The sequence below is a fragment of the Sphingobacterium sp. UME9 genome (genome assembly GCF_014170215.1).
GTDB lineage: Bacteria > Bacteroidota > Bacteroidia > Sphingobacteriales > Sphingobacteriaceae > Sphingobacterium > Sphingobacterium paramultivorum.
Map to the genome: position 1 here is coordinate 1 of NZ_LZZP01000005.1, position 230,686 is coordinate 230,686.

General features: G+C 39.7%; 177 protein-coding genes, 4 tRNA genes and 1 rRNA gene (1 of these 182 cut by a window edge). 74 read left to right on the forward strand and 108 right to left on the reverse strand.

All coding sequences use genetic code 11. The features are described 5' to 3' along the window. The 7 genes from A9970_RS08755 to spt form a co-directional block, all read right to left on the reverse strand. Positions 1 to 81, reverse strand: a 16S ribosomal RNA gene (locus tag A9970_RS08755); the annotation flags it as partial. A 155-nt stretch (positions 82 to 236) separates the two neighbouring features. After that, the gene (locus tag A9970_RS08760; RefSeq protein ID WP_182982047.1) at positions 237 to 398 is read right to left on the reverse strand and encodes a hypothetical protein; all 162 of its coding nucleotides are present in this window, start codon (positions 396 to 398) and stop codon (positions 237 to 239) included. 922 nt (positions 399 to 1,320) lie between these two features. Continuing rightward, a complete protein-coding gene (locus A9970_RS08765; protein WP_159727189.1) occupies positions 1,321 to 1,716 on the reverse strand; it encodes a GtrA family protein in 396 nt (131 codons plus the stop codon). A gap of 2 nt (positions 1,717 to 1,718) precedes the next feature. Next, positions 1,719 to 2,411: a CDP-alcohol phosphatidyltransferase family protein gene (locus tag A9970_RS08770; RefSeq protein WP_153845640.1), complete on the reverse strand. Its 693-nt coding sequence runs from the start codon at positions 2,409 to 2,411 to the stop codon at positions 1,719 to 1,721. A gap of 9 nt (positions 2,412 to 2,420) precedes the next feature. After that, entirely contained in the window at positions 2,421 to 3,413 is a 993-nt protein-coding gene (locus tag A9970_RS08775) for an NAD(P)-dependent oxidoreductase (protein ID WP_182982048.1), read from the reverse strand. Continuing rightward, positions 3,410 to 4,531, reverse strand: a complete 1,122-nt coding sequence (locus tag A9970_RS08780) for a hypothetical protein (protein ID WP_182982049.1) — start codon at positions 4,529 to 4,531, stop codon at positions 3,410 to 3,412. Before A9970_RS08780 ends, A9970_RS08775 begins: the two co-directional genes overlap by 4 nt. Positions 4,532 to 4,542: 11 nt before the next feature. Beyond that, positions 4,543 to 5,742, reverse strand: coding sequence for a serine palmitoyltransferase (gene spt, locus A9970_RS08785; RefSeq protein WP_153845643.1), 1,200 nt, complete (start codon positions 5,740 to 5,742; stop codon positions 4,543 to 4,545). 409 nt (positions 5,743 to 6,151) lie between these two features. Between spt and smpB the strand changes: the two genes are divergently transcribed. Further along, a complete protein-coding gene (gene smpB / locus A9970_RS08790) occupies positions 6,152 to 6,607 on the forward strand; it encodes an SsrA-binding protein SmpB (protein ID WP_182982050.1) in 456 nt (151 codons plus the stop codon). 1 nt (position 6,608) lies between these two features. Here smpB and A9970_RS08795 read toward each other — a convergent pair whose 3' ends face one another. Then, positions 6,609 to 7,511: an AraC family transcriptional regulator gene (locus A9970_RS08795; RefSeq protein WP_182982051.1), complete on the reverse strand. Its 903-nt coding sequence runs from the start codon at positions 7,509 to 7,511 to the stop codon at positions 6,609 to 6,611. Between the two features lie 173 nt (positions 7,512 to 7,684). On the opposite strand from A9970_RS08795, the gene A9970_RS08800 reads away from it, so the two are divergent. Continuing rightward, positions 7,685 to 9,187, forward strand: coding sequence for an aldehyde dehydrogenase family protein (locus tag A9970_RS08800; protein WP_159727191.1), 1,503 nt, complete (start codon positions 7,685 to 7,687; stop codon positions 9,185 to 9,187). Between the two features lie 120 nt (positions 9,188 to 9,307). Next, positions 9,308 to 9,682, forward strand: coding sequence for a DUF779 domain-containing protein (locus A9970_RS08805; protein WP_046672734.1), 375 nt, complete (start codon positions 9,308 to 9,310; stop codon positions 9,680 to 9,682). Between the two features lie 90 nt (positions 9,683 to 9,772). Here A9970_RS08805 and A9970_RS08810 read toward each other — a convergent pair whose 3' ends face one another. The 5 genes from A9970_RS08810 to A9970_RS08830 form a co-directional block, all read right to left on the reverse strand. Then, a complete protein-coding gene (locus A9970_RS08810) occupies positions 9,773 to 10,174 on the reverse strand; it encodes an acyl-CoA thioesterase (RefSeq protein WP_075994203.1) in 402 nt (133 codons plus the stop codon). A 68-nt stretch (positions 10,175 to 10,242) separates the two neighbouring features. Beyond that, a complete protein-coding gene (locus A9970_RS08815; protein ID WP_182982052.1) occupies positions 10,243 to 12,066 on the reverse strand; it encodes a MutS-related protein in 1,824 nt (607 codons plus the stop codon). Between the two features lie 105 nt (positions 12,067 to 12,171). After that, on the reverse strand, positions 12,172 to 12,828 hold the full coding sequence (locus A9970_RS08820; protein WP_182982053.1) for a protein-L-isoaspartate(D-aspartate) O-methyltransferase: 657 nt from the start codon (positions 12,826 to 12,828) through the stop codon (positions 12,172 to 12,174). A gap of 233 nt (positions 12,829 to 13,061) precedes the next feature. Beyond that, a complete protein-coding gene (priA, locus tag A9970_RS08825; protein ID WP_182982054.1) occupies positions 13,062 to 15,545 on the reverse strand; it encodes a primosomal protein N' in 2,484 nt (827 codons plus the stop codon). Between the two features lie 241 nt (positions 15,546 to 15,786). After that, complete coding sequence (locus tag A9970_RS08830; RefSeq protein WP_046672738.1) at positions 15,787 to 16,176, reverse strand: DUF423 domain-containing protein; 390 nt, start codon at positions 16,174 to 16,176, stop codon at positions 15,787 to 15,789. 412 nt (positions 16,177 to 16,588) lie between these two features. On the opposite strand from A9970_RS08830, the gene A9970_RS08835 reads away from it, so the two are divergent. The 3 genes from A9970_RS08835 (at position 16,589) to A9970_RS08845 (ending at position 21,403) form a co-directional block, all read left to right on the forward strand. Beyond that, a complete protein-coding gene (locus A9970_RS08835; RefSeq protein ID WP_182982055.1) occupies positions 16,589 to 19,228 on the forward strand; it encodes a hypothetical protein in 2,640 nt (879 codons plus the stop codon). Positions 19,229 to 19,346: 118 nt separating this feature from the next. Beyond that, the gene (locus A9970_RS08840; protein ID WP_075994208.1) at positions 19,347 to 20,357 is read left to right on the forward strand and encodes a bifunctional oligoribonuclease/PAP phosphatase NrnA; all 1,011 of its coding nucleotides are present in this window, start codon (positions 19,347 to 19,349) and stop codon (positions 20,355 to 20,357) included. 23 nt (positions 20,358 to 20,380) lie between these two features. After that, complete coding sequence (locus tag A9970_RS08845; RefSeq protein ID WP_182330761.1) at positions 20,381 to 21,403, forward strand: FKBP-type peptidyl-prolyl cis-trans isomerase; 1,023 nt, start codon at positions 20,381 to 20,383, stop codon at positions 21,401 to 21,403. Between the two features lie 79 nt (positions 21,404 to 21,482). Here the strand turns inward: A9970_RS08845 and A9970_RS08850 are convergent, their stop codons facing one another. The 3 genes from A9970_RS08850 to A9970_RS08860 are packed head-to-tail and all read right to left on the reverse strand — an operon-like array spanning position 21,483 to position 25,019. Further along, positions 21,483 to 22,655, reverse strand: coding sequence for an ABC transporter permease (locus A9970_RS08850; RefSeq protein ID WP_088162972.1), 1,173 nt, complete (start codon positions 22,653 to 22,655; stop codon positions 21,483 to 21,485). Positions 22,656 to 22,666: 11 nt separating this feature from the next. Then, complete coding sequence (locus tag A9970_RS08855) at positions 22,667 to 23,623, reverse strand: HlyD family secretion protein (RefSeq protein WP_182982056.1); 957 nt, start codon at positions 23,621 to 23,623, stop codon at positions 22,667 to 22,669. Position 23,624: 1 nt separating this feature from the next. Then, positions 23,625 to 25,019 (reverse strand): TolC family protein, encoded by a 1,395-nt coding sequence (locus A9970_RS08860; protein WP_227550146.1) that lies wholly within the window; start codon positions 25,017 to 25,019, stop codon positions 23,625 to 23,627. Positions 25,020 to 25,381: 362 nt separating this feature from the next. Here A9970_RS08860 and A9970_RS08865 point away from each other — a divergent pair, with 362 nt between their 5' ends. Beyond that, positions 25,382 to 26,149 (forward strand): TatD family hydrolase, encoded by a 768-nt coding sequence (locus A9970_RS08865; protein ID WP_159727203.1) that lies wholly within the window; start codon positions 25,382 to 25,384, stop codon positions 26,147 to 26,149. 12 nt (positions 26,150 to 26,161) lie between these two features. Continuing rightward, positions 26,162 to 27,181, forward strand: a complete 1,020-nt coding sequence (locus tag A9970_RS08870; protein WP_088162974.1) for an asparaginase — start codon at positions 26,162 to 26,164, stop codon at positions 27,179 to 27,181. Positions 27,182 to 27,293: 112 nt separating this feature from the next. On the opposite strand, the gene A9970_RS08875 is transcribed toward A9970_RS08870, so the two are convergent. The 11 genes from A9970_RS08875 to A9970_RS08925 form a co-directional block, all read right to left on the reverse strand. Further along, on the reverse strand, positions 27,294 to 28,598 hold the full coding sequence (locus tag A9970_RS08875) for a folylpolyglutamate synthase/dihydrofolate synthase family protein (RefSeq protein ID WP_182982057.1): 1,305 nt from the start codon (positions 28,596 to 28,598) through the stop codon (positions 27,294 to 27,296). Between the two features lie 11 nt (positions 28,599 to 28,609). Beyond that, a complete protein-coding gene (locus tag A9970_RS08880; protein WP_070561236.1) occupies positions 28,610 to 29,437 on the reverse strand; it encodes an energy transducer TonB in 828 nt (275 codons plus the stop codon). Positions 29,438 to 29,495: 58 nt separating this feature from the next. Continuing rightward, positions 29,496 to 29,906, reverse strand: a complete 411-nt coding sequence (locus A9970_RS08885; protein WP_046672748.1) for a biopolymer transporter ExbD — start codon at positions 29,904 to 29,906, stop codon at positions 29,496 to 29,498. Next, complete coding sequence (locus tag A9970_RS08890) at positions 29,906 to 30,613, reverse strand: MotA/TolQ/ExbB proton channel family protein (RefSeq protein ID WP_046672749.1); 708 nt, start codon at positions 30,611 to 30,613, stop codon at positions 29,906 to 29,908. Before A9970_RS08890 ends, A9970_RS08885 begins: the two co-directional genes overlap by 1 nt. Positions 30,614 to 30,644: 31 nt before the next feature. After that, positions 30,645 to 32,090, reverse strand: coding sequence for an SPOR domain-containing protein (locus tag A9970_RS08895; RefSeq protein WP_182982058.1), 1,446 nt, complete (start codon positions 32,088 to 32,090; stop codon positions 30,645 to 30,647). A gap of 40 nt (positions 32,091 to 32,130) precedes the next feature. Next, positions 32,131 to 33,873, reverse strand: coding sequence for a TonB-dependent receptor (locus A9970_RS08900; protein ID WP_182330757.1), 1,743 nt, complete (start codon positions 33,871 to 33,873; stop codon positions 32,131 to 32,133). A 6-nt stretch (positions 33,874 to 33,879) separates the two neighbouring features. Further along, positions 33,880 to 36,918 carry a tetratricopeptide repeat protein gene (locus A9970_RS08905; RefSeq protein ID WP_075994217.1) on the reverse strand — a complete coding sequence of 1,013 codons (3,039 nt, stop codon included), beginning with the start codon at positions 36,916 to 36,918 and terminating at the stop codon, positions 33,880 to 33,882. A gap of 381 nt (positions 36,919 to 37,299) precedes the next feature. Beyond that, positions 37,300 to 38,238, reverse strand: coding sequence for an aspartate carbamoyltransferase catalytic subunit (locus tag A9970_RS08910; RefSeq protein WP_075994218.1), 939 nt, complete (start codon positions 38,236 to 38,238; stop codon positions 37,300 to 37,302). Between the two features lie 96 nt (positions 38,239 to 38,334). Continuing rightward, the gene (pyrR, locus tag A9970_RS08915; RefSeq protein WP_075994219.1) at positions 38,335 to 38,898 is read right to left on the reverse strand and encodes a bifunctional pyr operon transcriptional regulator/uracil phosphoribosyltransferase PyrR; all 564 of its coding nucleotides are present in this window, start codon (positions 38,896 to 38,898) and stop codon (positions 38,335 to 38,337) included. A gap of 246 nt (positions 38,899 to 39,144) precedes the next feature. Continuing rightward, positions 39,145 to 40,545 (reverse strand): APC family permease, encoded by a 1,401-nt coding sequence (locus A9970_RS08920; RefSeq protein ID WP_259655360.1) that lies wholly within the window; start codon positions 40,543 to 40,545, stop codon positions 39,145 to 39,147. Positions 40,546 to 40,695: 150 nt separating this feature from the next. Then, positions 40,696 to 43,710, reverse strand: coding sequence for a DUF2723 domain-containing protein (locus A9970_RS08925; protein WP_182982059.1), 3,015 nt, complete (start codon positions 43,708 to 43,710; stop codon positions 40,696 to 40,698). Between the two features lie 802 nt (positions 43,711 to 44,512). Between A9970_RS08925 and A9970_RS08930 the strand changes: the two genes are divergently transcribed. From A9970_RS08930 to pth, 3 genes are all read left to right on the forward strand, one after another. Beyond that, positions 44,513 to 45,469 (forward strand): ribose-phosphate pyrophosphokinase, encoded by a 957-nt coding sequence (locus A9970_RS08930; RefSeq protein ID WP_153845656.1) that lies wholly within the window; start codon positions 44,513 to 44,515, stop codon positions 45,467 to 45,469. Between the two features lie 510 nt (positions 45,470 to 45,979). After that, positions 45,980 to 46,576: a 50S ribosomal protein L25/general stress protein Ctc gene (locus A9970_RS08935; protein WP_153845657.1), complete on the forward strand. Its 597-nt coding sequence runs from the start codon at positions 45,980 to 45,982 to the stop codon at positions 46,574 to 46,576. 82 nt (positions 46,577 to 46,658) lie between these two features. Then, positions 46,659 to 47,222 carry an aminoacyl-tRNA hydrolase gene (pth, locus tag A9970_RS08940; protein WP_182982060.1) on the forward strand — a complete coding sequence of 188 codons (564 nt, stop codon included), beginning with the start codon at positions 46,659 to 46,661 and terminating at the stop codon, positions 47,220 to 47,222. A 108-nt stretch (positions 47,223 to 47,330) separates the two neighbouring features. Here the strand turns inward: pth and A9970_RS08945 are convergent, their stop codons facing one another. Both A9970_RS08945 and A9970_RS08950 read right to left on the reverse strand, forming a co-directional pair. After that, complete coding sequence (locus tag A9970_RS08945; RefSeq protein ID WP_182982061.1) at positions 47,331 to 49,655, reverse strand: TonB-dependent receptor plug domain-containing protein; 2,325 nt, start codon at positions 49,653 to 49,655, stop codon at positions 47,331 to 47,333. A gap of 4 nt (positions 49,656 to 49,659) precedes the next feature. Beyond that, entirely contained in the window at positions 49,660 to 50,022 is a 363-nt protein-coding gene (locus tag A9970_RS08950) for a BlaI/MecI/CopY family transcriptional regulator (protein WP_075994224.1), read from the reverse strand. A gap of 336 nt (positions 50,023 to 50,358) precedes the next feature. Here A9970_RS08950 and A9970_RS08955 point away from each other — a divergent pair, with 336 nt between their 5' ends. From A9970_RS08955 to A9970_RS09020, 14 genes are all read left to right on the forward strand, one after another. Next, positions 50,359 to 51,729: a transposase gene (locus A9970_RS08955; protein ID WP_182982062.1), complete on the forward strand. Its 1,371-nt coding sequence runs from the start codon at positions 50,359 to 50,361 to the stop codon at positions 51,727 to 51,729. Between the two features lie 5 nt (positions 51,730 to 51,734). Continuing rightward, entirely contained in the window at positions 51,735 to 52,742 is a 1,008-nt protein-coding gene (locus A9970_RS08960) for an SPFH domain-containing protein (RefSeq protein WP_182982063.1), read from the forward strand. An 81-nt stretch (positions 52,743 to 52,823) separates the two neighbouring features. After that, positions 52,824 to 53,069 (forward strand): hypothetical protein, encoded by a 246-nt coding sequence (locus A9970_RS08965; RefSeq protein WP_120333696.1) that lies wholly within the window; start codon positions 52,824 to 52,826, stop codon positions 53,067 to 53,069. A gap of 191 nt (positions 53,070 to 53,260) precedes the next feature. Beyond that, complete coding sequence (locus tag A9970_RS08970) at positions 53,261 to 54,547, forward strand: citrate synthase (RefSeq protein ID WP_153845662.1); 1,287 nt, start codon at positions 53,261 to 53,263, stop codon at positions 54,545 to 54,547. Between the two features lie 249 nt (positions 54,548 to 54,796). Continuing rightward, on the forward strand, positions 54,797 to 55,870 hold the full coding sequence (nuoH, locus tag A9970_RS08975) for an NADH-quinone oxidoreductase subunit NuoH (RefSeq protein ID WP_153845663.1): 1,074 nt from the start codon (positions 54,797 to 54,799) through the stop codon (positions 55,868 to 55,870). Positions 55,871 to 55,873: 3 nt separating this feature from the next. Beyond that, positions 55,874 to 56,437, forward strand: coding sequence for an NADH-quinone oxidoreductase subunit I (locus tag A9970_RS08980; RefSeq protein ID WP_182982064.1), 564 nt, complete (start codon positions 55,874 to 55,876; stop codon positions 56,435 to 56,437). Positions 56,438 to 56,440: 3 nt separating this feature from the next. Further along, positions 56,441 to 56,983 (forward strand): NADH-quinone oxidoreductase subunit J, encoded by a 543-nt coding sequence (locus tag A9970_RS08985; RefSeq protein ID WP_159727217.1) that lies wholly within the window; start codon positions 56,441 to 56,443, stop codon positions 56,981 to 56,983. Beyond that, on the forward strand, positions 56,980 to 57,288 hold the full coding sequence (gene nuoK / locus A9970_RS08990) for an NADH-quinone oxidoreductase subunit NuoK (RefSeq protein WP_075994232.1): 309 nt from the start codon (positions 56,980 to 56,982) through the stop codon (positions 57,286 to 57,288). Before A9970_RS08985 ends, nuoK begins: the two co-directional genes overlap by 4 nt. Before the next feature lie 3 nt (positions 57,289 to 57,291). Continuing rightward, positions 57,292 to 59,346, forward strand: coding sequence for an NADH-quinone oxidoreductase subunit L (locus tag A9970_RS08995; RefSeq protein ID WP_182982065.1), 2,055 nt, complete (start codon positions 57,292 to 57,294; stop codon positions 59,344 to 59,346). 3 nt (positions 59,347 to 59,349) lie between these two features. Further along, positions 59,350 to 60,951, forward strand: coding sequence for a NuoM family protein (locus A9970_RS09000; RefSeq protein ID WP_182982066.1), 1,602 nt, complete (start codon positions 59,350 to 59,352; stop codon positions 60,949 to 60,951). 6 nt (positions 60,952 to 60,957) lie between these two features. Next, positions 60,958 to 62,442 (forward strand): NADH-quinone oxidoreductase subunit N, encoded by a 1,485-nt coding sequence (locus tag A9970_RS09005; RefSeq protein WP_182982067.1) that lies wholly within the window; start codon positions 60,958 to 60,960, stop codon positions 62,440 to 62,442. Positions 62,443 to 62,550: 108 nt separating this feature from the next. Beyond that, positions 62,551 to 63,156: a DUF4254 domain-containing protein gene (locus A9970_RS09010; protein WP_075994236.1), complete on the forward strand. Its 606-nt coding sequence runs from the start codon at positions 62,551 to 62,553 to the stop codon at positions 63,154 to 63,156. A gap of 3 nt (positions 63,157 to 63,159) precedes the next feature. Continuing rightward, positions 63,160 to 64,185, forward strand: coding sequence for a glycosyltransferase family 9 protein (locus A9970_RS09015; RefSeq protein ID WP_182982068.1), 1,026 nt, complete (start codon positions 63,160 to 63,162; stop codon positions 64,183 to 64,185). Then, positions 64,182 to 65,291 (forward strand): glycosyltransferase family 1 protein, encoded by a 1,110-nt coding sequence (locus tag A9970_RS09020; protein WP_182982069.1) that lies wholly within the window; start codon positions 64,182 to 64,184, stop codon positions 65,289 to 65,291. The genes A9970_RS09015 and A9970_RS09020 overlap by 4 nt, the downstream gene beginning before the upstream one ends. Here the strand turns inward: A9970_RS09020 and A9970_RS09025 are convergent. Both A9970_RS09025 and A9970_RS09030 read right to left on the reverse strand, forming a co-directional pair. Further along, on the reverse strand, positions 65,286 to 66,245 hold the full coding sequence (locus A9970_RS09025) for a glycosyl transferase family 90 (protein WP_182982070.1): 960 nt from the start codon (positions 66,243 to 66,245) through the stop codon (positions 65,286 to 65,288). The two genes, A9970_RS09020 and A9970_RS09025, sit on opposite strands and share 6 nt — an antisense overlap. 31 nt (positions 66,246 to 66,276) lie before the next feature. Further along, the gene (locus A9970_RS09030; RefSeq protein WP_182330745.1) at positions 66,277 to 66,942 is read right to left on the reverse strand and encodes a glycosyltransferase family 32 protein; all 666 of its coding nucleotides are present in this window, start codon (positions 66,940 to 66,942) and stop codon (positions 66,277 to 66,279) included. 356 nt (positions 66,943 to 67,298) lie between these two features. On the opposite strand from A9970_RS09030, the gene A9970_RS09035 reads away from it, so the two are divergent. The 9 genes from A9970_RS09035 to A9970_RS09075 all read left to right on the forward strand — a co-directional run bounded on the left by A9970_RS09035 (position 67,299) and on the right by A9970_RS09075 (position 76,974). Continuing rightward, a complete protein-coding gene (locus A9970_RS09035; protein ID WP_220801570.1) occupies positions 67,299 to 68,054 on the forward strand; it encodes a glycosyltransferase family 2 protein in 756 nt (251 codons plus the stop codon). After that, positions 68,051 to 69,067 (forward strand): hypothetical protein, encoded by a 1,017-nt coding sequence (locus A9970_RS09040; RefSeq protein WP_182982071.1) that lies wholly within the window; start codon positions 68,051 to 68,053, stop codon positions 69,065 to 69,067. Before A9970_RS09035 ends, A9970_RS09040 begins: the two co-directional genes overlap by 4 nt. Next, complete coding sequence (locus tag A9970_RS09045) at positions 69,036 to 69,992, forward strand: lipopolysaccharide core biosynthesis protein rfaS (protein ID WP_182982072.1); 957 nt, start codon at positions 69,036 to 69,038, stop codon at positions 69,990 to 69,992. Before A9970_RS09040 ends, A9970_RS09045 begins: the two co-directional genes overlap by 32 nt. Further along, the gene (locus A9970_RS09050) at positions 69,992 to 71,050 is read left to right on the forward strand and encodes a glycosyltransferase (RefSeq protein ID WP_182982073.1); all 1,059 of its coding nucleotides are present in this window, start codon (positions 69,992 to 69,994) and stop codon (positions 71,048 to 71,050) included. Before A9970_RS09045 ends, A9970_RS09050 begins: the two co-directional genes overlap by 1 nt. A 77-nt stretch (positions 71,051 to 71,127) precedes the next feature. After that, the gene (locus A9970_RS09055) at positions 71,128 to 73,164 is read left to right on the forward strand and encodes a glycosyltransferase (protein WP_182982074.1); all 2,037 of its coding nucleotides are present in this window, start codon (positions 71,128 to 71,130) and stop codon (positions 73,162 to 73,164) included. Further along, a complete protein-coding gene (locus A9970_RS09060; protein ID WP_182982075.1) occupies positions 73,161 to 74,036 on the forward strand; it encodes a hypothetical protein in 876 nt (291 codons plus the stop codon). Before A9970_RS09055 ends, A9970_RS09060 begins: the two co-directional genes overlap by 4 nt. Before the next feature lie 83 nt (positions 74,037 to 74,119). Beyond that, positions 74,120 to 75,127, forward strand: coding sequence for a glycosyltransferase (locus A9970_RS09065; RefSeq protein WP_182982076.1), 1,008 nt, complete (start codon positions 74,120 to 74,122; stop codon positions 75,125 to 75,127). Positions 75,128 to 75,130: 3 nt separating this feature from the next. Then, positions 75,131 to 75,988, forward strand: a complete 858-nt coding sequence (locus A9970_RS09070) for an alpha-1,2-fucosyltransferase (RefSeq protein ID WP_182982077.1) — start codon at positions 75,131 to 75,133, stop codon at positions 75,986 to 75,988. Positions 75,989 to 76,008: 20 nt separating this feature from the next. Then, a complete protein-coding gene (locus tag A9970_RS09075; RefSeq protein ID WP_259655380.1) occupies positions 76,009 to 76,974 on the forward strand; it encodes a DUF6492 family protein in 966 nt (321 codons plus the stop codon). Here the strand turns inward: A9970_RS09075 and A9970_RS09080 are convergent. From A9970_RS09080 to A9970_RS09090, 3 genes are read right to left on the reverse strand one after another with little or no spacing between them, the layout of a single operon-like run. Further along, entirely contained in the window at positions 76,940 to 77,986 is a 1,047-nt protein-coding gene (locus tag A9970_RS09080) for a DegT/DnrJ/EryC1/StrS aminotransferase family protein (RefSeq protein ID WP_259655361.1), read from the reverse strand. The genes A9970_RS09075 and A9970_RS09080 overlap by 35 nt on opposite strands. A 7-nt stretch (positions 77,987 to 77,993) precedes the next feature. Beyond that, positions 77,994 to 78,395 carry an FdtA/QdtA family cupin domain-containing protein gene (locus tag A9970_RS09085; protein WP_182982080.1) on the reverse strand — a complete coding sequence of 134 codons (402 nt, stop codon included), beginning with the start codon at positions 78,393 to 78,395 and terminating at the stop codon, positions 77,994 to 77,996. After that, positions 78,395 to 79,384 carry a glycosyl transferase gene (locus tag A9970_RS09090; protein WP_182982081.1) on the reverse strand — a complete coding sequence of 330 codons (990 nt, stop codon included), beginning with the start codon at positions 79,382 to 79,384 and terminating at the stop codon, positions 78,395 to 78,397. The genes A9970_RS09085 and A9970_RS09090 overlap by 1 nt, the downstream gene beginning before the upstream one ends. 132 nt (positions 79,385 to 79,516) lie before the next feature. Here A9970_RS09090 and A9970_RS09095 point away from each other — a divergent pair, with 132 nt between their 5' ends. Further along, positions 79,517 to 80,008 carry a histidine phosphatase family protein gene (locus A9970_RS09095; protein WP_182330737.1) on the forward strand — a complete coding sequence of 164 codons (492 nt, stop codon included), beginning with the start codon at positions 79,517 to 79,519 and terminating at the stop codon, positions 80,006 to 80,008. Positions 80,009 to 80,052: 44 nt separating this feature from the next. Here A9970_RS09095 and A9970_RS09100 read toward each other — a convergent pair whose 3' ends face one another. From A9970_RS09100 to A9970_RS09130, 7 genes are all read right to left on the reverse strand, one after another. Further along, positions 80,053 to 82,623, reverse strand: coding sequence for a flippase-like domain-containing protein (locus A9970_RS09100; RefSeq protein ID WP_182982082.1), 2,571 nt, complete (start codon positions 82,621 to 82,623; stop codon positions 80,053 to 80,055). A gap of 113 nt (positions 82,624 to 82,736) precedes the next feature. Continuing rightward, the gene (locus A9970_RS09105) at positions 82,737 to 85,241 is read right to left on the reverse strand and encodes a DUF5686 and carboxypeptidase-like regulatory domain-containing protein (RefSeq protein ID WP_182982083.1); all 2,505 of its coding nucleotides are present in this window, start codon (positions 85,239 to 85,241) and stop codon (positions 82,737 to 82,739) included. Between the two features lie 67 nt (positions 85,242 to 85,308). Then, complete coding sequence (locus A9970_RS09110; RefSeq protein WP_182330734.1) at positions 85,309 to 86,007, reverse strand: AcvB/VirJ family lysyl-phosphatidylglycerol hydrolase; 699 nt, start codon at positions 86,005 to 86,007, stop codon at positions 85,309 to 85,311. A 103-nt stretch (positions 86,008 to 86,110) separates the two neighbouring features. Beyond that, on the reverse strand, positions 86,111 to 86,929 hold the full coding sequence (locus A9970_RS09115; protein ID WP_182982084.1) for a DUF4249 family protein: 819 nt from the start codon (positions 86,927 to 86,929) through the stop codon (positions 86,111 to 86,113). A gap of 5 nt (positions 86,930 to 86,934) precedes the next feature. Continuing rightward, on the reverse strand, positions 86,935 to 89,505 hold the full coding sequence (locus A9970_RS09120; protein ID WP_182982085.1) for a TonB-dependent receptor: 2,571 nt from the start codon (positions 89,503 to 89,505) through the stop codon (positions 86,935 to 86,937). A gap of 18 nt (positions 89,506 to 89,523) precedes the next feature. Next, complete coding sequence (locus A9970_RS09125) at positions 89,524 to 90,534, reverse strand: FecR family protein (RefSeq protein ID WP_182982086.1); 1,011 nt, start codon at positions 90,532 to 90,534, stop codon at positions 89,524 to 89,526. 2 nt (positions 90,535 to 90,536) lie between these two features. Then, on the reverse strand, positions 90,537 to 91,151 hold the full coding sequence (locus tag A9970_RS09130) for an RNA polymerase sigma-70 factor (protein WP_182982087.1): 615 nt from the start codon (positions 91,149 to 91,151) through the stop codon (positions 90,537 to 90,539). Positions 91,152 to 91,343: 192 nt separating this feature from the next. Here A9970_RS09130 and A9970_RS09135 point away from each other — a divergent pair, with 192 nt between their 5' ends. The 4 genes from A9970_RS09135 (at position 91,344) to A9970_RS09150 (ending at position 95,565) form a co-directional block, all read left to right on the forward strand. Beyond that, the gene (locus tag A9970_RS09135) at positions 91,344 to 92,186 is read left to right on the forward strand and encodes a hypothetical protein (RefSeq protein ID WP_182982088.1); all 843 of its coding nucleotides are present in this window, start codon (positions 91,344 to 91,346) and stop codon (positions 92,184 to 92,186) included. A 50-nt stretch (positions 92,187 to 92,236) separates the two neighbouring features. Further along, a complete protein-coding gene (locus A9970_RS09140; protein WP_182982089.1) occupies positions 92,237 to 94,237 on the forward strand; it encodes a thioredoxin domain-containing protein in 2,001 nt (666 codons plus the stop codon). Between the two features lie 37 nt (positions 94,238 to 94,274). Beyond that, complete coding sequence (locus tag A9970_RS09145; RefSeq protein ID WP_046672788.1) at positions 94,275 to 94,772, forward strand: peptidylprolyl isomerase; 498 nt, start codon at positions 94,275 to 94,277, stop codon at positions 94,770 to 94,772. Positions 94,773 to 94,875: 103 nt separating this feature from the next. Further along, positions 94,876 to 95,565 (forward strand): SMUG2 DNA glycosylase family protein, encoded by a 690-nt coding sequence (locus A9970_RS09150; protein WP_182982090.1) that lies wholly within the window; start codon positions 94,876 to 94,878, stop codon positions 95,563 to 95,565. Here the strand turns inward: A9970_RS09150 and A9970_RS09155 are convergent. The 6 genes from A9970_RS09155 to mnmD all read right to left on the reverse strand — a co-directional run bounded on the left by A9970_RS09155 (position 95,560) and on the right by mnmD (position 104,385). After that, a complete protein-coding gene (locus A9970_RS09155) occupies positions 95,560 to 96,705 on the reverse strand; it encodes a metallophosphoesterase (RefSeq protein WP_182982091.1) in 1,146 nt (381 codons plus the stop codon). The genes A9970_RS09150 and A9970_RS09155 overlap by 6 nt on opposite strands. 6 nt (positions 96,706 to 96,711) lie before the next feature. Further along, a complete protein-coding gene (locus A9970_RS09160) occupies positions 96,712 to 98,163 on the reverse strand; it encodes a RagB/SusD family nutrient uptake outer membrane protein (RefSeq protein WP_182982092.1) in 1,452 nt (483 codons plus the stop codon). Between the two features lie 9 nt (positions 98,164 to 98,172). Next, positions 98,173 to 101,517 carry a TonB-dependent receptor gene (locus A9970_RS09165; RefSeq protein ID WP_182982093.1) on the reverse strand — a complete coding sequence of 1,115 codons (3,345 nt, stop codon included), beginning with the start codon at positions 101,515 to 101,517 and terminating at the stop codon, positions 98,173 to 98,175. Positions 101,518 to 101,645: 128 nt separating this feature from the next. Then, entirely contained in the window at positions 101,646 to 102,830 is a 1,185-nt protein-coding gene (locus A9970_RS09170; RefSeq protein WP_182982094.1) for a FecR family protein, read from the reverse strand. A 184-nt stretch (positions 102,831 to 103,014) separates the two neighbouring features. Continuing rightward, positions 103,015 to 103,596, reverse strand: a complete 582-nt coding sequence (locus tag A9970_RS09175) for an RNA polymerase sigma factor (RefSeq protein WP_182982095.1) — start codon at positions 103,594 to 103,596, stop codon at positions 103,015 to 103,017. A gap of 123 nt (positions 103,597 to 103,719) precedes the next feature. Beyond that, a complete protein-coding gene (gene mnmD / locus A9970_RS09180) occupies positions 103,720 to 104,385 on the reverse strand; it encodes a tRNA (5-methylaminomethyl-2-thiouridine)(34)-methyltransferase MnmD (RefSeq protein WP_182982096.1) in 666 nt (221 codons plus the stop codon). Positions 104,386 to 104,923: 538 nt separating this feature from the next. Here mnmD and A9970_RS09185 point away from each other — a divergent pair. Then, positions 104,924 to 106,174: a dicarboxylate/amino acid:cation symporter gene (locus tag A9970_RS09185; RefSeq protein ID WP_182982097.1), complete on the forward strand. Its 1,251-nt coding sequence runs from the start codon at positions 104,924 to 104,926 to the stop codon at positions 106,172 to 106,174. Positions 106,175 to 106,262: 88 nt separating this feature from the next. Here A9970_RS09185 and A9970_RS09190 read toward each other — a convergent pair whose 3' ends face one another. Continuing rightward, positions 106,263 to 107,222 carry a lipid A deacylase LpxR family protein gene (locus tag A9970_RS09190; protein WP_182982098.1) on the reverse strand — a complete coding sequence of 320 codons (960 nt, stop codon included), beginning with the start codon at positions 107,220 to 107,222 and terminating at the stop codon, positions 106,263 to 106,265. Positions 107,223 to 107,607: 385 nt separating this feature from the next. Between A9970_RS09190 and A9970_RS09195 the strand changes: the two genes are divergently transcribed. From A9970_RS09195 to A9970_RS09210, 4 genes are all read left to right on the forward strand, one after another. Further along, on the forward strand, positions 107,608 to 108,015 hold the full coding sequence (locus tag A9970_RS09195; RefSeq protein ID WP_046672794.1) for a cytochrome c maturation protein CcmE: 408 nt from the start codon (positions 107,608 to 107,610) through the stop codon (positions 108,013 to 108,015). Positions 108,016 to 108,034: 19 nt separating this feature from the next. Beyond that, a complete protein-coding gene (locus A9970_RS09200) occupies positions 108,035 to 110,494 on the forward strand; it encodes a heme lyase CcmF/NrfE family subunit (RefSeq protein WP_182982099.1) in 2,460 nt (819 codons plus the stop codon). Beyond that, positions 110,494 to 111,255: a Rossmann-like and DUF2520 domain-containing protein gene (locus A9970_RS09205; RefSeq protein ID WP_153845693.1), complete on the forward strand. Its 762-nt coding sequence runs from the start codon at positions 110,494 to 110,496 to the stop codon at positions 111,253 to 111,255. Before A9970_RS09200 ends, A9970_RS09205 begins: the two co-directional genes overlap by 1 nt. A 186-nt stretch (positions 111,256 to 111,441) precedes the next feature. Then, the gene (locus A9970_RS09210; protein ID WP_153845694.1) at positions 111,442 to 112,998 is read left to right on the forward strand and encodes an FMN-binding glutamate synthase family protein; all 1,557 of its coding nucleotides are present in this window, start codon (positions 111,442 to 111,444) and stop codon (positions 112,996 to 112,998) included. Between the two features lie 102 nt (positions 112,999 to 113,100). On the opposite strand, the gene A9970_RS09215 is transcribed toward A9970_RS09210, so the two are convergent. The 3 genes from A9970_RS09215 to A9970_RS09225 form a co-directional block, all read right to left on the reverse strand. Continuing rightward, on the reverse strand, positions 113,101 to 113,544 hold the full coding sequence (locus tag A9970_RS09215) for a MarR family winged helix-turn-helix transcriptional regulator (RefSeq protein WP_046672798.1): 444 nt from the start codon (positions 113,542 to 113,544) through the stop codon (positions 113,101 to 113,103). 266 nt (positions 113,545 to 113,810) lie between these two features. Beyond that, entirely contained in the window at positions 113,811 to 114,587 is a 777-nt protein-coding gene (locus tag A9970_RS09220) for an amidohydrolase (RefSeq protein WP_046672799.1), read from the reverse strand. An 84-nt stretch (positions 114,588 to 114,671) separates the two neighbouring features. After that, the gene (locus A9970_RS09225) at positions 114,672 to 115,640 is read right to left on the reverse strand and encodes a polyprenyl synthetase family protein (RefSeq protein ID WP_182982100.1); all 969 of its coding nucleotides are present in this window, start codon (positions 115,638 to 115,640) and stop codon (positions 114,672 to 114,674) included. Between the two features lie 111 nt (positions 115,641 to 115,751). Here A9970_RS09225 and A9970_RS09230 point away from each other — a divergent pair, with 111 nt between their 5' ends. Continuing rightward, a complete protein-coding gene (locus tag A9970_RS09230; protein WP_182982101.1) occupies positions 115,752 to 116,921 on the forward strand; it encodes a glycosyltransferase family 4 protein in 1,170 nt (389 codons plus the stop codon). Continuing rightward, a complete protein-coding gene (locus A9970_RS09235; protein WP_046672802.1) occupies positions 116,918 to 117,247 on the forward strand; it encodes a metal-sulfur cluster assembly factor in 330 nt (109 codons plus the stop codon). Before A9970_RS09230 ends, A9970_RS09235 begins: the two co-directional genes overlap by 4 nt. Before the next feature lie 99 nt (positions 117,248 to 117,346). On the opposite strand, the gene A9970_RS09240 is transcribed toward A9970_RS09235, so the two are convergent. Together A9970_RS09240 and A9970_RS09245 are read right to left on the reverse strand one after the other, a co-directional pair. Continuing rightward, a complete protein-coding gene (locus A9970_RS09240; protein WP_153845697.1) occupies positions 117,347 to 118,588 on the reverse strand; it encodes a cation:proton antiporter in 1,242 nt (413 codons plus the stop codon). 3 nt (positions 118,589 to 118,591) lie between these two features. After that, complete coding sequence (locus tag A9970_RS09245; RefSeq protein ID WP_046672804.1) at positions 118,592 to 119,071, reverse strand: cation:proton antiporter regulatory subunit; 480 nt, start codon at positions 119,069 to 119,071, stop codon at positions 118,592 to 118,594. Between the two features lie 525 nt (positions 119,072 to 119,596). On the opposite strand from A9970_RS09245, the gene A9970_RS09250 reads away from it, so the two are divergent. Continuing rightward, positions 119,597 to 122,626 carry a TonB-dependent receptor gene (locus A9970_RS09250; RefSeq protein WP_182982102.1) on the forward strand — a complete coding sequence of 1,010 codons (3,030 nt, stop codon included), beginning with the start codon at positions 119,597 to 119,599 and terminating at the stop codon, positions 122,624 to 122,626. 13 nt (positions 122,627 to 122,639) lie between these two features. After that, positions 122,640 to 124,262: a RagB/SusD family nutrient uptake outer membrane protein gene (locus A9970_RS09255; protein WP_182982103.1), complete on the forward strand. Its 1,623-nt coding sequence runs from the start codon at positions 122,640 to 122,642 to the stop codon at positions 124,260 to 124,262. A gap of 48 nt (positions 124,263 to 124,310) precedes the next feature. Here A9970_RS09255 and A9970_RS09260 read toward each other — a convergent pair whose 3' ends face one another. After that, positions 124,311 to 125,093: an MBL fold metallo-hydrolase gene (locus tag A9970_RS09260; protein ID WP_159727237.1), complete on the reverse strand. Its 783-nt coding sequence runs from the start codon at positions 125,091 to 125,093 to the stop codon at positions 124,311 to 124,313. A gap of 114 nt (positions 125,094 to 125,207) precedes the next feature. Between A9970_RS09260 and recJ the strand changes: the two genes are divergently transcribed. The 3 genes from recJ to A9970_RS09275 all read left to right on the forward strand — a co-directional run bounded on the left by recJ (position 125,208) and on the right by A9970_RS09275 (position 129,334). Then, positions 125,208 to 126,908, forward strand: coding sequence for a single-stranded-DNA-specific exonuclease RecJ (recJ, locus tag A9970_RS09265; protein WP_153845701.1), 1,701 nt, complete (start codon positions 125,208 to 125,210; stop codon positions 126,906 to 126,908). Positions 126,909 to 127,063: 155 nt separating this feature from the next. After that, on the forward strand, positions 127,064 to 127,798 hold the full coding sequence (gene lptB, locus A9970_RS09270; RefSeq protein WP_028072074.1) for an LPS export ABC transporter ATP-binding protein: 735 nt from the start codon (positions 127,064 to 127,066) through the stop codon (positions 127,796 to 127,798). A 21-nt stretch (positions 127,799 to 127,819) separates the two neighbouring features. Beyond that, positions 127,820 to 129,334, forward strand: coding sequence for a GH3 auxin-responsive promoter family protein (locus A9970_RS09275; RefSeq protein WP_153845702.1), 1,515 nt, complete (start codon positions 127,820 to 127,822; stop codon positions 129,332 to 129,334). Positions 129,335 to 129,526: 192 nt separating this feature from the next. Here A9970_RS09275 and A9970_RS09280 read toward each other — a convergent pair whose 3' ends face one another. After that, positions 129,527 to 129,685 (reverse strand): hypothetical protein, encoded by a 159-nt coding sequence (locus A9970_RS09280; RefSeq protein WP_157698580.1) that lies wholly within the window; start codon positions 129,683 to 129,685, stop codon positions 129,527 to 129,529. Between the two features lie 325 nt (positions 129,686 to 130,010). Here A9970_RS09280 and A9970_RS09285 point away from each other — a divergent pair, with 325 nt between their 5' ends. Further along, positions 130,011 to 131,081, forward strand: a complete 1,071-nt coding sequence (locus A9970_RS09285; RefSeq protein WP_046672808.1) for a branched-chain amino acid aminotransferase — start codon at positions 130,011 to 130,013, stop codon at positions 131,079 to 131,081. 151 nt (positions 131,082 to 131,232) lie between these two features. Here A9970_RS09285 and miaA read toward each other — a convergent pair whose 3' ends face one another. The 4 genes from miaA to pdxA form a co-directional block, all read right to left on the reverse strand. After that, complete coding sequence (gene miaA / locus A9970_RS09290) at positions 131,233 to 132,153, reverse strand: tRNA (adenosine(37)-N6)-dimethylallyltransferase MiaA (RefSeq protein WP_182982104.1); 921 nt, start codon at positions 132,151 to 132,153, stop codon at positions 131,233 to 131,235. 46 nt (positions 132,154 to 132,199) lie between these two features. Beyond that, positions 132,200 to 132,793 (reverse strand): IS1096 element passenger TnpR family protein, encoded by a 594-nt coding sequence (locus A9970_RS09295; protein WP_153845705.1) that lies wholly within the window; start codon positions 132,791 to 132,793, stop codon positions 132,200 to 132,202. A 45-nt stretch (positions 132,794 to 132,838) separates the two neighbouring features. Further along, entirely contained in the window at positions 132,839 to 134,272 is a 1,434-nt protein-coding gene (locus A9970_RS09300; protein WP_153845706.1) for a CCA tRNA nucleotidyltransferase, read from the reverse strand. A 171-nt stretch (positions 134,273 to 134,443) separates the two neighbouring features. Beyond that, positions 134,444 to 135,499, reverse strand: a complete 1,056-nt coding sequence (gene pdxA, locus A9970_RS09305; RefSeq protein WP_070560760.1) for a 4-hydroxythreonine-4-phosphate dehydrogenase PdxA — start codon at positions 135,497 to 135,499, stop codon at positions 134,444 to 134,446. Between the two features lie 81 nt (positions 135,500 to 135,580). On the opposite strand from pdxA, the gene rsmA reads away from it, so the two are divergent. The 3 genes from rsmA to A9970_RS09320 are packed head-to-tail and all read left to right on the forward strand — an operon-like array spanning position 135,581 to position 138,537. Continuing rightward, positions 135,581 to 136,360 carry a 16S rRNA (adenine(1518)-N(6)/adenine(1519)-N(6))-dimethyltransferase RsmA gene (gene rsmA, locus A9970_RS09310; RefSeq protein ID WP_153845707.1) on the forward strand — a complete coding sequence of 260 codons (780 nt, stop codon included), beginning with the start codon at positions 135,581 to 135,583 and terminating at the stop codon, positions 136,358 to 136,360. Between the two features lies 1 nt (position 136,361). Continuing rightward, entirely contained in the window at positions 136,362 to 137,546 is a 1,185-nt protein-coding gene (locus A9970_RS09315) for an FAD-dependent monooxygenase (RefSeq protein ID WP_182982105.1), read from the forward strand. A gap of 58 nt (positions 137,547 to 137,604) precedes the next feature. Then, a complete protein-coding gene (locus tag A9970_RS09320; RefSeq protein ID WP_182982106.1) occupies positions 137,605 to 138,537 on the forward strand; it encodes an NAD(P)-dependent oxidoreductase in 933 nt (310 codons plus the stop codon). Positions 138,538 to 138,663: 126 nt separating this feature from the next. Here the strand turns inward: A9970_RS09320 and A9970_RS09325 are convergent, their stop codons facing one another. After that, complete coding sequence (locus tag A9970_RS09325; RefSeq protein ID WP_182982107.1) at positions 138,664 to 139,542, reverse strand: hypothetical protein; 879 nt, start codon at positions 139,540 to 139,542, stop codon at positions 138,664 to 138,666. Positions 139,543 to 139,726: 184 nt separating this feature from the next. Here A9970_RS09325 and acs point away from each other — a divergent pair, with 184 nt between their 5' ends. Further along, positions 139,727 to 141,643 carry an acetate--CoA ligase gene (gene acs / locus A9970_RS09330; RefSeq protein WP_182982108.1) on the forward strand — a complete coding sequence of 639 codons (1,917 nt, stop codon included), beginning with the start codon at positions 139,727 to 139,729 and terminating at the stop codon, positions 141,641 to 141,643. Positions 141,644 to 141,785: 142 nt separating this feature from the next. Here acs and A9970_RS09335 read toward each other — a convergent pair whose 3' ends face one another. From A9970_RS09335 to A9970_RS09435, 21 genes are all read right to left on the reverse strand, one after another. Continuing rightward, positions 141,786 to 142,778, reverse strand: coding sequence for an energy transducer TonB (locus A9970_RS09335; RefSeq protein WP_182982109.1), 993 nt, complete (start codon positions 142,776 to 142,778; stop codon positions 141,786 to 141,788). A gap of 248 nt (positions 142,779 to 143,026) precedes the next feature. Continuing rightward, positions 143,027 to 144,010 (reverse strand): energy transducer TonB, encoded by a 984-nt coding sequence (locus A9970_RS09340; RefSeq protein ID WP_182982110.1) that lies wholly within the window; start codon positions 144,008 to 144,010, stop codon positions 143,027 to 143,029. Positions 144,011 to 144,277: 267 nt separating this feature from the next. After that, positions 144,278 to 144,709 carry a nuclear transport factor 2 family protein gene (locus tag A9970_RS09345; RefSeq protein ID WP_182982111.1) on the reverse strand — a complete coding sequence of 144 codons (432 nt, stop codon included), beginning with the start codon at positions 144,707 to 144,709 and terminating at the stop codon, positions 144,278 to 144,280. 233 nt (positions 144,710 to 144,942) lie between these two features. Further along, positions 144,943 to 145,725: a hypothetical protein gene (locus tag A9970_RS09350; RefSeq protein ID WP_182982112.1), complete on the reverse strand. Its 783-nt coding sequence runs from the start codon at positions 145,723 to 145,725 to the stop codon at positions 144,943 to 144,945. 684 nt (positions 145,726 to 146,409) lie between these two features. Beyond that, the gene (locus tag A9970_RS09355) at positions 146,410 to 147,420 is read right to left on the reverse strand and encodes a hypothetical protein (protein ID WP_182982113.1); all 1,011 of its coding nucleotides are present in this window, start codon (positions 147,418 to 147,420) and stop codon (positions 146,410 to 146,412) included. A 247-nt stretch (positions 147,421 to 147,667) separates the two neighbouring features. Beyond that, positions 147,668 to 148,330 (reverse strand): hypothetical protein, encoded by a 663-nt coding sequence (locus tag A9970_RS09360; protein ID WP_182982114.1) that lies wholly within the window; start codon positions 148,328 to 148,330, stop codon positions 147,668 to 147,670. 173 nt (positions 148,331 to 148,503) lie between these two features. Continuing rightward, positions 148,504 to 148,944 (reverse strand): PH domain-containing protein, encoded by a 441-nt coding sequence (locus tag A9970_RS09365; protein ID WP_182982115.1) that lies wholly within the window; start codon positions 148,942 to 148,944, stop codon positions 148,504 to 148,506. Positions 148,945 to 149,018: 74 nt separating this feature from the next. Next, entirely contained in the window at positions 149,019 to 149,456 is a 438-nt protein-coding gene (locus A9970_RS09370) for a hypothetical protein (protein ID WP_182982116.1), read from the reverse strand. A 46-nt stretch (positions 149,457 to 149,502) separates the two neighbouring features. Then, entirely contained in the window at positions 149,503 to 150,015 is a 513-nt protein-coding gene (locus A9970_RS09375; protein WP_182982117.1) for a hypothetical protein, read from the reverse strand. Between the two features lie 97 nt (positions 150,016 to 150,112). Then, the gene (locus A9970_RS09380; RefSeq protein ID WP_182982118.1) at positions 150,113 to 151,459 is read right to left on the reverse strand and encodes a DUF4302 domain-containing protein; all 1,347 of its coding nucleotides are present in this window, start codon (positions 151,457 to 151,459) and stop codon (positions 150,113 to 150,115) included. Next, positions 151,459 to 152,829: a substrate import-associated zinc metallohydrolase lipoprotein gene (locus A9970_RS09385; protein WP_182982119.1), complete on the reverse strand. Its 1,371-nt coding sequence runs from the start codon at positions 152,827 to 152,829 to the stop codon at positions 151,459 to 151,461. The genes A9970_RS09380 and A9970_RS09385 overlap by 1 nt, the downstream gene beginning before the upstream one ends. A 7-nt stretch (positions 152,830 to 152,836) precedes the next feature. After that, on the reverse strand, positions 152,837 to 154,294 hold the full coding sequence (locus A9970_RS09390) for a RagB/SusD family nutrient uptake outer membrane protein (protein ID WP_182982120.1): 1,458 nt from the start codon (positions 154,292 to 154,294) through the stop codon (positions 152,837 to 152,839). Between the two features lie 12 nt (positions 154,295 to 154,306). Continuing rightward, positions 154,307 to 157,927 (reverse strand): SusC/RagA family TonB-linked outer membrane protein, encoded by a 3,621-nt coding sequence (locus A9970_RS09395; protein ID WP_182982121.1) that lies wholly within the window; start codon positions 157,925 to 157,927, stop codon positions 154,307 to 154,309. 251 nt (positions 157,928 to 158,178) lie between these two features. Continuing rightward, positions 158,179 to 159,333, reverse strand: a complete 1,155-nt coding sequence (locus tag A9970_RS09400) for a FecR family protein (protein WP_182982122.1) — start codon at positions 159,331 to 159,333, stop codon at positions 158,179 to 158,181. Between the two features lie 46 nt (positions 159,334 to 159,379). Next, positions 159,380 to 159,907: an RNA polymerase sigma factor gene (locus A9970_RS09405; RefSeq protein ID WP_046672051.1), complete on the reverse strand. Its 528-nt coding sequence runs from the start codon at positions 159,905 to 159,907 to the stop codon at positions 159,380 to 159,382. 419 nt (positions 159,908 to 160,326) lie between these two features. Further along, complete coding sequence (locus A9970_RS09410) at positions 160,327 to 161,172, reverse strand: DUF4302 domain-containing protein (RefSeq protein WP_259655362.1); 846 nt, start codon at positions 161,170 to 161,172, stop codon at positions 160,327 to 160,329. A gap of 10 nt (positions 161,173 to 161,182) precedes the next feature. Further along, the gene (locus A9970_RS09415) at positions 161,183 to 162,088 is read right to left on the reverse strand and encodes a putative zinc-binding metallopeptidase (RefSeq protein ID WP_159727261.1); all 906 of its coding nucleotides are present in this window, start codon (positions 162,086 to 162,088) and stop codon (positions 161,183 to 161,185) included. Between the two features lies 1 nt (position 162,089). Next, positions 162,090 to 163,706, reverse strand: coding sequence for a RagB/SusD family nutrient uptake outer membrane protein (locus tag A9970_RS09420; RefSeq protein WP_159727263.1), 1,617 nt, complete (start codon positions 163,704 to 163,706; stop codon positions 162,090 to 162,092). A gap of 11 nt (positions 163,707 to 163,717) precedes the next feature. Next, positions 163,718 to 167,269 (reverse strand): SusC/RagA family TonB-linked outer membrane protein, encoded by a 3,552-nt coding sequence (locus A9970_RS09425; RefSeq protein WP_235032760.1) that lies wholly within the window; start codon positions 167,267 to 167,269, stop codon positions 163,718 to 163,720. Between the two features lie 233 nt (positions 167,270 to 167,502). After that, a complete protein-coding gene (locus A9970_RS09430; RefSeq protein ID WP_182982123.1) occupies positions 167,503 to 168,642 on the reverse strand; it encodes a FecR family protein in 1,140 nt (379 codons plus the stop codon). A 52-nt stretch (positions 168,643 to 168,694) separates the two neighbouring features. Then, complete coding sequence (locus A9970_RS09435; RefSeq protein ID WP_159727269.1) at positions 168,695 to 169,216, reverse strand: RNA polymerase sigma-70 factor; 522 nt, start codon at positions 169,214 to 169,216, stop codon at positions 168,695 to 168,697. A gap of 419 nt (positions 169,217 to 169,635) precedes the next feature. On the opposite strand from A9970_RS09435, the gene A9970_RS09440 reads away from it, so the two are divergent. Genes A9970_RS09440 through mnhG form a run of 7 tightly spaced genes read left to right on the forward strand, consistent with a single transcriptional unit; the run spans position 169,636 to position 175,378 of the window. Continuing rightward, the gene (locus A9970_RS09440; RefSeq protein ID WP_182982124.1) at positions 169,636 to 171,945 is read left to right on the forward strand and encodes a putative monovalent cation/H+ antiporter subunit A; all 2,310 of its coding nucleotides are present in this window, start codon (positions 169,636 to 169,638) and stop codon (positions 171,943 to 171,945) included. Between the two features lie 56 nt (positions 171,946 to 172,001). Next, positions 172,002 to 172,424, forward strand: coding sequence for a Na+/H+ antiporter subunit B (locus A9970_RS09445; protein WP_046671608.1), 423 nt, complete (start codon positions 172,002 to 172,004; stop codon positions 172,422 to 172,424). Continuing rightward, positions 172,424 to 172,780: a Na+/H+ antiporter subunit C gene (locus A9970_RS09450; protein ID WP_046671609.1), complete on the forward strand. Its 357-nt coding sequence runs from the start codon at positions 172,424 to 172,426 to the stop codon at positions 172,778 to 172,780. The genes A9970_RS09445 and A9970_RS09450 overlap by 1 nt, the downstream gene beginning before the upstream one ends. Further along, positions 172,777 to 174,285 carry a proton-conducting transporter membrane subunit gene (locus A9970_RS09455; protein ID WP_182982125.1) on the forward strand — a complete coding sequence of 503 codons (1,509 nt, stop codon included), beginning with the start codon at positions 172,777 to 172,779 and terminating at the stop codon, positions 174,283 to 174,285. Before A9970_RS09450 ends, A9970_RS09455 begins: the two co-directional genes overlap by 4 nt. 19 nt (positions 174,286 to 174,304) lie before the next feature. Further along, a complete protein-coding gene (locus A9970_RS09460) occupies positions 174,305 to 174,763 on the forward strand; it encodes a Na+/H+ antiporter subunit E (protein ID WP_227550155.1) in 459 nt (152 codons plus the stop codon). Then, positions 174,760 to 175,035 carry a monovalent cation/H+ antiporter complex subunit F gene (locus A9970_RS09465; protein WP_046671612.1) on the forward strand — a complete coding sequence of 92 codons (276 nt, stop codon included), beginning with the start codon at positions 174,760 to 174,762 and terminating at the stop codon, positions 175,033 to 175,035. The genes A9970_RS09460 and A9970_RS09465 overlap by 4 nt, the downstream gene beginning before the upstream one ends. Further along, positions 175,028 to 175,378, forward strand: a complete 351-nt coding sequence (gene mnhG, locus A9970_RS09470) for a monovalent cation/H(+) antiporter subunit G (RefSeq protein ID WP_046671613.1) — start codon at positions 175,028 to 175,030, stop codon at positions 175,376 to 175,378. The genes A9970_RS09465 and mnhG overlap by 8 nt, the downstream gene beginning before the upstream one ends. A 59-nt stretch (positions 175,379 to 175,437) precedes the next feature. Here the strand turns inward: mnhG and A9970_RS09475 are convergent, their stop codons facing one another. Continuing rightward, positions 175,438 to 176,529, reverse strand: a complete 1,092-nt coding sequence (locus A9970_RS09475) for a lactonase family protein (protein ID WP_075994296.1) — start codon at positions 176,527 to 176,529, stop codon at positions 175,438 to 175,440. 483 nt (positions 176,530 to 177,012) lie between these two features. Here A9970_RS09475 and A9970_RS09480 point away from each other — a divergent pair, with 483 nt between their 5' ends. Further along, on the forward strand, positions 177,013 to 178,362 hold the full coding sequence (locus A9970_RS09480) for a peptidylprolyl isomerase (protein WP_145329853.1): 1,350 nt from the start codon (positions 177,013 to 177,015) through the stop codon (positions 178,360 to 178,362). Between the two features lie 78 nt (positions 178,363 to 178,440). Here A9970_RS09480 and A9970_RS09485 read toward each other — a convergent pair whose 3' ends face one another. The 9 genes from A9970_RS09485 to A9970_RS09525 all read right to left on the reverse strand — a co-directional run bounded on the left by A9970_RS09485 (position 178,441) and on the right by A9970_RS09525 (position 188,072). Further along, the gene (locus tag A9970_RS09485; protein WP_153845734.1) at positions 178,441 to 179,325 is read right to left on the reverse strand and encodes a DUF4440 domain-containing protein; all 885 of its coding nucleotides are present in this window, start codon (positions 179,323 to 179,325) and stop codon (positions 178,441 to 178,443) included. A 120-nt stretch (positions 179,326 to 179,445) separates the two neighbouring features. Then, positions 179,446 to 180,912, reverse strand: coding sequence for a cysteine--tRNA ligase (gene cysS / locus A9970_RS09490; RefSeq protein ID WP_153845735.1), 1,467 nt, complete (start codon positions 180,910 to 180,912; stop codon positions 179,446 to 179,448). Positions 180,913 to 180,933: 21 nt separating this feature from the next. Beyond that, positions 180,934 to 182,235: a ribosome biogenesis GTPase Der gene (gene der / locus A9970_RS09495; protein ID WP_153845736.1), complete on the reverse strand. Its 1,302-nt coding sequence runs from the start codon at positions 182,233 to 182,235 to the stop codon at positions 180,934 to 180,936. 169 nt (positions 182,236 to 182,404) lie between these two features. Next, on the reverse strand, positions 182,405 to 184,150 hold the full coding sequence (locus A9970_RS09500; RefSeq protein ID WP_153845737.1) for a RagB/SusD family nutrient uptake outer membrane protein: 1,746 nt from the start codon (positions 184,148 to 184,150) through the stop codon (positions 182,405 to 182,407). 23 nt (positions 184,151 to 184,173) lie between these two features. Continuing rightward, positions 184,174 to 187,263 (reverse strand): TonB-dependent receptor, encoded by a 3,090-nt coding sequence (locus A9970_RS09505; RefSeq protein ID WP_182982126.1) that lies wholly within the window; start codon positions 187,261 to 187,263, stop codon positions 184,174 to 184,176. Between the two features lie 350 nt (positions 187,264 to 187,613). Beyond that, positions 187,614 to 187,686: transfer RNA gene (locus tag A9970_RS09510), tRNA-Met, on the reverse strand. 56 nt (positions 187,687 to 187,742) lie between these two features. Continuing rightward, positions 187,743 to 187,815, reverse strand: a tRNA-Met gene (locus tag A9970_RS09515). A gap of 56 nt (positions 187,816 to 187,871) precedes the next feature. Beyond that, positions 187,872 to 187,944 (reverse strand) — tRNA-Met (locus A9970_RS09520). 55 nt (positions 187,945 to 187,999) lie between these two features. Next, positions 188,000 to 188,072: transfer RNA gene (locus A9970_RS09525), tRNA-Met, on the reverse strand. 115 nt (positions 188,073 to 188,187) lie between these two features. On the opposite strand from A9970_RS09525, the gene era reads away from it, so the two are divergent. Beyond that, a complete protein-coding gene (gene era, locus A9970_RS09530) occupies positions 188,188 to 189,066 on the forward strand; it encodes a GTPase Era (RefSeq protein ID WP_070570335.1) in 879 nt (292 codons plus the stop codon). A 76-nt stretch (positions 189,067 to 189,142) separates the two neighbouring features. On the opposite strand, the gene uvrC is transcribed toward era, so the two are convergent. From uvrC to A9970_RS09550, 4 genes are all read right to left on the reverse strand, one after another. Then, positions 189,143 to 190,942: an excinuclease ABC subunit UvrC gene (gene uvrC, locus A9970_RS09535; protein WP_153845739.1), complete on the reverse strand. Its 1,800-nt coding sequence runs from the start codon at positions 190,940 to 190,942 to the stop codon at positions 189,143 to 189,145. A gap of 93 nt (positions 190,943 to 191,035) precedes the next feature. After that, positions 191,036 to 193,306, reverse strand: coding sequence for a transglycosylase domain-containing protein (locus A9970_RS09540; RefSeq protein WP_153845740.1), 2,271 nt, complete (start codon positions 193,304 to 193,306; stop codon positions 191,036 to 191,038). Positions 193,307 to 193,546: 240 nt separating this feature from the next. Next, positions 193,547 to 194,026: a 2-C-methyl-D-erythritol 2,4-cyclodiphosphate synthase gene (gene ispF, locus A9970_RS09545; RefSeq protein WP_070570337.1), complete on the reverse strand. Its 480-nt coding sequence runs from the start codon at positions 194,024 to 194,026 to the stop codon at positions 193,547 to 193,549. Positions 194,027 to 194,348: 322 nt separating this feature from the next. After that, on the reverse strand, positions 194,349 to 195,167 hold the full coding sequence (locus A9970_RS09550) for a glycogen/starch synthase (RefSeq protein WP_070570107.1): 819 nt from the start codon (positions 195,165 to 195,167) through the stop codon (positions 194,349 to 194,351). A gap of 148 nt (positions 195,168 to 195,315) precedes the next feature. Here A9970_RS09550 and panC point away from each other — a divergent pair, with 148 nt between their 5' ends. The 9 genes from panC to A9970_RS09595 all read left to right on the forward strand — a co-directional run bounded on the left by panC (position 195,316) and on the right by A9970_RS09595 (position 205,241). Then, on the forward strand, positions 195,316 to 196,176 hold the full coding sequence (panC, locus tag A9970_RS09555; RefSeq protein WP_182982127.1) for a pantoate--beta-alanine ligase: 861 nt from the start codon (positions 195,316 to 195,318) through the stop codon (positions 196,174 to 196,176). Between the two features lie 44 nt (positions 196,177 to 196,220). Further along, positions 196,221 to 196,571 carry an aspartate 1-decarboxylase gene (gene panD / locus A9970_RS09560; protein WP_070570112.1) on the forward strand — a complete coding sequence of 117 codons (351 nt, stop codon included), beginning with the start codon at positions 196,221 to 196,223 and terminating at the stop codon, positions 196,569 to 196,571. A gap of 120 nt (positions 196,572 to 196,691) precedes the next feature. Then, a complete protein-coding gene (locus tag A9970_RS09565) occupies positions 196,692 to 197,048 on the forward strand; it encodes a hypothetical protein (protein ID WP_182982128.1) in 357 nt (118 codons plus the stop codon). A gap of 379 nt (positions 197,049 to 197,427) precedes the next feature. Beyond that, complete coding sequence (locus A9970_RS09570) at positions 197,428 to 199,764, forward strand: TonB-dependent receptor (protein WP_182982129.1); 2,337 nt, start codon at positions 197,428 to 197,430, stop codon at positions 199,762 to 199,764. A gap of 14 nt (positions 199,765 to 199,778) precedes the next feature. Then, the gene (locus tag A9970_RS09575; RefSeq protein WP_182982130.1) at positions 199,779 to 200,246 is read left to right on the forward strand and encodes a thioredoxin family protein; all 468 of its coding nucleotides are present in this window, start codon (positions 199,779 to 199,781) and stop codon (positions 200,244 to 200,246) included. A gap of 75 nt (positions 200,247 to 200,321) precedes the next feature. Continuing rightward, on the forward strand, positions 200,322 to 201,008 hold the full coding sequence (locus A9970_RS09580; RefSeq protein ID WP_182982131.1) for an FKBP-type peptidyl-prolyl cis-trans isomerase: 687 nt from the start codon (positions 200,322 to 200,324) through the stop codon (positions 201,006 to 201,008). A 202-nt stretch (positions 201,009 to 201,210) separates the two neighbouring features. Beyond that, complete coding sequence (locus A9970_RS09585; protein ID WP_182982132.1) at positions 201,211 to 201,804, forward strand: FKBP-type peptidyl-prolyl cis-trans isomerase; 594 nt, start codon at positions 201,211 to 201,213, stop codon at positions 201,802 to 201,804. A 936-nt stretch (positions 201,805 to 202,740) separates the two neighbouring features. Then, positions 202,741 to 204,384 carry an NAD+ synthase gene (locus A9970_RS09590; protein ID WP_182982133.1) on the forward strand — a complete coding sequence of 548 codons (1,644 nt, stop codon included), beginning with the start codon at positions 202,741 to 202,743 and terminating at the stop codon, positions 204,382 to 204,384. A 284-nt stretch (positions 204,385 to 204,668) separates the two neighbouring features. Next, on the forward strand, positions 204,669 to 205,241 hold the full coding sequence (locus A9970_RS09595) for a DUF4136 domain-containing protein (protein WP_153844222.1): 573 nt from the start codon (positions 204,669 to 204,671) through the stop codon (positions 205,239 to 205,241). A 197-nt stretch (positions 205,242 to 205,438) separates the two neighbouring features. Here A9970_RS09595 and A9970_RS09600 read toward each other — a convergent pair whose 3' ends face one another. The 13 genes from A9970_RS09600 to A9970_RS09660 form a co-directional block, all read right to left on the reverse strand. Further along, positions 205,439 to 206,476, reverse strand: a complete 1,038-nt coding sequence (locus A9970_RS09600; protein ID WP_153844223.1) for a GntR family transcriptional regulator — start codon at positions 206,474 to 206,476, stop codon at positions 205,439 to 205,441. A gap of 429 nt (positions 206,477 to 206,905) precedes the next feature. Further along, positions 206,906 to 207,106, reverse strand: a complete 201-nt coding sequence (locus A9970_RS09605) for a glycoside hydrolase family 88 protein (protein ID WP_310889278.1) — start codon at positions 207,104 to 207,106, stop codon at positions 206,906 to 206,908. A 35-nt stretch (positions 207,107 to 207,141) separates the two neighbouring features. Beyond that, positions 207,142 to 209,298: a hypothetical protein gene (locus A9970_RS09610; RefSeq protein ID WP_182982134.1), complete on the reverse strand. Its 2,157-nt coding sequence runs from the start codon at positions 209,296 to 209,298 to the stop codon at positions 207,142 to 207,144. A gap of 76 nt (positions 209,299 to 209,374) precedes the next feature. Next, positions 209,375 to 212,962, reverse strand: a complete 3,588-nt coding sequence (locus A9970_RS09615) for a DUF4450 domain-containing protein (RefSeq protein WP_182982135.1) — start codon at positions 212,960 to 212,962, stop codon at positions 209,375 to 209,377. A gap of 103 nt (positions 212,963 to 213,065) precedes the next feature. Beyond that, the gene (locus tag A9970_RS09620; RefSeq protein ID WP_182982136.1) at positions 213,066 to 214,466 is read right to left on the reverse strand and encodes a glycoside hydrolase family 28 protein; all 1,401 of its coding nucleotides are present in this window, start codon (positions 214,464 to 214,466) and stop codon (positions 213,066 to 213,068) included. A gap of 132 nt (positions 214,467 to 214,598) precedes the next feature. Continuing rightward, positions 214,599 to 215,660, reverse strand: a complete 1,062-nt coding sequence (locus tag A9970_RS09625; RefSeq protein ID WP_182982137.1) for a glycoside hydrolase family protein — start codon at positions 215,658 to 215,660, stop codon at positions 214,599 to 214,601. Between the two features lie 198 nt (positions 215,661 to 215,858). After that, positions 215,859 to 217,937 (reverse strand): RagB/SusD family nutrient uptake outer membrane protein, encoded by a 2,079-nt coding sequence (locus A9970_RS09630; RefSeq protein ID WP_182982138.1) that lies wholly within the window; start codon positions 217,935 to 217,937, stop codon positions 215,859 to 215,861. Positions 217,938 to 217,964: 27 nt separating this feature from the next. Further along, positions 217,965 to 221,096: a TonB-dependent receptor gene (locus tag A9970_RS09635; RefSeq protein ID WP_220801572.1), complete on the reverse strand. Its 3,132-nt coding sequence runs from the start codon at positions 221,094 to 221,096 to the stop codon at positions 217,965 to 217,967. Positions 221,097 to 221,380: 284 nt separating this feature from the next. Beyond that, a complete protein-coding gene (locus tag A9970_RS09640; RefSeq protein ID WP_182982139.1) occupies positions 221,381 to 222,886 on the reverse strand; it encodes a RagB/SusD family nutrient uptake outer membrane protein in 1,506 nt (501 codons plus the stop codon). 4 nt (positions 222,887 to 222,890) lie between these two features. Further along, entirely contained in the window at positions 222,891 to 226,064 is a 3,174-nt protein-coding gene (locus A9970_RS09645; RefSeq protein WP_182982140.1) for a TonB-dependent receptor, read from the reverse strand. Positions 226,065 to 226,292: 228 nt separating this feature from the next. Continuing rightward, positions 226,293 to 229,034: a glycosyl hydrolase gene (locus A9970_RS09650; RefSeq protein ID WP_182982141.1), complete on the reverse strand. Its 2,742-nt coding sequence runs from the start codon at positions 229,032 to 229,034 to the stop codon at positions 226,293 to 226,295. A gap of 12 nt (positions 229,035 to 229,046) precedes the next feature. Continuing rightward, a complete protein-coding gene (rhaM, locus tag A9970_RS09655) occupies positions 229,047 to 229,358 on the reverse strand; it encodes an L-rhamnose mutarotase (protein WP_182982142.1) in 312 nt (103 codons plus the stop codon). A 41-nt stretch (positions 229,359 to 229,399) separates the two neighbouring features. Beyond that, positions 229,400 to 230,686: the 3' end of a glycoside hydrolase family 2 protein gene (locus A9970_RS09660; RefSeq protein WP_182982143.1), read on the reverse strand. Its footprint extends 1,671 nt past the window's final position; only the last 1,287 of its 2,958 coding nucleotides appear in the window; the start codon falls outside the window, past its right edge; its stop codon occupies positions 229,400 to 229,402.

The following is a 230,686-nucleotide window of genomic DNA, read 5'->3' on the forward strand; positions in this document are numbered from 1 at the left end:
CTCCGACGGATCCCGTCCGACTTGCATGTATTAGGCCTGCCGCTAGCGTTCATCCTGAGCCAGGATCAAACTCTCCATTGTAAAATGAAGTTTTTGATTCCAACTATTTACATAATCAGAATTCTTTTTTTATATCTCTGATCTTGGATCGAATTGAACTAATTCTTGAATTTGTTCATGACTTTCGTTTGTCTACTCGTCACGCTTACATGATTGTGTTTTCTTAAAGAACTTTGTTACTCGTCACGCTTACATGATTGTGTTTTCTTAAAGAACTTTGTCGCTTCAACTTCCGTATCCGCTATATTCCGATAGGCATTGCGCCCCTCTTTATCGTTTTGTTTTTCCCTTCGTTTCCGTTGGGACTGCAAAGGTAGAAATCTTTTTTGAACTTCCAAAAACTTTTTTAAGTTTTTTTTTCTTTTCTCTTTTTTCGATTTCCGCGTTTAAAATAAACTGAACGGGATTTTAAATCCTGTCAGGCTTCTCTTAAACCCTTCTTTTTTCATGATTCCTTCTTTCGAAGCAACCGTTCCTCCTTTGCGGAGTGGTGCAAAGATAGGGAGTTTTAACAATCACTTCCAAGCCTTTTGTTCTTATTATTTTCATTTTATCCTTAACTGCCTGTAAAGGTGCGAGATTCTTTTTGTAAAACAGGTGATCGGAAGGGCGGAATGGCTGATCCGGCCGCCAGATTGGGCCACATAGCGGGATCTGGCAACGAAACATCCCGAATTGCACATGCAGGGTCTACTGCCCCACCGACGCAGCATAGCAAAGGGAGATCGGAAAACGCAAACATAACAGAGAACCGCATAGTTTAATATCATCGATATATATATAATAGTGATAGGATGTGACCGCGAAGCGCAACCGCAGCGGAATAGAAGATGGCGGAACCAGTCTAAAGTAAACCTTGATCAATTCTCATTTTGGTATAGAGTTTACTTAGGGTTTAGTTAGGGTTTGTTTAGGTATAGCTTAGGTTATAGCTAAACTAACCCTAACCAAAAGCTAACTAAATACCAATTAAAATCTAGTTTAAAGAAGAACTAAATAAAAGCGAATAAACAGAGCCAACAAATAAGATAGTAGCACGCTTCACCTCGGATTTGCCCCAGAGAAACAGAAAACAACAGCGATTTGAAGGAATATAACAGAGATAAGACGCTAAGAAGCCCTTTTAGTCTAGAACAAGAGCTAAACTAACATCCTACAAAACCAAAACTAGGTAAGAAAAGAGCAAGAGAGATCAAAGAATCAGAAAACAGAAAAGAAACTGAAACCAGCTAAAGCTGATTCGCAAAAAGAAGGAAATTACTATTTCTCCTCCGCTTTAAAAACCCAAAAACGCTGAAGTGTATAGTTGAAGCCCAAAGAAACGAGCAGCTCAACGACTAGTTTTGAGAACAAAAAGTTTAAATGATATACATCCACCAGAAAATGAATTCCTGTAGACTTCAATGCAATACTACCACAGACGACAATCACAAATTTCCATAGCTGACTCCCAACAGACTTTTGCGTACTACCAAAGGACCAATATCGATTGATCAAAAAATTAACAACAGCACCAAGGCTACCACTAATAGCATTAGAAAAAGGAGCACTGATATGAAGTAGCTTATAACAAGCAGAGTATACTCCAAAATCAAACAATCCGCCTAAAAAGGCGGAAAGTTGAGCTTTTAAAAAAGTAATAACTTTTGAAGACATCGTTAAATAGCCTCCTCCTGCTGTTTTTTTAGTTTATCCTCTTTGTCTTTTTCATCGCCTAATTTAAGAAGTAGGCGTGTATCATTTGCATTAATTATAAAAAGTGCAATACAGATTACCAGTACACACCAATTAATAGATCCTGGCATTAAAACTTCAAAGAGCATAACCAATGAAATAATCACTCGAATTTCAGTAGGCCCCAAAATTCCGGCGTCTATCGTATACTTATCTGTAATTCTATACCTGAGCTGAGAAATAATCATTGCCCAGCCATATAATGCGACCAATGTAAATCCCAGATACTTAAAATCGCCCACGGTATACAACACATATCCCAATCCTATAAAAACCGTACTGATCCAATCCATTACAATATCCAGTGCGAAACCGTACCAGCGACGGGATTTATTGCGGTAGAATGCGATACGCCCATCTAATGAATCACCAAACCATTGCACAAAGAAACCAGGAATTCCTAAAAGTAAATAGCGAATATCAACATATTCAGCCAGTATAAAACTCCCCAATATCATTAAGGAACCTAAAAATCCAATTGCCGTAAGTCCATCCGAAGTAATCCAATTGGGGATTCTAGGAACGAGGTACGAAATAAGTTTTTGTTCGGGTTCACTTAAGATATTTGTTCTCTTTCTATCCTGAAAAAGTTTTTTATTTATTTTTAACTCACTCATTATCTGCGATTATAGCCATTTATTTTCTTTATACCAAGCCAATGCTTCCATTAAGCCTTTCTTCAAATCATATTTAGGTTGGTATTGTAGCTGACGTTGAGCCGCCGAGATATCACAGCCCCAGTTTTCAGCTGTAAGTTCATTCAGCCGTTCAGGATATAGTACAGGTATTGCTTTAGAATTTTTATACAAACGTTCAAAAATAACCGCGATAGTCTTCACGACACCCAAAGGAATATGCATACGAATCATTTTCTTTTGGCTAAACTCTTTGAAAAACCTAGCCAACTCATAACGCCCATATACCTGCCCATCACTGAGGTTATACACCTGCTTTCCACCTTGGTCAAAACGACAGGCATGAATGATCGCCTGTACCAAGTCGGCAACATAAATAAAGCTAAGCTTTTGAGGAGAGCGACCAACATAGGCATCCAGGCCTCCGTTCATTGTTTTAAAAACAATAAAAATATCCTTTTCCCGAGGGCCGTATACTGCAGTAGGGCGCAAAATCGTTAGTGGCTGATCTTTAAAATCATTCAACGCGAACTCCGCTTTCTGCTTACTACGACCATACGCCGTAACAGGACGATAAAGGTTGCTTTCATCGATAGGGTTAGCATCGTAGTTAACAGGACCGATCGCCGCAAGACTACTAACGAAAACAAATCTTTTGATGGGAGTTTTTAAAGAAAAACAAGCTGATGCCAAGTTTTTTGTATAACCAACATTGACCTTTTCAAGATCTTCTTCATGTTTGGCACGAGTCATTGCCGCAGCATGAACAACATAGGTATAGTTTTCCGCTTCCAGTAATTCTCTGATAGACTCTTCATCAGAGAAATCCGGATAAACAAATTTATCTACAACGGAGCGAATTTCTGAAACATCACTTGACTTCCTCACCGCGGCATGAACTTCCATCCCCGCCTCTTTCGCTGCTCTTGTCAAATGATAGCCTACAAAACCACTCGCTCCGGTGATTAATACTTTTTCTATCATAATGATTTTTGATACAAACGATAACGTTTGTACAATTCTCCATTCATTTGTTCAATAGCGTGGTTCATCATGTAATTATGCTCCAACATCCATGAACATTCGGCCCCCTTAATATTAGAATCTTTTGATTCTTTTATAATTCGGCCATACAAACATGCTTCAATACCAAGTTTACGGTAGTCTTCCAATACCCCTAACATGAGTACACGAAGCAAGTTGATTTTTTTCTTTCCAAATAACAATTTAAAAATACCCGTAGGAAGTAGACGTCCTCGCTTCACTTTGATAAGGATCTGATTTATATCAGGTATCCCTAGACCAAAGCCAATAAGCTCACCATCTTTCTCTGCAACGATAGCAAAACGTGGATCGAGAATCATTTTTAAATCTTTGGCCGTATAATTAAATTCGTCCTCTGTCATCGGAACAAAACCTGAATTTTTATCCCATGCTCTATTATAAATGTCACGAACTTTTGCTGCCTCGTTTTCAAAATCCTTCACATTGAATTGACGCAATGTAATACCAGATCTTTTCAAACGCTCTTCCAGTCTATCCAAAAGCAATACAGAACGTTTATCCGCAGACTTTTCCATGACCAAATAAGCTCTCAAATCCACTTTATGTCCATAGCCTGAATTGGTAATCAAGTCGATATAATAAGGTGAATTGTAGGGCATCATGGCTACTGGAGGCTTATCAAAACCGTCAACCAATAAACCAACGGTATCATTGGTCGATAAATTGATCGGCCCAACGATCGTATCCCCACCTTTAGCTTTAACCCATTTTTCTACGGTTTCAAATAACGCGTTTGCGACTTCTTGATCATCTATACAATCGAAAAAACCCCACTGTCCTTCATTCACATGATTAAAGGCATTATGGTTGTTGTTCCAGATGGCACATATACGACCAACAATCTTATCGTTACGATAAGCTAGAAAAGGTTGTGCTTGGGAATGTTTATAAAAGGGATGCTTGTCAGGGGAAAGCAAATCGTTTTGTTCAAGAAATAAGGCAGGTACATAATTAGGATTTCCCTCATAGAGACTATGAGGGAAATCTATAAACAGCCGTCTTTGTTTCTTTGTTTCAACGGGTATAATCTGAATCATACGATTAGATTTTATATTAATGTTTCAACTTCAGCTTGTTTGAATACTTTAACCATCTTCTCAATAGCCTCGTCGATTTGGTCATAAGTATGTGTCGCCATCAATGAAAAACGAATCAAAGACTCTTCCGCAGGAACTGCCGGAGAAACAACTGGATTAACGAATACACCATCATCTTGGAGCATTTTAGTTACCCAGAACGTTTTTTCATTGCTACGAATAAAGATTGGTAGAATAGGACTTTCCGTAGCACCTAAATCAAACCCATGATCCAGTAATTGTGCTTTGGCATAATCTGTATTTTTCCATAATTTTTCAATATGCTCTGGCTCATTTTGAATAATTTCCAAAGCTTTCAATGTTGAAGCCACCGAAGCTGGAGTCATTGAAGCACTGAACATCACAGAGCGCGCATTATGTTTTAAGAAATCAATCACATCTGCATCACCGGCCACAAATCCACCTAAAGAAGCTAACGATTTACTAAATGTACCCATAATCAAGTCTACATCATCATTAAGCCCAAAATGAGAAGCTGTACCAGCTCCTTTGTGCCCAATAACACCTAAACTGTGTGCGTCATCGACCATTACGGCAGCATCAAACTCATTGGCAATCGATGTAAGTTCAGGCAAATTAACAATATCACCCTCCATACTAAAGATACCATCCGTACAAATTAACTTCGCACTATCCTCAGGTAGCCGTGATAACTTAGCACGTAAGTCCTCCATATTGTTATGACCGTATTTGATTACTTTGGAAAAAGACAAACGGCTACCATCAATAATTGACGCGTGGTCACGTTCATCCAACAAAATATAATCATTACGTCCCATTAGACATGACAAAGGCCCTAGATTTGATTGGAATCCTGTACTAAAAAGAATAGCGGATTCTTTACCTACATAAGCAGATAATTTTTCTTCCAGTTCCACGTGAATATCCAACGTACCGTTTAAGAAACGAGATCCAGCACATCCAGTACCATACTTTTCCAAAGCATCTTGCGCTGCTTTTATAATACGTGTATCAGTCGTTAACCCTAAATAAGAGTTAGAACCAAACATCAATACACGTCTACCATCGATTTTTACTTCGGTATCTTGTTTTGATTGAATAGGTCTAAAATAGGCATATAAGCCCTTAGCTTTCAACTCCTCAACAATCTTAAATTGCGATATTTTTTCGCCTAACTTTCCTTTACTCATGCGATAAAAAGGTATTTCTAAAACTATTTCTAACTTTTAGATGTTATTGTAACAAACAAAATTATCGAATTGGACTTTTATATAAAAAACTCGGTCTCCGACTAAAAATCTGCTATATCCACAATGTAAGTTGAAATTCTACGTTGTATAGATTCACAATAATTCCAAAAACGTTGCAAACATACGAAAACATAATCTGACTTTCACTTAAATTTAGTCATATTTTTAACACATCGCCCAAAACTGTTAATTTTATTTTAATACTCCGCTAACATCTGTCCACACAATTCTACTTTAAAATAAGACAATTTTAATAATTATATTTGCGAACTTTAAATTATCCTATAATTAGTTACATTTAGGTTCATTGCAATAGCAATGGTATAGACTTACTAATATACAACAATATATGGCTTTATCTTCAGATATCAATATAAAAAATAAAAAAGCTTCTTTTGAATACCACTTACTGGACAAGTACATTGCAGGAATTCGATTATTGGGTACCGAAATAAAATCAATACGCGAAGGAAAGGCAAATATTAACGATAGTTTCTGTAGTTTTTTTGAGGACGGATTATACATCCGTAACATGCACATTGCCGAATACTCCATGGGATCTTTCTATAACCATGAAGCAAAACGCGACCGTCAACTGCTATTGACAAAAAGAGAATTAAAAAAACTGAAAGAGAAAGGGGAAGAACGTGGTTTTACCATTATACCCCTACGCATCTTTATCAGTTCACGGGGTTTTGCCAAAGTTGAAATTGCCTTGGCACAGGGTAAAAAAGATTTTGACAAACGAGAAAACATCAAAGAAAAAGATATTAAACGTGAGCTTGATCGCGTGATGAAATTCTAGATTAACGCGCCAGGACAAATGCGCCTGGCGTCATTCCTACCCTGCTTTTAAAAAGCCGAACAAAATAGTTGACATCATTAAATCCAGCCCCATAGCAGGACTCCTTTACATTACGAGTGAGTAAAAGCATTTTTTTTGCCTTCTCGATACGCTGTTGGATCACATACTCCATCGGACTAAGTCCAAGTTCACGGTTAAACATCCGCGTAAGGCTTGCTTTGCTCATATGAGCAGTCCGCTCCAATTGACCAATTGAAATTTTCTCGGTAATATGTTTCTGAATAAATTCCTGCACGTGTAACAGCACTTTATTAGGTGACTTCCCAATTTTTAATGCAATCAGCGACTGTGACTGAAGTAGCCGAATCGTAAGCTCTTTAAAAGTCAAATCTGCAAGTACATCTTTCAACGGGTTTTCACTAATAATAATTTGAAACAACTTGTTCACCAGGTCGGCAAGCTCAGTCGAATTGTACAGATGAAAAAAATCCGGATCAAGCCCCCACTGATTGACGTGTTCTTTCGGATAAAACTCATTTAGATAGTCCAAGACTGCTGCTATCTTTTCTTTATGAATCGTTAAAGCGGTACACTGCGTGGGTTGATCGAGGGTCGCTTCTGGAAAATCAATATGCATAGCTACCGATGCAGGCAACACCATCATCTGACCCGGCAGATAGTCAAAAGCCTTTACATTCTCCAAATGCATGATCTTTTTACCCTGGATCATGTTAATCATAACCAAGTCATCAAAACATAAAGGCACATGCTGCGACACCCGATATGTTTCGTAGATATTAAGCTCCAAGCTATCTAACGTAAATGCGCGTCGGTTCTCCACTAATGTGCTAAGCTCCCCCGCGCGCGAAAATGGCAATGTATGAATCAGCGTCCTATCTCCCATAGTGCAACAATTAAATATAATTGGCAGTCAATCAAATATAATAAAAAAATAAATTATGACCGAAAGTCATCTGCCACAATTGTGCTATGTTTTGGATCAATTCTGCTACGCTATTGAATAATTGCTGGCTAACTTTGATAAGAAGGGATTAAAAATAATTAATAATAAACCATATGAGCGCAATCAAAAGACCATCGTTCAAAGAACGATATGACAACTACATTGGAGGTAAATTTGTCGCACCAATTCAAGGAAAATACTTTGATAATATCTCGCCAGTAGACGGAAAAGTGTTTACTCAAGTTGCCCATTCAACAAAAGAAGATCTGGATCTCGCTGTCAACACTGCAGCCAAAGCTTTTGAAACTTGGGGAAAAACCTCCGCTACAGAACGAAGTATTATCCTCAATAAAATTGCTGACCGTATTGAAGCTAATTTAGAATATATCGCAGCCGTTGAAACGATAGATAACGGAAAAGCTGTACGTGAAACACTCAATGCGGATATCCCATTAGCCATCGACCATTTCCGGTATTTTGCTGGTGTAATCCGTGCTGAAGAGGGATCCATAAGCGAACTGGACAGCAATACGGTGTCGCTGATTGTACACGAACCAATCGGGGTTGTTGCACAGATTATTCCATGGAATTTCCCGATTCTGATGGCCGTATGGAAACTAGCTCCGGCCCTTGCTGCAGGGAACACTGTCGTGTTAAAACCCGCTGAAAGTACACCAGCATCTATTCTTGTTCTTATGGAAATCATCGGTGATTTGATTCCTGCCGGAGTGGTCAATATCGTCAACGGTTTCGGCGCAGAGCTTGGTCGTTCCTTGGTCACAAATCCAAAGGTTTCCAAAGCAGCATTCACAGGCTCCACAGCAACAGGACGTTTGGTCATGCAATATGCTACTGAAAATATCATCCCAGTAACCCTAGAATTGGGCGGAAAATCGCCCAATATTTTCTTCAGTTCGGTTATGGATGCAGATGATGCATTTTTGGACAAAGCAGTTGAAGGGGCCGTATTATTCGCGCTCAACCAGGGCGAAATTTGCACCTGCCCATCTCGTCTACTGATCCAGGAGGATATTTATGAAAAATTCATCGCTAAAGTGGTCGATCGGGTTAATCAGATCAAAGTTGGGGATCCATTAGACCCAACAACAATGATGGGTGCACAGGCATCGAAGATTCAAAAAGATAAGATCATGTCCTATATTAAACTTGGCAAAGAAGAAGGAGCCGAAGTATTGACTGGCGGTGATGAAAACAATGTCGGCGCTGGTTTTGAAGAAGGCTACTACATCAAACCTACGCTATTCAAAGGAGATAATAGCATGCGCATTTTCCAGGAAGAAATCTTCGGCCCTGTGCTGGCAGTGACCACGTTCAAAGATGAACAAGAAGCAATTGCCATCGCCAACGATACCATGTATGGTCTCGGAGCAGGTGTATGGACCCGAGATGCACATCAGCTTTATCAGGTTCCACGTGCCATACAAGCTGGGCGTGTATGGGTAAATCAATACCACTCCTACCCAGCTGGCGCTCCATTTGGCGGATACAAACAATCAGGAATTGGACGGGAAAACCATAAAATGATGCTTGCACATTACAGACAGGCTAAGAATATGTTGATTTCCTACAGTAAAGAAAAACTTGGTTTCTTTTAACTGAAGCTTACCGGGTATACTTTTCGAACAGCTTGATACCCGAGTCTAGGGGGAGCAAATGCTGCCCCTTCCGCTGAATTTCATATGAACCAACGCTAAAACACATAAACTGATTTCACCATGATTAATAGATTAGACATCACTGAAAAAGCAAGGGAGCTCATTCATGAACTTGAAGCGAAGCATGGTAAATTAATGTTTTACCAGGCCGGAGGCTGCTGCGAGGGTACGCAACCACAGTGTTTTGAGGAAGGGGGATATTTTCCAAGGACGAATGACGCCATGATAGGCTTAGCTGAGGGATATGAATTTTGGGTAGATCGTGATCTCTTTGAATATTGGAAACATGCACATTTCACCCTCGATGTACTGGATGGGTTTGGTCCCGGAGGATTCTCATTGGAAACGCCACTGGGTAAAACTTTCAAAGTTCATTATCGCCTATTTACAGCCGAAGAGCTTAATGACCTCAGCCCAATCAAGCGAAACGAATGACTAAAAAGCATAAAACACCATAGAATCACAACACTGTAGAGATGACCAATAAAATTCTCCCCTGAGTTTCCGCATTCGGAAGCTAAAATTTTATTCAATATCCAAGCCTTCAAGGACTGGAATTGGCTGTTTGTTTTCATCTAGGGCAACAAATGTAAAAACACCCTCAATGGCCAGTTCTCTTCCTTCCTTGTACATATGTTCCAGAAATATATCGACCTTCACCTTCAAGCTGGTCCGGCCTACATTCTGAACCCTTGCAATAGCTTCAATAATACTTCCGGAAGGAATTGCCTTATTGAAGTCTATACGGTCCGTCGATACAGTCACCAAAGTTTTGCGGCAAAATCGTGTTGCAGCCATAAACGATACTTCGTCCATAATGGACATCGCCTTGCCGCCGAATAGCGTATCGTGATGATTCGTCAAAAACGGAAACACGGTCGTGCAGACGTGTGTTTCTGATAAATCAATACGTTCTTGTAAAGTCATTTATTTTTTTATTAAGTGGATTTAAGAGGAGACAAATGTAAACCAATCTAGCTCCAGTTCCGTCATTTTTATTCCATATTTTCGTCGATATCCACTCCTATACCTTTCAATAAAAGCGAAGCATTGAATATTTTACATTCTCCTATCTTCAGCTTATAATCAAACAGCATCTGACCCTCGTCGACACGAATGTCAAAATGGTAATTTTTGATATCTCCCGGAAATTCCTCTTGTAAACTGGACAGCTGTAAGTCATGTGTAGCCACCATACCTTTACCATCCAATCGAACCAGTTTCTTTATGATTGCACGGGAGCCGAGATATTTGTCGACCGAATTTGTCCCACGAAGCATCTCATCGATTAGGAAAAAACTATCGCTATGTGCTGAAACTGTATCCAATATAAATTTCATCCGATTCAATTCAGCTTTAAAGGTCGACGTACTTTCATTCAGATTATCCTTGATTCGCATATAGGATATCAGTTTATAAATCGGGAGCTGAAAAGAAGCCGCTGCAACTGCAGCTCCGGCATATGCCAAAATTGCATTAATACCTACTGTCCGCAGAAACGTACTCTTTCCAGCCATATTTGAACCTGTCACCAAAGCAACACGATGATCTATACTACTGTAATCATTGGCCACCACCTGATTGCTTGGAATCAATGGGTGATATAACCCTTGCGCTTCAATCTTATTTTCCAATGGGTTATCCAAAATTACTGGATAAATGTACGACGAATGGTTTCTCTTCCAAATAGCAAGGCTAGTTACAGCCTCAACCTTAGCTAAGGTATCGAATGAATTTAGAATCTCGTGTTCGTATTTATTCTTCCAGTCAACAATAGCCAATACTTGTCTAAAATCCCAAAGCAGAAACAGGTTTAGAAATATCCCGACAAAGACATTATTCCGGGCGTCCAAATTGTTAATAAGACCAGCGAGTTTTTTAAAGGCAAGGGAAATGGATTCTGTACCCTGGTTTTGTTTAAGCTCTCCCGCGATCTCCTGCATAGCAATAGAATTCCATGCGTGGTCTTCAATAGATTGAATTGCGTCTGCATATGATCCCAGCACGCCACCTATCTTGTCTATTCGAGAGGAGAACATGCTAACACTTCCCGCTTTGGCCAAGGCCCAAAGAATATGAAATAGCCCAATCAATGTTGCCACCCCAGCCAATTTTGGCACAAAAAAGCTGCCCGCTAAAGCGACCAAAAATAAAACAGGCCCTACTTTGATATAGACTCGCATGAAGGCATTTCCGAACTGAAAATTTCGGTCTTGAAAGTAATTTATCAAAAATGCTTTGATATCCAATTTATGGTTCAGATTGGCCAAAAGCTTTGCCTGAAAATCCCATATCCATTCCGATTCATTTTCAAGTTCCTGGGAAGCTTCTTGATTGCGTTGAATTTGATGGCTTTGGAGAGGTGCATCAAGCCAAGAAGCCAAAAGATCAATTCCCTGTTTGGTAGTTGCCCGATTTATCTGCGCAAATAAGGAGTATGTCCCAAAGACATCCATATCGGAGCTATAAGGATGAGCTCCATTTTCAAAATGCTGGCCATGATCATACATATTTAATTTTCCGTCTGCCAAGGCCTGTTCATTTGCCAAAACTTTCAGATAGGCTTCAAAATAGTTCTTCTGAAGCTCTAGCTGGCTCTGCTTCCGCACGAGATAGGCGAATAGGAACAATAATGCAAAAAAACAGAAAAAGACCAACGGAAGGCTTTCCAGTTGAAAGGTATAAAATAATAACGCTCCGCCACCGAGTATCACAAATAGCCGCGACAAGCTGAGCGTGTTGACTTGTTTATTTAATTTGAGGACAGTTGAAGCGATTTCGCGATGCTTCTGGTCATATAATATTGCAGTTGGGGTCATAAGGTGAATATTTATTCTTTCACGTTCATTTCAATTTAATCATGGATGTTTTGGTGTCGCTTATAGACCTTGGGGGAAGTCGTTTAAGCTGGTTGAATGGATATCCTACCAGGCCTGATCACCCACCAAAGGCACAAAACGAAAAGTATCCAATTCGATACGGTCAAAATCATTTTCACCGACACGAATGATCGTCATCATCTTTTGCGATTTTTCGTCTCCTACAGGGATCACAAAAATTCCGCCCATTTTCAGCTGCTTTAACATAAGCTCTGGCACGAATGGCGCCCCCGCAGTTACAATAATCTTGTCATAAGGAGCATGCTCCTCAATTCCCTTGGAGCCATCGCCCAAAAAGAAATTCGGTTTATAGCCCATGTAAGGCAACACTTGAATGGTTCGTTGATATAGGTTTTCCTGACGTTCGATGGTATACACCTCTGCGCCAAGTTCCAATAAGATACAGGTTTGGTATCCGGATCCGGTGCCAATTTCCAGTACTTTATCTCCTTTTTTGACGTGGAGCAGTTCAGATTGATAGGCGACGGTATACGGCTGTGAAATTGTTTGCCCGTCACCTATTGGAAAAGCAATGTCCCGATAGGCCTGATTCCAGAATGTTTCATCAAAAAAATAGTGTCGTGGTACCTTGCCAATGGCATCTAATACTTTCTGATCCGCAATCCCCCGGCTTTTAAGATGTTCAACCAATTTCTTACGAGCACCTTTCTCTCGATAATTATCAATAAACTTGTACGCCATGATGTTTCAAATTTACCTTTTAAAAGGCACATTAAGCAGAATTAATCACAAATAATTCAATACCAATACAGTACACATTTTCAAGTCAATTTGCTTTATTTTCCAAATCATCTGTCCTTATGCCCAATCTACGCTGACCTCTTGAATTGGGGACCGAACAAAACGATAAGCGCATGTGGTTTAACTTTACCTAAAACGCAAGTCTTTAAAAGCTATATGGGTAATAATTGTCGCTAATATGGATCTACATCGACCTGAACGCGTACACCAGCATTGGTTTTATCTATTTCAAAATCCAGGAGAACCGAACGGATCAATTCCTTGACCTTTGCAATACTAATATTTGTGCGTTCAATCTTCAAGGTAATGGTCTGGATAAAATTATTCCGAACGCGTGAAACTAAAGGCGGTTCCGGACCCAATACCCTTGCACCCAATTGTTGACGCAGCGCCGAGGCAAAACGATTGGCCGAATCATAACATTTCTGAAAATCCGTATGTTTAATATCAATCCGAATAAGCCGGTAGAAAGGAGGATAAAGATAGTTTTTTCGTTCTGTAATTTCCGTCATAAACATGCCTTCATAATCGTTATTGACCACCTGTTCTAACACCCGATGATTCGTGGTGTAGCTCTGAATGATCACTTTTCCGCCTGCTTCACGCCGACCTGCGCGTCCTGCTACCTGGGAAAACAACGAAAAAGATCGTTCATAGGAACGGAAATCCGGAAAGTTAATGATTGTATCTGCATTGACAACACCGATGAGGCTTACTCTTCCGAAATCGAGCCCCTTAGCGACCATTTGCGTTCCAATAAGAACATCAAATTCATGCTCATCAAAAGCCGTGATAATTTTGTCGAAACCGTATTTACCTTTTGTGGAATCCAGATCCAACCGACCGATGCGAATTTCGGGCATCAGGATTTCAAGTTCTTCCTCTACCCGTTCTGTACCGAACCCTTTACTTTCGATATGCGGCATTCCACAGGCGGGACAAACACGAAGTGGAGGCTCTACATGACCACAATAATGGCAATGCATCATATTAGAGCTCTTGTGATAGGTTAAGCTGACATCACAATTGACACATTTTGCAACGAATCCACAGGTATTACACTGGATCATTGTCGTGTGCCCACGTCTATTTTGAAATAATATAACCTGCTCTTTATTTTTTACGGCTTCTTCAATTGCCTTTAACAAGGTGCCAGAAAAATAGGAAAACATATTTTCTTTTCTTCCTTCTTCGGGAATATTCACCAACTCAATACTTGGCAATTGTGCGTTGCCATAACGCTCAAGCAGTTCAACAAAACCATACTTCTTAGCCTTGGCATTGTAATAACTTTCCAAAGAAGGCGTCGCTGATCCCAATAATACTTTGGTCTGATGTAGAAACCCGAGGTAAATAGCCGTATCGCGGGCATGGTAACGTGGGGCTGGATCAAACTGTTTGTAGGAGCTTTCATGCTCTTCATCAACGATGATAATCCCTAAATCCTGAAATGGCAGAAAAACTGAAGAACGGGCCCCAATCACGACCTGAAATTCATTTTTCATTACTTTATGCCATACCTCGGCACGTTCATTATCATTAAACTTGGAGTGGTACACCCCCAATTTATCGCCGAAATGCAGCTTTAAACGCGCCGTAATCTGTGCTGTCAGCGCAATCTCAGGCAGTAGATAGAGGGCTGATTTCCCCGCAGCGATTGCTTGTTCGATAAGTCGTATATAAATCTGTGTTTTTCCCGAAGCAGTAACACCATGTAACAGGGTAACTTCCTTCTCTTCAAACGACTCTTGTATTTCAGTATAGGCCCTTTGCTGGTTTTCATTAAATTGAAAATTGGCATCCAGTTCAATATCTTCCCCCTGGAACCGGGAAACAACCTTTTCCTTTATTTCAAAAACACCTTTGTCAATCAAAGCCGTAATAGCACCGTTACCACAGCCCGAGGCCTCAGCCAACATGGGCCGCGTGATCTCCTCGGTTTTTTTGACCAGCTGCATAAATGCCAATACCGCATCTTGTTGTTTTGGCGCACGGTTTAAGCTATCCAACAATTCTCTTTTTGCATCTTCATTTCTAAAGTCGGGCGCAAAACGTAAAAATGCTTTGGTCTTGGGTTTATATCTTTCTGTAATCTCTTCAGAAATCAAAACAATTCCTTTGTCAAATAATTGCTTCAATATGGGGAAGACTGTTTTTTGTCCCAGCAATTTCACAATATCATTGACTTTAAGTTCTCCCGCCACCTCCAAAGCCTCGATGATAAGATACTCTTTATCTGAAAGTGTAGAACGGTCAAAATCTGCCGCAATCGATGAAACGACTTTGGTCTCACTGGCCAGCTTCAATGCCGAAGGCAGCGCAGCCTGCATGACTTCGCCCAAACTACACATGTAATAATCCGCTAGCCAATCCCAAAGTTTAAATTGAGCCAAATTAACAATGGGTTTGTCATCAATGATGTCCAAAATATACTTTGCTTCATAGTGCTTTGGCGCCTCCTGACTAATTGACTTCACAACCGCAGAATAGATCTTATTCTTCCCAAATTGCACAATGACACGTACACCGACCTGCACACGATCATTCCAGTCAACCGGAATACGATAGGTATATGTTCTTGCCAATGCTAGTGGTAGGACCACATCAACAAACAGCGTATCTCTTTCACTAAAAATCGTAGATTGTGGATTGGACATAAATTCAAATTATGGTATAAAAGTACAAAAAAACCTTCAGGAAAAGAGTTCAAGCGACCCCGGAGATACATAAAACCGACAACAACCATACGGCCTCAAAGCGATATCGGAGTGAAAAAACCAAGAGATCACAGGTCAATCAATTGCAACCTAAAAAAGCCTTCCTGAAATCTATTCAAGAAGGCTCCGTTATAATTAGATACGAATATGATTTCGTATGAACATAGGCAATTAAATAGGATTACGATTTATTTTTTAGCGCAGCAATAAATAAAGCAACCCAGCCAACGATTAACGACAATCCTCCCAAAGGGGTGATAGGTCCTAAAATAGACGGATTTCCAAAGCCGGTTATTTCGCGCACGCTTAAGACATATAACGATCCCGAGAAAAAAAGTATACCAATGAGGAAAGCAATAAATGATACTTTAATGGAGTACGTCTTTGCTCGCGAAAAAGTAGATAAAAATAACAGTGCGAAGGTATGATAGAAATGATACTGATTTGCAGTTTTCCAAGTTTCAATATGATATGTACTTACCTTTCCTTCTAGACCATGAGCACCAAAGGCGCCTAATATTACAGCTAATGCTCCCAACAACGAAGCGGCTAAAATGATTTTCTTATTCATTATGTTAAAGTGAATGCTGAAAATGAGTTTCTAGCGATAAATGTATTAAAAACAGAGCAAAATAAGGAATTTTTTGTTAAATTTATATTACAAAGGCGTATTATAGGAACGATTTTCTATCTCTTCCCATATATTTTTATTAGGTTTGTTTTACGTATGAATCATCATGAGCATCGTGCAGCTCACCGAAATCTTGAACGAGGTGCAAGATTTGTATATCCTTGATAAACATCTGCCGCATGATAGCTTTATCACCATTAAAAAAACAAGTTTAGTGTACTTATTCCGCTGACAAGAAAATGAGTACCTCATAAATAGTTGTTCTGATGAAACTGGACTTTTAATCGCATCGACCAGCGTGGTAGTGACGATTTATTCGAGTTCTTATCAGGCATTGAAAAAAATAAAAAGGATGAAAAAAACAATCATCATCACTGTTATATTATTCATCGCGGTCATCGCGGCCACGATCTATCTTTTTGGAGACTTCAATAAAAACAATAAACAAGATTCTAAAGCTTTACAATATCTTCCTGAAAGTACATTAGCAATTGCCTCCTTTGCCAATGATCAGACTGTTGATACGATCTTCAATGACTATGAGCTCTTTAAAGCCATTATAGGTCAACGCAATTTTGGCAACTTGGAGCGTCTTAAAGACGAATTATTACGTAGTGAACAGTTAGCGCCTCTTGTAGCGGGGCAGCAAATATTACTCTCTTTTCACCAGGAAAAAGACCAAATTACTCCGTTATACAGCGTTCAGGTTGGTCAAAGCATTGATAATAACTCACTGGCAACATTGCTTGAAAACGTCGGTAAAAACTACAAAATACAACCTTTTGACACCTTAGGGCAACGATTTTATGGGCTTAATCAAGGCAGCAAGGATAGTACACTTTATTGCGCTTATTCCCACGAAATCATTTTCGCCAGCTACTCCAAACAGGTACTTTCCCAGATCTTTGATAAACAGGTTAAGAAAATAAGTACCAAACAAATCGAGTTCTTCGTAAACCATAACAATAAAAACACGCCACTTAGTCTCTATTTTTTCAATGAACAATTGTCGCAAATTGCTCGAATATTGATGAAATCCAAATTTGGCACTTATCTCAACTTAATCGATTCGCTGAAGGGCCAAACGTCCTGGAACATGAATTTCAAAAAGGATGCTTTTATTTTTAAGGGTGAAACAGATCTCACGGCGAGCAAAAATAGCTACCTACAGTTATTTGCAACGCAGACGGCTCAAGTGCAAGCTCTGGGGAATTATCTTCCTAAAAATGCTGCATCTTATATAGACTTTAGTATTTCAGATCCCCATAGTTTTCGAAGCGGACTGAAAGCCTTGTTGGTACAGCAAAAAGAAGACGGTCGATTGGCTAAAAGTATAAAGAACTTTGAAGAAGACAGCAAAGTATCATTTGACAGTATCATCGCGCCAATTTTCAACGATGAATTTGCGCTCGCGGAATTGGATAATCAGGATGCAATAGGTTTGATCAGCATTTCGGATTCAACGCAGTTTGCTGATAATCTTAAGAAATTCAGTTCGTCTGTAGGTGATTCAATCTATCAATTTAAATATTCTAATCTCTTACATGCGCTATTTGGTGAGCCATTCAAAAGCTTTACCCGACCATATTTCACCATTGTAGACAACATTATGGTGGTAGCTACACGGACGGGCATCTTGAGAGACTATCGTGAATCTTTCCGGGAAAAGCAATTTCTTTCCGGAACGGCTATTTTCAAAAATCATGCAGCATTGCAGAATAGCCGCAGTAACGTGACTTTCTATTTAGAACCTAAAGCTGGTAAAAGCAATATTATGGATAACTTAAAAGCTGATTTTGCAAAGAACTTTAAAGATGAGGATGAATATGGATTTCAAAATTTCTATTCCTGGTCTTATCAGTTGAGTGGCAATCAGGGCACATTTTCGTCCAGTTTATATGCCCTCTTTAAGAGTGATACGAGACTAGGCGGCAAACCAGAATGGACAGTCCAGCTGGATAACCGAATTATCAATAAACCTTGGATTTTCGATCAAGATGGGAAGAACAAGTTTATCCTGATTCAAGAACAAGATCATACGGTACATGCATTTTCGCCGGATGGGAAAGAACTCTGGCAAAACCTCTTCCAAGGGGAAATTTTGGGCGAGCCAATTCAGTTACAGGATCTCAGTATTGTCGCCGTCACGAAAAACCGCTTATATCGCTTTATGCCCGATGGTAAAAACAGGATTGGCTTCTCCGTTGAACTTCCATACTCGGCAACTTACGGGGCTACAATCACCACCTTCAATAAGGAGCAACGTATTTACATTCCGGCAACAGACCGAATTCTTGCGTATACCCTCGATGGCAAAAAAGTGGATGGCTTTGAAAATAATAGCGTTGATGGCCGAATTTTATTCGATCTAAAAACAACCAGCCTGGGACAGACAAATTATATTATTGCCGGGACAAGCACTGCTTCCGTCTATTTCTTTGATCAAAATGGTAAGGTCATCCATAAAAAAACATTGGATACCGATGGAGAAAGTGTTAAAAATCCAATTGGTTTAGTTGCGGCCTCGGATGAAAAGAACTCCTTCATTTACTTGGCGAACAATAAAGGTAGTGTATTCAAAATTCCTTTCGAAGGCGAAACAAAAAAAATAAAACTGGGTGACTGGGGCAAAGATGCTTTCTTTAATTTTGAAGACATTAGCGGTGGAGCAGACAGAGATTTTGTTATTCTAGCCAACAACAAACTGAATGCCTACAGTTCAAGAGACTCGTCTTCATACTTTGAATATAAATTCATCGAAGAGGCCAGTAACAGACCATTATTTTTCAAACGAATAGGTAAATCTGATATCATAGGCGTAGGAACCGACAACCGCATGATTTATGTTTTCGGATCTGATGGCCTGGTCCAGGAGGGATTCCCTGTAGAAGGTTTTTCAAAGTTCTATTATGGACCGATTAACTATGGCGACAATGCCAATTATTTAATCTGCATGAAGCGGGATTTCAAGATCTATGTATATAAGTTTTAAAAACCTGAAAATCAATTTTTTAAAGTCAAAACCAAACGCTATAAGATGCTAAAAGATCTTTATAAAAAATTTGTCTAATTTAATTTTTTTATAGTAGGTTTGCAGACTTAATATGACTATGCTGAAATCGGAAGAATTAAAAGAATTATTAGCTGAACCAAAACGTATTGTAATTACAACGCACTACAAACCAGATGGGGACGCATTGGGTTCATCTTTAGGATTATATTTTTGGTTGACCGCGAAAGGACACCACGTAAATCTCATTGTACCGTCAGACTTTCCTGCCTTTTTGGATTGGTTACCTGGCTTAGAAAATGTACAAATTTATACGCAGGATATTGACCTGCACAATCAACAGATTGACGCAGCTGAATTAATTTTCTGCTTAGATTTTAATGGCCTTGCCCGGATTCACGAAATGGGTGAACCTATTCGTCAAGCGAAAGGAATCAAATGCATGATTGATCACCATTTAGATCCGGAAGGGTTTGAAGATTACGCATTTTGGGATCCATCTGCTGCAGCGACTGCACAATTGATCTATCGCTTCTTAGTCCATGAGATGCAAGATCCAGACCATATCAGTGCTGACATGGCGACATGCTTATATACCGGTATTATGACCGATACGGGCTCTTTCCGCTTCCGTTCTACCACTGCTGAAATTCACCGCATCATTGCATCACTCATTGATTGCGGTGCACAAAACTGGGCTATTCACGAAGAGATTTACAATAGCTCGTCAGAAAGCCGCCTGAAATTCTTAGGGTTCTGTTTATTGAATCGTCTAGAGGTTATCCATGAATATAACACCGCCATTATCCATGTAACCAAAGCGGATCTCACTCAGTTTGAAGTGATCACCGGTGATACCGAAGGATTAGTCAATTATGCCCTTTCTATCAAAGGAATTCGATTGGCTGCTTTAATTATTGACAGAAATGAACAAATTAAACTATCTTTGCGTTCGATTGGAGAAGTTCCTTGCAATGAGATCTGTAAATTGTATTTCAATGGAGGGGGGCATCTTAACGCTTCAGGAGGTAATTCGAAAGAAAGCCTCGAAGCAGTGATTGCAAAATTCAAATCGGTTTTACCAAATTATAAAGAAATATTAACAAAATAAGATATCGTAACATACATTAGAAAATGAAGAAAGCAATTCTATTTTTCGCGGCTGCCGGTCTTTTGATGACGTCATGCCAAAAATTCAAAAAGGCTGAAGGTGGTCTTGAGTATAAAATCGTAGATGATAATGCAAAAGAAAAAGCAGTATCAGGCGATTTATTAGCACTTGACATGGTTGTGAAAACGGACAGAGATTCTACAATGCAAAGTACGTATGACATGGGAGTCCCTCAAATCGTTCAATTATATCCAGATAGTATCATCGCAAAAAATCCAGGTGACCCTACTGGTTTATTCAAATACGTAGGTGAAGGCGATAGCTTGGTATTCAAAATCAATTTGGATTCTATGGCTGCTAAAACGCATCAACCAAAACCAGAATTCGCAGATAAGTTTATTGTTTATTCGATCAAGGTCAAAAAACACTTCAAAAAAGGAAAGTTAACAGACCAACAATTGGGTGAACAAGTTCAGAAATATTTTGAAGAAGAATTGAACAAACACAAGGCAGCTGAACCAGCTAAACTTGAAAAATACATCAAGGATAAAAACTTGAAAACAACAAAAACAGCTTCAGGTCTTCAATATGTAGTTACTAAACCTGGAACAGGAGCAAATGCAAAAGTAGGTGATTCTATTCACGTGAACTATGTAGGATCATTAACTACAGGAAAAGTATTTGATACAAACCTTCCAGATGTAGCTAAAAAAGAGAAAATTTTCAACCCTCAACGTCCTTATGAAGCATTAAAATTCCAATTAGGTGTTGATGGTGTGATCCCTGGATGGACTGAGGCTTTCCAATTGTTTAACAAAGGTACAAAAGCAACTTTAGTCATTCCTTCATCTTTGGCTTATGGCGATCGCCCTTCAGGTGTTATCCCTCCATATGCTCCTTTAGTATTTGAAGTAGAAGTATTGGATATCAAACCTGGAAAAGTTCCTGCTCCTACAGCAACAACTCCAGGCATGGTAGCGCCTACTGGAACTACTGCTCCAGCGGCAACAGCTCCTGCAACTAAAGCTCCTGCAGCAAAAAAATAATTCGACTGTAAATTTCAGTTAACAAAAAAGCGGTTTCATCGAGATGAAACCGCTTTTTTGTTGTTCGTATTTTTATTCACTATACGCTAATCTTCTTATCTTCTTTTTTGATCTTCCGTATTTTCAGCCATAGTATTATTACCGCCAATATAAAACTGATAATCATGATGATGGTCAATGCGATCAGCGCCTTATCGGTATGGTAATTTTCAGCATGCTGAATAAACATTAACCTAAAAATTCGCAGATAATGGGTCGATGGGATTACATTTGCTATTGCCTGCACCCAGCCTGGCATTAGACTCGAAGGCCAGGTAAAGCCACTCAAGATAAATGCTGGCGTCGCAATTACCATAAGGACTTCCGTCGATTTCAACTGCGAAGGCAGTAGAATACTGACGAGTACACCTATAAAACACACGGCGAGCAAAAAGACGAAAGTGCACAGTACAAAGCGACCAAATTCGGCCTGTAAAGGCATACGGTAATATTGACCAAAACCCCAATATAAAACCAGGATACCGACAGACATCAAAACATATGGTAATATCTTAACAAGAATCAGTCCGATAGGATTACCGATTTTACGTACAAGTTCCGGAAAGGTATTGCCTTCAAATTCTGAGGAAAAAGACAAAGCCAAGCCTAAGAGCAAGACCTGTTGCAGCACAGTAATTAGAACTCCCGGTAGCATAAAATACAGGTAATTTCCACTTCGAATATTCTGCTTAACAAAAGTTGTCTTAAATGGTTCGTACTGCTGTGCAGCGATCTTTGCCGGAACACCACGTTTCATTTGCGCCTGAATCTGTATGCCCGCTTTCAACGTCGAGGCACACACATTGACAGCCATCATGGCGGTATTAGAGGTCAATGTATTGGCACCGTCTACAAAAACAGTCATTTCGGGCAAGCGACCTTGTTGTACTCCGGATGCAAAACCCTTGGGAATATGTACAATCGTTGTTGCCTCATATTGCATGGCAATATCTTTTGAATCAAATAAGGACGGTAATACACGGGCAACTTCAATACTCTCATTATCCGAAAGCATATCAATAAATGAACTGCTTAAGGGGCTATTATCCTCATCAACCACAATGACCGGCATCTGAGTTACCTTGCCTTGTTGATAAACATGCCCCACCAATACACCATACAATACAGGTGCACCTAGAAAAAGCATCAATAGCACTTTATTATTGAAGAAGAGCTTAAACTCCCGTTGGATCAATTCTAAAAATTTTTTCACAGTCAAGCTCTTTAATTCGCATGGAGAACCACAAGCGTTTTTGTTAACAAATCTTTGCTACCGGCAACATCTTCAGGAACAATTTTCAATTCAAACACAGCCTGTTGCGGATCGAAATCAGGATAAGCTGAGGCAATGCTTGCGTACGAATTTAAGGCTTTGATACTAATCACCTTTGCTTTCACCTTTTTGTGATTCAAATAAGGAATTTCAACCTCCACGGCCTCTCCTTTTTGAAGTTTTCCCATTTTATTTTCGGGCAATGTGAATCTAAAATAGGTCGATCGATCGAGAAAACCATTTATAATTGGATAGCCTGCCATCGCCAATTCACCGACTTTCAGATTAATCGTTTCCACACTCATGTCCTGTGGAGCAATGACATATTTCTCCTGTGCAGCAACATTGACTTCAGATACCGCCCCGAGCGCACGCTCTTTCTGTCCCAAAGCCATAATCTGCTGTTCTTGCCTAGCCCCACCCTTTGCTTCAGCTAATTCAGCCTGTGCTGCAAGATATTGATTTTTGGCCCCCTGATATTTGGCGTAGGTCTCGTCGTACTTTTGCTGCGGAATCAGGCTGTCCTGCAAAAGGGCATCCAGCCTACCTATTGATTTTTTCGCAAATTCATATTGTTCCTTAAGTCCATCTACCTTCGCCTGCAACTGCACGAGTTGCCCTTTCGTAGCACCTTTGACTGCCATGTTATATTGTGCATCAGCAGACTGCAGCGCTCCCTTTGCCTGCTCTTCTTTCGCATCTACCTCGGGAATACTCAAAATAGCCAAGGTATCCCCCGCATGCACAAAATCCCCTTCTTCAACCAATAGCTTTGCAATTTTCCCCGGAACCTTTGTCACAACCGTCACTTGCTCTCGCTCCACCTTCCCTTCAATAGGCTTCTCTTTCACTTGATTTGTACAAGAAACAAAAATAGACAGAGATAATATCCCATATAAATTCTTCATGTTACTCATGTATAGTTTGTAATAATTTTCCTGATGTATGTAGTAATTCAACTGCGGCTGTACGTTGCTGCAAAACATTGTTAAAATAACCCAAATTAACTTTGTACCAATCGTTTTCAGCAGCCAATAACTCGGTAACATCTATTAAGCCAGCTTGGTACTGTTTAACAGCCATAGAAAGGTTATTTTCGGCAACTTTCAACTGCTGTTCCCCCACTTTCAATTTTTGGTTCCCAGTTGTATAGGTAACTGTATTCTTGCTCAATAATAGATTTAATTTTTCCTGTGTATCTTCCCTTTTGGTCGTATTGATATTTTGATCGAGTTTAACTTGCTTTATCTTATTGTGATGTTCCCCGCCAGTATAGAGATCCCATTTAACCCCTACGCCAACCATTAGATTGGGACTCCCCTTGATAGAATTAAGCGGTAAGTTGACCGTACCAAATAGCGGTTGGTCTTTCACCGTGAGTTTGGAGTTGAATACATTCAGATAGTTTGCGGATCCAAAGGCAAAGACAGCAGGAAGAGCTCCCCCCTTTTCTTTTTTATACAGGTACTCATACGCTTTTGAGGAAGCATCTAGTGCTTTCAATTCGGATCTTTGTTCGACATCACGTGGAAGATCCGACAAAAATATAGGTTTAAGTCCATAATGAATTCCGCCAACCTCCTGAAAAGATACCCCTGTTTCTTGTTCGATCTTTTGACACAACAAATCCCGATTGCCAGAAACCTCTACCTTTTTCTCTTCCAGCTCCAGCAAGGCCAATTTCAATTTATCTCTATCATAAGGTATTGCAAGGCCATTTTGAATTGCTTTATTCACCTTTTCCTGTTCTTTCTTTAATCGCTTTTCAGAATCTACAATCAATTTATCCACCTCATCCAACAACATCAGCTGATCAAAAGAGGCAATAATATCCTTTGAAAGTGTCTCTCGACCGGCCGATTCTAAATATTGTTGAGCCACAGCTTTTTCTTGCAATGCTTTTATTCCATTCGGAATCTGCAATCCCGAAAAGATAATCTGCTTTACAGACACCCCCGCATAGGCCGCTTGCCCATGCATACTAAATCCTGTTGCTCCTTCAAACAAGCCTAAGTTCAATAAAGGGATATTAACTGTAGGAATATCAATACTCCCATTGCTATGTACATAACCGTATAGCCCAAGTGCCGAGACATGTGGCAGCCGGTTTGCTTTTACTCCATCGGCTTCCAGACGTGCTTTATCGACTTCGTAAGCCTTCAATTTCAATTCTTTATTTGTCTGAAAGGCTTTTTGAATAATATCTTTTACCGAAGGGTCAATCAATGATTGCGCATGTAGTTTGTTTAAAAACATAACCGACGCCAAAGTCAATAAACCCAGGCATAACCTCTTATTCATCATATGATTCATTTATTCTTATAAAAATAGGACAACAACCGCCTCTTTTATCTGTTTAACAGTAAATCGTACGGTATGTTTGACTTGTGACTCTTTTTAATTAAACGTATCTTTTCAACGGCCAATAACAATCGTCACTTATGCATTCATGGCATGAAGAACTGACCTCCACCTGTTAGCTTTTCCAAGATACAAAAAAAGGAATTCGTTTCTGTAGAAGGAATCCTGTATTAATTTTCATTTTTGCTAATTAATAAGTTATCTTTGGAGATCGAATTGAAATTTTGGTAATTAAGTCTACCACTTTATTCGATAATAATAAAAACAAGTTTTTACCCTAACCCGCTGCCTCCACGCAGAAAACTATGTTGCTTACAGATACACATACACACATTTATTACCATGCAGGAACCGAAAAACTGCAAGAACATCTACAACGTTGCTTCGATAATGGCATACAACGCCTTTTTTTGCCGAATGTGAATAGCGCTTCCATAAAACCTGTATTTGATACCGTAGCAGCTTATCCAGAACATTGTTTTCCGATGCTTGGATTACATCCCTGCGATGTAAAGGAAAACTATGTGGAAGAGTTAGAAACCATCCGAAAGAGCTTGGAAACACACAAAGTCCATGCCATAGGTGAGATCGGGCTGGATCTTTATTGGGATAAAAGCACGCTTGAAATTCAAAAAGATGCTTTTCGAACTCAGGTTCAATGGGCTAAGGAATTAAATTTACCGATCGATATCCACTGCCGGGAAGCCTTCACTGAACTGTTCGAATTATTGGAAGAACTTCACGACGACAAATTATTTGGCGTTCTGCACTGCTTTACCGGTTCCCTGGAGCAAGCCCACCAGGCTATCGATTTAGGTTTTGCTCTTGGTATTGGCGGAGTCGTTACCTTTAAAAAAGCGGGCTTAGATCAGGTGGTCAAAGAAATCGATTTAAAACATATTGTTCTGGAGACAGATGCACCTTATCTGGCTCCTGTCCCCTTTCGCGGTAAAGAAAATGAAAGTAGCTATTTGGTTTACGTCGCACAAAAGGTAGCTGACCTTCACCAGATCTCCATCGAAAAGGTAGCCGAAATCACAACAGAAAATTCAAAACGTATATTTGGTATATAATTTCAAAACTCAATGCATAATATCTTTATTATCTACACAGGTGGGACCATTGGAATGGTTAAAGATGAAACAGGAACATTCGTTCCTTTCGACTTTGAATTGATCAAACGTAATCTCCCTGATTTAAGTCGCTTAGACTATAAGCTGACCGTGCACTCTTTCGAACCCATTATCGATTCATCGAACATGAAGCCTGAGATCTGGATTGAAATGGCACAAATTATTAAGGATAACTATGCAGATTACGACGGTTTTGTTATTCTACATGGTTCCGATACAATGGCTTTTACGGCCTCAGTATTGAGCTTTATGTTGGAAGGGCTCCAAAAACCGGTCATATTATCAGGCTCCCAATTGCCTATTGGGGAAATTCGAACGGATGCCCGGGAAAATATGATGACAGCGTTGGAAATAGCCTCTGCGAAGCAGGATGGTATCTCCATTATCCAAGAAGTATGCATTCTTTTCGACAATAAATTATTCCGTGGCAATCGCTCATTTAAATATAATTCGGCCAAATTTGAGGCTTTTAGATCGCCAAACTATCCCGTATTGGTTGAAGCAGGTATTCACCTCAAATATAATACAGATGCTTTATTAAATAATATTGATAAAGAATTTATCCTACATACCAAACTGGACAATAGGGTAGCCGTATTGAAATTATTTCCGGGGATCTCTGCGCAAACAATCAAAGCAGTCCTAGATTCCGATGTCCGCTCCATTGTTATGGAAACATTCGGATCGGGCAATACAACCACCGACACTTGGTTTCTGGATCTATTGAAGGAAGCAATTGAACAGGGTAAAAATATCCTCAACATTTCGCAATGTAAAGTAGGGTCTGTTGAATTAGGTCGCTATGAGACTTCACAAGGACTTAAATCCATCGGCGTGCTCAATGGCTACGACCTTACATTCGAAGCGGCAGTAACCAAATTAATGTATCTTCAAGGTGAGTTAGAAGATCAAAAAGAGGTCGCCTATTGGATTGAAAAGGATATCCGTGGTGAATTGACGATTAATGACTAATGACCAGGCACAAATCACAAAAAAGGGAGCTGCACTTCACGCAGCTCCCTTTTTTGTGATCGGTTTCTATGAATTTCTCCCGCAGATTTATTTGCGAGGAAAGACGATATTCTTATTCCTGCGCCAAGCTAGCAAGCACTTCCGCAACAACAAAATTGCTTCCGCCAACAAAAATAAGGTTCCCTTGTTGATACGCTTCTTTTGCTGCATCAAACGCAGCTCCTACCGATGGATAATCAAGCCCCGTTAGACCAAATTCCATAGCTTCTTTCCGCAACTCCTCGGATGGCATTGCACGTGGCATATCCGGAGCAGAGAAATAGTAGGTTGCATCCTTGGGTAGATAAGGCAACATATGTGATAAATCCTTATCGCGCATGGCCCCTATCACAAAGTGCAATTTATCATAAGCCGTTGTAGCCAGATTTTTGAGCACTTCATGAATTCCGTCCTCATTGTGCCCTGTATCACAGATGATAAATGGATCCTTAGACAATTGTTGCCATCGGCCTTGAATTCCTGTGGTTGCCTGCACATTTTTTAGCGCTTGATGCACATGTTGATCACTGATCTCAAAGCCCAGTTGACGTAACTCATCCACAGCTAACAGGACGCCAGCGAGATTCTTGACCTGATAGGAGCCTTTTAAATCCAGTTGATAGTCTGCTGAATGACCTGCAGTATCCGTCGCTTGTACCTTCAAATAATCATGGTCCACGCCCAGCATTTTCGTCTCATACTTGTCGGAAGCGAATTGGATCGGTGCATGCTCGATCGCTGCTTTATCCAAAAACACGGCTGCTGTATCTTCAGCATATTCCGAAATAACGACAGGTGTATTTCTCTTGATAATTCCCGCTTTTTCGCCAGCAATTTCCGCCAATGTATTACCAAGAAGATTCATGTGATCAAAACCGATATTGGTAATTACCGACAGCAAAGGCTGAATAATATTGGTGCTGTCCAAACGCCCGCCAAGGCCGACTTCAATGACAGCGATATCAACCTTATTCTTCTCGAAATAATCAAAAGCCATGGCTACAGTAATTTCGAAAAACGATGGACTGACTTCTTCTATAAGCTCGCGATGGGTATTGACAAAATCAACAACAAATTCTTTCTCACATAACTGACCATTGACACGAATACGTTCTCTGAAATCCAGTAAATGTGGTGAAGTATAGAGGCCGGTTTTATATCCTGCTTCGGCCAAAATAGCGGCCAACATATGGGAGGTGGATCCTTTTCCGTTTGTACCGGCAATATGTAATGTTTTGAATTTTCGCTGTGGGTTGCCCAAAGCAGCGCAAAGTTTGATGGTATTGTCAAGGTCTTTTTTGAAGGCAGAGGCGCCATCCCTTGTAAACATAGGCAATCGAGTATACAGATACTCGATTGCCTCATTATAAGCATTCATGTGAATGATTTTTATCTTAATCTAAAATTGAATACAATCCGTCCTGTTTGGGAGTCGGGAGCATTTGGCAATTGGTTTAGCCGAGCGCCACGTACAGCACGCTCACATTTCTCCAACAAGGATGGATCGGTAATCGTCGTTCCTTTTACACCAGCACGCGCATAGGTGATAACCCCTTGCTTGTTCACTCTAAACTCCACAGCAACCTTTCCTGCTTGCTGTCCATTATCGTCGATACTTGGCCGTTGCGTAAAACTTCGGTTTTCAATAGACAACATCATGTTACCGTTTCCAGATCCACCTTCGCCGTAGTTACTTGCTAAAGGATCACCCAGTTTGGAACCCTGATTTCCAGGAGTTGTCCCTGTACCATCACCAGCCCCAGTACCGTTATTTTTATTGCCTTTAAAAAGCGCTTTGGCATTGGCCTGTGGTGCCACTTCTTTTACAGCTTTGGTTGTTTCCGGTGCTTTTGAAACGACCTTCTTTTCAGTTTTTGTTACCGCAGGGGCATCTTCTAAATCCTGTGTGACAACCGCTTTCTCCGCAACTTGCTGCGTTGGAGTTGGGGTAGGTGTTTCAACAGGATCAATACGGTCAGGGCGTTCATTATTGGCGTTAGGATCCACCGATGGTTCCTCAACACTCATATAGTCATCTCCCATTCCCTCAGGTGAAGTACCGTAATTGACGATCATTCCCCCCATTCCATATTCATCAGGTGCCTGAGATTTAAAAACAACAAAAAATCCAATCAAGAGCAACGATGCCATGACCAAAGTCGATATCCCCAATGCTTTGGGGAAATTATTTTCTTCATGTTGAAGGTGATATCTCATCGCATTAATCTCCTATATTAATAGCTGACCAATAAACTTAAAAAAAGTTTAATTGTTCCTATTTATCTTTTTTTGGTTCTGTTGCCAATACCACTTTAATCTTCAATCGATTAGCTACATCCATTACAGAAATAACATTTTGAATGGGAACCGTATTATCGACATAGAGCATAATTGTCACTTCCTCGCCCGCAGCCATTTGCGATTGAATTGCAGCTTCCAATCCTTCAATGGGCACTGGAGTTTTGTCAATAAAATAGCCCAAATCTTTTGTAATCGATACCGTGACGGTCTTTTTAGCAACAGATTGTTCTCCCGCACTTGACTTTGGTAACAATAGCTTCACCACTTGCGGATTAGAAACTGCAGAAGCCAACAGGAAGAACAACATCAGGAAAAACATGATGTCATTCAGCGCTGAAGTATGTACCTCCGCAGATGGTTTATTTTTTCTACTTCGTAAGTTCATTATCTTCCGGGTTCATCCAATAAATCAATAAATTCTACTGCATCCGTTTCCATACGTAAAATCAATCGCTCCACCATCATATTCAAGATATGGTAGCCCAAATAAGCTAAGATACCCACCGCAAGACCTGATGCAGAAGACACCATTTTTACATATAGACCCCCAGATACAGAAGCAATATCAATACCACCAGCTAATTCCACGTCGTGGAAAATCTTAATTACTCCAAAGATCGTACCTACGAAACCAAGCATCGGGGCAATACCAGCAATAATACCCAAAATATTGATATTCTTTTCTAACTTGGCAACTTCCAATTTACCTACGTTTTCGATCGCTCCTTCAATATCTTTGATCGGCCTGCCGACACGCAATAAGCCTTTTTGCAACATACGTCCCAAAGCTGAGTTACTTGAACGAACTACAGCTAATGCCGAATCCAGGTTTCCGGACAAAACATTTGCTTTTACTTGCGACATTAAGCTGTTATCATATTTTGCGGCACGACGAATGGTCAAATAACGCTCAAAAAAGATAACCAATCCAATAAAGAACAACAGTAGGATTGGAACCATGATCCATCCCCCTTTGATCATCATATCGATCAAACTCATGTTTTCTGTAGGCGCAGCAGCAGGTAATGGTTGTTGTGCAGCTTGATTAAACGAATCCACAGCAGCCCGTGCTGTATCTTGTACTAATGACATAATTATTAACAGTTTTATATAGTTTTAACTTTTATAGGGGATCTACCCAAGCATCCTTAATTTTATTGATTACCGACTTCTTCGCAAGCTGTGCCTCCTCATTTGTCATGTAGGTATTTAAGATAATTTTCTTTCTATCTTTTTTATTTTTCCCTTCAACAGCGCGTGCTGTTTTATAGCCCATTGCACGAAGACGTTGCGCCTCCTGCTCGGCACTTGCCATAGTTTTTGCGGATCCAATGACCACCTGGTACCGCGGTTGAGCAACAGGAATAGATTCCTTGATCACAGGATTTGCTTCCAAAACCGGAGGTTTTGAAGCCGCATTGGTCGCTGGTACAGTTGTTGTCTTTTTAACAGAATCTGTCACACTGCGCTTAGCCAATGAATCAACTTTCTTCAAACTATCGGCTTGCAACGTATTGGACAATGTATCGGCAGGTATGATCGGCTTTTGTTGAATAAGGGTATCTGCCGCTCTTACAACAGGTTTGGTCGACCCAAATAACGAATCCTTCAACGCAGGATTGGTGTAAACGACCGCAACAGCAACCATTGCCAGCACAATAATTCCAGTCATCCAATACCAGATCGCATTTGAATTACGCGGCTCTTCCTCATAGATATTTGGGGCGTATGTTGAATTGGCGTTAGCCGACGCAATAGCACCGATTTCTCTTTTTGAAGTGTTTTCTTCTTGAGGTGCAGATAGATGGCTATCAGTTATTACAGGTGCATCTACAAGTTCAGACAGCTCAGTTTCCTCTTTCTTTATCGAGGATTCTTCAGCTTCAAGATCGGTACGATCACTTGTCGGTTCTGTCTCCGGAGAAAGTTCCTCTGCTACTAGACCCGTTACCACGACCGGTTCCTGTGCTGTTTCAGCTTCTTCTTTGACCTCTTCAACCTCGATCGTTTCGTCTTGATCTGCCGTATCCGGCATAGACTCCTCGGCAGGCTCCACGTTATGATCGGCTTCCACCATCGGATCTTCTTCTACAACAGGGTCTTCTTCAACAGCTAAGGTCGTAAGTTCTTCTTCTTTGGCTTCTTCCAAAGAAGAAACAACTGTTTCAATCTCTGGTGCAACAAGATTTGTAACCGGCTGGAAATCGAATCCCGACAAGTCCAAGGGTTTGAAGACCAAACTTGCGCCATAACTAATCAATAAGCCAAGATCATCGAGTTTAGCCTGTCCAAACTGACCTAAATCAGCTCTTAGGTTATCAACAGTTTCCGACAAGATCTGTTGCGCCTGATTGAGGCCCAAGTTTTCCTGTTGTTGGATATAATGAACAATATTAAATCCATGTTGAGCAGAATAGTCCAGCTCAACATAAGAAATTGGCGGCAAAAACACATTATTTTGTTTATCGAACTGAGCCGGAGAATGAATTCGTTTGAACACACCTATTCCGGGCACGTATACTTCCGCATAACGTTTTAATAAACTATTGATGTTTTTGCCTAGATTCATCGCGCACTATTTTAAGATGCAAATTTATAATCTTAATTCGTTAAAACGAATAATTAAGACCACCAATTACATTAAAGCCCAATCTTGGGTAATACATATAACGCTCGTATTCTTTTCCGAAGATATTATTTGCTTTGACAAAAATACCAAATTGCTTTTTGATTCGGTACTCTGCGCCTGCATTAAGATCAGCAAACGACGCTATTGTTGCCTTATGTCCACTGTTGTCAACACGACTGCCATCTGCGTTATAATCATAAATATACGCATAGGTATTGCCTTGTGTAGAAAGTTCAGCATCTACGAAAAATTTATCGGAAATATTGAAGCGTGCATTAGCCTGCATACGGAATTTTGGCAATCCCCATGCTTCTTCCTCATCACTCAATTTATAATCGTCTATATACACTTTTCCACCCAGATTAACCAGTTGTGAAAGACGTACATTGATTTCTCCTTCCAATCCCATATGTTTAGCTTTATTGATCACGCCATCATAAACGACATCAAAAGCCCAAGGAACATAACCATTTTGACTATCGCCAAATGCACTATTTTTAAATAAAGGCAATCCCTCAATCTGCTTGTAGAATACCTTTACTTTATAACCAAATGTTGCGCCAGCATTTCCTTTTAAACCCGCATAAACATTCATTTTCTCAATCGAATTTATCATTTTAGCGTTAGGAGCCAAATACGGATTTTCTTTAGCGAAACTACGGAAAGAAGCTTGTTTCACTCCCCCATTAATTCCGGCAAACAAAGAGATATATTCAGGTGCCAAAGCAAAATCAGCCTCTACGGATGGGAAAATATTGAATCTTGAGCTATCGCCAAATTCAGAAGTTAAATTCGCACCCAAGGTTACGTTATAGTTGTCGCCCTTAAAACGAATATATGGATTGATGACCGCCAAATGATTTTTTACCTCAGCGCTATCTTTCACATTATTCATTGTCACGCTCAAATTCGCACCAACATTGAATGCACTTAGGCGTTTGTTCAAATAACCGGATAATGCGATGGAATTTTCTTTGGCTTTATATGCGTCTTTAAACAAATAACCATCAACTTTTGCGGAATAGCTTAATGCTTGCTCATTTTTTGGATCCACATTACTTGACAGCTCTCCATTCAAATAGATATCTGTAAAGGTCTGTTTATCCGGAGTCGTATTCAACAAGGTTGTTCCCGATTGATCAAAAGTCTGGCCATAGAAGTTTGTGCCATAACGATTGTATCCGATGGTACCTTTAACGGTTACCGCATCCAATACACGGCGACCAAAGATACCGATATCCTGTGTACTGAACTTTTGTCCGTCAATATTACCCTTTTGGCTCAAATGTTTCGCAAATAAACCAAACCGTGTGTTTTCAAACTGTTCAGAAGCTAAATAAGCCTCCCCCAATATACTGTTATAGTTACCGATACCAAATTTGACATAGTTGCTACTATGTTCAAAAGGTTGTGCAAAAGGAATCTCCTGTACATTCAATTGTTTCAAACCGGTATTAATATCCAATTTCTTGTCCAAAATATTGTTGTAGGACAATTTGGGCTGGTATTCCCTTTTATTGGTCATATCTGGACTACGGCGGATTTTCACAGCATCCGCAAGAATTGGCTTGTAATCACGAACAACATCAAAAGAATCGATAGTGACCGGTTTCTCAGGATCATTCTTCTTGCCTGTTTCCTGTGCAAAAGAATTCAATCCCACGCCCATCAAAAGCGCTGCTAAAGTATATTTCTTCACGTTTCTATTTTGCAACTTCTTCATTGTATCCTATTTCTTTTTGTTGTTCAATTTATTTAGACGTTCTTTTGCTGCTGGCAAAATATCATCTTTCGCATCATAGTTATCCACAATCGATTCAAGTGTAGCTTTCGCCTGGAAAGAATCTCCTTTACCTGCATAAGCATCAGCCATGGTAATAAAGCTTTTCGCCACCCAATATTCGTACGAAGAGAAATTATCGGATAGATCCATTGCTGTTTTGATACAAGCATCGTATTGTTTATTTTCCAATTGTAGTACCGCAACATTGTATTTTGCTTCGGCACCGTATACTGTACGGCTCTTCAATGCAGCTAAACTGAATTCTTTCATTGCCTCAGTTTTCTTATTCTGCTTCACATAGCATTTACCGGCATACAAGAATGCATTTGCGATCTCCTCTTCCGATGATTTTTCGTAATTCTTAACAGCGTTGGTGTAATTTAATGCTTCTTTATAATCCCCAATTTGGAAATAAGAGACCATTAGGTTATTTATTGCGAAACCATAGTTAGCCTTGTATTCAGAAGTAAGCTCCAGCTTTTTCAACAACTGTGTTGCTTCGTTATATTTCTTTTGTTTCAAATACAAATTTGACACCGAAATCAACGTGCGTTCTGTATAAGGAGATGTCCAGTCATTCAAGATAATATTGTAATCATGTAGTGCATCTTCTGTATTGCCCAAAGCTGCGTTACTTTCAGCACGAACAAAACGCGCATATTTCTCTTGATTTGGTTTCGGAAATTTGTCGAAATACGCATTTACAGCTTCCACTGCTCCCTGGTAATTACCTCTAGAGAATAAAGTCGTTGCAGTGGAGAATGAACGTGAGTCTTGCTCAGATTTCGACGCATCCCCTAAGTTTGTTCCAGTTGCATATTTGATATACCCTGTTGCATCGCCTTTGTCCAAATAGATGTTCTCAATTGACCGCATGGCCTGTCTTGCTTCATCTGTTGATCCATATTGGTCGACTACACGTTGGAAAGTTGCCAATGCAGCATCATTGTTATCTTGATTATACTGAACCAGACCAATCGTCACCAAAGCACGTGGCACATAACTGCTGCGCGGATATTTTTCAACCATTGTTTGAAGGCCAGCAATTGCCTGATCACTTTCTCCCATCAAGAAACGTGTGTAAGGAATCTCAAACGCAATATCATCTGCATAATTAGAACTCGGGAATTGTGCAATAACAGCATTTAATGTTGAAATTTTACCATTGTTATCCCCTTGTAAACCTTGAATAATACCACGCTGGAATAACGCGTAATCCTGACTAGGCGCTTTAGAAGAGATCAACTTATTGTATTCTGTTAATGCTCTGCCGTAGTTTTTTGAAGAGAAATAAGAATCACCTAAGCGTGCAATTGCATCATTACGTGTATTCATTTCTATTCCTTTCGAACCACCAGACGCTAAGAAACGCTCGAAGTAATTTGCCGCCGTGCTGTAGTTACCATTACGGAAAGCCGCATAGGCTAACGCATAATTGGCATATCCATATACATCAGTTTTACTAGCTCCCGGCAAGCGTAGGAATTTATTGAAATTTGTAACCGCTTCACCATATTTACGCACTTCGTACATTGCTTCCGCTTTCCAATAGGTGGCTAAAGCGTAAATTTCCTCGTCATAACGAAACTCTTCAGAGCGCATGAATAGGGAAATTGCATTTTCAAAAGCACGCTCATTATAATACTCCAAACCTCTGTAGTAGGTCACCTTTTGATAAGCTGCATTTGCTTCTTTTCCACGTTTAGGGATAGATTCCAAAATATCAACTGCCTCACGGTAGTTTTTTGTACTCAACAATACTTCAGCAAGCAAAGTTTTTGCTTCCTCTAAACGTTTCGATTTTGGGTACGTTTTCAGGTATTCTTGTGTCGAAGCCAAAGCCACTTGGTGGAATTCCAATTCATACGAAAGCTTAGCATAGTTGAATAAGCCTTCTTCTTGCATTGCTGGATCAAAATCCAACTTCGAAGCACGGAAAAATGCGTTACGTGCAGATTGCTTATTGCCTTTCTTCAAGAAAGCATCCCCTAGGGTAATCATCGCAGATTGATAATATGCGTCAGGATCAGTCATTTTTTCCAATTCAGTGATCGCTTTATCGTAATCCTTCAATTTGTAAGCGATGTAACCGATTTGGTAGCTATCCTGATTATTCTGCGTCTTACCTTGGTCTTGTGCCTGGAATTTATCGTAATACTCTTTTGATGTTTTTAAATCACCTTTGATAAAGTATGTTGCCGCTATAATACGGAACATCTCTGTTTCATTTTCTTGTTTTGTTCGCGACAAAATTGGCAACGCATAATCCAACACATCGTCGTAGCGTTTATCCAAGAAATACAAAGCAGTAATATAATAAGGGTAACTATTTTCGAATTGTTTAGATCCATTTAGGCGCTCAAATTCATTCAACGCCGTTTTATACTCGGCGTCTAAGTAAGAAAGATACGCGTAATAATAGATTGAAGCTTCCTGAAATTCAGTTTTCTGATCTTTCAATCCTTCAAATAATGGTTTCGCAGTTTTATAATCCTTTGTCATAAAGGAAGCATATCCATATTTAAAGCGATATTCTACATTTTCTTTACCTGCTAAATTTTTGCTGTCGATCTTGTTAAACCACTCTAAGGCCTTAACATAATCTTTTTTAGCATAATAGGATTTACCGATTTGAAAATAAGCTGCTTTAGCATTTGCACTGACAGGGAAATCTTTAATGTATTTCAGAAAACGGTTTTCGGCATCGGATTCGCCCAATTCCAGTGCGCAAACCGCTTGATAATACCGTACGTTCTCTTTCAACAAAGACAGTTCCTCTGTTTCGTCCAATTGCAAGTTGGATTTTGTCCGCAAAGCTTCAACACGGTCAAATTGGGCTGAAGCAGAACTAAATTTTCCGCGTTCATACAATTCCATACCTGTTTTGTACGCCTTGTTGATTTGTTGCCATTCTGTCTGTTGCGCTAATGCTGGCGTCGCCATAACGGTTAATGCAACTCCCACCTGGTAAATCTTCTTATACATAATATGTGAAACCTTAATATGTTATTTATCTGCAAATGTAAATGAATCTCCCTCCAAACCGCGATAAATTCGTATTTCAAAGCAAATTTATCGAAAGCCTCTCTGCCATTAAAGGCTTTAAGATAGCCCCAAATTTATTGAAAATCAATTCAAATCTCCACTTCTCAGGGAGATAGTTTTATTCATTTTACTAAATTATACTTTAATTGAGCTATTTTACACAAAAGTTATTAACATCTGTGAATAACCCCGTATTATAACGGAAATTTTGCACAAAAAATATGCCCGACAAAAAATAAAGTCAGGCATACTATTGTTGCATTAGAAAACAGTGCTATTTAGTCTCACACGTACATTAACGCACGTCAAAACCAATTTCGACTATCCGCGTTGCCCTGCTAATAGATACAAGACAGCCATGCGCACAGCAACACCATTTTCAACCTGATCCAAAATAATTGAATGTTCGCTATCCGCGACATCCGATGTGATTTCGACCCCCCGATTGATTGGCCCGGGGTGCATAATTGTGATTGGCTTCTCTAAAGAATCCAAAATCTCTTTATTCAATCCATATAGCATGGAATATTCCCTTAAGGAAGGGAAATAGGCAATATCCTGACGCTCCAATTGAATCCGTAACATATTTGCAACATCACACCAGTTCAACGCTTTTCGCAAATCATGCTCTACTTTTACACCCAATGATGTAATATGTTTAGGAATTAGTGTGGTCGGACCACAAACCATCACTTCTGCACCTTGCTTTTGAAGACATAAGATATTCGACAAGGCAACGCGTGAATGTGTAATATCCCCAACGATAGCTATTTTACGACCAGCTACATCACCATAGCGTTCACGGATCGAAAATGAATCAAGTAAAGCTTGTGTAGGGTGTTCATGTGCTCCGTCACCTGCATTGACAATCTGTGCATCAACATGTTTACTTAGAAATACCCCAGCTCCGGCATATGGATGTCTCATCACAATCATATCAACCTTCATTGCAAGAATATTGTTCACCGTATCGATGAGTGTCTCCCCCTTACTTACTGAAGAGGAGGATGCCGCAAAATTCACGATATCCGCAGAAAGTCTCTTTTCAGCAAGTTCAAAGGATAGACGTGTCCGCGTTGAATTTTCAAAAAACACATTGGCAATCGTAATATCCCGTAACGACGGAACCTTTTTGATTGGTCTATTTAATACCTCTTTGAAATTACTTGCTGTATCCAGGATCAATTGGATATCATTCTCATTTAGATCTTTGATCCCCAATAAATGGCGGGTACTTAATTGTTCTGCTACAGATGACATTTTATAGTATATTCAAATATTTACTAATCATTTTTTATTGAAAGTGCCTGTTTCCAAAGGTCACCAATAACCTCTAGTATCGTCATGACACCGCTATTAATCGCTAGCTGACGTCTTCTTTTCTGTAATCAAGATAATACTATCCTGATCCTCTGATTCTTTCCAGTTAACAATTACTTTTTGTGAATCAATAGAATCTACCTGTATTCCGATATAATCAGGCTGAATAGGGATCTGTCTAGAGAAGCGGCGATCGACCAAAACAAGCAATTCTATTCTTCTTGCACGGCCAAATGCCTGTACAGCATCCATTGCCGCACGAATAGTACGTCCTGTCCATAAGACATCATCTATAAAGATGACCTCTTTACCTTCTACAATAAAATTGATATTTGTGCTATTTGCTAAGATTGGACCAGTATTCCCTTTCGTACGGAAGTCATCGCGATAAAAGGTAATATCCAAATCGCCAACTAAAATCTCTTTTCCGATCATTTGTTCAAGCTCTTTGACGATACGTCTCGCTAAGAAAGTTCCTCGGGGTTGAATACCTATGACGACAGCATTTGAAAAATCACCGTGATTCTCAATCAATTGACGACATAGTCTTTGAATTGTGATTTGAAATTTTGGTCCGTCTAATAAAATCGACTGTTTCATTATGGGAATGTTTGAGCAAAGCTACACTTTTTTTAACAAAAACGAAGCCATGAAGGGCAATTAATTTCAATATTTGCACCCAACTGGCACAATAACAAAAAGTGATTTAAACAAAGAATATCTTCCTTTCAGGGAAATTTACAAACCAATTATTCCAGCACATTAACAGATTTTGAAGTTATATACAATACGCATTGCCAATCATTTATAGCAAATTCCCTGAAATCGAAATGCTATAGGTAGAGACTATTCATCTAGCTTGGCACGTTTATTATTCCGTGCAAAAAAATACACCGGTACACCGATTAATACAAGTATAAAGCCTGGCCAGGTATATTGTGGCTTATAGATAATTAATAATACACAAAATACGGTACCTATCAACAGGTACAAGATTGGTGTAATCGGAAAGAGGAAGGTTTTATAAGAACGTTCCAAATCGGGTCTCCGGACACGCTGAATAATAACACCTAGCACTGTGACCATATAAAATATGACAATAACAAAAGATATCATATCCAGTAAATTGCCATATTGTCCGCTCAGGCAAAGTAAGGAAGCCCAGATTCCCTGAAGCCATAACGATCGCGCGGGTACATCATATTTGTTATTGGGAATCGCCTGCTTCAGAAACAATCCATCTTTTGCCATGGTCTGAAAAACACGCGCTCCGGACAGTGCAAGTCCATTAACACAACCAAAGGTCGAGATCATAACCAAAATCGCCATCGCTACCGTGCCACTATGTCCCAATATTTTTTCAGCCGCCGCTATGGCAACACGATCATTTGCCGCAAAAGCAATTTCCTCTCTATTTAATGCCGCCAGGTAAATGTAATTACAACTTATATAGAGCAACATCACCAAGCTAGTTCCGATAACCAATGCCCGAACAACATTACGCTGCGGATTGACGATCTCACCGGAAACAAACGTTACATTTTCCCAGGCCACACTACTAAATACAGAACCTACCATGGCAGCAGCTAATGCCCCCATCAGTACACCTCCCGAGATCTGCGACCAGCCTCCACCTTTCAAATTTTGAAAAGAGTCCCAGCCATAAGCCATATTTTCTGAAAAATGATTTTCTTTAATCAAGAAAAGGCCACCTAAAATCAGTAAAATCAGCGCAATGATTTTTGCTGAAGTAAAGAAAGATTGAACAGCTTTCCCACTCTTGATCCCTCTTGTATTAATAAAAGTAAGGAGAATAATAACACCCATAGCAACAATCTGTATCCAGGTAATCTTAAACTCTCCACGCTGAAATAGCGGTGTTGCATCATTTAGCTGCGGAATAAGGTAGGCTGTAAACTTACCAAAGGCAACAGCTACAGCTGCTATCGTTCCCGTTTGAATGACTGTAAATAAGCTCCAGCCATATAAAAAGCCGATTGGCTTCCCAAATATTTCTGTCAGATAGGTATATTGCCCGCCAGCCTTTGGATACATAGACGACAACTCGCCATAGCAGATTGCCGCCGCAACAGTTGCTAATGCGGTCAATAACCAAACTATCGCCAACCAATATCCGGATCCCAGCTGCCGCATCATATCACTCGATACAATAAAAATACCGCTTCCGATCATCGATCCCATGACCAGCATAACTGCATCCCACAATTTTAATTGACGTTTCATCATAACTTAAGGTTGGTTTTATATGGCGTTAAGCTAAGAAAAAATAATCAAAAAAAATGCTGCCCTTTCCTACATCGCATCAAAAAGTGTTTTTCCTTTTCGAATACCTGTAGTAAAGGGCAGCTCCTTCGGTTAAAATGATGTCTTTAATTGCTACTCAACACCATACTGTTGTTTATACGATTTCTCTAAATCGGTCACTTGCTGTAGCAATTGTTTTTCCGAGGTAGAGGCTAAAATACTCTTATAGGCACCCAAAGCACGTAATGCTGTACCTATATTTGAATATTCCAGCTCAGGTTTTGTTTGTGCAATATCCTGATACCAACGCATATTTTGGGTCATAAACTTCAGGTTACGGTTTACGATTTCATTTGCACGCTTCGTTTCACCAGTTTCATACAACACATTGACAATTGGAATATAGCCTAAAATATCACGCATCAAATAAACACGTTTTGGCATTTTCTCAAAGGTTTCAACAGCGATTTTACGCGCCTCATCCTTATGACCTTCCATCATCAACTGTGTCGCTGTACCACCCATTACTGTATTTGTAATCATGGTAATCATGCGGTAAGATTCAGGATCCAGGTAAGAAGCATGTGCCATATTACCCCATTGGTATTTCGTAGTAATGTCTTTGTAAGCAGACTGTGTATCAACCAATGTACCTTCTGCTCCGGCAGGAGTTGCAATTGGCATCAAGCGCAGCGCAAAGCCCTCTTGTACTAAATATTTATCTAAACCAAGGTAGTTATCATTTGGAACTGTTGCCGCAAAATAAATTGGACGTTTCCAATCGTTATTCAATAACACATTTAAGATAGATAATTCAGCTCTAGAAATATAATTTCTATTGTAGGTCCAGCTCATGGTATCGACAATAGATTCTTGCCAAGCTTTAGGAACGACATTATTTTTCAGAACAGATTCTTTATTCACTGGAAGGCTAAAGTTTTTGGTTGGCAGGAAGTTTTCAAACTTACCACCTCTCAATTCCAATTTGTTCTTCTGGTCGTCAGACAATAAAATCTGCATGATCAAATCCAGATCCACATGTCCTGGAACTTTCATATCCTGATAATAAAGCACTTCGCGAACACCTTTCTTGAACTTTTCATCATCGATATTGATCGGTAAACCATCTGCCTGATTCACTTTTTGTTTCATCTGGCGCATATACCAGTCCGAACTCAACAAACTTAAGTTTACGACACGTACATCCGGACGATAATTTTCGACTTCCTGAACATACCATAAAGGATAGGTATCATTATCACCGTAAGTAAATAAAATCGCATTGGGCGCACATGACGCCAAATAGTTTTTAGCAAGATCACGGGCAGTTGTTTTCTCCGAACGATCGTGATCATCCCAGTTTTGGAAGCCTAGCAATACTGGGGCTCCCAATAGACAGGCTACTGTAGCGGCACCAGCTGCAATTTTACCATCCACTTTTTTGCTCAGATAATCCGCAATAGCGAAAACACCAAGTCCGATCCAGATGGCGAAGGCATAAAAAGAACCTGCATACGCATAGTCACGTTCACGTGGTTGAAGTGGACTTTGATTTAAATATAATACAATTGCTAATCCTGTAAAGAAAAACAACAGACCCACAATTCCCGCATCGCGTTGTCTCTTTCCAAAATGCCAGAATGCGCCGATTAAACCAATGATCAAAGGCAAGAAGTAGTATTTGTTATTCGAAGGGTCAGTCTTCAAAGAATCTGGAATGGCATTTTGTCCACCAACATGCAACTGATCAACAGGTTTAGCACCTGAAATCCAGTTACCTTCAGTAAATGAGCCCTGACCTTGTTGGTCATTCTGACGACCGGCAAAATTCCATAAGAAATAACGGCCGTACATATGTCCGATCTGATAACTGAAAAAGAACTTCAAGTTATCGCCAAAAGTCGGAGACTGGCCTTCCGGGATTTTTAAGTAATCACGATAATATTCGATATGTCCTTGATCCCGTGAACTGTAAACACGTGGGAAAAACATCGTTTTATCGTATTTATAGTCCATACCGTTCTCCACCTTGGTATACTTGTCCTTATCTTTTCGATATGTATACGTAGGTTCGGCATCAACCACTTGCGCATCAAATGTAGGTCCATTTAAAAGAGGCTCACTTGCATATTGCTCACGTCCAAGATAACTCACAAAAGAAAACGCATTATCCGGATCACTGTTATTTAACGTAGGATTTGCCTTGGCACGCACCGTGATCATGGCAAAGGAGCTATAACCAAAAATGATAAATGCTGCACTGATTAAGATCAGGTTTAGCATCGGCTTGACCTTTTTGATTGAATACCAGATCCCATATACAAAAAGAGCTACCGCTAAAATCATGAATAGGTTAAATCCAGTTCCGAAGCCCATTCCCAAGCTATTCACAAAGAACAGATCCAAATATGCTGCCGCTTTCACGGTGTATTGAATAATACCCCATAAAATCAACGCCAAAACAACGACACCGATCAAGAAAGCTTTGATCGCCCCCGATGATGTTACAGTTTTTGAACGTTTAAAATAAATCACCAAAGCAATTGCCGGAATCACCAAAAGGTTCAGTAAGTGCACCCCGATAGAAAGTCCCATCACATAGGCGATAAAGATCAACCAGCGGTCCGAACCAGCTTCATCGGCATGGTTTTCCCATTTTAGAATACCCCAAAATACGACGGCTGTACATAAAGAAGACATGGCATATACTTCGGACTCTACTGCTGAGAACCAAAATGTATCCGTAAAAGCATAAGCCAGTGCACCAACAGCGCCCGAGCCGAATATTTTGATTAAATCGGTTGATGTATATGATCCATCAACACCTTTTACAACGATTTTCTTTGCTAAAGCTGTAATTGTCCAAAATAAAAACAAAATGGTCAGACCACTACATACCGCAGATCCCACGTTCATCCAGAAAGCAATTCGTGTAACATCTCCACCAGCAAGGTTTGAGAATATATTTTGAATCATTAAGAATAAAGGTGCTCCTGGCTGGTGCACAATTTGAAGTTTAAAGGCTGAAGCGATAAACTCGCCACAGTCCCACCAACTCGTCGATCGTTCGGCAGTCATGACATACGCTACAGTTGCTATTAGCGCACATATCCATCCTAAAAGATTGTTGATTTTAGTATAGTTCATAAAATGATAACTGTAAAAAGTATTATTAATACGGCTCGAAAATAAGGATAAGTTAATAAGAAATGAACTTTATTCTGATTTTTTAACACATATTAATTGAAAAAATTTCATTACGCGATCCAATATTGGCTGAAAGGAAAGCATTCCCAAAAGCACGCATGTACTTTTGTGGGCCAACATCTCGATAAAAAAGCTTAGCGCGCATATCTTTTCAAATCAAAACAAAAATTATTTCTTTGAAAATCAGCCCTAATACACTTTTAAGTTCATTTTTATTTGCAGAAATGAGAATAGTCCGTATATTTGCATCATCAAATGTGAACGAGATCATCACGATAACAATCACCTTTGAATTGTTTGTCCGATAGTATAAGGGTAGTACAACAGTTTTTGGTTCTGTTTGTCTTGGTTCGAATCCAGGTCGGACAACAAACAATAGAAAAGGCTTGCATTTGCAAGCCTTTTCTGCGTTATATGCAAGGCTTATTATTTATAAAAGGGTTTAGATTTTTTTAAATTTACATTTTGATTTTTAAAACAAATCTCTATCTTTGCGTCGTCAAAAAGAGAAAAACGGAAACGTTGACTTTTTAGAGACATTGTCCGATAGTATAAGGGTAGTACAACAGTTTTTGGTTCTGTTTGTCTTGGTTCGAATCCAGGTCGGACAACTTTTAAAGTTAAGCGTATATGGATTGTGAAAACAATCCATTTTTTTTAATGTTTAACTTTAAAAAACAGTAAGGGAATAAAAATATTGAATAAACGACAATACAATAACCCAACATAAATATACAAAACCATGCCTTTGCAATTCAACACGGTTAAACTATTTGCAGGTTCTGGCACTACAGAACTAGCCGAAAAAATCGCACAATCTTACGGGAAACCACTAGGAGACAAAACATTGTCACGTTTTAGCGACGGTGAGATTCAACCTTTCTACAATGAGTCAGTTCGCGGAAGCGATGTATTCATTATCCAATCTACCAACCAACCTACCGACAATCTTTTTGAATTATTATTGATGACAGATGCAGCGAAGAGAGCTTCAGCGCATTATATCACAGCGGTAGTCCCTTACTTTGGTTTCGCAAGACAAGATCGAAAAGACAAACCAAGAGTTGCTATTGGCGCAAAAATGATCGCCAATCTGTTGACTGCAGCTGGTATCCACCGTATCATGACAATGGACCTGCACGCAGCACAAATCCAAGGTTTTTTCGATATCCCTGTTGACCATTTGGATGGCTCTATCATTTTTGTTCCTTATATCAAATCGTTAAAACTTCCAAATCTAACGATTGCTTCACCAGATATGGGTGGTTCATACAGAGCACGTACCTTTGCTAAATTTTTCAATGCAGAAGTTATTATCTGTGACAAACGTCGTAAACGTGCAAACGAAATCGAATCAATGTCAATTATCGGCGATGTAACTGGTCAAGATGTGGTTTTGATCGATGATATCTGTGATACGGCTGGTACACTTTCAAAAGCAGCGGCATTGATCATGGAAAATGGTGCAAAATCTGTAAGAGCCGTTTGTACACATGCTGTGTTGTCCGGAAAGGCATATGAAACAATTGAAAACTCAGTATTGTCAGAAATGATCGTAACCGATACCATTCAATTGGATCCAGAAAAAGCAAAACAATCGACCAAAATCAAAGTATTATCAACGGCTGATTTATTTGCAAAAGCAATCACAAGTGTAAATCAACACTCTTCAATCTCTAATTTATTTGAAGTAGAGTAATCTTTGAGTTTTAGATCCTAGATATTGGACCCTGGTACAGAAAGCATTCAGCTCAACGACCAGGGTCTTTTTTTTGTATTGCGCCCCCCCCCCACCTTCTCCCAAAAAACAACAAACATTTAAAAGTGTACTTCCGCTTGGTTCTTATCTTTTAACCATAGGCGAATAGCCCTTTTTATCGAGTATATAAGTTAGCAATTGATTGATACCAAATTCTACAATAACAGGGTATTTACAGGGGGTTAGCAGGGGTATAACAGGGGTAAAGCCCTGCTAACCCCCTGTTATACCCCTACTAAGAGAGTCCTATTCCAGTTTTAATATAGGAAATGGTATTAATTTGGTCATACATTAGGGTAAACAAGCAGCATTGAATAAGTATAGTCATGAACACAGAAAAATTGAACACATTGAATAAGTGCCTGTTTCCGAGCTAATATCGATCGTATTTTTTTGATAATATCAGAAATTAGATTATCTTTGCACCTCAAATTTATAAAAAATTAAAAGATGAAATCAATTGCTATTAGCGGTTCTGTAAGACAGAACGTAGGGAAAAGAGATGCAAAAGAATTGCGTTACCAAGGTTTAGTACCAGCAGTACTTTACGGTGGTACAGAGCAAACAGCTCTTTCTGTATCCGCAGCTGATTTGAAACCAGTTCTTTACACTGCAGACGTAATCATTGTTGAATTAAACATTGAAGGTCAAACTAAAAGAGCTATCGTTCAAGACGCACAATTCCACCCATTAACTGACTTAGTTACTCACGTTGACTTTTTAGAATTATTTGATGACAAAGAAATATCATTAAATATTCCTATCAAATTAACAGGAACTTCACCAGGTGTAAAAATGGGGGGTAAATTAGTTCAAAAATTACGTAATTTACGCGTAAAAGCATTACCTGCAAACTTGCCGCAAGACATTGAAGTACCAATGGAATCTTTAGAAGTTGGTAAATCAGTTCGTGTAGGTCAAATTCAATTGGAAAACGCAAAAGTATTAAACAATGCTGATGATACAATCGTATCAGTAATCATGTCTCGTGCATTGCGTCAAGCTGAACAAGAAGCAGCTAAAGCAACTAAAGGTGGTAAAAAATAATCTGAACAAGATTTTTAAAATACTGCAGAAAGCACCGAAATTCGGTGCTTTTTTTGTTTATTAAAATTTCTATTTTTGCAGCATGAATTATCTTATCGTTGGATTAGGCAACATTGGCAGTGAATATGCCGATACACGGCATAATATAGGTTTTATGGTTGCCGATGAACTTGTTAAACAGGTTGGCGCCAGTTTCTCCTTGCTCAAGTTGGCCTATTATAGCGAATTTAAACAAAGGGGGCACAATGTCACTGTGATTAAACCTACGACTTATATGAACTTAAGCGGCAAGGCCGTCAATTACTACATGCAACAATGCAAAGTTCCTATTCAGAATGTATTGGTGATTGTGGATGATCTGGCCATTCCATTTGGTTCGCTAAGGATGAAACCCAAAGGAAGTAGCGCCGGTCATAACGGGCTCAAATCCATTGAGCAGCTTTGCGGCGGACAGGTTTATCCGCGCTTACGTTTCGGTATTGGCGATAATTACCCAAAAGGTAGACAAGTAGATTATGTACTTGGCCCTTTTGACAAAGAGGAACAAGCTGAACTACCGGCTTTAATTGACCATTCCGTTAAAATGATCCAGAGTTTTGTCAATATCGGCATCGAGCTGACGATGACAAATTTGAATACGAAATAGTAAACGTTTCTAAAGCTCATTAATGTAGTGCCTTATATTGGTATTGATTTATAACAAAAAAGACCGATTTAAATCGGTCTTTTTTGTTATAAATCAGAGAACTTTACATTAGTTACTGCTTTCTGCCCGGGCCTTTTCTTTTTCAATCTCCATCTTAATCGTGCCGCTTATCTTCTCTTTTAATTTCCCATTAGCCTGCTCATCGTTTTTCTGCTCACTTGCTTTCTTTCGGGTCGTAACGATAATGACACCATCTTTGCCTGCATTTCCATACAACGCAGTCGCACTTGCATTTTTCAAAATCTCTATTGATTCAATATCCTTCGAATCAAGTTTTTCCAAACTGGTCTCCCTCTTAACCGTCCCATCAACCACAACCAATGGCTTGACTTTTCCATCATAGCCACGCATTCTGACCGACGGAAAATCTGTTCCGATCGACTGACTTGCCTGCGTATTCGCTAAGAAACCAATTGTTTTTGCTTCAAGATTAGCCGTTTCTGATTTATCCATAAAAGTAATCTGTTTCGCGTCATCTGATTTCTCACTTTTCTTATAACCAACAACAGTAACAACCTTGTCATTCTGTCCTTCGTTTTTCTTAGAACCAATTGTTGAACTAATCTTATCATCAGCTCTGTTGTCTTTCTTATAGCCAACGACGGTAACAACATTATCCCCTTTTTTATCTGCCTGCCCTATGAAACGAAACTTATTATTCACCTTATCCGGATTTTCAATAGCCCATTTTTTTGTCGTAATAACTAAAACACCATTCTTCGCATCTTCACCATATTTATTAAGCGCTTCAGCACCATTCCAAACCGATAAAGTCGCTATTTCTTCCGGCGTCAGCGCCAGCTCCTTCATCATTTTTTGATCTGCTCTCTTGCCATCAATAACATACACCACATCAGTTGACTTATCATTCGTTAGCTGATCATCACGATACGTCACCCCTATCGTAAGCCCTCTGAGTTTGGTCATATCTTTGCCAATATGAACTCCTTCCTTCAATTTCACTTCAAGGATACCGTCTTTCCCAACATCTTCACCATACTTTTCAATAGCAGCCTTCCCCTGTAATACCGAGACTGACGCTATAGCATTTGGATCGATATCATCCACAGTAAAAGTTCTTTCCTGCACAATACCATTCATGACACAGCGTAATTTTTTTTGCGCTATATCCGAATGTTGTTGCATCTCAACAGTATTGGCCAAGATTGCTCCGCCAGCAATATCAATTGAAGACTTCGTCCGATACTTGATCATATCACTATCATTCGAAAACCAGTACTTCGCCAGTTTTCCTTCAGGAATAGCCAAAAATTCTGCCTTGGAGACCAATTTATTATCCACAAAATACTTTTGATTTTTTGAGAAATCAATAGCAGATCTTTTGATTTCCTTAAAATCTCTCGCCTCCACCTGATTTGCTTTAGCCAAAGTATCCGCTAACGCAATAGAGCTCCTATTTGATTGATCTTCCTGAGATTTTAAATCAGCTGTTGGCAACTGAATAGGTAATACCGTCTCATTTGCCTTCTCAACTACCCCCCCAATACTACCCTCCGCTTTACTTACCGTAAATGCTGCTCCCGTCAATAAAAATACAGGTAAAAGAAAGGCGTATTTACTCAGCTCTATTTTCGATGATCGCTTCTTGTTCATCATCATAATACGACGTTTTAAAAGTTTAAAATTAAATTGATTACTCAACCCTACTGAAGTGCCCTTTTTGGACACATTCAATAGGCTGTATTGGTACGTCTGCTTGTCAATTCCTTTATCGAGAACCTGTTGATCAGTCAGGAACTCCAAATTTTGGCGAATGGCCCTGCGCATGAGCCAGACGAAAGGATTGTACCAACAACACACCAATATCATTTCAAACAGTAAAATATCCAGACTGTGAAGGCCTTTCACATGAATATCTTCATGCTTAAAAATATCTTTTAGTTCAGCATCAACATGCTGTCCTTTATTGACATAGATTTTATTCAAAAACGAAAATGGAACAATAGGAATAAGCACATTCCGGAATAGATAAGTCCGCCATTGATCGGACCTCGAATTCAGATGAATTCGCAATAAGCTCAATAATTGAAATACAAATTTTAATAACAATACAACAGCACCGGCCATAAACACGATTTCCACCAACCTTCCTAACGTCAGCTGCTGTTGAACCTCCGGCTCCGTAATATAAAGTGAAATCCGCTCGCCTACGACCCCCATACTCAATCCACGCTGTACAAACAAAGACTTTAAATCCAAAAACGGATACAGAAAAGCAAATAGCCCCCCTACTAAGAAGTAGGCTCTATTTAAAAAATAAAACGTCAAGCCTTTCAACAGTCCAATATATCCCAGATAGATAATACCCAACAACAGGTTGACTTGTATAATATAGGTTAGTAGACTTTCCATCCCATTAAGATTTATTATGCTTAATCATATCCATGATCTCCTTTAACTCATCGGCCGTCAGTTTTTCTTCCTGTACAAAAAAGGAAACCATCTCCTTATAGGAATTTTTGAAATAATCGCCCACAAAGGAGTTCATAAACTTGGCCTTATAATCTTCCTCACTCACCATCGGCTCGTAGCGTTTGGCATTGGCATAGCGTACTGCTTTCACAAAATCCTTACGCTCCAGATTCTTTACTGTCGAAGCCAAAGTCGTATAAGGCATCTTCTCGCCCTTTACATTATCCAAGATCTCTTTTATAAAACCCCCATTGAGGCTCCAAATGGACTGCATTGCCTGCTCTTCCTGTGCTGTTAATTTTTCCATGTCTTTATCTTCCTTTTTCTAATCTATCACTAATCTACGAATAATTCGTAAATACAAAAAATATTTTTTCTTTCCTTTTCGGATCTTTCCCAAAATAAGGCCTTCCTCACCCCTCCCAAAAAAGAAGTGGCTCATTTCTTGCGTATTTAAACTCAAATCCGACGAATATAAGTTAGCTGGCAGAAAATTTGCGATACGTTTATTTTAATTCTAAATTCATTCATAAATCGCTTCATCAATTGAAAAAAAAGAATTTCCACTGCATAAAATTGATAGCAATCAGTCGCACTGTTCATTCCAAAAGGAGATGGTTTAAAACAAATACAAGAAAGATAAATGGCTAAAAATATCAAAGCGATCAAATGTCCGCATTGTGGCAGTATAAAAATCACCACATTACGCCCCGATTATTACAAATGTAATAGCTGTGGAACAGAATTTTTTCTGGATAGTGATGACATCAATATCAACCACAACTATAACTACCCACGCAACAACCAAGATCAATATAAAGCCATACGGATTGTATTATTTGCTGTTGTAGGCTTTATTGCGCTTATGTTTGTCATTGGAGCCCTAAGCGCTATTTTTTCCAAAAAGCCAGCGCCCAATTATTCAACTTACAGCACTTCCAATACAGCAGAGAAAAAAGAAGAGGCCGAACCACTGGAATGGAACTATGCAAGCAACACGCTATTTTTGGATAAAGATAATACGCCACACGTTGTTGTCGTCGGTAATGTCGGAACCTTCAGAAAACGAATGGACGAAGGCAAGGACAATAAAGTTTATATCGGACTCTTCGATCCCAAAACAGGTAAAAAAGAATGGGTAAAGACTTTGATGGAAACTCCCGTCGAACTGTCAAGCAGCGATGTCAAACTTCAGGTATTTGAAGACCAGAATCTATATATCATCGTCAAATCCAAATATATTTATCAGCTGGACAGAAATACACTCACGTATAAAAGTGTCCTTGAGAACTATGTAAAAGATGCACCATCTTTAAGCACAGGCATCGCTAAAGTTGAATTTAAATACGAAGACTATGGTTCGGCCTATCAAATTGTCAACAATGAAGGACAAAACCTAGCTTATTATCCCTTGATTAACAAATCTATTCCCGATAAACAGCTGTACGACGAAAGAAGGAAAAAGCTTCCCAACCCAACGACAAAAACGGAATTCGCTTTTTCAAGTAAATCCAGTTATTATCCAGAAGAAAAAATCCAGTTAATCCAATACAGTTACCAATATCAATATGGATTCCCAAAAGATAGCCCGCGCTTTTCCTGGGATAAAGACTATGGCGGGTCAGGTATTTTTACCGACCGTGATCCTTATAAAAAGGTATTGATTAATCCATGGCAATTTAAAGGCGCCCGTCTGATCAGCTTCAAAGACTTTACGCCAGGAAGACTTTACTTTCAGCCTGTAATCATTGCGCAGAATGACAAAACGCTACTCATTGCGTATAAACCAACGCCTGCTGAAGACGACCCTTTCCAGATCCAACTATTGGATGTGGCAACAGGCGCAATACAAAAAACAGTGACCACAGACCTTAAATCCATGTATGGAAATGGGAGCCTCCTCAAAGATGGTTTTATTATAAAGGGAGCCAGCGACTATTATTATTTTGATAATAGCGGCAAACAAATCAACAAGTTTGAAGGGTATAACCCCAAATTCGACACACTAAATTAAACACTATGGGACTATTTAATCTTTTTAACAACCAGCTTTCTGAAGTCATCGAGTGGAAAAACCAAGACCCTCAATTATTGTGGTATAAATTCCCATCCGGAAGGAATGAGATCAAAAATTCCAGCAAGCTGATCCTCGCTCCAGGGCAGGGTTGCATCCTTGTCTATGAAGGAAAAGGTGAAAACCTGCTGACTGAACCGGGAACGTACAACCTCAAAACGGACAACCATCCATTCTTTACCACTTTAGCGCGTTTGCGGCAGAACTTTGAATCCGAACATAAGCTTTACATCTACTTTTTTCGCACAGCCGCTATCGTCAATCAATCCTGGGGAACGGGGACACCTATTAAATACATCGACCCCCATTATAATTTACCAATAGAAATTGGCTTGAATGGTACGTTCTCTTACCTCATCAAGGAACCAGTACATTTCTATAAAAACATTGTAGCTAATCAAAATACGGTTAGCACAGCTGTCATTCAGGACATCATCAATAATCGGATCCCACAACAAATTATTGCGCAGATTGCACAAAAAAAACTGGGTTACAATGAGATTGACAGTCAACTGGGACTGTTATCCAACGACATCAAGACTGCGGTTGAACAAGATTTTAATGACCTTGGTCTCGACATTACGGATTTCAAAATCTTGGGAACTCAATTTGATGCCAATACACAACGAAGAATCGGAGAAATCGCCGATTTAAGCACACAAAATCAGGCGGCACAACAGGCGGGTCTGAGCTATGTTGAATTAGAAAAACTACGTGCGCTCCGTGATGCCGCTAAAAATGAAGGGGGAATCGCCGGTGTAGGGGCACAGCTAGGCGTCGGTATGGAACTCGGAAAACAGTTTGACCTTCAAAAAGAGGAGATTAAAGATCATATTCAGCAAGAGGGCGACTTTGTCGAGAAACTTCAAAAGCTGCAGCTGTTGCTCCGTGAGAACATCATTACCCAAGAAGAATTCGATACACTAAAAAAACAGATCCTCAACAAAATATAACGCATGCGGGGATATTCATCTGACGATTCAGCTCAATTATACCGAGGTGAATCAATTCATAACACATAAATTAATTCAGCTATGAAATACATATTCGGTATATTATTCACCTTGGTGATACTTTTCGTTGCCACCTATTTCCTACTGGGACTTTGGGGCATTAAGCTATTGGATGCAGAGAACTTCAGCAAAATATTGTGGACTACAGGAATTCTGACACTAACGTCCATTATTCTGGTGTGTTTTGTCATACTACCCTTTTTTGGATCGGGTAAACAGGGCAACTACGAAGACAAAGGAAAGGTTGCACAAAGAAAAATAGATTGATATTTTTTGCAAAATAAGATAATGTTATTTTTGAATAAATTATTTGCTTATTTAAGTAAATAATTAGTGAATATTATCCAAAATGACGCAATCATGTCATTTTAATTCCAAAAGAACTTTCAATTTTAAATATCAAATAGTTAAATTTGTGAGATTAGCATAACAAATCAGATATAAGATAATATATAAACATGTCAGATAAAGCATCTATAAATTTAGACGGCACTTCGTATGACCTTCCGGTCATTGTCGGTACTGAAAATGAAAAAGCAGTTGATATTTCCAAATTAAGAGATCTAAGCGGATTTATTACGTTAGACCCAGGATACAAAAACACAGGTGCAACGAAAAGTGCGATTACTTTCCTTGATGGCGAAAAAGGCATATTGAGATATAGAGGATATCCAATTGAACAATTGGCAGAGAAATCTACTTTCTTGGAAGTTGCTTATTTGTTGATTTATGGAGAGCTTCCAAAAAAAGAGGTATTGGAAAAATTCAGAGCTGACATCAAAAAGCAAATGATGATTCACGAAGATATGAAAAACTTCTTCGCTGGATTCCCATCCAAATCTCACCCAATGGGCCAACTTTCGTGTTTAGTAGGCGCATTGTCGGCATTTTATCCAGAATCTTTAAATCCAAACTTAACAGAAGAAGAAGAAGATCAAACGATCATCAATCTTTTGGCAAAAATGCCAACAATCGTTTCTTGGATTCAAAAGAAATCATTAGGTCATCCTGTTGTTTATCCAAAAAATAACCTTGGTTACATTGACAACTTCCTAAACATGCTGTTTGGAGAAGTGAATGATGAAAAAACATTTGATCCTGTTGTCATTGACGCCATGCACAAATTGTTGATTTTACATGCTGATCATGAGCAAAACTGTTCAACATCTACTGTTCGCATCGTTGGTTCATCCAATGCAAACCTTTATGCATCCGTTGCATCGGGTATCAATGCATTATGGGGACCATTACATGGTGGTGCAAACCAAGCCGTAATCGAGATGTTGGAGGCTATTAAAAATGATGGTGGTGATGCTGAAAAATATCTTGCTAAAGCAAAAGATAAAAACGACCCTTTCCGTTTAATGGGATTCGGTCACCGCGTTTACAAAAACTTCGACCCTCGTGCTAAGATCATCAAAAAAGCATGTGATGATATCTTGGAGAAATTAGGCGTTCAAGATCCGGTATTGGATATCGCTAAAAAGCTCGAAGAAGCAGCATTGAATGACCAATATTTCATCGACCGAAAACTTTATCCGAATGTTGACTTCTATTCAGGTATCATCTACCGTGCATTAGGTTTCAAAGCAGATATGTTTACCGTATTATTTGCTTTAGGCCGTCTACCGGGATGGATTGCACAATGGAAAGAAATGCGCGAAAACAAAGAGCCTATCGGTCGTCCTAGACAAGTATACGTTGGCCACACAGAACGCGACTACGTTGAATTTTCAAATCGTTAATCCGATTTCGATTTATATCCTAAAAAGCATCCTTCGGGGTGCTTTTTTATTTTCACCCGAGCTAACATGAATGGCTTTACAACTGTCCGAAACCACCCACTCGAACAAGATATGATTACTTGTCGTTACGCTATTGTCACGATAATCTACTTGTTAAGTATATTTTAATTTTTCCTTATCTAAATTCCCCGTTTTTCGTTAAGTTTGCGTATTCATTGGTCTCTTATTAAAAATCATTATAAATAAGACTTGTTAGAAACAATACTACATATCTTGGTTCCCATTGCTATCTTCACCTTTATAGCAGCCTTCACCTTGTTTGCAGTATATGCCGAGCGAAAGATCGCGGGATTTGTACAAGATCGTCTAGGACCGATGGAAACAGGGAAGTATGGCAGTCTCCAAACGATCGCCGACATTCTCAAATTATTACAAAAAGAATTAATTACCCCCTCATCGGCCGATAAAATTCTCTTTAGAGTTGCCCCTATCGTTATTTTCGTGGCTGTATTTACAGGCTTTGCCGTTATTCCCTGGGCTAAAGATTTTATTCCAGCGGATACGCATACGGGTCTGTTCTTCATAATGGCCATCATCTCCATTGATGCTTTGGGCATTTTAATGGCCGGCTGGGGATCTAACAACAAATATTCTTTATTAGGCTCCATGCGTGCCATAGCACAGATGGTGTCCTATGAAATTCCGGTAGGCCTCTCCCTAATTACGGTCGTTATGCTAACCCAAACCCTAAATTTGAATGAAATCGCTATTGGGCAAGGCATCCTAACCAATGGAAGCATTAAATTCTTAGGTCTTTGGGAAGTCAATGAGATTGGGGGCCTCTTCGCCTGGAATATTTTTCAGGCCCCACATTTGATTATCACCTACATCATATTCTTTATCGCAACCCTTGCCGAATGTAATCGTGCTCCCTTTGATATCCCAGAAGCCGAATCTGAATTGGTCGGTGGCTTCCATACTGAATATGGCGGGATACAATTTGCCTTTATCTTTTTGGCGGAGTATGCCATGATGTTTTTGGTATCGATGTTGGGGGTTGTCCTCTTCTTAGGAGCTTGGAATACACCATTACCAAACATAGGTGTGATACGTTTGGCCGATTGGACCACAGGCTTAGTGTGGGGAATATTTTGGACCTTAGCAAAATCATTATTTATTGTCGGTATCCAAATGTGGATTCGATGGACATTACCTCGGTTACGTGCAGACCAACTGATGAGTTTATGTTGGAAAGTATTGACACCGTTGGCTTTTATTTGTATGGCCATTTCTGCAATTTGGCGAATTTTAGTTATAGCATAGGATATGATATTTAAAACGGCTTCGCATGCATTTCGTACGGCAATCAAGGGTTTATCTTTGACTGGTAAACACTTGTTTGGTGCCCGACGTTCGCGAACGGAATTAAATATTAAAAAGGATAACTACTTTGATCAGCAAGAAGGTATTGTAACTGTTCAATACCCGCGTGAAAAAATGCCTATCCCCGAGGTTGCCCGCTATCAACTGCAAGTCGATATCGAGGACTGTATTGTATGTGATTTATGCGCAAAGGCTTGTCCTGTCGACTGCATCGAAATCGAAGCCATCAAATCACCGGAAGCGATTGGAAAAACTTCCGATGGTAGCGTTAAAAGACTATACCCGGCCAAATTCAACATTGATATGGCTAAATGTATGTATTGTGGGCTATGTACTGTCGTATGTCCGACAGAATGTATTACCATGACCAACGAATATGACCGCAGCTCACAAAAACTAACTGATCTTATCTATGGTTTTTCAGATATGACCGATAGCGAGGTCGCACAACGTAAAGCAGAATGGACCAAGTTTCAAGCTGAAAAGGAGGCAGCAAAGCAAAAATAAAAGATGGAAAGTATTTTATTCTACGCCTTTGCTACCCTAGCAATCGGTTCAGCACTTTTGCTCGTCAATCTTAAAAATATTGCACGTGCATTGTTCCTGTTTTTTATTGTCTTATTTGCAATGGCAGGTCTTTACCTATTTGCTTTAGCCGATTTTGTGGCCATTACACAAATTATGGTTTATGTTGGCGGCGTGCTCATATTGATGTTATTTGCCTTTATGCTTTCCAATAAAGAGCTTTTAAAAGATCTCCAAGATAGCAGCGGTTCATTCTTAAGCATACCCAAATGGCAGACTATTCCAGTAGTGCTTGGCTTCCTGTTCCTAATGCTATACGGCATTATTGAATGGCAACAAGCACCATCTACGTGGATTTTACAAGCTAGGGAAAATAACACCGAGATTGTCGCAACAGACAATAATATTCATCAGATCGGATTACGTTTTATGACTTTTTATGTATTGCCATTTGAAATCATATCCGTGTTTTTGATGATGGCCTTGATAGGAGCCTCACATTTATCCAGAAAGGAGCGTACAATATGATTACACTGACGCATTTTTTAGTTGTCAGTGCCTGCATCTTTTGCATTGGTCTCTATACCGTTCTTTCCAAGAAAAATGCAATTATGATTTTGGTCGGTATTGAGTTGATGATCAATGCAGCTATCCTGAACTTTGTTGCTTTTGGAAAATATGATAAATTGAGTTATGGTGGGCAAATTTTTGCATTATTTGCCATCGTTCTTGCTGCGGCCGCAGTCGCTGTTGGATTGGCTATCGTATTAAATGTCTATAGACATTACAAAACCATTAATCCGGATGAGATAAACCAATTAAAAGACAAGTAAGCATTGGATCAATTTGTTCACATATCGCCCCATTTGACCGCGCTACTTACCTTGGCAGCACCATTAGCGGCATTCATATATCAAGCAATAGTAGGCAAACGCGACCAGTCCGGCCTTGTTTCTCTCACGGCCATCATCCTTAGCTTTATCGCTGGCGGCTTCACCTGGTTCTCCATATGGAATAATCCGGCGGTATCAATTCAGGTAAATTGGTTCACCATTGGTGAAACATCATTTAAAGTTGGTATCCTGCTGAACAATTTGAGCACTTTGATGCTTTTTTTGGTACCGACTGTTGCCTTACCCGTACATATATACTCCAGAGCCTATATGCATGGCGATTCAGGTATTCACCGCTATTGGATGTATCTCAGCCTTTTCTGTTTTGCGATGTTGGGATTGGTCATTATGGATAGCCTCCTGTTGATGTATGTTTTTTGGGAATTGGTCGGTTTTGCATCGTATCTCCTCATCGGCTTCTGGTTCACACGTGAAACAGCTGTACAAGCCAATAAAAAGGCATTTTTGGTCAATCGCATCGGCGACCTCGGTTTTCTAATCGGGCTTGCGATCCTATTTACACAGTTCAAAACCCTCAATTTAATCGATCTATTTGGGGACAATGGCTTAATCTATCAATCCACAATCGCCCAAGGATTATGGATATCTCCAGTCAATAGCTTACCTCAGATTTGGCTTACCATTGCAGGATTAGCCTTCTTCTTGGCAGCTATGGCTAAATCTGCACAATTTCCGTTACATGTATGGCTTCCTGATGCAATGGAAGGTCCTACATCAGTATCCTCGTTGATTCACGCCGCGACAATGGTTGCTGCTGGTGTATTCCTGCTGGCTACCGTATTTCCATTATTTAATGAATCTGCCTTATTATTTATTGCCATCATTGGTACAATAACCGCTGCTTTGGCCGCATACTTTGCGCTTGGCCAATACGACATCAAACGTATTCTTGCCTTTTCGACCATATCGCAGCTTGGTTTTATGATGGTTGGAATTGGTATTGGAACATGGGATGCTGCTTTATTTCATCTGACAACTCATGCTTTCTTTAAGTGTCTGTTGTTTCTTTCTGCCGGAGCTGTCATTCATGAAATGGCCCATCTTAAAGAACATAGCCACCTGGACTTTGACCCACAGGATTTACGGAATATGGGCGGGCTACGTCAATATATGCCAAAGACCTTCGTGCTGATGAGCATAGCTTCACTAGCACTTGCAGGATTCCCTTTGACTTCAGGTTATCTATCCAAAGATAGTATCGTTATCTCCTCCTTTGAATGGGCTATTTCAAAAGGTAACTTATACCTTCTCATCCCCATAAGTTTGATTCTGGTGAGTATTTTAACGGCTTTCTACATCGGTCGTTTGCTATTCAAAGCCTTTTTTGGGGAGTTCAGACTGTTGAAACAACTTCAGGGCAAACTACATGATCAACCGCTACATGAAGCACCAAAGACCATGTTGATCCCCATGTTTTTTTTGGGACTGTTCTGCTTATTCCCACTATTTTCTTTCAACCCGTTTTCGTATCACGATTCCTGGTTGATGGACGGCCTTTTATTGGATGAATATACATTTGCACCAAGTCATCGTGCACACCTTATTATCCCTGCAATACTGCTTCTTGGTTCTGCTATTGGCTGGATCATCGGCTGGAAATGGTATGTACAAAATAAATACCCTTTAAACCCTGCTAACCAAGCATTAAAAGCCGCTTTCAACCAGGGGTATATCAATGAGTTTTACGAAGCAGTCTTTGTTAATGGCACATTAAAATTAGCACAGTTCTGTTATTGGTTTGACCGTCATATCGTTGACGCTTTCGTTTCTTTGATTCAGTTTATCGTCTTATCCCTTTCTCAACTAAGTGTTTGGATAGACAAATATATTGTAGATGGTTTTGTTAATACGGTTGCTACTGTAGCCTATTGGACAGGCAATCAGGTTCGCCTGGTCCAAAACGGAAAGATACAGACAACATTGTATTCCGTCTTTTTATTAGTTTTACTTGGTTTAATTTATCTTATATTCTTTTAGGAAATGCCTATTTTATCCTTATTGATATTTTTACCGCTATTGGCTACGGCGCTCATTCTCGCCCTACCAACACGATATAAATCGAGTTACAAATATATTGCTTTAGCATTCACAGCAATACAATTTGTACTGGCCGGAATATGTTATGCACAATTTGATGCAAGCAAAACAGGAGTCCAAGATCTGGCGGGCTATCAATTTGTTGAACAGCTTTCCTGGATCCGATTAGATTTAGGATCAATAGGTAAATTAGAGATCGATTATCTTATTGGTATTGATGGGATCTCCATGCCCTTGTTATTGCTGAGTGCTTTCGTTATGCTGATGGCTATAGGCGCCTCTTGGAATATTCAGAAAAGTCCGAAGGGATACTTTGCCTTGCTCATGGTACTTAATATGGCCGTTATGGGGATTTTCTGTGCATTGGATTTCTTCCTATTCTATTTGTTTTATGAAGTCATGTTACTGCCACTCTACTTCTTGATCGGTATCTGGGGTGGTGCAAGACGCGAATACGCAGCCATAAAATTCTTTCTATATACCCTATTCGGGTCTGTATTTATGTTGTTGATTATCGTAGGATTGTATTTTTCAGTAATCAACCCTTTGACTGGAGCACATACCTTCAACATGATCTATATGATGAATCCACAGAATTATCTTGAGGGTTCTGTTTTCGGCTGGGAGGGTTACCAGGAAATTTTGGGCATTTCGGCTCGACTGATCGGTTTCATTGTACTCTTCTTTGCCTTTGCCATTAAAGTACCCATTGTTCCCCTGCATACTTGGCTACCGGATGCGCACGTTGAAGCGCCGACACCAGTATCTATTATTCTTGCCGGTATCCTCCTGAAAATTGGTGGTTACGGCATCATCCGTATCTGTTATAGCATCTTTCCCGATATGGCAGCCTTATCCAATTGGTGGCTTGGATTAATCGGTGTTGTATCCATTATTTATGGTGCCTTGAACGCTTTATCTCAAAAAGACCTGAAACGAATGATTGCTTATTCATCGGTCTCTCATATGGGTTTTGTGCTGCTTGGTATTGCATCGCTGACTGCCGAAGGTATTTCTGGCGCCATGTTTCAGATGATTTCCCATGGATTCTTATCAGCGGCACTCTTTTTCCTTGTTGGCGTGGTCTATGACCGAGTACATGACAGAAATATCTATAGTTTCCGTGGCCTAGCTCAAATTATGCCAAAATATACAGGCTATGTTGCTGTCGCATTTTTTGCTTCCTTAGGTCTACCAGGCTTTTCAGCCTTTATTGGTGAAGCCTTTGTCATTATCGGTTCCTTCAATGCCGAGAGTGTGGGTACAGGGCTGCCCCGTTGGATGGCTTTAGCAGGTTCGATAGGGATACTATTAAGCGCTGCCTATCTACTTTGGACATTGCAACGCATGTTCTTTGGACAGATCCGTTTAAAAGGGGGCGAATCTTGGAGCAATGCACTAACAGATGTAAATTCACGCGAACAAGTGATCTTGTTTCCAACTTTGGCCCTGGCCTTATTACTTGGTATTATGCCAGCTTTAGTATTTAACAATTTGAACGCAAGTGTTCTGAATCTTGTGAGCTTTATCCAACAATTTATCTAATCCAGCATGCTCGCATTCAGTCCATATATCAGTTCTTTCATCGATCAGATTATCGTCAGTATTCCGTACTTTAAACCTGAACTGACACTGATCATCACTTTTATTGGAACTATTCTAGCTAGTCTTTTTGCTGACAAACACTGGAAGAATACGTCTTTTGTCGTAACCATCATTGGGTTATTGTTCAGCGGCTGTTACCTCGTTGGACAAGGCCTCAGTAAGGTAGAGATGGCTGGCTTTTTTGATATGATCCAGGTTGATGCTTTCGCTACTTCGGCACGACTGATTATCCTGTTGTCAACAATTCTCATTTGTATATTCATTCAACAACGCCATCAAGCGCATGGTCGCCCCTTAGGTGATCTCTATGCGGTACTACTGACAGCAACATTGGGTCTGAATCTATTGACTATGTCAAGCAATTGGCTGATGATATTTATTGCTGTCGAAACGGTTTCGATTAGCTCCTATATCATGGTGGGTTATTTCTCCACCACTAAAATTCAATCGGAAGCTGCTTTAAAATATGTACTCTTTGGATCGATCTGTGCTGCCGTTATGCTCTATGGTTTGTCTTTATTATACGGTTTCACGGGAAACCTGAATTTTGACGCTCCAAGTCACATTGCTGGCTTGATGGAAGCACCCCAGATCATGATCAGCATTGCTTTACTATTTTTGCTGACAGGTATTGGTTTCAAACTGAGTTTTTTCCCTTTTCATGTCTGGAGTCCGGATGTTTACCAAGGTGCCCCAACAGTTATTACAACCTATCTCGCTACAGTACCCAAAATTGCTGTTGTTGTGCTATTATCCAAGATCCTTTCAGCCTGGCTTAACGTATCCTTTTATTTTAGTGATTTCTTGACTTATGTGATTATTGCGATCGCCATTGCAACTATGCTGATTGGTAATTTAGCAGCTTTACGCCAACAGGATGCCAAAAGGATGATGGCCTATTCTTCTATTGGGCATACGGGGATACTTCTTATGGCTGTATTGGTTTATCAAAATAATGAGTCAAATGTGCTCTTATTTTACCTTTCCATATACGCCCTGATGAATATTGCTGTGTTTATCTTTATTGATGCTCTAGAAGCTAGTTTAGGAAATACTTCAATTGAATCGTATCGCGGCTTAGGAAAGCAGTACCCACTGCTGTTCACTTCCTTTTCAATTGTTTTAATCGCTTTGGTAGGTCTCCCCCCTACTGCAGGTTTTGTTGGAAAACTTTTGGTCTTTTCCAAAGTGTTCGAACAATACCAAAACTTCCAATCCTTTGGTTTATTGGCATTGCTCCTAGTTGGTGCATTGACCTCTGTCATTTCCCTATTTTATTATTTTAAAATACCACTGAATGCGTTTCTAAGAGACAATACGGGATCTCCAGCAGTGAAGTTTAATATGGTACTCTTGTGTATTGGAATCTTATGTACTTTAGCCGTGTTGATCTTAGGTATCTTTCCCGATTTATTACTTTCGGTATTCTAGAAAACAGGAAACTTCTTTCATTTTAAATAAGTCTATCTTCCAATTCATTCCCTTAATGTCTGCGTTGAATAGTAAGAATAACTCCATAATATATTTTATATTTGTACCATGATTAGTGCAATAGCAAATCCAATTTTTCAGCGTGCTATCCAGGATTACCACGTATACGATCAGATTGATCATCCAATCCAAAATCCGTATGATAAACAATCCCTGGAACATCTCCTCTATTTAAAATGCTGGATTGACACCGTGCAATGGCATATGGAAGATGTGGTACGTAATCCCTCGATTGAACCCCAAGAAGGCTTATACTGGAAAAGACGTATTGATGAATCCAATCAGTACCGCACAGATACCGTAGAGTATATTGACAGTTATTTTCTACAAAAATTTCAAGATATACAGGCGAGTCCTACAGCAACAATCAATACTGAAAGTCCGGCCTGGGCTATTGATAGGCTTTCCATTCTGGCTTTAAAAATCTACCACATGGAACAGGAAACATTGCGCACAGATGCTTCCGAAGCACATATCATTTCCTGCCAAGAAAAACTGAACGTTTTATTGGAACAAAGGAAAGATTTGTCCCAAAGTATTGATGAATTAATGACTGCAATCGCATCTGGCGATAAATACATGAAGGTTTATAAACAGATGAAAATGTATAACGACCCTTCATTGAACCCTGTCCTATATTCTTCAGGAAAATAAAACATGTCCTTACCGCAACGGATCATAGTAACCCGATTTTCAGCTATGGGCGATGTTGCCATGGTTGCCTCAGTGTTGAAAGAATTCTGCTTTCAGTACCCTGATGTAGAAATTATTATGGTCAGCAGGCAATTCTTTGCCCCATTCTTTGATGGAATCAAAAGTATACGGTTTCACGCTATTGAGCCCAAAACAATTCATAAAGGTTTCTTTGGATTAGTCAAGCTAAAAAAGGAACTGGCTCAATACGGCGCAGATGCTGTGGCAGACTTACATTTCAATTTACGCTCCCGCGTAATTGATCTATTATTTTCCCTATCGGGCGTAAAAGTAAAGCAGCTTGACAAAGGGCGGGAAGAAAAAAAAGCCTTAACCCGGGAAAACAACAAAATTAAGATTCCTTTAAAGCTAACGGTCGAGCGCTATGCAGACGTATTTCGTGCATTAGGCTTCAAATTTGAGCTCAGCAAAAAATTGGTTTCTAATTTGCAAGATGTACCCAAAGCTGCTTTTAGTATGTTCGCGAATTTCGATCGAAAGAAAATTGGCATTTCTCCATTTGCACAACATCGTTATAAGATTTTCCCTCAAACCAAAATGGAAAATGTGATAGACGAACTCACGCACAATGGCTATGATGTTTTGTTGTTCGGCGGTGGCGAACAAGAATTCCAAATTGCCCAAAACTGGACTGAGCGATTTCCCAACACCTATAATACCATAGGCAAATTTTCGCTGCGGGAGGAACTGGATTTGATATCCAATCTGGATCTTATGATCAGTATGGATTCTTCGGGACTTCATATGGCATCATTAATGGGCGTAAGGTGTCTTTCTTTGTGGGGAGCAACACATCCTTATGCTGGATTCACAGGTTATGGCCAGCAGCTAACAGACTGCATCCAAGTTGAACACCCCAATAGACCAAGTTCGGTGTACGGCAATAAGCCTTGTGATTGTGATGGAATAGAAGCAATTGATTTAATTACACCGGAAATGGTGATCGAAAAAATAAACGGAATAAGATGAGGATTGGGTTCGATGCAAAACGCTATTTTTTAAACAAGACCGGTCTAGGGAATTATAGTCGGGACTTAATTCGTATGCTCGAAAAGTATGCTCCCGAAAATGAGTATCTAAAATATACACCAAAAACTGGTGATCAATATATCAATCAACCAGCGTCTCAAAAAAATATCCGGTTGCCACAGGGTTTTATCAACACTGCTTGGCCTAATCTCTGGCGAAATCAACGTATTGTTCAGGATTTGAAAAAAGATAAAGTTGATATTTACCATGGACTGTCTGGTGAAATTCCATTAGGTTTAGCACAGGCACATATTAAATCTATCGTTACCATTCATGATTTAATTTTTTTGAGACATCCTGAACTTTATCATCCAATTGACCGTTGGATTTATAAAAAGAAATTCAAGCATGCCTGCGAGGCATCTGATCTTATCGTTGCCATAAGCGAATGTACTAAAAACGATATTGTCGACCTCTTTCATATACCCAAAGAAAAGATCGATGTCGTTTATCAGGGATGTCATGAAGCATTCAAAACTATCAAAACTGAAGAGCAGAAAACAAATCTTCGAGAGAAGTTAAAATTACCGCAGGATTTCTTATTGAATGTTGGAACCATTGAACCGCGTAAAAATATTTTACCAGTAGTGAAGGCCATAAAAGACCTTGATATCCCCCTTGTTATCGTAGGTAAACCAACACGTTACTATCAGGAGATCATGGCCTATATGCAACAAAACAACATGGAAAACAGGATATTCTTTTTCCAAGGATTAGCAATGGAAGAATTGGCCGTTCTTTATGCATCGGCAACAATTTTCATTTATCCCTCAATTTATGAAGGCTTTGGCATTCCCATTATAGAGGCACTCTACTCTGGTACACCTGTGATCACCAGTAAAATGGGCGTATTCCCAGAAGCGGGGGGGCCGACATCTTGTTATATTGACCCTACAAATATTTCAGAGATAAAGCATGCTATAATATCCTTACTTAGTGATTCCTCCAAGCGAGATGAAATGATCGAAAAAGGATTAGAATTTGTTCAAAAATTTAATGATGAACGTGTTGCCAAACAGATGGCTTCTATTTATGCCAGCTTATAAATCGACCGACTGACCCGTTGAAACAAAATACTTCTTCAATACATGAAGAGAAACGAACTCTTCTTGTGCCTGATCCATAAATAATTTCACATAAGCATTGGCCTGTTTAACAATTGTTTCAGCCTCGTCGGGATGATCTATATAAAACTGTAATTTTTCTTCCAGGTCCGAATAATCGTTTTTAATACAGATAAAATGATAGTCCGGTAATAAGGTTCCTTCCATAAACCAGGTTTCATACGTTGGCATCGGCATGACAGCGATGGAATTTGACGACATGATCCATTTTAAGTTGGTAGCTACGTCATTTCCTTCCAGGGCAAGAATAAATTTATAAGCTAAATGTCCAGTGATAGAAAGGTAATCGTGATCAGAAGACCTAAACGCTCTTTTTAAATCACATAAGGGATGACTATGGTATTGTTGAAAAAATAGTTCCCGATGTGCCTGTGCAAACTCACTCCTCCCAACAAGTCTATTTTTCTTCTTCCGAAAAGCAACATGGTCAGTAATAAAGTTAAAGTGCCGGCTCTTATCCAGGTTCAACAATACCGAGTTGGCATTGTCACCTGCGATTGGCCTACTTTTCACTAAGGCAGGTTTATCCGGAATAGCAACAATATCACCTGGAAGGATCTGAAATTTCAGTTGCTGATTAAAATAATCAAGAAATTGTTTACTATCAAAATAATAAACACGAATCTTCTCGGGCATCTTATAATCTTTGATCGGAATTGCATCGATTGACAAAGACCGCTGCGGAGATAGTTTATTATAATAGTTTATCCGAAACCGAACCCATTCAGACTGCTGAGTCAAATCTCTGTTCAGCAACACCGAGGCCTTTTTCCGTAGCAGAAACTTTAGTCTCAGCTGTCGTCCAAATACACTCAAATAATAAAAGAATTTAACATTCTTATTTTTTAAAAAGATCTTCTTGAAATTCAACTTCATAGCATATATAAGAAATAAGAGCTGTCGTTATCTAATCGTCCTTAGGTTTGACCACAGGTACACGAAGCTGCATTTTTTTCCAATGTAGTGAGCGATCGCCGTAAATCAGAATTTTACTTAGTTTATACTTGAACTTCAAAAGTCCCTGATAATCGTCGGTAATACGACGATAGGCAACCTGAGGATCTTCTTCTAAAACTAGATTTATTGCTTCCGTATAGACCGTTGGTCCTGTCATCTGATGGACATCATGTGGATATCTATTTTCCTCGATATTTCGTACGATCAATTCAATCGTCTTTTTCAGGAATGGGTGTCCTTTATCGTAGATCAATGCCCATTGCGCATAAAGACTTCTATTCTTCTCATGCGTAATCACCGCCGTATCTTCTGGTTTAATCACTTCATCCAAAACGCCAATAATATCACTATCTAAATCCAAATAGATACCTCCATGAACATACAAAACCGCATATCTAAAAAAATCCGCTTTAGCGGCACCGATCTGCAATCGGGCAAAAGCCTTATAAGTACGTTGATCAAAATTTTCACTAATGAGTGTATCAATTTGACCATCATCAAAAAACTGTCTAGTATAGCCTTTATTTCGCTTTAAAAATCGCCAAATATAAAACTTTGTCAACAAGGGTATCTTATTGGTCTTAAAAGTCTGATAGATAACTTTTGGAATCGCCACTTGGAATAAAATTAAATTATGGTAATAAACAGCGTGTATAGTGATGTAAAAATAAATTCAAAACTATAAAACATGCAAAAATAACGATATATCCCTTACAAACACGTATTTTCTAATATTTAGTTAATCGCCTAGTGTGAATTAGAACAATACCTATTCACTTCACAAACATTTCATTTTTTTTATATTTTATTACAAAAAATATGTAATATATTTGTCACAAAGCAATAAAGCCCACCTTGGTGATCTACATTGTGAAAACATTAAATGTCATTTTTTCAACTAAATTGTAACGAATAAGTGAGCTTTCACGTTACAATAGCGTATGGTCCAATTTTTCAATTATATCGTATACCTTGAGTCAAAAAATAAGCGCTTTAATCATTACATACAATGAAGAGGATAATATAGTAGAAGTCCTCAAAAGCATGGAGTTTGCAGATGAGATCATTGTTTTGGATTCATTCAGTACTGATCGAACGGTTGAGTTAGCCGGTTTGCACCCCAAAGTGAAAATTTATCAGAACAAATTTGAGGATTTCACCAAACAGCGCAATTTGGCCTTGACTTATGCGAATAACGATTGGGTACTTTTTTTGGATGCCGACGAGCGTTTGACTGCTGCTTGCCAAACGGAGATATTATCGACAATAAACGATCCGCAAGCAAAAGACGCGTATTACATGTATCGTTTATTTTTCTTTTGTGGCGAACGCATTAATTTTTCGGGAACACAAAATGATAAGAATTTCCGTCTGTTCAAAAAAAGTAAAGCAACATACGACACCAAAAAAAAGGTGCACGAAACATTACTAGTTAATGGCACGATTGGTAGCTTAAAAAACAAGATATGGCATTATTCCTTCGCAGACTACGCGAGTTACAAGGAAAAAATGGTCCATTATGGTCAGCTCAAAGGGAAAGAACTATACGCTAAAAATAAGCGGTATTCGCTCTTAAGTCACCTAGCTAAAGTGTCCTTTAAATTTTTTAAGGCATACTTTTTGAAACTAGGAATATTAGATGGGCGACGAGGATACCAACTTTGCTACTTACAGAGTCTCAGTGTACATGAAACTTTTAAGTCATTGAAAAGAGAAGAAAAAAAATGAAGATTTGCATTATAAGCTTTGATTACTGGAATTACGACCACCACATTGTAAAGAAATTGCAAGAGAAGGGTATTGATGCATCACATATCAATATGGGTGCCTATAAATACAAAAACTTCGGTGAGCGGGCTTCAAATGCAATCAGCAAAATTTTTCTGAATAAAAACATCAAACATGTAAAACGTCAGGAGTACGTAGTAAATACACTGAAAAAACTAGGTCCCCAAGATCAGATACTCGTTCTAAATCCCCATACATTAGATTATCAGACCATCAAAGAGATCAAATCATATACACCTTACTTAATTTCTTATCTCTATGACAATTTAGAACGTTTTCCAATTGAAGAAAAATTGGAATTGTTTAATAAGATCTATTCTTTTGAAGACAAAGATGTAAAAAAATATGGCTTTGAAAAGATAACAAACTACAACTATCTTTCAGAAAACCCCATCCAGGCCGAAGAAATTGAAAATGACTTATTTTACATTACTTCTTATGATAAACGACGTATTAAGCTCCTTCGTAAACTCACGGTTCGTCTCTCGGCATTGGAAGTACGGAGTAAGATTGTTGTGGTCGGAAAACAGGTATGGAAAGAGAAACTAAAACAATTATCTTCCAGCAAACTATTTAGCAAGTATATTCAACTAAGAAAGACCCCGATATATATAGATGAAGTATTAGACGAGTATAAGAAAAACAAAGTAATTTTGGATCTTATGCGAGATGGCCAAGAAGGGTTAAGTTTTCGTGTTTTTGAAGCGATGGCTTTTGAGAAAAAACTCATTACTGACAACCCAAGTATTCTGAACTATGATTTTTACGATCCTCAAAATATCTTATATATAGCTAACGACTTAGAGCTCCTAAACGAATCTTTTTTTGACACGCCCTATAAAAGAATTCCCACCGAATTATTTAGAAAATACACGCTAGATAATTGGCTCAACAAAGTATTTGGTCTTGAACAAACCTTAAATGAAAAAAAAATTACTCTTTATAGCTCCTAATTATTACGGGTTTAATGAAGTTGTCTATAAAGGATTACGATCCTTTAGTGAGTACGAAGTAATTGAAATCGATTCAACAAAGCCCTATAAGTATAAAAATATTGGTGAAAGGATATACAATTTTTTTCTCAAGAAATTTAAAGGCCTTAATCTTAAAAAGGTAAAATCCGAGTTCTACGTTCAAAAATCCATTGAAAAATACGAACAGTATGATTTGCTCCTCGTAAATAGGCCTGATCTGTTGACAAAACATGCATTGGAGACTGCCGTAAGTAAATCAAAAAAAAGCAAGGCGATTCTTTGGGACAGCATCGAGAAAATTCCACAGTCAAATGAATCTCTTTCAAAATTTGATACCGTTCTGAGCTTCGACCCTGCTGACTGTTATAATTATGGATTTACCCCCATCACTAATTTTTACTTTAAGGAAGCTCAAAATTGGGAGATAAAATTTGACGTAGCCCTATTGATAACATACGACAATAGAATTAATGATGCTATTAAATTATTTCGATATTTCAACAACCATGGGATAAAAGCAAAAGCACGAATTTTTGCTTATAAAAAAGATCAAATCAAAGAAAAACTTCCGAACAATATGGAAATAATCGAGCAAATTATTCCTTTTAAAAACTCCTGCGAATATTATTTCGACAGCAAGATCATATTAGACCTATCACATCCACATCAAAAGGGACTTTCTTTTCGTCCCTTTGAAGCTCTAGGACTAAAAAAGAAGCTAATTACAACAGCCGAGAATGTAAAATCTCTGGAATTTTACAATACGACAAATATCCTATATCTTCAAGATATTAATGACATTGAGATCCCTGAGGATTTTCTAAAAGATGAGTATCTTAATCCAGATTTACAAATAACAAAAAGGTACTCTTTAGAAAATTGGGTGGAAAACGTTACATCATAATGGAAAAAGATTTTATCATTTATTTTATCTGTCCGACAAATAAATATGCTACAGGTGGGGTTAAACAGATGTATAGGCAAGTAGAAATATTAAATAGTGCTGGAATTAATGCTAGAATCCTACATAAATGGCATGGGAATAAAGAGAAATGGTTAGATAATGATCCTCCAATTTCCTATAATCCATATATCTTTAAGCAAATAAAATACATTGCTAAGTCAAAAACCATCAATATCCTCAGAAGAATAACGTTATTTCTTCTAAAGTTGGCCAGCAAAAAATTAGAAAGTAATTCCATTTTGGTCTTTCCAGAATTTTATGGCTTAAATGCGCATAAAATAACACCGAATTTACCGCGGGTAATATTTAATCAAAACTGCTATTACACATTTGACAATTCAACTAACTTTGAATTGCAGAAAAACACATATACTGACGATAACACTCTAGCAGTACTCACAGTCTCTGAAGACTCTCAAAGTTACCTGAAATATGTCTTTCCAGAAATTTCAATCCATAAACTAAGATTGGGTATAAATGATAAGCTTTTTTTTTACTCCAAAGAGAAGAAAAAACAAATATGCTTCATGCCCAGAAAACTTTCTCACGACATAGCGCAAGTTATCAATGTACTTCGACTCAAGGGACTAGACAACTCTTGGAATCTAGTCGCTATCGAAGATAAAACAGAAAAAGAAGTCGCGCAGATCATGCGTGAAAGTGCAATTTTTTTAAGTTTCAATCATCGGGAAGGATTTGGTTTACCACCAGCCGAAGCAATGGCCTGTGGCTGTATTGTTGTGGGATATAAAGGCAGAGGAGGCGCAGAATATTTTAAACCAGAGTTTTCATATGCTGTTGAAGAGGGAGACATAGTTGGATATGTAGACAAAATTATTTATATAATAAATCTATTCGCTAACAATGCTGATCTTATCATAGCCCAAGGACAACTTGCTTCCGATTATATTTTAAAAAATTATAGCTTAGATAACGAAATTCACGATGCAAATACATCGTGGAAAGATATCATTAAAAAATACGAGAAAGTGATTTAGCACATCTTAATTTTCGGTTGCTCTTACTATCTTTAAAACCTCAAACAATACTTTTTCATAACTCATTGAAATAATACATGGGACTTCGCACGATAATTAAAAACTGGATTAACAAAACAAAATATATCAATAACTTGCATGCTGAACAAATTGAAGTTACTGATATACCTTTAACCTTTACGCGGAGTAAACTAGTATTCCCGCATTTCTCAAATCCGAAGGTTTCTATTATTATTCCTTTCTATAATCAGGAAATATATACTTGGTCATGCCTAAATTCGATACACCAGCATCTACCGACTGTTAGCTTTGAAATCCTTCTTATCAATGATAGAAGTAGTGATTCAACTGATTTTTCTCTTATTGAAAATATCCAAATTATAAATAATTCAGAAAATTTAGGATTTTTAAAGAGTGTAAACCGAGGGATTTCAATAGCACGTGGTGAATATATTTATTTGCTAAATAATGACACGATAGTTAAAGAAGGATTTTTAGATGCACTCTACGAAGTTTTCACAACCTTTCAAAATGTTGGGGCTGTTGGTTCAAAACTATTAAATTCGGATGGCAGTCTTCAAGAAGCCGGTTGTGTCTTCATGAAAGACTGCAATATAAGTCAAGTAGTTAGAAAAGAACATTATTATCCTGAAGTAAATTATATTTATAAAGTGGATTACTGTTCTGGATGCAGTCTCTTATTCAAAAAATATAGTGATAATAATGAATTAAATCTTTTTGACGAACAATTTGCTCCAGCGTATTTCGAGGAAACGGATCTATGTTTCTCGTTTAAATATCTTCAGGGTAAAGATATTTATTATACTCCTTTTTCCCGGGTGGTTCATTTTAATGGAGTATCTTATAACGCTAAAAACGGATATCAGAACAAATCTAAAAAGGAGCTCTTCGAAAATAACTTGGAGAAATTTAAGCGTAAATGGTCAAAAGAAATCGCAGGTATTTCCGCCTTAAATACCGAGCAGCGGATATTGGAATTATATAATAACAAAAGTATTGTCTTCTTTTATTACCGCCTACCAGAATACGATAATAATTCAGGTGATTTAAGATTTACTGAGATAATCAAAGCATTTAAAATCTTAGGTTATCATATCACATTGATTGTTGAATCCAATAGGATCAATAATCCCTATTTATCCTTTTTTCAAAAAATGGGTGTATCCACCTATTATGAATATAGAAAGAGAAAAGGGCTCAGAAAATTCTTTAGCAACATTCAGCATATCAGTCCTATTTGTTGGTTCTACACCGCCGATGTTTTCGTCTGTTATTATAAAACTGCTCAACAATTGCTGCAAATGCCGAAATTAGTATTTGATATGGTTGATATTCACCATCTTAGATTGTTACGTATGTTAGAGCATGACCCCTTAAATAAAAATTTAAAGAAATGGTATATCAAAGCACTGAGAAATGAAAAAATAGCAGCGTCGAAAGCGGACATTGTTATACCAATATCAGATGAAGAAGGAGTTTATATGGAGAAGTTCTGTTCTGCTAATAAAATGATCGTAATTTCCAATGTACATTATCCAAAAGTAAAAATTGAGCAGATACCTAGTTTTCACCAACGTAATAACTTGCTTTTCATCGGGTCAAAGCACCTCCCAAATCTCGATTCAGTACAATTTCTTTATGAAGATATTATGCCACGTATCTGGGCTACAAATCCGGAAGTTGAGCTTCATGTTGTGGGAGATGTCAACACATTATTAAATATTTCCGATCCTAAAATTAAATTACTTGGACATGTACCAGATATAACACATTACTTTCTTAACAGTAAATTAATGGTTGCGCCATTAAGATATGGCGCTGGTGTTAAAGGTAAAATCGGACAAGCTTTTGAATACTATCTTCCGGTTGTCACGAGCCAAATAGGCGCCGAAGGAATGAAACTAGTCGATGGCGAAACAGTATTATTAGCAGAAACAGCAGAAGAGTTCGCAGAAAAAATATTGCTTCTATATACTGATGAAGTTTTATGGAAAAAAATTCAATCGCATTCCGAAAAAGGACTTCGGCCATTTTCTAGAGAAACCTTATTTAATAAAATCAAAGCAGTAGAATTACAATCAAAAAAATCATGATGTTAATTAAAATAGGTTATTTATTATCTTATGACTATCAATATATTATAACCTCAATTAAACAGGTATATACAGAGGCTGACCGCATAACTATAAGCTACGACATCAATAAAAGAACCTGGACAGGCAACTATTTCGAAATACCGGAAAGTACCTTTGAAGAGATAAGAAAGCTTGACACCGATCATAAAATTCATTTTTATGCTGATGATTTCTATGTTGCAGGACAAGCTCCCTTGATATCCGAAACTAGACAACGGAATATGCTCTCTCAATCTATGGGCAAGGGCGGATGGCATATACAATTGGATAGCGACGAGTACCCGTACGATTTTAAGAAGCTAACAACATTTCTCAGAAGAAATAGATTTCTTTTGAAACAACCGGATAAAACGCCTGTTACCTTTCGAGTTAAATTAATAGTATTATTCAAGAAAACAACCGATGGTTTTTTCATTATATCCCCTTATAATGAATTGTGCAGTTTGGTGACCAACCGCCCCTTTTATAGCAAGGCAAGGGCTACGCAGAATACAAAAGAATATATATTAAACTATTATGTTATTCATCAATCCTGGGCTAGAGAAAATTCCGAAATACAGCAAAAAATCAATAATTGGGGCCATGTAAATGACTTCGATACTATAGAATTTTATAGAAGTTGGGATAAACTATCAGCTGAGAATTATGAAAATTATTTGGATTTTCATCCTTTACCGGCCTGTAGTTGGGAAAAATTAGATTTTTTTCCAGCTAGCAATCTTGATAACTTTATAAAATCTATAAATGTTAAGCTACCCCAAAAGAATATAAATTGGCCAATATCCGCTCTCAAAAAATCTATTCTTTATTTAAAAAGTATTTTTAGATGAGGCTCAATTTCCTTCTAGAATTAGCGAAGCTAAAGCTGTGAAGAGGATATCTATATCAAATAAATAAGATCAATCATTTAATTATGTCGAATGAAATAGAAGTTACCATATTAATGGCCGCCTTTAATGCTTCAAAATTTATTGCCGATTCTATAAAGAGTGCTTTAAATCAAACATTTCAAAACTTTGAATTGCTTATCATTAATGACGGTTCTACTGATAATACAGAAACAATCATTCAAAGCTTTCATGATCCTAGAATAAGAGTTATAAAAAATGAAACAAATCGTGGATTAATTGAAAGCAGAAATATCGCTTTACTTGAAGCTCAGGGGAAATTTATCGCTATTTTGGACAGTGATGACATAGCTATACCAGATCGTTTAGAAAAGCAGCTAAATGCCTTCCAAAATAATCCCGATCTTGCTGTTGTTGGCAGCCGAGCGCTCATTATTGATCAGAACGGCAACGAGACTGGAGAAAGACTTGATGTTTTCACGGATATAGACAAAATAAAAATTACCCTGTTTTTTGAAAACACAATTGTTCATTCTTCGACAATGATCAAAACTAAAATATTCAGAGAAGTAAATGGATATCAAGGAGATATTTTGATAGAGGACTACGATCTCTTCTATAGAATTTCCCAAAAATATGCAATTGAAAATTTAGAAGATTACCTAGTGAAATATAGGATACATGGAACAAATATTTCCATACGGAAAAGAGATCAGCTTGATCAAGCGCTCTACAACTTAAAAATTAGACAGGTTAATCAATTTGCTTTAAATGTTGAATGCAAATATATCGCCATTCTTTTAGCTAATTTTAGAAACGATAATTACACACTAGAAGAAAATTTTTATATCCTTGCATTACTTAAAGAAAAGAATAAGCAGTATAATATCTATAAACAGGAAGCTTTTTCAAACGAGCTTTATAATAAGTGGTTCGAACTTGTTATAAGAGCAGGAAAGTTCCAAACAATTAAATTATTATTAAAAAAACCTTTGTTTGAATGGCACATATGCAAATTCAGGCATCTAAGAAAAGGACTTAAACAAACGTTAAGGTCCTTTCTCAAAAGATAACTTATGAAGATTGTAAAATTCTTAGGCGGCCTAGGAAATCAGCTCTTTCAGTATGCATTTTTTTTGTCATTACAACAAAAATTTAAGCACGTAAAAGTCGATTTAGAAGATTTTAATGGCTACCATGTACATAATGGTTTCGAATTAGAAGCAGTGTTCAACATTAAACTTCCACAACTCAGCACTTTTGAAACAAATATCTATACCAGGAACAACAATAAATGGCTATGGAGAAAATTGAGACGACTGTATAATACAAAGCATATCTATTTTGAGGAAACTTCGCCTTTTTCTTACACAAAAGATATTTTTGAAGACAATAGAAGTCGCTACTACTGGGGTTATTGGCAGCATATAGATTATCTTAGTCAAGTTGCGCCTCTACTCCGACAAAAGCTCCAATTCCCTAAGATGGATGATCGCGAGAATATTCGTTTAAAACATATTATCGACAAAGAAAACGCAATATCGTTACATGTTAGACGTGGTGATTATTTACAAGAACCTTTATTTAAAGATATATGTACAGAAGAATACTATCAAAAAAGCATACAGTATATGCTTGAGAAACAGGATTCACCGCTTTTTGTAGTATTTTCTAATGATATCAAATGGTGTAGATCAAAGTTTATAGGTCTAAATGCGATTTTTGTTGAACATAACTCTGGGTCTAATAGTTTTCGTGATCTACAGCTCATGTCATTGTGTAAACACCATATTATTGCGAATAGCAGTTTTAGCTGGTGGGGCGCTTGGTTAAACGATAATCCGGGTAAAGTTGTCGTATCGCCAAAAAAATGGATTAATGATGATACGATAGAGACTACGGGATTAATTCTACCAACTTTTGTCACATTTTAACTAATCTAGATTCTATGATGATGCAATTATTTGCAAATAACCCAAACTACGATATTGTCATCTGCTTAGGTCCGCAGCACATTGAAACTGCAAAGGTTGTGATCAAACAAGTTAAGCGATTTTTTCAAGCAAAACAAGTCTATCTCATAACAAACGTTTCTCATTTTGAAAAATTTCAGTCATTCAATTTAACGAACTTAATTTTTGTTAACGAAAATGAATTATTCGACCGATTTAATTTTCAATCTGTCGCCGACTTCTTAAGACAAAGAATAAATGATGAAGATCGAGCCGGCTGGTACTTTCAGCAATTCTTAAAAATGGAAATCGCCAAAATCATTCAAAGTGACTATTATCTAATATGGGATGCAGATACCATTCCATTAAAACCAATCAATTTCTTTGACGAAGAAGAAAAGGTATTGATCCATAAGAGTGAGGAAAATCACACCCCATATTTTGAAACAATGGAACATATACTTGGTTTAAAAAAAACAGTCAACTACTCGTATATATCAGAACATTTTATGGTCCAAACAAAGCTGATGCAAAAAATGCTACTTGAGCTCAGCAAAAACGCAGGTGATCTGGCTTGGCCATATCATATCCTTGAAAATATAGCCGCAAAAGATATATCACTTTCGGGATTCTCAGAATATGAAACCTATGGTAATTTCCTTAACTCAACCAACCCCGACAGTTTTCGGCTACGAACCTCTTCTTCAGAACTATTAAATACGACTAGAAACGGTAGCATGATTTTCGGCACTTTACCAAACACAAAAGATCTTAAATTTTTAGAGGTCTTGGGTTTACATTATGTTACGTTCGAAATCTGGCAAGATGTTAATCCTAAAGAAATTAAAGCCAACAAAAGACGCGTTGCCTTATTTTTTTTGTTTGAAAAAATTCCAATGCTAAAATCTCTGAATAAATTAATCATAAAAAACTTTAGGAAAACTTATTCATTAGCTCAACCACTCTAAAAATATCATCCTCCGTATGTCCGTAAGAAATTGGAAGGCTCAATATAGTTTGATGAATTTTCTCAGAAATAGGATATCTATCACCTGATAAAATTCCCTTCATCGCTTTTTGTTGATGTGGAGCTATTGGATAGTGAATTTCCGTGCCTATTTCATTAGCCAATAAATACTGCTTCAACCGATCACGTTCAGGGTGACGAATTGCAAAAATATGATAAACATCTTCCTGTACAGGTTGTACAACTGGAAGAATAAAATCAGACTTTAACTCACTTAGGTAGATTGCTGCCAAGCTCCTTTTGTGAGCTGTGATCTTGTCAAGAAATTTTAATTTCACAGACAAAAAGGCTGCTTGCATCTCATCAAGCCTCGAATTATAGCCCACTTCATCAAACACATATTTAGCAGACGATCCATAATTCCTTAGCGTCCGAATCGAATCATTCATTTTTTCATCCCTACATGTTATGGCTCCAGCATCCCCTAATGCGCCTAAATTTTTAGTTGGATAGAAGCTGAACGCCCCAAAATCGCAAAATGAGCCTGCCTTTTGGCCATTGTAGCTCGCACCATGCGCTTGGGCACAATCCTCAATTACCCGCAGATCATATCTGTTCGCTAAAGAAATAATTGGGTCCATATCACACATCTTGCCATAAAGATGAACGATTAAAATAGCTTTAGTCCTTTCTGTAATAGCTGATTCAATTTTTTTAGGATCAATATTGTAGGTAGTCACATCGGGTTCAACAAGTACCGGTTTTAGACCAACCTGCATAATGGCCAGGATTGAAGCGATATAGGTATTAGCAGGAACAATCACTTCATCGCCGGAATTAAAGCCAAAATAGCGCAATGACAAAACTAACGCATCTAATCCGGAGGCTACTCCGATGCAATGTTGCACACCACAATAATCCGCAAATGTCTGCTCAAATTGTTTCACTTCTTTCCCCAAAATATACCAGCCACCATGCAATACTTCATGAAAAACCTGTGTATATTCCTCCATAAATTCCTTATTGACCTGACGTAAACTCTCGTAAGCTATCATGTATAAAATAGGGTTCGTAAATATAATCTGTTGAATCAAAATATTCAGAAGCAAGTACCATAAGAATAGCATCTTCCGAAAAGTCAAACATCTGATGCCAATCCGTTGGTTGCAATATTAAACATTGATCAGGTGAATCTAATTCAAAAACCCGTTCATTATCTCCATCCTGATTGTAAATCGCACAACTGCCTTTTAAGCAAATTGCTGCCTGTACCGTTTTATGATGTCGATGACCGCCCCGTATCGATCCATCCACACCATAGATATAAAATATCCTTTTCACCTCAAAAGGAGTTACTTTTTCGATCACCGTCAAATGTCCACGATCATCTGTAAATGTTTTTAAATCAATTTGGTAAGCCATTATCTTAAGAAATAGGATTGATGATAGTATTCTCTAAATTTGCCAAGTACATATAAATTGAACATTCGGCGTAGTGATTTACGAATACGCGGAATTTCATTCATTTCATGAAATTTTTGTACACGCGATATAGACTGTATTTCGCACCCTGAACTTTTTAATGCTTTTACATAGGGTTTATACAAGAAATGGATGTCATTTTCACTTATTAAATTGCCTCCTGCGAGAGTAAAAGAATTCTTCTCTGCATATTTTAGCGCATGAAAGTGATAAAACACCACCGGAAATAAACGCTGGCTAGTAAGCTCTTTGCCCCAGACTTGCCCTAATTTATGTTCAAAATCATATTGCTGAACATTCCAGGGCGCTACACCACCGCCTAAATGTTCTAGAACATGCACCCCTGTAAACTTAGTAGTCCATACATCCAAGTATTTTTGATCGCCAAATCTTCCGGGTTCCCTGCGATTATAACACCATTCTATACACGCTTCACGCCACCATTCCAAAACCGCTATGCCTTCTTCTGAATTCTTAAAGTAAACAAACTGTACACAATAGGTTCCTCCCGATTCACTATCTTCATACATGGGACTGTACCGATGCGGAGTTATAATCACCGATCCCCCATTCGCCTCCTCAATTAACTCCATAGGATCGGCATAGAAAAATAAATCTGCATCCAAATAGGTGCAATTGGATAAACCAAATTTTCGAATACTATATAGAATAATTGAAGGCGTACAAGTCCAACAATACTCTCCTGTACTGCGAGTGGATTTTATAGCCAATAATTGCTCATCTTCAAAATCAGACAATCGAATGATCGTAGCTTTAGCCAGCTGTAATTCAGACAGAATGCGATAACACGCATCATCAAATGCAAAAATATAGAGGTGAAAGTCCCTTGCACACTTTTCAAGTGACCGATACATTGCCAGTCCTCTTGAGAGATACAAAGAATTAAATAAGGTGCAATAACTATTCATAGAATATATACTTTTCAAAACTTCCTGTATTATTATTTGTATTCATACGCAAGCCTGCTCATTGCCCAAACACAATGAACCGGAACAACAAGCGTTATTATTTATATTGTATAAGAATCAAAAATTTTAATCATGGACAACAGTAAAAAACTTTATATCATCCGACATGCCAAAGCCGAAACTATTCCGGGCATAAACGATTTTGACCGCGCCCTTACCTCCGACGGAATACAACATGCAAAACAGGTTGCGGCTAAGCTGGCAGCAAAATTGACCCTGGATGAGAACAGTATTGCGATCAGTTCACCAGCCAATCGTGCACTCCAAACAACACGTATTTTTCTGGAGGTGATGGGTTCTTCTTCTTTTGACATCCAAATTGAAGAAACAATTTATGAATGTACTTATAAGCACTTGCTATCTATTATCAATGCAATTCCTGATCATATCAATCACGTTCTACTCTTTGGTCATAATCCTACACTAACTGATTTTGTTGAATACTTAACCCGTAAATCAGCCTACTTACGTACATCATCATGCGCTGAAATAAAACTCGATACCGGTTTCACATTTCAGATGCTCAGCGGCAATTGCGCAGATCTTGTGCAAATAATTGATTAAAATTTTATTCAAAGAACAAACAGACTTTCAGCAAAAGTCCCCCATCACTTACCCGCATTTGATTTCATTGCCTTATCAATCACCAAAGGCACTGAAATCAAATCCAAATCATGTGAATACACCACAAACTTCTCGACCCAACAAGGATCAAATTTCTCCTTAAATTCTTTCAGGCCCTTTGGTTGACGGAAGTAAGGATTATTTTCATATAGAAAACTGATCAAACGTTCAACAAGCCCTTTCTTCTTGTCAAATCCCGAAAAAGGAGCCAGTCCCATATTCAAAAAAGAATAACCTTCCTCTTTGCAATACGCTAAAAAGCGGATAATCAATACATCCATATTTCCGCCTGGCGCATCTTGCAATTTCCGGATAAGATCATACGTCGCCTCGTCCGGAGCATAATTGGGAATGATATTCAAAAAGGCCAAAATGCGCCCTTCGTTATCCTCCAAAGTAATTACATGGCTATTTTTAATCTTACCAACGTCGAACATGCCTTGAGAAAAAACACGTTCTGAACGCTTCATGTCTCTCAACCAATGATCCGACACAACCTGCAGTTTCTGAAGCAAACCATTGGATAACGGTGCGCGATATAAATTCGAAACAAAACCTTTTTTTTCAATGCTATTCACCGCATTTCGAAGTGATTTACGTTTCTTTCCTTCCAGCGAAAAATTATCGACATTGACAATGGCCTCTTCTCCGATCAGAAAAGATTTTTTGCCCAACTGCTTGAAAACCCCTAGATGTCTACCATCAACGCGGTAATAGGCTGTTTTTAAACTCGATTTGCGACAATAACGTTCAAATGCATTAATCAGTTCTTTCATCGCATCTTCAGTATCCTCACAAACGGGTCCTTCGAGCACCATAGCAAAACCATAACATTTTTTATACGCAATAAAGCCCGTCCGCTCCGTGTTAAAGAAAAGATCTTTATCCCCATACGTCTTAAAATAATCAACAGGTGATTTACCATAACGCTCCAAAAGGCGCTGTGCAATTTCAATCTGCCCATCAACCTCTTCTTCCGCTAACTGGCACGGATTGACCATCCAGTAGAACAATGCAGACAGACTGATCACACTAAAAAAATTAATGGAATACAAAAAATACTGTCCTATCGTTGTCTGAGGTTCCGCAACATCACCATTAAGTAGCACAAAACCGTGCAGCGTACTACTTACCGCATTTAAAATGGTAAAATCCATGTTAAAATGCTTCGCATTCAGAAAATAAAACCCAGTAATTCCATACAGCAGCACAACCCCAATAAGCCACAAAACCAAGCTGAGGTTTAAGGAGCTGAATCTCCTATTACTTTGTACAAAATAGTGTTTTGATGAATAAAGGAGCATCAACAGCACCAAAAAAGCGAACCAAGCTTCTTCAAAATCCAGCCCTTTGGAAAGATTAGCAACAATGGAAAGCGAACATAGCGCAACCGCAACATACCAAGCCATACGTAGCCCCTTCAACAGAAAACCCGAACACATCACCAATAATATACCGAAGAAAAGTACCGCTGCATTTGAAAAGTTTAAAGCATCATAAGATATAAATTGCTTTAATGCCGTGACACGGCTATGAATCGCCGGCGTCAAGACGGAGATGATATTAATAAGCCCCATCACAAAAATAAAAACAGATGGAAGTATCCGAACAAAGATGTTGTTTTTATTCACGAAGAAACTAATTCCCCCCAATGCCAATGGTCCCCAAAACTCAAATAAACGATATAGAAGGGATATAGAAATAGCCTGTTCTTCGCTGTAGCCAAACTTACACAGAATGACAACCATAGATACTTCGATCAGTCCCACCCCCTTCATCAATGGTGAAAAACAATAGACCAACGTTCCGACAGCATAGGTTACTGTACAGGCCAATAACGATGTTTCAAAGCCTAAAGCAAGCATTGCAATATAGATATGCAAAATCCCTACCAGCTCAATGACTGTCGCCCAAATGAGACTTTGCAATACAGCCCAAAAATCCACACCCTTTTTATGGAGTTCATCCCAGGTACCTGCAACTGAAGGGAAATGACGTACTGTAAAATTATAAGCTCCTCCTCCACGGTAAAATGATCTGCAGTACCAGCCAAACCCCAGCAATAGAACACTAAAAACAAGCATAATTCCAATGATTTGTACATCAAGACCTGCGATTCCTACAAACAGAAAAACAAAAAGACAGAGTATAAATAAGGACACTAGGCTAATGACTGCGTAGATAACAGAAGAAAGATTGGCATTTGCATCATCAATTCCCTCCTGATTAACTTCTTTCTTAAAGAAAGCCAGTGAGGTAAATCCACCTACCGGAAGAAAGACACTGATAAAGTTTCTCTTTAGAAATAAACGGGTAGCTCCACCCAGTGATAACTTTTGTTGCAAAGACTTAAAACTATAGACATAGACCAAACCTTGCATTGCGATGTATGCCAAAGAAACCACGATCCCGATTGCCACCCAAAACAACGAACTTGACTGAATAAGCCCTACCGACGATGCCAGCTCCTGTCTCTGATTTGCAAAAAAATATACGGCACCCAAAATGACCAATAGGCCCAATAAGGATTTCCAGATCAACATTTTGTTTTTCATCAGCATAATTACCTCTCAAATTGACAAACCCAATTATTTCGTTTTTCTAAATCACTTTTACTAATGACATCATTACTTTAAAATAGTCCCAATCCGATTTGTTTTTTTAGGCATCAAAAATCAATACCGATCTTTGCCCTGACCCCCCATGGAGATACACCTGGATTATTCAGGTAAGTAAAACGGCGAACCAGATCGACACGTAGAATTTTAAAGATATTACTCAAGCCAAAACTTCCTTCTATATAGGCTCCATTATTGAGGGAGAACAGCTGCGGTTCGCGAGGATCCTTGGGTAATTCATCAAAACTTTTCGTGTATCTATTGGAGGCATCGACAGCTCCATACAACATTTTTACAGAGGCGATCTCCCGGAGATCCAGTCTTTTCAGAAGCGGAACTTTATTCAGAAAAAAACCATTAAATGAATGTTGAAGCAATAGTGACGTGTACTTATCGCTCATAAATTCCATTGAATTCATCAAATTGTATGAGTTGAGCTGATACGAATAGGTTTGATTTGCCCGGTGAATAATCATCAGCGGATAGGGAACCTTTCCAAATTGGATGCCCGATTCAAATACGATATCGGCAAAACCAAATTGGGACGCAAAAAATCGCTTATTGGCATTTAATATAAAACGTTGGTAGTTATAATCTCCACCCAACAAACCTTTCACGCCAACCTGTGCGGCTAAGGTAAAAACAGGCTGACCTGTATTAATAATACGTCGATAACGTTTCCCCTGGTATAATTTCTCATGTGGAGCCCAGCGAATTTCTCCGGTGAAAGCAGAGGTCCACAGCTCATTGCCGTTACTTCTTCTAAAAGCTCGACGGTCAAACTCCAATATGCCACCTGGGCTAAGGATTTGATTAAAGAACCCTACTTTAAAGGATAGATGGTTTTCAAATTCCTGCCAGTATTCGATCTGCCTCCGCTGTAGATAAAACATTTTGTCATTTTCCCCTCTTCTGAATGAAAGCAAAAAATTGTCATTATCAATAAAATTTAGATCCTGTCCCGGCACCTGTACCTCTTTACTAACCTTAGCAGAGAGTAACTTTACAGGAAATTTGTAGACCGATTCTCCGTTAAAGGAGTAGGTGGCACCCATATTATATTTCCATTGCCTGTCTTTCGTACCATAGGCACCATAACCATCCAGGACCAATGTCTTGCTAAAGATATCCGTCGTGTTGCCACCAAATTTAAATCGGCTTCCTTCTACAGGGTTAAAACTATAAAATGAAGGTACTGGCCCTATTTCGATAACACCGCGCCCATAATAACCCGACATAATGAAGGAGCCCAAAGCCATCAAATTTTTAAAGGATTTTGACTGTTTTAAACTATCGATGTTCGTAAAGGCCTGCTCCTCCAGCCTACTCAGTTTCTCAGGTCTCGCAAGATTCCAGTCAATCCCATTCGGATTCTGTGGCCCTGTCCGTGTCAATGCTTTACCATTGACAGCGAGCTGTGTTTCATTGGAAGCTGATCTGCTGGTCACTTTCTCCCCAAACAAGCCCATACCATCCTTAAAAATCCCCATGTCTATTGTCAGTACTCCCCTGCTCAGAAAAAAACGATGCGCTTGATTTTCCGAATAATTCAAAACAATATTTAAACCCTTTACCCAGTTGATATTGGTCGCTTCGTTGATGGTCAGCTCCGCTTGATCCAATGCATAACTCCCGTCTAAGCGGATATAGATGAAGCCTGAAAAAAGTGCATCCTCTCTATTCCTTGGCTCTACGCGTATTTTGGCATGCCAAGGTTTACTATCTTTCAAGGTATCAACCAAGTAATATTTATAAAACGAAGGCCCCAACGTTGCTATAGGGCTCAAAAAACGTCTATTCCCAATAGAGACATCCGTATCATAGATATTTGTTTCACCATAGATTTTATCCAAATACTCATCAATACCGTCTTCATCCAGGTACTGATCTACGCGCGACTGATTCTCACCCAGTAAAACAAAGCTGTTACCTTTAAGAGCATCCAATTTTCGCTGACCAATTTTCTCATCCATAAATATCGGGACCAGCGACCTACCGGGATATTTTAGCGTATCCATCCCCTGTTTTAAAAATCCGAAACGTTTGAGCAGGCGGGATTTATCCACCTTTTGATTTTGGATAGACAAGGACATCGAAAGCTTCTCATATTCTTGATAGCTACCGGCTGTTCCATTTAACGCATTATTTTCATCTCTTTTTTCAATTACTTTACGGATTAAATCTACTGTTGGATTATGTTTATTCGTGTATTTTCTTTTTTTAGGCGCATTCACTACAACTTCATCGAGACTTTGTTGTTCATCTTCCAAACGGATAATAAGAACTTTCTTGCCCTGTGCGACACTCATCGGGAATACCTGTTTTTTATAGCCAACGGCACTAAATAGTAACTCCCAATTGTCAGGCACGGATGGTAACTGGAACTGCCCCTCCTTATTTGTTGCTACAGATTTTGCCGTATTGGAAAGCTTTACAGTAACACCTTGTATAGGTTTTGCCGTTGAGGCATCGAGGACAATCCCTGTTAATGAAGCTCCTTGTCCAAATAGTCGAGAAGTAAAGAACAATAAAACCAATAAAAAACGATATTGCATAAAAAAAACCTTGCATCTAAATTCAGTAGGATGACAAGGTTTTTATAAAAAAGTCCTAATATGATTGCTATCTTAATCGAACAGTATTATAAATAGTCTTAAAATCACGATTATAATTATGTGGCCCTGCCAGTACATCGACCTTTAATCCCGCATTACGAAACATTTTCACGAGATCTTCTTCGCCCTCTTTACAAAAGACATAAGTCGAAGGGAATTGCTTTAGCTTCAAGACTTCAGCTAGTACTTCGTAGCCATTGGGCTTCTGTTTCCAGTTAAGCATAGTCGATACGGTCACCTCGAAACTCGCATACTGATCGGGCGACAAATAAGTAACATGCCGGATTGACTTTTTCAAGGGATCCGAGAAATTATTCAGGACAAAAGGTAATACTCCGGCAGAAAATGAATGTCCTATCAAATAAATTTGATCGCAGTCCCATTCTTTCCTGAAATGGTCAATATATCGTTCGAATTCCCTTCCCGCTTCTTGCGGAGTTTTCTTTTTCCAGAAATATTTTTTTGCATCGATGACCAAACGAGGATATCCATCGAGTGAGAAGTAAGATAACAGGCTTTTACTAAAATCATTATAACCACCATCGCCCGTAATAAATACAAGCATTGTCTTTTGTTTGTTATTGGTATCTTTAAGTGGAATAACGTAATTTGGCAGTACTTCCGCCTGTATTGGTCTTAGGGCCAAACATAACCAGAAAAATAGAAATAGCAATAATCTATCTGCTTTATAATGTGCAGTGTTCATGTGTATATATTATGTGTAAATATTTGCTTTGAATAATAATAATGTCTTTGACCACCTGGAGCGATTCATCAATAAATACGCTTTTAAATCCTCCCCTAAGGCACTATTTACTGTTTCTAATGTCCTTTATTGGAATAGATTTGCGCACACCGTCCATTACATAAAAAAAGCCAAGGGCATTATTCGAAATATTACCTTCAACATTGGCAGGTACTGCAGACAATAATCCTTTCCATTCTGTCTCCTGAAATAGATTATAAATAAAACGGGAGTAACGTGGAGATTCAGAAAACTTAGATACGATTAAACTGTCCTTCAACGAAACTTCATAGTTGTATGTCTTCCCAAGTAAGTTATTCAGTACATTGGGTGCCCCCAAACGATAACTGTAGCTAAAAGGAGAGCGAAAAGAAGAAATATCATCTTCAGAAAAATCCTTTTGCGGCATAATAAGCCATTTATTGGAGGTTCGCATCCCGAAGAGATGTTTATTAACCTTTACCGTCCACTTGTTGTTCAAATTACTTTTTTCTACCGGTAGAAAGGCATTTTCAATAGGTACCACAGGTATCAATTGATCTTGTGCTTCATACAATTTCCCATTCAAAGTAATCGTAAGCTGAAATACATTTCCTACCGTGTCCCTCAGATTGAACAGCTCACCATAATAAAGCCCCTCACCCAAATCATTGAATTCAATTATATTGGAACCATTGGTTACACGTACCGTGGCTCCACTAATCCCGATAGTCCCTGAATTAGACTTTAGCCCATCCAATTTCTTTAATTGGATATACTGCTCTTTGTACATCGTATTAATCCCGCCTTCAACAATCATATCGTACGATTGTCCTTCGTCTACAGCTGATTTCTGACAAGAAACCGCTAGAAAACAAGTAACTATAATCAATAAGAATCTCATATCAATCAAAATCTCATTGTGTAACTAATTGAGGGAACTCGCCCAGAAAATGACGTTTTCTGAATAGCTAAATTCCCATTACTATCTTCGGAGAAACTATAATAAAGTGGATTGCGCTGATCAAATACATTATATAATCCAAAATTCAAGGTATGTCTTCTTCCTCGCTCTCGTTGCTTTATAGTTTCCAAATCTACCGAGCAATTTAAATCAAACCGACTAAATGTAGGCATACGATGGGAATTACGGCTTGAATACACCGGAACATATATACCCTCATATTCCATAAATCCTATTGGATAGGTTAAAGGCCTTCCCGTATGAATTGTATAAAAAGCATTGAGATGCACCGACCTCCCCAAATCATAGGACAAGTTGCTCTTAAGCACATGTGGAATATCGAAATTAGCCGCATACTCTTTTCCTTTATTGATGCCATTGATCTTACGAAAAGATCTCGACCAGCTATAGAAGATACTGCCCGTAAACTCACCGAAACGCTGATTGACAGATAATTCTAATCCATAAGCATGCCCCTTTCCTTGGCGCAGCTGTGTTTCGATAAACGGGTTGAGTATCAGTTGCGCATGATCGATCAATTCGACCTGATTGCCCATCTTCTTCCAATACCCTTCCAATCCAATATTTCCATGATACAATAATCTGTTGATACGAAAAGAAATAGCATCAACATATTGTGGTTTAATATTTAATCCCGCCGGCACCCAAGCTTCCAATGAGGAAAAAGCAAGTTCATCATTCTGTAATAACTGCAAATATTGATAACTCCGATTATAAGCCAGTCTGAAAGCATAGTCATTGCCCATTTTATATTGCAAAGACAGGCGTGGCTCTAAACCATAATACGACTTTTTCTTGTCGGCATCGTTCGACAACGGCTTATACGAGCTGCCATCCAATAAATAATAGCGTCCAAAGGAGGCATTAAAAAAGGCATTGGCACGTATTCCCGCAACAATCCGGAAGGCTGAATCGACCTTCCAATTAAAAGAAACATACCCCGTATAATCATAAGCTTGCGCCCTAAAAATATTATCTTCCGTGTTTGAATTTATCGGCGATATCTCCCCGGGATTAAAACGATGTTGGGTTCCCTGAAGACCAAAATCCAAGGTGCGGTCTAATCCCATAAAATACGTAAAATCGGATTTCAAACTAAAGTCACGTATCCGTGTCAACCAGATTTGATTGTCACTCGATTCGGGTTTACTGACATCCAATTTATTATGATAATCACTGAATATAGCCGAGAGGTTCATAAACAACCGGTCACTATGCACATGGTTCCATCGCAAAGTAGAAGTCCAGTTGCCCCAACGATTGGTATTCCTATTCGGAGAAATAACTTTATCCTGCCCATAGTACCCCGAAAGGTAAACCCGATTTTTCTCGTCAAATGTATAGTTGAACTTCACGTTATAGTCACTGTACTTACCTTTGACATTAAATAAGCGATAATCCGTATTAAAAGCATTTAATATACTTCCCCGTGCAGTGGCAATGAAAGCACCTTTTCCCTTTTTTATAAATGGCCCCTCAGCACCAACTCGAGCAATCAATAGACTTGATCCACCAAAAACATGAAAAGCATTGGCATCACCGTCTCTGGTACTCATATCCATGATGGAAGAAAGACGCCCCCCTAGATTTGCAGGGATAGCATCCTTATAAAGCTGCGTATTCTTCAAGATGTCCGAATTAAACACAGAGGTTAAACCGAATAGATGCGATGGATTATAAACAACAGCTTCATCAAGCAAGATAAGATTCTGGTCTTTACCGCTCCCCCTTACGAAAAGATTACTGCCGCCTTCTGTTAATCCGTTAATCCCATTTTGCATCTGTAATACCTTCATGATATCAGCCTCACCTTTATAAAAGGCATTTCTTCGTGCTTGGGTCCAATTGACCTTATCTGTGAAACTTCCCATGTGCTGCGCTGTGAAGGAAGAATCAACATTAACCACCACCTCACTCAAATTAAAATCCACTGGAGCGAGCTTAATGACCAGGTAATTATTTTCTAACTCAGCATTTAATGAGACCAACCTTGTCTTATAGCCCAGATAACTTACATAACAACTGTATTCGCCCCGTGGTAATGTCAGTGAGTAAAACCCATATTTATTACTTAAACTACTTTTACCTTTCTCCGCGATCAACAAGGTGGCACCAATCAGGTTTTCACCACTTAAAATGTCCACAACACGCCCCTTAACAGTAAAAGTTTTATCTTCTTCATAGAAGATCAGCGCCCTATTGATCATTGTAAATCCAACATTGGAATCTTTCAGTAAATAATTTAGGACCTCTTCTAGACTGGATTTGTCAAACGATCGACTATAAATAATCTTTTTATTAAAGACCTGCTCGTCATAAGACATGGATATATCGTATGTTTTATGAATTTCAGCAAGTATCTGAAGAATCTGTTTGTTATGTGTATCAATTGAGATCCGTAATTCGGCAGGGGAGTTCTGTCCCATGGCTTTCGGACACATCGCTATAACCAACCAGCAGAAAAAGAGCAAACGATACAGAATCCTATCTTTCATATCAGCAAAGCGAAGAGCCTATTCGTAGATACTATATCCCTTTTTACCGGCTTTCCACTTCACATTTAAAGTTTTGGAAAGAATCTGAACAATCTCGTTGAGCGTTTGCCCATCAAAGTACATGCTTAGCTTGCGTGCTTTTAAACTATCTCCAACGACAGTTATATTCGCCCGAAAATGCTTTTCTAGATCTGTACAGATACTATCCAACCGAACATTTGAGTAGCTCAACTTTTGTGCGACATCAGTATCATTATCTACCAACAGATCAATTTTAGATAAAGACGCAGTTTGTCTTTTATACAGTCCCTTTTGATTTTTCTGTAAGACAAGTTCTTTTGCATGATCTCCTTTTCCACTGCTCAAGGCTACACTTCCCTCTTTAACAAGGACTTCGACATCATCTTCCAGTAAATTGACTTCAAAGGTAGTGCCGATATCACGCACATAATTATGTTCAAGATCAACCACAAAGGAGTTTCCTGTTTGATGTTTGACATCGAATAGCGCTTTTCCCTTTTTGAGTTCAACAGTTCTTTGCTGTAGAAATGTCCTTTTGTTAAACATCGCCTCGGCTCCGGCCTGTAGTGTCATGATCGAACCATCGGGAAGTACAGTAGGCTGCTGTGTTACCGATCCGTATAATCGGACTTCATACCCCATCCAACGGTCAAAGTTCAGGTAACCGGCAAAACCGACCACGAACAATACGGCGGCAGCCACAAATTTCATCCAGGGTTTCCAGATTGCTCGTACAGGCGTCTCGATCCCCACTTCTTGTTGATCCCCTGTTTTATCCAACTGATTTTTAAATTTTTCCCATTGGCTACTGGCATCTACCTTTTTATAGCATTCCAGTGCTATAAGGTCATCAGCTATACTTCTAACTTCATCGTATAGCTCGTGGTTCGCCACATCCTCCGAAATCCAACGCCCAAGCAACACTCCTTCCCTTTCGGAAATAGTCCCATCCAGCTCTTTCTGAATCAAGTCATAAGGAATAAATCTTGAAGTATTGTTTTCTTCCATAACTATAAGATAATAAACTGGACAAAAAGTCCCAATGAAAAAAATAAAAAGCCGATTAGAAGCAACAGAAAAGTTTTTTGCTTGGCCAAAGCGACCCGAATTTTATCGTAGGCAATGGTCAAATGATTTTTAACCGTTTTTATTGAAATTCCCAATTGATCCGCGATTTCTTGTTGTTTCATCTTATCGTACTTACTCATAAGAACGATTTTTCGACACTGCGGCGGTAGCCCTTCCAGTATACTTTCGATCATCAACAACTTGGATTCGTAAAGTGCGGCGCGATCAATTTCATCTTCATCATCCGTCAGATCCAGTTCTTTGCTATAATCGTTATTCCGTTCCAATAAACGTTGATTCTTTTTAAGGTAGGTGAGCGAAAGGTTGATAACACTGCGTGATAGGTAAGCTCCCAGTGATTGACTAATGGCCAACTTGCCCGCATTTCCCCATAACATCATAAATACGTCGTTGGTGAGCTCTTCAGCGATTGCCTCCTCTCGCACATACCGAAAAGACAAGATATACAATTTACGGAAATAGCTCTTATAAATAGCTTCAAAAGCATTTCTATCTTTTTGGACTATCTTCTTAAGCAGGTCAACGTCATTTGACATAGGACTTCGGTAAAGCTAATAATAAATGCATGTAAAAATAATCAAATTCATCGGACATTTTATAACATCTAATTAATTTTCAAGCTATAAACGCTTGCCGACAACCAATTAGTTAACGCAACTAAAAAGTGAAACGCCACACCACAAAAAAATTTCTCGTATTTTTTCTATTTTTGCAAAAACATAAAAATAATGTTAAAAAAATATCTTTTAATAAGCTGTATTTCTTTTATTTTCTTTTCTTGTACAAAAGAAAATTATCCTGAAATACCGGAAGTAATAAAACCTGAAGAAAAAGAAGCGGAATCCCTTACAACAAGATTAACCAAAAACATTGATTTATGGTCAGACAATCGGGTTATCAACGTATTTGAACAAGGGGAAATCCATTTATACGAAAAAGATAATCATAAAGATCATATCACTTTATTTATGTGGGAAAAAGAGGTTGTTGATTCAATTGTTTGGCATATCGATGATATTATGCATTACAGTTCAGGGGTTAATCCTTTTCTTTTGGGCACGGGTGTTACATTTCACAAACCGGGCGAATACCGACTAGATGTGTTATTTTATAAAGACAATAAAGTGGTTAAACAAGCTAGCCTCACCATGAGAGCTGTTCCGGGGAATGATTTTTTCAATGTCAATTGGGAAACTCCACCCACAAGAAGCATTGTAGGACAATCCTTTTCTTACAAAAAAGGTTATCGCATCGATCAAACTTATATAAAAGGGCAATACCCCTATAGCTATGTCAATCTCTATTATGGCGATCAATTTCGAAAACAAACACCTGAAAAAGAGAAAGAATATTTGATGGAAGTAGCACGCGAATCTTTTGGTAGCCCCACACTTACCACGACAAACAATCAACAGGCTGAACTTAACGATAAGTACAATAAGCTCTTCAAAAATAAGCTTAATCACCTGCCGATAGCAATTTGGGAAAGAGGTACATCGTCAATCGCTTTAGTTGGAACTCCGAAAGATGCCATTGAGACTTATCAGATCATTGCAGAACCCAAATATTAAAAAACACATTTAAGCCTCCATCATGGAGGCTTTTTCACTACCTTCGTCTTATGGCGAATCAATTGCAATTTGAAAATTCACCCTACCTTAAACAGCACGCACACAATCCAGTAGATTGGATGCCCTGGGGGCCGGAAGCTTTAAAAAAAGCAAAAGACGAAAATAAACTGATCATCGTAAGCATTGGCTACTCGGCTTGCCATTGGTGCCATGTGATGGAGCGTGAAAGTTTTGAAAACTCAGCCATCGCCCAAACCATGAATAGGTTTTTCGTATCAGTCAAAATCGACCGTGAAGAACGCCCTGATATTGATCAAGTTTATATGCTTGCAGTGCAACTGATGACCAATGCCGGGGGCTGGCCCTTGAATTGTATCTGCCTGCCCGATGGGAGACCTATTTACGGTGGTACTTATTTCAAACCGCACGACTGGCAGAATATCTTATTACAAATTGCACAAATGTGGGCGGAGAAACCCGAAGTTGCATTTGACTATGCCGAAAAGCTAAACAATGGTATTCAACGGGCCGAGAAACTCCCCATTCACCCTATTCCAGAGCAATACACAATCGACAACTTAAATGAAATTGTTGCCCCTTGGACCGAGATGTTCGATAAAGAAGAAGGTGGTTATCAAAAAGCACCGAAATTTCCGCTTCCAAACAATTGGTTATTTTTGCTAAAATATGGCGTGCTGGCCAACGATCAGGAACTATTGGATCATGTTCATTTTACGTTGAAAAAGATCGGATCAGGAGGTATATACGACCAAATCGGTGGTGGCTTTGCGCGCTATTCTGTCGATCACTATTGGCATATTCCTCATTTCGAAAAAATGCTCTACGACAACGGACAGCTACTGTCCCTTTATGCCGAAGCCTATCAACAAAGTCAAGATCCGTTCTATAAGCGTATTATCGAAGAAACGATAGACTGGGCCGAACGGGAAATGCTAGCACCAAACCATGGTTTCTATAGCGCATTGGATGCAGATAGTGAAGGTGTTGAAGGGAAATACTATTCCTTCTCCAAAGCTGAATTTAACGAGGTACTGGGGAACGATGCCGCCCTGCTCGGGCAATATTTTAACATCACCGAAGCTGGCAACTGGGAAGAAGAAAAAACCAATATCCCTATTTGCGCCATAAATGCAGACCAGTTAGCAACAAAGGTCAATATGTCAGCTGACGAATGGGCAGATTTTTTAAAAATTTCAAAGAAAAAATTATACGACTATCGTGAAAAACGAGAACGTCCAGGGCTCGACCATAAGCAGCTGACCACTTGGAACGCTTTATTTCTAAAAGGACTAATAGATGCTTATCACAGTCTTGGAAACAGCCATTTCCTTGAACTCGCTTTAAACAATGCCCAGTTTATCTGTACGCATCTTATTCAAGACGATCTCCAGTTATTGCACCAACCAAAAGATAGCAATAGAGCGATCGCAGGCTTCCTAGATGACTATGCATTCACTATTGAAGCCTTTATTGCATTATATGAGGCGACATTTGAGCTCAATTGGTTAACCAAAGCACGACAGCTAGCCGATAAGGCCATTGCATTGTTTTACGATGGAACACAAAAAACATTCTACTATACATCGTCGGAAGCTGAGGAACTCATCGCACGGAAAAGCGAGATTATGGATAATGTAATACCTTCCTCTTCGTCGACAATGGTTCGTCAATTGAAACGATTAGGTTTGCTTTTTGATGATGAAAATTACATCGCCATTACAGACCAATTGCTGGCGAATGTATTCCCGCAAATCAAGACTTATGGCTCTGCCTATTCAAATTGGGCAATATTATTGCTAGAAGAAATATATGGAATCAATGAAATTGCATTGACGGGGGATAAAGCGATGGCTTTCAAAAATGAACTCGGCAACTATTATATTCCGAATAAAATTGTTCTTGGCGGTACAGAAGAAAATCTTCCATTGCTAGAACATAGAGTCGGAAAGGAGACAAAAGCATATCTTTGTAAAAACAGGACCTGCAGTCTACCACAGGATTCAATACAAGCGTTAATAAATTATATTTAATAAACGGTAGCCTCGGGCTTCCAAAAATCAAAATCAGATGGCTATAAAAGCAAACGACGTCGTAGCATTGACGTACAGACTTCACACAGTAGAAAACGGTGAAAAAGTTTTCGTTGAAGAAACAACTGCAGAACAACCTTTAGATTTCTTATATGGTGTAGGTATGATGTTACCTAAATTTGAAGAAAACATCGCAGACTTAAACGTTGGTGATAAAATTTCATTTGAATTGGCACCGGATGATGCTTACGGTCAAAAAGACGACAGAGCATTCGCGCAATTGCCAGTAGATATGTTCAAAGAAACAGGTTTACCTCCAGTAGGAGAAGTATTGCCTTTACAAGACAACCAAGGAAACCAATTCCGCGCTGTAGTAGCTGAGGTTACTCCAGAAGTAGTTGTTGCTGACTTAAACCACCCAATGGCTGGCAAAACATTAAATTTCGATATCGAAATCTTAACTGTACGTCCTGCTACTGAAGAAGAGTTGTCTCATGGACACTCACATGGTGTAGACGGTACGCAAGGTCACTAATCTTAACTCAAGATACAAAAAAACAAAGCCGGGTGTCAAATGACACCCGGCTTTGTTTTTTAACTCTTTAAAAAATCGTATTTTGTTTTTAAACACACAAACGATGCTAACATTTGCGGAAAAAGTAGTTTTATTCAATAAACATCTTCATTATCAAGGAAGTCTTCCCCCAGAGTTCAACGTAATTAACCCTTACCTTGATAACCCCGAGACATTAGTTGTGATGGAACAGTTCTACCACAAATATTACAATGATAATCTAACCAGAAAATTCATTATCGGCATTAATCCGAGCAGACACGGGGCGGGTGTAACGGGAGTTCCTTTTACGGATACCAAAAGATTAGCTAGTGCATGTGGCATACAAATGCAATCCGCACATACCCATGAAATATCTTCGGTTTTTATGTACGATATGATTGAAGCTTATGGCGGCCCAGACATCTTCTACAAACAGTTTTACATCAATTCCCCATTTCCCCTCGCGATTGTCCGAGAAACAAAACCCAACAACTGGATCAATGCAAACTATTACGACGACAAGCAACTTTTTGACATGGTCCGCCCCTTTATGTTGGATTCCTTAAAACAGCACATTTCCATGGGCTTAGCAACAGAGGAGGTCTTTGTCCTCGGAAAGAAAAATGCAATCTTTCTCGCCAAGATCAACAAGGAAGAAAAGTTGTTTGGAAAAATGACCGTCCTCGACCATCCGCGCTATATTCAACAATATAAATCCAAAGACAAACTGCACTTTATCGATAATTATATCAACTTGCTAAGCGGCTTATAAATTAGAGGCGAAGTATTTATTTTTGCTGGCATCGTCATAAAGAATGATAACCTTAGACCCCTGGAGGAGCACTCCACGGCTGCGGCCTTTCAGGCGATTGGCTTCATTGGCTACGTTCACGGCGTAGACCTTCCCCGCATAAAATTTGCTTACCTCCGGAAAAATGGTATGCCCTACAAAGATTCTTTCAGCTCCATATACATGCATCAGCTTTTCTAACTCTGTTTGAGGCAATGGAAGATACTTTTCTTCTTCACGAACCATTCCACGGTACCATAGTGGCCCCTCACTGCCAAATAGGAAAGTAGCAGCTTTCGATTTTTGCCGTTCTTCCTTCTGTTGAAACAGATGTTGACGTACCGAGTCATTGACCGCCGAGATCGACCATTGAGGATCCAACATCGCTGTACTTAGTCCGGCATGAACAAACAGATTATCCCCGATCTTTTCCATGGTATTCTTTGTCTGTAACCATTTCCCCAGTTCGGTATTTACCGACCAAAAGTCACGATAATCCCTGCCTACCTTCTCTGCTAAAGCTTTGTATTTTTCTTGCGTATATTTATAATTTCCACGTAAAACCATCTCTTCATGATTACCAAATAAAAAGTGGACCTGCCCCCCAACTTTTGCAGCCTCGTATTCAAGTTTATAGATCAACCAAAAGATAGGCAAAACATCTTTCCCACGGTCAAACACATCGCCTATGATGACAAGCTGATTGCTCCCAAACGTCCATTCGTAGTTTAACCCAATGACCTTTTGCGCGTTGAGAATCGAATAGAAAGATTCAAAATCACCGTGCGGATCCGACAAGACCACAATCTTTTTGCTTGGACGATAGGACCAGGCAGGAGCCACTATGGGATGACGCCAAACTTCAAAATGGTGCTTACCGTCTTCCGTTGAAACCTTAAAAGCTTTAATATGCTTCGATTTTTCGGACAACACCTGACCATGTTCCACACGGATACAACTACTGTCACCATTTTCATAAAAAAAATAAGGACCGTCAAACTTTCCCAATTCCAAAGTGCTTTGAGCAACAACTCCCTGCACAGCGCCCAATAGAACAAACAAATACCAGATCACGGCGATTCCATAGGAACCGCCGTGCTTTGCTTCTAAATGAATTTTCATATGAAATTAATATCCTTCATTCTGAACAATATTATTATTTGCATCAATTTCAACCCTTGGAATGGCCATTAAAGTTTTAAAAAATGTCCGATCAAAGGATTTTGTTTCCGGTCTCAATGAAGGTGAGACATGGGCAGCGCCCTTTCGTTCGATACGCATATTATTGCGCATAGCATCAAACAAGCGATGTCCCTCCCCTACAAGTTCACGACGGCGTTCTTCCATAACGCGTTCTAAAGTAACTACACCACTAATAGATTTTACCGGATTTGCACGTGTAACAATCGCATTCAAATACTTTAAAGCATTCGCATTGTCACCTAGCTTCACCGCCGATTCAGCAGCAATCAGGTAAGCTTCCGAAAGACGAAGCACCGGGATATCCGCAAACTCTGGATTCTCGCCATCAGCTGTATTTCCTGGATACTTATTTAAGTAGTAATAGTCAACTTGCTTGCTTGTATATTTGGTAATGATTTTATGACGTACATCGTTTGCATCATTCTTGATCAGATTCATATAATCATCCGACAGAATAATATCATTATACCCATTACGCCACAATAAATTGCCAATACCCTCTTTTCCTGGTCCACTTTCTGTCTTTAGAACGGATAGTCCAAATAAAATTTCACTGGTAAAATCCTTTGACCAAACAGTGGCATACTCACTATTCGTCCATAGGATATATTGCCCTTTTGTCGAACTCTGTGCCGCTTCGGCGTCTTTAATGAATTGATTTGTCAGCGCAAAAGCCTTTGCATGATCTCCCGTGTAGAGATAAGCTCTGGCGAGTAGTAGCTGAGCACCAAATTTATTCAGCTTACCATTCTTTTTCGCTGCACTTAACAAGTTCACTGCGTTTTCCAGATCTTCAATCACCTGTTTGTAAACATCCCTAACCGAATTTCGCACCGGTTTATTGGTAGAAGCATGTTTCTCAGTTTCGATCGGTACGCCCAAAGAAGCGCCATTGTCTTTTGTATAGGGAGCTCCAAAAACTTTCACCAAATCAAAATGGGCCATTGCTCTAAGTGTGAGGGCCTGACCTTTGATATCTCCCAGCTCTTCCGTCATTTGGCCTTCTGGAACACCATTTACATAGGTCAAAATACCGTTGGCATTTCTTAATACGCGATAGGGTTGATACCACAATGAACTAGGTGTATTATCTTTATTGAAGTCAAAAAGATAATACTTTGCAGCTCTTTTTGTATCACCATTAGCCAACATATCTTCTCCTGTCACATCCCCATAATAGGTCATTCTTGCGCCATAATACTCATATCCGCGCATAATATCATAAATACCGTTTAAGGCATATCCCGCATCACGAACAGACTTTATGGCCTGCGAACTTTCTGTTGATGTACTCGGCTGCGCTTTCTCCAACCATTGGTCACCGCATCCCACCAAAAAGGTGCAGGATAACAATACCATTGATAATATATTTTTCATAGTCTTTTTTTAGAATTTAACATCCAAACCAAAGGTTACTGTCTTCAATTTAGGGGACTCAAAATACACGGTACCATTTACAGGTACTTCCGGATCATAGTTTTTGTAGGCTGCAAACGTCAATAGGTTTACGCCCGAACAATATGCCCTAATATTACTTACTTTGAGGCGACGCGAGATGTGCTGTGGCAAAGAAATACCAAAAGTCATATTCTTCAATCGAATATGATCTGTAGAATGGACACGACGTGTATTGGCCACACTACTCATATCGTAAGTATTCCCGACCATAAACATCTCAATATCGGTTACGTCACCAGGCTCCTGCCATCTCCGCTCATAATACTGTGGTATATTATCATAGCCAGTTTTCCCCCCTAGTTCAGTCTTGCTTGCACCACTGTCATAAGAGTTGCCCCCAAGAGAATAAGTCCAGGTGAAATTCAGATCAAACATCTTATACCGGAACGTATTGGTAAACCCACCGATCAGTTTTGGATCGACACTTTTGTAAAGAATACGATTGGCTTTGGTATAATCCTCTGTAATATCCCTTGATCCTAAATTTGAAGGGTCATTGACATAATATTGAGGCACCCCAGTCTCCCGGTTTATTCCAGCAAACTCAATTAGATAATAACTATACCAAGGCTGGCCTATACGATGTATTGACGTACCATCGCGTAATTCCTCACTACCATCGGCCAAAGCTATTGTCTTATTTTTGTTCATACCGAAATTCAAACTTGCATTCCACTTGAACGCTTTATCACGTAGAATATCCGCATTCAGATCCACTTCGATACCCGAGTTTCGAATTGCTCCAATGTTTGTCAGGTAAGATCCGAAACCCGTTGTTAAGGAGGTCGGCATATCATTCAATAAATCCGATGACTGTCTTCTATACCATTCGAATGTAAGTCCCAATCGATCAAATAAACGAACATCCAAACCAATATTAAGGTTATTCTGTTTTTCCCATCTTAGGTTTGGATTTCCGATCTGTGTTTCCCTGATACCCGGATTATTCCCATACGGATAGCCAAATCCTGTTAAATCCATATAAGTGAAATAACTTGAAGGCAAAGTACCGTTTGTACCGTAAGACACCCGAATCTTACCATCTGTCAGCACATCATTCAAAGAGTCCATAAAATTCTCTTTCGTAAACTTCCATGCGCCTGACAGGGACCAAAATGTGCCCCAACGGCTGCTCCGGTGAATCCTTGAACTACCATCCATGCGCACACTTCCTCCTAAGAAATACTTATCATCATAATTGTAATTGGCGCGCGAAAGATAGGACAGCAATCGCCATTCCGTATTCGACCCGGAAAGATCAGTGAGCACCGAACCATTGGAAAGTACAATCTTTTCTACCGAAGGGAAGTTATCTTTGGCCCCATCCATGCCGTCCCGACGGTAACGGTTGACTTCATAACCGCCCAAAACATCCAAATGGTGTTTCGTCGCAAATGTCTTGGTATAGGTCAAGCTATTACGCCACACCATTTGATTATAGTCCGTAAAACTTGTAGACAATGAACCATTTGTCTTCTCACCATCTGAAGTCCGCGGATCAGACCAGGAGTTGTACCGAGTCGTTGTATGATCTAAACTGAAGGTTGTATTGAAAACGAGACCATCCATAAACTTATAGTTTGCAAAGGCGGTATTGAACGATCGGTCTGCTTTCTCCCGACGGTAATTATACAATGATGATGCTTTCGGATTACGTGGACCATTGGAGAAAAAATCCAAAAAGAAGGTACCGTCTTCATTGTATACAGGTTCGGAAGCAGTCAGTTTATGACGTGATGAATAGATCGGTGATGTGTAAGTCCCGCCTTCCGAATTAACATCCTGGTTCACATTTGAATATAAAATATTAGCCCCAAGTTCTAGCTTGTCGCTCATTTTGTATTTCACATTCAAACGACCTGTTAACCTTTCAAAACCAGACTGATAAGACAAGCCTGTTTGATTGGTATAGCCCAATGATGTATAGTATGAGACTTTGGAATCCCCACCGGAAGCTGATAAGTCTGCGTTTCTAAATGGTGAATTGCGACGAAATAGTTCCTTTTTCCAATCTGTCCAGCCGCTCCAGGGTTGCGGTGCATATTTATCAATATTGTTTTGTGCAAAATTTTCAATCAGCGTTTCATCAGTCAACTTGTCGATATAACGCGCCTTGTTGCGAAGTCCTTCCAGCAGCATTTCGCGGCGTTGCGGACCATTCATTACTTCACGAAAATCTGTCGCTTGACTGGAAAGCCCGTAGTCACCTTTGAACGAAAATACAGGTTTCCCGGCCTTGCCCGATTTTGTTGTGATCAAGATAACACCGCCTGCGGCACGGGAACCATAAAGCGAAGCTGCTGCCGCATCTTTTATCACCGTAATCTGCTCAATATCTGCATTACTCAAGGTAGACATTACATCGAGGCCAGCATTGTTTGAACTGCTAGAAGAGATATCGCCCGACATCACTGGTATTCCATCAATAACAAAAAGTGGTCTATTAACTGCATTGATAGACCCCATACCCCGTATTCGAATATCCGTTGAACCTCCTGGCTGACCCGATAGGGAATTAACCTGGACTCCAGGTGCATTACCTTGGAGCATCGTCGAAAAATCTACTGCTGGTACATCTGACATACGCTCCGTACGTATTGTTGAAGCAGAGCCAGTATAGTCCGATTTCTTAAATGTACCATATCCAGTGACAACGACTTCTTCCAGATTCGATAGACTTGGATGCATGTTAACATTCAAGATATCTCCGTTCACTTCTACTTCTTTACGCTCATAGCCAACAAAACTAAATACCAGAATTGATCCTCTGCTTACAGCGATTGTATAATTTCCATTGGCGTCTGATGCAGTTGCTATTTTTCCGCCCTTTACGGCGACACTTACTCCAGCAAGCACTTTGCCATCCTGATCGGTAACCTTGCCCTGAACAGGGCTTTGCTCTGCTAGCCAGCCTACATTTGTGAGAGGCGCATATTGCTCGATACGACTGTTATCACTAGTCTTCACAATAATAGAATTACCTTCTTTGATGTAGCTAAGTCCTCTAGAAGACAACAGTTCATTTAATGCTCGGTCTAAGGAGACATTATTAAAATCCACACTGACCTTAGGACTGTTGCTGATAATTTCTGATTTACATAATACGGTATATCCAGTTTGTTTTTTGATTTCCCGAAATACATCAACAATAGGACTATTCTTCTTTTTTATACGCACCGTCTGAGCGAAACTTCCAGCTTGAAGCTGCACGATACTAAACAAAAGAAGCATAATAATCATTTTCATAATAATGAGGTATTTATACTTTTTCATTACATTTGGTTGGTTTTGTTAGTTTAATAAACAGTTGAGTAAGTTTTATTATATCTCGAACCAATTTGCTGGGGAAGTGCCACCTTCCTCAGCTCCTTAAAAGGACGAAATAATGATTTAATGTATTCTTATTTCATCAATTTCACCCTCCTTCCTTCGATCTGAACTTTTATTTTATCGTCTGTCATTTTGATAATCTTAAGTACCTTATCAAAATTGTCCAAACGCGATACTGATCCCCATAACCTAATTTTCGACACACTTGGAGCTATTTCGATATCAATATCATACCATCTCGCTATTTGTGTCAATGCCGTTCCCAAAGGTTCATCATTAAATGTAAACTCATTATTTTTCCAGGCAATACTTTCCTCTACAGCGGCTTGCTGAACAGAGAGTTCCTCGCCATTCACCAAAGCCTGTTCTCCGGGAACAAGCAGTCTTTCCTTTCCTATAGGCACAGATACCTTTACTTTACCTTCCAACAAAGACACTTTTGATTCCTGCTCTCCCGGGAAAGAATAGACATTGAAATGAGTTCCCAATACTTCGACTTTCTCTTTATTGGTCACGACCACAAAAGGTTTATCCCGCATCTTCTCGACCTCAAAGTAGGCTTCTCCATCTAATTCTACGACACGTGTTTGGCCTATAAACTTGTTGGGATAACGCAAGCGCGTATCGGCGTTCAACCACACCTTAGTACCGTCGGACAGAGCAATCTGATATTGCCCCCCTCTAGGCGTTGATAAGACCATCATCTGCCCTTTATCTTCTTGCGTATTCAATGCGACCGAACCATCGTTATACCGTATCTCACTTCCCATTAAGATTCCGCTATAACGACCATCCAGGTCTACATGTGTTCCGTCGGCAAGCTGAAGCCTTGCCTTATTGGCTCCGGGTACAAGATCTTTAGCCAGGAGTATCGGATCAACAACAGTTTGAGCTTGTTCATCTTGTTTCATTTTCCAAGTCCCCAGCCCAATTAAACCGATGATACATGCCGCAGCAGCAGCATACAACCGATATTTTTTGAACCAGCTCACCTGCTGCTCAGTCGACTTTACGTCAATTCGATCTAAAATGGTCGACAATACCCTTTCTTCTGCCTTTATCGCATCAGCCTCAAAAAGACTTTCATAAATTTTAAGCTCTTGCTGAAGGTTTTCTGGATTTTCTAATTCCATTAACATGCTCTGCAATTCTGGGTATTGTTCAAATAACAACCGGAGTTCCACATGCATATCAGGATGAATTTCACCCTTTAAATAGGAGTTCAGAAGTGTTATAATGTGGTCTGTACCATGCATACTTTTCGTTATCGTTTCTTTCGTCAATAAAAACACGGCGACTCACAGAATCTTACATAAAAAAGTAAAAAAATACTAAACAGGTAAAAAAAACAGCGCAGAAGTTTAGAAAACCAATCAGAAAATAAAAGGATAAGGGTCAAAAAAGAATAAATAGCGGGGTATAAAATCGGGTACGCTCCGGCTAATTCTCGCCGACTAAAGATAAAAACGCGAGGAGCGTCAATGCATTTTTGGCCCCCAACAAGGTTCGTATGGTATGTATCGCACGGGAACGGTTTGTGTATACAGCAGTTGGGCTCATTTGAAGCTCTTCTGCAATCTCTTCGACAGTCTTGTCTTCAAGATAGGTCATATTAAAAACTTCCCGTTGTTTTTCAGGAAGCTTTCCGACCTCAATAAATATAGAGTGGATCAACTCAGCATGAATCATTTTTGAGAAAACGTCGCGATCATCTGCCAACAGATCTTCATAATTTGTCAAGGACTCATGGATGCCTTTAGAACGCTCCGCCCGAATAACATTCAGACTCGCATTCTTTGCCGAAATATAGATAAAGGCCTTTAGATTTTCCATTGTATAAAAATCAGACCTACGCTCCCATACCTTAACGAAAACATCGGCCACGATTTCCTCGGCCAAACGGTTTTCCTTCAGATAACCAAGTATAAAGAATAACAGTTGTTTATAGAATTTACGATAAATCGCAACAAATCCTTCCTGGCCATCTGTCTTCAAACTGTCTATCAACTGCGAATCTGTCATTAGGTAGTAAAATATAAACCACAAGTGGTGAATAGGTTAGCGTCTCTATTTTGGGCTAAATTAGAAAACACTTTTTAGAATACCAAGCAGTTAACAATAATTTAAAGTCGGCAATCGCCCTTCTTATAGCTTTGTCGCACGAAGCATTTCACGCTTGCCAGGCGCACCAGGCGCCTTTTCAATAGAAAAGCCCAATGCTTTCATACTGCGCTTGAGATTTCCGGTAATAGCATAAGTCACAAAAACACCACCAGGTTTAACAAACTGCGCGATATGTCCCAAGGCAGCATCATTCCACATCTCAGGCTGATGCACTGCCGCGAAGGCATCAAAATAAACAACCTCAAACAAGCGATCCGATTTGAAATTCATCAATAAGGTATGGTCAATATGAAGCTTTAAGTACTCGTTAATCCGTACGTTTTCCGTCAAAGCCTGCTCGTATACATTCAAATAGCTTGCCCACACGGTCGGATCTACCGTCGCCTCATAGCCCGTTTCGGCAATAGTGGACAAAGGCAAGGGAAATCCTTCTATCCCGACATACTCCACCTGAACGGATTTATCGCTAAGAAAGTCAGCTGTTTGCAAAAAATTCAAACCTGTCCCGAACCCAACCTCTAGGATACCGACGTCGGTTGCCCCTGTTGTTTGTACATAGTGGTCAAGCCCTGTTTTTATAAAAACATGCCTACTTTCCTGTACTGCACCGTGTTTAGAATGATAACATTCTCCTATTTCAGCATTAAACAACGTTTTCGAACCATCTCCTGTCGTTACAAATTCCATTTTTATACAAATACTTTAAGTTCCAATTTTCACACATTAAGTCTAAACAACTAAACAGTAATCCAAACAAATGGCGCGCTCCTTACCCATGACACTTATCACTGCTACTGTCCAAAGATAAAAAAGCCAATTCGAGTATCAAAACCTTCCTGATTTCAACAGCATCAACAGCTGGGAAAGCGGATAGAAACTCTTTTGTAGATCATAAAACGAGTGTAGCAAGCTCTTTAATACCTTAATGAAAAGATACAAAGCAATCACCTAGACATTTGCAGAAAAAAGCGGCTTTTTTCTGCAAGGTAAAACAAAAATGAACAAACACGCATAAATTCAGCTCGTTTTAATAGACCTATTCGAGAAAAACACTATTTTAGCAATCTAAATACGAAATATTCACAAAACCTAATGAAATATCCAAACCTAACAAGTGCAAGCAATACAACAGCATTGGATATTCTCAATGTGACCAAATACAAAGACAATATAAGCAGTTCTTCCATGCGAATGAACTCCTTTTGAAATAACTAATCATACACCTATGAAATACGCTACAAAAACTTTCGTGCAGAACTACGGCAGTATCTTACTTCTACTCCTTGGGATCAGTATTGGAAGTTTGATCGGCATCTTTTTTCCGCATATCGTCAACAATTTTAAACCGATCGGCGACATTTTCCTAAACCTCCTCTTTGTCAGCGTTATACCCCTGGTGTTTTTTGCCATATCCTCATCTGTTGCCAATATCGATGGCGACAGTGTACTGGGAAGGATCATCGGCATGATGTCGTTCGTATTTGTACTGGGTATTGTCGTCGCCGGACTGTCAAGCATCTGCTTCCTTTACCTCTTTCCAGTGGATGCTCCACTGCCTATTGAACAAACAAACAAGATCATAGAAACAGTTGTTCATGATTCTTGGGGTGAAAAAATGGTCCGCTTTTTAACCGTTAGCGAATTTTCAAGTTTATTATCACGACAAAATATGCTGGCCTTTGTCATCTTTTCGTTCCTCGTTGGCATTGCTACGCGCAAATCAGGAGCATCTGCAGGGACCTTCCGTAAATTTATAAACTCGGGCAATGTTGTGATGGGAAATCTGCTCGTGATGGTCATGAACCTGGCTCCTATTGGTTTGGGTGCATATTTTGCCTATCAGGTTGGAACATTAGGCCCTCAGCTCTTTGGTTTTTATGCTAAACCTATCGGTCTATATTACTTTTTTGGAATCTTCTATTTTTTTACGGTATTCAGTTTATTCGCTTTTTTAGCATTCGGGCTAAAGGGTGTCAAACGATATTGGCAAAATAACATATTGCCTTCCTTAACCGCATTGAGCAGTTGCAGCAGCCTCGCCACCATGCCGGCCAACTTACTTTCAGCCAAGCAAATTGGAATCCCGGACAGCGTCGCTAGTGTCGTCATTCCCCTAGGCACGACATTGCACAAGCATGGATCGGCGATCGCCTGTATCTTTAAAATCTATATTGCGCTTTTATTAAGTGGCAAGGAATTTTTTGATCCAGCCAATCTGATTATGGCGGTTGGCATTACTTTACTGGTGAGCATCGTAGCCGGCGGAATTCCTAATGGTGGCTACATCGGAGAAATGCTGATCATATCGGTTTATCAGATGCCAACGGAGGTGATCCCTTCCATTATGATTATCGCCACGCTGGTCGACCCATTGGCAACGATGCTCAATGCCACTGGAGACACCGTAGCCGCTATGCTCACAACCAGATTGATCGGGCAAAAACTGGCCGACCCTATTCCCCAAAATCCAGGTTAAACAAGCTGCAAACGACAAACATTTGAACGGTGGACCAACGAAGATCCTATCAAGCGGATCCATGTAGGCCCTACCTATGGCCGGCTGATCAAAAACGGTAGGCAAAAAACAGCTCGCCATATTGATGCCGGTGAAACGCCGATTTGAGCTCTTTCGAATTGAATATATAATTGATACCGTAATTGATCTTGTGGTTAGACCAATTGAAACCAATGCGATGGCTAAGCATCCAAGGCCGAATAGTGTATAACTTGCCTATGGGATCATTTTTACCTCTTCCTCCTTCTACCGTTGCGCTGTAAAAAATACGAGACACGCTTGGTTGATAGACAAAATACCATTCTTTATCATTGTCTGCTCTTCCCTGTGTCAAATGCCCATGTGTAAAGGTGGACGCCTGATAGGATTTCAGCTTCCCCAACCGAAGCGGGGCCGCAATCCCCATATTGGTATTATTTAGTCCAATGGTCCCCTCACCTATAATTCCCACATCGAATTGCTGGTTTTGACTGCGATATAGTCCTTTTTTATAGGTTGCACTTAAATCAATACCAAAGGAATTTCCAAGCTGCGTATCCCAACCTGTCGCCTCGTACATCCCAAAGAGATGATGGATAAACTTCTGTGCTTCTTCACCGTAGGATTTAGGGCCGATCTGCGCCAATTCAGTCTTGAACTCAACAACCTGATCGTGCGGTAAAAACCGCGTTACCCCAGCACTAAAATAGAGGTAACCTGCAAATGGTCTATCGTATTTTTTTTCCTGCCGTCTATAGTCAATGATACTGATACCATTGTAAATCCGCTGGCCTATTTCAAAATCCAATACCGTATTTGAAGCCTGCCTATCCGGTTTCCCTGGCAACGCAATCCTATAGTTGATATTGATACCATTGGTATAATAGCGGTCCTGACCGGTCAGTAGATAGACGTCATTGTCATTTTGGATAGCAATTTCCTGATTACGGAATTTAACCTGTCCAAAAACAAAAAAGCAGGGGAATATAACAGCCCAAAAGAGGCCTAAAAATCGCAAAGCAACACTCATATTAACAGGCAATTGTAAAATTCATGCGATATCATTAGAACCAAAATAGCAAATTTCACTTCAAATTATTCAAAAGCATTCGAATCTAGCTTATTTTTCCAATTAATTCAAACTATTTAGAATAGATATAAATAATATGGAAAAGTTGCATTATTCCTTTCTTAGCGAATCTATTTGTAATTTTGCATTCGATTAGGTCTCAAATGTAATCAATTTGGGATTTTAGCGAGCACAACGTTGTCAGGTTTGGGTAATAATCTTTCTAAAAAAACAGGAAGATATCTGGCAGATTGGAACAGCTATTCATCGTTAAGAAAAAACAAACCGGGTGAAATGAGCTCATTTATACGATGAGATCAATCACTTATAAAATAAGTAAATACAAATGAAAAAAAGTTCAATTATTCTAATCGCTATCATTGCTGTCGCAATTGCCATGATACTTGTTATCTATACCGATTCAAGTACCTATTCGACATTTACCGAAGCTAAAGAAAAGAAAACCGAACTATATGTGGTAGGTCAATTGAATAAAGACAAAGCGCTTCATTATGATCCCAAAACTGACGCCAACAAATTTTCGTTTTTCATGCGTGACAACGATGGTACAGAATGTGAAGTGATTTTTAGAGGCGCCAAACCTCAAGATATTGAACGTTCAGAGCAAATTGTATTGACAGGAAAAATGGACGGAAATGTGTTTAGGGCAAGTAAGATATTGATGAAATGTCCGTCAAAATATAACGATAAATCGGTCGTCACCGAGATCAATGCTACTGCTTTCAATAATTAATTCGTAAAATCAATTTTCAATGGACGTTAATTACGTTGGTGAGCACCTGCTACCAGGGCAGATCGGACAATTCTTTATTGTACTTTCTTTTGGTGCTGCACTTCTATCTTGTATCAGTTACTTTTTTGCAACAAAATACCCTGAAGAGAATTCATGGAAAAAAATTGCACGTATTGCCTTTTGGGCTAATGCGGTCTCCGTAGTGGCTATTGGTGCAACTTTATTTTATATTATATACAATCATCTTTTTGAATATAATTATGCTTGGGCGCACTCGTCCAAGACACTACCTACATACTATATCATTTCCAGTTTTTGGGAAGGTCAGGAGGGTAGTTTTTGGCTCTGGATGTTCTGGCAAACAGTATTAGGCTCTGTTTTGCTGTTTAAAGCAAAAAGCTGGGAATCGTCTGTCATGACTTTCGTCATGTTATGCCAAGCATTTTTAGCTTCCATGATTATTGGTGTGGAAATCTTCGGTCTGCGTATCGGTAGCTCTCCGTTTATCCTATTGCGTGAAGCAATGGATATTCCAATTTTTAGAGAAGCTAACTATCTTTCACTCATCACCGACGGTAATGGTTTGAACCCTTTGCTTCAAAATTACTGGATGGTGATTCACCCACCAACACTATTCCTTGGATTTGCGTCGATGATTGTTCCTTTTGCTTATGCAACAGGTGCCCTTTGGACCAAACGTTACAAAGAATGGATCAATGCAGCACTTCCTTGGGCTTTATTTGCCGTAATGATTTTAGGCGCAGGTATTATCATGGGCTCATTCTGGGCTTACGAAGCACTTAACTTCGGTGGCTTCTGGGCCTGGGATCCGGTAGAAAATGCATCAATTATTCCTTGGTTTACCTTGATTGCTGCTGTTCACGTCATGATTGCGTACAAGAATTCAGGCCACTCCTACTTCACCGCTACATTTTTGGCGATGATCAGCTTTGTACTTGTTATCTATGCATCTTACCTGACACGTAGTGGTGTCCTTGGAGAGACTTCTGTGCACTCCTTTACCGACCTGGGAATGAGCGGACAATTGATCTTATTCAATGTTGTCTTTTTGGCTATCATGGTGGTATTTCTTACCGTCAAAAAGAAAGAGATGCCCATCACAGAAAAGGATGAGGATATCTATTCAAGAGAATTCTGGATGTTTATTGGCGCCTTGGTATTGACTGTCGCATGTGCACAGATCATCGCTTCAACATCAATTCCAGTGTTCAACAAGATCTTTGGCACCAAGGTAGCTCCACCTTTGGATCCGATCCAACATTATAACAAGTGGCAATCGGGTTTTGCAGTGATCGTTATGATCTTAACCGGATTTACACAATTCTTAAAATACAAACGTACCGATAGCCGCAAGTTTTTGGCTTCTACGGTAGCATCGTTGGTTGTATCTCTCATTCTAACGGCTGCTGTCGTCTATTTTACGAAGACTTATACCAACCTGATCTATATTTTGATCACCTTTGCAAGTATTTTCTGTATTTTGGCGAATATCCGTGTATTGGGTGATGCTGTCAAAGGTAAATGGAAGCTGGCCGGCTCTTCGGTAGCCCATATCGGCTTTGGATTACTACTTATCGGTGCCATGGTGGCTGCAGCAACCAACGAGGTCATCTCGGTCAACAACACTGGTTACATTGCTGTATCGGGATTTGACAAAGTAGAGAAACCTGGCGACAACTTATTCTTGACCGAAGGTGAACCTGTACAAATGGGGGAATACAAAATTACCTATATCGGCGATAGCATTGTGGCTCCAAATACGTTTTATAAAATAAAATACGAGCGGATCGACGAAGAAACAGGTAAAGTGAAGGAGCATTTTGTGCTACAACCTTTTGCACAAAACAACGCGAAAATGGGCGGTTTGATTGGTACTCCAGCGACCAAACATTATGTCACGCATGACGTGTATACACTGATTACTGCAGCTGCAGCTGAAAGTCAAGCAACACATGCTAAAGTTCCGACAGAAGACAAAACTGGTTTCGAGGACTATGAGGAACCGGCGACTTATCAGGTAAATATCGGTGACACCCTACGCTACCGCAATGGATATTATGTCATTGAAGGCTTAAACAAAGAGGCTCACCTGGAGAAAATTCCAAAAGGTCCTAGTGATGTCATGGTTGGATTGAAAATAAAAGTATTTTCGGCCGACAACAAACAGTATGAAGTACAACCAATCTACTTAATTAAAGAGGGTGGTGTTTATGACTTCAATAAAGATGTCAACGAGCAAGGACTTAAATTCAGATTTACGGGAATTAAACCTGACAAGGATAAACTAGAAATCATGGTTTATCAAAAGCCACTTCCAGAAAAGAAATGGGTCGTATTTAAAGCCATTAAATTCCCATACATCAACTTTTTCTGGTGTGGAACGATTGTCATGACCATCGGTTTTATCATGTCCATTGTGAGAAGAAATAAAGAGGAGAAACGAAAAGCACTTAAATAATGAACATTGTGATCTTAGGAAGCGGTAATGCCGCTACGCATTTTGGACAACAGTTTCAAAAAACAGGACACCATATCGTTCAGATCTACAGTAAAACAAAGGCCAATGCAGATGCATTGGCCTTTGCTCTTCATTGCGTGGCAATTGACCAACTGTCTGAACTAGACTTGCATGCCGATCTTTACCTCATTGCCGTTACCGATCAGGCCATTGTATCGCTGGTAGAAGCGCTACCAAAAGATATAAAAGGTGTTGTTATTCATTGTTCGGGAGCGACCGATCTTTCTGTCCTGGCTGGATTTAAAAATGCGGGAGTCATCTATCCCCCACAATCGTTATCCAAAAATAAAGCAGTCGATTTCTCGACCGTACCGCTTTGTGTTGAAGGTAACACGGATGAAAATAGTGCCGCGCTACTTCAGTTAGCACAGACATTTGCACCGCGGAGCATCTATTGTAATTCCCAGCAGCGCTTAGCCATCCACCTTGCCTCGGTCATGGTCAACAATTTTACTAACATCCTTTATCAGATGGCCTACGAGCTCTTAGCAGAAAACGACTTGTCCTTTGATCTAATCAAACCAATCATCCTGGAGACGGCAGAAAAAGTGCAAAATCATATTCCAATAACAGTTCAGACAGGACCAGCGATCCGACAGGACAGCACAACAATGCAAAAACATTTGCAATTTATTAGCAATAAACCAGATTTACAGCAAATCTATCAACTTTTGTCGCAGGAGATTACTAAAAGAAAATAGTTTGTTAGAAACAGTTATAAACTTATCAAAACTTACCTCCAAAGGGTAAATATATCCATTTACTTCAGGAACTTTAGTACATTTGCTTCGTCCAAAAGCGCATTTTGGAATGCTAATTGAGTAATAAAATTATCAGTTGGGCTAAACATTAAAATAGCGAATTAAAACTAAACAATCGTATTTTCTATGGAAGTTAGAAAACTCATTCTTTCAATAATGATTGTGATTAATTTAATCATTGTATCATTTGGATTTATATTTACATCAAGCTGGTTTTGGCTGCTTATCATCCCATTTCCATTGCTATTGATTGCGTTATATCATAGTTTCCAGACAAAACATGCCATCCTACGCAATTATCCCTTAGTTGGATATTTCCGTTATATTTTTGAATCTATTCGTCCTGAGTTGAGACAATATTTTTGGGAATCAGACATGGATGGACGTCCATTTAACAGAAGACAACGTTCGATCGTATACCAACGTGCAAAAAATCAACGTGAAACTGTCGCATTTGGTATGCAGACGGATCCACAGGCTGTCGGAAATGAATGGGCTGCGCACTCTGTTTTCCCTTGCCATATCGAAAACCACGATATGCGTACCACGGTTGGAAATGCAGCCTGTAAAAAGCCGTATAGCTTAAGTGTGTTCAACATCTCGGCAATGAGTTATGGTGCGTTGAGTAAAACAGCGATAACGGCATTAAATAAAGGTGCCGCACTTCAAAACTTTGCACACAATACCGGTGAAGGGGGAATCAGTGACTACCACAACAACGGTGGTGATTTAATTTGGCAGGTGGGTACAGGTTATTTTGGCTGTCGGAATCAGGAAGGAAAATTTGACGCGGAGCTTTTCCGAGAAAAATCCAATCGTGAAAACGTGAAGATGGTCGAGTTGAAACTCTCGCAAGGCGCTAAACCTGGTCATGGAGGTATTCTTCCAGCGGCAAAAAATACCCCTGAGGTTGCGGCTATTCGTCACGTCATTCCAGGAACAGATGTGATGTCGCCTCCAGCACATAGCGCTTTCTCCTCGCCGACTGAAATGATGCACTTCATACAACAGCTGCGCGAGCTATCGGGTGGGAAGCCCATCGGCTTCAAAATTTGTATCGGCGATAAACATGAGTTTATCGATATCTGTCATGCCATGCAAAACACGCAGATCTTCCCGGATTTTATCTCCGTAGATGGATCAGAAGGTGGTACGGGAGCTGCTCCACTGGAGTTTACGGATAACTTGGGGATGCCACTATACGATGCATTGGCATTTGTAACGAAAACTTTGATTGCTTTTGGTTTAAAAAAACATGTTAAAGTTATTGTATCAAGCCGTATTGTAACAGGTTTCGATATATTGAAAGTCATTGCCTTAGGCGCAGATGCATGTTATAGTGCTCGCGGAATGATGTTCGCTTTAGGTTGTATTCAGGCACTTAAATGTAATGAAGACGTCTGTCCGGTTGGGGTTGCCACGCAACAGCCGCATTTATACAAAGGACTCGACGTAAACGATAAATATGTGCGGGTCGCTCAGTTCCACCGCAACACATTACGTGCTACAGTCGAAATTATGGAGGCTTGTGGTTTCAAAACACTTTCGGATGTATCGGCAGATAAATTCTATCGTAAGGTCGATGCTATCCGGACACTAAGTTTTCAGGAAATCTATTTCGGAACGGAAGGCAAATTGGTCAATAGCCACACAGATTTCGAAAGCAAACTTTTCGAAGATTAACTGCTAGAAATTCATATAAAAAAGGTCCCCTATGTTGAATACATAGGGGACCTTTTTTATACCCTGATAGTTCCCTTATAAAATAACCCCCACTAAGTATCTTTATTTCAAATTAAACAATACGCGATGCAAAATGGTATTTGATAAGGTAATTTGATCGTCGGCCAAGCCTCCTAAGGCCTGTTCAATAGTATTTTTTGCCTGCTTCATTCCTTCATCCTTCATCTTTCGTCCTATTTTTGTTAAATAGATCAGATTGGACCGTCTGTCGTTTTTATCATTAACGCGGATAACCAAATTTACCCGTTCCAGATTATTAATTAATCGAGTAACACTTGGTTTATCTCGAAATGTGCGAACAGCAAGCTCCTGCTGGGTAAGCCCCTCTTCTACCCACAGGTTATACATGATACTCCATTGTTCAGAAGTAATGTTTAACCCGGCCTCCTTGAGATTACGTTGTAATCTCCGCATAACTGCAATTGAGTATTTCCCCGTTAGGAAATTATAAAAATACTCTTGTGATACTAAATCTTGGTCTAACATATGAATAATGGTTATGGTTGTTTACGCAACTTATTTTAATAATAAAACGTCGTCTTTCATTCAATATGAGAAAAAGCTAAACGTATTTTGGCTAATAGTTAGCCTAAATTACGCTTTAATATAGCTGTCTCAAACAAAATTTTATCAACATGTCATAAGTAGATGTTGATAAATCATAACAATTTGATTTATACTAGACTGAATTTAATAAATAAAAAGGATACAAACAAAATAAATGCTTGCAATTATACCTAATTTAGAGGATGTTATCCGATAGTAAAAGAGTCGGAATCTTTTAAGAAAGGAAATTTCTCACGTGCTTCCAACAGGTCGTTCGGATTTAAGGTAAAGGTATATAAATCCTCATCTTCCGGTTTATAATACACCACATCACCAAGTGGCGATATACACATAGAGCCACCCGAATAGTAAATATCATTACCATCATGCCCTACCCGGTTTACCCCTACAACATAAGCTTGGTTTTCTATTGCACGTGCTGGAATAAGGGCTCTCCAATGTGCGGAGCGCTTGTCTGGCCAACTGGCTGTATACACTAAAATATCATAGGCGCCGTTTTGATTTTTAGACCAGACTGGGAATCTAAGGTCATAACAGATCATCGGGCAAATTTTCCATCCTTTGATATCCACCAGGATACGTTCATTTCCTGGCTCGAAGTACTCGCTTTCTTTAGATAATCCGAAAAGATGACGTTTATCATATTTTACATATTTACCATCTGGAAACATCCATACAAAGCGATTATAGTATTTTCCGCCTTCTTCGATAATCAAAGAACCGGCAACAACACAGTTAAGTGAGCTTGCCATTTCAAATAGCCATCTTGTCGTAGGTCCATTTGCAGGTTCTGCACATTTCTCGACATTATTCGTGAAGCCCGTATTAAACATTTCGGGGAGAATAATAACATCCGTTTTCTCACGCAATGAGGAAAGTCTCAATGCAAGATTATTTAGATTCTTCTCGATATTTTCCCAGAATAAATATGCTTGAAATACGGTGATTTTTAAAGGCTCCATGAACGTAATCTAAAAATTTATTTAATTATTTTCTTACAAAAAAAACATTTACAGGCAAGATACGAATTTAAATAGAATTTATACTTATTGCTGTCTTACCAAAAGGTTATTTGCTAACACTAATAACGCTTCTTTGCGATCATTTGGTACATTCAATGCTTCCATTTTTTCAAATGCCCGCTGTGTATAGATATCTTTCAATTCGTCGGCCGCAATTTTAATCTCATACTTCTCGTATAAGGCAAGCATATCTGCTACTTTTGATGGAGTAGTCTCGATAGATGTGTCCAATAAGCCTTGTAAGACTGTCTTATCGTCGTCCGAAATTACCGCCATCAACTTCACCAATAAAAAGGTTTTTTTATTGATCATGATATCACCACCAACGATCTTTCCAAAGGTATCGGGATCTCCATAGGCATCCAAGATATCGTCCTGTAATTGAAATGCTAAGCCGACATTCTCTCCAAAATCGTAGATCAGCTGCTGTTGCTGTTCATCTGCTCCAGACAAAATAGCACCCAACTGTAACGCTCCGCCCAATAACACCGAAGTTTTAAGACGGATCATCTCAAGATATTCAGGCATTGTCAGCGAATCCCGACTCTCATAATCCATATCCAATTGCTGGCCCTCACATACTTCCATAGCCACCTTACTCAAAATTTTCAAGGTTGCGGGCAGGTAAATAGGATTACACTTTGAAATTTCCTCATAAGCTTTGACCAACAAGCCGTCTCCAGACAATATAGCAATATTAGCATCCCACTTTTCGTGAACTGTCGTTTTACCCCTTCTTAAAGGAGCCTTATCCATCAGATCATCGTGGATCAGTGAAAAGTTATGAAAAAACTCCACTGCCTTGGCAGCAGGGATAATTTCATCCATCTCTTGCATGCCGAATAATTCGGCAGCCATCAATGTCAGCACTGGTCGAACCCTCTTTCCGCCCAAAGTCAATATATACCGTATCGGATCATATAAATTTGATGGTGTTTCAGGAAATTGACTTGTCTCTATCGCCTCTATCACGAGTTGTTGTAAATGTTGCATATATCTTTACGATCGAATCTTGCGAATATAGCAATAATCATATAGAAATGGCAATTTTGTGCCCTTAAAGGAAGTCACACCAAAATTGTACATTTGCATAAGTCTTTTATTATGCGCATACTGATTATCCATACATTTTATCAAGATCCTGGTGGTGAAGACACTGTATTTCAGCAGGAATCTTCCCTCCTCGCGCAAGGACATGAGGTCCAAACGCTAACCTTTCAAAATAAAAAGGGTTGGCAGGGTGCATTACAGACAATAGGATCTTTTTGGAATATTTGTGCTGCTCAACGTGTCAAAAAAATAATTCGGACGTTTAAACCAGACATCGTTCATGTTCACAACACCCATTATGCAGCGGGTCCGATTATCGTGCGTACGATTGCAAAACTCGGCATCCCCCAGGTCATGACCTTGCATAACTTCCGTTTACTATGCCCTTCGGCGACGCTGTACCACCACAACCATCTCTTTCTAGACTCACTCCAAGAGGAGTTTCCGTGGACGGCCATTCGGCAAAAGGCATTCAATAATTCCACAGTCAAAACATTTCTTCTGGCTTTGAATTATTGGTTTCACCGTAAAATTGGAACTTGGGCAAAGGTAAATCGCTACATCAATTTAAGCTCCTTTGCAAAGAACATATTCGTTGAATCGACCTTGCACCTTCCGTCTACTAAATTCGAGATTAAACCCAACTTTGTTTTTCCTGCCACAATAGCGCCCGAGGGTACACAGGCCTACTTCGTATACGTCGGTCGTCTTTCAGATGAAAAGGGGATATTGAATCTGATCGATACTTTTATCGGCACAGATTTTCAACTACAGCTAATTGGTGGCGGTCCGCTCGAAAATGAGGTCTTGAGAAGCATTAAAAACCAGCCGAATATTTCCTACCTCGGTTTCAAAAAAAGGTCAGAAATACTGCCCCTGATAGCCAAAGCACAGGCACTACTCGTACCATCGATTTGTTTTGAAGGTATGCCGATCACGATTCTTGAGGCTTATTCAGTCGGAACAGCTGTGCTCTGCTCAAATCTAGGCCCACTCCCCGAACTGATTATCCCCGGCAAAACAGGACAAACTTTCGATCCCCACAACAAAAACGATATCATCCAATGTTTAAGGGAGTGGAGTACAAAAACAACAAATGAAAAAGATGAGATAAGAAAGACCTGTATTGCTTACTATTTTAGTAATTTTACTCCTGAAATAAATGAAGCGAAATTATTAGCGATCTATCAAAACGCTATTCACGATAAAAAACTGAATAAATGAGTATCATTGTATTAGATAAACTGGGTCTAGCGCCACAAATCCAAGCTGTACTGGAAACAATTTATGATCCTGAACTGAAACCAGCAAATATTGTGGATTTGGGGCTTGTATATGAAATCATTACGAAGGAAGAGGGTATTGCAAAGATTGTAATGACGCTGACTGCTCCTGGCTGCCCCGTGGCAGGCGAAATCATGAATGAAGTTCAAGAAAAAGTTGCTGCTGTAGCAGGTGTCAAAGAAGCATTGGTCGAATTGACATTTGATCCACCCTGGACAAAAGACATGATGTCGGAAGAAGCAAAACTAGAATTAGGGTTTTTATAAAATTCAATAGCTCATAATAACAAAGAGGATCCTACAGTATTGTAGGATCCTCTTTGTTTGTGACCACTCATATAAGAGCACCTCTATCATCCAGAAGCGCTAAGTGGTCTGATTATTTTCTAAATCACTCAACTTTTTCAAAGGCTTGGAGCTATTGGCGTCCGTACCGAAAAGTAATTTCCACAGATTACGGGACTCTTTGGTCAATAGTGGGGATACAATGGAAAGAATGAGAACATATACAACCACAAAGGATTGAATAACGGGCAATAAAGCCCCTGCTTTACCAATATTTGCCATGATAATGGAAAACTCTCCCCGCGCAGACAACGTAAAGCCAATATCAAAAGAAGTTTTAGGTTTCATGCCCGAAAATTTAGCTGCAAAATACCCCGATGCAAGATTACCCATCACCGTCACCAGCGCTGCAATCGAAGCCCAAAATACAGCCCCCCCAAGTGACATAATATCAATAGACAATCCGAAACTAAAGAAAAACATTGCCCCAAAAAAATCTTTATAGGGCAGTACCATCGATTCAATCTTTTTAATGTATTGCGAATCTGCTAACACCAAGCCAGCCATCAATGCCCCAATTGCCTCCGCAACATGGATGGTTTCAGAGAAACCTGCCACAATAAACAGTAAGGCAAAGATGATCAATATAAATAATTCAGAAGTTTTCTCCTTCAATAAACGATCAATCGCAGGCACTAGTTTTCTGCCCAAAATCAAAAAGGTCAATATAAATCCCAAGGCCAGTAAGGACGTTCCTGCTACCGTCCAAAAAGAACTGCTTCCTGTCAGTATCAAGCCCGAAAGGAAAGAGATATGCATCGCTATAAACAGATCATCGAACATAATCATCCCCATGATGACCTCAGTCTCCGGGTTGGCCGTGCGTTTGAGATCTGTAAGAACCTTTGCAACAATAGCCGTGGAAGAACTTGTCATGATGCCGCATAAGACCATCATCTCCTTAAATGGCATATCCATTAGCCATCCGATCAACAAGCCTGAGGTAAAGTTCAATAAGACGTAAATTGTCCCGCCTGTCACAATTGCTTTACCGGATTTAATAAGGCGATTGACCGAAAACTCAAGGCCCAGGTAGAACAGCAGGAATAATACGCCCAACCGTCCCATGAAATCTATAAAGGGTTTACTTTCTGTAAATGTTAAATCCACCAGACCAACCTGCGGAGCGTGCTGTCCCAAAACCATTCCTATAATAATGAAAAATGGAATAACAGAAAACTTAAGCTTATTGGCTATTAGGCCAACAATGGCAACAAGTCCTACAGCGATTCCAATTTCCAGTATTAAGGTATGTGATAGCATAAATTACAGTAAAATTTCCTTCAAAAGTTTAATATTATTCTTCTTTCCAGCAATGACAAGTGTGGTACCTGGGCTAATCAAATAAGACGGTCCTGGATTGATAACCGTATCATCATCCCGTATGCCAGCAATAATTGATGCACCTGTACGTTGACGAACTTCCAGCTCTCCAATTGTCTTTCCGGCCCCCTCATTTTTGCCTTCCACTTTGTACCATTCAATGCGTAAATCGTCCAAAGCAACTTCAATTGTCTCCAAAGCTTTAGGCTTGTAGGACAAACCACCGATAATACCCGCAATCTGCCGAGATTCATCGTCATTGAGTGTCATGACGCAACGTGACTCATGTTCCTCGTCATCATAGCGATAAAGTTCCCGTCTGCCATCGTCATGGATAACAACAACCATATTGTCTCCCGCATCGGTTTCAATTTGAAATTTTTTTCCAATTCCAATCAGATCGGACTCTCTTACAATAGACATAATCTTCTATTTAAATAAATACTAATAATATAAGCTTCATAACGTTGCTTACAACAATTACGAAAACAAGCTAAAGGTTCTTTCTAACAAAAAACAAAGACTTTTAGAAAAAACAGCATCAGCCCTTAGCTACTAAAACACAAATTTACCCAAAAAATCAATCTTAAACGAATCCGCTGGTATCTGACGGGATGGGCTACAAAGACCAAATTACCCCAAAATACTAAAAAAAGAGCAGAAAAACGACCCTTTTAACCGATTTCATCCCTTTTTTCGACGTATGGCATCTTGATGACACAACTGAACAACAATAAAATCGCTTAACGTACACCTGCTATTAACGATCGGAATTCCTAGCCGAACAAATCAGCTTCCATTAGCTCCAATTTTTCATTACAAAACCCCATTTCTATAACGTTTTCGTAGTTCGTGCAATCGTTTGTTCCAAGAAGCAATAGAATTGCCAACGCTTTATTTCTTTATAATTGCCGCATTAAACACTTACTGAATCTAAATTACACACCTATGGTCAAAAAGAGTCATCTCATCCTTCTGACACCATTATCAATTTTGTCATTAGCGGCACCTATTTACGGGGTAGCAAATCCACGTAATTTGGTTGCAATAACCAGTCGTTCACCCTTCCAGCAAGCCGTCTCCGGAAAGGTCGTTGATGAAACGGGGAAACCAATAAGCGGTGTTACCGTTTCTGAAAAAGGTAAAGCAGCAGCAACTACAACCAATCAAGACGGTATCTTCTCACTGAACGTCAGTTCAAAAAGTGCCATCCTAACATTTAACTCGATCGGATTTACGGCGAAAGAAGTCTCTGCAGCACAAGCATCACAAATAACCTTGACAAAATCCGAGGATGTTTTGGATGAAGTTGTGGTCGTAGGTTATGGTAAACAGAAAAAGAGCGATTTGACAGGAAGTATCGCTACAGTGGAAGCAAAATCCCTGGAACGAATAAATTCACCGAATGTTGTCGATAAACTTCAAGGTAAGATTTCTGGTTTAGCGATCAATTCCGGCTCGGCCAAACCTGGCGAAACAGCTTCTATCAATATCCGCGGTGAGAACTCGATCTCTGCCTCCAATGCACCCCTAATTATCCTGGATGGAATTCCTTTTAGTGGTTCCCTGGGTGATATCTCTTCCAATACAATTGCCAGTATCTCGGTACTGAAAGATGCTTCATCCACCGCAATCTATGGTTCAAGAGCTGCAAATGGCGTTATCCTCATCACCTCAAAAAAGGGTGCAGCAGGAAAAGCACGCATCAATTATAACGGCTATTTTGGGGTTCAAAGTGTAGAACGCCGCCTTAAATTGATGAACGGCCCACAGTACATCCAATTTATGCGTGATTACCAGGCTTCGAAAGGAAAAACCGGCGATCAGCTCAACCCAGAAAATTATCTTTTTGCCAACGTATTGGAACAATACAAAAAAGGGGAAGAAGTCAATTGGCAGGACGAAGTATTCAATAGTGGCGCTCCCATTCAGGAACATCAACTCAGCTTTTCGGGTGGAACGGATAAATCCGATTACTATGCATCTGTAAGCTACCTAAATCAAGATGGTGTGGTAAAAAACACGCCCTACGAAAGATATAATGTCAATCTAAACCTCAACCAAAGTTTAAGCTCTTGGTTAAAGCTAGGAATGACCATGCAGGCTTCTCAAGGGAACCGTGACGGCGTACAGCCTAATCTCGAAAGTGTCGTAAAACTTTCCCCTTACAGTAAAAACCGTGATGCAGATGGCACTGCTGTAACGTACCCGATGTACGCACAAACATTGTGGGCACACCCTTTCGCAGACGAAAAAGGCCAATGGGATCAGACCAGAAGAACGGTCTATGCGAATACTTGGCTTGATGTGAAACTCCCTATTGAAGGATTAAGTTTCAAAACTACCTTCGGAACAAACTACCGAAATATTAACGAAAACTCCTACTATGGTTCGAATACGGTTACAGGACGCGGCGTGAACGGTACCGGATCAATTTACAATGAGCATTTCTGGGACTGGACCTGGGAAAATCTCTTGACCTATGACCGTACCTTTGGTGACCACAAGATCAATGTCGTGGGCCTCTATTCTTCCCAGAAAACAAATTTGAAAACTTCAAGAATGAATGGAGACGATTTTGTATCAGATGCCGGATATAACAACATGGCTTCTGCCTCTAAAAATCTTAAGATCGAATCCAACCTTCAAAATACAGCGATGATTTCCTACATGGGAAGAATCAACTATGCCTTTAAGGATCGCTACCTATTAACCTTAACAGGTCGTTCGGACGGTTATAGTGCATTTTCTGTAAACAACCGATATGCATTTTTCCCATCCGTTGCAGGAGCCTGGGTGGTTTCTAAAGAAGGAAATGTGCAGGACTATTTCGACTTGTTAAAACTTCGTGTTTCTTATGGTAAAAATGGAAATCAGGCCGTATCACCTTATCAAACTTACGACCGTCTGACCAACGTCGATTATATTTATGGTCTTGACCCAGTCAAAGGACTTGTGATGAATTTCAATGGACGTGGAAGCAATCTAACTTGGGAAACAACAGCTTCATTAAACCTTGGTTTGGATTTTGGTGTTCTCAAAAATAGACTTTCAGGAACGATCGACTACTACTCCTCAAAAACATCGGATCTTTTATTAAGTGAACAGGTCCCTGTCATGAACGGCTACAACACCATTTTGACCAATATCGGTGAAACTTCCAACAAAGGGATAGAAGTTACCTTGAATGCCATACCTGTCAAAAACGACAATTTCCAATGGAATGTAAATACGACCTTTGCCTATAACAACAATAAAATCACCAAACTGCGCGCTGATGGAAAAGATGATTTGACCAATGCCTGGTTAATCGGAAAGCCTATCCGTATTTTCTACGATTATAAAGTCATTGGTGTATGGCAAGAGGGCGAAGACATCGCAAACTCCTATCAACCTAAAGCGAAACCTGGCGATGCCAAGTTAGCTGACCTCAACAACGACGGTAAAATCGATGCCAATGACCGCACCATGATGGGGAACAAAATATCACCTTATACACTCGGTATAGGCAATGATTTCACGTACAAAAATTTCTCCCTGTCGTTCTTTATGAATGGGGCATTTGGTGGAACGAAAATAGATGATTTCAAAAACATCGAACGTTTCTTACCTAACAACGGCGCCAATTATCTCGCTGACATGCCTTATTGGACACCGGAGCGTACAAACACAGACATCCCATCCCCTGGATACACGCCTGTAAATAACCATACGTATTATATCAATTCATCCTATTGGCGAATTAGGGACTTTAGCTTGGGTTATACCTTTGATGGCGATTTTCTAAAAAGATTGAATCTCTCTTCCATTAAAGCATTTATTAACGCCCGTAACCTCTATACATTCTCCAAAATCAAAGGTTACAACGTAGAGGCATTGAGCGTAAGTTCGACCACAGGTAATCCAACAACGACAAATATTGCCAGTCCTTATCCTGTTGCGAGAACATTCTCATTGGGAGTAAATGTCCAATTCTAAACACATCAAGATCATGAAGAAAAGAAATACAACTTTATATACAATTCTAGCTGGCCTAAGCTTACTTTTTACAGGCTGCAGCAAGAACTTCTTAAATGAAGACACCAGCAGCTTTCAGTCACCTGATAATACCTATATTAATACCAAAGGCTTCGAAACTGGACTAAATGGTTTATACTCTTATGCCCGCATGGAATTCCTGACCTGGAACGGTAGTATCTTTTCCCAAGGAGCAACTCCACAGGAGGCGCTACAGGTCGGAACAGATATCGTTGCTATCAAAACCACAGGTACAGACGCTACATTGGCTCCATTCAGCAATTATACGCTAAATCCTGCTTCGTCTTATGTCCGCAATTATTGGAAATATGCCTATGGATTTATTGGTAATACCAATACTATCCTCGAGGCTTTAAAAAAGGATGGCATTAGCTGGACAGACAAGGACAACGATCCAAAACGTGTGGAAGCAACGGCCCGTTTCTTCCGCGCCTATAGTTATCGCTACTTAGTCAACCTGTACGGCGATGTGCCTTGGGTGGACAAGGTATCCGAAACACCCCGTCGCGATTTCACGCGTACACCGAAAGCTGAAATCTTGACGCACATGATTGAAGACCTGAAGTATGCAAGTGAAAACCTGCCCGACAATCCAGGAACAATTCAGGAAGGTAAATTGACGAAATGGGCTGCTTTACACTACCTGGCAGAAGCATATATCGAAGCTGGACAGCCTGATTTAGCTGCAGAAGCTGCCAACAAAGTTATTCAAAGTGGCTACTTTAAATTGAACGATCAACGTTTTGGTGCCGAAAAAGATAAACCCGGGGATTATTTCCACGATATGTTTATCGAAAACAATCAAAATCGCGGTTCCGGCAATCAAGAAACGATCTGGGCCATCCAATTGGAATACAATACACAAGGGGGCGGCGACCGCTACACGGATTGGAGTAAACGTGCCTGGGTGCCTTTCTATTCACAACAAAAAGGATTTGCTTTGGCCGACTCGCTTGGTGGAAGAGGTCTTGGGCACGTACGCCCTTATCAATGGTGGCTGGATAGTTATGAAAAACAAGATGTCAGAAATTCAGCTTTCAATATCAAACGCGATTGGTATTATAACGATCCTTCCGTCCCTGAACTTTATGGCAAGAAGATCGTACTTACCGACGCCATCAAAGAATCAGGCAATGTATTCCCGACAACAACCAAATTTTTCTACGGAAAGACAGCTGTTGATCCTGCATTTGAAGGAAATATGAAGGACCGTGTGAAAGTACGTCTGGCAGAAACTTACCTACTATTGGCTGAAGCATACTGGCGCGCCAATAAACCGGCACAAGCTAAAGATGCCATCAATGCTGTCCGTGCCCGTGCAAAAGCGTCATTAATCGATGCCACAGCAATCAATGCTGATTTGATTCTCGACGAACGCGCGCGGGAGCTTATTGGTGAGGAAATGCGCCGTATGACCCTTGCCCGCTTTGGTGAGGATATCTTTTTACGCCGCGTACAAACATTAAACACACAATCAAAAAATGTGGTGAAAAAAGAATTTATTCTTTGGCCTATTCCACAAGAAGTTATTGACAGTAACACTGGTGCAGCCTTCCCACAAAATCCGGGATACTAAACCTTCCAAAAACCTCCATGTTCCCAAAAGGTCATGGAGGTTTTTACTTTATAACTTTGCGTTAACCAGCTTATAGGTTCCATCTTCCCGGATCTGACTACGGCCAATGGTTATATTTTTAGAATGATAAAACAAAAAAATCCAGCCTGCTGGCGCGCCTTCTGCCCAATACTCTTGACGCAAGGCTTTGGAGCGCCGACCATCAAAATCATATTTGGCGACATAATTATGGAAAATTTCTTCAGGCTCAGGTAATACATCTCCGCCAAAGAAATAGTGCTGATCATCCGTTTGAATATGAAATGCCTGATGATGCGCTGTATGTCCACCATTGAGCGCATAGCTGATTTCATCATTTATTTTTCCTTCACCTTCCACCAGTACCAAATTTCCACTGCGTTGAATCACATCAAAAATCTCGGTCCTGTATGAACTGGAGATCCCTGAATAGGCGTCTTCCCATTCCCCACGTTGAACAATATATTCGGCTTCAGGAAATGCGATACGTCCAGTTCCATTTTCAAATGTGACCATCCCACCGGCATGATCCTTATGAAGGTGGGACATCAGTACATATTTTACATCTTCGGGTCTAAAGCCAGCCTTACGGATATTATGATGCAGCTGTAGCACAGCACTGTCATCGGTATAGCCAAGGCCGGTATCACAGAGAACAAGTCCGGCATTAGTTTGGATCAAGAAGGGATGGACATGGATAAACATCGCCCCCGGTCGGTCCTTAGGGTCGTCTAGAAGTGGGTCAAAGGGAATAAATTTTCTACTCTTGTCTACGGAAAAAGAACCTTCATATAAAGAATAAGCCTGCACCATATTTAAAACATTGGGAATATGCACGTTAAGCAACAGCGGATCAATACCGGGTTTAGGAATTAGGTAAGTCCAGCCTTAAAACGTATATTTACACTTAAAATATTGTGCAAAGATATGCAAAAAAGGTGGGTACTAAAATCTAAAACTGATGTCAAAATAACCAACAAACTGCGCGAGGAATTAAACATCAACACTGTATTGGCAGAGTTGCTCGTGAGCAGAGAAATTGAGACTTTTGACGAATCAAAGCAGTTTTTTAGACCTCAATTATCGGATTTGCACGATCCATTTTTGATGCGGGACATGGAGAAAGCCATCACCCGTATTATCCAAGCCATCGGCAACAAAGAAAAAATTCTGATCTATGGAGATTATGACGTAGACGGTACCACAGCGGTAGCCGTTGTTTATAGTTTTTTCAGGGAATTTCATAGCCAGCTGGAGTTTTATATCCCAGACCGCTATGCCGAAGGTTATGGCATCTCCACACAAGGCATCGACTATGCCGCAGCAAATGGTTTCAGCTTAATTATTGCCTTGGACTGCGGTATCAAGGCAGTCGATAAAATAGATTACGCAAATAGCAAAGGAATTGATTTTATCATTGGCGATCACCACCTTCCCGGTGAAGAACTTCCCAAAGCCTATGCCGTATTAGATCCCAAGCGTGCAGACTGTGAATATCCCTATAAAGAACTTTCAGGTTGTGGAATCGGCTTTAAGATTATTCAGGCTTTTATATTGACCAACGGCATGGATATCAATGCCTGCTATCAATTTTTGGATCTTGTGGCCGTGAGTATCGCTTCGGACATTGTTCCGATTACCGGTGAAAATAGAATACTCAGCCACTTTGGCCTTATTAAACTTAATACGAATCCCTGCGTCGGACTAAAGGCACTGATTGACTTATCAAATAATCGAACGAAGATCTTTACAGTTAATGACATTGTGTTCCAGATCGGCCCACGCATTAATGCTGCTGGAAGAATAGACCATGCCAAAGATGCCGTCAAGCTTTTGATTTCCAAATCGCTACAAGAAGCCAAAGACTTTAGCTCGAGCATTGACGATCAAAACAATGTCCGTAAAGACTTTGATCTCAAAATAACAGAAGAAGCGCTGGCACTCATTGAGGACAATGCCCTACTTAAAAGCCGCAAATCCACTGTATTGTATAAAGCCGACTGGCACAAAGGTGTCATTGGTATTGTAGCTTCCCGCCTGACCGAAAAATATTACCGTCCGACGATTATATTGACCGAAACAAATGGTCATATTGCAGGTTCCTGCCGTTCGGTACTGGGTTTTGACTTGTATGAAGCCTTAAGCGAATGCGCCGACCTATTGGAGCAATTTGGTGGTCATAAATATGCTGCCGGACTAACGATGTCCTTAGATAATGTCACCCTATTCCAAGATCGTTTTGAGGAAGTGGTATCGCGACGTATCAGTCCTGAAATGCTGACCCAAGAAATTTTGATCGATGCTAAGCTAGCGTTGAAGGATATCGACGCTAAGTTCTTCCGTATTCTCCAGCAGTTTGAACCTTTCGGCCCCCAAAATGAATCTCCTATTTTCCTCAGTAAAAAGATAAATGCAGTAGGACAAGCCTTTATTGTAGGCACGAATCACCTCAAGATGACCGTTGTTCAAGAAGACTCTCCTTCATTTGACTGTATCGGTTTTGGACTGGCAGAACATATCACACATATCAATTCCGGACAAAGTTTCGACATCTGTTACAGCATTGAAGAGAATGTGTGGCGCAACAAAAGAAACTTACAGCTAAACATCAAAGGGATTAAGTATTAGTATTGCAATAGTAAGAAGATATTAAATATATTTACACAAGATTTGGTCAGGCATAAAACCCTCATACTGGATTAGATACCAGGCATGAAAGAATGGTGAGGGTTCTTAAGTAGTCCTATTGAACAGATACATATAACACAAGACACTCCACGAAGATGATTTTAAAGGCAGAACATCTCATAAAAAAATATAAGCAGCGCACCGTTGTCAACAATGTTTCCTTCCATGTGGAACAAGGAGAGATTGTCGGGTTATTAGGTCCTAATGGGGCAGGAAAAACGACCTCATTCTATATGATTGTTGGTCTTATCAAGCCCAATGAAGGTAAAGTATTCCTCGACGATCAGGAGATTACGCAGGATGCGATGTACCAACGTGCCCAACGCGGGATAGGTTACCTCGCCCAGGAAGCATCGGTCTTTCGGAAGCTCTCCGTAGAAAACAACATCCTGGCTGTATTAGAAATCCACTATCCGAATAAAGAAGAACGTTTGGCAAAACTGGAAGAACTACTCACAGAATTTAGCCTACACCGTGTCCGCAAAAACAGGGGTGATTTGTTATCCGGTGGTGAGCGTCGACGTACCGAAATTGCGCGAGCATTAGCTGCAAATCCATCTTTTATACTTTTGGATGAACCTTTTGCAGGGGTTGACCCAATCGCCGTAGAAGAAATTCAGACGATTGTAGCCAAGCTCAAAACCCGTAATATCGGCATCTTAATTACCGACCACAACGTACAGGAAACCCTATCTATTACGGACAGGGCCTACCTCCTGACCGAAGGAAAGATTATGTTGACGGGTACCCCTGAGGAAATTGCAGATAATGAGCTTGCCCGTAAATTTTATCTCGGTCGACATTTTGAATTAAGAAGGAAAAAATTTTAAAGATTAAAGAATCTCCCCCCTATGGCCTTATTAAACTCCATTTTTACTTGGTTCATGAAAAAAAGAATTCACCAGATTGAACTTTTCATGAAATACCCACACGATGTACAAGAAGAATGGTTCCAAAGTTTAATTGCCACTGCTGAAGCTACGGAATGGGGGAAAAAATACGATTATACAAGTATATTAACGCCAGAAATCTTCAAAGAACGCGTCCCTATACAGGACTATGATGATATCAAGGGCTACGTTGATCGCATGATAAAAGGCGAACAGAATATCCTGTGGCCTTCTGATATCAAATGGTTTGCCAAGTCCTCAGGTACCACATCTGACCGTAGCAAATTTATTCCCGTTAGTGAGGAAGCGCTCGAAGAATGTCACTTTCAGGGTGGTAAAGATATGCTTACAATCTATTGCCATAATAGACCCGAAAATCGCGTATTTACAGGAAAATCTGTTGTGATTGGTGGTTCCTCACAAATAAACAATTTCAGTCCGGATTCCTACTACGGCGATCTTTCATCAATCCTCATCCGTAACCTTCCTTTCTGGGCAGAATTTAAGCGAACGCCCAATATGGAGGTTACTTTAAACCCAAACTTTGAAGAGAAAATTGAGCAGATTGCCCAAATTACACTCAAAGAAAACGTAACGAGCCTAGCTGGCGTACCGACATGGAATATTGTTATGGCCAAACGTATTCTTGAGATTACAGGCAAAGACAACCTACTGGAGGTATGGCCAAATCTAGAGTTTTATGGGCATGGCGGAGTGAGCTTCAAACCTTATCGCGAGCAATTCCAAAAATTGATCCCTTCTGACAATATGTATTATCTAGAGAATTATAATGCCTCAGAAGGATATTTTGGTTTACAAGATCAGTCGGATTCGGAAGATCTTCTGCTTATGCTAGATTATGGCATTTATTACGAATTCTTACCTACTGAGCGAATGCACGAAGAAAATCCGTCAACCTTACGTTTGGATCAGGTGGAGCTTGGCAAAAACTATGCATTGATCATTTCAACTAATGCTGGTTTGTGGCGTTATAAAATCGGAGATACCATCAAGTTTACGTCATTATCTCCTTATCGCTTTCAGATCTCCGGACGTACCAAACAATTCATTAACACCTTTGGCGAAGAGGTTATTGTTGACAACGCCGAACAGGCTCTGGCCGAAGCGAGCAAGTTGACACAGGCTCGTATAAAAGATTATACTGCTGGGCCTGTCTATTTTAAAGATGCCGAAGCCGGAGCCCATGAATGGGTGATAGAATTTGAACAACAACCCAATGATTTTAGGCGTTTTTGTGAAATATTGGATGCTAAACTCCGTGAAATCAATTCGGATTATGACGCCAAACGTTTTAAGAATATGGCGCTCCGACCGCCTATTGTACACAATGCACCCGAAGATACGTTCTATAAATGGATGAAATCAAGAGGTAAGCTAGGTGGACAAAATAAGGTTCCAAGATTGAGCAATAGTCGCGAATATCTCGACCCGCTATTGAAAATACTAGCCGAATAATACGGCGTACCGAATGAAAAATTCCACATACTGACCGAATAATAGGGTGGTCTCCGGCTGGAGATTAGCCAAAATTTTTGGATTCCCTTATTTTGGCTAATCTCGTATTGCTGAATTTTGTTGTTTTAAAGAACTGCTGTGAGTTCGTCTAATTGATAAGCTCAAGAAAGCTTAGACTATAATGGAGGTTTGTTAAGGTTTAATTGCCGTTTTATATAAAAAAACAAAAAAACCAAGGATAAAATTCATAGAAATACCTTTCTTCTGAACTTCAACTTCACCCTGTAACACTGAGCGATTATCGCCTGATGTTACTTCACTACTTTTGTTAAGACTGTGAGTCAATTCCATACTAAGTTTATTTTTATGATAAGTGATTTTATAGCGTTACTGCGGACCAGAAAGCCCATCTATAGGACCGCATTCTGTATAGCCAAACTTTATGCCACAATATCAAATCACCGTGTTAATTAATAAAAAATTAACACATTTAATTATTAATACGGGCTAGCCGAGAAATATGAAGTGAAATTCTTCCATTTCAAAAAAAAGTGTAGTAAAATAGGGAACAACTGTCCGAAATAAAAGGCATATCAAAGCGGGTAAATTATCCGGGTATACGTGCAACTTATATTTCATTTTTTTCCTAACTTAGCCTAAGTAATTAAAAAATAAGATGAACGCGACAGAGAACTATTCAATTCGCGTAGAGCCAACTCAAAATTCAAGACTCTCGCAAGTAGATTTCGACAATCTAAAATTCGGAAAGATTTTATCCGACCACATGCTGGTCGCAAACTATGATGACGGTGAATGGAAAGATGTCAGCATCGTCCCTTATGGAGATATCAGTATTAGTCCTTCGATGTCCGCTTTACATTATGGTCAAGCGATCTTTGAAGGAATCAAAGCTTATAAATTTGCAGATGGAACAGTGAGTATCTTCCGTCCGGACAGAAACTGGGAAAGATTCAACAAATCTGCCGCACGTCTTCAAATGCCGGAGGTACCTGAGGAGATTTTTATGGATGGCCTAAGCAAACTATTGGACATCGACCGTAACTGGATCCCGGCAAAAGAAGGTTCATCATTGTACATCCGTCCTTTTATGTTCGCAACAGAAGCGGCATTAGGTGTACACCCTTCAAAGTCATACAAATTTATCATTATCACTGGTCCTGTAGGCGCATATTACAGCAAAGCAATCAGCTTAAAAGTTGAGACCTACTATACGCGTGCAGCAGAAGGTGGTGTTGGTTTTTCTAAAAATGCAGGTAACTATGCCTTATCGCTTTACCCTACACAATTGGCCAATGACGAAGGTTATGACCAAATTATGTGGACAGATGCTTCTGAACATAAATATATTGAAGAAGCAGGTACGGCAAACCTTATTTTCCGCATTGGAGATACGATTATTACACCACATGGTGATACAATCTTACACGGTGTAACACGCCGTACAATTATGGAATTGGCGGAGAAATGGGGTTATAAAGCCGAGCAGAGAAAGGTATCTATTCAAGAACTAATTGACGGTATTAAAGCCGGTACAGTAACTGAAGCTTTCGCAGCTGGTACGGCAGCCACAATTACCGATATCAGCCGTATCGGTTTTGAAGGACAAGATTATCACTTGCCACCAGTAGAGGGCCGAGAGTTTTCAAATCGTGTTTTGAATTACCTCAACGACTTGCGCTATGGCAAAGTAGAAGATCCATTCGGATGGAACTATTTAGTAAAGTAATTTCCAAAATGAAATAGAAAAGCCTTTGTTATTAACAATAACAAAGGCTTTTTTTATTGCCTATATACGTTATACATGCCTTGAAACGCGGTCTATAAGCTTCGTTTGAATCTTCGCGGATAACGTCAAGTTCTCTACTCCTGCTAAATGCTTAGGAATGCTCTCCCGTCAGCTCCTTTTGAATAAAATCAATTATAGCGGCTGTTTCCTGGGATTGAAACCAGTGCGTATTACCATATTTTTTAAACCATGTAATCTGTCGCTTGGCATAACGTCTCGAATTTTGTTTGATTTTTTCGGTCGCTTCCGCCAAAGACTGCTTGCCATCGAGATAATCAAACAACTCAGCATAACCGACAGTGAGCAGTGCAGGTTTCGTCTTAAAGGGCAGTAGGTTTTTAACTTCGTCCAATAAGCCATTTGCCATCATCAAATCTACACGTAAATTGATCCTTTCATATAATCTTGCCCGATCCATATTCAAGCCAATGGTAAGTATATCAAAAGGTCTTTTCTCGACATCTTTCTTATGGTAAAAGGACATCGGTTTACCTGTCGCCTCAAAAACTTCAAGAGCCCGTACGACACGTTGCGGATTATCGATGTCTGCCGTTTCAAAATATGCAGGGTCAATACTTTTCAATCGATCTTTTAAGACCTCCAATCCCAATACTGCAAGTTCATGATTAAGTCGCTCGCGCACTTCATCCCCGGCCTTGGGCAGATCATCCAATCCTTCGCACAGGGCCCGTACAAACAGGCCCGATCCACCTACCATAATTACGACATCATGCAATTGAAATAGTTCATCTAGTTTCAGTAAAGCCTCACGTTCAAAATCTCCTGCAGAATAATCCTGCGTGATAGCGTGTGAATCAATGAAATAATGGGGAGCAGCAGCAAGTTCCGCTGGATCTGGTTTAGCTGTACCAATAGACATTTCCCGATAGAACTGACGAGAATCAGCAGAAATTATCGCTGTTTTAAAATATTGTGCCAATGAAATAGCCATTGTAGTCTTACCAACGGCAGTTGGCCCCACAATGGCTATCAATGTTTTTCTATTTGCCATAATATAGCACTTCACAGGCCTAAAAGGACCTGTAAAGTCTTCTTAATTAATATTCGTCTTCGTAGCCGTTGGATTCTTCACGCTCTTCACCTTCTTCGCTCTCTTCCTCATCGTCACCATCACTGTCGAAGCCATCCAATTCGTCTTCATCATCTACGCCATATTGCGTATCGTCTTCCTCCACATAATCGTCCTCTTCAACAGCATCCGCTACTGGGAAATTAGCCGCAGTCATGGTTTTAGGAACCTGCCCCATAGACTTAAACAGCGCCGGATAGTCCTTCCCATCCTCTTCCTTCAAGATCTTGATCAATTCAACCTGGAAATCATAAGGACGATCAAAATTGTAAACGTAGTAAAATTTCTGATGTGGATCATCGATAAACTTACTCAAACGGATATTCTCCATCAACAATACCTCAGCATCTTTTTTACGTTGTGTAGGCTTAAATGCGATCTCAATTCCCTTTTTCCATTGATCATTACTCACATAGAAAGAGGAAGATGCATCTGGAGCATATCCTGTTGATTTATGGATCTCCTCATGTAGGTCTATAAATGTACTTTTAGAAGGCATGTCGATCTCACGATATACATCTTCATAATCCTCAAAAGTAACTCTAAATCTATAAATTGCCATCTCTGCTATTTTCTTCTTTTAACCCTCTAAAATTAATACTATATTTTAAGAATTGGAAATTTCCAATGGGATTTCTTGTTTGACCGTCAGGTTCATTTCCCCTGCCTTTTTCACCAAGAATTGATAAGCCTCTAATCGGGAATTTGGAATCTCGCCCTCCAGAATAGCCTCACGAATCAAATTTTTCAGCTGGCCTACAGTACGCCCTGGCGCTAAGCCAAATAGGATCATGATATCCTCTCCACTGATCGGCGGCTGCCAGTTTCGAACCTTGTCTCGCTCTTCGACATCCTTCAATTTTTGTTTGACAAGTTCAAAATTCTGACGATATTTTTTCTTTTTAAACTCATTTTTTGTGGTCACATCCGCATGACATAGCATCATAAGGGCTTCAATATCATCACCCGCCTCAAACAACAGACGACGTACAGCAGAATCCGTTACGATATCCTGTGCCAACACAATAGGCCGAAGATGCAATTGTACCAGCTTTTGAACAAATTTCATTTTCTCATGGAGCGGCAGCTTCAATTCAGCAAAAAGCTTTGGTACCATACGGGCACCACGATCTTCGTGGCCATGAAACGTCCAGCCGAGCTTTTTATCAAAACGTTTTGTTGCCGGTTTGGCAATATCATGCATAATCGCTGCCCAACGTAACCAGAGATCTTCAGACAATTCACATACATTATCCAGCACTTCCAACGTATGGTAGAAATTATCTTTATGGCCTTTGCCATCAATGACATCAACCCCATGTAAATTATACATGGCTGGAAATATCAATTCCAGGAGACCAGTATCAAAAAGATATTTAAAACCGACTGACGGCTTAGGTGAGAGAATAATCTTATTGATTTCATCGATAATACGTTCTTTCGAGATAATCTTTATTCGCTCTTTGGTATCGCTAATCGCTTTGATCGCATCAATCGTGATTTTAAAATTTAGCTGTGTCGCAAAACGGATAGCCCGCATCATACGCAACGGATCATCGGAAAACGTTTCTATCGGATCCAGAGGCGTTCGAATAACACGCTGTTCAAGATCCTGCACGCCGTCAAATGGATCCACTAATGTACCATAATCCGCTTTATTCAATGAAAACGCCATCGCGTTGATCGTAAAATCACGTCGATTTTGATCATCGGATAAGGTACCGTCTTCCACAATAGGCTTACGTGAGTTGGCACGATAAGATTCCTTTCGGGCACCGACAAACTCCACATTGAGTCCTTCATAAACCAACATTGCTGTACCAAAATTCTTATAGACAGCAACTTTGGTATGTAGCCTATCACCCAATAAAGTCGCAAATTCAATGCCGCTGCCGACGACAACAATATCCACATCATTCTTAAAAGGCCGCTTCATAATATAGTCGCGAACATACCCCCCAATGACATAACATTCTGTATTTGTTGTCTCGGCGAGTTCCTTAATGATTGAAAATATTGGATGTTGTAAATTATCGTACATAGTTAGAACAGCAGGTAAAAAACCAAACAGTTTGCAAAAGTAACATTTTTTTTTGTATTGGAATTAGAGACAATTGAACAAGGATCAAAGACGCTGACACTGTAAGCGGCGAGCTTACAGACTAACATCAACAATCTTTATCCTTGTCCCTAAAAAAGTAAGACGGAATATTTAGTCTCTATCTTTGGATAACTTACGGAAAGCAAGTGGATTTTTAAGTAATTCGGCTTGTTCACGGCGGCGTTTTACAATATGTAAAGCCGAGAAAATTGCCTCTACAAAAGAGCTTTCAGAAGCTAAGTTTTTTCCAGCAATATCATAGCCTGTACCGTGATCTGGCGAAGTACGTACGATAGGTAAACCAGCTGTAAAGTTTACACCGGCACCTTTGGCAATATGCTTAAAAGGAATTAAACCCTGGTCATGGTACATCGCGAGTACAGCATCGAATTTCTCATAAGCACCTTTTGCGAAGAATCCATCGGCAGGGTATGGACCAAAGCAGAAGATCCCCTGTTCATTTGCTTTTTCTACGGTAGGTCTAATGATCTGATCATCTTCCGTACCAATAATCCCATGATCGCCAGCATGTGGGTTTAGGCCCAAAACCGCGATCTTAGGCTTTTCAATCCAAAAATCTTTCTTCAACGAGTCATTCATCAGGGCTAGCTTTTTAAGAATAGCTTCTTCGGTAATATTAGCCGCAACCTCATGCAGTGGAATATGACCTGTTACCACACCAATACGCAATTCATCACAAACCATAAACATCAATACATCATCAGCCTCTACTTTGGCCTGCAGATATTCGGTATGACCCGGAAATTGAAATCCCTCCTGTTGAATATTATGCTTATTAATTGGGGCAGTCACTAAAGCATCAATCTTGCCGGCTTTCAGGTCTTCAACAGCTTTCTCCAACGAAAGGAAAGCATATTTACCGCCAATTTCGTTTTCTTCACCCAACGAAATCTTGACGTCTTCCTGCCAGCAATTGATCATATTTGCTCTTTTGGAATGCGCCTGCTCAGCATCATTGATCACGTTAAAACTAAAATCATTTACACCGATCGCTTTACGGTGAAAAGAAGCAACCTTTGTATTTCCGTAAACCACTGGCGTAAAGAAATCGCACATACGCTGATCTACCAAAGATTTAATGATGACTTCAAGTCCAATGCCGTTAATATCGCCTACGGTAATTCCGATTTTTAATTTATCGCTCATTCTGTTTAAATGCTTTGATTCAAAAATAGGGATTTTTTTCTTAGAATAACTTTTCACTTATTTATTTTTTACTTTTGCAACATGAGCACAGTAAGAGCAAAAAAACATTTAGGACAGCATTTCTTGAACGATAAAAATGCTGCACAAAAGATTGTGGAAGCATTGGATCCTAAATTGGGTTTTAGCCAAGTGCTTGAAGTAGGTCCGGGAATGGGTGTACTTTCTGATTTTCTCTTGCAAAAAGAGGAATATGAAACCTATTTGATCGATGTGGATGACGAATCCATTGCTTATTTGGACGATAAATATCCCCAATTGGGTAAGCGATTGATCCACGGTGATTTCCTGAACCTTGACTTTTCACAGTATTTTGGTGAGAAAATGGCTGTCATTGGCAATTTCCCTTACAACATCTCCTCCCAGATTCTCTTTAAAATTTTGGATGAACGCCAACGTGTCGTTCAAATGACGGGTATGTTCCAGAAAGAAGTAGCCGAACGTTGTACAGCTAAGGCGGGCAGCAAGGAATATGGTATCTTGAGTGTCTTTTTACAGGCCTATTATAAAGTAGAATACCTTTTTACTGTAAAAGCAGGAGCTTTTAATCCACCGCCAAAAGTATTGTCGGGCGTTATCCGCATGACGCGCAATGACCGTGAGCAATTGAATTGTGATGAAAAACTATTTTGGCGTGTTGTTAAAGCGGGCTTCAATCAACGTCGTAAAACCCTCCGTAACTCACTTTCGGGCGTTGTTCCCAAAGATAAAATGTCCGATAATCCACTATACGAGCTACGCGCAGAACGATTGACTGTAGATGATTTTGTCGGTTTAACAAGCGAAATAGCAAACAGTCTTTAGTATGCATTCATCGGACAGCACATTTATTATCGTTGGCGGAGGTATCGCTGGATTATGTGCTGCAATAGGGCTTGCAAAATTAGGTATTGAAGCACATGTCTATGAAAGCGCCATTGAACTCAAAGGCATAGGTGCTGGATTCGGGCTCGCGGCCAACGCCATGCAAGCTTTGGAACATCTCGAATTGAAAGATGAAATCGTTCCGATAGGGCATTACCTTGCATCTTATAATGTCTTGGATCAAAAGGGAAATATTCTTGTTGAACCAGACACCAGGTCAATCAGTCAAAAATATCAACAGGACAATTTCGCCATCCATCGGGCAGATCTGCATCAGTTTCTCTTATCCAAAATCCCCAATGGACAAGTTCATCTCGGCAAACGCGCCGTTTCCTTTGAACGAGAGGGAAAAGATATTCAAGTTTATTTCGCAGACGGAAGTCATGTACGCGGCCAAGCCCTTTTGATTGCCGATGGCGTACACTCAGCATTACGACAACAACTTATACCAGGCTCGGCACCCCGCTATTCAGGCTATACCTGTTGGCGGGCAACTATCGATAATAGCAGTATACAGCTCAGTAAAGGGACGGAAACCTGGGGCAGCAAAGGACGCTTTGGGATGACACCGCTTGTCAATAACCGCATTTATTGGTACGCATGCATCAATGCTGAGGCACAAAATCCGGTCTTAAAAAATTGGAAAACAAAGGAGCTCCTCGACAACTTCAAAGATTATCATGCCCCTATTCCAACAATTCTTTCGGAAACAAAGGATAGCGAACTAATTGCAAATGACATTATTGACATCGAACCACTTCAACAACTCGCTTTTGAAAATATCTTATTATTGGGTGACGCCGGACATGCGACGACTCCCAACCTGGGCCAGGGAGCCTGTCAGGCTATTGAAGATATTGCTGTTCTCGTAGATGAACTCCAAACTTCAGCTTCCGTTAATTTGGCTTTCCAAGGATTCGAAAAAAGAAGATTGGATCGGGTAAACTATATCTGTAATACTTCCTGGAGGATAGGCAAAATCGCACAATGGGAAAATCCATTCTTAATAGGAATGCGAAATTTTGGCATGAAAATAATGCCTAACCGCATGAAACAACAACAGCTGAACAAATTACTATCTGTAGATTTTATGCAGATCAACCGTAATGAAGACACTAGGATCTAAATCAACGTACTCCACAGGAATGCCATGCACGAACAGACCCTACATAAAAAATAATTGAATGAAAGCTACAATTTTGATCGTCGACGATATTCATGAGGTCATGCTTAAAAAATTTGAGCAGGCAGGTATACATTACAATTATCAACCTGATATCAGCCGAGAAGAAGCTGAAAAAATCATCTCCAATTACTCGGGTATGGTTATCCGTTCCAAATTTCAGGTAGATAAGGCTTTTTTTGACCTGGCGCCAAACCTCCGCTTTATCGCCCGTGCTGGTGCAGGTATGGACAATATCGACGATACAGTTGCTGCGCAAAGAGACGTGCTGTTAATTCCGGCCAATGAAGGCAATCGGGATGCTGTAGGTGAACATATGATCGGTATGTTGCTCAGTCTAATGAACAATCTGAATCGGGGTGACCAACAAATACGATCCGGCCAGTGGTTGCGTGAAGCCAATCGTGGATACGAACTTAAGGGACGTACTGTAGGCTTGATCGGCTATGGCCACAATGGTATGGCTATGGCAAAAAAACTATCCGGTTTTGATGTACAGGTGCTTGCCTATGATAAATATCGAATCGACTACGCGGATCAATATGCTGTCGCAGCAGACATGGAAAAGATCTGCAAAGAAGCCGATGTGATCAGTTTCCATATCCCCTTAACGGATGAAACAAAGGGGATGATTGATGTAGATTATCTGGCTAAATTTGAAAAACCTATTTTCTTTTTACTGGGGGCACGAGGCGGTATTGTACAAGTACCCGCAGTGCTTAGCGGCCTTGATTCCGGTTCCATTATCGGAGCAGCATTCGATGTGTTGCCCGTAGAAAAGTTCCCAAAACTCGCTGAACAGAACTGGTATGCAGATCTTATCCGCAGAGACAATGTGATCTTATCTCCGCATGTTGCTGGATGGACATTTGAAAGTTATTATAAATTATCGGAAGTGGCTGCAGATAAGATCATCGCCTTTCTGGCATCTTAGTTTTTACAAAGAGCTATTTGTCAAAATCTCCAATCAATCAATCAATCAATCAATCTAGCAATCTCCTCCTATCCATACACGCTTAGGAGGTTAAAGTAACCTATTGCTCTTGAAACGTATAAAAAATCAGGTTCCGGCACTAAAGATACCGATAACAACAACAATCAGAAACTGAAGCACCAAGCTACCGTCAAGTAGATAAGCATAGTGGTAATGATCTTTTGTTTTGAAAACAGCCAATTTTAGCAATGCAAATATGAGCACGTTGGTCAGAATCAATCCAAATTTAATAGGTACCGTGTAAGGTACCGTCAAGATCAAAACACAATGAAGGCCCAAAAGCCCATAAGTTAGATTTTTAGCTTTTTGTTCGCCCAGCATATTGGGCAAAGTCCGCAGGTGATAATAGGAATCCTGTTGGATATCCCGAATATCAAAAGGCAGTGTACAGATAACCAAAAATATGAACTTCAATCCGCAGAGCGCAATAAAAACCCACTGATCTATTTTGACACCGACGTTGGCCAGTTCCACATAGGGAAGCACCACACTGCTGCAGACCCAGACCAGGGCAATATGAAAAATCTTGGCACCAGGTATCTGTCGAAGGCCCACTTTGCGGTCACGGAAGGCAAACAGGGGCATTCCATATAATAGACTCAGGATTCCAATAAAACCCAAAAACAAAAAAGAGTACACATGAATATACCACAAGCAATAACCAAGCACAAGCAAAGCGATACCATTATTTAACCACATGACCCATTCATGATTAAAGATCCAGCGTGTCCGCGGGAATTTTGATTCTTTTGGGTTCTTCGGTTTGGACCACCACAGGCTAAAATTATAGAGCAGCAAAGTCGCTGTACCTTCCACTAAAACGATATACCAATTGATAGACCGTTCAAATATGATATAAGTCAGCGCGCATTGTGCCATGGCCGCCATGGCGATCAGAAGATTTGTATAGATTGTAATATAGAATAGCTTTCTTAGAAAAGACATCTTGGTAAATCTTGATGCAAGATAACAATCTTATAGATAAAAGTAGTTTAACATTATATTAAACATCAATTTTTTGATAAAATGGGCAAAAACCGCTAAATTGTACACCGAAATCGAAATATCAAAAACAATTTCGCAACGATAACAATATAAATTAAAATAATTCATAATAATCCTAATAACGATGAGCCTACAAATAAAATCATTTGAAGAATATCAAAGTGAATATAAGCGAAGTGTAGAACAACCTGAGGAGTTTTGGGCGAGCATTGCAGATCATTTTTTCTGGAAGAGAAAATGGAATAAAGTGCTGAGCTGGAACTTTGAGGAACCCAATGTCAAATGGTTTGAGGGTGCTAAATTAAATATTACAGAAAACTGTCTTGATCGCCATATTTATGCTAATGGTGATAAACCAGCCATCATCTGGGAACCTAACGATCCAAATGAAGCGCACCGCATTCTTTCCTATAAGCAATTACTACAAAAGGTAGAGCAATTTGCCAACGTACTTAAAAATAATAACATCAAAAAAGGAGACCGGGTATGTATTTACTTACCAATGGTTCCTGAATTGGTTATCGCTGTATTAGCCTGTGCTCGTATCGGCGCTATCCACTCGGTGGTGTTTGGAGGCTTTTCAGCACGTTCTATAGCGGATCGTATCGTCGATGCGGAATGCAAACTGATCGTTACTTCAGATGGTAGTTACCGTGGCAATAAAACCATTGGTTTAAAAAACATTGTGGATGATGCTTTAATGCAATGTGACACTGTTGAGAAAGTAATTGTCTTAACACGTACACGTACACCGGTATCGATGATCAAAGGACGTGACGTATGGTGGGAAGATGAGATCAAAAAGGTAGAAACACAAGGAAATCCAGCATGCCCAGCAGAAGAGATGGATGCTGAAGACAATTTATTCATCCTTTATACATCGGGATCCACGGGTAAGCCTAAAGGTGTAGTACATACCTGTGGCGGTTACATGGTGTATACAGGCTATACCTTTATGAATACGTTCCAATATAAGCCAAACGATGTATTTTTCTGTACAGCAGATATTGGCTGGATTACAGGACACAGTTACATCGTCTACGGGCCGTTATCACAAGGAGCTACTTCTTTAATGTTTGAGGGTATTCCAACCTTCCCAGATGCGAGCCGTTATTGGGACATTGTTGATAAGTTCAACGTCAATATTATCTATACATCCCCTACGGCATTGCGCTCATTGATGGCTTTTGGTGACGAATTTGTCGACAAGAACGATCTTTCCTCTTTGCGTGTTTTGGGATCTGTAGGTGAGCCAATCAACGAAGAAGCCTGGAACTGGTTTAATGAAAAAGTTGGTAAAAAGAATTGTCCTGTTGTTGATACCTATTGGCAGACAGAGAATGGAGGCCACTTGATCACTTCATTGGCGGGAGTAACACCGGAAAAAGCAAGTTATGCGATGTTCCCGATGCCGGGCATTCAACCCGCTTTGATGGATGAGAATGGAAAAGAAATCGAAGGCAATGATGTCACAGGAAACCTATGTATCAAGTTCCCTTGGCCAGGTATGCTACGCACGACATGGGGGGATCATGACAGATGTCGTCAAACCTATTTCTCGACGTATAAGGATATGTATTTTACAGGCGACGGGTGTTTCCGTAGTCCAGAAGGCTATTATAAAATCACAGGCCGCGTAGATGATGTATTGAACGTTTCAGGTCACCGCATTGGTACAGCTGAAGTGGAAAATGCCATCAATATGCACGCTGACGTTGTTGAATCCGCTATTGTCGGATATCCGCACCCAGTAAAAGGACAGGGTATCTATGCTTATGTCATTGCGAATCACCATACCGATGCAGAAGCCACCAGAAAGGATATCATGGAAACCGTTTCACGTATTATCGGTCCAATTGCTAAACCAGACATTATCCAATTTGTTGATGATCTACCAAAAACACGTTCAGGAAAGATCATGCGTCGTATCTTACGCAAGATTGCCGAAGACGATATCGCCAATGTAGGTGATACTTCGACACTTCAAGATCCTGCCGTTGTAGAAGGAATCATCAAAGGCGCTGCGGCTTTGAGAAAATAGTCAATCTTAAAACCTTTATACCTAAAAAGGGCGTTCCAAAAAATTGGAAAGCCCTTTTTAGGTATTTTACCGCTATCCCCACACAATTCAATTTCGAATATTCGAAACATTACCTTCATGTTTTAATGCTATCTAAACAGTTCTATCGCGATGTGTTCAAGCGGATTGGGAGCGAATACTTCACATTTAGTTTCTCTCCACGCTGTATCCCGGGCTTCCATTTGCCTGCTTTTTTTATAACACGGATTCCTTCCTCCCCTGTTCCAAAACCTAAATCTTTCCTTACTACCGGATCTTTTATGTTACCATCTTTGTCTATCACAAACGCTATCATGACCACACCAGACACCTGATTGCTAATCGCCTCCTTTGGGTAGACATAATTGCTCGCTATAAAGCCCATCAGTCTAGAAATTCCACCGGGGTAATCAGGCGGACTCATAAAGTTAGACGAATCATATTTAAAAACTTCGCCGGAAACCTTTGTCTTCATTCCTGACACTAATTTATTATTCACATAAGTTTCAACAAAGCCATCCTTGCCCATCTTTCCTTTCCATTCACCTTCACGCAGGCTATTTTTCATTTGTCCTTCTTCATAACTCCACCCATAATTTAGCCGAATAAAACCGGTCCCATTTTCCAACGTTTTGTTGTTAAGAGAATCATAGTACACAACATAGATGGGATCTTCTATTTTCAGTTTTCCTTTTTTATCGAGACTACTGGGATAAAAAACAATCTTCTCCAATTTATTCCCTGGATACAGATAAAAAGCAGAATCTATCAGGGCACTTTCGTCGCTGTAGTTTTCTGAGCTTTTTAACGTTCCCTGTTCATAAAATTCGTACTTTCGCCCGCGAAATTTAAATGGATAAAGCGCATTTGTACTGATGCCACTGAGTTTGATCGAATCATTGCGCGTGTAAAACTCCTCTACACGATAAACTTTATCCTTTCCCGATGCGTCGACATGAATTGTCCGCATATAATAGGCCGAATCAGTTTGTTTCGTTTCATCGCCATCTTTCTTATGATAACTTGTAAAAGCAACCTGAGCATAAAGGTTTGATAAGAAAAAATTGAATAACAAAAAACAGACGGTTGAGACCCAAAAATGTAAATAATACTTCATAATAATAACAAATATCCTGGTTAAATAAAAAATTAATCGATTAAATAATACTTATTTCTATTTATGGTCAACATCATGGTGTAAAATCAAGTTTTCCACATGATGTTAATAAGATTGTTAATAACCCAACTTGTCACCAAAATTGAGGACTTCATTTATTCACAGAACTTCATTTTAGTCTTCACCATAGGAACAGAAGAACAACTACGCTCCAAAAACACAATCAGTCTTTTTGAACAGACCATCAATCAAGGATTGGCATCTAACCGAATTGGCATCGTGAACATTACACCGATAGGCTCTCCACGCAGTATTCCCGGTTTCCATCTTTCGGCCATTTTTAACACACGGATACCCTCCTCGCCCGTACCAAAGCCCAAGTCTTTTTTCACAACAAAATCTTCTAAATATCCTTCCTTATTCACAACAAAACTAATTTCCAATACTCCCTTAACATTATTTCGCTTAGCTTCTTTAGGCCATTTATAATGTCTAGAAACAAAGTTCATCAATTTTGGCATTCCTCTTGGGTAAACGGGATCAACCCAATAGGTCGTTGAATCATAGCTAATGGTCGTTCCATTTTCTTTGGTTTTGACACCAAAGAGCAGCTTGCCTCGCGCAAAGACCTCGGTAATTGGCAGCTTAGACATTATACCCTCCCATTTACCTTCACGGCGGTAATTTTCCATTTCTCCCTGTAGGTAATCGTCATGATCATACTCAATGCGAATAAAACCGTTTCCATTTTCAAAAGTCTTATTGCCTAACGAATCGTAATGTGCGATATAATATGCGACACCGCCCTTTATTTTATCGTTAAATGGGTAATGTGAAATTGTTCTTAACTTCCCATTCGGATACCAGTAAAATGCTGAATCAACACGTACATTTTCTGAATTAAAATTTTCTAGACTTCGCTTTTCACCATTAAAATAAAACTCCTCCAGCCTCCCAAAGAATTTTAAAATAACACCTTTATCTTGCGCTGTTCCTTTTAACTTAATGGTATTATTCGGTAAATAATGCTCTACGATCTTAAAGTATGACATAGGCTGATCTGTCATGGGAACTATAGTTCTGGAAAAATAGGCTGAATCCTTTAGTTTGGTTTCTCGCCCTGCCTTTGTATAGTATACTGTTGTCTCAATCTGAGCACTCGCATTAAATATAAATAGATTGAATAGCAAATAACAAATCAGCTTTACAGCTAAATACAAGTTGGATTTCATAAAATTTGTTAATAGTATTGCAATAATAACAAATGGAGCAGCCAAACAAGAAGTAAACAGGTTAATTAATTATTACTTATTACAACTATCGCTGCAATTGAGGAAACCAGGTTATCAACACAATGTTAATAACCCTGTTGATAACTTAAAAACGTTACTCATGTAAGTAATAAAGCCATTTCAGATTCGCTAAGAGATTGTGAAACAAAAAAAGCCACATCATCCCGACGTGGCTAAAATAAACATATGAATTTAATTAAACAGTTTCTATTTATACGAGTTTACGGAGCTTGCAACCTTCCAGGTTCCCGATTCATTGATCAATGTCACCAAATCTGTTTTCGTGAAATCGTCAAACTTCATCGTGATACGTGCTACCATATAGTTTTCAGATTCCTCGAGTACTTCGGTACTTGTGCTGCAGTTCAATTTTTCACCTTTTTGCTTTTTCAGGAACGAAATGACTTCCGAACGGCTATTGGTGCGTGCAGCTTTTCCCTGAACTTTTTGATTGAATTCGGATGCGAACAATTTTTCTACGCCCTGAGATGCACCTTCTGTCATTACTGACACATAGCTATCGATGGCCAAATCGGCTGTGGAAAGGTTTAATGCTTTACCAGGGTCAGCTGCTGCCATTGCGAAAGTTGATAGTGTAATCAATGCTGCTGCTGCGAATGTCTTTACTAAAGTTTTCATAATTGCTATACTTTATATTGTTAGTTTTTTTGTCTCTTTTCTTATTGTCGCAAGGAAGTTGATTTTGTTGCATCATTTCCTTTAAGATTCTGATTCAAAAGTAAGACAACGCAGCATCCCATTTTATTACATTTAGATCAACGGAATAAAAAAGTCGGTAAATGGAGGTAAAGGAGCGGTAAATGGATATCCGCTCCGGTAGGAAAAAATATACGTAAAGATTAATATCACTTTTATAACTGGAAAGCAGCTAGAATAGTTGCAGGCGTACAATCAACTTCATTGAGCACATTGCACCGTCGGCCATTTTTATAAAGATATATGATCGTAAATCCAACCAGGATGGGTGTACCAACAAATTCGTTGCATGGAATGCTGATCGTCTTGGCCGGAATTGGATCCTGTCCATAGACGATATCAATTTCCCATTCTTCATCTTTTACCTCAGTGAACTCCCTTTCTTTGAAATTGAAAGAAAAGGTATGGAATTTAAAGGCGATAGCATTACAATCTTTGGGTAGCAGCAATGCTCGGTTAATGTCAAACATTGGCAATGATATTTCGATCTGATTCTCCTTGGTAAGGCTAACCGTTGGATCGATATTCAGCGCATCCTGCATATGGAAATTTTCGTTGAACTGGAAATTCACCAATCTGTCTAGCCTACAGCTGTTTAGGCACAGTGTTCCCCTATCGTCATTGATATTTGTCTTCATTGCCCTATAAATCTGTCTATTCAAGCGATTGCCCATTTGTCCATCATGCAGTTCCTGATGCACTAACCCAAAAGCCTGCCTAATTGCAGCGCCCGCACGACTTGCCTGCCCAAAATCTTTACCAGCTTTCTTCGTGTCGACGTTTTGTTTTACACGATGTGGTTTACCTTGAATGTAGTTCTTTGTTCCTACCTTTCTGCTTACCAGTGGCCCAACCAGTCCACGGATATAGCCGTTATCATTTATTCCCATACAATAAATATACCACCAAAACGACCCTATGTCAAGTATCTTGTTCATTTTTAAGGCTTTCGGAAGCTGCAGCAAACAGCAATTATAAATTTGGAAATTTAGTGATACCTTTTTGGGGATTAGTTATAACCAATTCCTAACCACCTTCTGATTGCAAGCAAGGTGCAGACAGGATGTCTGTACAGTGAAAGCAGCCCTAAAAGGTGGACTCAACGTGGACTCACTGTGCACACAAGGTGGTTACAGTACGGAGTTGATCGTAAGTTGGTATGGAGTTGGTGCCAGGAAAATATAATTATTTGCGCCGAGCGGCTGTGTTAAACTTTGAGAATAATGTAATCACAATAGAGCTTGATATAGCCCCCACGAACAAGGAATCGGGAATGGACGATTTCTCATCCAAGAAATAGTATACAGCAGCTGCTATTGAAAAGCAGACGATGAAGGACAAAATTAAAACAAGTATAAATTTGATTTTCATTAGTCAAGGCTTAATAGAGTGCAATTTAATATACAAAAGACATTTAACATCCAAAGAGAAATTTATTTAATTTATATAATTAATCCATTTCGATAACAAGAAATCTATTTGTCAACTCTGGATTGATAACGTTTTCCACAATGTTATTAACAAGCTGTGGAAAACTGCGAACACATCAAATTTAGAAGAAATATAAGACGATATACTATGCTCGGCCGAAAGTTTTTTACGATGTAAATAAGAGATACATATTATTGTTTATTCAGCATTCGAATAAAGCTACCATTTGCATAATCGAGTTTCTGTGTATAGTAGTTTGTTTCAGGGCCTGCAACCAACGCACCTCCTATCGCACCTAGCAACAGGGAAGCTACAACAACATTGGTTGCAGATGCAGTTTCCATAACGGGGCCAACAAAAATAAAATCATCATCTTCCTTGATTATAGCATAAAACTGATCTTGACTTGAAATAAAAGGATTACCAGCATGCACTACTGCATAATAATCTTTCGGATTTACTTTTTTAAGTTTCCCTTTTTCATTCTCTTTAAAGAAGCCTAAGTTTAAATCCCCCTCTCTTAATTGGGCCTGCCCACCTGATGGTGTTTGAAGGGCAAATTCTTCGTAGGTCAGATATAACCCATCTTTATATGTTTCCGTGTTATAAAGTGCCAATTGTTTCTTTTGAATATCGTCGTAATGTTCGATTTCACTGAGACTATAGCTTTCTGTGGTATCGCCGTTTTTGGTTAATGCATCAAAGATCAGGTTATTGACAACCTCGCTGGCGCGTGCCAAAGTCGCTTTGGTTACATCCATCCCTTTAACGACAATAGCTGTATCAACTCGGGCTAGCTGTAAATATTCTCCATTAGCCTCTTTTGAGAATAAGATTGCTCTAAAATCCAAAAATCCCTTTTCAGAAAAAGCTCCCGTCAATTCCGCTATGCAGAATTTTTCCAACCGCATCAGCAATTCACCATTTCCCTTACGACCGGTTATTTGTTCCAATTGGCTCTGCAACTGTTTTTCCAATGATGGCTCCGCCACCAACAACCGGTTTGCATTCATCATACCGACCTGTATGACGCCGAGATTATCTTTTATCTCTCTTGCGTCGTATAGGTTTATTTTGCCATACTTAGCGTTTTCGACGATCTTATGTGGTTTCGTAAATAGAAATGCTCTGGTCTTTTGTTGTGCTTTCACGACAACAGCTTGTATAAGAATAGAAAATAGGAGGAAAATAATCCGTTTCATGGTAAATAAATTTCAGAAAATAGGTTATACTAAGTTACCATATTATTTGCTCTTCTGCAATGTCCATACTTCTTTATGGATCATACACTTTCTCTCCTATTCACCATCTATATGTTTTACAGCAAGTTCAAGTAGGGCATTCACAAAAGTATAACGATAAGTTAACTTATGCGGTAATGGTGCTAACTAAAAAGTCCGAACATTAGATTAAATTTATAAACTACATCCGCTATTCCTTGTTTTGCTGTTATCGTCCAATACCCCAGGCTAACTGTACATAGAAATGTCCCAGTCTATCCTTTGGCACATTCGAAACTGCAGCATTCACTACTTTCCATTCATTTTGTGCAATAGACGATTTATAACCTATTCTACATTCCGGGCGAAAGCTAGTGCGTTCGGAATTGGATGTTTTCAACGTAACACTTAAATCGACAATAGCAGCATCATGCTCCATTTTAGTTTGGTTGGATTGCGTGGTCAAAAAGTCTCCAAATTCTCCATTCAGATTTTTCTTTTGAACGGTAAAAGTAGTAGACTGCGTACCGACTCCCAGCTGCGGGCTAAAGATCAATCTGCCTGTATGTATCGCATTGGTAGATACATAAACCGTAAAATCTCCTGTGTTCATCGTATTGTCGTTTTTACTGCTTGTCGACAGGCTAAAATTCACGCCAATGAGGGTTTGTTTGATCCTGTATGCAAGTCCAGCTCCAGCATTCCAGCCAAACCCAGGTACCTTTCCGGAATCATAATCTTTCAAAATCCTATTCAAATTGCTTGCATTGTTAAATTGAACACCGGCAAAATAGATCGTCTCAAATGGCAGATGTTTAGTCTGATTGGTTTTTTGTTGCGCAAATAACTGAGCTGCAAAAACAAATAAAAGGGCACTAAAAAAATACTTCATAAAATTTACACTTTGGTTTATTTCAATTAAACTAATTAAGGTAAGGCCTATATCCTTTAATTATGACAACTGAATCAACAGATTCATTACATGGAAAAAATTATTTACAAAAACCTTCGCCCAAAGCAACGAGTAACCAATTCGTATCGACGAAACTTTATTGAGGAAAAAGACTATTTCGCTTCGATAACTTTGATATTAGGCGCAATCTGCCGCAATTTATCAATAAATTGGGTTGGATTTTCCGGATCAACGAATATATCATCAATCACATTATAATGCAGGATCATTCCCCTTCTATAGGGCCTTAAAACGGTGAATTTCATCGCCCCAAACCAAAATACCTTATCCGTCTCTACTTTACGAATGGAGTTGACATCAACAGATTCTGTTCCCCAGATACTTTTTATAAACAGTTTGTTATCTTCAATCCAATACCGCTTAAAAAAGAATGTAAAATACCAGGTTAATGCAAATACCGCGAACAACAATAATGTACCCGTATATAAACCTCGATACAAACCATCGTAGGATATCACGGCAATAAAAATAATCACTACCGTCCCCCAAATATAGCTACCGAAGGGTATGTGTGTTTTAAATACTTCTCTCATACAATCATGAAAACACCTGTAAGCTTAATTATTTTTCAATTAAAAGAATAAAATCAATAGGTTTTATCTTCTTATCATTTTACTTCAATATTAGGGTTAAGATCCAATAGTTGTTTTAGAAAACCGCTATCCTCTCCAAGATTAATAAATAGCTCTTCAGATCCATTAAGATATAATTTCATACCCCTGCGATAGGGGTTCCAAAAATAAAGACGTCCATTTTTTATTAGCCAATCGACTTTATTCCTTTCAACTCTACTGACGGCCTCCAAATTAATCTGCTTGGATTTTATTACCCCTCGAATGAACAAAGTGTGGTTCTCGATCCGATATTGGGTGTAAAAGAAGACAAAACACCACATCGTTGCGATGATGAAACCTATAAACAGTGTACCCAAATACCAGTATTGATTTGTTGAATCATAGGACAAAAAGACAGCAAAAAGAATCATTCCAAGGGCCCAGACATAACTACCAAAGGAAATATAGGGTTTGAAAATTGAATTTCTCATTATAATTTAAAATTTATGGGTTTAACAGCAAATGGCATTTCTCCTTCTATTCTCCTCCTGTTGGAGTTCCTTGATTCGGCTCACTTCCAATTTCTTCGTCTATTTTATCAGGTTTTGGCAGTACCCTAACCAAAACTTTTTTAAGATTAAACAGAATATTATTTCTATCCACTTCACTCTTGTCCAAAACCAAACTATTCTTGATCCCCAAATAGGACATTTTATATACTTCACTGGTTGATGAACCTGACAAAACCAAATTATTTCCATCGATCGCATAAGTATAATCTGTCTTATTGATTGCCAAATTATTCCGTCGCTCTTCTACAGTAACCTGATTGCCATGAAAATTAAATGTTGCATAATTTCCGTTATCATTCGGTTTATATTCAAGATAGGATTTAAAGGCCAACACTCCTTTCTCATTTACCTGTTGTTCGGCTATAATCCTAACATACCATAGCCCTGAGATTTTATCCAATTCGGACTCCTCTTTTTTACAGGAGAAACTTAAAAAAACAAAACTTAAAAACGCCAGAAAAACAAATTTACTTTTCATAATAATCTACTTTAAACAACAATCGGTTAATCATCAACTAGAAATTACATAAAAATTGAGCAGCCAGCGAGGCTAAATCACTGACTGCTCAATCTCATTATCTTAATTGGAATGTCATTACAATATCGGGATTCTCGACAGAAGCAACGCTTCCGTACAATATTCCACCGTCTAGATAATAGTCTAGTTTAAAACTATTCTTCAATAAGAACGAGTGCATTTGATCCAAAATCGCTGAAGTATAGCCTCCCGAAGCCGCAGTTTTCAACGTACATTTATAGGTACCTGTAGCTTCATCTAGCGTATAATTATACACTATTGTTGTCAACCAGCCCGAACTACCACCGTTTTGGCTTGAGAAACCTCTAAGTTCTATCCTTGAATTGGCTACATCCCAGCCTAATTCCATATATCCTGAATTGAACGCGTAGCCCGTACCGGAAGCCAATCCATTGTGGAAACGCTGCAAAATGGTAAGACCACTGGCTGATGTTCCTGGATAATATGTTTTATAAGGACTTCTCATGCCAACATATTTACTGCCCATCAACTTAAATAATGGTAATATTGGCTGAACTGAATTCTTAATCTCAGATTTAGCACCTTTACTGTCAACCAGATACATCTTCCCATTCTCTACCAATATGGAAACATAAGTAACCCCTCTATAGGTCAGTCCCCCATCTATAATCGTAACGCCATCTAATGCAAATGCATACTTACCTTTCACTGCAGATGTGGTACCATCCGCCAATAATGATGCAAACTCGATGCGTTTTCCATTGGTATTATTGCTCAATGTATTTACAGTGACAGCCATTTTATATGTACTATTTCCATCAGCAACATCAATATATGGATTAGCATTGGTTTTAAAATAATCCACGGTATTATCCAGTGATTTCTTGAGGTCACCAGCTTCGTAAGCAGATTTTTCGGCTGCTGTTGCTTTTATCAATACAAAGGATTGTCTAAATCTTTTTCCAATGAAACCAAGCGTATCTCCTTTTGAATAGGCAAAAGCAAACTCGAGATCACTTTTGTAACCGTCACGTGTTACACCATTAAATGTTGACGAGCTTGGGTCATTCAATAACGAGATATAATTAAACGTATCGAATATCAGCGTTGCTCCATTATCTTGTTTTATACGATAATTTGATTTGGCAGCCGTCGTTGCACTTGTTGCTGTCAAATCAGCCATCATATTGACCTCTTGTTGGCCATTAAAATTAAGGTAAAATGAATATCCTCCACCTAGACCTGTCCCTAAAACTGCTTTCCAACCGTTTGTAGCAGTCTGTAAAACAAAGGAGATCGAATCAATCTTTTCTTTCATTCTAATTTCAGGACGTTCGCCAAAAGTCAGATCGTCATTTTCATTTTTACAAGCTACCATAGCAACTAGCAATAGTAGCGGATATAAGAGTTTATTTAACTTCATTATAATGTCTGTCCTAAAGTACCATACCAATAGTTCGTTGCGTTGTCTTTCTCATAAAAGGCGCCCAGGTTATTATAATCAACTGGATCTACATTTGCATTTAACCAACTTGCAGTAAATATTTTACCAGTGAAGAATGGTTGAACATCATTTGTAAAAGTGTTAATAAATAAATTTGCATTCGAATATGTACCGGTTGTGCCTGCTTGATCTATTTTAGTAAATGTTAAATCTCCGGATGTTGAGTTATATGTGTACGCAAAAGTGTAATCAGCGAAATACTGTGTTCCTCCTGCTGCTGCAGTAAATGCACAACGAATTGTTGCTGTATTTGCATTGTCAAATCGGATCTGCATATAATCCATATTATATTTTGCCGTACTACTATAATTTAAAATAGCCAGCTTCATTTTATTATATATGGTCGAAAAAGCACTCGAAGTACCATATTTCGTATAATAGGAATTGGAGAGATTCATCGTCACCGTTTTGTACAAGCTTGATACATATGGGCGGATACTTAACGAATTATCCGTTGGAGCCGTTCTTTTCATATACTCTTGAACTTCCTTCTGTAATGCTCTGAAATCCACTTTCAGCCCTGTAGTGAAATAATTGACAACATTCGCCTCTTTCTGCTTCAGCTTGGTTTTTCCCAATGTAGAAGAACCACTTGCATAATTATCGTACCATGCCTGTCCTTTTACCAAAAGATGTGCTGCGACCTCCGCATAGTCTTCCGTATATTTACCCATCGCATAAGAAGTCACAAACCCATACTTTTTTGCCGTATCGGCAGGTATCTTTGCCCAATCGGCATTGTAATCGGCTTTTGATATCGACTCAAAATCAGTAGGAATAGCAACCAATTGGTTTAAAATATGGGTAAATTCGTGATGAATTACCAAAACCCCAAAATTAGGTGACTGTGTATTTAAAGAATATAGTGTAACCCGCCTGCCGGCTGCTGCTGTTCCCGCAACACCTGTTCCATCGGTAGCCAATGAAGGCGATCCAAACAACACCCATTCTTTCGGTACATAGCGTTTTATAAAGGTTTCGCCCGCAACTTTACGGTAAGGTAAGATATAGCTTTCCAGTACCGCAGTCATAGCTGGTTTCACCTTATCCACATAAATTGGCGTCACATTCCGTTCTGCATCGTGATAATATCTGTTGTAACGGTACACAACATCAATATTATACTCATCAAGAAAAGTAGTTTTCAACCACGCATCCAATTCCGTATTGGTTTGAGGATCGTCGTCATTATAGTTTGAAAAGTCTACCTTTTTAACTACCTCCTTCTGACAAGAACTGTAAAGGAAGATAGCCAAAAACAAAATCAATATTTTACTTAATATTTTCATAATCTAGTTATCTAGGATTTAATTCTATACCGGCCAATTTAACTTCTTCAGGAAGTTGAAAAATCCGTCTTGGATCGCCGGGTTTCAGTTCAATAGATGTTTCAATTCCCTTTGCATCAATAACATTGTGTACTACAGTTAGATCTCTTCGAGCGATATCGAGCCAACGTAAACCTTCCTGTAAAAATTCAGCTTTTTTTGCTGTCAGTACGGTTTGCACTACCCCCTTTTTCGGGTCTGCTTCACTAAAAAATGCCATGATCTTAGGAAGAGTTACCTGATGTGTACTGGGTACATAATTTCTGATTTTTGTGCTATAAAATGTATTCAGGTCGTCTAATGATGCCTGATAATTTCCTAGCTCAGCATACGCTTCTGCTCTATTTAATATTGTTTCATCCAATGTCAGCAGCGGTTGCATGATATAAGGGAATCCAATTCCAGGTCCAGTATAGAAGAAGTAATATAACCATTTATACGTTGTATAATTTGCGGTGCTGTAGGACAATACTTTGTTTGCCAATGTTCCCCCAGTTACATTGGGTGTATTAAACATCGCTGTCAATGCCGGACCATATCCGTAACGAGGGCTTTCATTATAAGTCCAAGTTGAATAACAGTTTGCCAACAACAAAGTAGATTTCACATCTGATTTTGTAAACCCTTCTCTAAATACAGCACTTTCCTGATTTTGCATTGTTGTATTTATGGGTCTCAATTTCGTTAGAAAATCTCCGCCCGAAGCTAGGGTCGCATGATCAACGGCCTTTTGCCACTCTCCTAAGAACAAATACAAACGAGAAGCAAAGGCATGAGCTGCTTCAGCTGTGAAATGATATTTGGGTATTTTATAGGCTGTTGAAGACAATAAAGGTAATCCTTCTTCCAGATCTTTTACTATATTTTCATAAGTGGATTTAACGGTTCCACGCTCATATTGTTGTAATACCTTCTCGCCCGGCTTTGTGACATACGGAATTCCAGGCGAATCGTTTGCGCCACCGATTTCATAATTTTTAGCAAAGAAGATGGCCAACATATGATGTGCGTAAGCCCGTGCAACCAACGCTTCCCCCTTATATGGATTGGCAGCTGCTCCAAGCTTATAAGTATCGATTGATTCTAATGCTTGGTTAGCCGCAGAAATTGCTTCATAACAGCCGTTCCAATAATTACTAGACGTATTGGTTCCTGCACCAATGATATCTTCCCAGGCATATGGCCTATCACGTGTATCTACAGAGTTTCCTACTCCCGGTCCTTTATCAACCGCATTGTCCGATGCGGATTCTGCAAAAGAAAGATAATCGGCAGAAGGGTAAGCGGTGCCAACCAATTGGGCAACTTTTTGTACCGTATTTATCTCGGTTCGGTTATCCGGTTCTTTATCTAAATATTTATTACAAGAAGCCAATAAAACTAGGGCTCCGATAACTCCAATGTGAATTCTATTAAAATTTTTCATTTCTTACTTATCTTAAAATCCTACTTTTAATGAGATTGTAACCTGTTTTGGAACCGGTAAAGCAACGCCTCCTGTGGCAAAAAACTCAGGGTCTTGTCCGTGCAATCTCTTATCCGCCATAATTGTCCAAATGTTATTTGCAACGACGTTAATACTTGCATTGGTAATACTCATCCGCGAAATAAATTTCTTTGGCAGCGCATATCCCAACGATATATTTTTCAACTTAATATAATCGCCATCTACGACCCGTTCAGTTGAATAATTGTAAGCGTTATAAGGATAAGAGGCACTTACCTGTGTACCAGATGCACTAACAACATTGGTTGCCGAAATTGGATCCAACAAAGCGGGTATCGTTGTTTTTAGCTCATCTCCCGGCATGATCCAACGGTTTAACATGTCTTTTGTCATAACAGACATATCATCATAAGAAGATCTGATCGAAGGTTTTAGACGTAATTTATTTCCCGCAGAAAAGGTAAATAGACCGGAAAGTGTAAAACTTTTATAAGAAAATGCGTTGAAGAAACCTCCCGTAAACGTTGGTTCAACGGGTCCTTCATACTTTAAATAATCTAGGATTTGACTCTGTAGGTATACATTCGTTGTCTTGATACCATCCGTTCCAATGAAAGTTGGATATCCATACTCTGGATTTAAACCGTCAAATTGAAGAGAAAATAAGCTCCGCTGTGAGTAGCCCTGCACGGCTCCACCAGTATTTGAAACTGCCCGCCAGATATTGGGGTTAATATCCAAACGCGTGATTTTATTTTTATTAAAAGCAAAGTTAAAGTTGGTCTTCCACCTAAAATCTTTGGACTTAACAGGAGTACCTGTGATAGCGACTTCAATACCTTTTGCGTCCATATCGGCATAATTGGCCGTCTTTGTATACTCTCCGTCAATACCAGAGGTTTGAATTGAACCTAAAAGGTCATAACTCTTTCTCTTGTACAAATCGACTGTTAATCCGACCTTGCTTTCGAACAAGCCCATATCAAAGCCTAAATTAAACTCGTTCATTTTTTCCCAAGTCAATTCTTTATTGGCAATATTGGATATATAAGTTAGCGTTTCTTGATCCACAATCTCGCGACGTCTTGCTATTTGATTATAGAACACCGCAGAAGAATTTGTTGCATTACCCATATTGGCGACCATACCATAAGTCGCACGGACAGATAGATTGCTTAAGAATAAATCTTTCGGCCAGAACTTTTCTTCATCAACATTCCATTTTCCCGAAACGTTCCAGGTAGGCAACCAACGTGCTGTACGCGATTTACCCATTTTATTAGAGCCATCATAACGGACAGTTCCATTGACGGAATATTTTTGTTTATATGCATAGGCCGCTCGCAAACTATATCCGTTAAACCGGGTAAAGTTATATCCCATACCATAATAAGGTTTGCCCTCTTCTCTTGCTTCTTTAAAATATTCATATGCTGGAACCGCCAATCCTCCGTTCTCATAGGAATATCCAACGCCATCAAAAAATTCAGCTTGACGGTCAGTTGTAATCATTTCCATATTAGCGAAAACATTGACATTATGTCCCCCATTAAATTCTTTATTGAATTCTAAATCCTGACGGAAATAATAATATTTTAAATTGTCGTTATTAATTTTATAAAACCCACCCTCTGGCAAAACACTGATAGGTAAATCGTTTGGAAAAGCAGGGTTGTTATATAGCTTATCATTTGAGCCTACTATGGTCGCATCCGACATGGCTCTAAATGATTGTACATAGTTTGAGTTCTCTTTTAAAAAGGTCTGATTTTCACTTTTTGAGAAACGATACGCTCCCGTAACAGAGTATGAAAGACTAGGAATAATCTTATATTTCAGAGCACCCTGCACTTTGAAATCGATCATACCAAGTTCCATATAATTGTTGTTCACCTCATTTAGGATATTAAATGGTGCATAGTCACGTGTAAAATACTCAAGATCACCATTCTCGTCATAAGGTGTAATCAAGCGACTTGTACCAAGAGCGTAATTATAAGGATTGATATCATAACCTCGATAGTAAGACCCATATACGGGATCTGATTGTTGGTTTACAGTACCCGGTGTCTTTTGTTGTCGAATAGATCCATTTCCTAATACTTCGGCGCTGAATTTTTCATTGAATTTATAGTTGGATCTAAAATTACCTGTAAATCTTTGGACGTTATTACCAATAGTCATCCCAGGATCTTTCAAATAAGAAACAGATGAATAATTTTGGGTCTTCTCAGTACCAGAAGAAACGCTTAAGGAATGTTCCTGAACAAAAGAATTTTTGAACAACAAATCAAACCAATCGGTATTTGCATTTGCGTAACGTGTCAAGAAATCGACCTGACTCGGAGCGTCATTTCTAAGTCCATATGTTTTCGTTGTCTCGTCATATTCATACAGCTTATTGTACATTTTATAAAAGACTCCGCCATTAGCCCCTCTTGAAGCATTTGGAATTTGGTAATATCCCTTATTCTTCAACTCTATCATGACCGCCATTTGGTCATATGAAGTCATTACATCAAAATTATTATAACTCGGCTTAATATAGGATGTAAAATTCCCCGTATAGCTTACATGCGGCTTTCCTTCAGAAACCTTTCCTTTTTTGGTGGTTACAACGATTACTCCATTCATTGCCCGCGCACCATACATCGCTGTTGCTGCAGCATCCTTTAAAATATTAAAACTTTCGATATCGTCAGGGTTGAGTCCTGCAACAGAAGACCCTAACAGGGTATTCATATCTCCCGTTGATAATTGCTCATTGGAGATATTAACCACGTCTTCTAAAATAATACCGTCGATCACCCAAAGCGGCTTATTATCCCCTGATAATGAAGTTGCTCCACGTACACGAATCTTCGGTGCGGCGCCAAAAGTTCCTGAAACATTTTGAAGGGAGACACCCGCGACTTGTCCTTCGAGCATTCTAGAAACATCAGGTACCCCGGCGCGCTCAGCATCTTTGGCATCAACTCTGGTCGCAGATCCCGTAAAAAACTTTCTGTCAATATTTTGATAACCAGTTGCAACCACATCGACCACATCTAATTGATTATCGAGTGATTTCAAAATAATGGGAACAGTCGTACGACCGCCTACAGAAATTTCAGCACCTGCATACCCAATATACCGGACAACTAACGTCGAAGTTAAAGGAGCATTGATTTTAAAACGTCCCTGCTCATCCGTCTGTGTAGAAACTGAAGTTCCTTTAACTGTAATTGTAGCACCACTCAATTCTTTCCCGTCTTTATCTTTGACCGTTCCAGAAATAGACTGCTGTTGCACTTCTACAGGAACCGTTAGACTAACGTTCTTTAAATTACTGTTGACCGAAATGGTATTGGCAATAATTTTGTATTCAATATTATTGCTTTTCAAAACAGCATTCAATGCTTCCTCAACGGAAGCATTCTGAACGTTCACTGAAATCCGGGCCTTAGTATTCAGGTTTTCGCTGTACAGCACACGTAGATGGGACTGCTTGGAGATGGCAGAGAGCGCTTCTTCAATGCGGGCATTGCGCATATTTAACGTAACTTTTTGCGCCGTGCTCTTCGCATGTACGCCAGTTACAAATGCAAATAGAAGACATGTACTAATTTTCATAATACGTAATGGTTTGCAAAATCGTGGGTCTTGAGGGATCAAGGACCACCTTTTGCTAAGTGGTAAGTTATTCATACATTTACACTTTGTGGTTAATTGGGGTTTAATTGTTCAATCTTTAGATTTAGGGCCTGATGATCACATCTTTTTCTGAACAGGGATGCGCCAACATTCCTGTTCTCTTTTTTGGGCCAATGTAGTTGTTGTATTATTTTATCATAGGCATATAGTTTTCTTTTCAATTAGGCTGATTAGGTTCTTGTCGCAATAATGAGTTTATTCCCTTCTAGCTCAAATTTAAGATTGCTTACATAAGATAGCATCTCCAATACCTGAGACAATTTTACGTCACGTTCGATACTTCCCGTATATTCCTTATCGAGCTGTACATCTCCTCGGAATGTAACATCAAGATCATACCAGCGCGATAATTGATGCGCGATATTCGTTATTGTTTCCTTTTTAAAATAAAACTCATTGTTGTGCCATGCAAGATCATGTGCCAAATCGGCCTTCCCTTTGATTAAATTGTCCTTAAAAGAAGATGCATATTCACCGGGGAATAACTCTACATGTTGATTATTTTGCCATACCTCAACTCTACCTTCAGCCAAGGTCGTACGAACCAAATCTGAATAGGAATTAATATTAAAATGTGTACCCAACACCTTGATTTCGTTTCCTCTGGATTCTACTATAAAAGGCTGCTCTGCATTAGGTGTAACTTCAAAATAGGCTTCGCCATCCAAAAAGACCCGACGTTCTTTTGTGGAAAATTGCGCCGGAAATTTCAATTGAGATAATGCATTTACCCATACTTTAGTTCCATCCGCTAAGGTCATCTTATAAAAACTTGCTTTTGGAACAATCAAAGAATTATACTGCAATGGAATTGGTTGATCTGTTTGCTTAACGACCAATTCATTGCTGTTCCCGATTAAGTTATTATTTTTTGTCAAGGTTTTAGTGGAATCACCATCTAAAGAAACCTTTGTACCGTCAGCGAGAACTAATACTGCACCACTTGTAGCAGGTGCTATATCTTGCTTTTTTGAAACTATTACACGCTTACCACCCGAAAGGAATGAATCAAAATCACCTTGCCATAATAGAAAACCTCCTAACAAAAACACAATGGATGCTGCAATGCCCAACGACCATTTGCCAAAAGATCGTCCATTTCGTTTTTTATTATTCAACTTATCCCATGCTTGATTTGCATTCAGTTGTCTAACGATGGATAAATCTTCTTCAATATTTTCTGCTTGACGAAATGATTCCAAAAATCGTCTATTTTGGAGACTGGAGTTCAACCATTTATCCAATTGACTTTGTTCTTCTGCCGTAAGCTGACCGCTCAAGAACTTTTGGATAATTTTTGAAATATGCCCTGTGTTTTCTTTCATATATTACACTAAAGAAACGCTGGACAAAAAAAGGGGTGACAAGAATTTAAATATTTTTTAATAAAAATATAACAAGGGGGATAAATTCAGGGTTTAATCGTTTTAACAGCATTTTCATACCACGCTGTTTTTGTGTTTTCACGGTATTGATACTAATTTGTAGTTCTTTGGTAATCTCCAAATTAGACAAACCTTCCAGATAGCCTAAGCGAAAAACTTGCTGACAGGCAAAAGGCATCTCTTCAATGATTCTATAGATCTCTTGAATAACCTCACTATGGATCATATTTAGTTCTAGCGCTGTATTGTCTTCCTCTGTAAAACCTACTACGTTCCAGTATTTTTGACGAACTTTTTCATGGCGAATGTGGTTATAACAGGCAAATCTTACAGAACTGTATAGGTAATTTTTTATTGCAATCTCATTATCACTGACTTGATCAGTATTTTTGAAATAAGCAATAAAAGAGTCTTGTACAAGATCTTCAGCTATAGTAAGATCACCCAATATCTTCCATGCAAAATGACATAATCCATTATAGTGTGTTTTGAATAATACTTCTTCTTTCTGCATCGTTAGCTCTCTCGTTGCCACTTATTGTATTCTATAGGTGGATATTTAGGACATACAAGTACATCTTCTGCGTTGAGATGTTTAATAATTGTGCCATAAAAATGGCTAATATTTTTTATTATTTGCAAAAAAAATAAAAAATATTAGCCAAGGTTCTATTTTTAGCACCTATAAATAGCTGTTCTTATTAAAATAAGCTACAAAAGAAAATCGCACTAGAACGATTAAAACGAAATATATTAAGATAGCGACAAAAGATTGACTAAAAAAAAGAATCTTTCGCTTAACCCTAAAAGAAAGTAACAAAAACTAACAGCTTTTTCAAAATTGACAAGAATATGCGCTGAAATTTTCATAAAACAATGGCCCCTCCAAATAATCTTTGAAAGAGCCATTAAACATAAACATAAACTATAATTCTACCCTACCGGAACATACTTTACAGTTTTCTCCGGATTTTCAAAATAACCATACGGATAAACGGAGGTTGGACTCACATAAGTCATCTTTTTGACCTTTACGCCTTTTATACTAAATTCCTTATAGAATTCTAATCCTGTCTCTGTATACACGTAAGAATAGATATTCTCGTCGGTTGCATCATCAAATACAAAAGCTCGATTCATATCACTGTAAATATAGGCCTCATAACTCTTTCCCCCTACTTCTACAGCATATTCAAAGAAAGAATCAAATAGTTGAGCTGTTTTTTGAAGTTTTTTTATCAATGCAGCCGGGTCAGATTTTATCGGAAGCATCACAACACGGTTATAAGTCTTGCGACCTTGGAGAACAACTGAATCTGCAGTCGCTTTCAGTACTAAAAACTCAAAATCCCCTTTGGTCCCTGAATCCACTGCTCCTTCTTCTGTATATGCACCTGGAAGTGCAAAAAAATGAATAATTTCGTTGAAAGTATCAAAAGTCAAAATAGGTCCTGCTCCAGGATATACCTTATAGGTGCTTATCTGTGTTGTATAGTCGGTATGTATATTTTTATGCACATAGTCCGCTTGAAACTCAACACGGTCATCGGAGGTAAACTTTGTAAAAAGATTATAACCTCCAAATTCCAAATCTTTACTCGGATAGTATTGCATAATCCAGCCGTTCGGATTTGATTTTAAAATTTTGTATGCATTGTCTACGCTTGCATTCAACCGTTCTGTTGGATTATCTTCAAAGAATCGATCGCGCTTTTTGTCACAACTTGTTCCCAACAAAAGCGATACAAACATGGCTATATAAATTGAATGAAATTTCATAGTCTTTTATTTATTTGATTTTCGTTTGATCAAAATCACCTAATTTCGCTGTCCTATTGAGGATGTTTTTCCGAAGTAAATCCATGTCAATTCCCCATTTATCCTTCATATAAGTTTTTACGATGTTAAGTTTTTTCTGCACCAATGCCCTGCCTGCGGCCGTCGACCCTGGTGCTGTCAATATCGCGTTTAATTCATCCTGACTCCGGGTCACGTAATAGGAATAGAGTTCAGCATAGTCTTCTACCGCTTCTTTTGAAGCATACGGTGAAATAAAACCATCAGCAACAGCCAAACCTACCCTCGATTCCGAATAGGTCTGACTCCAATCATCCCCGACATAAGAAGTTCCTGTAATACTATTAAAATCAGAAGGAAATGGCTTTGTCTGATTCAAAATATGCTGAAACTCGTGATGTATAGTTTTGAAATAATAATAATTTAAATAGTCTACGTCACTACCACTTTCCTCGTCAAGATTTAATAAATTATATAAAGACATCTTTGTACCATTTTCAGCAGTACCTAATACTACGGTACCGTTGTTCATAACAGAAACAGATCCTATATAATTCAGTAACTTCGGGAAGTAACTTCGAATAAATTGTTTGCTCCCTGTTAAATCGTCGTAAGGTTCCAACCCTAAATACTGGATTAACCGAGTCATTCTTATCGATGCATCATAGGTGGCTGGTACCAAATTATAATTCATATCCGATTCCTTGTCCACGTATTTATATAAAACATCTATGTTATAAGGTTTTGTTATATTTTCATAGATATATTTATCTAAATCATTTTGTGTCAACTTCGAATCAATGAAAACACTGTTTGGATCCAGCTTATCTTCCTTTCTACATGAAGCGAGAAAGGAAAGGATTAGCCCTGCATATAATAAATTTTTAAAAATGTTCATCTTACCTTGGATTTGGAGTTAAACCTGCATTAATAACATCTTGTGGCAATTGTACTGCTCTTCTGTTATCATTTGTCGTCAATACATCTGAAGAAACTGATCCTACTGTCCCTCCTGCCAATGTTCTTCTGTAAACCTCTATACCATATCGTTTGAGATCAAACCAACGAAGACCTGTATGAAGCGTCTGAATTCTACGCATAAAAAGTACAGCATGAATCATATTTTCTTGCGTTCCCGATTCAATGGCATATTCTGGATTGTTCAATTTCTTTTTCGGAGTTGGAACTTTTGGCGTGTAATAGGCGAAATGATTGCCCCAGTTATTTATTCCTTCCACGGTCATTTTCGAAGCGAAAGTCACCATATTACCAGCCCAAAGCTGCATATCCTGAATAGCTGCATCATACTTCTTAAGGTGGATATTAGCTTCAGATCTTGTGAGAAGTGCTTCTTCCGAAGTCAATTCTGTCATAGTGGTACGAGCAAATCCAGTTTGTGCTACGGGATCTGTAAATTCAAACAGATACGGAAAGCGAGGTAATAAAGCCTTATCAATATTGGTACCACCATACACATAGGCCCTAATTCGATAATTTGTAGAACCTATTTGAATAGCTCCGGATTCAATACCAGGCCAATTAGCAGAAGCCAAGTAGGGAGCGATCGCAAAAAGAGTCTCTTTCCTTGCAATAACCGCATTATGGTTATATCGCGATTCAGTATAATATGCTCCAAATGTCAGACCTAAACCGGAATAAGGAGAAAATATAAGAAAATTAGCCTTCAATGTACTACTATTATATTCGCGAGATGCATTGCCTTGATCAGCAGCAAAAGCAGCGACTTGCGCATAGTTGCGCAAAGACTCCGTAGGGTCTCCAAGAGCTTTAGAAGCGTAATCAGCAGCTTTCTGCCATTCGCCCATAAATAAATATACACGCGCAGCGAAGGCATAAGCAGCAGTTTTATTAAAATGGTATTTTGCGGTAGCACTATTCGAATATGCCGCATCATCGATCATAGGAATTCCCTCTTCCAGATCTTTAACCACATAATCATAAACTTCTGCCACAGTATTCCGTTGATATTTGGGCGAAAGGGTAGTTTCGGGTTTCGTCATATAAGTAACACCCAGATCAGATTTTGAGGTACTTCGGTTGTAATGTTTGCCAAATAGATTAACCAGCATAAAATGATTATAGGCACGGGCAACCAATGCCTCGCCTTTCTGAGGCTGAAGGTTTTCTGGATTTCCAGCTTCATCAATAGCCTTTAAAGCCGCATTTGTACTCGATATAGCCTTGTATGAAGCCATCCAAAATTCACTGATATCATCATTGCCCTTTTCTGTAATTTCAGACCAACTATACATCTGCCCCGATAATCTGGTCGAATTTGGATTTGTCGCCCCATAATCATCGACATTATCCGAAGACATCTCAGCTGTCATTACATAAGAACTTGTAGGATAAGCAGAAGTCAAGATTTTTCCGATCTTATCCGCATTGTTTAATTCTGCACGGTTATCTGGCAATTCATCCAAATATTTATTACATGAAGTAAAGCCAATGAAACATCCCGAGAGTATTAATATATTTAAGAATTTAGTTTTCATTTCAAAAAAGTTTAAAGTCCTAACCGTACAGTTAACGTATATTGCCTTGGAATTGGTAAAGCAACCCCACCAGAGTTGATAAATTCAGGATCTTGTCCATTTAACCGCTTGTCAGCATATACCAACCATAGATTGGTTACATTCAATCGGAAGCCCAAAGAGGATACTTTAAAAGAATTGACAACATTTTTAGGTAGATCATAACTCAACGATAAATCCTTCAAACGAATAAAATCACCTTTTGCAATATTGACAGAAGAATAGTTGTACGCATTATAAGCATATTTATATTCTCTGTCATTTCTTACAATACGTTTATCGATCATCACTGGTACATTCGTGATCAATTCGTCACCAGGGACAGTCCATGAATCCCAGAACTCGCGCGTAGTAGCTGTTAGATCTGTATATTGCGTTTTGTAGACCGGATCCAAACGAACAACATTGCCAAATGAATAGGTAAAAAACACGTTCAACTTGAACCCTTTATAGCCAAAAATATTTCCAAAACTTCCCATCGTCGTTGGTTCAGTCGGGCCTTCGTATTTTAAGTAACCAATTTTATCACGCTCCTGAAAGTCGAGCCCGGTGGTGGTAGGACCGTCTGGGCCGGTAAAAATTGGAAGTCCATTGATATCTAACTTTTCAAATGGAATAGAAAATAAGGATCTTACTGGATATCCCTGCAGTCCAAATCCATTCCCTGAGATCAAATCAACAACCTGCTTATGGTTTTCCATTTCCGTAATTTTATTGACGGCTTTGGTGAAAATAAAACTAGAGTTCCACGAAAAATCTTCATTTCTAAGAATTGTTCCTGCAACACTCAATTCCAAACCATGTGAATTCATTTTGGCAATATTTCCATATTTCGAAATTTGACCACCCAGACCTTGTGTATTGATTTCTCCGATCAGATCATGTTGCTTACGCGTGTAGTAATCCACGTCAATTGCAAGCCTATTATTGAACATGCCAATCGAAGTACCAATATTTAACTCCTTTTTCTTTTCATAAGTGAGCAAGGAATTTTCAAGATCTTTTATCTGTAGCCCCGTTTCTTTATCTCCGGCACTCGGACGCCAAGGATTATAACTCTCTAAGATAGCTTTAGAATTTGTCACAAATGAAGGTCCCCGATCTGCTGTCAAACTATACGATGCTTTAAACGATAAGGCATTGATAGGCGAATTCCAATTCTTGAAGAACTTTTCATTATGTACATTCCAAAGTCCGGCAACGTTCCAGGTTGGCAACCATCTTGCCGAAGTCGATTTCCCCAATCTATTGGTACCCTCATACCTCAATGTACCGTTTAACGTATATCGTTCATCATAAGTATAGTTTGCCTGACCAAAAAAAGCGACCTCCCTATTTCTTGTATTGATAACCTTGAAATAGTCACTATTTTCTTCTTGTCCCTTTTTAAATACGTGGTAATCTGTAAATGGAATTTCGCCCAGATCATATTGAATGCCCCATCCGCGATACCAGTCGTTATTCCGGGTATCATTATTGACGGTTGCTCCCCCAAAAGCGTACAATTTATGTACTTCATTAAACGTATTGTTATAATTGAAATTGAACCTAAAGTTCTGGGAAACCATCTTGTAATCCGTACGGTTGTATATTCCCCCATAAGGTAATACGGATACCGGAACAGCATATGGATCGTCTGGATTTTTATATAAATAAGGATTCTTATCGCGTATAATGGTATTAGGCATCGCGCGATAAGCAAGCGCCTGATTGGAATAATCTTTCACATAGTGCTGTTGCGACGATTGCTGATAACGCAAGGCCCCCATTGCCGTCAATTCCAATTGTTTTAAAACCTTCCACGATAGCTCACCTTGGAATTTGTAATCGCCCACATTAATATCCATATAGTTATTCTGCAATTCATTCAGAATATTGAATGGAGCATAATTTCTGATGTAAGACTCTTTCGCATCCAAGGTACGTGATGTATTCATTGCATACGAATATGGGTTAATATCGAAATCGCGTTTTACCTGCATATTCACAACATCAATCGTTTGGCCCAGTGTTCCAGGTGCACGTTGATCACGATACGATCCATTTGCCAATAAATTCAACTTTAAATTGTCGAGTAAATTGTACCCAGCATTAAACATCGCTGTGTATCGCTTCACGCCACTTTGCTTTGCCCATCCTGGATCATTGATGGCACTTAATGATGTATAATATTGGGCTTTTTCTGTCCCGGAAGTCAAACTGATCGAATGGTTTTGCATGATATTTCTACTAAACAATTCTTTAAACCAATCTGTATTCCTGTATTCAGCCTGACGCAAATAGGCATTTCGCGCGGTCTCGGTATTTTCCAATTTACCCGCGTTGATCAGCTGATACATTTTACCATAAACACCACTCTCAGAAGCCACCGAAACATCAGAAAGATTGAGCCATCCACGTTGGTCCATAAATTGATACATGGACATTTGCTCCTGGGAGTTCATGATATTAAAACTATTATAGGAAGGGATATCCCTTGACGTAAATTCACCAACGTAATTAAATGAATTCCGCCCAACAGCACCTTTTTTTGTTGTAATTACAATCACACCACCCATGGCGCGCGCACCATAAATTGAGGTAGCTGATCCATCTTTTAAAACTTGAAATGACTCAATATCATTCGCATTTAATCCAGCGACGGCGGAACTTATCAATGTCAGTGCATCGCCTGAAGATAGCGCATCCGAAGAAACATCTGCTACATCCTCAATAATAATTCCATCAACAACCCAAAGCGGCTTCGAACTACCATAAATTGATGTTGCACCACGAACGCGGATTTTTGGAGCTGAACCGAAGGTTCCTGAAGTATTCTGTACCGAAACACCGGCAACTCGTCCTTCCAGGGAACGACTTGGGTCAGGTAATCCTCCCAATTCAACATCTTTCATATTGACTTTGGCCGTTGCTCCGGTAAAATTCTGACGGTCTATTTTACCACCAAGTCCTGTCACAACAACCTCGTCAATTTGTTGTTCGTTGGACTGTAAAACAATCGAGAGGTTTTGTCGGCCACCGATAGCAATCTCTCCCACCGTATATCCAACATAACGGACGGTCAAAGTCGCATTAGGCTGTGCGTCTATACTGAAACGCCCATTCTCATCTGTCTGTGTGGAAACCGAAGTACCTTTTACAGTAACGGTTGCTCCACCTAAGCCATTCCCATTTTGATTTCTAACGATCCCCGAAACCTTCTGCTGGGCAACAGCATCATAATTTTCTTCCGCTATTCTGCTATTTACGGAGATTGTATTTGCAATAATCCTATAATCTAAATGGTTATTACGCAAAACAGAATTTAATGCTTCTTCTACAGAAGCATTCTTCAAATTCACATTGACTCTCGTTTTAGAATCAATATTTTCCCCATAAAATAACTGCAAATTGGACTGCTTGGAAATCGCATTTAGCGCCTCCTCAATCCGTGCATTTTTCATCTTCAAAGTAACTTTCTGTGCTAAGCCGTTGGCTTGAACTCCAGTCACAAAGGCGAAAAGAAGGCAGGTACTAATTTTCATAATACGTAAAGGTTTACAAAACCGTGGGTCATGAGGTATCAGTCGCCACGTTTTGCCAAATGGTAAGTTATTCATACATTTACTCTTTGTGGTTAATTGGGTTTACTTAATTCGCTTTTTAATTTTTTTAGGCCTTTTTGATCATTCCGGAACAGGGATGCTGCAACATTCCTGTTCTTACTTAGTTATAAGACCTTTGGATTAGGTATTATTTCTTTTACATAGACACTCCTTTATTTATTTCCTACTATTAATTCTTGTCCATCAAATTCAAATTTTAAATCACAGACGTAAGTCAACATTTCTAAAACTTCAGACAACTTAACATCACGTTTGAAATTGCCTGTATAGACCTTATCCAATGCCACATCTTTCCTGAATTTAACATGGATGTCATACCATTTTGAAAGTGTGGCGGCAATCTCAACAATGGTCTCTTTCTTAAAATAAAACTGATTGTTGTGCCAGGATAAATCGTGTTCCAAATCTGCCTTTCCTTTGCGAAGTTGTTCTCCTACAAGATTCGCATATTCCCCAGGCTCCAAAACAATGATATTTCCAGAATGACTTACTTGCACTCTTCCCGAAGACAATGTTGTACGAACATTGTTCCCATAGGCATTAATGTTGAAATGCGTCCCCAATACCTTCACTTCGTTTCCTCCAGATTCCACAAAGAAAGGACGATTTCCATCATGAGAAACTTCAAAATAAGCCTCACCTTCCAAGAAGACACGACGTTCGTTTTCTTTAAATTTTACAGGAAATTTAAGTTGAGAGTTTGCGTTTACCCAAACTTGGGTACCATCCTCCAAATTTATTTTATAAAAATTACCTTTGGGAACAACCAATGTGTTAAACTGTAACGGAGCTTCTGTTACTGCCAGGTCTGCGTGGGGTATATTATCAGCAACGATTTTTGGATCTACGGTCTTGTTCGACTTCTCCAAAGGCAAAACTGATCCATCCGCCAAGACCAATAAGGCACCTGGCTGCGCCGGTGAAATATCTTTTTTTACAGGACGAATAGCTGCTACTTGCTCAGAAACTTTCCGATCCTCTTGAAATATATAAAAGAGTGATGCTCCTAATAGTACAATGAGAATGGCGGCAACACGAAGAAGAAGACGATAATTTTTCTTTATTCTCTTAGGAGTCCGCTGAATATTACCCCAAGCCTCGTCTTCATCCAAATTGGCAAAAAAGTTAAGATCTCCCTCAATATTCTTTGCCTCTTGAAAGCTTTCAATCAAATCATCATTACTTTTGTCAGATTTCCGCCACTGCTCAATAGCATCCCGTTCCGCCACGGTTTCTTGACCACGAAGTAACTTATTAATGAGTCTGGCTATGTAATTGGTATTAGCTTTCATATCTATAGGTTAGAAACCCTATAGATTCACCGCGGGTGACAAGAAATTAAAATTATTTTAATAAAAAAATAATAAGGGGTAAAAATTCGGGATGTAGCTTCTCTAACAAGATCTTCATTCCCCGTTGCTTCTGGGTCTTAACGGTGTTCACACTAATCTGAAGTCTTTCTGTAATTTCAAGATTCGATAAGCCTTCCAAATAGCCCATCGTAAAAATTTGCTGACAGGCAGCAGGCATTGTTGTTATAATCCGATAAACCTCATTGATCACCTCGGTATGAATCATGGAAAGTTCAACTGAATGCTCATCTTCTTCACTGAACCCTACTCTCGTCCAATACTTTTCCTTTACTTTTTCATGCCTAAGGTGCTTTAAGCAGGAAAACCGAACGGCAGTATATAAATAATTTCGAACAAAGCTTTCAGATTCATCCATACGTTGCCGCTCCTTAAAAAAAGTAATAAATGCTTCTTGTACCAAATCTTCAGCAATAGCAGATTCCCCTACAAATTTCCATGCAAAGTGACATAAGCTTTTATAATGCGTTCTAAATAACTTCTCTTCGGGTCCCATAGTTCTAACGGGTATAACAAAATTGATTAGCAACAATCGTTGGTGGCTGATAAACTAGTCTTCTGTAAATATATAATTTTTAATTTTTGTTTAACAAAAATTAACATATTTATTACATAAATTATTCATACTGCACATTAAAAAATTCTATTTCTCAATAAATTAGGGTCTCTTGTTTCATTTTTATAAACGTATTCTCCTTCAAAAAATCTGTTCTTAGCCCAAAACAAAATCCCTGCTTTTATCATTTATATAGAGGAAAAACGGTCAAAAAATAACATTTTTTCGCTTTTTTTTACTATATTGTAGACTTTCAAAAAACCTTCATCGCCATATAAGCGTTGGCAACGATGAAATATAGAAGGTTCTTATTGACAAATAAAACAAACACTTCAATAAAAAATTAAAACAAAGACTAAATGCTATTTACTGTTCTGTCAGGACTAATATCATCGAGCCTTATTGTTCCATTTGGTCGATTCCTAAAAACCAAATGGGGTTTTATTCTCGCATTCTTACCGGTACTTCTATTTTTATACTTTGCTCAATATATTGTACCTATTGGTCAAGGCTCCTATTTCGTACAATCAACGTCGTGGGTGCCCTCCTTAGGCATCAATCTGGATTTTAAATTAGATGGACTGTCACTACTTTTTGCCTTATTGATTACTGGGATCGGCTCCTGTATATTCTTTTACGCGAATGCCTATCTCAAAGGTCATCGGTATATCGACCGATTCTTTGGCTACCTCTGCCTTTTTATGTCGGCTATGCTGGGGCTTGTCCTGTCGGACAACATGTTACTGTTGTTTATCTTCTGGGAACTGACCTCGATCAGCTCATTTTTTCTCATTGGATTTAACAATGACAAAAATGATTCACGCAAAAGCGCACTGACCGCACTATCCATTACCGGGTTGGGTGGATTTTTTCTACTGGCAGGTTTTATTTTGCTGGGTAATATTGCCGGAACTTACCATATTACAGCACTCATCGGCAAAGTATCGATCATTCAGCAACATCCACTTTTTCCCCTGGTCTTTGGCCTCGTAGCACTTGGAGCGATTACGAAATCAGCACAATTCCCTTTCCATTTTTGGTTACCCGGTGCCATGAAGGCGCCAACACCTGTGTCGGCCTACTTACATTCGGCAACCATGGTAAAGGCAGGAATCTACCTTTTGGCCCGTTTTTCACCGATACTTGGGGGCAATCCGATCTGGATGTATTCCCTCATGGCCATTGGTGGCCTCACGATGCTTTATGCCGCATTCCATTCGCTTTTCAGAACAGACCTCAAGGGAGTACTCGCTTATTCAACCATATCCGCCCTCGGTATTTTGGTTTTCTTATTGGGACTCGGTACCAAGGATGCCATTATCGCAGCAAGTGTCTTTATACTCGTACATGCCTTATATAAAGCTGCCTTATTCTTGATTACGGGAATTATAGACCATGAAACGGGAACGCGGGATCTTACAGTCTTGCGGGGGCTACGCAGGGTATTAATGCCTGTCGCTATAGCAGGTTTCCTAGCGGCACTTTCCAGTGCTGGTATTCCACTTACATTTGGATTTATTGGAAAGGATCTGATTTATGAGGCAACACTACATGCCACCCCCGATTTATTTCTCTATTTGACCGTCGCTGCAGTAGCAACAAATATACTCTTGGTCTCTGCTGGATTTATGGCCGGCATCAAACCTTTTATGGGTAAGCTACCCGAGCAATTTAATACAATCCACCTGCCCTATAAAGCCATGTGGATCCCACCTCTACTTTTAGCTATATTAGGGGTTGTCTTCGGATGCATCCCAGGACTTGTCGGCGAATGGATTGCTGGACCTACTGCAACAAGTATACTCGCAAAACCCGAAACATTTCAGCTGAAAATCTGGCATGGCTTTAATTTAATCCTGCTATTAAGCGCTATTACAATTGCCGCTGGTACGTTACTTTATTTCACAAACAGGCCCAGCGAGAAAAAATTGGCTTGGATTGCAAATTTCAATAAGATTTCTCCTGAATATATCATTCAATTATGTGCGCAGGAAATTGTTCTGTTCTCTGCTTTCTTCACAAACAAAATGCACAACGGCTATTTGCGTTCGTATCTGTTGAAAATTATCTTATTTGCCGAATTATTGATCGCCTACCAGTTATACCTGGGCGGCCCACTCCATATCAAATGGGAATCCTTATCTCCTGTGAGTTTCTACGAAGTCACCACAGTCTGCATTTTGATCGGCGCCATTGTACTCACCATCCGCACCTCATCCCGTTTAACAGCCGTAGTAGCCACCAGTGTTGTAGGTTATGCCATATGTCTTATTTTCGTGTTTTACAGTGCCCCAGATCTAGCGATGACGCAATTCACCATTGATACACTCACGGTGGTACTCTTCGTATTGGTACTCTTTAAGCTCCCTTCTTTTCTGAATTTGGCCAATCGACGCACCATCATTCGCGACGCCGTGGTCGCTATCGTTTTTGGAATTTTGCTATCCATGGTCGCACTCCGTGTACTCCATGAACCTACGACAACCAACATCAGTGATTTCTATGGCGATTATGCTTATGTGCTTGCTAAAGGAAAAAATGTCGTCAATGTAATACTTGTGGATTTCAGAGGTTTTGACACCATGTTTGAAATTGTAGTATTGAGTATTGCTGCATTAGGGGTATATAGCTTATTAAAATTACGTTTAAAATCCTCTGATAAAGAATAATGATAGATAAAGGTTATGCACAAATGAGCTGATAGCTCATTGCTAAATAGTAACAAATGAACAGTACAATATTACAGACCGCTACGCGGTATTTATTACCGATACTCTTACTTTTCTCGGTGTTCCTTCTACTCAGGGGGCATTATTACCCCGGCGGAGGTTTCGTTGGCGGCTTGGTTGCTTCGATTGCCTTTGTGCTGCATAGTTTTGCCTTTGGCCCTCAAAATACCATGAAATTGATTCAGTACAAACCCTTGTCACTTATTCCCATAGGATTAGGGATTTCGGCTATAAGCATGTTCTTACCTGCATTTTTTGGCTATCCCGTCATGACCGGACTTTGGCTGGAAGAGAAAATTCCTGTTATCGGGATGATAGGAACCGCCTTATTTTTTGACCTTGGTGTGTACTTTGTTGTCATAGGTGTTGTCCTGACAATTTTATTTACAATTGCTTTAACTACTGAAGAAGAAGAATAATGGAACTGATACTCGTGTTATTGATCGGCATCCTTTATGCTGCCGGAATATACCTCATCTTGCGTCGAAGCATGGTGAAATTGTTGTTAGGGATTATGTTACTGGGCAATGGTACCAATATATTGATCTTCTTATTGGGAAATATTATTAAAGGTAAACCACCCATCATTGGACCCGATCTGAAGGTATTCACCGATATTTATGCGGACCCGATTCCGCAAGCACTTATTTTAACGGCCATCGTGATCAGCTTTGGCCTAACCTCCTTTGCCATCGTTTTACTCAAGCGTGTATATGCGCTGCTGGGTACAGATGATCTGGATGATTTGAACACGCCTGAGGAAGAAGATATATGATAGACAACCACATTATTGCCACGATCATCGTGCATTTATTTATTGCTATTGTCCAACTGATGTTGTGGCGCAAATCCACTGCACAACGTTTTCTGAGCGTTGGCGGAAGCTTGCTCGCACTTATTCTTGCCTTTAAACTATTCTTCAAGGTTTATGATGATGGTATTTTGACCATGAATGCCGCCAATTGGAAAGCTCCTTTTGGGATCGTTTTTGTTGCCGATCTATTCAGTAGTACCCTTGTTCTTCTGACTTCTATCGCAGGTCTGGCAGTCTCCATCTTTTCCTGTGTCGGTGTGGGACGCCAGCGCATCCTCTATGGTTATTTCCCGATCTTTCACTTCTTGATGATGGGACTTAACGGCGCCTTTCTGACAGGTGACATCTTCAACCTGTACGTATGGTTTGAAGTCATTATTATTTCCTCTTTTGTACTCATGACTTTGGGGGGTAGAAAATCCCAGTTGGAGGGAGCTGTAAAATATATGGCCATGAATATCCTGGCCTCTACATTTTTCTTAACCGGAATAGGCATTCTTTATGGTATTTCAGGTTCATTAAACATGGCCGACCTGGCCATGCGTATTCCTAAAATACAAAATCAGGCATTAGTAGAAATTACAGCAACATTTTTCCTGATCGGTTTCGGTATTAAATCCGCCGTATTTCCACTCTATTTCTGGCTACCGTCCTCTTACCATACGCCACCTTCGGCCGTAGCGGCGACATTTGGGGGCTTATTGACCAAGGTTGGGATTTACGCCTTGTTCAGGGTATTTTCCCTACTATTTATTCCCAATCATTTTACCAAGGAACTCCTTATCGTACTAGCCATATTGACAATTCTGACGGGCGCTTTTGGTGCATTGATCAAAACCAATATCCGGAGGTTGTTTTCCTATTTGATCGTTTGTCATATTGGTTTTATGATTGGCGGATTGGGCTTATATAGCAAATGGGCTTTATTGGGGGCAGTATTCTATCTGATCCATGATATCATGGTCAAAACGAATTTATTTCTCATCGCTGGCGTTATACGGCAACTCCGCGGCACCATGGATATGACTAAACTGGGCGGACTTTATGCCCAATACCCAAAGATTTCATTACTTTTTGCCATTGTTCTTTTTTCACTGGTAGGCATCCCGCCACTATCGGGCTTCTGGCCTAAAATCTATCTATTCAAAGATGCTTTCCAGTTAGAAAAGTATGCTTTCGCAGGAGCCCTGATTATCGGCAGTTTTATCACCTTGTTTGTCATCGCTAAAATGTGGGCACAGGTATTCTGGAAAGATGTCCCTGATCCGGAAGTCATTGACGATAAATTTGCGGGTATGATCGGTTATAAAAAAACAATGCTCATACTCCCTATCGTTATTTTGGCATCTGCGTCCCTGTATATCGGACTCAACGCCGAAGCGATTATCCATGTGGCGGATCAGATCGCTACACAATTATTGGACACATCACCTTACATAAACGCTGTACTAGGAGGGCAGAAATGATATGATAAAACAGTTTTTAATGAACCTCATGTTATCCTTTATCTGGGTCGCATTGACGGGATCGATGTATTACACCAACTTCCTATTCGGCTTTATGTTGGGATTTGGTATCCTCTGGCTTATGAACAGGAATGAGGTGGATCAACGCTACTTTTATCGGGTCCCCAAAACATTGAGTTTTATTCTTTTTTTCCTGTGGGAAATGATTGTTGCCAATGTGCAGGTTGCCTATGACGTGATAACCCCCAAGTTTTTTATCAAACCTGCGATTGTCAAGTATCCCATGGATGCAAAAACCGATTTGGAAATTAACCTGCTTTCAACCTTTATCTCGTTGACACCCGGCACACTTATCCTCGACGTAAGTGAAGATAAAAAAACGCTCTTTATTCACGTCATGTACATGAAAAGCAAGGAACAGTTTGTTTCTACCCTTAAAAATAATGTTGAACGAAGACTTTTAGAACTCTTAAGATGACTTTAAATAGCTATTTTGATTATGTGATCCTTCCGATCTTGACTATCTCAGTCATACTGGCTTTTATTCGTCTGTATAAAGGTCCCCAGATATTTGATCGTGTTATTGCCCTAGATCTTATTATCACCATCGGAATTGGCATTATTACCGTTTATAGTATACGAACTTCGCAGGAAGTGTTTTTAGACATTGCCATGATCTTGGCGCTTATCGCATTTCTTGGTACGATCGCATTTTCATTTTATTTAGAAAAACAAAGCAAAGATGATTGATATTACTTTAGCCATTCTCAGTACCATCGGGGCATTGGCCATACTATTTGCGTCTATTGGCATCTTGCGGATGCCCGATTTTTATTTACGTCTTTCGGTTACGGTAAAGGCGGCAACGCTGGGTGTGGGACTTTTACTCATCTGTGCAGCAATGACCTTCCCGGATGTATCCGTAACGACCAAGGCTATAGCTATTGGATTTTTTCTGATCTTAACGGCTCCGGTTGCAGCACATATGATTGGCAGGGCTGCTTATATACAGCGGGTAAAAACATGGAAGGGAACCACCTTAAATGACCTTGAAAAGGAAGGTAAATTAGATTGTAGAAAAGAAGATTTTTAAGAAAACCGTATGCGCTTTTCTTAAAAATCTTCTTGTCTTATTCGAACTTCTTTTCTGAATTAGAATATAATGCAAACAGGTGCTGGTACAGCAATTTCTTTTCCAGTATCCGTCAACAAACCCGTTTTAGCATCCCGACTAAACAAAACAATGTTGTTGGTATATTGATTGGCGACCAAAAGATATTTCCCATCCGGAGAAAGGTTGAAATTACGCGGACCTTTACCTTTTACTGAAAGATTCGCTATTTTCTTCAATTCCCCATCCTTCTCTACCGAAAAAGTAGCTATCGTATTGGCATCGCCACGGTTGGTCGCATACAGAAATTTTCCATCAGCAGAGATCTTCATATCAGCACCGCCGTTACTTCCTTTAAAACCTTCGGGGTTGATATCGAAAGTACTTTGGTACATCCATGCGTCGCCATCTTTCTTATACGATGCAATTTGACCGGTCATTTCCAATACGACATATAGGAATTTCTCTTTCTTATCAAATACAATATGTCTAGGACCGCCACCAGCAGGCGTAAAGATATCTTCTGATTCATCAGCAAGGCTATAAGCATTTCCCGTTTTATTCACCGGATAAATAGAAATCTCATCTAAACCAAGATCTTGGACGTACAACTTATCCCCTTTATTGGAGAAAAAAGTAGAATGTACGTGTGGCTTTTCTTGGCGTACGGGATCCACCCCCTTACCCTCGTGTTGTATTAAACGTGCTCTTTTGCTTAAAACCCCATTACTTTCTAAATCAAACAGCGCCGCAGAGCCACCTGTATAATTTGCCACAGCGAGCAAGCTACCCTTAGGATGTACTTCAACAAAACAAGGCGACTCCCCTCCGGAAGGAAGTGAGTTTAGAAAAGTTAAATGACCGTCCTTAAAAGAATAGGCAGAAACAGTTCCCTCTTGATTTGGCACCTCATTAACGGCATAGATAAAGTTATTATTTCGCGCTAAAAAGGATGGATCTTTACTTTCTTGCGTGCTCGACAAGGTTGTTTCACCAGTTTTAACATCAAAATTATAAATATAGATGCCCTTGCTCGCGGTTTTGCTTGTATATGTGCCCACAAACATGGGAATCTGTTGCGCAAAACTAGCAAGAGGTAAAATTGTCATCAAATAAATAAATGCTTTTTTCATTGAAATTATTTTATAAATGTAGATACTCATTTGTTGAATGAGACCGTTACATCAAGTTTGTTTCTAAATTATACGGGACCCTACTTAAATTCACCCATTCATTCCTTCGTGTGAGGATCTAAAAACCCCGCTATTTTATAGGCGTAAATATCGTCAATAGACTTGTTAAATTTGGTTAAAACCGTCCTTTCTAATAGGCAAATGCGTATTTTAGCACATCAATTTTAACAATTCTAAAATCGCCCATTTAAAATATTGGGAATACAAAAATATTGTTAAATAAAAGTACGAATAATTCATATAATCTGATAATTTTGTGCTGTTGTTCAAAAAAGTATATATTGAACACAATTACTACGCATACCGCCGAAGGCAGCGTGAATGCTTGTGACAAAAAAATAAATGATGAACAAATAACCGAGTGAAACGAATTCATTTATACAAATGAAGATCACTCATAAATATCATAAATAATTTATACGGATGAAAAAAAACATTTATATATTGTTTTTATTGCTGTTTGCATCAATTCAGGCCAGTCTTGCGCAACGTCAAGTTATTGATCGCGTTGTAGCAACGGTTGGATCGGGCATTATCTTACAGTCCGACGTGGATATGCAATATTCTCAATGGTTGGCGCAAGGGAATAAACCTAATGAAAATTTTAAATGCGGCGTACTTGAGCAGTTAATCATTCAGAAGCTGCTTTCCCAACAGGCAGTAATTGACTCTATAGATGTAACGGAAACCGAAGTTGACGATAACCTTAACTCTCGCCTACGTCATATGTCACAACAGGCAGGAGGGCAAGAACGTCTTGAAAAATTCCTCAACCGCTCTTTATTGCAATACAAAGAAGAAATGCGTTCAAGTGTTTTTGAGCAATTGAAAGCTAACAAAATGCAGCAAAACATTGTTCAAAAAGTAGACGTAACACCATTGGAAGTAAAGCGTTATTTTGAAGGCTTGAATAAAGACAGTCTGCCTTACTTCAATACCGAGGTAGAAATTGGTGAGATTGTGATGATGCCCAAATTGACAGATGCAGAAAAAAAAGAGCAGCGAGATAAGATTGAAGGTATCCGCAAGCAGATTGTAGATGGCTCGGACTTTGGTACAATGGCTCGTATATACTCTCAAGATCCCGGATCTGCTCCGTATGGAGGTGATTTAGGTTTCGGCACACGTGACAACTACGTAAAGGAATTCTCCGCGATGGCTTTTAAATTAAAACCGGGAGAAATTTCACCAATTGTAGAATCCAAATTTGGCTTTCATATTATTCAGGTACTCGAACGACGGGGCGAAGAGGTGCATACGCGCCATATCCTGATGAAGATCAATCCTGGTGCTGCTGCGTTGGAACGAACAAAAAACAAATTGGACAGTATCTATAAACTGGTTGTTGACAAAAAAATGGATTTCTATCACGCTGCTACAAATTATTCGGATGCAGAGGAAAGCAAATTCAATGGTGGTATGATCCTAAATCAAGAAGGCTCAAGCCGCACAACCGTAATTCCTATGGATGGCTTGGAAAAATCAGTATTTACAGCAATCGATCCCCTAAAACCAGGAGAATACTCCAAACCAGAGCAATTTACAGACAAAATGGGCGATGTTGGCTACCGTTTCAATTACTTGAAAACACGTATTCCGCCGCACAAAGCAAATTTGGACGAGGATTTCACCAAAATCAAAGAGGCTGCCAGACAAGATAAAATCAATCGCAATCTAAGTAAATGGTTCGATGATAAATCGAAAACAACATTTATCAATATCAGTGACGAGTTTGGTTCATGCGATGAATTGAAAAAATGGAAAAAACAATAAGTGTGCAACACTTATCCTATAAAAAAAGGGCTTGAATAGTATATATTCAAGCCCTTTTTTTATTTTGCAATCGTCATGCTATTTCTCAAACATCATCTCGATCAGAATATTCCAGTTCGCTTTCTTCACATCATCCTTCGCCAATTCGCTCAGTTGCCAGATACGAATATAATTATACTTCACAACTTTATCCTTTTGTCGCACCGTTGCAGTTCCCTTGGTATAGGCAAAATCGCCACTATAAGAACGTTTTACTTCTTCGGGTACTGTTTCTATCGTCATCCGTTGTTTTTTGAGATAAGCCATCATTGTTGCCTTTCCTTCCATCGGACTGGTCCAAGGAAACAAAAAGCGGACATCCTCGCTTAAGAACTCCTTATATGCGGTTGGGTTGTCTGCCTTCAAAACTGTTGACATCAATTTGTCCGTCTCCAGGACAATATCTTCACGCTGATCCAATCGCACTTTAGAGCGATGCTTCAGATACCACGAATCGGTAGGTTCGATATATTCAAGATCAAATTCCCCATCCTTCCCGTTATTTTCAACTTCGGCACGAATATCGACCAGCCACTTGCCCTTCTTATTGCGTTTCCACACAGTCAGGTATTCTCCATGACGCAGTCTTGCACCTACTTTCTGAAAGTCCATAGACCCCGAAGTCACACCAAACTCCTGACTTTTAGCAATCAACGCAAACGTAGGCTGCCAATTTAAAACATCGGGAATATTTGGTCTATTATTAAGATAGTTATAAGCATTTACTGCTGACGGGACATAAAACGTAGATTCCTTATCAATGATCGAAAGAAATGCCTGATGCGGCGTAGACGCTTTAGCCAATGCAGCAGCATCCTTATCAGCCTGCAATAGGCTTCCAACTTTCTCAGGTATCTGCGCGTATAGTGTTGTACCAGCAACACTCATCACTGCGACGACGGATAGCCTATTCCAAAAATTCATATGCAAAATGATCTTTCTTTTAAAGGTTATATGGAATATCCTTTGGTTTCCACGATGATGTGTTTTCCCAATAGGAATATTCCATTTTATTCCTCTTTTATAAATTCGATTTCTTATCTATCAAATCTTATTCCAAAGTGTTCCTTCTTTGCTATCTTTCAATTGAATTCCAATAGAATTAAGCTCATCACGAATACGATCTGAGGTGACGAAGTCTTTATTTGCTTTGGCTTCATTACGTAGTTTAATGACCAGATTCATGACGTCATCGATATCATCGGATGCTGAGGTCTGATCGTTTCTAAGCCCTAGGATATCCTCAACAAATTCTTTCATGAATACTTTAAGACCTTCCAATCCTTCAGCTGTTACTTTCGCTTTGCCATCATAAATTGAGTTGATGACACGTACAATTTCAAACAATTCGGCAATGAGTACAGGGCTATTAAAATCGTCATCCATAGCTGCGTAACACTTGCGGTGGATTTCAGCTAAATTGAATGAATCAGCACCTTTCGACACCTTCAATTTGTCTAAAAGACTGATCGCAGTCATTAGCCTTTTATACCCTTTGTCGGCTGCATCCAATGCCTCATTAGAGAAATCCAACGTACTTCTATAATGTGCCTGCAACATAAAGAAGCGTACGGCCATCGGCGAATAACCTCTATTCAATAAGGGGTGATTTCCAGTAAATAGCTCTCCCGGTAAAAATCCATTTCCTGCAGATTTGGACATACGAGCACCATTTACAGTCAACATATTCGTGTGCATCCAATATTTGGCAGGGCTCGTATGGTTACATGCTTCAGACTGTGCAATTTCATTGGTATGATGTGTAGCTGCCAAATCCATTCCACCGCCGTGAATATCAAACTGATCACCTAAGTACTTTCTGCTCATGGCCGAACATTCAATATGCCAACCTGGAAAGCCAACACTCCAAGGTGCAGGCCAACGCATAATCGTTTCAGGTTTTGCTTTGATCCACAAGGCAAAGTCCAAACGCCCCTTTTTCTCATCCTGACCACTCAATTCACGGGTATTATTGAGCATATCTTCTAATTTACGATTGGTCAATATCGTGTAATCGTATGTTTCAACGTATTTTTCAACATCAAAATAAACCGTACCGTTCCGCTCATAGGCATAGCCATTCTCTATAATCTGTTCGATCATTTCGATCTGCTCGGAAATATGTCCTGTTGCAGTAGGCTCAATACTGGGCGGCAACGTATTGAAAAGACGCAATACGTCATGAAAACCTATCGTATACTTTTGAACGATTTCCATCGGTTCCAATTGTTCCAATTTTGCTTTTTTTGCAAATTTGTCATCCCCTTCATCACGATCGCCTTCCAAGTGCCCTGCATCGGTAATATTGCGCACATAACGCACTTTATAACCAAGATGACGCAAGTATCTAAAAATCAAATCAAAAGACACAAACGTCCGACAGTTTCCCAAATGCACATCACTGTACACTGTGGGGCCACATACGTACATACCAACGAGATTGGGATGAATAGGTTCGAATTTTTCTTTTGTTCGCGAAAGCGTATTATATAAAAAGAGATTATGGTCCATGTTTAATCGCTGCTTGGAAATCTATTTTTGTCTGAAATATATTTGAATTGGCACACCTGTAAAGTCAAAGTGCTCACGCAATTTGTTTTCAATAAAACGTTTGTACGGATCTTTGATGTATTGTGGCAGATTACAGAAGAATGCAAACATCGGTGTCCGTCCTGGCAACTGTGTTGCATATTTAATTTTAATATATTTACCCTTTAAGGATGGCGGTGGATAATTCTCGATAATATCCAACATCACTTCATTCAATTTGGAAGTAGGGATCTTTTTGGTCCTGTTGGCATATACCTTGTCGGCAACTTCCAACACCTTAAGAACACGTTGTTTTTCGGTTACGGAAGTAAAGATAATAGGCACATCTGTAAATGGTGCTATTTTCTCTTTGATGCGATCTTCAAAAGCCTTCATTGTTTTGTTGTCTTTTTCAATCAAATCCCACTTATTGACAACAATTACGATACCTTTACGGTTCTTCTCCGCCAAGTTGAAGATATTAACGTCCTGCGCTTCTAATCCATCCTGTGCATCCAACATTAAAATCGTCACATCAGAATCTTCCAAGGCTTTGATGGTACGCATCACCGAATAAAACTCAATATCTTCATTTACTTTGGACTTACGACGAAGACCTGCAGTATCGATCAATAAAAAGTTATGTCCATATTGATTGTAATGTATACGGATTGAATCACGTGTTGTCCCTGCCATTGGCGTTACAATATTGCGATCTTTTCCGATCAAAGCGTTTGTCAAAGAAGATTTACCCACATTCGGGCGGCCTACGATGGTATATTTAGGTAAGGATTCTTCTTCTTCCTCCTCCACTTCGAAATGAGAAACCACAGCATCCAACAATTCACCTGTACCCGATCCTGTAGCCGACGAGATATTGAAGACCTCTCCTAAACCAAAGGCATAAAACTCTGCCGATTCATGATGCAATTTCGCGTGATCGACTTTATTGGCCACTACATACACAGGTTTGGAGCTTCTTCTCAGAATATCAGCGATTTCGTCATCCAAGTCGGTAATGCCAGTGGTGACATCCACCATGAATATAACGACCGAAGCTTCTTCAATAGCGATATAGACCTGATCGCGGATAGCCTCTTCAAAGACATCATCCGAACCATGTACAAAACCACCTGTATCAATTACTGTAAATTTCTTTCCGATCCACTCGGCTGTTTCATAATGACGGTCGCGCGTCACCCCGCTAAAGTCATCAACAATCGCTTTTCTACTTTCCGTAAGACGATTGAATAAGGTAGATTTACCAACATTTGGACGACCAACAATTGCAACAATATTTGCCATATTTATTTTATTTGATCCACCCGCTCTCACAGCAGATGGCACTTTTATGCTAAAAATATACTTAAGGGAACAAAGATACGGATTCAAAAGGGATTATCGCGACTCAAAAACAAAAATGGCTTTACCGTGAAGTAAAGCCATTTATAGGGTTTAAATTATAAATATTCGTCTAGTTAGACGTTGGATTCTGAGTCAATTTACCCGGATATGAATTGATCGCATCCTGAGGAATAAAATAAGTCACTCTAAAATCTGTTGGTACAATATCCTCAAATTGTTTCTGTGGCCCCGGATAGGTACGGTTTAATGGATCTCCGTTACGGAACACATCATAGCTGCGTTCAGCCTGATAGGCCAATTCCAACTGACGCTCTTTGTCAATCAGTTTGCTTGCACTGGCCGCATCAATTGAAGTATATCCGCCATTGACAATAGAACGATTTCTGATGGTATTTAAATCATTTAAAGCAGCGCCATAGTTACCTAATTTTGCATTAGCCTCTGCCCGGTTTAAATAAATTTCACCCAAACGGCTGATTACAGGCGAGTGCAGTTGAGACTCCTCGCCTTCACGTGAGCATTTCACAATATAAAACTGTGGATAAGCACGGTTTAAGGAAATATAGTAATCAATCATACCCGAATAGGTATTACCGTCTTCATAGGTAATGGAATAAGTCTGCTGACCAGCATTAATTGTCGCTAAAGTATATTCTTTAACAACTTCTTGATCACCCACCTTTTTTACTTCTCGAGCAATTACTGTATTCCCATTAATAATGGCCGGAATTTGCACATAACTTAATGTTTTAGGGTCACCGACTTTTGCAGGTGAGTTCTGTTTGATAAATCGAAAAACTGTTGAGTAATTGCCTTTATCGTCTTTGGAATAAGTCGGCTCTATAAATGCTGCGCGTGCGTCGACAATCGTATAATGATCTGGTCGCCAGTCATTACGACCAGTTTCATTTAAAAGATCAATATATTTGGCACTGGAATACATCTCACCCCAGCCCATACCACCAATATTGGAATACATACCTCCAATACCATAATAATGATCATCGCCCGAGAACTCAGACGCAACACGTTTCACCGCAAAGATGGTCTCCTTGTTATCTTCAGGTCTAAAGGTATTGTATTTCATGAACTGCTCACGGGCCAACAAGACATATTTACCTGAATTAATCACTTTATTGGCATACTCTAAAGAAAGACGTGCATATTCCGCGTTCGGATTTTTATATGTCCCGCTCATGTATAGATAAATGCGGGAAAGCATTGCCTGCGCTGCACCTTTGGAGGCGTATGCTGCCCCTTTATCAAGTGTGATTAAAGCTTCTGCTTTTTTCAGATCACTGATCGCTTGAGCGTATGTATCTTTGACAGACGAACGATCGGGCAAGTTCAAATCATTGAAGACATCGTCAGGAGTACCATTAACGATCGGAACACCAAGATTTGTCTCTGGACTTTGATAATATGGCTTCCCAAATGCACGGCAAAGGTAAAAATACATCATTCCACGGATGTAATAACATTCACCCAATTTATTATCCATTTCTGTACTCTGACCTTCCGCAAACATCTTGATAACGTTCGAAGACTGTGCAATAGCCTTATAGCCATAGTCCCAAAAGTTCTGCAAACGGTAATTATTAGGCGTTCTCGCATAGGAGATAAATTCGTAAAACGCATCTGTCGATGACCCACGGATCATCATATTATCACCAGCGTATTCACCAAGACGGTGCATCGGATCAGACCAAGCTTTTAACTGCGCATAAGTACCTGTTACCATTGCATCAGGATTACTTGCAATATTTTCTTCGTCCATTGAAGTATAAGGAAGACGATCTATATCGCAGGAGGATACTGCCGTTGCGATCAAAAGTCCTATTAATATCTTTTTCATTGTTGATTTTCTAAACGTTAAAATTAAAATGTTACGCTTGCGCCGAACATGTATTTGCGAACCATAGGATAGACAGAAACTCCGGTAGATCGAATCATTTGACCGCCCCCGCCTTTGCCATCTGGCTCAGTCAATGGAAGTTCCGGATCAACACCCGAGTAGTTTGTAATCGTAAACAAATTCTCTCCAGCTAAGAATACACGTAAATTTTTGATATTGTATTTCTTTAGATCAAAGTTGTACCCTAAGGTCAGCGATCTCATTTTCAAGAAATTGTTGCTCTCTAAAAAGCGTGTTGAAGGTGAATTACCTTTATCTTGGTTGTCGTATCTTGCAATCGGGTGAGTGGCAACATCACCAGGTTTTTCCCAACGGCTCCAACCATCCTGTAACTTCATCTGGTTACGATCGGTATAGGTTCCATCCGAATCAAATTCCTGACGCGAATAATTATATAATTTACCACCCAAGGAGAAACCGAACACCGCATTCAGGTCAAACTGCTTATAACTTAAAGCTGTACTGAAACCTCCAAACAGATCAGCATTTCCTTTTCCTGCATTACGGAAAGTTGCATTGGAATAGTTCGACGTCGTTGTCCTCGTTTCATTGCCATTGGCATCTGTTTCGTATCGATACCACATTGGCAGACCATTATCTACGTTGACACCAGCCCATTCTTTTAAGTAATAGGTATCTACCGGAAAACCAGGCTGAAGCAAACGTTGCGCCGATCCAGCGATCCCTGATCCGTCCCCTGCGATAATTGGTTTTGAAACAAGATTACCATTGGCATCTTTTGTCGCAAATAGCTCGGTCAATTTATTCACATTGTGACTCAAATTAACATCCAAGCTCCAATGTACATTGTCATTTCGAACGATGTCACCACCGATGGTCAATTCAATCCCCCGGTTTTGCATCTTGCCAATATTTTTCCAGATAGAAGTGACACCGGTTAGACCGCTGATCGGCACTTGATAAAGTACATTATCGGTCTTCTTGTCATAATAATCAACATTGAATCGCAATCTATTCTTAAACAAGGCTGCATCCACCCCAAAACCGGTTGTATAGGTTTTTTCCCAAGTCAGATCTTTATTACCGATTTGGCTAATTAATGCCCCTGGTATACCATTATAACTTGATGATGCAGACACAGAGTAAAGACTATATTGTGGATATAATGAACTTGGTCTATTACCTACCGATCCGTAAGCCGCTCTCAGTTTTAAATTATCTACCCAATCAGCCTTGAACCACTCTTCCTTATTGATATTCCAACCACCACTAACTGAAAAGAAGTTTCCATATTTTGCATTGGTACCAAAATTGGATGCTCCATCACGACGGAACGATACCTGTGCCAAATATTTATTATCGTATGCATAGTTTACATTAGACAACAATGACTGTACTGCCCATTCGGAAATTCCGCCTCTGGTTCGCTCTGGTTTTGCAACAACATCCAATACCTCGAAACCATTTACAATCCCCGTCCCATAAGCATCTAAGGTTTTTGTCCAATAGTCGTTAAATTCGTATGCAGCCAATCCATTCAGGCTATGTTTATCCCAAGTCTTGTTGAAACGTAAAATCTGGTTGGTATATCGACGGGCAAATTCCATACGATAATCTGTCACACGTCCAATTACACTTTCGCCACTGTTTGATCGTGGATCTTGATACCCGCTATCGGAATAACTATTGTAACGATAATTATTCACAGAAGAGAAAGTCAACCAATCCGTTAATTTGATATCAAAATCCAAATTACCCATAAATTCATAGTTGGTATTGGCACTATGATTCCATTGCAGATCATATAAGTAATTTGTACTTGCATTGTTGACCCAGCCGCTGTAACGATGTGGCACTAAACTTCCATTTGCATCGTAAGGACTATCCCAAGGCAGGTTTCCATACATGGCATTGACATCATATTGGCGATCATCTACTGCACGTCTCGATCCAGCAATAGACGGTTTGATTGTCAACCAGTCAAAAGGTTTGTAGTTAGTACGTAATCTAAAATTATAACGGTCGTAATCATAACCCTTTACAGCACCGGCTTCGTTGTAATAACCTAAAGACAGGTAAGATTGTAATTTATCATTACCACCCTGAATGGATAGATTGTGGTTTTGAACAAATCCGGTTTTTGTGGCCAGCTTCCACCAGTCAAAATTGCTATTACGTAATTCAGAATTCCAGCGTGGAAATTTGATGTCACCTGGGTTAGAAAAAGAGGCAAAATAATCATACAGTTCAGCCCCGTCCATCATTTCCATGTTTCCATTGGAAAGTTGGTTGATACCCATTTTTGTAGAGAAGCTAATGCTTGTTTTGGATGCCGAAGGATTTTTTGTTGTAACGACAACAACACCATTCGCGCCTTGAGAACCATAAATTGACGTTGAAGCAGCATCTTTTAGGATGGTTAATGACTCAATGTCGTCTGGATTGATATCACCTGGGCTTGAGCCAACGATAACACCGTCAATGACCCACAATGGGCTCGTCGTACCACTTAATGTTGCCTGACCACGAATCACAACACCGCCATTTGACCCTGGTTTACCTGCTCCTGGTGCAACATATACCCCGGCAGCTTTACCATTCAGCATGTTTTCAACCGATGGCGTAGTGACATCACGTAATTTGTTTCCTTTTACCGCCTGAAGAGCTCCAGTCAAACTCTCTTTTTTCTGTTGCGTGCCATAACCGACAATGACAACTTCCTGGAGTGCCTCACTATTGGACTCCAGATTGATGTTAACAACCGGTCCTGTCACGGTCACTTCTTGTGCTTTATAACCAACACTTGTAACGACCAGTACATCACCATTTTTAGCATCTATTGTAAAACGTCCATCTGCTCCTGCGGATGTCGATTTACCGCTCCCCTTAACACTAATGGTTGCTCCAGCCAATGGGCCGTCTGTAGACTGCACTTTTCCATTCACTTTTTGTTGATAAACCACGTCATTCAACAAAATATTGTTGTTTGGAAACGTAAGACCATTAGCATTAGCCGAGTTGTGTGTACTTGTAATGAGTAAAGCTAATGATAACAGACTCAACTTGTGATTGTCGAGAATCTTTGAAATCATAATATTTAATAGTTAGTTTAAAAATTGATTAGCTTGCTAATCAAAATTTAGGTACATGAATGCTAAAACTAAAGGATGATGATAGCATATCAAAATTTAGCAGCAACGAAATCGATTGCGCCAATTAAACAAACGATTGCATAAACACACATTTTACAGAGCAATCCAATATCAAAAAAGTAGAACGATTAAATAACAGCAAAAGACAGTTTTTTAACAACCTCACGACAATCGATAAAGAGAAATTTAGAAGAGTAGGAAAAAAGATGACCCTGAAAAACAGGCGGTATTATAGCGTAAATTAGGACACAAAAAAAGCCAAGATATTCACCTCGGCCTTTTTCTTTTAGTAGCGGGGACCAGACTCGAACTAGTGACCTTCGGGTTATGAGCCCGACGAGCTACCAACTGCTCCACCCCGCAATGTATTTTAAGTTTCTTTAAAAGAACCGATCATTGCAATCGGCTCTTTCTTTTAGTAGCGGGGACCAGACTCGAACTAGTGACCTTCGGGTTATGAGCCCGACGAGCTACCAACTGCTCCACCCCGCAATGTATTTTAAGTTTCTTTAAAAGAACCGATCATTGCAATCGGCTCTTTCTTTTAGTAGCGGGGACCAGACTCGAACTAGTGACCTTCGGGTTATGAGCCCGACGAGCTACCAACTGCTCCACCCCGCAATGTATTTTAAGTTTCTTTAAAAGAACCGATCATTGCAATCGGCTCTTTCTTTAGTAGCGGGGACCAGACTCGAACTAGTGACCTTCGGGTTATGAGCCCGACGAGCTACCAACTGCTCCACCCCGCAATATATTTTTGAACAAAATTGCTTTTTTCTTTTGAAAAAACAAGATTATGATCCTTCCGAATTGGAGTACAAAGATATATTTTGTTTCTTTGTAATCCTAATAAAATTTAGAAAAATGTCACATAAAGCAGGATTCGTAAGTATCATCGGAAAGCCAAATGCTGGTAAGTCCACCCTAATGAACGCTTTAGTGGGTGAAAAAATGTCTATCATTACACCCAAAGCGCAAACGACAAGACACCGCATTATCGGTATTGTAAACGATGAAGACCATCAAATTGTGTTTTCGGACACCCCTGGTGTTATCAAACCAAACTATTCTTTGCAAGAATCAATGATGAATTTTGTCCAAGGATCGTTGATCGATGCAGACATTATTTTATTTGTGACAGATATCCACGAAAAATACGATGAGAACGATGTCCTGGAGAAATTGCGTAAAACAAATTCCCCTGTTGCCGTGCTTATCAACAAAATTGATAAATCTTCGGAAGAAGAGGTCAAGGCTAAGATTGAATTTTGGCAGGAAAAATTAAATCCAGATACCGTTTTTGCGATTTCAGCAAAATTAAATCATAATGTTGCTGCCGTGATGCACTACATTAAGGACAAATTACCTATTCACGAAGCCTATTATGAAAAGGATGAGTTAACGGATAAATCCATGCGTTTTTTCGTCTCTGAGATGATTCGTGAAAAAGTATTCAAACTATACGATAAAGAGATTCCTTACAGTACAGAAGTAATTGTTACATCTTACAAAGAAGAAGCAAATATCACACGTATTGCTGCCGAAATTATTGTTGAGCGCGACTCTCAAAAAAATATTATCATTGGAAAAGCGGGAGCCATGATCAAAAAAGTCGGTACCTATGCGCGCCAGGATATTGAAGAGTTTATCGACGGAAAAGTATTCCTCGAGCTTTTTGTTAAGGTAATTCCTGACTGGAGAAGTAAAAAGAACTACCTTAAACGTTTCGGTTACGACGATTAATTCGCATTGAACATTCGTACAGGGGAGATCTTTTTATACCGACCTCCCCTGCACGAACTGTTTTTCTTGTAAATTTTTACTTTGCAAAATATTCACGAAGTGCTTTAATCTGTTTGAGATTAAGCACTTTTTTTAGCTCTTCATCTGAGGCTTCCTTCGCTTTTTTCACCGATTTAAATTCAGTTAACACTTTTTCAACTGTTGTTTTACCTATACCCGGAACATTTTCCAGCTCTGAAACGAAGGTTTTCCGGCTCCTTTGATTCCTGTGGAAGGTGATTCCGAAGCGGTGTGCCTCATCCCGAAGATGTTGAATGATCTTGAGGGTTTCAGATTTCTTATCTAAATAAAGTGGATATTGATCACCTGGATAGAAAAGCTCCTCCAGTCTTTTGGCAATACCGATGACGGTTACTTTTCGCTCTATCCCCAACAAGCGCAAACTCTTTAAGGCTGCGCCTAGCTGCCCTTTTCCGCCATCGATAATAATCAATTGCGGCAAAGGCTGGTCTTCATCCAATAATCGCCTATAGCGTCTAAAAACAGCTTCCTCCATCGTAGCAAAATCGTTGGGCCCCTCAACTGTTTTCACATTAAAGTGGCGGTAATCTTTCTTCGAAGGTTTTGCATCCTTAAAGACAACAATAGCCGATACGGGATAATTCCCCTGAATATTCGAGTTATCAAAACATTCAATATGCTGTGGCAGCACATTCATGCGAAGATCTTTTTGCATCTGTTTTAAGATGCGCTCGGTCCGAATATCAGGATTAAGCTTTTCATATTGCAACAGGCGCTCTTTTCTAAAAAATGCCACGTTCTTTTGGGAAAGCTCCAGCAATTTTTTCTTTTCGCCCAGCTTCGGAATCGTAAATCGAATCCGTTCGTTCTCTTCAATATCTAATTCAAAGGGTACAATAATTTCCCGCGAAAGGCTTTTGAAGCGTTCCCGAATCTCCGGTATGGCCAAGGCCAAAAGCTCCTGTTCACTCTCATCCAAACGCCGCTTCATTTCGAGCGTCTGTGTCTGAATAATAACACCATTCATGACTTTCAGGTAATTGACAAAAGCGTAGCCCTCGTCTGAAGCAATACTAAATACATCCACATTTGTAATAGATGAGTTGACCACTGTAGACTTGCTCTGGTAATTGTCCAGCTTATCCAGCTTCGCCTTAATTAACTGCGCTCTTTCAAAATCCAAAGCTGCAGCTGCGGTAGCAATACTCTCCTTTAAGCGATTGGTCACCACAGCAATCTTTCCGTTCAGAATATCCTTGATATCACTCAGGTTCTGATCGTAATCGTCTTCGGACTGATACCCTTCACAGGGCCCCTTGCAATTTCCAATTTGATATTCGAGACAGATCTTAAACTTGCCTTTCCGTATATTTTCCTGTGTTAGGGCCAAATTGCAGGTACGGAGGGGAAACAATTCACGGATCAGATCCAATACAATATGCATCATCCCCACGGAAGGATAGGGGCCATAATAACGGGACCCATCCTTAATATATTGCCTGGTCCAAAAAACCCGCGGAAAAGGTTCGTTCTTGATGACAATCCAGGGATAGGTTTTATCATCCTTCAACAGAACATTATACTTGGGTTTGTGTTTTTTGATCAATGAATTCTCAAGCAACCAAGCATCAATCTCCGTGTCAACGATAGTAAAAGATATACGGTTGATCTTCCGAACCAAAACACGGGTTTTGCCATTCAGCTGATTTTCATTAACGAAATACGAGCCGACCCGATTACGCAAATCCTTCGCTTTACCGATATAGATCAGTTCGTTATTTTTATCAAAATACTGATAGACTCCCGGTCGATGCGGTATCTTCTTTAATTCTTCTCTATAGTCAAATACGTCCATTATGTTCCAATATCAAACACCGTCAGCAAAAAAGCCAGACAACAAATCTCGAAAAAATTTATTGTCTGGCCCAATGGTATTCGTTAAAATAACTTAGAAACCTAAGCGATCATCTTTTAGTTTAGTCGCATCTTTGCCGCTTGAATCCGTAGACCCATCTTCGACATCAGAGCCACCACCGCCCCAATACTGATTACAGTCAATGACACGGGTAAGCCCACCCTGAGGTTGCTCAAAATCACCTTTGGTATACTTCAAATTTGAATCTTTATACACTTTCTGCATGTAGTAAGCGAATACTGGCATCGCTGCTGCTGCCCCTTGTCCGTACTCCATCCTGTCGAAACTAATGCCTCGATCTTCTGCGCCAGTCCAAACACCCGTAACCAGTTCCGGTGTAATACCAATAAACCAGGCATCTGAGTTATCGTTGGTTGTACCTGTTTTACCGCCAATTGGATTTGTGAGCTTATACATCCATTGAATACGTCTCGCCGTACCTTGAGATACCACCTTTTTCAACATATCAACAATAATATAAGCCGATTCACTATTTAAGGCTTTTACGACCTTTGGTGCTTTATCATAGATTGGTGTACCATTTTTATCTTCAATACGTAGGATCGCTGTTGGCTCAATCCAAGTTCCTTGATTCACAAATGCCGAATAAGCACCTACCATATCAAAGACCGACGCTTCATAAGCCCCTAATGAGATCGAAGGATAATTGGGCACATCACTTGTTATACCCATCCGTTTTGTCAATGCAGCTACTTCCGCAGCGCCAACTTCGTGTACCAGATAGGCCGTCGCATAGTTTTGCGAATAAGCCAATGCTTTCGCTAAGGTAATTGGGTTTCCACCTTGTGCATTTCCTCTTGGTGTCCATCCGTTATAAGTTTGTTGGTAATTGGGAATACTGTAACATGGGGAATAACCATTGTCAATCGCCACCGCGTAAGTAAATGGTTTCGCCGTTGATCCGACTTGACGCGTACCCATTTTTACCTGATCATATTTGAAGTGGTCAAAGTCAATACCTCCAACCCAGGCTTTAATATGTCCGGTTTTCGGCTCCATAGACATCATCGCATTGCGCAACATGAGTTTATTGTACTTAATGGAGTCCATTGGCGTCATCATCGTATCAACACTTCCCTTCCATGTAAATATATTCATCGGAACCTTTACATTGAAGGCCTTTTTGATCTCGTCTTCATTCAAGCCCTCTTCTTTCAAAATACGGTAACGGTCAGAGCGCTTCATTCCACTAATGAGCAACTTGGCTTTATCCCCTTTAAAAGCATCCCTATTTTTCCATTGCGCAGCAAATTTAGACTGCAGTTGCTTCATCCACTCTTTTTGCGAATCCTCTGCATATTGCTGCATAGACATATTGATCGTCGTATATATTTTCAATCCATCACGATCGAGGTCATAAGGTGTGCCATCTGGTTTAGTGATGGACAATTTTGCAAATTCCTTTTTGATTTCATCCTTTAATACCGCTCTAAAATATGGCGCCAAACCCTCACCGTAATTTGCGATCTTAAGTTCTAAACCAAGTGGTTTTTCTTTCGCTTTTGTAGCCTCCTCAGCCGAAATAAAATTTGCGGCAACCATATTGTTCAACACCGTATTACGGCGAGTACGTGATTTTTCCGGATACCGCACAGGAGAATATGCTCCTGGGCCTTTAAGCATCCCCACCAAAAGGGCTGCTTGGTCAGCTGTCAGTTTATCCGGAGTCGTATTGAAATAAGTCCGCGCAGCGGATTTGATTCCGTATGTATTGTAAGCACCAAAATCTACCGTGTTAAAATACATGGTAATAATCTCATCTTTGGTATAATTTCTTTCCAAGCGAACAGCTGTAATCCATTCCTGAAATTTCTGGATGACACGCTTTAGAAAATTCTTTTGCCGTCCATCCGAAAATAGATTAAGTGCCAGCTGCTGTGTAATTGTACTTCCTCCCTGTTTGTTACCGGTCAGGGTGTGAAAGATAACTGTAAATGTACGTGAGTAGTCAATCCCAGAGTGATCATAAAAGCGTTTATCCTCTGTCGAAACCAATGCTTTGACCAAATAAGGAGACAATTCGCTATACTTTACATTGGAGCGGTTTTGGACATAATAGGTTCCCAATACCTTATGATCTTCCGTGATAACTTCGGAAGCTAAATTACTTTTGGGGTTTTCCAAATCACTGAAGGAGGGTAATTTCCCAAATACGCCAAGACGTATACTCAATATAAAAAGGAAACCTATCGCGACGATCCCGACGATAATTTTCCAAAAATTGAACGTATACCGTTTGACATCAGCCTCAGTAAGTTGATTTTTTTTTGATACTCGTTTCATCTATTTACTAAATTTCAGACGTAAATATTATTCATTTTAAAGACCGCATTGCATAGCCCATTTTTCCGTCCACAGTTGTGTTTTGCAAACTTGGATACTGCATTATTTTGATCTTTAAAGACTTCAATTAAGACATTAATGCTCACTCTATCAGATAGTGTGCCAAGAATCCCTACTTTGGCAAAGGTATTACTAATTGGGCCAAAAGCAAGAATTTAAACGTGAAAATATTGAGGCGAACTATGCGCGTTCAATCAAACAAACCGCATAGGCAACCACCCCTTCCTGACGACCGATAAATCCCATCGTTTCATTTGTTGTTGCTTTAATAGAGATGTCGTCGATATCCAAACCCGTTGCTTCAGCCAGTTTAACTTTCATTTGTGGGATATAGGGTTTGATCTTAGGAGCTTCCAGACACAGCATCGCATCAATATTGCCAAGCGTATATCCCTTCGCAGCAATCAGCGCCATACATTCTTTTAACAACAATAAACTGCTAATGCCTTTCCAGCGCATATCTGTATTTGGAAAGTGGTAGCCAATATCTTCTAAATTGGCGGCGCCCAAAATGGCATCACATATCGCATGGACCAACACATCGGCATCAGAATGCCCAAAGGCACCAGCATGATGCTCCAATTGTACTCCACCAACAATAAATGGATGACCTTCTTTCATCTGATGGACATCAAATCCAAATCCTACCTTAATTTTCATTACACGAATTATATACAATAAAATACAGCCAATGTATGCTATTTGATAACCTAGCCTATTAGGTATAGATCAAACCCGATTTATCTTCGCGGAGATCCCCTGGTATGGATATCTAAAAACAATGACAGATTACTGCGAAGATAACAATTCGTAGCTACATTTACCGCGACAAAAGGTTTCTAGCAGGCAGCGCAACGAAAATCATTGAAATAACGGTTCGACCGGAGGAAAAAAGAGACGCATAAAAAAAGGCTATCCTTGAGAATAGCCTTTTTTTATATTATTGTCTGTTTGTTTTTCGAAACGCTTCGACAAGTAAAGCTTAAGCTTCTACTTCTTCGGGCGCAAACTGATCATACACTTCTCCAAAAGCATCGTAGTCCTGATCGCCATTAGGCTCAAAAACCTGAATATCTTTTGATCGAGCAAAATCAACTATTTCAGTGTTGACATTTTCGTCAGCGACAACCACCATATCGGTAAAATGCAAAGCACCTTTATAGATAGCCTCATAACTACCATCACCGTACACCTGCGCATCCGCTGCTTTAAAGGAACCTTCTGGCGCCATTTCAGCATACTTTGTACCTAATGTACCTTTAAATTCTTCATTGAATAAAGAGTACATCACTTTTGCATCCTTGAATGTAGGATCGTCCTTATAAGTTGTCTTCACGTAAGCCGGTACCAAAGCAGAGAACCATCCATGACAGTGTACTACATCAGGGGACCATCCTAATTTCTTCACAGTTTCCAACGCTCCTTTACAGAAGAACACTGAACGCTCATTATTGTCTGCAAAGAATTCGCCATGCTCATCACTAAAAACTTTTTTACGCTGAAAGTAGTCTTCATTATCCAAGAAATACACCTGCATACGGGCCGCAGGTAATGAAGCAACTTTAATAATTAGCGGATTATCATTATTATCCACAACAATGTTCAAGCCTGAAAGACGAATAACCTCATGTAATCTATTTCTACGCTCATTGATATTCCCAAAACGCGGCATTAAGATCCGGATCTCAAAACCCTTTTCTTGCATCGCTTGCGGAAGTTGACGTGTAATTTCAGAAATTTTAGTTAATTCGAGGAAAGGCGACATCTCGTGAGTAATAAACAATATCTTCGTTTTTGCCATCTCCAGTTATTTTTATTTATTATTTTCGAACAGTAAAATCGGTCTACAAAGGTACGAAAAAAATACTTACTATGCAATTTACTATTAATCATCGTTTTATATTCCCAAAATATTATGCACCTTTGCCAACAAAAAACTAAATAGCAAAGTGGAAATTTTCAAAACGAAAGCATCTCTCCAAGCATACCTGCAAGAAGCCCGATCAACAGGTCAAAAAATAGCCCTAATCCCTACGATGGGCGCTTTACATGAAGGACATTTGTCCTTATTAAATTATGCAAAACCAATCAGTGATATTCGTGTTTGCAGCATTTTTGTTAACCCTACACAATTTAACGATCCAAAAGATCTCGAAAAATATCCACGGCCCATCGAAAACGATATCAGATTACTGGAATCCGTCGATTGCGACATCCTTTTCTTACCAAATGTTGATGAGATGTACCCCGATAAAAATGAGGCTTGGCATCTCGATCTTGGCGAACTGGACCAAATTTGGGAAGGTGAAAAACGCCCTGGCCATTTCCAAGGTGTCACCCAGGTCGTCTATAAATTATTTACATTGGTACAACCGGATATTGCCTGTTTCGGGCAAAAAGATTTTCAGCAGGTCATGGTCATCAAGCGCATGATAGCCATGAAGGATCTCGCGATTCAATTGGCGATATGTCCTATCATTAGGGATCAAGACGGCCTAGCACTGAGCTCTAGAAACGCGCGCTTAAGTGAAGCTGGGAAAAGAACGGCTTTGGCACTCTCCCGCTCCCTGCAATATGTAAAAGATCATATACATGACGCTATCCCGCTAGCGGAAATAAAAGACAAAGCCTTACAGATTTTAACAGACACCGATGGGCTTAGCGTTGAATACTTTGCGCTATGTGAAAGTTCAACGTTAAAAGAAGTCGATCACATCGATTTCAGCAAGCAGCATGTCGCACTTGTCACGGCCTGGGTTGAAGGTGTCCGTTTGATTGATAATATGATTCTGAATAATTTGTCAAATTAATTGACAAATCTTTCAAATTCAGCAGAAAGCCCTACCTTTGCGCCATGGTAATAGAAGTAATGAAATCCAAGATTCACCGCGTTAAAGTCACACAAGCGGAATTGAATTATGTGGGTAGTATCACAATAGATGAAGATTTGATGGATGCCGCAAATATCATCGCTAACGAGAAAGTTCAAATCGTAAACAACAATAATGGAGCCCGTCTTGAAACATACGTCATCCCCGGTCAACGTGGATCAGGTATTATCTGTTTGAATGGTGCTGCGGCACGCTTGGTTCAAGTTGGCGATATCGTCATCATTATTTCCTACGCGAACATGGATTTTGAAGAAGCTAAGCAGTTTAAACCTTCCGTTGTATTTCCAGACGACAACAATCATCTGATTAAATAATCAGGAAGCACTGTAAGCTTAGTATATAGCTATTTCATATTTTTTTAATGAGTAGATCACGAATACTCACAAAATAAAATCGTATTTTTGAAGCGTTACCCTAAAAAGTAGCGCTTTTTTATGTACCGAAAAACAACGAAATCCCCACGTCAGCTTATCGCATTTTGCCAATTGGTATTAATGTCGCTGATTATTATTTCGGGTGTTGTTTTTATGCACAAAGAGGTAAAATCAACCGGTGAAATTGTCATGCACACCCACCCTTATGATTTTACCAAGAAACAGAAACCGCAAGAAACAGATGACCAAATCGAATACCTCAATGTCATCTATCACAATACCTACGTACAAACTGAATTTACCGTCCTTGAATTTCCTATTCCGCGTGAAGTAAAAGAAGAACATTATAATTCATTTTGTCCGGAGGCGATCAGCACAACGATCGATCATTACCACTTACGTGGTCCCCCCGCTTAGCATAAACCAAAAATCAAAGATTTCGAAGGCCTGTCGCTAGTTCCATAACGATCAAACGAACTTGACGCAAACAAGTAAGACATTACGCATGTGCTAAATCGCTTGGTTCCAGAACGACAGCATGAAATACCGCTATCGAGATATCATCTTTGATCCCATTTTTATTTGCCTCTTCTTTGAGAATTGTCCCTGTTACAATAGCGAAAACCTTCGCTGAATACTGTCACTATGGTTTCAGTGAGCCCATTGCATACATTACCTTGTCGGAAACAAGCTATTACCCTGCTTCCGATAAGACGCAATGCCTTGGCGCTATTCATAACGAGGAACAGACCATGCTATACGAGGCCTGTATTTATAAAATTTTTATAAAATTACGATGCTAAAGCAATACACTTTATTGGCCACATTACTGGCTGGTACATCCACTATATACGCCCAATCAAAACTTGAAGGCTACTTATTCAACAAAAACCACGAGGCGGTTCCTTCTGGTACACTGACTTTAAAAAACAGCAAGCTCGCAACTACATCTGATCCAAATGGGTACTTTAAGCTGTCTGCAATACCAACGCAAAAAGTAACCTTAAATATATCGGCAGTGGGCTATCGCTCCTTCAGCAAAGTCATCTCTTTAGACACGTTGAAGTCGCCTTTGCAAATTCAACTGGAAGAAGACAATCTCAATTTGGATGAGGTTGTTGTTTCGGCTACACGCTATGGTGTCAAACGTAAGGACGCCCCCGTGGTTGTCAATGTCATCGGTCCAAAATTATTTAATGCGACACAATCTGTTGCCATGTCGGAAACATTGAATTATCAGCCGGGTGTACGGGTAGAAAACAATTGCCAGAATTGCGGCTTTTCACAAGTCCGCCTGAATGGCCTCGAGGGCCCCTATTCACAAATATTGATCAACAGTAGGGCGGTATTTTCCGCATTAAATAGCGTATACGGATTGGATCAGATTCCAACAAGTATGATCGATCGTATTGAGGTTGTGCGCAGTGGTGGTTCGGCATTATTTGGTGCCAATGCGATCGCCGGAACAATCAATATTATTACAAAAGATCCTGTAGAAAACGACTGGCAGGTAAAATCCACCAATTCACTCATTGGCGGCAAAAGCTGGGATAATACAGTGGATTTTAATACCTCTACCGTTTCGGAAGACCTCAAAAGAGGAGCCACATTCTACGGTATGCACCGTAATCGGGAAGCTTACGATGCCAATGGCGATGGTTTTTCGGAAATAACCAAACTTCGTAACACCACGTTCGGCACAAAACTATTTTACAAACCGAGTGACCTGGATAAGATAACGGTTGATTTTAGCACCGTGAATGAGTTCCGCCGCGGTGGTGATCAACTCGATAAAGTACCGCACCTGACGCAGATCACCGAGCAGTTGGAAACCAGTTCGCTTGTTGGCGGAATCACGTACGATCACTATTCCACAGATTATAAGCAAAAAATGTCGTTGTATGGCTCTGTGCAGAAAACTGTTCGCGACAGTTACTATGGCGGTCTTGGAGGCGGAACAACCCTTGCGGACAGCACATTAGCCGCAAATGCCTATGGAAAAACTAATGATATCGCGCTAGTTGCCGGGGGACAATATACCTACAATTTTGAAAGAGATGTATTTACTGCCGGAGTGGAGTTTTCATACAACAATACCCAGGATGAAATACCAGGGTATAAACGAACCATTGATCAGCAGAACAAAGGACTAGGCAGTTATGCCCAATACGAATGGAAGCCTTTAAGCAACTTTAAAACCTTAATCGGAGCGCGATACGATTACACCTATGTTGACGGCAAATATAGTCTCGCAGGTATAGACCGAAACTCGGATCAGCGTTTTGGTACTTTCAGCCCCAGATTGACAATATTATACGATATCACAAAAGATCTTCAATTTAGAGGAGGCTATGCACGGGGTTTCCGTGCACCACAAGCATTTAATGAGGACATGCACGTCACTTCCATTGGCGGAAACCAAGTATTTGTATTGATCGGTGAAAATCTGAAAACAGAATACTCCAATGCCTATACAGGTTCTTTTAGCTACAATAAAAATTTTGGAAATGTACAAACAAGTTTGCTCGTGGAGGGATTTTACACGGATCTAAACAATCAGTTTGTCAACGTCATGGCGTCTGAAAAAGATGGATTGATTATCCAGGAAATGCAAAATGGTGAAGGAGCCCGGGTGTATGGTTCCAATATTGAAATCAATATTGCGCCATCCTCCTGGTTTTCTTTCCAAACTGGTGGGACGATCCAGCGTTCTCGTTATAAGAAAGACCAACTCATCTATACAGGAAAAGAAGACGGGCAGGACATCCTCACCAAGAAATATGTCCGTACGCCAAATATCTATGGTTATATGAATAGCAACCTGAAAGCGACCAAACAATTTGCGATCGATCTGACGGGCGTGTACACTGGAAAAATGATTGTTCCACATATCCAACAAGATGTAATGACCCTTAAAAATGCCCGGGACTTTGTGGAATTAAATCTCCGCTTAGGGTATACCTTTCCAATACATAAAGATTTCAGCATTGAAATTTTTGGGGGTGTACAAAACATGTTCAATGCTTTTCAGAAGGACTTCGACAAGGGAGCGCTACGTGATTCAGATTATATCTATGGTCCAACACGCCCCCGAACTTATACACTTGGCCTTCGTGTTGGTCATTTTCATTAACATGGATTTGGGATATGAAGCATTTCCAAAAAATATATGTGCTATTGATCCTATTCTTTTATCCGCTCTGTTCTCATGGACAGGAGCGGATAAATTGGATTGATTTGGCACAACTGGATTCACTCCTGACTGTTTCACCGCGCGAAACGCTCCTCTTTATTCATACGGATTGGTGCAGCTATTGCCGGAAAATGGAACAGGAAATCTTTACAAAAAAGGAGATTGTCCAATTAATCAACAAGCGCTATTACGCCGTTCATTTAGATGCAGAATCTATCCAAGACATTGCTTTTGACCAAAGTATATGGAGGCCCTTAAGCAAAAGAAAGAAAACAGGACAATACCATCCTTTAGCTTTGCAATTGCTACAAGGAAGAAAAATGATCTTCCCAACTCTCCTACGTTTTGATAGCGAATTTCGCCTAAAAAGTATACAACAAAAATACCTGAACTCAAAGGAGTTAGCCGTTTTTTTAGAATAATTTAACATTTACTTGTAGCGAACTCCATTATTCCTGCGTTTTGGATTTTATAATTAATACACACTTTAAGAAATTATGAAAAATATCACGAAATTATTAATGGCGTTTTTGTGTCTGGGGGTTCTTTTTACGGCTTGTAATAAAGATAATTTTGATTGGGATGCCTATTACAAACAGCAAGAAGAAGCGGTAAAAAAAGAAAAAGCAAGACAAGACTCGCTATACAAAATTCAAGCTCCAATTTTGGAAGCTTACGCAAGACAAAAATGGGGTGACGCTGCTATGCGTTCAGACTCTTCGCTTTCAAAAGGAATGTGGTACAAAATTGAATATGCTAAAGAAACCGCTACACCGTATACCTATGGTATCACGTTAACAAATAGTGGTGCCGCGATTACACCATTTGCTGCAACATTTAACTTTAAAGGAGAGCTAATGGACGGAACTGTTTTCGATAAAAGCGCTACAGGAACACCTGCAAATTACACCAACATCTACAATGCTTTCAGTATCTATAATGTAGCATGGATGAGAGCATTTACGCCTCCTACTATTAAGCAAGACGGGAGAGATTATTATCCACACGGTTTACTTCCAAAAGGATTACAAAAGGGAGATAAAATAACTTTTATTGCCCCTTCATATTACACATTTGATCAAACTGAATATACCAAAGGAAGTGAGAAGGTGACAGTACCTAAAAACACACCTGTCGTATATACAATCGAATTGTTAACTATTGGAGCCGCTACATCCAACTAAAAAATGAAAACAATGCATTCATCGAAGCCGTTCTCCTAGTGAGAATGGCTTTTTTGTAAGTACACGTTCAGAAGTGTAAATTAATGTATCAAAATGTTAATTGTTATAGCGAAAACTTTTAACGAAGAAAAAATAATATACATTTGCAAAGCTACTTTCATAAAGAAAATAGCTTTTCCTTGAAAAACCAATAAAAAATATAATGAAAAAACTGTTATCACCACTATTTATGGGAATTGCAGCAATCGCTTTCCTTATTATCAGCTGTAACAAAAGCGACGATGCGCCGGTTTATGATGCGAATGCACAATTTAAGACAGATTCTGTAACACTTAAAAATTACGTCAGCCAAAATTACCCTGATGCACAATACAACAGCGAAACAGGAATTTGGTATGAAATTCTTACCGAAGGAACAGGAAATTATGAGTATAAAGTGGTTGACACATTAAATGGCAAATACTTAAAATTTAAACCGACTGTAAAATACGTTGGAAAATTATTGAGTGGAAGTGTATTTGATCAAACTGACACTGCCAAAGAATTTGAAATCATCACAAACACGGGGTATCAATATCCATTTTACAGCACTATTATTCCAGCTTGGACCTTCGCATTTGCTCCGCAAAAAATCGGTGACATGAAATTAGGTGGCTTAACGGAAAAAGGTCTACAAAAGGGCAGTAAAATTCATATCATGGCACCTTCCCTTTATGGATACCAAAACCAGGCTGTGGGAACTATTCCTGCAAACTCGCCATTGGATTTTGTAATTGAAGTAACGGATATCAAATAATTATCGCTCCTTGAAGCAATAAAGCATAAAAGCTCCTAAAATGACATCATTTTAGGAGCTTTTTAGTTCAATGAGGTTTTCAACGATTAATGTATTTATTGGACGATAGTTTTAATGTTTGCAAAATTATCCAAAAACTTAAAAGTAAGATAGATCTTAAAACTGATATATTTTAATATCTACTTATACCTAATAACAATTTTCAATCAATTCTTAAACAGTGATCAGTCACTGGTTATTCAGTCTACACTGAGCGATCACTGAACAAGCACTGAACGATCACTGAACAAGCACTGTCAAAAGAGTTAATTTGATCACAATCAGATCCTAATTCCCCGCAAAAAAATAAAAGAGAAAAAAGGGAAGGAACTATACTTACGTAACAAAAAAATCTCTGTTGTGCGGCAATGGTATGATCCAAAGACAACACTTTAAATTAAAAAAAGAAGGAAATTGAAACACGACTTGAAACAGGTTTCTAGAAAAAATAAAAGCTCGAAGTGGGGAACTCCGAGCTTTACCTAACCAATTATTAACCTAAATTATGAAAAGTTCTTTATATATTATTTTTAATATCTTTCGTTTCTTTTGATATATCAAAGGTACTACAGATCTGCTTTCATGTCAAGAAATTTAACAGCATTTAACGTTGTTAAAATTATGTTAAAACAATTTAGCACGATTCAATATCGTCCCGAGTTGTAAAAAACATGCATATACAACGATAGCAGCTCAAAAGGTGGACTCAACATGGACCAACTATGCTTTCACTCTACTTACAGGCCGAAGTTGGTAATAGATATCCATCAGTTGGTCGGAAGATAATTTAGCGCTTTTATTCGCATAAGTGCGGGCTGAGTATCAAAAAAAAGAAATAAATTTGTGAGAAGATCCGACATCAATTGGTATCTTATTTAGTTAGACGATTAATAGCATATGAAAATAGCTTTAGCACAATTGAATTACCATATCGGTAATTTTGAAGCAAATACTAAAAAAATAATTAGCGCGATCCAACAGGCCAAAGAAGCAACAGCCGATCTTATTATTTTTGCCGAACTCGCGATTGGTGGTTATCCTGCCAAGGATCTTTTGCGAAGTAAGGCCTTTAAACATCAATGTGATGAAGCTATTCATCAAATCGCTGCTCATTGTCAGGATATCGCCTGTATCATCGGAGCACCCGTCAAAAATAGTGATCCTGAGGGCAAAGAGCTTTATAATACCGCTGTATTTATTGAGCATGGGGCAGTCCGAAACATTGTTAAAAAAGGCCTTTTGCCCGATTATGATGTATTTGATGAATATCGTTATTTTGAGCCCAGCAGACGTTTTGATTGTATCGAGTTGAACGGCGTAAAAATTGCCTTAACCATATGTGAAGATTTGTGGGATGATGACGAAGGGGGCAATTCTTATGTTGGTGACCCCATGGCAGAGCTGAGAAAAGAAAATCCAGACCTCCTCATCAACATTGCGGCATCCCCTTTTTCCTATACCCATTTTGATGAACGGATCAAGGTTCTCAGCCAACAGGTTACAAAGTCTGGCAGACCGCTAATTTATGTCAATCAAATTGGCGCTCACATGGATATTATCTTTGACGGCCGCTCAATCGCCCTGAATAATGAAGGAACAAAAATTGCTGAACTAAAAAGCTTTGAAGAAGATCTTCAATTTGTCACCTATTATCAACAAAATATCACCTCCACCACAGCTTCTTCGAAAGAGTCTATAGCTGAGATGGCTCTTATACATGATGCATTGATCCTCGGGCTACGTGATTATTTTCAAAAATCTGGTTTCAAGAAGGCGGTTTTAGGTCTGTCCGGTGGGCTAGATTCGGCCTTAGTTGGTGCTTTGGCCTGCGAGGCTCTGGGTGCCGATAATGTATTAGCTATTCTGATGCCATCGGTTTACTCTTCCGACCATTCGATAAAAGATGCGATGGATCTCGTCAACAATACCGGTTGCAAACATTATATTGTTCCGATCAAAGATATCGCCAATGCCTTCGAACATAGTTTAGCTCCCCTTTTTGAAGGGCTGCAGCCAGATACGACTGAAGAGAATATTCAAGCGCGCGCACGTGCGGTAATTCTGATGGCTGCTTCCAATAAATTCGGCAATATTTTACTCAATACATCCAACAAAAGTGAGGCTGCTGTAGGATATGGTACACTCTATGGTGATATGGCAGGTTCCATCTCTGTAATCGGTGATGTTTATAAATCCAAAGCCTACGATTTAGCGCGCTATATCAATCGAGAAAGGGAGATCATTCCAGTCAATACCATTGAAAAAGCGCCCTCTGCGGAACTTCGACCAGATCAAAAAGATTCGGACTCGCTACCGGAATACGATCTATTGGATCAAATCCTCTTTGAACTTATCGAAAATGAGAAAGCGGGATCTGAGGTTGTAGCAATGGGCTTTGAAAAATCGTTAGTAGAAAGGGTATGTAAATTGGTCAATAATGCGGAATTCAAACGTTTTCAAGCTCCGCCTATCCTGCGTATTAGTCCAAAAGCTTTTGGTCCAGGAAGGCAGATTCCGTTGGTGGCAAAATATCCCTATTAATTTTACAATTCGGATTAAACCATATTTATAGTTTTTTGTCTAAAGTAATAGATTGTAAAATCAAAAAGGATGGTAGCATCCCGGACGGTAAAAAAACAATTGCCATGAAGACCGTCAACTGTACTATTTTTACAATTGAAAGGTATGCGGATAAAGAATAAGAACAAATTAGTTAAATAAATATAAGTTCCATATAGGCCATGAACCATCATGAGTGTGGTTGTCCAATGCGGCGCCAAAATACTCATGGTAGATTCATCACAGTTGATAAATAAATTACTACGATGAAAAAGATTCTATTATTTTTGGTGCTTTGCGTTGCACTCGCATCATGTTCGTCTTATCAATACAATACCACTCGGGTAGAAAAGATGGATTTTACTCCTTTCAAGACGTATGCTTGGTTACCTCCGGTAGACTCGCTTTCGAAGTCTTATTTTGACAACGATATCGCCAAAGCCAATATCCTGGATGCCGCGAATACTGCGTTGGAGGCAAAGGGCCTACAATATTCTAAAGATAATCCTGATTTACTATTTCGGTATATTACCATTGTCAACAATAAAAGCCGTTTGGTCTATGGTGGTGGCGGTTATTACGGCTGGGGTGGCCCCTGGGGCTGGTACCGTCCATGGTTTTCACCTTATTACTATGGCGGCGGTTATTACCCAGTTGCAAAAGAACGCTATCGTTATGGCCATTTGATTATCGAAGCCATCGATCGTAAAACAAACGCAGTGATCTGGCAGGCACGTGGTTCTGGCGATGTTGACAATCCAGAAAAAGCAATTAATAACATCAGCAAGGTTGCAAAAGGTGTTATTGACTTGTTCCCTGTAAAAACAATAAAGAAATAAACGAAGTTTTCAAAAGCAACATACACAAGCAAAAGGCTGATTTATTTAAGTAGATCAGCTTTTTGCTTTTTCTATTAGCCTGTTCCTCGAGTAAAAGAATCGTCTTTTCCATTCACTACCGCCCGCTCGCCTGCGGAAACATAAAGAACTAATCAGCTTCATGATCATTTGTACCTTGACAGAGGTACCCATTAAGACTAAACAGAAGGTCTTAGTTTTAAGTAGAAAGGCACTTCAACCCGATCTTTAGATTTATTGATAATCAACTCAGCAGCCATTCTTCCCATCATTTCAAAGTCAGTTGATATTGTTGTAATACCATTCAGGATAAACTTTTTCAATGGAGTTTCATTATAGGATATGATACCAACATCTTTTCCTATAACGAGTTTTTTCTGAATAACCTTGTTCAACAATTTTACCAGATCATCTTCGATAATATTGATGTAACATGTTCCTTTCGCTACTTTCTCTTCATCAATATCGGATACGAGCTCGTGTTCAAATGCATATTGCTGGCAAAACTTATAAAACCCCTTGATAATGGCTTTTGGAAAATCACTATAATCAGGAAATACAAGTTTTAAGTTTTTGTACTTACTCAACACTTCATTAGCTTCCTCCAATGCGGAATAAATATCATGTTCGTAATTTTCATAGACTGCAGGAAAATCTCCGGGCACATCTTCGATGAATTTACCCAATAACATGAGTTTCTCTGCCGGAATCTTACGGATGATATCTGGCGCTTTGTCCCTTCCCTCTTTAAAATGGGGGAATAGAACATAGTGGTCATATGTTTTCGTTAAGCTTCCCAACAATGTATTCAGATACGATAGATCTGAATTGTATACAAATAGATCCAGGTTGGCATAATCACTCAGCTCTTTTGCAAAGGAATCGTATACTATTTTTTTATGGGCACTTAGTTTGTTTAGAAAGAGTGCTATCTTAAGTTTGGACTCGACATCCGTTTTGTTTACATAATACCCCTTTCCAGGGTTAGATGCTATAATTTCATTTTTCTTAAGATAACGGTACGCTTTTTCGACAGTGTCACGTGATATTTCCAAATATGCACTCAACTCATTAATAGAAGGGAGCATATCATCTCTGACCAATGTCTCATTTTTAACAGCATCGATAATCGTATTTGCCAATTGCAAATACTTAGGTGTGGCAGAAAAATCGCTAATTTCTAAAGTTTTTAAAAATTGATTTACGGAATTGGTCATTGTTAGATTTTATTAATTATAAAATTAACGATTTGTTTATAAATATTTTAAAAAAACACTTAAAACTCGCTTTTCAAAACCCAGCCTCTATGCATCTCATAATAAAAGGACCTGTCGCCTTAGCATCATTTTCACGGATTCGTTCTCCAACGTAATAAGCTATATTGGTTATTACAATACTATAAAATGTGTCCGATTTCATCATCCTGTACTGTATGTTATTTTTCAATGGACAGTTCAATTTAATGTTCCTCTTCTGTGTAGGATGAAGGTGTATATTTAAATATTGCACAAATACTGATTACGTTGCTTAAAGAACAATTCTGCATATTAGTCAGCGACAAGCATCTGAATAACAAAGGCGCAATTCAAATTGAAATGCGCCTTTGTTTTTATTTCATGTTTTCAATCAACTCATCAAATCCAACATTACATAGAGCTTTCTACAAGTTTATATATTTCAGTTCCAGTCAGGAGGAAGCAACCAAGCCCATAATCTTCAAAATCTGGAACTTTATCAACAGTAACAGGCTGGCCATCTTTGGGCTCTTTTCCTGTCGATTGCACATATCCTAAAAATCCGTTCGGTTGCAGTGATTCTTTAGAAATTGCGTTCCATCCCTTTTCCACCCAAAAGCAATAGTAATATTATTTTCTTCATCATATTAGGGCATTTTTTTAAATCCTTCTTTTTTTATAACCCATGAGCCATCTTTTGGGAACCCTGGTAAATCACTGTTGGAAGCGTCCCACCCTTCAAGCATCATCGCTACGGTCGTGAGCACCCCACCATTGCCTGGTAAATAGATCCGCAGGCGTCCATCTTGATAATTATGTCCATTTTTGAGATAGGTATTGGTTTGGACATTCATAAATAATGCATCCAGCGCTTTATTGGGAAGATTCAGACGAGCAGCATTCATGGCCGTCATGGGAAAATCCCACCCCCAAGTCTTTTCCCAATGCCATTTCTCCCAAACGACATCCAGTGTGTTTTTCATCACCGCTTTATTTAGCTTCGGTGATTCAGGAACCATCCCTAATGCACCGAGTACCGCGGGATGGTCCGTCATCCAACGATCGTACGTATAAGAATCGGGAGCAGTTTCAGTGGCCAAGTAGACGTTGTCCTTACTTGGTAAGGGGGCCAGTTTTTCAATAACTTGATCCCATTTGGTCACTCTTGGTTCTCCCAGACGCTCCTTCCATTGTTGCGCTATACGAAGTGCCCAATCCCAATAGGCGACCTCATACGTCGGGTTCATCGTCTCGGAAGCCTTGAAAACTTCTTGTGCAGGAATAACTCCCTTGCCTACATTATAGCGACCCGTTGCCTGATCATAATGTGCAAAGTCGGCCATGAAATCAGCTGTGGCAAATACGAGATCCTTATATTTTTTTAAGACAGCGAAATCCTTTTTGTCCCGATAGGCCAATTCGGTCATATAGATAATATGTGGCTGTTGCCAAACTAAAAATGCAGCTACAGATGAGGGGCTTTCATTCCCTTCGTTATCGGACATTTTGATCCATCTAACCCCTTGATAGCCCTGTCGTTTTGCGAGTTCTCTCGCTTTTTCAAAGGTCCTAAAATAATAATCCAATGTTTTTTCCATAATTTCAGGACGTCCCCATAATGCAAAATGCACAGCATGCCACCAATGCATTTCCGTATGTGGCTTTCCATACCAACTATTAAAAGTAAGACCTGTTTCTTGGGGTGGATTACTTCCTCCGCATTGTACTTTTGTCAGATATTGAGAGAGTACAACTCTTCGTTCCAACTCATTGGCTCTTGGATCTGTGCTACCCGCAAAGTCAACCGCAGCACCACTTTCCCAAAAATGCTTCCAGGACCTTGCACTTTCACCTGCTGCATCAGTATACTGGATCCTCTTCTTATCAAAGTTGTTTGTGGGCGCAAATGCAAATGAAAAATCAAACTCTTTGACCGCAGGAGCTGGTTGGTACACAAAATAGTGTGAAGCCGTATTTTTTAAAGTTCCCTGTGAGTAATCCAATTGTGTAAAGTAACTGGCTCCCTGCAACTGATGATTTATCACTGCAACATTTGCAGATTGAGCTACGATCGTTGTTTTATGATCATTCACCTGATCATAGTTGGTACCTTCATCCAAAAATTTTCCGCTTGGGTAAGGATAGTGTACAAATATTTTCAGCCTTTGCTGTGCAATCAATGGCGAAGCGACATGTACTGCAACGCGGTCACTGCTTTGATACGATGTGGTTTTTACAGAAACAGGTTCTCCTTCAATTTGAAATTCACTTGTGATAATACCCGTCCAAAGGTTCAGCTCCTGTCGAATAGCCTGGATATGCTGTGCAGTTGCCCGTTGCCCGTTTTTCAAATAAAGTTCCAAGCCCACATTACCCAATTGCAGACGGTGTTTATTTTCCCTAAAATAGTTTACAGCTTCTGCATTGCGTTCCGGTTCTTTCAATTGGATACTATATTGCGCGTTCCGCCCTTCGTTGTTAAAGTCGTAGGATTTTAATGTTTCTTCGAATTTATAGTTCTTTGTATTGGGGAAGGAATCCCATCCCCACTCTGACTGTGTTCCCAAGGAAACCCCATTTTTATAATAAATGGGAAAAGACTGCATTCCTGTAGCATCGACCGTATAGGCAAAGGCACCATTACCAACTGTGAGCGAAGCTAATGTATCCATGGTATGATTGGAAACATTGTGCCTTTTAACGACATTTTCCCGATTAATTTTGGTTCCTTGTTGAGCTAGAACCAACATAGGACTTAGGACACTTACAAGGAAAGTGAAAATAATACTAAACTTCTTTTTCATCTATATTGGATTTTTATGCATACTATATTCGTGTTCAAGATTCTTCCGGAAATTCCGGAGTACATTCTCAATTTATCTATCGCATTAAAGTGAGACCTATCAGACCGATGACCGCATCGTTTGCTACGGCAATAAGCTCTACTGATTGAAGTTTCTTTTTTTTGTTTAGAGGCAAATCCAATAATGAAGCTGCTCCGCCATCAATGGCACGATTGCTATACCCCTTGATATCGGTATAACGACTCCAGGTTCCGCCCTTATAAAGCTCTCCAGACTTCAGACTGATTCGGTAAGGAATTCGTTCATCGGGGAGCTCAAAAGCATGATTATCATCGAGGTAATCCTGTTCGATAGGCCACCAGTTAATAGGATTGATGAGATCTAGCGTATCAAAAGTTCCATCAGTATAATTGACCTTAATCTTGGCGTTGATAAGCTGGGATTGCATCGGATTTGTAGAACCGGCGACCAAGAGATACATTTTGCTGGCCTGGCCGGCTAAAGGTATTTTGACGCTTTTTGGATAATTATCCCACTGACTGACAAAGACCACATTTTTGGAGTCATTTTTTAGCTGAAACGGAATACCAAGGTATATTAGATCCCCTTGCTTGCCTTTTTTCATGATTCCCCTGTCGTCAATATTTGCCGTCGTCAATGGATAACACCAATTGCCTATTCCCTGCCAAGGCAGCTGCAAGGTTGGCCCTTCCGGTCTTGGCGAAAGATATTTCTGTTGGAAGATATCCGTCAAACGCGCATTGTAATAACTCGATAAATTTTCCGCTAAAAAATCAGGTTTATCATCGATATTCCAATCGATATAATCTACTTTTTGGCGATAAGCTCCCACAACCAGATTAACGCTATTTGTTCCCTTTGAAAAGATATTGATGGGAAGTTCCAATTTCTTTATTTCTCCTGATCTCAAGCTGAAGGCTGTTTGAAAATCCTGATGATCAATTGCCAGTTGTTGTGGCTGAGCAGAACGGTTTTCCATCGTCAAAAAATAGTCTAGCTCTTTACGCAGAATAGTTGAATTTATAGGCGGTAATAGCCGAATATCAACGGCCTGCCACCAAACCATAGCTCCCTGTTTAAGCTTCACAAAAAAGGTTCCTACCCGCTCATGCTGGACAAAAGAAAATTTGTGACCGGCTTTCTTTTGGATAATTCCTTGAGGATCGTAGCTTTCCAACAATTGGGTGTTAGCAGGTAAGGGAAAAGCCCATTGATCGGTGAATACTTGCTCCACATTTTTGGTATCCATCTTTTCGAGTTTACCATATCCCATTATCGTGATGTCGAAATTCCGCTTAGCTTCAGATTCAATAACAATACATGCCCCATTTATAGCGGAAGATTTTAATGACCACTTGACTTCTTTTCCATTGACTTTAACAGCACTCACCTGGGTAAAATCTACGGGAACTTCCAAAGCAAGTTTTACGGGCATCGCATAACGCGTGTTAATCTGAAATGTAATAGCAGTTTTAGTTTTCTTGTACGTATAACTCCATTCCGGCATTTCAATCTGTGCAAAATTCCATGTCGATGGGAAACCAGGTTTAATAAACAATTGTTTGCCCAGTAGATGTGGATGCACGCCAAATAATCCTTCGACTAATGTACGAGATGCTACACCAATTGGGTCGGCAAAATCACGGTATAATTCGCCTCTAAATGCATCATAGTGGGAAAGCTGCTGAAAGTTGGCGGGACTGATCCCATGATACATACTTTCCATGAGGTTACTTTTCCAGAGCTGATAGGCATCATCCGCCCGACCAGATTGCCAATAGGCCAATGCTGTCTGTAGATTCTCTGCCAAAGCAACATTATTGACCGACCAAGTGTAAGGCTGCCATGTCGTCGTCGGCAATGTATACAGGTCATGCTGTTCCTGTCCTTTGACATGAATAGGAATCTTTGGCAAATAATTAGTTACATATTGGAGATTTTGGTAGCTTTCAAAATCATCTAGAATAGCAGCGTCTGCGGCATGATAAATGGTCCACAAACCAGCATTTTCGTGTATAAGCTGATTGCCAAGCGCATCCTGGAACTCGGCAAAATGACCTTTCTTTTGCAGCCAAAGTCGATCTTTTAGCGCTTTTTGAATCTTATTTGCTTCTTGTTGGTAGGGCGTCGCATCCTCACCTATTACCTTTGCGAGTTTGGCCATCATTTGATTGGCACGGTACATATAGGCGGTTGTGTGCGTGACCGCGCCACCGGAATATTGTAAACCATCACTTGCCCAGATTGCACAATACGCATCGTATAAGCCATCATTGTCTCGATCGAAATTTCGCTTTTCCCAGTTGAGATGCCGAGTCAGCGTTGGCCACATCTCTTTGATATAAGCAATATCTCCCGTATAATTAAAATGTGACAACAATTGATCGATAAATACCAAGTTCATATCGTAGTGATGGGGTACCGTGTTATTATTTGGATTCCGAGAAATGTAGCCGCTTGAAAACATAGAAGTACCCATTTTTTCCAAATGTCGAGCTAAGTGCAAAGTTGTATCCATCACTACCCGTCCAGCAGCGGGTTCTCTAACCTGCGAATTCGCATAACTCGAAAAATGTTCTTTCGCTCTGTCATGCCATCCCAATACATCTGCGGTGTAAGCTCCCCGCCAGGCATTCAAACGCATACGCCATGCCACAGCTCCATGCAAGAAAGTAGGCGATTCCCAAATTCCATCAGCGGCTGCCGAAAGCGCTGCCCCCAAATTATTAATGTATCGATCCGGTGTGTTTATTTTAACCCGACTAGCCAACGAAACCCTTTTCTGATCCGCTAGCTCATAAATCTTTTCTAATGAGCCTTCAGAAAATTCCGCAGCAGAACGCTTCCCTTTAGCGATTTGAATATAACTTGATTTTTTTGTCAGCATAAATTCCCCGACAAGGATAGGACTACCCTTATTCTCCGTTTTGGTCAGATTAGCGAGATCATCCAAAACGGTAGCATCTGACATCCGCAGTCCTGAGAGTCCTGAAAAACTACCCTGAATAAATTGGGACTCATTTTTCTTATTTTGATACTTAAGTCCAAAACTATTTTTTTCCAGTGTATATTGATTGTGTTCACAATATGCAGGAAGAAGATAAAACCCCGATTCTGGATCCGCGCCTATGTCGCCATTTCTACTGAATGTTTTTCCGCTAGCTCCCCCATAGACAGCGTAAAGATGTGCATCGGGTTTAATATTCGTCGCCTGTAATTTTACGATCATCCCTTCGGCATCGGCCTGCGCCATCACAACGATATCGATATAACCATTTCCAAGTAAAGCATCTTTGATGCGATAATACATCGCTCCGGGTCGATATCTTGTCTCAATATGATCAGCATCAATCATTTTTTTTCGCTGCTGTTTATTGCTGAGGACAAATTGTAAGTTCCCTGCCATCCCCGGCATGTACAGCGCAAATTCAGGTAAATCGCCTGCTTCTACACGGGATGCCAGGTTATTACCATAAAGAGCGCGATTAAATCGATATCGCCCATTCACCAGTAAGAAATCTCCCTTATCCTCGGTATAATGCAGTACACGGTCGTTATCTTTCCAATGTTTTGACTGGGCAACAGCTATCTCCAGGACAGCCCCAACTAGCAAACCGCAAAAAATCAAATACTTTCGTATCATATCAATAATTATTTCATGAATTAGCTGTTTGCAGGTTTTTTAATGACCGTTAGCTACTTCTTAGTCACTGGAGTTTATACTTTCCATCGATTTATACGTTATGTTAATCGAAAGATTTGATTTCTTTTCCATTGACAATGACATTCTTGAGCGAGACATTCTTGAGGTAATCAACTTTAAACGTTTCTTTTACACCATCAATCTTACAATTAACCATCGTAAAATCAGTTATAGGTGAAGATTCGTACGCCGTGGAGAGCACGGCATACTTTCCGCCACCTTTAACATGGAGGTTTTCGACCCAGATATTGCGAATCGTTGGAATATGTTTTCCGGGTTTTTCATAAAACATATTAAATCGTACAGCCGCTTCCTTATATTGCCCCACTTCCGTGTTATAAAAAAAAACGTTCTCAATGATCCCACCTCGGCTGGAACTGGTTTTTATCCGTAGAGCCCGATCCAAATTTGGACTGTCCATGACATTGTTGAGCGCATAGATATTTCTGGCTCCGCCTGCAATTTCGCTACCGATAACGACGCCGCCATGACCATCTTTCATTTCACAATTTTCGATGATATGATTCTCCGCAGGTCGACCAATATTGCGGCCATCTTCATCTCGTCCCGATTTAATAGCAATACAGTCATCGCCGGTATCAAAATAACAATTTCTGATCCATACATTTTTACTTGCATCAGGATCGCAGCCGTCATTATTAGGTCCATGACTTACCACTTTCACACCTTCAATCAATACATTCTCACATAGGACAGGATTAAGATTCCACATCGGAGAATTAATCAGCTTGACCTCAGCAATCCAGACATTTTTGCATAAATAAGGCTGAACAAAATTGGGGCGAAGAAAATTTCCGTCGCCAAATACTCTTTTATGCGGATCCATCTCTTCAGCCATCTGCTGATGCAAAATTGCCCGGGCAGGCTTTTGTTCTCCAGGGCGGCCTTCGTGCCATCCATATTTTCGGGCACCACACCAATACCACCAATGATCATTATCGGCATTTCCATCCAGCAATCCTTTTCCTGTGATGGCAATATTCTCTTCTTTGTACGCATAGATGAAAGGAGAAAAATTGATGCATTCCATGCCCTCCCAACGCGTGAATACCATCGGATAATCAGCACTATCTCGACTAAAGAGTACAGTTGCCCCTTCGCTGACATGAAGATTAACGTTACTTTTCAAATAGATTGCACCGGTCAGATAGACTCCCTTTGGGACTATTACACGCCCTCCACCCTGCCTATTGCACGTTTCAATTGCTTTTCTAAAGGCTACAGTATTTTTTGTCCTGCCATCTCCAATAGCACCGAAATCAGCGATGGAATAATCTTTCTTTTTAAATGTAGGAGCAACAATAATCTTTTTAAGCTGTTCAATTTCCTTTAAGGGTTGCTTTGCACTGGTCCAGGTTATTTGTTGCCCTTGACTTGCTACGCATGCAAAAATTGCGAGGAGCATACTAAAAATCTGTTTCATTGGCTTATAATTGTTTCTGGTTATACTTGTTATATCAGCTGTCAAATTCCGCTCACTTGTATCGATCTTCAACATACAGAAGCAAAACTTTGCAGTTATTTTCTCGAATTAAACACGATTATCGCAGACTCTTCACACGATCTCAAATACAAAGGCTGTCGAAGTTTCTGCTATTCCGCCTTGGGTGGCTCCAAAAAGGAAACGCGGTTTATCCGTTATTTTATCCATCAGGATCATAGGTCTTTCAAGCCTGCCAAAGCGCTTCAAGTTGGCTGGTGGGGGCGGTTCCTGAATATAGGTCGATAAACCTAGATAAGCCACTTGCGGTTCAGACCATTTAACGCCATCTGATGATTTTAAGATCAATCCATCTTCGTGATTGTAAAACCCCATATCCCTTGCTAATAAACAATACTGTTCATCCTGTTTCCATACGAAAGCATCTTCAAGCTGTGCATTAAGCGGACGATCAGAAAAATCAATTACCGGATGCTCTGATACTTTAACATATGGTCCCAAGGGATGTTCAGCTTTGGCCAATCCATACTTTCGATTTCCTCTGACAGGACCTTTATCCCGCAGATATTCAGCAGTATTCCAAGATTTATAATACAACCAAAATTTACCATCGTTACCTTTTAGAAATGCTGGATTTGTGGTGCAATGATCATCCCATGCCCCCTCCACGCCAGGCAATAAGATTGGATTATCCTGTCGTTTCCATGGTCCATCCAGGTTTTTCGCCGTTGCTACACCTATCCTTTTGGTATCTGTCTTTCCGTTGGAATTTCCCATATAAAAAAGATAATACGTATCCGCTATCTTTTTTATCAGTGGATTATGACAGGTTGTACTATCCCAAAATCCTTCCCGAGGTTGTAGAACAACATCCTTATGTTGGAATGTTCCATAGGGAGAATCAGCAACTGCGTGCGCTATCTCGGAACCTTTGATCCAGCCTCCCATCCCTTTTTCCTTTCGCCAACGTGAATAAAAAAGATGAACCTTACCATCGTCGCCCCAAATCGGAGATGAGCACCAAATAAAGTAATCTACCAATTGTAAGGATCTTCCAATCGGTTTCAATTTGAAATAAGGAGACTCCAATATACCCTTTTTAGCTGCCGTATCTAAAGGTAACACCGTCATCGCCCACAAAAATGCATTTGATTTTAAGAAGACTCTTCTATCCATGTGAACATTTCCCTTCCGTTGATCTATAATTTGGTTTATTCCGATTCCCAATGTAATGAGAATCAAACCGAAAGATACCAAAACCAGCAATATTCCCTATCCTGCGCTATCCTGCAATCGCTTACATTTTGATAAAAAAAAGCCTACCCATTCCATTCAGAACAGGTAGGTCAGGTTCACGTTTATTACCATCAAAAATTAATAGCCTGGATTTTGCATAGCCTGTTTTTCTGCAGGCGTCAATGCGGCACCACTTTCATTGGTTGTTGCATCCAAGAAAGATTGCGGAATCGGTCGATAGTAATGTGTATTTGGACTAAAGACTGTATTCCCGCGTACATAACCATCATTAAAGGCTTTCCATCTCGCTTCCAATGTTTTGGTGCGCGCCAAATCTTCCCATCTGTAAAGTTCACCGCACAATTCACGTGTGCGTTCATTCAACAAAAATGCCATCATTTTCTGTGCATTGCTTGTTGCACCCAATTTCTCGTAGATTGGCGCATCAACTGCTGAATTATAAATGTCAGCGACAGAATTGATCAACATCTGAGTTTCGGAAGAGACCGTAGTTTTCGCAATATCATTATTGGATTCGTAGTATGAGTTTCCTTCCCAATAGATTGCTCCTTCCGCAGAAAAGCCGCCGCCCTTTCCAACAGCATAGGAATTATTCTTGTAGGCTTGTCCGCCGTCGATATTCTTCGCTCGGTCTTCACCATTTTTATAGCCAGCACGACTGCGCAATTTATTGATCCACTGGATTGCATTCGCGTACTGACCTTCACCCTTACGGATATAGGCTTCGGCTACCATTAAGACATCTTCCGCCGAGCGTGCCATAACAACATCTCGCGTACCATTGGCAGACGCTATACTAACCCGATAGCCATCTCTGAACTTCGAAAGCGCCACATAACGTGATTGAACACCAAAGTATCCGTTATTTCCATGTTGACCCACCCAAGCTTGAGGTTCTCCCTGAAAGTAACGTACAAAAGTATGCGGATTCTGCATCACGCCATTTTTAAGAACTCCTGTTGCATCACTGGCCACTGCTTTGTAGCGTGTATCGCCAGCGTTGTTCACAATGTATTTAATACCCAGCTCTCCACCTTTAAATCGCTTCGTTCCAACAACAGTTCCTTCAGGCCCAAGCGATGCATTGGCTGCAGTCCAGACAGGGGCATTAGCGGTATTATTGGCACCATACATCGTAATAAAGGATTTCCAGAAACGTGAATCATTCACCCTGTCAAATACATCCAGCGTATAATTTGTGGTACGCGCATAAGAGAATTCACGGTCGCCGGAGATATCGCGGCTTGTTCCTCCTAAATCTTGATAAACAGCAGGGTAGTAAAGATGGATCTGATTTCCATAACGTCCCCAGGTTGCCTGGTCGTCCGAAAACTGTGCTGACAGAACAACCTCCGAGACTTTTTCGTTAGCACTATTGGCCTTTTGATAATCCCATAGTTTTACGTAATCATCTACCAGGGGATGTGCCGCCACGACCTCCGTTCCATATTTGATGACAGCATCTAAGTCTTCTGCGGTATATTTTGAATTCCAAGAGGCATATAGCTCGCTCGATCGAGTCAATCGTGCTTTAGCAATGTAGTGTGCTGCAGCTGATTTTGTTACACGCCCAAATTCTGTCGCCGAAGCCGGCAACAACGTATAAGCCTGCTCAAGATCTGCTATGGCCTGTGCAAAACAGGCATCCTCTGAGGCTCTTGTAAAATAGGATTCAACCTTTTCGGTCGGGGTCAATTTCAGGGGGACACCACCAAACTGTACAATCAGCTGTAAGTAGAAATATCCCCGCATAAAGTATCCCTCGCCAAGACGTGTATTATAATTGGCATTGGATTTATCATAATATAAGGGTACGTTTTGAATCAGGGTATTGGCCGATTCGATACCACTATACATATTATCAAACACCGGCTGAATATTTCCACCACCATAAGTTGATTCTGTAGAATTTAGATCGGCGCTATAACTATTGAAGCTTGGGGAGGGATTATTTGCATCCGTAAACTCATCTACACCTAGATTGAACAAAGCCATGCCCCAGGTATAATTATATTTAAACTTCAGCTTCGAGTAAACTCCTGTCGCCAGATCATCCAACCCTGCCTGTGTCTTAAAATATTCCGTATCTGGGATAGTAATCTGGTCCTCTTTTAAAAAGTCTTTGCTACATCCATTCAATACTAGCAATCCAGCAGCACCAAAGATAGAAGCAATTAATATTTTATAATTTTTCATGAATATCTTTTTTAATCTTTTTACAGTCTAAAACCCAATGTTTACACCAATTACTACACCCCGAGTTGCTATTGCGGAACCAGCTTGCGTTGTATTATTATTGTAATTCGATAGATCTGGATCCAAGAAATCAACTTTTGAATACAGCATCGCTGGATTCATAATTTGTGCATAGATTTTAAAGTTACTTACGCCCAACTTCTCTAATTTTGCTTTTGGAAAATTGTATCCCAAACTTACATTCCGCAACTTAATAAATGAGCCATCACGATAATTCATAGAAGAATTCCTAGGATCTGCAACATCAATACCATTCAATCCCGGTTGATAATACTCCGCGTCTTCATTAACGCCAGGGATAAAATAATCCAATTTACGCATCATAAAACGCCCACCTAGATTTTCTGCCCCGGCATTGATGGTTTGTCCCCAACGGGAGAAAATAAAAAAGGATAAATCAAAATTCTTATAGGTGAAGGTGTTCATAATACCGCCGGACCATTTTGGACGATAGGAGCCCAAAATCTGCCGGTCATAAGTTGCATCTATTTGACCATCAGGAACACCATCGGGCCCACTAATATCTTTTACACGAATCTGTCCAGGTTTCGCTTTGTATTTTGCTGCTTCTTCCGCTTCTGAGGTTTTCCAAATACCATCATAAACTAGATCGTACGGAACAGAGATTTGCTGGCCGACAAACAATTTATTATTAGCATCTTCTGTCCGTCCGTCATTCAATTGCAAAATTTTATTTCGATCCATTGACCAGGTTAGGGTTGTATTCCACTGAAAGTTAGCACTTTTAACATTGACTGTATTCAACTGAAAATCAATCCCCCAGCCTGAGGTTTTCCCAATATTTGCCCAAGTACTCGGGAATCCAGTTACGGGATTTAAACTCATCGCGAATAATAAATCATTCGTTTTTGTTTTATAGAAATCCAATGCACCATTAATGCGATTATTGAAAAGACCATAGTCAATTCCAACATTATATTGTGTGGTCCGTTCCCAGCTCAATTCAGGATTGGCCATTTTCTGAGGATTCGCAGCAGAAGGATCTGATGCTACATAACCTGGGCTCGAATTGTTAGCGCTCCAATTGTAAAAATTTTGCGTCAATCCTCCTTTCGTACCATAGGCACCAATAGCAGCATTACCCACAATCCCTGCTCCTACCCGTAATTTTAGTGCGTTGATGAAATTAGCATTTTTCATAAAATCTTCTTGGTCGATTCGCCATGATGCAGCTACGGAAGGAAATGAGCTCCATTGGTGTCCTGGGGCTAATACCGAAGATCCATCCCATCGCACAAAGGCAGTCAACATATAACGATCCTTATAGTTATAGTTTGCACGCGCCATATAGGATTCCATTTGTCTCTCCTCGAGTCCAGTCCCCCAACTACCCACAAAGCCTCCTGAATTAATATTATACCATAATTCTCGAGCACTGTAGACATCCGTCGCTTTCATATTACTTGATTCAGAATTATACTTGGAAGAACTTTGTAATAATGTTATCCCTAAATGATGATCTGTTCCAAAGTCGCGATCATAATAGATCAGATTATCTAAGGTCCAAGAAAGATTTCTATTTGTGGAGTAAGTCACTGCATTATTGCCGTCACCATTTATTCCTTCGGCTGCATTTGCTAAACCCAACCGGTAATATCTAAATTCAGGTCCAAATTGCACCCGATATCTTAGCCCTTTCAATGGCTCATAAATCTGTCCAAAATCCAATTGGCTAAAGAAACTGCCATTCGCACCAAAAGTCTGACGTTGATTGGTATTATTTGTTAATTCATTAATTGGGTTGATAATATTTACTTCTCCAGCCGCAGGGTTACGAATGTAGTTACCATTTTCATCGTATGGAACGGACCAAGGCAGCATACTCCGTAAAGCCGAGTAATAATCGCCCGCGCCCGTGACCGATTTAGAAAAGTTATAACCGTAATCTTGATCGGAGAAAAAGGTATTTAGAGAAGCTCCCATGGTAAACCACTTAGTCGGAGTTGCTTCAAAACTTACTTTTGAAGTATAGCGATTAAATTTTTGCCCTGGTTGTGTGGCATCTTGTTTTAAATAGCCAAAGGAACCATAGCCTTTTGAATTTTCACCACCACCGGACACGCTTAAGGTATGTTCGGTCGATAAGGCATTTTTACGTCCTGCGTCAGCCCAATCGTAATTACCGACTAAGCTTGGATCCCATACGGTATTATTGTTGGTCCAGCCTTTAGCAATATTTGCCCAAGAAGCCGGCACTTTAGACCATTTGTCATAATCTTTCTTGTAGTCAGGTGTTGTGGTACCGAAATTTGCCAAGCGCGCATAATCCAACCATTCGGCTGCATCCATGTATTCTGTGACATCATACATTTTTTCAAATGTCGCTGTACCTGCATAATTCAACATTAGGCGACCTTTTTTACCTTGCTTGGTCGTCACCAAAACCACACCATTCGCACCACGCGAACCATAGACAGCTGTTGCAGAAGCATCTTTTAGGACATCAATGGTTTCGATATCGCTTGGATTGATATTGTCAATGCCTCCAGCCTGCAATACCATTCCATCGACTACATATAGCGGATTTTGATCTGCATTGATAGATCGTACTCCTCTGATTTTTATACTACCTGTTGTTCCCGGTCTTTGGTTCGAAGTGATATCTACACCGGCCACCTTACCTTGCATTGCCTGCAATGCATCTTTTACAGGCATTGCCTTCAGTTCTTTTTCCCCCACACTGGCAATTGAACCCGTCACATCCTTCTTTTTCATCGTGCCATAACCAACCACCACGACTTCATCCATGACATCGACCTTTTGTGCAAGAACTATATTGAAGTTATTTTGACTACCAACAGAAATTTCTTGGGATTCGAAACCAAGGCTTCTGAAGGCCAATACATCCGATGGCAGCGCGTTGATGGTAAATGACCCATCGGCATTGGTCTTTACCGTCATAGTTTTGCCTTTTACCTGTACTGTCACACCTTGAACAGGTGAACCTTTTTCATCATTTACCTTTCCAGTCCTCGTAGTTTGAGCAAATAAATTTAACGTACACAACATCGCCATAAACAGCAAAAAAGTGTACTTCTTTACATGATGATCAAACCTAATTGTTAAATAGTTTATCATTAAAGTATTATTTAGGTATTATTTTATTCTTTCCCTTGTTGATCTTCGGTAGTGAAAATCGGTTTTCATTATACGAGATAATGAAAATGTTGTATGATCTTTACTTATTGCTTTATAGGACGACTGGCTTAAAAAAATAATCAGATTTCCCCTTAGGCTTATAATGTTGGTTAAAAGTAACAGGATGATTTGTAATAACCATCCTGTTCAATCCTGTCATTAGCTGGCGCCAAAAATAAAAAAATCGCCCTTAAATGCTAAGGGCGATTAAATCAATTAAAATATTAATATCCGGGATTCTGTGTATACAAGCCCGGACTATTGTCTAGTTCTGACTGTGGCACCGGATATAGGACATAATTGACTTGAAAATCTAACATCTGCTTTGCGACGTCCTCTTTCCTGATCCAAGCCTTCATGACCGATTCGACACTACCACTGCGGACAAGATCAAACCATCGCACCCCTTCGCCAATAAACTCCCTTCTGCGTTCGTCCATCAGCTGTGATTTAGTGACATTCGTCAACTCAGTTGTCAATCCGGCGCGTTTTCTGATTTGATTGATGACCGCATCTACATCCGTTTGAATGTTCCCAGAGGCGCCATTCAATATGCACTCCGCCTTTAGCAATAGCAAATCACTATAACGGAATACAATATAATTGATCGGCCAATCCATTCGATTTGCAGGCACTTTGGTAAGGTCTACAAACTTCTTAACAAATGATCTTGTTTCAGCAACATTGCCATAGATATATCCTTGCTGAATACTGAACGTCTTTCTGCTGTCACCTGTATCATACAGCTTAAGCAGGTCATCAGATACTGGCCTGATTGTTAAGCCTCCTTGCGTGGCTAGCCCGAGTGAATTGAACCAATTATCAGGCACAAGCACCCAAGGAAATGTTGCCCCAACAACAGGATTAGCGCCGCTTGAATATTCAATATTAAAAATCACTTCCTTGTTGCGCTCATTACCGTAATCAAAAATGCTATTATAGCTGGTCAGCAAACTAAATTCATTGCTGTTGATCACCTCGTTAAACTGCTCCACCGCTTTCCCCCATTCGTTACTGTTCAAACCCGCACCTTCAACGCCCAATGTGGGTCCTGACCGTGTCATATAGACCAAGCCAAGCAACATTTTTGCGGCGTATTTATTGACACGGCCTTTATCTGCAGCAGCGTACGCACTGGGTGCAGGCAGCGCATTAATTGCTTTGTTCAGATCTTCAATAATCAACGCATACAACTCCTCCACGTTACTCCGGCCAACGCTTTTAGCTTGGCTGGCGGATACCACCTTGTCGATCCGTGGCACTTTGCCAAAGTATCGGATCAAATCAAAATAAAAAAATGCACGCAAGAACCGGGCTTCGCCTTCCATTCTATTGCGAAGGCTTTCATCAATAATAGCCGTGGAACCATTCGCCGCAAGTTGTTCCAAATAATTGTTTACACGAAAGATGCCGTTAAAATTTGTTTGCCAAGCTTCTATCACATAGGGGTTACTCGCAATCGTTTTATGAAAACTGTTGATCCCTTCCCAATCACGCACTCCGCCGTCCGACACTGCGTACAAGTTATCCGATCGTGTTTCCGAGAGATTCATCAGGCGATCAGGATATCCTCGTGTACTGTTATATATAGCGTTCAATCCTTGAATAAAATCATTTGCTGTCTTAAAGTAGGTATCTGAAGTAGCACTCGAAATTGGTTGCTGATTCAGATCCATTTTGCAAGATCCCAATAGACCTGCTATCAAAAAAAATAGGCTCAATTTTTTCATCGTTCTAAAAATTTACGTTTAAACCAAATGTCACTGTCTTTGGAATTGCCAGGCCCCCATAATCACCCGCCTCGGGATAATCAGAGCTTCCGCTTAGATTTGTGTTTGAAGATTCCGGATTCACACCCCCGTCATATTTGTCCTTTCCCCAAAAATTCTCCAATGTCACGAATAAACGGACCAAACTAAGTTTGGACTGACTCCCCAATTTCAGGTCTTTTATATTATAACCAAGAGTGACGTTGCGTAAACGCCAATAATCCGACGAATACAGCCAATCTGTATTTTTAATCCGTCCAAACGTTGAATAAGCTTTTCCAACACGACCTTCTCCAGGATCCTCTTCCGAACGCCATCTATCCCGATAAAATCCAAGCGCATTGTCTGATGATCCTTGACCGGTACGTCCCAAGGCACGTCCTAATAAGGAATAGATATGACCACCATTCTGGCCTTGGAACATAAAACTCAAATCAAAATTTTTATACTTAAAGTTGTTGGTTATCCCCCATACATAGCTCGGGTTTGGATGCCCCACAATCACACGGTCATTCGCATCAATCACACCATCTCCATTGGCATCCACATATTTTGGATCACCTGCCTTTTGGCTACCATACAACGCAGCCCCAGCATCAATGTCTGCTTGACTCAATATGCCGTCTTGTTTAACGACATAAATACTATACATCGGCTCGCCAATCCGTAGAAGACTATGCTGGATATCAAATGAGGACGGTATTAAAATCTCCTTTTGCTCACCATCAAGTTTTGTTACTTTATTGGAATTATGACTAATATTAAAAGAGGTAGACCATGAAAAATCTGCTTTTCTGACCTGATGGGACGTGATCTCTAAATCCCAGCCTTTACTTTTCACCTCTCCTGCATTATCCAAATAGGAAGAAAAACCTGTCGAAAGCATGGAAGGAACATTTAGCAATAAATCACTGCTCTTCCGGGTATACCAGTCAAATGATCCTGTAATGCGGGAACCCAAAAGGCCAAAATCCAATCCCACATCATAAGTCCGCGATTTTTCCCATCTTAGATCCGGATTAATGATATTGCTTGGCGCCTGTCCAGAAACGGAAAGGCCATTTGACGAATAATTATAAAAGCCCAACAAGGCAATGCTACTGTAATCACCTATATTGTTATTCCCTGATTCACCATAGCTTCCGCGTAATTTCAGCTCATTGATAAAGGTAACTGGTTTCATAAAACCCTCCTGTGACAGACGCCAGCCCATGGACAACGATGGGAACCAACCCCATTTTGTATTGGATCCAAAACGCGATGAGCCGTCCCGACGAATACTTCCAGAAAGCAAATACTTACCGTCATAGGCATATTGGACACGCCCAAAATAAGAAAGCAAGACACTTTGTGTTGCGCCTGTTGAGGCAACTGTAGCAACTGCACCGTTCAAAGTTGTTATAGAACTATTGGTATAACCTCCCTGCGAGGTGATGGAAGAAGTTTCAAGTTTATCAAAATTATAGGCTTGCCCCAGCAATGCGGTAATATCATGTTTGTCAAAATTGAGATGATAATTTAATGTATTCTCGTTTACAAAAGTTTGCTTTCGATACACACTGTTGGAGCCATAGGTCGCTTGATTCGGGTTGTTGGTTCGGTTAGCCAAAGTTCCGCCTACAGTGTAGGGCTGAAATCTATTACTTCTGCTATCGGTTTGATCCAAATTAACTGTAGTCTTAAAATTGAAGTTATCAAGAATATTGTACTGTCCGTAAACTGTCCCCAGTAAACGTGAAATTTTGTTTTCCCCGATATAATAATTCAATTTGGCAATGGGATCATTTGTTGAAGTACTCCAAGGATATTTTTCATTGTCAAAAACGTTTACTGTTCCAGCAGGATGGTCCTGAACAGGTGACATCGAATAAATCTGATGCATGATATTATCCTTTCCTTCCACTCCGGGATCGTTTCCGATAGAATAGGTAGGTGCTAAGTTTAAACCAAATGCGAATTTTTTATTCGGTTTTACTTCAACGTTAGCTCTGGCAGTATAGTTTTTATAATCCAAGCCTTTCACAATACCTTGTTGATTGAGGTAATTCCCCGAGATATAATAATTGACAAATTCTGTCGCTCCCGAAGCCGCAACCTGGTAGTTTTGGATCACTCCTTTTCGATACGCTTCGTCTTGCCAATTGATAAGGTAAAGCCCGGGATGTCCGGGTTCCAGCCAACGGTCATCATACATATAAGATGTATTATATGTCCCGTCGGCGAGTCCCAATATTTTCCGTCGTTCGGCATTGCTTTGGCTTGCCAGCCTTCCGGTACCCGAGGCTTCCCATTGTGCATTGATCATCTCCACCGCTCTATCTATCCACTCTTCACCATTTAACATATCCAATTTTTTATAAGCCTCGGACATGCCTACGTATGAATTGAGACTTACTTTAGCCTGGCCGCTCTTCCCGCGTTTTGTGGTGATCAAAACAACTCCGTTTGCTGCTCGGGATCCATAAATTGCAGCTGCAGATGCATCTTTTAGTACCTCCACAGATTCAATATCGTTGGGGTTCATATTATCCAGCGGATTTCCTGAGGCATAGTTTCCCGAGCCGTTTTGCGAGGCCGTTGACAGTGGGAAACCGTCAATGACATACAAGGGTTCACTTCCAGCGGTAATAGAGCCCGATCCCCTGACCTGAACACTTAACCCTTTTCCGGGAACACCTGTAGATTGCTTAACCCGTACACCGGACATCTGTCCGATCAGGGCTTGATCAACCCGTGCAATAGGGCGCTCATCGAGATTCTCAGCATTAAACTTTGAAACCGGTGCTATAAGGTTAGTTCGTTTTTGGGATCCATAGCCAATGACGACAACCTCATCCAATGCTTCTTGTTTCGGCAACAACTCAACACGTAGAAATGCTAATGTTGATACGCGGACTTCTTTCTGCTGGTATTCCACAGAACGAAATACAATGTTGTCACCAGATTTTGCATGAATACTGAAATCACCATTTTGACCGCTTGCCCCTTCATTTTTGCCATTTACCTGGATTGTAACGCCACTGATCGGCTGATTTTTACTATCAACAACTTTTCCAGTCAGTGTCCCCTGTGCGTACAATACATGCGTAAAAGCCATTTGAGCCACAACAATGGCCCCATATCGCATTATGTTTTTCATGGATTGAGTTTTTTAATTATTAATCTGATTTATATTGGTAAATCAATTTAAAAGAACTCATTTGATTAACTGTCCTGAACTTACATGATAACCAGACAATTGCAAATTTTAAAAACTTAAAACGCACTCCATTTTGTACATTTTAACGATCGAAATTGTAAAAAGTAATGTCCAAAAAAAAGCCTCGTTTTATACGAGGCTTTCAATAGTGCTTACTGCTTTTTGCTTTTAATAACTCCAAATGGTCACGGGTCCAATCAGACCGCTTTCCATGGGTTTCCAGCCGCTTGCATCAAAATCTTTATAATTGATATTGACAAAATTGATTTCATGATAATTTCGCCAGGCAACTTTTTTACGGTCTAAATAGCTGATACGGTTTGCCATTAAATTGGCAACCTCTATGCGAATCTTGTTTTCCCCATTGACAAGCATTGTTGTAATATCTAGCTGAAACGGAACCGACCATAACACACCGGCCTCCTTTCCGTTGACATAGACCTTTGCACTTTCAGCAACACGACCCAATTTCAGTAGATAGGATTTTGATTGATCCTTATTGATCGAAATTGTTGTTTCATAAGCCCCTGTTCCGGAAAAATTGACAGCATCTTGGTCTCCCCAATCTGTCCAGGAGGAGAGTTGATCGAGCTTTTTAGCCTTTGGTAAAACAGGTCCACCAGCAATAAAACTCACTTTCCAATCGCGATCCAATTGCGCCACTTGGTTTAACTCGTCCTGATAACGAAAGGGTTCTCCGGCCTGTTGCGCTGAGGCAAGGACTATCCAGGAATAGCCAGATGGAATCTGCACCCGTATTTTGCCGTTAGCTGATGGCAACTGATATGTCTGCCCAGTTTGAGGATCCAACAGCGAATAATGTGAAGCCTGTACATTTAGTGTAATGTTACGATCAACGGTCTGTCCACTATGATTGACCAAATAATAATACCTGTCCTTACCAGCGGCTCTGCGTGAAAACTTCAACCCTGTTTGGTTAATCCGTTCTGGTGCGATCTCTTCTGTTTCGAGCGCCGAATTGACATCTGTCGTAAGATAGATTTTGCCTCTTCCAAAAGCTGTATACTGATTCGCTTTATCCTTTTCGAAACCTAGCGATGCAATTAATTTATTAAACAGTGTACGACGTTCCTCTAATTGGCTATATCCAGGAATCTCTTGCGGTAATTGCTGGAAGATGACAGTTGCGCCTTGGTTGGCCATTTCCAGGATTTTCTGCAGTGTCACTTCAGAAAAATAATGACAGGCAGGTATATAAATTGCCCGATAAGGGATCGCATCCTTTGAGGTTTGTAATTTCCCGTCGTTTACTGTAGTTCCCGCCAGAATTTTATCTGTTGCAAAATCAAAGCTATAGCCCCGTTTCTGCAGCTGAACACTTTGTTTATAAAATTGCGTCGGATGTAACCACTCGTCAACATCATGAACCTTTAATGCCTTATCCATTCCCTTGGCATTATTCCAAATATCATAAATGGGCCAATATACCAGCAGTTCGTTGTCAGCACGCGTAGATTGCAAGATAGATTGCACACGTGTAATATATTGATTCAAACCGGTAAGGTGGTCCCAGAACGAATTTTGTGGAACAAAATTAACGGAAGCATAGAACAACCATCCGGGAAAAGGTACATTTTTCGGCGAATAGGTTGTCCCATGATAGAATACATGATTCACTCCAGCAAGGAATAGTTGTTCGACTTCTGGTTTCGTTTGTGACAAAGAAGTTTTAAAATGTTCCGTCAGCCAGGTGAATGTTTCCGAAGAAGTATATTTTTTACCGTATACATTTGTCGCCGACGTCGCAAATTTCGCCATCATGGGGTCTGGATCCACATTACGGATATCAGCAGTATCCCGTCTTAATCCAGGAATATCAAAACTGCTGGATCCAAAGGTTTCACACTCCGCAATATCTGTATCCGCATACAAATCAATCAGATTTCCTGGAGATCCATGGGCTTGATTTTTTGAGACTGCGCTAAAGCGATGGGCGAAATTCGTAAACGGGATCAAAAAATTCTGGGCGAGCAATGCATTTACAACTTCACGATAATCCGATTTAAGGCCTGCTGTTTTAGCTTCATTCTTGCCCTTACCTGCAAAATCCAGGAGATGATCCTGTAACCTATATCCCTTTATCCGTTCAAATGATTGCAAAAACTCATCCGTCCAATTCGCACCGTATACTTCGTAGCTATCGTTAAAAAAAGCACGTACATGCAATGGTTTGTCCTGAAAAGCTTCGGCAAATCTATTGAAATAAGATGCCACAGAATGCTTCCCCAGGTGATCCAACGTATATCCTTCTCCGCCCGGAGCGGCACGTTTGACTTTCTGCCCTGTTCTACCAGAAAAGACAGCTATTAAACGAATATCGGTAGGGGCTTCCCATGTTCCAGCAGTCCTTGAAATATGATCATCCAGATTAATCTCGCTATTGTCGGCTCTAAATGCCCGTAATGCCTGCAAAAAGAAATAATGTTGTTTAGGATCCTTAGGCTTTAAGGGAAAGGTGACTTTTTCACCTTTTTTTAATTCAAATTCATCTAGGATCAATTTGGTAGCGGCATCCTTTTCTTTGATTTGAGGTCCCCCAAATGGCCAACCAGTTCCCAAATTAATATCCACTCCCATGCCCAAGGCATTGGCCTTATCCGTTGTTACCCCCAACATATTCATCCATTGTGGTGAAAGAAAGTTCAGGTAGCTGGATTCAAATCCCTTAGCGCCATAAATAGGTGTTACCTCAACTCCACCAAAACCACTTTTTTCAAATAAGGTTAATTCGCGTTCGAGATTAGGTCGGTCCACAGCCGAACCGAGCCACCACCAACGCGTCCAAGGCCTCATTTCTTTGGTAACTGCTGGCCATAAATCCTGCGCCATCGTTCGACCGACAGCCAACAGATTACAGGCAAGCACTAATGATATATAAATTTTCTTCATGTTACAGTTGGCCTAATCTAGGTGAAATACTTTTTTCAAACTGACCGATACTGGAGAATGATCGGCATGTACTTCCATGATATCAGACATATAATCCCACCATTGCTGAACAATAGTTTCCTTACCCAACTCTTGTGACGAATGTCCTGCTAAATATTGAACAGCAAATAGAGTGTCTGTCTCCTCATCCAAAAAAATGGAATAATCAGACACCCCATTTTCGCGTAATAAGGTTATTAATTCTGGCCAGATCGCGTCATGTCTCCGCTTATATTCCGCAGACATTCCCGGTTTCAATTTCATTTTAAATGCTATTTTCTCCATTTCTTTTAAGTCTTCAACTATTTTATGATCGACAAATTTTCTTAATTGGCCAATACCTGATGTATGTCAGCTTCGATAATGCTCAAGGTGCCTTTGGCATTCGCGTCATTACGGGCCACACCATCATCAAGTTTCTTGCCCCCCATTTCAACCTGATTGTTTTCCCTCGTGGTAAAAGGTGCATTTTTAAGTTTTATTGTTATTTTTTCACCCCTTGTACGCGGAAATGACAAGGTACAATAGCCTAATGTCACATCTGTATTGCCGTCGAAAACAAGTTTTTCGTCCACAAAAATCTGCAATGGATAAGATCTTGATCTAAAATTATTCAGTTTCAGGTCAACTTCATCAATATCGGATTTTTCCTGCAAGGTGTATGTAATCCAGGCAGTGCCCAGTTGTCCATCATTGACCCAATCCGACAGTTCATTATCGTCGTAAGATTGTGATGCTTTCTCTTGATTGGCACCAGCAGCAACTGCACGGATTTTGAGACTTTTTTTCAGTTGCACCAATGTGGGGTTCGCAGGACTTGGTCCACGCGCTAAAAATGAAGGCAAATTTTCGTTAGATTCCTTGACGAAATAATCCGCCATGGTTTTGAGGGGTTGCACCGTCCAGACGGTTGAATCTGACAGCAGACCACTTGATGTCGCCTTCAACATCACACGCCCCGATTTATCGTACTTTGTGCGAAGTAATACACGATTTACACCAGCCTCCACAGGAAGTGAGGTCGCTAAAATATAGTTATCAGGCCCCTGGGCGATACCCCCGCGCCAATCCATCGGTCCATCCAACTTAAAGTCAATCGTATTAGAAGCCAATGGGCAACGTAATCCGTTTTTGTCAAGCACTTCGACTTCTGCCAATACCATATCGTTACCATCAGCAAATAAGCCATTTTTACCATGTTGCGCCGTCAAACGGATTTTGTAAGGCTCACCTGTTGTTTTTAGTTCTTTCTTATTTAACAACTTTCCATCTTTTGTGAATGATTTTGCCGTCAATACGCCGGCCTCAAAATCAACGGATGGAAATCGGTATAGGAAGTCGTATAGCTTTTCCGCTTCTTTCTGTACTTTTCCGTTCACAGCTAATTCGACCCGGTCAGCGGCCGAAACGACCAATACATCTTTTTTCGTTCCGGGAGCATAGTTCCAGTGTCCTACAAGGTACAAGCCTTTTGGATCAGGAGCGATCCAGCCATCCCACATCACCTGGTGGGCAAAGTAAGCATCTTTGGGAATACGCATGGCGTCTACTTCACCACTTCTTCTGTAATTCTCTTTTCCCCTAAAATGGGTATTGGAATCCGAGAAAATAAT

Excerpts from the sequence above, each read along its gene's own strand:
- A9970_RS09130 (WP_182982087.1), bottom strand. The coding sequence starts at position 91,151 with ATGTCAAATGACGTTGACCTGCTTAAGAAGATAGTCCAAAAAGATAGA.
- A9970_RS09465 (WP_046671612.1), top strand. The coding sequence starts at position 174,760 with ATGACTTTAAATAGCTATTTTGATTATGTGATCCTTCCGATCTTGACT.
- A9970_RS09185 (WP_182982097.1), top strand. The coding sequence starts at position 104,924 with ATGAAATACGCTACAAAAACTTTCGTGCAGAACTACGGCAGTATCTTA.
- A9970_RS08945 (WP_182982061.1), bottom strand. The coding sequence starts at position 49,655 with ATGGAAAGTCTACTAACCTATATTATACAAGTCAACCTGTTGTTGGGT.
- A9970_RS09135 (WP_182982088.1), top strand. The coding sequence starts at position 91,344 with ATGTTAAAAAAATATCTTTTAATAAGCTGTATTTCTTTTATTTTCTTT.
- A9970_RS09320 (WP_182982106.1), top strand. The coding sequence starts at position 137,605 with ATGAAAGCTACAATTTTGATCGTCGACGATATTCATGAGGTCATGCTT.
- ispF (WP_070570337.1), bottom strand. The coding sequence starts at position 194,026 with ATGAAAATTAAGGTAGGATTTGGATTTGATGTCCATCAGATGAAAGAA.
- mnhG (WP_046671613.1), top strand. The coding sequence starts at position 175,028 with ATGATTGATATTACTTTAGCCATTCTCAGTACCATCGGGGCATTGGCC.
- A9970_RS09050 (WP_182982073.1), top strand. The coding sequence starts at position 69,992 with ATGGAAAAAGATTTTATCATTTATTTTATCTGTCCGACAAATAAATAT.
- A9970_RS09245 (WP_046672804.1), bottom strand. The coding sequence starts at position 119,071 with ATGTCTATTGTAAGAGAGTCCGATCTGATTGGAATTGGAAAAAAATTT.
- A9970_RS09400 (WP_182982122.1), bottom strand. The coding sequence starts at position 159,333 with ATGAAAGAAAACACAGGGCATATTTCAAAAATTATCCAAAAGTTCTTG.
- A9970_RS09475 (WP_075994296.1), bottom strand. The coding sequence starts at position 176,529 with ATGAAAAAAGCATTTATTTATTTGATGACAATTTTACCTCTTGCTAGT.
- A9970_RS09090 (WP_182982081.1), bottom strand. The coding sequence starts at position 79,384 with ATGAATAGTTATTGCACCTTATTTAATTCTTTGTATCTCTCAAGAGGA.
- A9970_RS09635 (WP_220801572.1), bottom strand. The coding sequence starts at position 221,096 with ATGATAAACTATTTAACAATTAGGTTTGATCATCATGTAAAGAAGTAC.
- A9970_RS09455 (WP_182982125.1), top strand. The coding sequence starts at position 172,777 with ATGATAGACAACCACATTATTGCCACGATCATCGTGCATTTATTTATT.
- A9970_RS09170 (WP_182982094.1), bottom strand. The coding sequence starts at position 102,830 with ATGCATGGTACAGACCACATTATAACACTTCTGAACTCCTATTTAAAG.
- priA (WP_182982054.1), bottom strand. The coding sequence starts at position 15,545 with ATGTCCAATCCACAATCTACGATTTTTAGTGAAAGAGATACGCTGTTT.
- A9970_RS09430 (WP_182982123.1), bottom strand. The coding sequence starts at position 168,642 with ATGAAAGCTAATACCAATTACATAGCCAGACTCATTAATAAGTTACTT.
- A9970_RS09285 (WP_046672808.1), top strand. The coding sequence starts at position 130,011 with ATGAACGCGACAGAGAACTATTCAATTCGCGTAGAGCCAACTCAAAAT.
- A9970_RS08920 (WP_259655360.1), bottom strand. The coding sequence starts at position 40,545 with ATGATGAAACGTCAATTAAAATTGTGGGATGCAGTTATGCTGGTCATG.
- A9970_RS09615 (WP_182982135.1), bottom strand. The coding sequence starts at position 212,962 with ATGATACGAAAGTATTTGATTTTTTGCGGTTTGCTAGTTGGGGCTGTC.
- A9970_RS08960 (WP_182982063.1), top strand. The coding sequence starts at position 51,735 with ATGGGACTATTTAATCTTTTTAACAACCAGCTTTCTGAAGTCATCGAG.
- recJ (WP_153845701.1), top strand. The coding sequence starts at position 125,208 with ATGCAAAAAAGGTGGGTACTAAAATCTAAAACTGATGTCAAAATAACC.
- A9970_RS09645 (WP_182982140.1), bottom strand. The coding sequence starts at position 226,064 with ATGAAAAACATAATGCGATATGGGGCCATTGTTGTGGCTCAAATGGCT.
- A9970_RS08895 (WP_182982058.1), bottom strand. The coding sequence starts at position 32,090 with ATGAATCTAGGCAAAAACATCAATAGTTTATTAAAACGTTATGCGGAA.
- nuoK (WP_075994232.1), top strand. The coding sequence starts at position 56,980 with ATGATTACACTGACGCATTTTTTAGTTGTCAGTGCCTGCATCTTTTGC.
- A9970_RS09405 (WP_046672051.1), bottom strand. The coding sequence starts at position 159,907 with ATGCAGAAAGAAGAAGTATTATTCAAAACACACTATAATGGATTATGT.
- A9970_RS09500 (WP_153845737.1), bottom strand. The coding sequence starts at position 184,150 with ATGAAAAAGATATTAATAGGACTTTTGATCGCAACGGCAGTATCCTCC.
- A9970_RS08830 (WP_046672738.1), bottom strand. The coding sequence starts at position 16,176 with ATGAATAAGAAAATCATTTTAGCCGCTTCGTTGTTGGGAGCATTAGCT.
- A9970_RS09480 (WP_145329853.1), top strand. The coding sequence starts at position 177,013 with ATGAAAAAAAACATTTATATATTGTTTTTATTGCTGTTTGCATCAATT.
- A9970_RS08870 (WP_088162974.1), top strand. The coding sequence starts at position 26,162 with ATGCATAATATCTTTATTATCTACACAGGTGGGACCATTGGAATGGTT.
- A9970_RS09585 (WP_182982132.1), top strand. The coding sequence starts at position 201,211 with ATGAAAAAACTGTTATCACCACTATTTATGGGAATTGCAGCAATCGCT.
- A9970_RS09060 (WP_182982075.1), top strand. The coding sequence starts at position 73,161 with ATGATGTTAATTAAAATAGGTTATTTATTATCTTATGACTATCAATAT.
- A9970_RS09505 (WP_182982126.1), bottom strand. The coding sequence starts at position 187,263 with ATGATTTCAAAGATTCTCGACAATCACAAGTTGAGTCTGTTATCATTA.
- A9970_RS09630 (WP_182982138.1), bottom strand. The coding sequence starts at position 217,937 with ATGAAAAATTATAAAATATTAATTGCTTCTATCTTTGGTGCTGCTGGA.
- A9970_RS09225 (WP_182982100.1), bottom strand. The coding sequence starts at position 115,640 with ATGCAACATTTACAACAACTCGTGATAGAGGCGATAGAGACAAGTCAA.
- A9970_RS09230 (WP_182982101.1), top strand. The coding sequence starts at position 115,752 with ATGCGCATACTGATTATCCATACATTTTATCAAGATCCTGGTGGTGAA.
- A9970_RS09620 (WP_182982136.1), bottom strand. The coding sequence starts at position 214,466 with ATGAAACAGATTTTTAGTATGCTCCTCGCAATTTTTGCATGCGTAGCA.
- A9970_RS08805 (WP_046672734.1), top strand. The coding sequence starts at position 9,308 with ATGATTAATAGATTAGACATCACTGAAAAAGCAAGGGAGCTCATTCAT.
- A9970_RS08835 (WP_182982055.1), top strand. The coding sequence starts at position 16,589 with ATGAAAAAAACAATCATCATCACTGTTATATTATTCATCGCGGTCATC.
- A9970_RS09150 (WP_182982090.1), top strand. The coding sequence starts at position 94,876 with ATGCTAACATTTGCGGAAAAAGTAGTTTTATTCAATAAACATCTTCAT.
- A9970_RS09255 (WP_182982103.1), top strand. The coding sequence starts at position 122,640 with ATGAAGAAAAGAAATACAACTTTATATACAATTCTAGCTGGCCTAAGC.
- A9970_RS09625 (WP_182982137.1), bottom strand. The coding sequence starts at position 215,660 with ATGGATAGAAGAGTCTTCTTAAAATCAAATGCATTTTTGTGGGCGATG.
- A9970_RS08810 (WP_075994203.1), bottom strand. The coding sequence starts at position 10,174 with ATGACTTTACAAGAACGTATTGATTTATCAGAAACACACGTCTGCACG.
- A9970_RS09365 (WP_182982115.1), bottom strand. The coding sequence starts at position 148,944 with ATGAGAGAAGTATTTAAAACACACATACCCTTCGGTAGCTATATTTGG.
- A9970_RS08845 (WP_182330761.1), top strand. The coding sequence starts at position 20,381 with ATGAAGAAAGCAATTCTATTTTTCGCGGCTGCCGGTCTTTTGATGACG.
- A9970_RS09110 (WP_182330734.1), bottom strand. The coding sequence starts at position 86,007 with ATGAACACTGCACATTATAAAGCAGATAGATTATTGCTATTTCTATTT.
- A9970_RS09300 (WP_153845706.1), bottom strand. The coding sequence starts at position 134,272 with ATGTACGATAATTTACAACATCCAATATTTTCAATCATTAAGGAACTC.
- A9970_RS09315 (WP_182982105.1), top strand. The coding sequence starts at position 136,362 with ATGCATTCATCGGACAGCACATTTATTATCGTTGGCGGAGGTATCGCT.
- A9970_RS08935 (WP_153845657.1), top strand. The coding sequence starts at position 45,980 with ATGAAATCAATTGCTATTAGCGGTTCTGTAAGACAGAACGTAGGGAAA.
- A9970_RS09075 (WP_259655380.1), top strand. The coding sequence starts at position 76,009 with ATGCAATTATTTGCAAATAACCCAAACTACGATATTGTCATCTGCTTA.
- A9970_RS09080 (WP_259655361.1), bottom strand. The coding sequence starts at position 77,986 with ATGGAGGAATATACACAGGTTTTTCATGAAGTATTGCATGGTGGCTGG.
- A9970_RS09650 (WP_182982141.1), bottom strand. The coding sequence starts at position 229,034 with ATGAAGAAAATTTATATATCATTAGTGCTTGCCTGTAATCTGTTGGCT.
- A9970_RS09155 (WP_182982091.1), bottom strand. The coding sequence starts at position 96,705 with ATGAAAATTCATTTAGAAGCAAAGCACGGCGGTTCCTATGGAATCGCC.
- A9970_RS09115 (WP_182982084.1), bottom strand. The coding sequence starts at position 86,929 with ATGAGATTCTTATTGATTATAGTTACTTGTTTTCTAGCGGTTTCTTGT.
- pdxA (WP_070560760.1), bottom strand. The coding sequence starts at position 135,499 with ATGAGCGATAAATTAAAAATCGGAATTACCGTAGGCGATATTAACGGC.
- A9970_RS08820 (WP_182982053.1), bottom strand. The coding sequence starts at position 12,828 with ATGGCGTACAAGTTTATTGATAATTATCGAGAGAAAGGTGCTCGTAAG.
- A9970_RS09395 (WP_182982121.1), bottom strand. The coding sequence starts at position 157,927 with ATGAAAATTAGTACATGTCTTCTATTTGCATTTGTAACTGGCGTACAT.
- A9970_RS09445 (WP_046671608.1), top strand. The coding sequence starts at position 172,002 with ATGAACAGTACAATATTACAGACCGCTACGCGGTATTTATTACCGATA.
- A9970_RS09145 (WP_046672788.1), top strand. The coding sequence starts at position 94,275 with ATGGCTATAAAAGCAAACGACGTCGTAGCATTGACGTACAGACTTCAC.
- A9970_RS09540 (WP_153845740.1), bottom strand. The coding sequence starts at position 193,306 with ATGAAACGAGTATCAAAAAAAAATCAACTTACTGAGGCTGATGTCAAA.
- A9970_RS09215 (WP_046672798.1), bottom strand. The coding sequence starts at position 113,544 with ATGTTAGACCAAGATTTAGTATCACAAGAGTATTTTTATAATTTCCTA.
- A9970_RS09020 (WP_182982069.1), top strand. The coding sequence starts at position 64,182 with ATGAGGATTGGGTTCGATGCAAAACGCTATTTTTTAAACAAGACCGGT.
- A9970_RS09015 (WP_182982068.1), top strand. The coding sequence starts at position 63,160 with ATGTCCTTACCGCAACGGATCATAGTAACCCGATTTTCAGCTATGGGC.
- A9970_RS08910 (WP_075994218.1), bottom strand. The coding sequence starts at position 38,238 with ATGTCATCTGTAGCAGAACAATTAAGTACCCGCCATTTATTGGGGATC.
- A9970_RS09120 (WP_182982085.1), bottom strand. The coding sequence starts at position 89,505 with ATGAAAGATAGGATTCTGTATCGTTTGCTCTTTTTCTGCTGGTTGGTT.
- A9970_RS09595 (WP_153844222.1), top strand. The coding sequence starts at position 204,669 with ATGAAAAAGATTCTATTATTTTTGGTGCTTTGCGTTGCACTCGCATCA.
- A9970_RS08795 (WP_182982051.1), bottom strand. The coding sequence starts at position 7,511 with ATGGGAGATAGGACGCTGATTCATACATTGCCATTTTCGCGCGCGGGG.
- A9970_RS09375 (WP_182982117.1), bottom strand. The coding sequence starts at position 150,015 with ATGAAAAGTAAATTTGTTTTTCTGGCGTTTTTAAGTTTTGTTTTTTTA.
- A9970_RS09105 (WP_182982083.1), bottom strand. The coding sequence starts at position 85,241 with ATGCAATATCGTTTTTTATTGGTTTTATTGTTCTTTACTTCTCGACTA.
- A9970_RS08800 (WP_159727191.1), top strand. The coding sequence starts at position 7,685 with ATGAGCGCAATCAAAAGACCATCGTTCAAAGAACGATATGACAACTAC.
- A9970_RS09450 (WP_046671609.1), top strand. The coding sequence starts at position 172,424 with ATGGAACTGATACTCGTGTTATTGATCGGCATCCTTTATGCTGCCGGA.
- A9970_RS09140 (WP_182982089.1), top strand. The coding sequence starts at position 92,237 with ATGGCGAATCAATTGCAATTTGAAAATTCACCCTACCTTAAACAGCAC.
- A9970_RS09610 (WP_182982134.1), bottom strand. The coding sequence starts at position 209,298 with ATGAAAAAGAAGTTTAGTATTATTTTCACTTTCCTTGTAAGTGTCCTA.
- A9970_RS09220 (WP_046672799.1), bottom strand. The coding sequence starts at position 114,587 with ATGGAGCCTTTAAAAATCACCGTATTTCAAGCATATTTATTCTGGGAA.
- A9970_RS08955 (WP_182982062.1), top strand. The coding sequence starts at position 50,359 with ATGGCTAAAAATATCAAAGCGATCAAATGTCCGCATTGTGGCAGTATA.
- A9970_RS09580 (WP_182982131.1), top strand. The coding sequence starts at position 200,322 with ATGAAAAATATCACGAAATTATTAATGGCGTTTTTGTGTCTGGGGGTT.
- A9970_RS09435 (WP_159727269.1), bottom strand. The coding sequence starts at position 169,216 with ATGGGACCCGAAGAGAAGTTATTTAGAACGCATTATAAAAGCTTATGT.
- spt (WP_153845643.1), bottom strand. The coding sequence starts at position 5,742 with ATGAGTAAAGGAAAGTTAGGCGAAAAAATATCGCAATTTAAGATTGTT.
- A9970_RS09240 (WP_153845697.1), bottom strand. The coding sequence starts at position 118,588 with ATGCTATCACATACCTTAATACTGGAAATTGGAATCGCTGTAGGACTT.
- A9970_RS09550 (WP_070570107.1), bottom strand. The coding sequence starts at position 195,167 with ATGGCAAAAACGAAGATATTGTTTATTACTCACGAGATGTCGCCTTTC.
- A9970_RS09355 (WP_182982113.1), bottom strand. The coding sequence starts at position 147,420 with ATGAAACGGATTATTTTCCTCCTATTTTCTATTCTTATACAAGCTGTT.
- A9970_RS09600 (WP_153844223.1), bottom strand. The coding sequence starts at position 206,476 with ATGACCAATTCCGTAAATCAATTTTTAAAAACTTTAGAAATTAGCGAT.
- A9970_RS09485 (WP_153845734.1), bottom strand. The coding sequence starts at position 179,325 with ATGAATTTTTGGAATAGGCTATCCGTCGTCGCAGTGATGAGTGTTGCT.
- pyrR (WP_075994219.1), bottom strand. The coding sequence starts at position 38,898 with ATGAAACAGTCGATTTTATTAGACGGACCAAAATTTCAAATCACAATT.
- A9970_RS09575 (WP_182982130.1), top strand. The coding sequence starts at position 199,779 with ATGAAGCATTTCCAAAAAATATATGTGCTATTGATCCTATTCTTTTAT.
- A9970_RS08930 (WP_153845656.1), top strand. The coding sequence starts at position 44,513 with ATGCCTTTGCAATTCAACACGGTTAAACTATTTGCAGGTTCTGGCACT.
- A9970_RS09640 (WP_182982139.1), bottom strand. The coding sequence starts at position 222,886 with ATGAAAAAATTGAGCCTATTTTTTTTGATAGCAGGTCTATTGGGATCT.
- A9970_RS08775 (WP_182982048.1), bottom strand. The coding sequence starts at position 3,413 with ATGATAGAAAAAGTATTAATCACCGGAGCGAGTGGTTTTGTAGGCTAT.
- A9970_RS08840 (WP_075994208.1), top strand. The coding sequence starts at position 19,347 with ATGCTGAAATCGGAAGAATTAAAAGAATTATTAGCTGAACCAAAACGT.
- A9970_RS09040 (WP_182982071.1), top strand. The coding sequence starts at position 68,051 with ATGAAGATTTGCATTATAAGCTTTGATTACTGGAATTACGACCACCAC.
- A9970_RS09260 (WP_159727237.1), bottom strand. The coding sequence starts at position 125,093 with ATGGTGCAGGCTTATTCTTTATATGAAGGTTCTTTTTCCGTAGACAAG.
- A9970_RS09380 (WP_182982118.1), bottom strand. The coding sequence starts at position 151,459 with ATGAAGTTAAATAAACTCTTATATCCGCTACTATTGCTAGTTGCTATG.
- A9970_RS08965 (WP_120333696.1), top strand. The coding sequence starts at position 52,824 with ATGAAATACATATTCGGTATATTATTCACCTTGGTGATACTTTTCGTT.
- A9970_RS09175 (WP_182982095.1), bottom strand. The coding sequence starts at position 103,596 with ATGACAGATTCGCAGTTGATAGACAGTTTGAAGACAGATGGCCAGGAA.
- A9970_RS09070 (WP_182982077.1), top strand. The coding sequence starts at position 75,131 with ATGAAGATTGTAAAATTCTTAGGCGGCCTAGGAAATCAGCTCTTTCAG.
- A9970_RS08765 (WP_159727189.1), bottom strand. The coding sequence starts at position 1,716 with ATGTCTTCAAAAGTTATTACTTTTTTAAAAGCTCAACTTTCCGCCTTT.
- A9970_RS09045 (WP_182982072.1), top strand. The coding sequence starts at position 69,036 with ATGAAAAAAAAATTACTCTTTATAGCTCCTAATTATTACGGGTTTAAT.
- A9970_RS09125 (WP_182982086.1), bottom strand. The coding sequence starts at position 90,534 with ATGGAAGAAAACAATACTTCAAGATTTATTCCTTATGACTTGATTCAG.
- A9970_RS09390 (WP_182982120.1), bottom strand. The coding sequence starts at position 154,294 with ATGAAAAATTTTAATAGAATTCACATTGGAGTTATCGGAGCCCTAGTT.
- A9970_RS09385 (WP_182982119.1), bottom strand. The coding sequence starts at position 152,829 with ATGAAAATATTAAGTAAAATATTGATTTTGTTTTTGGCTATCTTCCTT.
- A9970_RS08900 (WP_182330757.1), bottom strand. The coding sequence starts at position 33,873 with ATGAAGAAGTTGCAAAATAGAAACGTGAAGAAATATACTTTAGCAGCG.
- der (WP_153845736.1), bottom strand. The coding sequence starts at position 182,235 with ATGGCAAATATTGTTGCAATTGTTGGTCGTCCAAATGTTGGTAAATCT.
- miaA (WP_182982104.1), bottom strand. The coding sequence starts at position 132,153 with ATGGCAAATAGAAAAACATTGATAGCCATTGTGGGGCCAACTGCCGTT.
- A9970_RS09025 (WP_182982070.1), bottom strand. The coding sequence starts at position 66,245 with ATGAAGTTGAATTTCAAGAAGATCTTTTTAAAAAATAAGAATGTTAAA.
- A9970_RS08970 (WP_153845662.1), top strand. The coding sequence starts at position 53,261 with ATGTCAGATAAAGCATCTATAAATTTAGACGGCACTTCGTATGACCTT.
- rsmA (WP_153845707.1), top strand. The coding sequence starts at position 135,581 with ATGAGCACAGTAAGAGCAAAAAAACATTTAGGACAGCATTTCTTGAAC.
- rhaM (WP_182982142.1), bottom strand. The coding sequence starts at position 229,358 with ATGGAGAAAATAGCATTTAAAATGAAATTGAAACCGGGAATGTCTGCG.
- A9970_RS09410 (WP_259655362.1), bottom strand. The coding sequence starts at position 161,172 with ATGAAATTTCATTCAATTTATATAGCCATGTTTGTATCGCTTTTGTTG.
- A9970_RS09095 (WP_182330737.1), top strand. The coding sequence starts at position 79,517 with ATGGACAACAGTAAAAAACTTTATATCATCCGACATGCCAAAGCCGAA.
- A9970_RS09190 (WP_182982098.1), bottom strand. The coding sequence starts at position 107,222 with ATGAGTGTTGCTTTGCGATTTTTAGGCCTCTTTTGGGCTGTTATATTC.
- A9970_RS09250 (WP_182982102.1), top strand. The coding sequence starts at position 119,597 with ATGGTCAAAAAGAGTCATCTCATCCTTCTGACACCATTATCAATTTTG.
- A9970_RS08950 (WP_075994224.1), bottom strand. The coding sequence starts at position 50,022 with ATGGAAAAATTAACAGCACAGGAAGAGCAGGCAATGCAGTCCATTTGG.
- A9970_RS08780 (WP_182982049.1), bottom strand. The coding sequence starts at position 4,531 with ATGATTCAGATTATACCCGTTGAAACAAAGAAACAAAGACGGCTGTTT.
- mnmD (WP_182982096.1), bottom strand. The coding sequence starts at position 104,385 with ATGGAATTTGTAACGACAGGAGATGGTTCGAAAACGTTGTTTAATGCT.
- A9970_RS09325 (WP_182982107.1), bottom strand. The coding sequence starts at position 139,542 with ATGTCTTTTCTAAGAAAGCTATTCTATATTACAATCTATACAAATCTT.
- A9970_RS09350 (WP_182982112.1), bottom strand. The coding sequence starts at position 145,725 with ATGAACAAGATACTTGACATAGGGTCGTTTTGGTGGTATATTTATTGT.
- A9970_RS09360 (WP_182982114.1), bottom strand. The coding sequence starts at position 148,330 with ATGAAGTATTTTTTTAGTGCCCTTTTATTTGTTTTTGCAGCTCAGTTA.
- A9970_RS08985 (WP_159727217.1), top strand. The coding sequence starts at position 56,441 with ATGGAAAGTATTTTATTCTACGCCTTTGCTACCCTAGCAATCGGTTCA.
- A9970_RS09590 (WP_182982133.1), top strand. The coding sequence starts at position 202,741 with ATGAAAATAGCTTTAGCACAATTGAATTACCATATCGGTAATTTTGAA.
- A9970_RS09295 (WP_153845705.1), bottom strand. The coding sequence starts at position 132,793 with ATGGCAATTTATAGATTTAGAGTTACTTTTGAGGATTATGAAGATGTA.
- lptB (WP_028072074.1), top strand. The coding sequence starts at position 127,064 with ATGATTTTAAAGGCAGAACATCTCATAAAAAAATATAAGCAGCGCACC.
- A9970_RS09165 (WP_182982093.1), bottom strand. The coding sequence starts at position 101,517 with ATGAAAAAGTATAAATACCTCATTATTATGAAAATGATTATTATGCTT.
- A9970_RS09275 (WP_153845702.1), top strand. The coding sequence starts at position 127,820 with ATGGCCTTATTAAACTCCATTTTTACTTGGTTCATGAAAAAAAGAATT.
- A9970_RS08890 (WP_046672749.1), bottom strand. The coding sequence starts at position 30,613 with ATGTCATTAGTACAAGATACAGCACGGGCTGCTGTGGATTCGTTTAAT.
- A9970_RS08980 (WP_182982064.1), top strand. The coding sequence starts at position 55,874 with ATGATATTTAAAACGGCTTCGCATGCATTTCGTACGGCAATCAAGGGT.
- A9970_RS09195 (WP_046672794.1), top strand. The coding sequence starts at position 107,608 with ATGAAAAAAAGTTCAATTATTCTAATCGCTATCATTGCTGTCGCAATT.
- A9970_RS08860 (WP_227550146.1), bottom strand. The coding sequence starts at position 25,019 with ATGATGAATAAGAGGTTATGCCTGGGTTTATTGACTTTGGCGTCGGTT.
- A9970_RS08855 (WP_182982056.1), bottom strand. The coding sequence starts at position 23,623 with ATGAAGAATTTATATGGGATATTATCTCTGTCTATTTTTGTTTCTTGT.
- A9970_RS08770 (WP_153845640.1), bottom strand. The coding sequence starts at position 2,411 with ATGAGTGAGTTAAAAATAAATAAAAAACTTTTTCAGGATAGAAAGAGA.
- A9970_RS09200 (WP_182982099.1), top strand. The coding sequence starts at position 108,035 with ATGGACGTTAATTACGTTGGTGAGCACCTGCTACCAGGGCAGATCGGA.
- A9970_RS09005 (WP_182982067.1), top strand. The coding sequence starts at position 60,958 with ATGCTCGCATTCAGTCCATATATCAGTTCTTTCATCGATCAGATTATC.
- pth (WP_182982060.1), top strand. The coding sequence starts at position 46,659 with ATGAATTATCTTATCGTTGGATTAGGCAACATTGGCAGTGAATATGCC.
- panD (WP_070570112.1), top strand. The coding sequence starts at position 196,221 with ATGGTAATAGAAGTAATGAAATCCAAGATTCACCGCGTTAAAGTCACA.
- A9970_RS08925 (WP_182982059.1), bottom strand. The coding sequence starts at position 43,710 with ATGAACTATACTAAAATCAACAATCTTTTAGGATGGATATGTGCGCTA.
- A9970_RS09460 (WP_227550155.1), top strand. The coding sequence starts at position 174,305 with ATGAACCTCATGTTATCCTTTATCTGGGTCGCATTGACGGGATCGATG.
- A9970_RS09340 (WP_182982110.1), bottom strand. The coding sequence starts at position 144,010 with ATGAAATCCAACTTGTATTTAGCTGTAAAGCTGATTTGTTATTTGCTA.
- A9970_RS08875 (WP_182982057.1), bottom strand. The coding sequence starts at position 28,598 with ATGAATGCTTATAATGAGGCAATCGAGTATCTGTATACTCGATTGCCT.
- A9970_RS09055 (WP_182982074.1), top strand. The coding sequence starts at position 71,128 with ATGGGACTTCGCACGATAATTAAAAACTGGATTAACAAAACAAAATAT.
- A9970_RS08880 (WP_070561236.1), bottom strand. The coding sequence starts at position 29,437 with ATGAGATATCACCTTCAACATGAAGAAAATAATTTCCCCAAAGCATTG.
- A9970_RS09000 (WP_182982066.1), top strand. The coding sequence starts at position 59,350 with ATGCCTATTTTATCCTTATTGATATTTTTACCGCTATTGGCTACGGCG.
- A9970_RS09160 (WP_182982092.1), bottom strand. The coding sequence starts at position 98,163 with ATGAAAAATATATTATCAATGGTATTGTTATCCTGCACCTTTTTGGTG.
- A9970_RS09345 (WP_182982111.1), bottom strand. The coding sequence starts at position 144,709 with ATGAAAACTTTAGTAAAGACATTCGCAGCAGCAGCATTGATTACACTA.
- A9970_RS09010 (WP_075994236.1), top strand. The coding sequence starts at position 62,551 with ATGATTAGTGCAATAGCAAATCCAATTTTTCAGCGTGCTATCCAGGAT.
- A9970_RS09235 (WP_046672802.1), top strand. The coding sequence starts at position 116,918 with ATGAGTATCATTGTATTAGATAAACTGGGTCTAGCGCCACAAATCCAA.
- A9970_RS08885 (WP_046672748.1), bottom strand. The coding sequence starts at position 29,906 with ATGAACTTACGAAGTAGAAAAAATAAACCATCTGCGGAGGTACATACT.
- A9970_RS09085 (WP_182982080.1), bottom strand. The coding sequence starts at position 78,395 with ATGGCTTACCAAATTGATTTAAAAACATTTACAGATGATCGTGGACAT.
- A9970_RS09280 (WP_157698580.1), bottom strand. The coding sequence starts at position 129,685 with ATGGAATTGACTCACAGTCTTAACAAAAGTAGTGAAGTAACATCAGGC.
- A9970_RS09335 (WP_182982109.1), bottom strand. The coding sequence starts at position 142,778 with ATGAAGTATTATTTACATTTTTGGGTCTCAACCGTCTGTTTTTTGTTA.
- A9970_RS09370 (WP_182982116.1), bottom strand. The coding sequence starts at position 149,456 with ATGAGAAATTCAATTTTCAAACCCTATATTTCCTTTGGTAGTTATGTC.
- A9970_RS09570 (WP_182982129.1), top strand. The coding sequence starts at position 197,428 with ATGCTAAAGCAATACACTTTATTGGCCACATTACTGGCTGGTACATCC.
- A9970_RS08815 (WP_182982052.1), bottom strand. The coding sequence starts at position 12,066 with ATGACCCCAACTGCAATATTATATGACCAGAAGCATCGCGAAATCGCT.
- A9970_RS09210 (WP_153845694.1), top strand. The coding sequence starts at position 111,442 with ATGGAAGTTAGAAAACTCATTCTTTCAATAATGATTGTGATTAATTTA.
- A9970_RS09415 (WP_159727261.1), bottom strand. The coding sequence starts at position 162,088 with ATGAACATTTTTAAAAATTTATTATATGCAGGGCTAATCCTTTCCTTT.
- A9970_RS09565 (WP_182982128.1), top strand. The coding sequence starts at position 196,692 with ATGTACCGAAAAACAACGAAATCCCCACGTCAGCTTATCGCATTTTGC.
- smpB (WP_182982050.1), top strand. The coding sequence starts at position 6,152 with ATGGCTTTATCTTCAGATATCAATATAAAAAATAAAAAAGCTTCTTTT.
- A9970_RS09065 (WP_182982076.1), top strand. The coding sequence starts at position 74,120 with ATGTCGAATGAAATAGAAGTTACCATATTAATGGCCGCCTTTAATGCT.
- A9970_RS08865 (WP_159727203.1), top strand. The coding sequence starts at position 25,382 with ATGTTGCTTACAGATACACATACACACATTTATTACCATGCAGGAACC.
- acs (WP_182982108.1), top strand. The coding sequence starts at position 139,727 with ATGAGCCTACAAATAAAATCATTTGAAGAATATCAAAGTGAATATAAG.
- A9970_RS09100 (WP_182982082.1), bottom strand. The coding sequence starts at position 82,623 with ATGAAAAACAAAATGTTGATCTGGAAATCCTTATTGGGCCTATTGGTC.
- A9970_RS09425 (WP_235032760.1), bottom strand. The coding sequence starts at position 167,269 with ATGAAAATTAGTACCTGCCTTCTTTTCGCCTTTGTGACTGGAGTTCAA.
- cysS (WP_153845735.1), bottom strand. The coding sequence starts at position 180,912 with ATGGACCATAATCTCTTTTTATATAATACGCTTTCGCGAACAAAAGAA.
- uvrC (WP_153845739.1), bottom strand. The coding sequence starts at position 190,942 with ATGGACGTATTTGACTATAGAGAAGAATTAAAGAAGATACCGCATCGA.
- era (WP_070570335.1), top strand. The coding sequence starts at position 188,188 with ATGTCACATAAAGCAGGATTCGTAAGTATCATCGGAAAGCCAAATGCT.
- A9970_RS09440 (WP_182982124.1), top strand. The coding sequence starts at position 169,636 with ATGCTATTTACTGTTCTGTCAGGACTAATATCATCGAGCCTTATTGTT.
- A9970_RS08905 (WP_075994217.1), bottom strand. The coding sequence starts at position 36,918 with ATGTATAAGAAGATTTACCAGGTGGGAGTTGCATTAACCGTTATGGCG.
- A9970_RS09420 (WP_159727263.1), bottom strand. The coding sequence starts at position 163,706 with ATGAAAACTAAATTCTTAAATATATTAATACTCTCGGGATGTTTCATT.
- A9970_RS09205 (WP_153845693.1), top strand. The coding sequence starts at position 110,494 with ATGAACATTGTGATCTTAGGAAGCGGTAATGCCGCTACGCATTTTGGA.